This window comes from Streptomyces sp. NPDC056580, assembly GCF_042793175.1.
Classification (GTDB): Bacteria; Actinomycetota; Actinomycetes; order Streptomycetales; family Streptomycetaceae; genus Streptomyces.
This window is the reverse complement of sequence record NZ_JBHTVE010000007.1, coordinates 281,310-497,994: the sequence shown is the minus strand read 5'-3', so window position 1 is coordinate 497,994 and position 216,685 is coordinate 281,310. Positions and strand designations below refer to the sequence as shown.

Annotated in this window: 194 protein-coding genes and 21 pseudogenes (1 of these 215 running past the window's edge); 117 read left to right on the top strand and 98 right to left on the bottom strand. The window is 70.5% G+C overall.

All coding sequences use genetic code 11. The features are described from left to right. Positions 1-432: 432 nt before the first annotated feature. Complete coding sequence (locus ACFQ9Z_RS18740; RefSeq protein ID WP_383018420.1) at positions 433-1,101, bottom strand: Type 1 glutamine amidotransferase-like domain-containing protein; 669 nt, start codon at positions 1,099-1,101, stop codon at positions 433-435. Between the two features lie 722 nt (positions 1,102-1,823). Here ACFQ9Z_RS18740 and ACFQ9Z_RS18735 point away from each other — a divergent pair. The 4 genes and pseudogenes from ACFQ9Z_RS18735 to ACFQ9Z_RS18720 all read left to right on the top strand — a co-directional run. Further along, positions 1,824-2,855 (top strand): helix-turn-helix domain-containing protein, encoded by a 1,032-nt coding sequence (locus ACFQ9Z_RS18735; RefSeq protein ID WP_383018417.1) that lies wholly within the window; start codon positions 1,824-1,826, stop codon positions 2,853-2,855. Positions 2,856-3,043: 188 nt separating this feature from the next. Continuing rightward, positions 3,044-3,361 carry a hypothetical protein gene (locus tag ACFQ9Z_RS18730; protein WP_383018414.1) on the top strand — a complete coding sequence of 106 codons (318 nt, stop codon included), beginning with the start codon at positions 3,044-3,046 and terminating at the stop codon, positions 3,359-3,361. A 233-nt stretch (positions 3,362-3,594) separates the two neighbouring features. Beyond that, entirely contained in the window at positions 3,595-3,717 is a 123-nt protein-coding gene (locus ACFQ9Z_RS18725) for a hypothetical protein (RefSeq protein ID WP_383018411.1), read from the top strand. Positions 3,718-3,757: 40 nt separating this feature from the next. Next, positions 3,758-3,946: pseudogene (locus ACFQ9Z_RS18720) on the top strand (IS5/IS1182 family transposase); the annotation flags it as partial. On the opposite strand, the pseudogene ACFQ9Z_RS18715 reads toward ACFQ9Z_RS18720, so the two are convergent. Continuing rightward, a pseudogene (locus ACFQ9Z_RS18715) lies at positions 3,945-5,624 on the bottom strand (Helicase associated domain protein); the annotation flags it as partial. The pseudogenes ACFQ9Z_RS18720 and ACFQ9Z_RS18715 sit on opposite strands and share 2 nt — an antisense overlap. Before the next feature lie 106 nt (positions 5,625-5,730). Then, entirely contained in the window at positions 5,731-6,528 is a 798-nt protein-coding gene (locus tag ACFQ9Z_RS18710) for a DUF427 domain-containing protein (RefSeq protein WP_383018408.1), read from the bottom strand. 213 nt (positions 6,529-6,741) lie between these two features. Between ACFQ9Z_RS18710 and ACFQ9Z_RS18705 the strand changes: the two genes are divergently transcribed. The 4 genes from ACFQ9Z_RS18705 (at position 6,742) to ACFQ9Z_RS18690 (ending at position 16,252) form a co-directional block, all read left to right on the top strand. Next, positions 6,742-8,925, top strand: coding sequence for an MMPL family transporter (locus ACFQ9Z_RS18705; RefSeq protein WP_383018406.1), 2,184 nt, complete (start codon positions 6,742-6,744; stop codon positions 8,923-8,925). Between the two features lie 925 nt (positions 8,926-9,850). Next, the gene (locus tag ACFQ9Z_RS18700; RefSeq protein ID WP_383018403.1) at positions 9,851-13,393 is read left to right on the top strand and encodes a ThuA domain-containing protein; all 3,543 of its coding nucleotides are present in this window, start codon (positions 9,851-9,853) and stop codon (positions 13,391-13,393) included. Positions 13,394-13,485: 92 nt separating this feature from the next. Further along, the gene (locus tag ACFQ9Z_RS18695; RefSeq protein ID WP_383018400.1) at positions 13,486-14,793 is read left to right on the top strand and encodes a sugar phosphate isomerase/epimerase family protein; all 1,308 of its coding nucleotides are present in this window, start codon (positions 13,486-13,488) and stop codon (positions 14,791-14,793) included. A gap of 280 nt (positions 14,794-15,073) precedes the next feature. Continuing rightward, positions 15,074-16,252: an ROK family protein gene (locus tag ACFQ9Z_RS18690; RefSeq protein ID WP_383018397.1), complete on the top strand. Its 1,179-nt coding sequence runs from the start codon at positions 15,074-15,076 to the stop codon at positions 16,250-16,252. Between the two features lie 90 nt (positions 16,253-16,342). On the opposite strand, the gene ACFQ9Z_RS18685 is transcribed toward ACFQ9Z_RS18690, so the two are convergent. Then, on the bottom strand, positions 16,343-17,251 hold the full coding sequence (locus ACFQ9Z_RS18685) for an alpha/beta hydrolase family protein (protein ID WP_383018394.1): 909 nt from the start codon (positions 17,249-17,251) through the stop codon (positions 16,343-16,345). Between the two features lie 103 nt (positions 17,252-17,354). On the opposite strand from ACFQ9Z_RS18685, the gene ACFQ9Z_RS18680 reads away from it, so the two are divergent. After that, positions 17,355-17,924, top strand: a complete 570-nt coding sequence (locus ACFQ9Z_RS18680) for a TetR/AcrR family transcriptional regulator (protein WP_383018391.1) — start codon at positions 17,355-17,357, stop codon at positions 17,922-17,924. Positions 17,925-18,515: 591 nt separating this feature from the next. Here the strand turns inward: ACFQ9Z_RS18680 and ACFQ9Z_RS18675 are convergent. After that, positions 18,516-19,004, bottom strand: a complete 489-nt coding sequence (locus tag ACFQ9Z_RS18675; RefSeq protein WP_383018388.1) for a CGNR zinc finger domain-containing protein — start codon at positions 19,002-19,004, stop codon at positions 18,516-18,518. 64 nt (positions 19,005-19,068) lie between these two features. Here ACFQ9Z_RS18675 and ACFQ9Z_RS18670 point away from each other — a divergent pair, with 64 nt between their 5' ends. The 3 genes from ACFQ9Z_RS18670 (at position 19,069) to ACFQ9Z_RS18660 (ending at position 21,618) form a co-directional block, all read left to right on the top strand. Next, positions 19,069-19,749: a hypothetical protein gene (locus ACFQ9Z_RS18670; RefSeq protein ID WP_383018385.1), complete on the top strand. Its 681-nt coding sequence runs from the start codon at positions 19,069-19,071 to the stop codon at positions 19,747-19,749. A 60-nt stretch (positions 19,750-19,809) separates the two neighbouring features. Continuing rightward, positions 19,810-20,478 carry a GNAT family N-acetyltransferase gene (locus tag ACFQ9Z_RS18665; protein WP_383018382.1) on the top strand — a complete coding sequence of 223 codons (669 nt, stop codon included), beginning with the start codon at positions 19,810-19,812 and terminating at the stop codon, positions 20,476-20,478. Positions 20,479-20,718: 240 nt separating this feature from the next. Further along, positions 20,719-21,618, top strand: coding sequence for a virginiamycin B lyase (locus ACFQ9Z_RS18660; protein WP_383018379.1), 900 nt, complete (start codon positions 20,719-20,721; stop codon positions 21,616-21,618). Positions 21,619-21,752: 134 nt separating this feature from the next. Here the strand turns inward: ACFQ9Z_RS18660 and ACFQ9Z_RS18655 are convergent, their stop codons facing one another. Both ACFQ9Z_RS18655 and ACFQ9Z_RS18650 read right to left on the bottom strand, forming a co-directional pair. Next, positions 21,753-21,938 carry a DUF1737 domain-containing protein gene (locus ACFQ9Z_RS18655; RefSeq protein WP_383018376.1) on the bottom strand — a complete coding sequence of 62 codons (186 nt, stop codon included), beginning with the start codon at positions 21,936-21,938 and terminating at the stop codon, positions 21,753-21,755. A 46-nt stretch (positions 21,939-21,984) separates the two neighbouring features. Continuing rightward, positions 21,985-22,518 carry an HXXEE domain-containing protein gene (locus ACFQ9Z_RS18650; protein WP_383018374.1) on the bottom strand — a complete coding sequence of 178 codons (534 nt, stop codon included), beginning with the start codon at positions 22,516-22,518 and terminating at the stop codon, positions 21,985-21,987. A 261-nt stretch (positions 22,519-22,779) separates the two neighbouring features. On the opposite strand from ACFQ9Z_RS18650, the gene ACFQ9Z_RS18645 reads away from it, so the two are divergent. Further along, complete coding sequence (locus ACFQ9Z_RS18645) at positions 22,780-23,580, top strand: phosphotransferase (RefSeq protein WP_383018371.1); 801 nt, start codon at positions 22,780-22,782, stop codon at positions 23,578-23,580. A gap of 571 nt (positions 23,581-24,151) precedes the next feature. On the opposite strand, the pseudogene ACFQ9Z_RS18640 reads toward ACFQ9Z_RS18645, so the two are convergent. Next, a pseudogene (locus ACFQ9Z_RS18640) lies at positions 24,152-24,555 on the bottom strand (hypothetical protein); the annotation flags it as partial. A 504-nt stretch (positions 24,556-25,059) separates the two neighbouring features. On the opposite strand from ACFQ9Z_RS18640, the gene ACFQ9Z_RS18635 reads away from it, so the two are divergent. The 9 genes from ACFQ9Z_RS18635 to pqqE all read left to right on the top strand — a co-directional run bounded on the left by ACFQ9Z_RS18635 (position 25,060) and on the right by pqqE (position 34,698). After that, a complete protein-coding gene (locus ACFQ9Z_RS18635; RefSeq protein ID WP_383018368.1) occupies positions 25,060-26,454 on the top strand; it encodes a LytTR family transcriptional regulator DNA-binding domain-containing protein in 1,395 nt (464 codons plus the stop codon). Between the two features lie 88 nt (positions 26,455-26,542). Continuing rightward, complete coding sequence (katG, locus tag ACFQ9Z_RS18630) at positions 26,543-28,735, top strand: catalase/peroxidase HPI (RefSeq protein ID WP_383018470.1); 2,193 nt, start codon at positions 26,543-26,545, stop codon at positions 28,733-28,735. 335 nt (positions 28,736-29,070) lie between these two features. Continuing rightward, on the top strand, positions 29,071-29,532 hold the full coding sequence (locus ACFQ9Z_RS18625) for an MSMEG_3727 family PQQ-associated protein (protein WP_143632651.1): 462 nt from the start codon (positions 29,071-29,073) through the stop codon (positions 29,530-29,532). 22 nt (positions 29,533-29,554) lie between these two features. Continuing rightward, on the top strand, positions 29,555-31,264 hold the full coding sequence (locus ACFQ9Z_RS18620; protein ID WP_383018364.1) for a PQQ-dependent dehydrogenase, methanol/ethanol family: 1,710 nt from the start codon (positions 29,555-29,557) through the stop codon (positions 31,262-31,264). A 47-nt stretch (positions 31,265-31,311) separates the two neighbouring features. After that, a complete protein-coding gene (gene pqqA / locus ACFQ9Z_RS18615) occupies positions 31,312-31,407 on the top strand; it encodes a pyrroloquinoline quinone precursor peptide PqqA (RefSeq protein WP_100829469.1) in 96 nt (31 codons plus the stop codon). 146 nt (positions 31,408-31,553) lie between these two features. Continuing rightward, entirely contained in the window at positions 31,554-32,441 is an 888-nt protein-coding gene (pqqB, locus tag ACFQ9Z_RS18610; protein ID WP_383018359.1) for a pyrroloquinoline quinone biosynthesis protein PqqB, read from the top strand. Positions 32,442-32,445: 4 nt separating this feature from the next. Further along, positions 32,446-33,141 carry a pyrroloquinoline-quinone synthase PqqC gene (gene pqqC, locus ACFQ9Z_RS18605; protein WP_383018356.1) on the top strand — a complete coding sequence of 232 codons (696 nt, stop codon included), beginning with the start codon at positions 32,446-32,448 and terminating at the stop codon, positions 33,139-33,141. 5 nt (positions 33,142-33,146) lie between these two features. Next, the gene (pqqD, locus tag ACFQ9Z_RS18600; protein WP_383018353.1) at positions 33,147-33,476 is read left to right on the top strand and encodes a pyrroloquinoline quinone biosynthesis peptide chaperone PqqD; all 330 of its coding nucleotides are present in this window, start codon (positions 33,147-33,149) and stop codon (positions 33,474-33,476) included. Further along, complete coding sequence (gene pqqE, locus ACFQ9Z_RS18595) at positions 33,469-34,698, top strand: pyrroloquinoline quinone biosynthesis protein PqqE (protein WP_383018350.1); 1,230 nt, start codon at positions 33,469-33,471, stop codon at positions 34,696-34,698. Before pqqD ends, pqqE begins: the two co-directional genes overlap by 8 nt. Here pqqE and ACFQ9Z_RS18590 read toward each other — a convergent pair. The 4 genes from ACFQ9Z_RS18590 to ACFQ9Z_RS18575 form a co-directional block, all read right to left on the bottom strand. Then, complete coding sequence (locus tag ACFQ9Z_RS18590; protein WP_383018347.1) at positions 34,588-35,127, bottom strand: manganese efflux pump MntP family protein; 540 nt, start codon at positions 35,125-35,127, stop codon at positions 34,588-34,590. The two genes, pqqE and ACFQ9Z_RS18590, sit on opposite strands and share 111 nt — an antisense overlap. Before the next feature lie 139 nt (positions 35,128-35,266). Continuing rightward, positions 35,267-36,016 (bottom strand): transposase family protein, encoded by a 750-nt coding sequence (locus ACFQ9Z_RS18585; RefSeq protein ID WP_383018343.1) that lies wholly within the window; start codon positions 36,014-36,016, stop codon positions 35,267-35,269. Between the two features lie 114 nt (positions 36,017-36,130). Beyond that, positions 36,131-36,586, bottom strand: coding sequence for a VOC family protein (locus tag ACFQ9Z_RS18580; protein WP_381952119.1), 456 nt, complete (start codon positions 36,584-36,586; stop codon positions 36,131-36,133). 339 nt (positions 36,587-36,925) lie between these two features. After that, a complete protein-coding gene (locus ACFQ9Z_RS18575) occupies positions 36,926-37,234 on the bottom strand; it encodes a hypothetical protein (RefSeq protein WP_383018338.1) in 309 nt (102 codons plus the stop codon). Positions 37,235-37,989: 755 nt separating this feature from the next. Between ACFQ9Z_RS18575 and ACFQ9Z_RS18570 the strand changes: the two genes are divergently transcribed. Next, positions 37,990-39,204 carry an MFS transporter gene (locus ACFQ9Z_RS18570; RefSeq protein WP_383018335.1) on the top strand — a complete coding sequence of 405 codons (1,215 nt, stop codon included), beginning with the start codon at positions 37,990-37,992 and terminating at the stop codon, positions 39,202-39,204. A 106-nt stretch (positions 39,205-39,310) separates the two neighbouring features. Here the strand turns inward: ACFQ9Z_RS18570 and ACFQ9Z_RS18565 are convergent, their stop codons facing one another. Continuing rightward, positions 39,311-40,189, bottom strand: a complete 879-nt coding sequence (locus ACFQ9Z_RS18565; protein ID WP_383018332.1) for an NAD(P)H-binding protein — start codon at positions 40,187-40,189, stop codon at positions 39,311-39,313. Positions 40,190-40,252: 63 nt separating this feature from the next. On the opposite strand from ACFQ9Z_RS18565, the gene ACFQ9Z_RS18560 reads away from it, so the two are divergent. Continuing rightward, positions 40,253-40,849, top strand: coding sequence for a TetR/AcrR family transcriptional regulator (locus tag ACFQ9Z_RS18560; protein ID WP_383018329.1), 597 nt, complete (start codon positions 40,253-40,255; stop codon positions 40,847-40,849). A 179-nt stretch (positions 40,850-41,028) separates the two neighbouring features. Further along, positions 41,029-41,319 (top strand): hypothetical protein, encoded by a 291-nt coding sequence (locus ACFQ9Z_RS18555; protein ID WP_383018326.1) that lies wholly within the window; start codon positions 41,029-41,031, stop codon positions 41,317-41,319. Positions 41,320-41,596: 277 nt separating this feature from the next. Here ACFQ9Z_RS18555 and ACFQ9Z_RS18550 read toward each other — a convergent pair whose 3' ends face one another. Further along, positions 41,597-42,469, bottom strand: a complete 873-nt coding sequence (locus ACFQ9Z_RS18550) for a GyrI-like domain-containing protein (protein WP_383018323.1) — start codon at positions 42,467-42,469, stop codon at positions 41,597-41,599. A gap of 415 nt (positions 42,470-42,884) precedes the next feature. On the opposite strand from ACFQ9Z_RS18550, the gene ACFQ9Z_RS18545 reads away from it, so the two are divergent. The 3 genes from ACFQ9Z_RS18545 to ACFQ9Z_RS18535 are packed head-to-tail and all read left to right on the top strand — an operon-like array spanning position 42,885 to position 47,407. Then, positions 42,885-43,712 (top strand): FAD binding domain-containing protein, encoded by an 828-nt coding sequence (locus tag ACFQ9Z_RS18545; RefSeq protein ID WP_383018319.1) that lies wholly within the window; start codon positions 42,885-42,887, stop codon positions 43,710-43,712. Next, positions 43,709-46,426 (top strand): molybdopterin-dependent oxidoreductase, encoded by a 2,718-nt coding sequence (locus tag ACFQ9Z_RS18540; RefSeq protein ID WP_383018316.1) that lies wholly within the window; start codon positions 43,709-43,711, stop codon positions 46,424-46,426. Before ACFQ9Z_RS18545 ends, ACFQ9Z_RS18540 begins: the two co-directional genes overlap by 4 nt. Before the next feature lie 6 nt (positions 46,427-46,432). Continuing rightward, positions 46,433-47,407, top strand: a complete 975-nt coding sequence (locus tag ACFQ9Z_RS18535) for an antibiotic biosynthesis monooxygenase (RefSeq protein WP_383018313.1) — start codon at positions 46,433-46,435, stop codon at positions 47,405-47,407. 450 nt (positions 47,408-47,857) lie between these two features. Here ACFQ9Z_RS18535 and ACFQ9Z_RS18530 read toward each other — a convergent pair whose 3' ends face one another. Both ACFQ9Z_RS18530 and ACFQ9Z_RS18525 read right to left on the bottom strand, forming a co-directional pair. After that, the gene (locus ACFQ9Z_RS18530; protein ID WP_383018310.1) at positions 47,858-48,220 is read right to left on the bottom strand and encodes an ArsR/SmtB family transcription factor; all 363 of its coding nucleotides are present in this window, start codon (positions 48,218-48,220) and stop codon (positions 47,858-47,860) included. 192 nt (positions 48,221-48,412) lie between these two features. Next, positions 48,413-48,787, bottom strand: a complete 375-nt coding sequence (locus ACFQ9Z_RS18525; RefSeq protein ID WP_383018307.1) for a hypothetical protein — start codon at positions 48,785-48,787, stop codon at positions 48,413-48,415. Positions 48,788-49,094: 307 nt separating this feature from the next. Here ACFQ9Z_RS18525 and ACFQ9Z_RS18520 point away from each other — a divergent pair, with 307 nt between their 5' ends. Further along, entirely contained in the window at positions 49,095-49,379 is a 285-nt protein-coding gene (locus ACFQ9Z_RS18520) for a cupin domain-containing protein (protein WP_383018304.1), read from the top strand. Between the two features lie 77 nt (positions 49,380-49,456). On the opposite strand, the gene ACFQ9Z_RS18515 is transcribed toward ACFQ9Z_RS18520, so the two are convergent. Beyond that, positions 49,457-49,819 (bottom strand): STAS domain-containing protein, encoded by a 363-nt coding sequence (locus tag ACFQ9Z_RS18515; RefSeq protein ID WP_383018301.1) that lies wholly within the window; start codon positions 49,817-49,819, stop codon positions 49,457-49,459. Next, entirely contained in the window at positions 49,816-50,340 is a 525-nt protein-coding gene (locus ACFQ9Z_RS18510) for a PP2C family protein-serine/threonine phosphatase (RefSeq protein ID WP_383018298.1), read from the bottom strand. The genes ACFQ9Z_RS18515 and ACFQ9Z_RS18510 overlap by 4 nt, the downstream gene beginning before the upstream one ends. Before the next feature lie 244 nt (positions 50,341-50,584). Here ACFQ9Z_RS18510 and ACFQ9Z_RS18505 point away from each other — a divergent pair, with 244 nt between their 5' ends. Then, positions 50,585-51,712, top strand: coding sequence for a PP2C family protein-serine/threonine phosphatase (locus ACFQ9Z_RS18505; RefSeq protein WP_383018295.1), 1,128 nt, complete (start codon positions 50,585-50,587; stop codon positions 51,710-51,712). Between the two features lie 69 nt (positions 51,713-51,781). Here ACFQ9Z_RS18505 and gvpJ read toward each other — a convergent pair whose 3' ends face one another. After that, a complete protein-coding gene (gvpJ, locus tag ACFQ9Z_RS18500) occupies positions 51,782-52,174 on the bottom strand; it encodes a gas vesicle protein GvpJ (RefSeq protein WP_383018292.1) in 393 nt (130 codons plus the stop codon). A gap of 378 nt (positions 52,175-52,552) precedes the next feature. On the opposite strand from gvpJ, the gene ACFQ9Z_RS18495 reads away from it, so the two are divergent. After that, entirely contained in the window at positions 52,553-52,987 is a 435-nt protein-coding gene (locus ACFQ9Z_RS18495; RefSeq protein WP_383018290.1) for a VOC family protein, read from the top strand. A 77-nt stretch (positions 52,988-53,064) separates the two neighbouring features. On the opposite strand, the gene ACFQ9Z_RS18490 is transcribed toward ACFQ9Z_RS18495, so the two are convergent. Beyond that, positions 53,065-53,556, bottom strand: a complete 492-nt coding sequence (locus tag ACFQ9Z_RS18490) for a hemerythrin domain-containing protein (protein ID WP_383018287.1) — start codon at positions 53,554-53,556, stop codon at positions 53,065-53,067. A gap of 290 nt (positions 53,557-53,846) precedes the next feature. Between ACFQ9Z_RS18490 and ACFQ9Z_RS18485 the strand changes: the two genes are divergently transcribed. Further along, positions 53,847-55,121, top strand: a complete 1,275-nt coding sequence (locus ACFQ9Z_RS18485; RefSeq protein WP_383018284.1) for a phosphatase PAP2 family protein — start codon at positions 53,847-53,849, stop codon at positions 55,119-55,121. A 117-nt stretch (positions 55,122-55,238) separates the two neighbouring features. On the opposite strand, the gene ACFQ9Z_RS18480 is transcribed toward ACFQ9Z_RS18485, so the two are convergent. Beyond that, complete coding sequence (locus ACFQ9Z_RS18480; RefSeq protein ID WP_383018281.1) at positions 55,239-55,937, bottom strand: SDR family oxidoreductase; 699 nt, start codon at positions 55,935-55,937, stop codon at positions 55,239-55,241. Between the two features lie 806 nt (positions 55,938-56,743). Between ACFQ9Z_RS18480 and ACFQ9Z_RS18475 the strand changes: the two genes are divergently transcribed. After that, positions 56,744-58,168: an NAD-dependent succinate-semialdehyde dehydrogenase gene (locus ACFQ9Z_RS18475; RefSeq protein WP_383018278.1), complete on the top strand. Its 1,425-nt coding sequence runs from the start codon at positions 56,744-56,746 to the stop codon at positions 58,166-58,168. Positions 58,169-58,243: 75 nt separating this feature from the next. Here the strand turns inward: ACFQ9Z_RS18475 and ACFQ9Z_RS18470 are convergent, their stop codons facing one another. Beyond that, the gene (locus ACFQ9Z_RS18470; RefSeq protein ID WP_383018275.1) at positions 58,244-58,906 is read right to left on the bottom strand and encodes an SDR family oxidoreductase; all 663 of its coding nucleotides are present in this window, start codon (positions 58,904-58,906) and stop codon (positions 58,244-58,246) included. A 537-nt stretch (positions 58,907-59,443) separates the two neighbouring features. After that, positions 59,444-60,559, bottom strand: a complete 1,116-nt coding sequence (locus ACFQ9Z_RS18465) for a hypothetical protein (protein ID WP_383018272.1) — start codon at positions 60,557-60,559, stop codon at positions 59,444-59,446. 527 nt (positions 60,560-61,086) lie between these two features. Between ACFQ9Z_RS18465 and ACFQ9Z_RS18460 the strand changes: the two genes are divergently transcribed. Both ACFQ9Z_RS18460 and ACFQ9Z_RS18455 read left to right on the top strand, forming a co-directional pair. Continuing rightward, positions 61,087-62,391 (top strand): ATP-binding protein, encoded by a 1,305-nt coding sequence (locus ACFQ9Z_RS18460; RefSeq protein ID WP_383018269.1) that lies wholly within the window; start codon positions 61,087-61,089, stop codon positions 62,389-62,391. Then, positions 62,388-63,134, top strand: coding sequence for a hypothetical protein (locus ACFQ9Z_RS18455; RefSeq protein ID WP_383018266.1), 747 nt, complete (start codon positions 62,388-62,390; stop codon positions 63,132-63,134). The genes ACFQ9Z_RS18460 and ACFQ9Z_RS18455 overlap by 4 nt, the downstream gene beginning before the upstream one ends. Positions 63,135-63,148: 14 nt before the next feature. Here the strand turns inward: ACFQ9Z_RS18455 and ACFQ9Z_RS18450 are convergent, their stop codons facing one another. Both ACFQ9Z_RS18450 and ACFQ9Z_RS18445 read right to left on the bottom strand, forming a co-directional pair. Next, complete coding sequence (locus ACFQ9Z_RS18450) at positions 63,149-64,156, bottom strand: zinc-binding dehydrogenase (protein ID WP_383018264.1); 1,008 nt, start codon at positions 64,154-64,156, stop codon at positions 63,149-63,151. Between the two features lie 60 nt (positions 64,157-64,216). Beyond that, on the bottom strand, positions 64,217-65,338 hold the full coding sequence (locus ACFQ9Z_RS18445) for a glycosyltransferase (RefSeq protein ID WP_383018261.1): 1,122 nt from the start codon (positions 65,336-65,338) through the stop codon (positions 64,217-64,219). A gap of 1,104 nt (positions 65,339-66,442) precedes the next feature. On the opposite strand from ACFQ9Z_RS18445, the gene ACFQ9Z_RS18440 reads away from it, so the two are divergent. The 11 genes from ACFQ9Z_RS18440 to ACFQ9Z_RS18390 all read left to right on the top strand — a co-directional run bounded on the left by ACFQ9Z_RS18440 (position 66,443) and on the right by ACFQ9Z_RS18390 (position 76,706). Continuing rightward, positions 66,443-67,084, top strand: a complete 642-nt coding sequence (locus ACFQ9Z_RS18440) for a hypothetical protein (protein WP_383018258.1) — start codon at positions 66,443-66,445, stop codon at positions 67,082-67,084. A 319-nt stretch (positions 67,085-67,403) separates the two neighbouring features. After that, positions 67,404-67,796, top strand: a complete 393-nt coding sequence (locus ACFQ9Z_RS18435; RefSeq protein WP_383018255.1) for a glutathione S-transferase C-terminal domain-containing protein — start codon at positions 67,404-67,406, stop codon at positions 67,794-67,796. A 159-nt stretch (positions 67,797-67,955) separates the two neighbouring features. Further along, positions 67,956-68,741, top strand: a complete 786-nt coding sequence (locus ACFQ9Z_RS18430; RefSeq protein ID WP_383018252.1) for a GntR family transcriptional regulator — start codon at positions 67,956-67,958, stop codon at positions 68,739-68,741. Between the two features lie 33 nt (positions 68,742-68,774). Beyond that, positions 68,775-69,002: a ferredoxin family protein gene (locus ACFQ9Z_RS18425; RefSeq protein ID WP_016437651.1), complete on the top strand. Its 228-nt coding sequence runs from the start codon at positions 68,775-68,777 to the stop codon at positions 69,000-69,002. A 14-nt stretch (positions 69,003-69,016) separates the two neighbouring features. Continuing rightward, on the top strand, positions 69,017-70,363 hold the full coding sequence (locus ACFQ9Z_RS18420; RefSeq protein WP_383018249.1) for an ABC transporter substrate-binding protein: 1,347 nt from the start codon (positions 69,017-69,019) through the stop codon (positions 70,361-70,363). Beyond that, complete coding sequence (locus ACFQ9Z_RS18415; RefSeq protein ID WP_383018246.1) at positions 70,360-71,292, top strand: ABC transporter permease; 933 nt, start codon at positions 70,360-70,362, stop codon at positions 71,290-71,292. The genes ACFQ9Z_RS18420 and ACFQ9Z_RS18415 overlap by 4 nt, the downstream gene beginning before the upstream one ends. Beyond that, on the top strand, positions 71,276-72,070 hold the full coding sequence (locus ACFQ9Z_RS18410; RefSeq protein ID WP_383018243.1) for an ABC transporter ATP-binding protein: 795 nt from the start codon (positions 71,276-71,278) through the stop codon (positions 72,068-72,070). Before ACFQ9Z_RS18415 ends, ACFQ9Z_RS18410 begins: the two co-directional genes overlap by 17 nt. An 11-nt stretch (positions 72,071-72,081) precedes the next feature. Continuing rightward, positions 72,082-74,862 carry a fumarate reductase/succinate dehydrogenase flavoprotein subunit gene (locus ACFQ9Z_RS18405; protein WP_383018240.1) on the top strand — a complete coding sequence of 927 codons (2,781 nt, stop codon included), beginning with the start codon at positions 72,082-72,084 and terminating at the stop codon, positions 74,860-74,862. Positions 74,863-74,932: 70 nt separating this feature from the next. Next, positions 74,933-75,376 (top strand): hypothetical protein, encoded by a 444-nt coding sequence (locus ACFQ9Z_RS18400; protein WP_383018237.1) that lies wholly within the window; start codon positions 74,933-74,935, stop codon positions 75,374-75,376. 34 nt (positions 75,377-75,410) lie between these two features. Continuing rightward, a complete protein-coding gene (locus ACFQ9Z_RS18395) occupies positions 75,411-76,238 on the top strand; it encodes an LLM class F420-dependent oxidoreductase (RefSeq protein WP_383018234.1) in 828 nt (275 codons plus the stop codon). Positions 76,239-76,271: 33 nt separating this feature from the next. Next, the gene (locus ACFQ9Z_RS18390; protein WP_383018231.1) at positions 76,272-76,706 is read left to right on the top strand and encodes a TIGR03668 family PPOX class F420-dependent oxidoreductase; all 435 of its coding nucleotides are present in this window, start codon (positions 76,272-76,274) and stop codon (positions 76,704-76,706) included. 73 nt (positions 76,707-76,779) lie between these two features. Here the strand turns inward: ACFQ9Z_RS18390 and ACFQ9Z_RS18385 are convergent, their stop codons facing one another. Next, positions 76,780-77,256 (bottom strand): MarR family winged helix-turn-helix transcriptional regulator, encoded by a 477-nt coding sequence (locus tag ACFQ9Z_RS18385; RefSeq protein ID WP_383018228.1) that lies wholly within the window; start codon positions 77,254-77,256, stop codon positions 76,780-76,782. Positions 77,257-77,329: 73 nt separating this feature from the next. Here ACFQ9Z_RS18385 and ACFQ9Z_RS18380 point away from each other — a divergent pair, with 73 nt between their 5' ends. The 3 genes from ACFQ9Z_RS18380 to ACFQ9Z_RS18370 all read left to right on the top strand — a co-directional run bounded on the left by ACFQ9Z_RS18380 (position 77,330) and on the right by ACFQ9Z_RS18370 (position 80,307). Beyond that, positions 77,330-78,253, top strand: coding sequence for an alpha/beta hydrolase (locus ACFQ9Z_RS18380; RefSeq protein WP_383018467.1), 924 nt, complete (start codon positions 77,330-77,332; stop codon positions 78,251-78,253). Between the two features lie 607 nt (positions 78,254-78,860). Next, a complete protein-coding gene (locus ACFQ9Z_RS18375) occupies positions 78,861-79,112 on the top strand; it encodes a hypothetical protein (RefSeq protein WP_383018226.1) in 252 nt (83 codons plus the stop codon). Positions 79,113-79,122: 10 nt separating this feature from the next. Beyond that, on the top strand, positions 79,123-80,307 hold the full coding sequence (locus ACFQ9Z_RS18370) for a flotillin family protein (protein ID WP_383018223.1): 1,185 nt from the start codon (positions 79,123-79,125) through the stop codon (positions 80,305-80,307). 440 nt (positions 80,308-80,747) lie between these two features. Here the strand turns inward: ACFQ9Z_RS18370 and ACFQ9Z_RS18365 are convergent, their stop codons facing one another. Both ACFQ9Z_RS18365 and ACFQ9Z_RS18360 read right to left on the bottom strand, forming a co-directional pair. After that, entirely contained in the window at positions 80,748-82,715 is a 1,968-nt protein-coding gene (locus tag ACFQ9Z_RS18365) for a hypothetical protein (RefSeq protein WP_383018220.1), read from the bottom strand. Between the two features lie 221 nt (positions 82,716-82,936). Further along, on the bottom strand, positions 82,937-83,401 hold the full coding sequence (locus ACFQ9Z_RS18360; RefSeq protein WP_383018217.1) for a hypothetical protein: 465 nt from the start codon (positions 83,399-83,401) through the stop codon (positions 82,937-82,939). 516 nt (positions 83,402-83,917) lie between these two features. Here ACFQ9Z_RS18360 and ACFQ9Z_RS18355 point away from each other — a divergent pair. Together ACFQ9Z_RS18355 and ACFQ9Z_RS18350 are read left to right on the top strand one after the other, a co-directional pair. Then, on the top strand, positions 83,918-84,862 hold the full coding sequence (locus tag ACFQ9Z_RS18355; RefSeq protein WP_383018214.1) for a potassium channel family protein: 945 nt from the start codon (positions 83,918-83,920) through the stop codon (positions 84,860-84,862). 228 nt (positions 84,863-85,090) lie between these two features. Further along, positions 85,091-85,393, top strand: coding sequence for a hypothetical protein (locus tag ACFQ9Z_RS18350; protein WP_383018210.1), 303 nt, complete (start codon positions 85,091-85,093; stop codon positions 85,391-85,393). Here the strand turns inward: ACFQ9Z_RS18350 and ACFQ9Z_RS18345 are convergent. Together ACFQ9Z_RS18345 and ACFQ9Z_RS18340 are read right to left on the bottom strand one after the other, a co-directional pair. Continuing rightward, positions 85,373-85,480, bottom strand: a pseudogene (locus ACFQ9Z_RS18345) (IS5/IS1182 family transposase); the annotation flags it as partial. The gene ACFQ9Z_RS18350 and the pseudogene ACFQ9Z_RS18345 overlap by 21 nt on opposite strands. Positions 85,481-85,744: 264 nt before the next feature. Further along, on the bottom strand, positions 85,745-86,101 hold the full coding sequence (locus tag ACFQ9Z_RS18340; protein WP_383018207.1) for a MerR family transcriptional regulator: 357 nt from the start codon (positions 86,099-86,101) through the stop codon (positions 85,745-85,747). A 90-nt stretch (positions 86,102-86,191) separates the two neighbouring features. Between ACFQ9Z_RS18340 and ACFQ9Z_RS18335 the strand changes: the two genes are divergently transcribed. Next, positions 86,192-86,659 carry a hypothetical protein gene (locus ACFQ9Z_RS18335; RefSeq protein WP_383018465.1) on the top strand — a complete coding sequence of 156 codons (468 nt, stop codon included), beginning with the start codon at positions 86,192-86,194 and terminating at the stop codon, positions 86,657-86,659. A 71-nt stretch (positions 86,660-86,730) separates the two neighbouring features. Here ACFQ9Z_RS18335 and ACFQ9Z_RS18330 read toward each other — a convergent pair. The 9 genes and pseudogenes from ACFQ9Z_RS18330 to ACFQ9Z_RS18290 all read right to left on the bottom strand — a co-directional run. Beyond that, a pseudogene (locus ACFQ9Z_RS18330) lies at positions 86,731-87,099 on the bottom strand (helix-turn-helix domain-containing protein); the annotation flags it as partial. A gap of 6 nt (positions 87,100-87,105) precedes the next feature. Next, positions 87,106-88,074: an anti-sigma factor RsbA family regulatory protein gene (locus ACFQ9Z_RS18325; protein WP_383018204.1), complete on the bottom strand. Its 969-nt coding sequence runs from the start codon at positions 88,072-88,074 to the stop codon at positions 87,106-87,108. Further along, complete coding sequence (locus ACFQ9Z_RS18320) at positions 88,071-88,415, bottom strand: STAS domain-containing protein (RefSeq protein WP_383018201.1); 345 nt, start codon at positions 88,413-88,415, stop codon at positions 88,071-88,073. The genes ACFQ9Z_RS18325 and ACFQ9Z_RS18320 overlap by 4 nt, the downstream gene beginning before the upstream one ends. Before the next feature lie 83 nt (positions 88,416-88,498). After that, complete coding sequence (locus ACFQ9Z_RS18315) at positions 88,499-91,279, bottom strand: BTAD domain-containing putative transcriptional regulator (RefSeq protein WP_383018198.1); 2,781 nt, start codon at positions 91,277-91,279, stop codon at positions 88,499-88,501. A gap of 436 nt (positions 91,280-91,715) precedes the next feature. Next, on the bottom strand, positions 91,716-93,035 hold the full coding sequence (locus tag ACFQ9Z_RS18310; protein ID WP_383018195.1) for an FAD-dependent oxidoreductase: 1,320 nt from the start codon (positions 93,033-93,035) through the stop codon (positions 91,716-91,718). A 165-nt stretch (positions 93,036-93,200) separates the two neighbouring features. Next, positions 93,201-93,476 carry a DUF397 domain-containing protein gene (locus ACFQ9Z_RS18305; protein ID WP_383018192.1) on the bottom strand — a complete coding sequence of 92 codons (276 nt, stop codon included), beginning with the start codon at positions 93,474-93,476 and terminating at the stop codon, positions 93,201-93,203. Then, the gene (locus ACFQ9Z_RS18300; RefSeq protein WP_383018189.1) at positions 93,463-94,293 is read right to left on the bottom strand and encodes a Scr1 family TA system antitoxin-like transcriptional regulator; all 831 of its coding nucleotides are present in this window, start codon (positions 94,291-94,293) and stop codon (positions 93,463-93,465) included. Before ACFQ9Z_RS18300 ends, ACFQ9Z_RS18305 begins: the two co-directional genes overlap by 14 nt. A 527-nt stretch (positions 94,294-94,820) precedes the next feature. After that, entirely contained in the window at positions 94,821-95,426 is a 606-nt protein-coding gene (locus tag ACFQ9Z_RS18295) for an ATP-binding protein (protein WP_383018186.1), read from the bottom strand. 93 nt (positions 95,427-95,519) lie between these two features. Further along, entirely contained in the window at positions 95,520-96,140 is a 621-nt protein-coding gene (locus ACFQ9Z_RS18290; protein WP_383018183.1) for a hypothetical protein, read from the bottom strand. Between the two features lie 394 nt (positions 96,141-96,534). Between ACFQ9Z_RS18290 and ACFQ9Z_RS18285 the strand changes: the two genes are divergently transcribed. Then, on the top strand, positions 96,535-98,313 hold the full coding sequence (locus tag ACFQ9Z_RS18285; RefSeq protein ID WP_383018180.1) for a multicopper oxidase family protein: 1,779 nt from the start codon (positions 96,535-96,537) through the stop codon (positions 98,311-98,313). Positions 98,314-98,679: 366 nt separating this feature from the next. Here the strand turns inward: ACFQ9Z_RS18285 and ACFQ9Z_RS18280 are convergent, their stop codons facing one another. The 3 genes from ACFQ9Z_RS18280 to ACFQ9Z_RS18270 all read right to left on the bottom strand — a co-directional run bounded on the left by ACFQ9Z_RS18280 (position 98,680) and on the right by ACFQ9Z_RS18270 (position 100,943). After that, entirely contained in the window at positions 98,680-99,156 is a 477-nt protein-coding gene (locus ACFQ9Z_RS18280; protein WP_383018177.1) for a hypothetical protein, read from the bottom strand. A 449-nt stretch (positions 99,157-99,605) separates the two neighbouring features. After that, positions 99,606-99,848, bottom strand: coding sequence for a hypothetical protein (locus tag ACFQ9Z_RS18275; protein WP_383018174.1), 243 nt, complete (start codon positions 99,846-99,848; stop codon positions 99,606-99,608). 63 nt (positions 99,849-99,911) lie between these two features. Next, positions 99,912-100,943 carry a hypothetical protein gene (locus ACFQ9Z_RS18270; RefSeq protein WP_383018171.1) on the bottom strand — a complete coding sequence of 344 codons (1,032 nt, stop codon included), beginning with the start codon at positions 100,941-100,943 and terminating at the stop codon, positions 99,912-99,914. Between the two features lie 570 nt (positions 100,944-101,513). Between ACFQ9Z_RS18270 and ACFQ9Z_RS18265 the strand changes: the two genes are divergently transcribed. Further along, complete coding sequence (locus ACFQ9Z_RS18265; RefSeq protein WP_383018169.1) at positions 101,514-107,735, top strand: RHS repeat-associated core domain-containing protein; 6,222 nt, start codon at positions 101,514-101,516, stop codon at positions 107,733-107,735. A 143-nt stretch (positions 107,736-107,878) separates the two neighbouring features. Then, on the top strand, positions 107,879-109,501 hold the full coding sequence (locus ACFQ9Z_RS18260) for a hypothetical protein (protein ID WP_383018166.1): 1,623 nt from the start codon (positions 107,879-107,881) through the stop codon (positions 109,499-109,501). Between the two features lie 30 nt (positions 109,502-109,531). Here ACFQ9Z_RS18260 and ACFQ9Z_RS18255 read toward each other — a convergent pair whose 3' ends face one another. After that, positions 109,532-109,855, bottom strand: a complete 324-nt coding sequence (locus tag ACFQ9Z_RS18255; protein ID WP_383018164.1) for a helix-turn-helix domain-containing protein — start codon at positions 109,853-109,855, stop codon at positions 109,532-109,534. Between the two features lie 359 nt (positions 109,856-110,214). Between ACFQ9Z_RS18255 and ACFQ9Z_RS18250 the strand changes: the two genes are divergently transcribed. Then, positions 110,215-111,147: a helix-turn-helix domain-containing protein gene (locus ACFQ9Z_RS18250; RefSeq protein WP_383018161.1), complete on the top strand. Its 933-nt coding sequence runs from the start codon at positions 110,215-110,217 to the stop codon at positions 111,145-111,147. On the opposite strand, the gene ACFQ9Z_RS18245 is transcribed toward ACFQ9Z_RS18250, so the two are convergent. Continuing rightward, positions 111,125-111,616: a peptidoglycan-binding protein gene (locus ACFQ9Z_RS18245; RefSeq protein WP_383018158.1), complete on the bottom strand. Its 492-nt coding sequence runs from the start codon at positions 111,614-111,616 to the stop codon at positions 111,125-111,127. The genes ACFQ9Z_RS18250 and ACFQ9Z_RS18245 overlap by 23 nt on opposite strands. Positions 111,617-111,740: 124 nt before the next feature. On the opposite strand from ACFQ9Z_RS18245, the gene ACFQ9Z_RS18240 reads away from it, so the two are divergent. After that, positions 111,741-112,655: a DUF2690 domain-containing protein gene (locus ACFQ9Z_RS18240; RefSeq protein WP_383018155.1), complete on the top strand. Its 915-nt coding sequence runs from the start codon at positions 111,741-111,743 to the stop codon at positions 112,653-112,655. A gap of 486 nt (positions 112,656-113,141) precedes the next feature. Here the strand turns inward: ACFQ9Z_RS18240 and ACFQ9Z_RS18235 are convergent, their stop codons facing one another. Further along, the gene (locus ACFQ9Z_RS18235; protein ID WP_383018152.1) at positions 113,142-115,970 is read right to left on the bottom strand and encodes a BTAD domain-containing putative transcriptional regulator; all 2,829 of its coding nucleotides are present in this window, start codon (positions 115,968-115,970) and stop codon (positions 113,142-113,144) included. 173 nt (positions 115,971-116,143) lie between these two features. Between ACFQ9Z_RS18235 and ACFQ9Z_RS18230 the strand changes: the two genes are divergently transcribed. Continuing rightward, positions 116,144-116,950 (top strand): CHAP domain-containing protein, encoded by an 807-nt coding sequence (locus ACFQ9Z_RS18230; RefSeq protein WP_383018149.1) that lies wholly within the window; start codon positions 116,144-116,146, stop codon positions 116,948-116,950. 81 nt (positions 116,951-117,031) lie between these two features. Continuing rightward, positions 117,032-117,627 (top strand): annotated as a pseudogene (locus ACFQ9Z_RS18225) (substrate-binding domain-containing protein); the annotation flags it as partial. Here ACFQ9Z_RS18225 and ACFQ9Z_RS18220 read toward each other — a convergent pair. The 3 genes from ACFQ9Z_RS18220 to fabG form a co-directional block, all read right to left on the bottom strand. Next, on the bottom strand, positions 117,605-118,810 hold the full coding sequence (locus ACFQ9Z_RS18220; RefSeq protein WP_383018146.1) for a cytochrome P450: 1,206 nt from the start codon (positions 118,808-118,810) through the stop codon (positions 117,605-117,607). The pseudogene ACFQ9Z_RS18225 and the gene ACFQ9Z_RS18220 overlap by 23 nt on opposite strands. A 213-nt stretch (positions 118,811-119,023) precedes the next feature. After that, positions 119,024-119,968, bottom strand: a complete 945-nt coding sequence (locus ACFQ9Z_RS18215; RefSeq protein WP_383018143.1) for an aromatase/cyclase — start codon at positions 119,966-119,968, stop codon at positions 119,024-119,026. Positions 119,969-120,005: 37 nt separating this feature from the next. Beyond that, a complete protein-coding gene (gene fabG, locus ACFQ9Z_RS18210; protein WP_383018140.1) occupies positions 120,006-120,791 on the bottom strand; it encodes a 3-oxoacyl-ACP reductase FabG in 786 nt (261 codons plus the stop codon). Between the two features lie 183 nt (positions 120,792-120,974). On the opposite strand from fabG, the gene ACFQ9Z_RS18205 reads away from it, so the two are divergent. Then, on the top strand, positions 120,975-121,430 hold the full coding sequence (locus ACFQ9Z_RS18205) for a nuclear transport factor 2 family protein (RefSeq protein ID WP_383018137.1): 456 nt from the start codon (positions 120,975-120,977) through the stop codon (positions 121,428-121,430). Between the two features lie 139 nt (positions 121,431-121,569). On the opposite strand, the gene ACFQ9Z_RS18200 is transcribed toward ACFQ9Z_RS18205, so the two are convergent. The 4 genes from ACFQ9Z_RS18200 to ACFQ9Z_RS18185 form a co-directional block, all read right to left on the bottom strand. Then, positions 121,570-121,836, bottom strand: a complete 267-nt coding sequence (locus ACFQ9Z_RS18200) for an acyl carrier protein (protein ID WP_383018134.1) — start codon at positions 121,834-121,836, stop codon at positions 121,570-121,572. A gap of 23 nt (positions 121,837-121,859) precedes the next feature. Beyond that, complete coding sequence (locus ACFQ9Z_RS18195) at positions 121,860-123,086, bottom strand: ketosynthase chain-length factor (protein WP_383018131.1); 1,227 nt, start codon at positions 123,084-123,086, stop codon at positions 121,860-121,862. After that, entirely contained in the window at positions 123,083-124,354 is a 1,272-nt protein-coding gene (locus ACFQ9Z_RS18190) for a beta-ketoacyl-[acyl-carrier-protein] synthase family protein (RefSeq protein ID WP_383018128.1), read from the bottom strand. The genes ACFQ9Z_RS18195 and ACFQ9Z_RS18190 overlap by 4 nt, the downstream gene beginning before the upstream one ends. A gap of 205 nt (positions 124,355-124,559) precedes the next feature. Further along, on the bottom strand, positions 124,560-125,333 hold the full coding sequence (locus ACFQ9Z_RS18185) for a cyclase family protein (protein WP_383018125.1): 774 nt from the start codon (positions 125,331-125,333) through the stop codon (positions 124,560-124,562). Between the two features lie 581 nt (positions 125,334-125,914). Between ACFQ9Z_RS18185 and ACFQ9Z_RS18180 the strand changes: the two genes are divergently transcribed. Beyond that, on the top strand, positions 125,915-126,523 hold the full coding sequence (locus tag ACFQ9Z_RS18180; protein ID WP_383018122.1) for a DNA-binding response regulator: 609 nt from the start codon (positions 125,915-125,917) through the stop codon (positions 126,521-126,523). Here ACFQ9Z_RS18180 and ACFQ9Z_RS18175 read toward each other — a convergent pair. Beyond that, on the bottom strand, positions 126,453-127,577 hold the full coding sequence (locus ACFQ9Z_RS18175) for a sensor histidine kinase (protein ID WP_383018119.1): 1,125 nt from the start codon (positions 127,575-127,577) through the stop codon (positions 126,453-126,455). The genes ACFQ9Z_RS18180 and ACFQ9Z_RS18175 overlap by 71 nt on opposite strands. Positions 127,578-127,985: 408 nt before the next feature. Further along, positions 127,986-128,288: a hypothetical protein gene (locus ACFQ9Z_RS18170; protein WP_383018116.1), complete on the bottom strand. Its 303-nt coding sequence runs from the start codon at positions 128,286-128,288 to the stop codon at positions 127,986-127,988. A 92-nt stretch (positions 128,289-128,380) separates the two neighbouring features. Here ACFQ9Z_RS18170 and ACFQ9Z_RS18165 point away from each other — a divergent pair, with 92 nt between their 5' ends. Continuing rightward, the gene (locus ACFQ9Z_RS18165; protein ID WP_383018113.1) at positions 128,381-129,190 is read left to right on the top strand and encodes a BTAD domain-containing putative transcriptional regulator; all 810 of its coding nucleotides are present in this window, start codon (positions 128,381-128,383) and stop codon (positions 129,188-129,190) included. A 52-nt stretch (positions 129,191-129,242) separates the two neighbouring features. Here the strand turns inward: ACFQ9Z_RS18165 and ACFQ9Z_RS18160 are convergent, their stop codons facing one another. The 4 genes from ACFQ9Z_RS18160 to ACFQ9Z_RS18145 all read right to left on the bottom strand — a co-directional run bounded on the left by ACFQ9Z_RS18160 (position 129,243) and on the right by ACFQ9Z_RS18145 (position 135,018). Then, positions 129,243-129,551 carry an antibiotic biosynthesis monooxygenase family protein gene (locus ACFQ9Z_RS18160; RefSeq protein ID WP_383018110.1) on the bottom strand — a complete coding sequence of 103 codons (309 nt, stop codon included), beginning with the start codon at positions 129,549-129,551 and terminating at the stop codon, positions 129,243-129,245. 113 nt (positions 129,552-129,664) lie between these two features. Beyond that, complete coding sequence (locus ACFQ9Z_RS18155; RefSeq protein ID WP_383018107.1) at positions 129,665-130,495, bottom strand: hypothetical protein; 831 nt, start codon at positions 130,493-130,495, stop codon at positions 129,665-129,667. Then, the gene (locus tag ACFQ9Z_RS18150) at positions 130,492-133,509 is read right to left on the bottom strand and encodes a DEAD/DEAH box helicase (RefSeq protein WP_383018104.1); all 3,018 of its coding nucleotides are present in this window, start codon (positions 133,507-133,509) and stop codon (positions 130,492-130,494) included. Before ACFQ9Z_RS18150 ends, ACFQ9Z_RS18155 begins: the two co-directional genes overlap by 4 nt. A gap of 237 nt (positions 133,510-133,746) precedes the next feature. Continuing rightward, positions 133,747-135,018 carry a class I SAM-dependent methyltransferase gene (locus ACFQ9Z_RS18145; protein ID WP_383018101.1) on the bottom strand — a complete coding sequence of 424 codons (1,272 nt, stop codon included), beginning with the start codon at positions 135,016-135,018 and terminating at the stop codon, positions 133,747-133,749. 387 nt (positions 135,019-135,405) lie between these two features. Between ACFQ9Z_RS18145 and ACFQ9Z_RS18140 the strand changes: the two genes are divergently transcribed. From ACFQ9Z_RS18140 to ACFQ9Z_RS18130, 3 genes are all read left to right on the top strand, one after another. After that, on the top strand, positions 135,406-136,929 hold the full coding sequence (locus ACFQ9Z_RS18140; RefSeq protein WP_383018098.1) for an MFS transporter: 1,524 nt from the start codon (positions 135,406-135,408) through the stop codon (positions 136,927-136,929). A gap of 280 nt (positions 136,930-137,209) precedes the next feature. Then, entirely contained in the window at positions 137,210-138,493 is a 1,284-nt protein-coding gene (locus ACFQ9Z_RS18135; RefSeq protein ID WP_383018095.1) for an activator-dependent family glycosyltransferase, read from the top strand. 52 nt (positions 138,494-138,545) lie between these two features. Continuing rightward, positions 138,546-138,842, top strand: a complete 297-nt coding sequence (locus ACFQ9Z_RS18130) for a muconolactone Delta-isomerase family protein (protein ID WP_383018092.1) — start codon at positions 138,546-138,548, stop codon at positions 138,840-138,842. A 117-nt stretch (positions 138,843-138,959) separates the two neighbouring features. Here the strand turns inward: ACFQ9Z_RS18130 and ACFQ9Z_RS18125 are convergent, their stop codons facing one another. Next, complete coding sequence (locus ACFQ9Z_RS18125; RefSeq protein WP_383018089.1) at positions 138,960-140,486, bottom strand: FAD-binding protein; 1,527 nt, start codon at positions 140,484-140,486, stop codon at positions 138,960-138,962. A 621-nt stretch (positions 140,487-141,107) separates the two neighbouring features. Here ACFQ9Z_RS18125 and ACFQ9Z_RS18120 point away from each other — a divergent pair. The 4 genes from ACFQ9Z_RS18120 (at position 141,108) to ACFQ9Z_RS18105 (ending at position 145,137) form a co-directional block, all read left to right on the top strand. Continuing rightward, positions 141,108-141,833 (top strand): SDR family NAD(P)-dependent oxidoreductase, encoded by a 726-nt coding sequence (locus ACFQ9Z_RS18120; RefSeq protein WP_383018462.1) that lies wholly within the window; start codon positions 141,108-141,110, stop codon positions 141,831-141,833. Positions 141,834-141,858: 25 nt separating this feature from the next. Then, positions 141,859-142,539, top strand: coding sequence for a dTDP-4-dehydrorhamnose 3,5-epimerase (rfbC, locus tag ACFQ9Z_RS18115; protein WP_383018086.1), 681 nt, complete (start codon positions 141,859-141,861; stop codon positions 142,537-142,539). A 256-nt stretch (positions 142,540-142,795) separates the two neighbouring features. Continuing rightward, positions 142,796-143,995 (top strand): hypothetical protein, encoded by a 1,200-nt coding sequence (locus ACFQ9Z_RS18110; RefSeq protein ID WP_383018083.1) that lies wholly within the window; start codon positions 142,796-142,798, stop codon positions 143,993-143,995. Beyond that, the gene (locus tag ACFQ9Z_RS18105) at positions 143,992-145,137 is read left to right on the top strand and encodes an aromatic ring-hydroxylating dioxygenase subunit alpha (protein ID WP_383018080.1); all 1,146 of its coding nucleotides are present in this window, start codon (positions 143,992-143,994) and stop codon (positions 145,135-145,137) included. The genes ACFQ9Z_RS18110 and ACFQ9Z_RS18105 overlap by 4 nt, the downstream gene beginning before the upstream one ends. A 137-nt stretch (positions 145,138-145,274) precedes the next feature. Here ACFQ9Z_RS18105 and ACFQ9Z_RS18100 read toward each other — a convergent pair whose 3' ends face one another. The 3 genes and pseudogenes from ACFQ9Z_RS18100 to ACFQ9Z_RS18090 all read right to left on the bottom strand — a co-directional run bounded on the left by ACFQ9Z_RS18100 (position 145,275) and on the right by ACFQ9Z_RS18090 (position 146,734). Further along, positions 145,275-145,466 carry a hypothetical protein gene (locus tag ACFQ9Z_RS18100; RefSeq protein WP_383018077.1) on the bottom strand — a complete coding sequence of 64 codons (192 nt, stop codon included), beginning with the start codon at positions 145,464-145,466 and terminating at the stop codon, positions 145,275-145,277. 113 nt (positions 145,467-145,579) lie between these two features. Next, positions 145,580-146,471 (bottom strand): annotated as a pseudogene (locus ACFQ9Z_RS18095) (4Fe-4S domain-containing protein). Between the two features lie 74 nt (positions 146,472-146,545). After that, positions 146,546-146,734 carry a hypothetical protein gene (locus ACFQ9Z_RS18090; protein WP_383018074.1) on the bottom strand — a complete coding sequence of 63 codons (189 nt, stop codon included), beginning with the start codon at positions 146,732-146,734 and terminating at the stop codon, positions 146,546-146,548. 237 nt (positions 146,735-146,971) lie between these two features. Between ACFQ9Z_RS18090 and ACFQ9Z_RS18085 the strand changes: the two genes are divergently transcribed. From ACFQ9Z_RS18085 to ACFQ9Z_RS18070, 4 genes and pseudogenes are all read left to right on the top strand, one after another. After that, positions 146,972-147,190, top strand: a complete 219-nt coding sequence (locus tag ACFQ9Z_RS18085; RefSeq protein WP_383018071.1) for a hypothetical protein — start codon at positions 146,972-146,974, stop codon at positions 147,188-147,190. Between the two features lie 213 nt (positions 147,191-147,403). Then, positions 147,404-147,682, top strand: coding sequence for a hypothetical protein (locus ACFQ9Z_RS18080; RefSeq protein WP_383018068.1), 279 nt, complete (start codon positions 147,404-147,406; stop codon positions 147,680-147,682). Then, positions 147,682-147,987 carry a hypothetical protein gene (locus ACFQ9Z_RS18075; protein ID WP_383018065.1) on the top strand — a complete coding sequence of 102 codons (306 nt, stop codon included), beginning with the start codon at positions 147,682-147,684 and terminating at the stop codon, positions 147,985-147,987. The genes ACFQ9Z_RS18080 and ACFQ9Z_RS18075 overlap by 1 nt, the downstream gene beginning before the upstream one ends. Before the next feature lie 237 nt (positions 147,988-148,224). Further along, positions 148,225-148,608, top strand: a pseudogene (locus tag ACFQ9Z_RS18070) (TetR/AcrR family transcriptional regulator C-terminal domain-containing protein); the annotation flags it as partial. A 144-nt stretch (positions 148,609-148,752) separates the two neighbouring features. On the opposite strand, the gene ACFQ9Z_RS18065 reads toward ACFQ9Z_RS18070, so the two are convergent. After that, the gene (locus tag ACFQ9Z_RS18065) at positions 148,753-149,613 is read right to left on the bottom strand and encodes a helix-turn-helix transcriptional regulator (protein ID WP_383018061.1); all 861 of its coding nucleotides are present in this window, start codon (positions 149,611-149,613) and stop codon (positions 148,753-148,755) included. A gap of 86 nt (positions 149,614-149,699) precedes the next feature. Here ACFQ9Z_RS18065 and ACFQ9Z_RS18060 point away from each other — a divergent pair, with 86 nt between their 5' ends. From ACFQ9Z_RS18060 to ACFQ9Z_RS18050, 3 genes are read left to right on the top strand one after another with little or no spacing between them, the layout of a single operon-like run. Continuing rightward, positions 149,700-150,455: an SDR family oxidoreductase gene (locus ACFQ9Z_RS18060; protein WP_383018058.1), complete on the top strand. Its 756-nt coding sequence runs from the start codon at positions 149,700-149,702 to the stop codon at positions 150,453-150,455. Beyond that, entirely contained in the window at positions 150,452-151,357 is a 906-nt protein-coding gene (locus ACFQ9Z_RS18055) for an SDR family oxidoreductase (protein ID WP_383018054.1), read from the top strand. The genes ACFQ9Z_RS18060 and ACFQ9Z_RS18055 overlap by 4 nt, the downstream gene beginning before the upstream one ends. Positions 151,358-151,400: 43 nt before the next feature. Then, positions 151,401-151,610: a 4-oxalocrotonate tautomerase family protein gene (locus ACFQ9Z_RS18050; RefSeq protein WP_143633858.1), complete on the top strand. Its 210-nt coding sequence runs from the start codon at positions 151,401-151,403 to the stop codon at positions 151,608-151,610. Between the two features lie 29 nt (positions 151,611-151,639). Here ACFQ9Z_RS18050 and ACFQ9Z_RS18045 read toward each other — a convergent pair. Both ACFQ9Z_RS18045 and ACFQ9Z_RS18040 read right to left on the bottom strand, forming a co-directional pair. Beyond that, positions 151,640-151,804, bottom strand: a pseudogene (locus tag ACFQ9Z_RS18045) (IS1380 family transposase); the annotation flags it as partial. Between the two features lie 218 nt (positions 151,805-152,022). After that, positions 152,023-152,916, bottom strand: a complete 894-nt coding sequence (locus tag ACFQ9Z_RS18040; RefSeq protein WP_383018051.1) for a glycoside hydrolase family 19 protein — start codon at positions 152,914-152,916, stop codon at positions 152,023-152,025. A gap of 304 nt (positions 152,917-153,220) precedes the next feature. On the opposite strand from ACFQ9Z_RS18040, the pseudogene ACFQ9Z_RS18035 reads away from it, so the two are divergent. The 3 genes and pseudogenes from ACFQ9Z_RS18035 to ACFQ9Z_RS18025 form a co-directional block, all read left to right on the top strand. Then, positions 153,221-153,677 (top strand): annotated as a pseudogene (locus tag ACFQ9Z_RS18035) (substrate-binding domain-containing protein); the annotation flags it as partial. Positions 153,678-153,927: 250 nt separating this feature from the next. Continuing rightward, the gene (locus ACFQ9Z_RS18030; RefSeq protein WP_383018048.1) at positions 153,928-155,205 is read left to right on the top strand and encodes a family 16 glycosylhydrolase; all 1,278 of its coding nucleotides are present in this window, start codon (positions 153,928-153,930) and stop codon (positions 155,203-155,205) included. A gap of 89 nt (positions 155,206-155,294) precedes the next feature. Continuing rightward, the gene (locus tag ACFQ9Z_RS18025) at positions 155,295-156,497 is read left to right on the top strand and encodes a glycoside hydrolase family 64 protein (RefSeq protein ID WP_383018045.1); all 1,203 of its coding nucleotides are present in this window, start codon (positions 155,295-155,297) and stop codon (positions 156,495-156,497) included. 460 nt (positions 156,498-156,957) lie between these two features. Here the strand turns inward: ACFQ9Z_RS18025 and ACFQ9Z_RS18020 are convergent, their stop codons facing one another. From ACFQ9Z_RS18020 to ACFQ9Z_RS18010, 3 genes are all read right to left on the bottom strand, one after another. Next, a complete protein-coding gene (locus ACFQ9Z_RS18020) occupies positions 156,958-157,500 on the bottom strand; it encodes a DUF4232 domain-containing protein (RefSeq protein ID WP_383018042.1) in 543 nt (180 codons plus the stop codon). Between the two features lie 269 nt (positions 157,501-157,769). Further along, on the bottom strand, positions 157,770-159,419 hold the full coding sequence (locus ACFQ9Z_RS18015) for a peptidoglycan-binding protein (protein WP_383018039.1): 1,650 nt from the start codon (positions 159,417-159,419) through the stop codon (positions 157,770-157,772). Positions 159,420-159,520: 101 nt separating this feature from the next. Further along, positions 159,521-159,967 carry a peptidoglycan-binding protein gene (locus ACFQ9Z_RS18010; protein ID WP_383018036.1) on the bottom strand — a complete coding sequence of 149 codons (447 nt, stop codon included), beginning with the start codon at positions 159,965-159,967 and terminating at the stop codon, positions 159,521-159,523. A 289-nt stretch (positions 159,968-160,256) separates the two neighbouring features. Between ACFQ9Z_RS18010 and ACFQ9Z_RS18005 the strand changes: the two genes are divergently transcribed. The 5 genes from ACFQ9Z_RS18005 to ACFQ9Z_RS17985 all read left to right on the top strand — a co-directional run bounded on the left by ACFQ9Z_RS18005 (position 160,257) and on the right by ACFQ9Z_RS17985 (position 166,760). Next, a complete protein-coding gene (locus ACFQ9Z_RS18005; protein WP_383018033.1) occupies positions 160,257-161,096 on the top strand; it encodes a peptidoglycan-binding protein in 840 nt (279 codons plus the stop codon). Continuing rightward, positions 161,093-162,034 (top strand): DUF2690 domain-containing protein, encoded by a 942-nt coding sequence (locus ACFQ9Z_RS18000; protein ID WP_383018030.1) that lies wholly within the window; start codon positions 161,093-161,095, stop codon positions 162,032-162,034. Before ACFQ9Z_RS18005 ends, ACFQ9Z_RS18000 begins: the two co-directional genes overlap by 4 nt. Positions 162,035-162,218: 184 nt before the next feature. Next, positions 162,219-162,686, top strand: coding sequence for a hypothetical protein (locus tag ACFQ9Z_RS17995; RefSeq protein WP_383018027.1), 468 nt, complete (start codon positions 162,219-162,221; stop codon positions 162,684-162,686). 402 nt (positions 162,687-163,088) lie between these two features. Further along, entirely contained in the window at positions 163,089-165,350 is a 2,262-nt protein-coding gene (locus tag ACFQ9Z_RS17990) for an FUSC family protein (protein ID WP_383018024.1), read from the top strand. Between the two features lie 240 nt (positions 165,351-165,590). Then, positions 165,591-166,760 carry an inositol monophosphatase family protein gene (locus ACFQ9Z_RS17985; protein WP_383018021.1) on the top strand — a complete coding sequence of 390 codons (1,170 nt, stop codon included), beginning with the start codon at positions 165,591-165,593 and terminating at the stop codon, positions 166,758-166,760. Here ACFQ9Z_RS17985 and ACFQ9Z_RS17980 read toward each other — a convergent pair. Beyond that, positions 166,757-167,245, bottom strand: a complete 489-nt coding sequence (locus ACFQ9Z_RS17980) for a hypothetical protein (RefSeq protein ID WP_383018018.1) — start codon at positions 167,243-167,245, stop codon at positions 166,757-166,759. The genes ACFQ9Z_RS17985 and ACFQ9Z_RS17980 overlap by 4 nt on opposite strands. Before the next feature lie 404 nt (positions 167,246-167,649). After that, the gene (locus ACFQ9Z_RS17975) at positions 167,650-168,234 is read right to left on the bottom strand and encodes a hypothetical protein (protein ID WP_383018015.1); all 585 of its coding nucleotides are present in this window, start codon (positions 168,232-168,234) and stop codon (positions 167,650-167,652) included. 427 nt (positions 168,235-168,661) lie between these two features. Here ACFQ9Z_RS17975 and ACFQ9Z_RS17970 point away from each other — a divergent pair, with 427 nt between their 5' ends. Both ACFQ9Z_RS17970 and ACFQ9Z_RS17965 read left to right on the top strand, forming a co-directional pair. After that, positions 168,662-169,684 carry a permease gene (locus tag ACFQ9Z_RS17970; RefSeq protein WP_383018459.1) on the top strand — a complete coding sequence of 341 codons (1,023 nt, stop codon included), beginning with the start codon at positions 168,662-168,664 and terminating at the stop codon, positions 169,682-169,684. Continuing rightward, on the top strand, positions 169,681-170,403 hold the full coding sequence (locus ACFQ9Z_RS17965) for a TIGR03943 family putative permease subunit (protein ID WP_383018012.1): 723 nt from the start codon (positions 169,681-169,683) through the stop codon (positions 170,401-170,403). Before ACFQ9Z_RS17970 ends, ACFQ9Z_RS17965 begins: the two co-directional genes overlap by 4 nt. 340 nt (positions 170,404-170,743) lie before the next feature. Here the strand turns inward: ACFQ9Z_RS17965 and ACFQ9Z_RS17960 are convergent, their stop codons facing one another. After that, positions 170,744-171,043, bottom strand: coding sequence for a hypothetical protein (locus tag ACFQ9Z_RS17960; RefSeq protein ID WP_383018009.1), 300 nt, complete (start codon positions 171,041-171,043; stop codon positions 170,744-170,746). 112 nt (positions 171,044-171,155) lie between these two features. On the opposite strand from ACFQ9Z_RS17960, the gene ACFQ9Z_RS17955 reads away from it, so the two are divergent. Continuing rightward, entirely contained in the window at positions 171,156-172,118 is a 963-nt protein-coding gene (locus ACFQ9Z_RS17955; RefSeq protein ID WP_383018006.1) for an NADP-dependent oxidoreductase, read from the top strand. Positions 172,119-172,134: 16 nt separating this feature from the next. Here the strand turns inward: ACFQ9Z_RS17955 and ACFQ9Z_RS17950 are convergent, their stop codons facing one another. Both ACFQ9Z_RS17950 and ACFQ9Z_RS17945 read right to left on the bottom strand, forming a co-directional pair. Next, a complete protein-coding gene (locus ACFQ9Z_RS17950) occupies positions 172,135-172,287 on the bottom strand; it encodes a hypothetical protein (protein WP_383018003.1) in 153 nt (50 codons plus the stop codon). Positions 172,288-172,692: 405 nt separating this feature from the next. Beyond that, positions 172,693-173,970, bottom strand: a complete 1,278-nt coding sequence (locus ACFQ9Z_RS17945) for an ATP-binding protein (RefSeq protein WP_383018000.1) — start codon at positions 173,968-173,970, stop codon at positions 172,693-172,695. A 571-nt stretch (positions 173,971-174,541) separates the two neighbouring features. Between ACFQ9Z_RS17945 and ACFQ9Z_RS17940 the strand changes: the two are divergent. Continuing rightward, positions 174,542-174,748 (top strand): annotated as a pseudogene (locus ACFQ9Z_RS17940) (hypothetical protein); the annotation flags it as partial. Between the two features lie 206 nt (positions 174,749-174,954). On the opposite strand, the gene ACFQ9Z_RS17935 reads toward ACFQ9Z_RS17940, so the two are convergent. After that, positions 174,955-176,166 (bottom strand): cytochrome P450, encoded by a 1,212-nt coding sequence (locus ACFQ9Z_RS17935; protein WP_383017997.1) that lies wholly within the window; start codon positions 176,164-176,166, stop codon positions 174,955-174,957. A gap of 776 nt (positions 176,167-176,942) precedes the next feature. Between ACFQ9Z_RS17935 and ACFQ9Z_RS17930 the strand changes: the two genes are divergently transcribed. Then, positions 176,943-177,449: a GNAT family N-acetyltransferase gene (locus ACFQ9Z_RS17930; protein WP_383017994.1), complete on the top strand. Its 507-nt coding sequence runs from the start codon at positions 176,943-176,945 to the stop codon at positions 177,447-177,449. A gap of 57 nt (positions 177,450-177,506) precedes the next feature. Here ACFQ9Z_RS17930 and ACFQ9Z_RS17925 read toward each other — a convergent pair. Together ACFQ9Z_RS17925 and ACFQ9Z_RS17920 are read right to left on the bottom strand one after the other, a co-directional pair. Further along, a pseudogene (locus ACFQ9Z_RS17925) lies at positions 177,507-177,660 on the bottom strand (helix-turn-helix domain-containing protein); the annotation flags it as partial. Between the two features lie 22 nt (positions 177,661-177,682). Then, entirely contained in the window at positions 177,683-178,033 is a 351-nt protein-coding gene (locus ACFQ9Z_RS17920) for a helix-turn-helix transcriptional regulator (RefSeq protein ID WP_383017991.1), read from the bottom strand. A gap of 129 nt (positions 178,034-178,162) precedes the next feature. Between ACFQ9Z_RS17920 and ACFQ9Z_RS17915 the strand changes: the two genes are divergently transcribed. Further along, entirely contained in the window at positions 178,163-178,618 is a 456-nt protein-coding gene (locus ACFQ9Z_RS17915; protein ID WP_383017988.1) for an STAS domain-containing protein, read from the top strand. A 77-nt stretch (positions 178,619-178,695) separates the two neighbouring features. On the opposite strand, the pseudogene ACFQ9Z_RS17910 reads toward ACFQ9Z_RS17915, so the two are convergent. Beyond that, positions 178,696-178,854 (bottom strand): annotated as a pseudogene (locus ACFQ9Z_RS17910) (antitermination regulator); the annotation flags it as partial. A gap of 293 nt (positions 178,855-179,147) precedes the next feature. Here ACFQ9Z_RS17910 and ACFQ9Z_RS17905 point away from each other — a divergent pair. The 6 genes from ACFQ9Z_RS17905 (at position 179,148) to ACFQ9Z_RS17880 (ending at position 183,324) form a co-directional block, all read left to right on the top strand. Further along, complete coding sequence (locus tag ACFQ9Z_RS17905; protein ID WP_383017985.1) at positions 179,148-179,447, top strand: DUF6412 domain-containing protein; 300 nt, start codon at positions 179,148-179,150, stop codon at positions 179,445-179,447. Between the two features lie 129 nt (positions 179,448-179,576). Next, positions 179,577-180,380 carry a YidC/Oxa1 family membrane protein insertase gene (locus tag ACFQ9Z_RS17900; protein WP_383017982.1) on the top strand — a complete coding sequence of 268 codons (804 nt, stop codon included), beginning with the start codon at positions 179,577-179,579 and terminating at the stop codon, positions 180,378-180,380. 594 nt (positions 180,381-180,974) lie between these two features. Continuing rightward, a complete protein-coding gene (locus ACFQ9Z_RS17895) occupies positions 180,975-181,526 on the top strand; it encodes a cupredoxin family copper-binding protein (RefSeq protein WP_383017979.1) in 552 nt (183 codons plus the stop codon). Next, positions 181,526-182,527 (top strand): metallophosphoesterase family protein, encoded by a 1,002-nt coding sequence (locus tag ACFQ9Z_RS17890; protein ID WP_383017976.1) that lies wholly within the window; start codon positions 181,526-181,528, stop codon positions 182,525-182,527. The genes ACFQ9Z_RS17895 and ACFQ9Z_RS17890 overlap by 1 nt, the downstream gene beginning before the upstream one ends. Further along, entirely contained in the window at positions 182,524-182,979 is a 456-nt protein-coding gene (locus ACFQ9Z_RS17885; protein WP_383017973.1) for a hypothetical protein, read from the top strand. The genes ACFQ9Z_RS17890 and ACFQ9Z_RS17885 overlap by 4 nt, the downstream gene beginning before the upstream one ends. A 132-nt stretch (positions 182,980-183,111) precedes the next feature. Next, positions 183,112-183,324, top strand: a complete 213-nt coding sequence (locus ACFQ9Z_RS17880) for a hypothetical protein (RefSeq protein ID WP_383017970.1) — start codon at positions 183,112-183,114, stop codon at positions 183,322-183,324. A gap of 217 nt (positions 183,325-183,541) precedes the next feature. On the opposite strand, the gene ACFQ9Z_RS17875 is transcribed toward ACFQ9Z_RS17880, so the two are convergent. From ACFQ9Z_RS17875 to ACFQ9Z_RS17865, 3 genes are all read right to left on the bottom strand, one after another. Next, positions 183,542-184,321 (bottom strand): anti-sigma factor family protein, encoded by a 780-nt coding sequence (locus ACFQ9Z_RS17875; protein WP_383017967.1) that lies wholly within the window; start codon positions 184,319-184,321, stop codon positions 183,542-183,544. Between the two features lie 25 nt (positions 184,322-184,346). After that, positions 184,347-184,949, bottom strand: a complete 603-nt coding sequence (locus ACFQ9Z_RS17870) for a sigma-70 family RNA polymerase sigma factor (RefSeq protein WP_383017964.1) — start codon at positions 184,947-184,949, stop codon at positions 184,347-184,349. A gap of 489 nt (positions 184,950-185,438) precedes the next feature. Beyond that, complete coding sequence (locus ACFQ9Z_RS17865) at positions 185,439-186,254, bottom strand: anti-sigma factor family protein (protein ID WP_383017961.1); 816 nt, start codon at positions 186,252-186,254, stop codon at positions 185,439-185,441. 825 nt (positions 186,255-187,079) lie between these two features. On the opposite strand from ACFQ9Z_RS17865, the gene ACFQ9Z_RS17860 reads away from it, so the two are divergent. From ACFQ9Z_RS17860 to tatC, 6 genes are all read left to right on the top strand, one after another. Then, complete coding sequence (locus ACFQ9Z_RS17860) at positions 187,080-187,616, top strand: hypothetical protein (protein ID WP_383017958.1); 537 nt, start codon at positions 187,080-187,082, stop codon at positions 187,614-187,616. Next, positions 187,613-188,476, top strand: a complete 864-nt coding sequence (locus ACFQ9Z_RS17855) for a DMT family transporter (protein WP_383017955.1) — start codon at positions 187,613-187,615, stop codon at positions 188,474-188,476. The genes ACFQ9Z_RS17860 and ACFQ9Z_RS17855 overlap by 4 nt, the downstream gene beginning before the upstream one ends. 742 nt (positions 188,477-189,218) lie before the next feature. Then, on the top strand, positions 189,219-189,641 hold the full coding sequence (locus ACFQ9Z_RS17850) for an ATP-binding protein (RefSeq protein ID WP_383017952.1): 423 nt from the start codon (positions 189,219-189,221) through the stop codon (positions 189,639-189,641). Beyond that, positions 189,638-190,324 carry a hypothetical protein gene (locus tag ACFQ9Z_RS17845; RefSeq protein WP_383017949.1) on the top strand — a complete coding sequence of 229 codons (687 nt, stop codon included), beginning with the start codon at positions 189,638-189,640 and terminating at the stop codon, positions 190,322-190,324. Before ACFQ9Z_RS17850 ends, ACFQ9Z_RS17845 begins: the two co-directional genes overlap by 4 nt. Before the next feature lie 446 nt (positions 190,325-190,770). Beyond that, positions 190,771-191,052, top strand: coding sequence for a Sec-independent protein translocase subunit TatA (tatA, locus tag ACFQ9Z_RS17840; protein ID WP_383017946.1), 282 nt, complete (start codon positions 190,771-190,773; stop codon positions 191,050-191,052). A gap of 189 nt (positions 191,053-191,241) precedes the next feature. Further along, positions 191,242-192,180: a twin-arginine translocase subunit TatC gene (gene tatC, locus ACFQ9Z_RS17835; protein ID WP_383017943.1), complete on the top strand. Its 939-nt coding sequence runs from the start codon at positions 191,242-191,244 to the stop codon at positions 192,178-192,180. A gap of 234 nt (positions 192,181-192,414) precedes the next feature. Here the strand turns inward: tatC and ACFQ9Z_RS17830 are convergent, their stop codons facing one another. From ACFQ9Z_RS17830 to ACFQ9Z_RS17810, 5 genes and pseudogenes are all read right to left on the bottom strand, one after another. Continuing rightward, a complete protein-coding gene (locus tag ACFQ9Z_RS17830; RefSeq protein ID WP_383017940.1) occupies positions 192,415-193,395 on the bottom strand; it encodes a cation diffusion facilitator family transporter in 981 nt (326 codons plus the stop codon). Positions 193,396-193,400: 5 nt separating this feature from the next. Then, positions 193,401-193,574, bottom strand: a pseudogene (locus ACFQ9Z_RS17825) (acyl-CoA thioesterase II); the annotation flags it as partial. A 556-nt stretch (positions 193,575-194,130) separates the two neighbouring features. Next, positions 194,131-195,078 carry a phosphotransferase family protein gene (locus tag ACFQ9Z_RS17820; protein ID WP_383017937.1) on the bottom strand — a complete coding sequence of 316 codons (948 nt, stop codon included), beginning with the start codon at positions 195,076-195,078 and terminating at the stop codon, positions 194,131-194,133. Between the two features lie 628 nt (positions 195,079-195,706). Continuing rightward, complete coding sequence (locus ACFQ9Z_RS17815; RefSeq protein WP_383017934.1) at positions 195,707-196,069, bottom strand: DUF5335 family protein; 363 nt, start codon at positions 196,067-196,069, stop codon at positions 195,707-195,709. Positions 196,070-196,238: 169 nt separating this feature from the next. After that, positions 196,239-196,674 (bottom strand): annotated as a pseudogene (locus ACFQ9Z_RS17810) (amino acid permease); the annotation flags it as partial. A gap of 17 nt (positions 196,675-196,691) precedes the next feature. Here ACFQ9Z_RS17810 and ACFQ9Z_RS17805 point away from each other — a divergent pair. The 6 genes and pseudogenes from ACFQ9Z_RS17805 to ACFQ9Z_RS17780 all read left to right on the top strand — a co-directional run. Continuing rightward, positions 196,692-196,781 (top strand): annotated as a pseudogene (locus ACFQ9Z_RS17805) (hypothetical protein); the annotation flags it as partial. 81 nt (positions 196,782-196,862) lie between these two features. Continuing rightward, positions 196,863-197,234: a hypothetical protein gene (locus tag ACFQ9Z_RS17800; RefSeq protein WP_383018479.1), complete on the top strand. Its 372-nt coding sequence runs from the start codon at positions 196,863-196,865 to the stop codon at positions 197,232-197,234. A gap of 96 nt (positions 197,235-197,330) precedes the next feature. Then, positions 197,331-197,975 (top strand): hypothetical protein, encoded by a 645-nt coding sequence (locus ACFQ9Z_RS17795; RefSeq protein ID WP_383017931.1) that lies wholly within the window; start codon positions 197,331-197,333, stop codon positions 197,973-197,975. Positions 197,976-198,004: 29 nt separating this feature from the next. After that, positions 198,005-198,367, top strand: a complete 363-nt coding sequence (locus ACFQ9Z_RS17790) for a hypothetical protein (protein WP_003992564.1) — start codon at positions 198,005-198,007, stop codon at positions 198,365-198,367. A gap of 23 nt (positions 198,368-198,390) precedes the next feature. Continuing rightward, a pseudogene (locus tag ACFQ9Z_RS17785) lies at positions 198,391-198,543 on the top strand (IS5/IS1182 family transposase); the annotation flags it as partial. A 208-nt stretch (positions 198,544-198,751) separates the two neighbouring features. Further along, positions 198,752-198,943 (top strand): annotated as a pseudogene (locus ACFQ9Z_RS17780) (amidohydrolase); the annotation flags it as partial. 250 nt (positions 198,944-199,193) lie between these two features. Here the strand turns inward: ACFQ9Z_RS17780 and ACFQ9Z_RS17775 are convergent. Together ACFQ9Z_RS17775 and ACFQ9Z_RS17770 are read right to left on the bottom strand one after the other, a co-directional pair. Next, the gene (locus ACFQ9Z_RS17775; protein WP_383017928.1) at positions 199,194-199,922 is read right to left on the bottom strand and encodes a hypothetical protein; all 729 of its coding nucleotides are present in this window, start codon (positions 199,920-199,922) and stop codon (positions 199,194-199,196) included. Positions 199,923-200,288: 366 nt separating this feature from the next. After that, positions 200,289-201,146 (bottom strand): EamA family transporter, encoded by an 858-nt coding sequence (locus ACFQ9Z_RS17770; RefSeq protein WP_383017925.1) that lies wholly within the window; start codon positions 201,144-201,146, stop codon positions 200,289-200,291. Positions 201,147-201,248: 102 nt separating this feature from the next. On the opposite strand from ACFQ9Z_RS17770, the gene ACFQ9Z_RS17765 reads away from it, so the two are divergent. Continuing rightward, the gene (locus tag ACFQ9Z_RS17765) at positions 201,249-201,821 is read left to right on the top strand and encodes a helix-turn-helix domain-containing protein (protein WP_383017922.1); all 573 of its coding nucleotides are present in this window, start codon (positions 201,249-201,251) and stop codon (positions 201,819-201,821) included. Positions 201,822-201,849: 28 nt separating this feature from the next. Here the strand turns inward: ACFQ9Z_RS17765 and ACFQ9Z_RS17760 are convergent, their stop codons facing one another. Continuing rightward, on the bottom strand, positions 201,850-202,059 hold the full coding sequence (locus tag ACFQ9Z_RS17760; RefSeq protein ID WP_383017919.1) for a hypothetical protein: 210 nt from the start codon (positions 202,057-202,059) through the stop codon (positions 201,850-201,852). Positions 202,060-202,220: 161 nt separating this feature from the next. Here ACFQ9Z_RS17760 and ACFQ9Z_RS17755 point away from each other — a divergent pair, with 161 nt between their 5' ends. From ACFQ9Z_RS17755 to ACFQ9Z_RS17735, 5 genes are all read left to right on the top strand, one after another. Continuing rightward, positions 202,221-202,700 carry an ATP-binding protein gene (locus ACFQ9Z_RS17755; RefSeq protein ID WP_383017916.1) on the top strand — a complete coding sequence of 160 codons (480 nt, stop codon included), beginning with the start codon at positions 202,221-202,223 and terminating at the stop codon, positions 202,698-202,700. A gap of 457 nt (positions 202,701-203,157) precedes the next feature. Beyond that, entirely contained in the window at positions 203,158-203,361 is a 204-nt protein-coding gene (locus tag ACFQ9Z_RS17750) for a cold-shock protein (RefSeq protein WP_383017913.1), read from the top strand. Positions 203,362-204,117: 756 nt separating this feature from the next. After that, positions 204,118-205,401, top strand: a complete 1,284-nt coding sequence (locus ACFQ9Z_RS17745; protein WP_383018455.1) for an MFS transporter — start codon at positions 204,118-204,120, stop codon at positions 205,399-205,401. 66 nt (positions 205,402-205,467) lie between these two features. Then, positions 205,468-205,707, top strand: coding sequence for a hypothetical protein (locus ACFQ9Z_RS17740; protein WP_143632982.1), 240 nt, complete (start codon positions 205,468-205,470; stop codon positions 205,705-205,707). Beyond that, positions 205,707-206,084 carry a fic family toxin-antitoxin system, toxin component gene (locus ACFQ9Z_RS17735; RefSeq protein WP_383017909.1) on the top strand — a complete coding sequence of 126 codons (378 nt, stop codon included), beginning with the start codon at positions 205,707-205,709 and terminating at the stop codon, positions 206,082-206,084. The genes ACFQ9Z_RS17740 and ACFQ9Z_RS17735 overlap by 1 nt, the downstream gene beginning before the upstream one ends. 252 nt (positions 206,085-206,336) lie before the next feature. On the opposite strand, the pseudogene ACFQ9Z_RS17730 reads toward ACFQ9Z_RS17735, so the two are convergent. Beyond that, positions 206,337-206,675, bottom strand: a pseudogene (locus tag ACFQ9Z_RS17730) (GNAT family N-acetyltransferase); the annotation flags it as partial. 314 nt (positions 206,676-206,989) lie between these two features. On the opposite strand from ACFQ9Z_RS17730, the gene ACFQ9Z_RS17725 reads away from it, so the two are divergent. Beyond that, a complete protein-coding gene (locus tag ACFQ9Z_RS17725; RefSeq protein WP_383017906.1) occupies positions 206,990-207,373 on the top strand; it encodes a hypothetical protein in 384 nt (127 codons plus the stop codon). 339 nt (positions 207,374-207,712) lie between these two features. Here the strand turns inward: ACFQ9Z_RS17725 and ACFQ9Z_RS17720 are convergent, their stop codons facing one another. From ACFQ9Z_RS17720 to hchA, 7 genes are all read right to left on the bottom strand, one after another. Further along, positions 207,713-208,273, bottom strand: a complete 561-nt coding sequence (locus tag ACFQ9Z_RS17720) for a GAF domain-containing protein (protein ID WP_383017903.1) — start codon at positions 208,271-208,273, stop codon at positions 207,713-207,715. Further along, positions 208,239-208,910 (bottom strand): ATP/GTP-binding protein, encoded by a 672-nt coding sequence (locus tag ACFQ9Z_RS17715; protein ID WP_383017900.1) that lies wholly within the window; start codon positions 208,908-208,910, stop codon positions 208,239-208,241. Before ACFQ9Z_RS17715 ends, ACFQ9Z_RS17720 begins: the two co-directional genes overlap by 35 nt. Continuing rightward, complete coding sequence (locus tag ACFQ9Z_RS17710; protein ID WP_383017897.1) at positions 208,888-209,280, bottom strand: DUF742 domain-containing protein; 393 nt, start codon at positions 209,278-209,280, stop codon at positions 208,888-208,890. The genes ACFQ9Z_RS17715 and ACFQ9Z_RS17710 overlap by 23 nt, the downstream gene beginning before the upstream one ends. Positions 209,281-209,283: 3 nt before the next feature. Next, entirely contained in the window at positions 209,284-209,679 is a 396-nt protein-coding gene (locus ACFQ9Z_RS17705; RefSeq protein WP_365255926.1) for a roadblock/LC7 domain-containing protein, read from the bottom strand. A 33-nt stretch (positions 209,680-209,712) separates the two neighbouring features. Continuing rightward, positions 209,713-211,452, bottom strand: a complete 1,740-nt coding sequence (locus ACFQ9Z_RS17700; protein WP_383017894.1) for a sensor histidine kinase — start codon at positions 211,450-211,452, stop codon at positions 209,713-209,715. A 260-nt stretch (positions 211,453-211,712) separates the two neighbouring features. Beyond that, entirely contained in the window at positions 211,713-213,143 is a 1,431-nt protein-coding gene (locus tag ACFQ9Z_RS17695; RefSeq protein WP_383017891.1) for a selenium-binding protein SBP56-related protein, read from the bottom strand. A gap of 517 nt (positions 213,144-213,660) precedes the next feature. Next, positions 213,661-214,542, bottom strand: a complete 882-nt coding sequence (gene hchA, locus ACFQ9Z_RS17690) for a glyoxalase III HchA (protein WP_383017887.1) — start codon at positions 214,540-214,542, stop codon at positions 213,661-213,663. A 186-nt stretch (positions 214,543-214,728) separates the two neighbouring features. Between hchA and ACFQ9Z_RS17685 the strand changes: the two are divergent. Both ACFQ9Z_RS17685 and ACFQ9Z_RS17680 read left to right on the top strand, forming a co-directional pair. Next, positions 214,729-215,013, top strand: a pseudogene (locus ACFQ9Z_RS17685) (hypothetical protein); the annotation flags it as partial. Between the two features lie 158 nt (positions 215,014-215,171). Further along, a pseudogene (locus ACFQ9Z_RS17680) lies at positions 215,172-215,416 on the top strand (ion transporter); the annotation flags it as partial. Positions 215,417-215,584: 168 nt separating this feature from the next. Here ACFQ9Z_RS17680 and ACFQ9Z_RS17675 read toward each other — a convergent pair. Together ACFQ9Z_RS17675 and ACFQ9Z_RS17670 are read right to left on the bottom strand one after the other, a co-directional pair. Then, positions 215,585-216,430, bottom strand: a complete 846-nt coding sequence (locus ACFQ9Z_RS17675; RefSeq protein WP_383017884.1) for a nuclease — start codon at positions 216,428-216,430, stop codon at positions 215,585-215,587. A 25-nt stretch (positions 216,431-216,455) separates the two neighbouring features. Beyond that, positions 216,456-216,685: the final stretch of an SDR family oxidoreductase gene (locus ACFQ9Z_RS17670; RefSeq protein WP_383017881.1), read on the bottom strand. It continues 601 nt past the right edge of the window; only the last 230 of its 831 coding nucleotides appear in the window; the start codon falls outside the window, past its right edge — the gene reads right to left on this strand; it ends in the stop codon at positions 216,456-216,458.

Below are 216,685 nucleotides of genomic sequence, written 5' to 3'. Positions count from 1 at the left end.
CTCAACTCCCTCACCGACTACCTCACCAAGGTCGGCACCACCGGCCAGAAAACAGAGCAGAACTAACCCTCAGGATTTCTGGCGCATCACACTAGCCGAGTTGTCGGAGGCGGCTTGTAATCGGGGCAGGGTGGTGCCTGGGTTCGCGCCGAGGTCGTTGCCGCCCGTTACGGCAGACGCGGCCATGCCCTCCTCGGGGCACCGCCACCGCAGCGATCGCACGAGGCGCCGGCGGGCCCGGCACTCACCTCGAGCGGCTGGCGCACGACCCTCCCGGCGACCCCAGGGGCGTTGCGGCCGGCCCGCTGCGGATGATGGTCAGCAGCATCCGCGCGGGCACGGAAGGCGACTGCGTTTCGGGCCCTTGTGTGAGGGCCCAATGCGGCGCTGGTACTGATGGACGAACTGGCCGGACGCCCGGGCGGCGCTCGCTCAGGCCGGGAAGTAACGCCACTTGCCCTCGGAGACGACCTCGACCGCACCGTCGACGACCGTGATGGCGGTGTCGTCGTCGATTGCGTATGCGGGATTCGGGAGGCTGGCTGCCCACTTTTCCGCCTCCGCCATGGTGTTCTCTGGCAGGTCCATGTGATCCACATGCGGGAAGATCGAGAAGTCGACGACGCCCAGCGCGCTGTCGTCCCCGGTGGGCGCCGTCCACTCGACGAAGTACTCGCCGATACGAGGGGCCATCGCCATGCTCCCGGCGCTCAACCCCACCCAAACCTTCTCGCTCAACGACGGCAGCAGGTCCGCCAGGCCGGACTGCCGCATCCAGTGGGCCAGATACAGCGCATCGCCACCGTTCACCAGCAGGACGTCCGTCTCCTGGACCCAGGGGACCCAACGCTCTGCACCGATGCTGGGCAACGCCGTGAGCTCCAGCACTCCCAAGGACTTCCACCCTAGGTCGCACATGCGCAGGCGAGACTGTCCACTGATGAACCGCCAAGCCCCGGCTGGACTGCCCATGGGGTGCCCGTACCCCGCAGTGGGAATGCACAGGGCGTCGGACTCGGCGATCGGCTTGCCCAGCAGCCGCACGAGCGCGTCCTGGATACTCGCGTTGGTGATACCCGCCGCCGTAAGAAGAAGCTTCAAGATGACCCCTGACCCGAGTGCGATGGAGCGGTGTGACCGGTAGACCGGGGACCACCTCAAAACTCATCGCTGTGCAGCAGGGCCTCAACACCAGTTGAGCGACGGGTAGAGCTTCGCCCAGGTCAGCCGAGCCACCGCCCGTAGATCGCCTCAGCGTCCCAAGTTTCCTTCGCGCGAGCCAGCCCACGGATCGATCTCCCGATGGCCAGTCCTTGGCCAAGGCATTCGGCACTCACCTCACGCCCTGCGGCGGTGAGTGTCTGACTGCGTGGCATCGCCGACGGAGAGCGGTAAATGCGTGCGAACGCTCTATGGGCTCCAGTGGATGTGAGACTGAAACCAGTCCGATGCCTTCGAACCTGTTCGAATCATGGCACGGAATGTCGAGGCAGCATGCCTGTTTGGCGCAGCCTGGTGGACCGCGGCCTGATCGCCGACGGACCGAGGGCCGGGTCGGCCGGGGTAGTTCGTGCAGCAGGCCCTGCACCACTTCGTTCGGGGGTGAATGGATGCGCGCCACGACACGGCTGCTCTGTCTGAGGGCTTCGCTGCTGTTTGCGACGGCCGGTCAGGTCGTTCCCGCGGGCGCTCGGGCCTTCCCGACTCCTACCTCGTCTCGCGGGATCCCGTCATCCTGCCTGGCTGTGGAGGATCCCCCGCGGCCCGGAGTGGTCTCACCGCCGGCAAGACCGTCTTGGATGCAGCAACGTACTGGGGGATGAATGGTGATGTTGACGGAGTTTCGGACGGAAGAACTGCCAGTGGTCGAGAGGTTCGGCTCCTGGCACGACATGACGGCCAGTGCGTTGATACCCAGCATGATTCGAAGCGATCATGAGGCGAACTTCCGGGCTAGCATGCGAAGGCTGGATTTGGGCTCGGTGGTGGTATCCGCGCTGGGCTATCCGTCGCTGGAGACCCGCCGGACGACGAAGATGATCCGACGCTCCGATCCTGAGTCCTACCAGTTGATGCTGAACCTGCACGGCAGCCACCGAATCCTCCAGAACCGTCAGGACACCACAAGCGGCCCAGGGGAGGTGATGCTCTACGACACCTCACGCCCCTGGCACGGCTGGGCATCCGCTGACCAGGACACCGCGGGAACCGTGAGAGGAGTGATGGTTCAATTCCCCCGGGCCCTGCTGCCGCTGCCCGCGACCAGGGTGGATCAGCTCACTGCAGTGCGGCTACCCGGCCGCGAGGGGATAGGCGCCCTGTTGTCCGGCTACCTCACCCAGCTGGTCGCCAACGCTGCCACCTACGCAGCGGCGGACGGCTCCCGCCTGGCCATCTGCACCCTTGACCTGCTCACCGCATTCCTCGCCCACCACCTCGACGCTTCCGCGTCACTGCCGTCCCAGGCCCACCAGCGGGCCCTTCTAAGGGAGATCCATGCCTTCATCCAACAGCACCTGAGTGACCCAGACCTTTCTCCGGGCGCGGTCGCCGCAGCCCACCACATATCCTTGCGTACCCTGCACCGGCTCTTTCAGGACCAGGACACCACCGTCGCCGGGTGGATCCGCGCCCGCCGACTGGAGCGCTGCCGCCGCGACTTGACCGATCCTCTACTGAGCAGCCAACCGATCCACGCCCTGGCAGCACGCTGGGGCTTCGCGGATCCTGCGCACTTCTCCCGGGCGTTCCGCGCCGTGTACGGACTCGGCCCGCAGGACTATCGCCGGCAGCACCAAGCGGACTGGGTCCCACGTGGCACGCATCGTCAAGCACCTGGCACTCCTCATCAATGATCGATTGGCCGCCTCCCACAACTATTAGGCATGCCCTCGACAAGCGCGCGGGCTGCGGGCTGACAGGAGACGGGAGCCTGGCCCGTAATTCGAGGAAGAGTGAAGACCAGTTACGAAGACCTTCGGAAAGGAAGTACATGGCCAGGTCAGTGCGCATAGCGGGGCTCACTGCTGCGACAATACTGGGGATGGTTTTCGCTGCATCGCCGGCGAGCGCGGCGGACGTAACGGCAGTCGTGTACGTCAACGGAGCCAAGGCCGGCTCCGGCAAGTCATACAACTACAGCACCACGGTTCAGGCCTGTGACGTCAGAGCCGACGGCCTCGGCGTACGTACGTGGTACATCACCGCCAAGGGACTGAAGGACTACGTCGGCGACGCCAACGGGTCCAGTGCCGGCTGCGGATCAGAGCGGCCTGCCGATGGCGGTAGCATCGATCAGTTCAAGGTGTGTGCCGGTCCGATTGGCAGCGAGACCTGTTCGCCCTGGACGCGCGGATACTGATCTCGGATCTTCGTGGCGGTCCGTCGACGGATTCGGCGGACCGTTCTGCGTTCCCCATCACGTGGTGTCGGTCTTTGCCAGGGGATGAGGCGGGAGTAGCACGTCTCACGGCCCGTCGAGCCATGCGCACGCTGTGGCAGTTGCTCGATGACACCTGCTCCGCCGACAGCGACCCCACACACAACAGCCGCGCCGCCCAGACCGCTATCGCCTGCGTTGACTCCAGCTAGTCGGTGAAGGAACCGAAGGACTTCCAGGGCATCGACGGTGAGGCGGGCGGGCTCGCCGGGCGCGGGCGGCTGGACCAGGGTGCCGGTGACGCGCAGCAGGTCGCCGGGCTGGATGCCGTTCCCTAAAGGGTGTTGCACAAGGCCGTGAGCTGGGCATCTCCTAGGTGTGGCCGCGGTGTTACGTGCTGAACGGGTGTGGGTGGAGACGTTCACGGGGCTGCGGATGACGCAGTTTTCGGGTCTCTTGAAGGTGGTGCGGGACCGGGGCGGCAACGGCACCCTGCGGGGCCGGCCGTGGTCGTTGCCGCTGGCCGAGCGGATCCTGATGGTCGCGGTGTACTACCGCACAAACATGCTTCGTTACCGGGTTCCCAGACCATCCCGGCGTCGGGGGCGTCGAGCAGTTCCTTGCGGTGGGGGTCGAGCTCGCCACTCCGTAGCGCTTTGCGTTGCTGGTGGACCCACCTGCCCAGCGGGAACGCCTTGGTCACCCCCACCTCGACCTCGACGTCATACGGCACGGCGTACAGCCCGCTGATGTTGTTCTCCACCCGCCATCGCAGGAGGGCTTGGTAGCCCTCGAGCCAGACCAGTGACTGCGGCCGGTAGACGCGGGTGCGCAGGAACGCCGCGATGGTGGCGGGGTCGCGGGGGCTGGCGAACTGCAGCAACTCCGACTCCACCGTGCCGTTCTCGGCCTCCGGCCCTTCCGGGCCGGTGCCGGTGGGGGTGCCGGTGATGATGCGTCCGTCGGCGTCCCGCCGGACATGCACGTTCCGCGTTCCTCGGGTGAGGGCCCGGTTGGCGAGTTGTTCGGTGAGGTGTTCGGAGTGGGAGCGCAGGCCTTGGAGGACGGCGATGAGGGGGGTGTAGGAGGCGCTGGCGATCACGTCGGTGGGGTCTTCGCCGGGCTGGGGGAAGACGGGCACGATGATCCGGGCGACCTTCGTGGTGCCGTCGAGGTTGGGGCGTAGTGCCCGGCCGATGTTCTGCACGATCTCGACCTGGGAGGTGCGGGTGTCGGCGAAGCAGACGGCCTCCACTCCCCGCTCGCCGCGGATGTCGACTCCTTCGCCGAGGACGCGGCAGCTGGCGAGGAACGCCCGGTGCACCCGCCGGCCCGCGGCGTCGATGCCGTTCCCGAACTGGCGCAGGACCTCGCGGCGTTCGGTGACGAGGTGGTCCCCGCACAGCCACGCCGCCCACACCCGGTCCGCGGGGACGTGCCGGCGAGCCTCCTCGACATCTCCGGGCACGGCGCCGAGCGGAGAGCACGGCCGGTCGGCAGCTTCGCTCAGGGCGTGGGCGGTGACCTCGTCCGCATACAGGTCCGCAGCGGTCTGCGGCAGGTTGAGGGCGAAGGCTTCGGCCTCCTCGACCCGGCTGTGGAAGGTCATCATCGTCTTGATGTTGCGGGCACTGGCATGCTCCAAAAGGGCAGCCTGCAGCAACGCCAGGCGCCGACCACGCCGCGCCTCGTCGGACAGGCCGACAAAGTAGTCGGGGTCCTCGATCTCCAGGACGTCGATCTCGAACCCGGCGAGGGCACCTCGCTCGATGGCCTCGGCGAGAGCGAACTCGGCCAGCCACGGCCCGGAGGTGGGGGAGTCCTGGCCCATCGAGCAGAGTTCCAGCTCGCGCCCGTCCTTCCCGCGTGGCGGCCTGGGTGGTGCCAGGATCCGCGGTGTCGCGGTCAGGTAGAGCCGGAAGTCCGCGGGGATACGGGCGTTGTCGTGGATCGCCGCCCACGACCGACCAAGATCACCGGCGGTTGAGTGGGCCTCGTCCACGATGGCGAGGTCGAAGCCCGCCATCTGCTGCCCGTACAGCCGCTCCCCACCCGCCAGAGCTGCCTCCAAAGGCCCGCGCACGCGTCCCTGGCCCTCTGGGTCGTCGAAGTCCTCACGGTCCACGAGGGAGGCGTATGTGGCGAACACGACCACGGGCCCGGACTGCGCCCACAGCGCGAGCTGAATCGGGTTCGTGGTCGTGCGTACCCCCAGCTCGCCCAGCACGGGATCGTTCTCCAGCGAGCCCGGCGATCCACCGGCCGGTACCCCCACCCCGGCGATCCGCCGGCCGCTACCGCCACCCCGGCGCGCCCCGAGCCGGTACCCCCACCCCGGGGCGCCCGGCGCCTCAGGGGCGCCGGGTGAAGTGGGTGACCGGGCGTTCCAGTCGCTCGCCGTCCACGGTGATGTCGACCGCCTCGTTGTAGAAGGCGAGCAGCCCCTTGATCGCGCCCGCCGCGGGCAGCGGATCGGCGTAGCTCCACAGCACGTCGGCCGGGACGTCGTCCCCGGCGCGCCAGGACCAGTACGCGGCGGTGCCCTTGTAGGGGCAGCCGGTGCTGTGTTCGGTGGGCTCGAACAGGTCCAGGCGTACGTCCTCGCGGGGAAGGTAGTAGCGGGTGGGCAGGCCCGTCTCGAAGAGCAGGACCGGGCGGCGGGTGTCGGCGACCGGTGTGCCGCCGATCTCGACGCGGACGTGCCGGCTGCTGGGGAGGGCGTCGACCCGCTTGTGCGGGTCGCGGGGGTGGACGAAGATCTCCTCTTCCTCCTCGTACCAGTGGTCGAGGCCGGTGCCGGTGCGCCGGGCCCACTCGAAGGCGATGTGGTCCGCCAGGGCGTCCGAGGGGAAGGTCCAGGCGGCGTTCGCCCGTGACCCGCCGCCCGCCTCCAGGTCGTAGAAGACCGTCGATCCGGTGTGGGTGCCGGTGGGCGGGTTCCGCGCCGGGCGCAGCAGGTCCTCGCGGACCTCGCCGCGCGGGAAGGCGTACAGCGGCACCGGTACGCCGGGTTCCCACACGAGGACGGGATGGCGGCTGTCGACTACCGTGACCCCGGCCGTACGGCCGCGCACCCAGCGGCCGCTGGGCTCCCAGAGGATGCCCTCGGGAGTGCGGTGCGGCATCCCTGGGACGCTGTTCGCGGTCATGTCCGGTGCTCCTTCCGGCCCGCCGGCGGGGGCCGCCCGATATCCGGTCGTGCCTGGGCGCGCCTGCTGGGATGATCCCGTTGCGCGGTCACTAGCATGTGACCCTAAGACAACCATTCGGCCGGTGTGTTGGACGCGCGCCGGCCGGGGTCGCCGATGCCGGGGACCGCTCCCCGGGCTGCGGTGATCTTCCTGTCCAGGAGGACCCCCCGCATGTTCCGACGAATAGGCAACGCTGTCGTCCGACATCCCGTCTGGACGATCGTGGCCTGGCTGATCGCCGCGGTGGCGATCGTCGCCACCGCTCCCGCCCTGCCCTCGAACAGTGACGAGAGCAGTTTCCTGCCGAAGAGTTACGAGTCCATCAGAGCGGCGGACCTGCAGCAGAAGGCGTTCCCCAGCGCCTTCACGCCGTCCGCGATCGCGCTGTACCAGCGCACCGACGGCGGCCGGCTGACCGACGCCGACAAGCAGGACGTCGCCCGGATCACCACCGAGCTGGGCAAGAAGCACATCGACCAGGTGCAGAAGGTCGTCCCCGGCCAGCCGTCCAAGGACGGCAGGTACGACCTGACCCTGGTCCAGATGGACAGCAAGAAGGCCGGCCAGCCCGAACAGGCCGACGCGGCCAAGGTGTTGCGCGACGACGTCAAGCAACTCGCCAAGGGCACGCACCTGGAGGTCAAACTGGGCGGCTCCGCGGCCCAGGCACTCGACCAGCAGGACTCGTCGAAACGCGGACAGGCACTGATCGGCATCGGCACCTTCGTCATCATCCTGGTGACGCTGCTGATCATCTTCCGGGCGCCGATCCTCGCCATCCTGCCGCTGATCCTGATCGGCCTGGTGTCCGCCGTAGCCAACGGGCTGATCGCCTACGCCACCAAGCTGTTCGACCTCCAGGCCAACAGCTCGATCTCGTCGATCCTGATCGTCGTGCTCTTCGGCGTGGGCACGGACTACTTCCTGTTCCTGATGTTCCGCTACCGCGAACGCCTGCGCGCCGGAGACGAACCCAAGCAGGCCATGGTCAACGCGGTCGACCGGGTCGGTGAGGCCATCGCCTCGGCCGCCGGGGCGGTCATCATCGCCTTCCTCGCGCTCGTGCTGTCCACGCTCGGCTTCCTCAGGCAGATGGGACCGGCGCTCGCCATTGCGGTCGCCGCCACGCTGGTCGCGGGCCTGACCCTGATCCCGGCCGTGGTCTCGCTCATCGGGCCGAAGGTCTTCTGGCCGTCCAAGTCCTGGCAGCGGGAACCGGAGAACGCCCGCTTCGCCGCCCTGGGCCGCGGGGTGCAGCGCCGCCCTGCGCTGACCGCCGGACTGTCGGGACTCGTCCTGGTCGTGCTGTCGCTGGGCATTCTCAACTTCAACGCCACCTTCGACCTGGCGTCCGGCTCCATGCCCAAGACCAAGGAGTCCATGGTCGCCCAGGACGAGATGCAGAAGGCGTACTCGGCGGGCGCGGCCGCTCCCACCGACGTCTACCTGTCCAGCACCGACGGCAAGCCGCTGGACCGGGGCGCGTTCGACTCCTACGCGCGCAGGCTCGGCGCCGTGGACGGAGTCGCGGACGCCCGCATGACCCAGGTCAACAAGGCGGGCACCACCGCGGACTTCACGGTCACGCTGAAGTACGAGGCGTCGACGGACAAGGCCATCGACGCCGTGGGCCGGGTTCGCGACGTCGCCCACGCCGATGCCCCCGACGGCACGGAGGCACTGGTCGGCGGCATGTCCTCGATCTACAAGGACATCGACGCCGCGGTCAACCACGACTACCGCACGGTCTTCCCGGTGGCCGCGGTCCTCATCATGGTCATTCTGGGGCTGCTGCTGCGCAGTGTGGTCGCACCCTGGTACCTGATGGCCTCCGTGGGCCTGGGCTTCGGCGCCACCCTCGGTGCCACCGTGTGGATCTTCCAGAACGGCCAGGGCCATCCGGGCCTGATGTTCATGCTGCCGGTGATCATGTATCTCTTCGTGGTCGCCATCGGCACGGACTACAACATCCTCATGATCGCCCGGCTGCGCGAGGAGGCCCGCGAGGGGCGCGAGCCGCGCGAGGCCGCCGGCATGGCACTCCGGCACGCCGGGCCGACCGTCGCCGCGGCCGGCTTCATCCTGGCGGCCACCTTCGCCACGATGATGCTGGCGGGCAACTCGCTGCTCACGGAGATGGGCTTCGCCGTCTCCTTCGGCATCGCGGTCGCCGCCTTCGTGATGTCGATGTTCTTCACGCCCAGTCTCACCGCGCTCATCGGGCACGCCGCCTGGTGGCCGGGACACGGTGACCGCGCCGTCGGGACCGGGCCCGGCTCCGCCGGCGCGGACCCGGCCCACGGGGGCGAGGGCCGCGACAGCGTCGCCCACGATCCCGCGGGCCGCAGCAACTAGCTGCGGCGCGACGAGCGGCCCCGCCGGGCGGTGTTCCGGCGGGGCCGCTCGCGTTCGTCCGGAGCCCGAGGGCTTTCGCGGGGTGGGGGAGAGGCGTCACGATCCAGCCGTGCACCCGGGAGGCCGAGGCGTTTCGGACGGCGAACACCGTTTCGCAGGCTCTGGCCGCCGGCATCCGGACGAGGCCTTCCCCCCGAGCCTCATGCCAGGCCTCGCGGGCGTCGTGCACACGTTGCTGCGCATGCACCCGGCGGCCGCCCTGCCCGATCCCCTGCTCCTCGACTGACCGCTTCACGGACCGTAGGCGTTCCGCACGGAGACGACGACGGCGGGCAGGACGACGCACGCCGTCGAGGGTGATGCCGCTCCGGCCGATCACGCCGATCCGGCCCTCGTCGCGCAGGGCGGTCCGACGCCGGCGCGCGACTGCTCGGGCCGCTGCGCCGGCCGCGGCGGCGCCGGGGTTGAGATCAGCCCCCGCCTTCGTGACGACCAGGGCGTGGTCTTCGGGGCGCAGTGCCTCGCGCATCACGCCGTCGATGAGGCCGACGTGCCGCCGTGGATCGTCGGCTGGGCAGCGATGTTCTTCTCGCTGCCGGCCGACTTTTGTCCAAGTGAGCAGAAGTTCTAGATCTTTGGGTGAAACTTCCGCGCAACGGGCTCTATCTTTGGCGCATTCGCGGCTATACGATCCCGCCAGAACTTGGACCGAGCCAGTCGCCCACCAGCCATCCCGGTGGGCGCTGACGCGCAGCTCGGGCGTAGCAGAACGCACCTGCCGTCACGTCGTCCCCGTCCCGCCGCACCGCTGCGATCCATCACCCGTCCGTCTGGTTCTGAACATTCCGGCGCATACCGCACCCTTCCCGGCCGGGCCGTCTCCGCACGAGGGCCCGTTGGTCTCGCCCAACCCTGAGGAGGTTCCATGCGCGTTGCCCTCCGCCGCCGCCTCACCGTGTTCGGCACGCTGCTCGCACTCGTGGGCAGCATGCTCATCGGCCTGGCGTCGGTGTCCGTCCCCGCCGCTGCGTCCCCACCGGACGCCGCGGCGCAGGAAAGCTCCGGCAATCAGTACAGAGTCCTGGTCTTCACCAAGTCCGCGGACCCGAACCTGGCGGTCACCGACGCCGGCGTGAGCGCCATCAGACAGCTGGGCAACCAGCTGCGTTTCGCGGTGCAAGTCACCGACGACGCACGCAAGTTCGACGGCGAGCACCTCAAGCAGTACCGTGCCGTCGTCTTCCTCAACACCAGCGGCGACGTGCTGACCACCGCTCAGCAGGACGCCTTTGAGGCCTACTACCGTGCGGGCGGCGGCTTCGTCGGCATCGGCTCGGCGATCGAAGCCCAGCCCGACTGGACCTTCCTCTCCAATGCGCTCGGCACCCGTGCTTCCGGCCGGGCCGGAGTGCAGCCAGGCACCATCAAGGTCGCCGACCGCGTCCATGACGCGTCGAAGAACCTGCCGGAGTACTGGACCCACACCGACGACTGGTACAACTTCAAGTCCAATGTGCGGGGTAAGAGCCATGTCCTCGCCACCGTCGTAGAGGACGCCTTCAAGAAGCAGTCGTGGGGCGGAGACCTCACCGGCATCAGCGGCGGCAAGATGGGTTACGACCACCCGGTCACCTGGTGCAAGGACTGGGAGGGCGGCCGCTCCTTCTACACCGCGCTCGGGAACACCGCCGACAGCTTCGGCGAGAAGGACATGCGCTCGCACCTCGGCGGCGCGATCAAGTGGGCGGCCGGCCAGGCCGACCCGGTGTACTCCGACTGCGGCGCGACCGTGCTGTCCAACTACCAGCAGACGGCCGTCGCGACACCGCCGAACCTGAACGAGCCGATCGGCTTCGACGTCCTTCCCGACGGCCGGACCCTCCAGACCGACCGCCGCGGCAGCATCCGGCTGCACGATCCCAAGTCGAACAAGACCACCGTGCTGGCCCAGATCCCCGTCTACACCAACAGCGAAGACGGCATGTACGGGCCGGGCATCGACAACGACTTCGAGACCAACCACTGGGTCTACCTCTACTACGCGCCCCCCACCGTGAAGGACGTGAAGCTGTCGACCGGTGAGGTCGTCACGCAGACGACGCCGACGGCGGACGCGCCGACCACCGGTGCCTCGCCGTCCGTCTGGGACCCCTGGGTCGGGTACTTCCAGCTGTCCCGGTTCAAGTTCGTCGACGCCGACGGGGACACACCGGCGCACCTCGACGTCGGGTCCGAGCAGGAGATCATGCGCGTTCCCGTCAACCGCGGCGCCTGCTGCCACGTAGCGGGCGACATCGACTTCGACAGCCACGACAACCTGTGGCTGACCACCGGCGACGACACCCCCTCCGGCGGCGGCAATTCCGGCGGCTTCTCTCCCTTCAACGACATGAAGACCACGACCGGGCAGTACAACGCCCCGTTCGTCGACGCCCGCCGCTCGGCGCAGAACACCAACGACCTGCGCGGCAAGGTCCTGCGCATCTCGGTCAAGGACGGCGACATCGCCACCGGCGCCCAGAACGAGTTTGGCGGCGCCTACACGGTGCCCTCGGGCAACCTCTTCCCGGTCGGCAAGGAGAAGACCCGCCCGGAGATCTACGCGATGGGCTTCCGCAACCCGTTCCGGATCCAGGTCGACGAGAACGACGTCGCCTACATCACCGACTACTCGCCCGACTCACAGACCCCGCAGAACTTCCGCGGGCCCGCCGGCACCGGCCGGGTCGAGATCGTGCGCAAGCCGGCGAACTACGGCTGGCCGATGTGCGTGCGCCAGGACCTGCCGTACTACCGCTGGAACTTCAACACCTCGACGCCGCTGGACAGCCCCGCGCAGCCGTTCGAGTGCGACAACCCCAACCGCGGACCGCGGAACGACTCCCGGTGGAACCTAGAGGGCGGGCCGTCCGTCGAGCCCGGTCTCGAGTACGCCCCGCCGGTCGCCAACGCCGACATCTGGTACTCGTTCACGCCCGAGAACCGGGCCGACAACCCGATCGGCACGCCGTGCGCCGCGTACTACAACGGCTCCGGCGCCACCACCTGCCCGCGGCTGTTCCCCGAGCTCGGCACCGGCGGAGTGGGCCCGCACGGCGCGGCCAAGTACCACTTCGACCCGGACAGCCCGGACCGGACGAAACTGCCGCCGTACTACGACAACGCCATCTTCACCGGCGAGTTCACCCGGGACACCGTCAAGGAGGTCCGCCTGGACTCCAAGAACCGGGTGTTCAAGATCAACGACGCGCTCGACTGCGCCGGACTCAACGCCCAGCGGGTCCCGGACACGAGCAAGCCGTTCGAGTGCGACAACCCGATGGACCTCCAGTTCGACGGAAAGGGCCACTTCTACCTGCTCGCCTACGGCGACGGCTTCTTCAACAGCAACCCCGACGCCGGCCTGTACCGATGGGACTACGTCAAGGGCCAGCGCGCACCGATCCCGAAGCTCACGGCCACGCCGACGAACGGTCCGGCACCGCTGAACGTCAAGTTCTCCAGCGACGGTTCGCGAGACCCCGACGCTGCCGACTCGATCCGGTTCGAGTGGGACTTCAACGGTGACGGAGTCGTCGACTCCGTCGACCCCGACCCGCAGTACACCTACACGACACCCGGGCAGTACACCGCGAAGCTGACGGTGATCGACTCCAGCGGCAAGTCCGCCTCGGCGAACACGACCGTCACGGTCGGCAACACCGCGCCCGTCGTGAAGGCCAACGCACCGGTCGACGGCGGTCTGTTCTCCTTCGGCGAGGACATCCCCTTCTCGGTGACCGTCACCGACCCGGAGGACGGGACGATCGACTGCAGCCGCGTCGAGGTGACGTTCGTCCTCGGCCACGACACCCACGGTCACGCGGAGCAGTCCGTCCACGGCTGCTCGGGCGTGCTGCAGACCGACCCCGACGACGTCTCCCACGGCGGCAACGTCTTCGGCGTGGTGAGCGCCTCCTACACCGACCGCGGCGGTCCCGGCGGCGTACCGGCGCTGACCACGGTCACCCAGAACCAGGTCCGGCAGAAGCGCCAGGAGGTCGAGTTCGCCCTGGACCAGTCCGGCACCAACGTCGCCACGACCAACGACCCGGCCGGCGGCAGCCAGCACCGCGGCAGCCTCGGCGACGGCGACTACATCGCCCTGAACGGGCCGTTCGACCTGCACAGCATCGACGCGCTGACGTTCCGGGTGGCGAGCACCTCGACGCAGGTGCCCGCGGGCAGCCCGATGGCCGCCGTGGAGGTCCACCTCGACTCGGCCGGCGGGCCGGTCCTCACCACGGCGAACCTCACCTCGACCGGTGACACGGGAACCTGGCGGAGCCAGAAGTTCCCGGTCACCGACCCGGGCGGCAAACACAAGATCTACCTCGTGTTCCGGTCGGTCACCGGCGGCCAGACCGGCGCCAACCTCTTCAACCTCAACTGGGCCGAGTTCGGCGGACAAGGAGTGAGCGCTCCCTAGCACGACCCGGTGGCGGGGGCGCCGCACACTCACCGCGGCGCCCCCGGCCCCGGCACTGATCAGGTACAGCCACGTCGAAAAGAGGCACCACCATGGGCTTCAACAGCAACCTCAACCGGCGCCGCTTCATGGTCGGCGCGGGCGCGGCGGTGGCCGCGGCGCTCAGCCCGATCGGCCCGGCGTCCGTGTTCACCCCGGCCCGGGCGAGCGCCGCCAACGGCAGACTCATCCCCGCCGGCAAGCTGGGCACCATCACCTACAGCCAGCGCGACGTGCCCACCCGGGTCGGCATCGCGGCGAGCAGAGCGCTCGGAGTCGCCCCCACCATGGGCTACCTCGGCGGCCCCGACTTCCCGAAGGACCCCACCGACCTCGGCCCGCTCGTACCGCTGCCCGGCGGCTGGGCGGAACTGTTCGAGTTCCTCGCGAAGTGCGGCTTCAAGCAGATCGAGTTCGCCGGCTACGGCCAGAACGCCGCGAACCCCGGCGGCGACGTGCCCAACCCGGCGCCCGGCGGCGTCACCACGCCGCAGTCCCGGGCGGCGTACCTGGCGTACGCGCGCACCCTGCGCGGCTTCCTCGACGCCTACGGCCTGGAGACGATCGGCAACCACGGCTTCATCCCCAGCACCTGGTACGGCCCGAACAGCGCCGGCGGCACCATGGCCGCGCAGGACTACGAACGGCTGCAGACCGAGCTGGAGTTCGCGGCGATACTCGGCATGCCGTTCATGGGCACCGGCAATGACCCAACGAGCTCGGGCAACCGCAACATCGAGCCGTGGACCGTCGCCGGTGAGAAGTGGGAGGCCCTGAACACCATCAGCCAGAAGTCGGGCATCCACCTCTACACCCACAACCATTCCCCGGCCTACAACTTCCTGCAGGACGGACCGATGGTCACCGTCACCCAGGACCGGGTGACCGGCAAGCCGATCGCGCCCACCCAGGTACGAGGCGAGTCGGGCAAACGCCTCATGCAGCACTACCTCGACGTCACCGACCCGGCCCTGTGCGTCATCGAGATGGACGTCTACTGGGCGCACGTCGCCCAGCACCAGTGGCGGTGGCGCTACGACTGGGAGGGCAACCGCGTCGAGGACGTCTTCGACCCGGCCGCCCAGGTCGCCAAGCAGCCCCAGCGCTACCAGCTCTTCCACGCCAAGGACGGCGACGCCACCGGCGAGGCGCCCGGCGTCGGCAACGGCTACAACTTCATTCCGTTCGGCGACCCCCGCAGCGACATCGACTACACCACCTTCTACCGGGGCGTCGGCGCCAAGGGGCACTACAACGCGAACTACGAGCAGGACAACGCCCCGGGCGGCTCCTCGGACCCGGGCCAGTCCCTGCGCTTCTCCAGGATCAGCGCGGCCGGCATGGCGGCACTGCGCGGCTGACACCGGTCGGCGCTCCATCCCGCTCACGCCGCGGCGGCCACCCACCCGGTGGCCGTCGCGGCGGCTCGGGACGCCTGGCGACGAACCCTGTCCCGAGCCCGGGTGTCCCGCATCGCCCCGAGCATCCTCAAGCCATCCCGCCACCAGGACGTACAACCAGCCAGAAGGCGACCCGGCGCCGGTGACGCGACGGGAAGGTATGGAGCGCTCCTGACCGGAGTCACTATCGTGAGGACCGCGGCGCGGCATGCGCTGATATGGACGCCTCAGAGGGGACCCCGTGCGAAGCCCACAACCGCTGCACGCCGAGCTGCTGCGGCTGCTGCGCGACGAAGGCGCGTTGTCACGTGCCGAGCTGGGCGACCGACTCGAGGTGTCGCGACGGCGGCTGCTCGCCGAACTGGAGCGTCTGATCGCGGCGGGCTACGCCGCCGAAGCAGGGGCGGCCGCCTCCCGGGGCGGCCGCCGCTCCACACTCGTCGAGCTGAACCCCGGTCTGCGCTTCGCCTCCATCGACCTCGGCGTCACCTCGATCGACGTCGCGGTGACCAACGGCCGGCTGGAGCAGGTCGCGGCGTACCAGGAGTCCGCCGACCTCCGCTCCGGGCCGAAGGCGATCCTCCGCCGGGCCGACGAGTTGCTCGCCAAAGCCCGCGCCGAGGGGGCCTACGAGCGGCTCACCGCGGTCGGCATCGGGGTGCCCGGTCCCGTGAGCTTCCGTGACGGTGTACCGGTCTCGCCGCCGATCATGCCCGGCTGGGACCGCTTCCCCGTGCGCGAGTACCTCACCCGTGAACACGGCTGCCCGGCTGTCGTCGACAACGACGCGAACATCATGGCGGTGGGGGAGCGGCAGAGCGGCGCAGCGCGCTCGGTCGACGACTTCCTGTTCGTCAAGATCGGGACCGGGGTCGGGTGCGGCATCTACCAGGACGGCAACGTCTACCGCGGGACCGACGGCTGCGCCGGCGACATCGGGCACATCCAGCTCGACGCGCAGGGGCCAGTGTGTTCCTGCGGCAACGTCGGCTGCGTCGAGGCGCTGTTCAGCGGCGCCGCACTCGCCCGCCAGGCGACCGCGGCCGCCTCCTCGCATCGGTCCCCGGCACTCGCCGAACGGCTGGCCGCCTCCGGCACGGTCACCGCGAAGGACGTGGCCGAGGGCGCGTCCGAGGGGGACGCGGCGTGCATCCAGCTCATCCGCGACGGTGGGCGCCACGTCGGCGGCGTGCTCGCCGGTCTGGTCAGCTTCGCCAACCCCTCCATGATCGTGATCGGCGGCGGGCTCGCGCAGCTCGGCCACATCCTCCTCGCCGAGATCCGCAGCGTCGTCTACCACCGGTCACTGCCGCTCGCGACGAGGAACCTGCCCGTCGTGCTGTCCGAGCTGGGGCCGCGCGCCGGCGTGACCGGCGCCGCGGTGCTGGCCAGCGACCTCGCCTTCGAGCAAGCGTCATGACGGCACCCGGCGGACTGCGGCCGCCGGGCGGACCTGGGCTTTCTTCTGCTCGACCGTTCGGCGCCGGGCCCCCGGACCGTCCGACCGGGCTCACTTGCCGGTGATGCTCCACGTACCGTCGCGGTCCTCGGCCGTGCTTACGAGGCGGGTCCACCCGGCGTCGTCGAGGCCGAGGGCCGCGCGGAGGTAGGCGGAGATCGCGTCGGCGAGGAGGGCGACGCGGGCGGGGTCATCGTCGGTGGTCTCGGCCACCCTCTCGCCGGCGATGCCGCCCATGGTGTGCTCGGCCTCGGCGATGGTGAGCAGGCTCTTGGGAGCCGGGCTGAGGTGGTAGGCGTCGGTGAACCACTCCGGCCCCCGGGTGGAGAGCTGCGACTGGTCCTTGCCGCCCGCGACGACCAGGGCCGGGGTGGCCATGGTGGAGAAGTCCGGCTTCATGAACGGAAGGTTCTCGGCGGCGAACGGGGTGAGGGTGTCGCCGGTTCCGGCCGCGGCGATCAGGGCGCCGGCCGACACCGCGGGGTGGGAGAAGTCCTCGCCGGGAACGCCGTCGGCGTCGAGTACGCGGGCACCGAGAACGGCGCCCGCGGTCTGGGCGCCCCAGGAGTGGCCGACCACGGCGATGCGCTCACGGTCGACGCGGGTCTCCAGACCGGCCTGGGCCAGGATGTCGCCGAGGTTGTCCAGGATCGCGTGCAGATCGGCTATCCGCACGCGCCAGATGGTGGCGAAGCGCGGGTCGTCCCAGCCGATGGCGTTGCGGCGGGAGTCCAGGTGGGTGGGCTGCACCACGACGAATCCGGCGGCGGCCCACCGGTCGACGAGGGGCTCGTACCCGTCCAGGGACCACCCGTTGCCGTGGGAGAAGACGATCAGGGGCAGGGCCTGGCCCGACGGGGGAGCGGTGACCTTCACCGGCAGGTCGATGCCGCGGCCAGGTGCGGGAACGACGATGGGCTTGACCGAGACGATCTGCGGACCGAGGAGGCGGGAAGACATGGCAGACCTGTGCTTTCTCTGCGAAGCGGCTCTGCCATACTTTGGCGGAGCAATGTTCCGCCAACCTAGCGGAACATTGTTCCGCGAGTAAAGGGAGGCATCCGTGGCGGAGTCGGTCGGGGTACGCCAAGCACAGGCGCAGCGCACCCGCAGCGGCGTACTTGAGGCCGCCGCGGCGGTCTTCGTCGAGCAGGGCGTCCAGGCGCCCGTCCGTGACATCGCCGAACGCGCCGGCGTCGGTGTCGGCACGGTCTACCGGAACTTCCCGACCCGCGCGGACCTCGTCACCGCCCTCTACCGGCACCAGATCGACGCCTGCGCCGCTCTCGCACCCCGGCTCCTCGAGGAGTCCGCCTCGCCGTTCACCGCGCTGACCCTGTGGACGGACGCGTTCGTGGACTTCCTCGTGACCAAGCACGGCCTCGGCGCGGCGCTGGGGTCCGGCGATCCAGGGCTGGAGAACCTCCACGCCCTCATGCTCGACACCCTGGTCCCGGCCTGCGCGACGCTGCTGGAGGCCTGCGCCGCCGCCGACGAACTCCGCCCAGACGTCGCCGCGTACACGCTCATGCGTGCCGTCGGAAACCTCTGCATCACCGGCCCCGACTACGACCAGGCCGACGCCAAGCGCATGGTCGCCCTCCTCCTCACCGGATGTCGCAGCACGGCATGACGACGGGGGCGGCGCCCGCGCCACCCGCACCCGCCATGCCGATCTCCGCTCTCAGTGGGGTCGGGCGCTTGGGTCGGTGATCCGATACCCACGCCGGGTGTGGTGGCGATGACCGGGGGTGTGCAGAGTTTGCGGCGCAGGCGGCTGGTGGTCACCGTGGTCCGGGACGCGGCGAGTGTCACTGGGATCGTGCTCAGGCTGTTCCGCGTCTTCCCGGTCGTCACCCGGGTGGTCAACGGCCCGGAGTGGCAGCGTCGTCTCCAGAAGATCCCACCCGCGCCTGCCGCGCTCGCGATCCAAGCCACCGTCCATCTGGATCCAAGCCACCGTCCATCTGCACGGGTTGCCCATAGGCCCATGGGCCGGCATGGGCGTGCTCGCGACGTGGGCCGCCGCCGCGCTGCTGGTCGGCAGCCTGCTGCTGCACAGGCGCGACGCATAGTTCGGCCGAGCCGTCCGCCGGCACGGTGGTTTTGGGCCCCGACGACTGCCCGCCGGCAGGTGATGGCGCGCAGTCGAGGGTGAGAACGCGCTCTGAACCCGCTGTGCTGCCCGGCTGCGTCGGCCTGATCGGCTCAACAACGGATTCTGCTAGGACTTCTTCGCCGTGCGGGCCCGATGGGCTGCGACCGTCGTCCGGCTCGCGCACGCGTTGGAGCAGAACCTGCGCGTCCGGTTCCGTGACTGGTCCACGAAGTAGTTCCTGCACCCGGTCGCCGCGCACCGCCCCAGCGTCACCGCCGGGTCCCCGGCCACGACCAGGGCGAGTTTGGCGGCGATCAGCTGGCCGACCCAGCGCTTGGCCGGTGTGCCGTTTCGGCTGAAGTGGATGTGCCAGCCGCCGCCGTCATGGTCGGACAGGTGCATGTCCGGTGGGTAATCGCGCAGCAGGCGGTGCACGGCTTCGGGGGAGGCGCCGTCGACCCACTGTGCCAGGGCCGTGCGCACGATGTCCGGCAGCTCGCCGTAGTCACCGTCCGGCGGCGGAGTGACATCGTGCTCTGCGAAGAACGCGGCGACCAGTTCGCCGCACTGGTCGAGGGTCCCCGTATTGGCCAGCTCGACGGCCAACCGCGTCACGTTTCCAATGTAGTCACCGTATTGCACTTGACCACCTACATCGCCGCTACCTACTGTAGGTGTCATGATAGCTGATAACGCCTACGTGGCCCGCCGCCTGCAGATGTCGGGGGAGTGGGACGCCGCGCTCGCCGCCCTGGGCCCGGACGTCGAGCCCGAGCTGCGTGCGGAGATCGCCGTCGACCGCTGGTTCTTCCAGATGGAGGGTCACGAGGAGGCCGAGAAGGCGGTCGCGGCGCTCGATCCCGCATCACCGATCGCGCACCTGCTCACAGCGCGACTGGCCTACAGCCGCCTGCTGTTCCAGCGCGACCCCCGCACGGACGACCGCGCCGTGGCTGAGGCGGGCTACCGCGCGGCGGTCGAGACGGGAGACGAGAAGCAGCGCGCCTGGGCCGAGTACCACTGGGCCGTCCTGCTGGACAACATCGACGAGGACCCGGCCGGGGCCCTCCCCCTCTACGAGACGGCTCTCGAGGTCGCGACGAAGTACGGCGACGGCTATTTCGAGTCCTACATCATCCGGCACCTCGCACCGCACAAGGAGCCCGCCGAGCGGATGTCGATGCTGCGCCGCTCACTCCACCTGCGCGCCGCACTCGGCGCCCGACCCCAGGCAATCGCCGCGCAGGCACTCCTCGCCGAAAACCTCCCCGCAGGCGACCCCGAGCGCGCCGAGCTCACGCGGACGTTCCGCCCGGGTGCGGAAGAACTGCGCATCGGCTGGCTCCGGCCCGAGGACTGATCCGCCGAGCGCCCCGCGCTGAGCGAGGTACGGCAGGGCCGCCCCCGAGACAGAGTGATGATGGCCGATGACGAGGTTCAAGAGGTAGCGATGCGGTTCACAGACGTGGAGCTGGGCTTTGGCGATCTGCGGCTCCGTACCCTGGTCTCGACCGACGCCGCCTTGCTCGTCGAGGCCACGAGCGGGGAGCCGGGACGGTCCTTGTGGGGCGCTCATCCGGTCGGTCCGTACTCGCTGCGTGACGCGCAAGTGGCGCTGGCCGCCTGGGACCCCGCCACGGCAGGTCAGTTCTCCCTGGGCATCCTGCGGGGCCGACGGCTTCTCGGCGCGGTCGGGCTGATACCGGAGCGCCCGGGGAGCACCGAGCTGGCGTACTGGGTGCGTCCGGAAGCGCGCGGCAGAGGAATCGCCTCCCGTGCTGTGATCGCCGTGACGCTGTGGATCCACGACGAACTCGCCGCTCCCCGGGTCTGGTTGGAGATCGAACCCGGCAATGAGCCCTCGCTACGGCTCGCCCAGCGCGTCGGCTACCGGTTCGAACAACGCCTCTCACGGCACTGCCGCCAATGGACGCACCAGGACGCCGAACGCGATTCCTGGCACGACTGCCTCATCTGGGTTCACACCAACGACCGGAAGCACAACCCTTTGAGCGGCGCGCTCCAACAGGATGTCACTGCTGAGCGAGAAGGCTCCCCGGTGTCTGAGCCGGGACTTCGGGACCAGTAGGCGGAGCTACGACAGAGGGCCAAGAGACGGCCAGAGGTGAGCGAGCGGCGCCGAGGAGGCGGTATCCGTGGCTCCGACGGCCCTTGGTCGCCACGCCCGGGCAGCCCGGCCCCGAGCCGATCCCCGCCCTGCCGGCCGCCTTGCTGCCGCAGGGCTGGAATTTTCAGGAGCGTGGGCGCAGTGGTCACGGATAGCATCCGCATTCGCACTTCCACCGTTCGCCGATCAAGGAATCCGCCGATGCCGAGTCGTCCGTCCGTTGCGATCGAAGAGTTCTCCGTCTCCGACCGTGCGGCCGGACCCTACGGAATCACGGCCGGACCGGACGGCGCACTGTGGTTCACCGTGGTCCACCACGGACGGATCGGCCGCATCACACCCGCCGGTGACGTCACCTCCTACCAGCTCGAACCGGCCTCCAGCGGACCGTCGATCATCACGGCAGGGCCCGACGACGCGCTGTGGTTCACCGAGTTCCGCAGCCACCGGATCGCCCGCATCACCACGAGCGGGGACATCACATCGTTCCCGCTGCCGACGCCGGACGCCGGGCCGTTCGGCATCACCGCGGGCCCCGATGAGGCACTGTGGTTCACCGAGGCCAACGCCGACCGCATCGGCCGCATCACGCCCGACGGGCAGGTCACCGAGTTCCCTCTCCCGCTTTCGGGCGCCTTCCCGTCAGCCATCGCCGCCGGCGCGGACGACCGGCTGTGGTTCACGATGAACCAGGCGAACGCGATCGGCGCCATCGGACGCGACGGGGACGTCACCGTCCACCCGTTGCCCACACCGGCCGGCGCACCGGTCGGCATCACGGCCGGCGCCGACGGCGCCATGTGGTTCGTCGAGATCGGCGCCGGTCAGGTCGGACGGATCACGCCGGAGGGGAAGGTCGACGAATTCGCCCTGCCCGACCGTGCGTCACGCCCGCACGCCATCGCTACCGACGCTGACGGAAACTGCTGGTTCACCGAATGGGGAGCCAACCGCATCGGCCGGATCACACCCGACGGCCGTATCGACGAGCACGACCTTCCCAGCCCGGCCTCGGAACCCCACGGCATAGCCCAGGGGCCGGACGGCGCGATGTGGACCGCTCTGGAGATCGGAACGATCGCACGCCTCACCACAACCTGAGACGGAGTTCCGGCAGGGACGGCAGCTCGGCACGCTGGACGGCCCGGACACGCCACCCGAACGGCTGAAGAGGAAACGAGCCCGCTTCGCTCACCGGAGCCACCCGGGCACCGTGTACCAGCACATCGGCCGTGCTACGACTGTGCCGGCCACACCACCGCCTGGGCGACGATGACCCTCTCACCGTTGAACGCGACCGCAGGGCCTCCGTGCAGCTCGTAGCCAAGAGCCATCGCTTCGCTCACACGATGGCAGAACGCGGCGTCGTCCGGGCCGGTCAGGACTCGGTACACAGGCAATCCGTCTGGTGGTGCACTCATGAGGAAAAAGATCGCACACCAGCGGGCACCGGTGCGGCCGCCGGGGTCAGCGGAGGTGTCCGAGGCGGCGGGACACGGCGTGGGTGGCTGCCGTCGCGGCCGTCGCGAAGGTCAGACCGAGAACCAGGTCGCGCGGACGGGTGGGGCGCAGCACGCCGGCGCGCCGCAGGCGGGTCCGGGCCCACAGGGTGAAGGGGATGACCACGAGCGGGCTGGTCACCGAGCCAGGGGTGTAGCCGCGGAGCACGGCTGCCTGCGCCAGGTGGACCACTCCGTGCAGGCCGAAGGCGTCTAGGGCGGTCTGGTACACGGCGGAACGGCCGCCGGTGCGGTGCCCGTCGGCCGCGGCCGACGCGACCACGACGGCCATCGCGGCGACGGCCGTCGTGAACTCGCGGGCGTCCACCGACCCCAGTCGGCGCCACACGGTCTCCGGCACCCGTGGGAACCTCTCGCGCAGCTCCGGGAGCCGTGTGCGCACCCAGCGGGGCACCGTGGCCAGTTCCTCTGTGTCGTGCACGGCCCAGGCGGCCAGCAGCCCGAGGGTGACCGACGTGTCCACCACTGTCTCTCTCTTCACGAACACACAGTCTGCCAACCGGAGTTGTGTGACGTGGGCGGGGGCCGGACGCCTGGCGCACCAGGGTGTGTCATGGGCGACCGTAGGCCAGACGGCCAGACGGCCAGACGGCCAGACGGCCAGGCGGCCAGACGGCCAGGCGGGCCGCCAGGCGCAGAGCCAGATGACAAGTCCGGTCCTGCTTCGGCGCCTTGGGCGCTTGCCCGCGCCGCGTTCGCGGCCCGGCCTGCGCGGGGCCGCGCCGGCGGTAACGTACTCGTCATGACGGCTGAGGGCGAGGCGCTGGTCGGCGGGATGCTGAACACGGGGGCGGTCTTCCGCCGGGGTGCGTTGGTCGAGCGCCCGGCGCCACGCAACGCGCGCGCTCTGCATGCCTGTCTCCTTGCGCTGAAGGAGCACGGCTTCGACGCGGCGCCTGCCCCCGTCGGCCTCACCGCGGACGGCCGGGAGCAACTGACCTTCATCCCCGGCGACGTGGCCCTGCCGCCGTTCCCGGACTGGGCGATGACGAAGACAGCTCTGGCCTCGGTGGGGAGTCTGCTGCGGCGCATGCACGAGGCCGGCCGGGCCGTCGCGGTGGACACCCGCGCCGAATGGCCCGGGGACCTGGCCGACCCGGAGGGGGGAACGATGCTGTGCCACAACGACGTGTGCCCGGAGAACGTCGTCTTCCGCGACGGCCGCGCTGCCGCCCTGATCGATTTCGACATGGCGGCCCCGGGCCGCCCCCTGTGGGACGTCGCCATGACCGCCCGCTACTGGGTGCCCATGCTCGATCCCGCATCCGCGGCCGCTCACTACCCCGCCGGGTCGGACGTGCCCGCACGGCTGCGGATCCTTGCCGACGGCTACGGCCTCTCGCCGCGGGACCGCGCCGACTTGCCGTGCGTCATCGAGCAGGCCACGGAGGTCTGCCGGGCCTTCGTCGCGCGCCGCGTCGCCGACGGCGACCCCGTCTATCTCCAGGCGCTGGCCGAACGGGGCGGATGGGAACGCTGGGACCGTATGCGGACATGGCTGGTGGACCACCGCCATACGTTCACGGCTGCCCTGCTGAGCTGAGCTGACCGGACCGCACGATCGAGGACGAACTCACGGGCCGTTCACGTCCTGCTCTCTCAAGATCCGTCCCATGTCCCCAGACGCCTGAGCCGGCGTTGGCGGAGCCGCTCCGAGACGGCCGTGAGGCCGAAGACAAGCCCCATGAGCAGCCCGGACACCACAGCGAACAGGGGATCGTCCGGTTCCTCCGCACGCGACAGCGCCAAGACGAAGAGAGTGACGGGCACTGCGACGCAGATGCCGGTGCCGATCGGGCGTCGGGGCACCCATTTCTGGATCCGTGTCGGACGCCGCTGCCCACCCAGGGCCCGGTCCAGAGCCCGGAACCCGTCCGCCAGAGACCGCCGCCAGTTCGCCATGGCGGGAGGATGTGCGGCCCTTGGAGCGCATGGGCTGGTGCGCGGCCCGTCCCTCGGGGCAAATCGGTACTGTCTCGTGCAAGGTGGGCCGCTGGGTGATGTCCTTGTGGCGGGGCGGCCCGGCGGCAGGCGGGTGGAGCGGCCGCCGGCCGGGTCATCGGTGCTGGAGAGTGACACGATGCAGCCGGCACAGGCCTCCGCCGCCCAGTTCGGGCGGCGGTCCAGTCGCGTAGCCGGCGGGCGATCCGGGCGACGCCGAGCGTTCCACCGGCCGCGTCGCGTACGAGGGCGACGGCCCCCTTGGCGGGTACTCGAGCGCGGGCATGTTCAACATCTGGTAGGCCTCGGTCGTGTGCCAGGCGAAGGCTTCGTTCGAGTGTTCCAGGCACGGCGGCCGCGCCAGGGTCTGCGGCAGCCCGGCAGCCCGGCAGCCCGGCAGCGCGGCGGCCTCGAGGTAGAGGGATCCGTAGACGTCCCCCTCCGGGGCCCTGGCGTCGACCCGGGCGACGGCTGCGTAGAGCGGCCCGTAGCCGTCGACCTGCGGATCCCCGTCGAGCAGCTCGGCGGCATGCAGCAGGAACGAGACAGCGAGTGGGTGGGGCTCGGGCTGGGTCACGTCGCGTGGCCCCGATCCCGCTGCTCCAGTTCCGCAGGGCTTCCCGCTCGCTCGCCCGATGCTCGGCGTCGGCGTCGACGCTGCTGGGCTCGGCCGCGAACGCTGCGCCGCTGCGGGCCATGGACGCCCTGAAGCCCTCGATCACAGACGCCTGCCGTGGCCGGCTGCGTCGTCGAACGGCTGATGGCCGATCTCGGCATCGAGTACCGACACACCGGATCGACTGGTTGCCGCGGGTCGCGCACGTCCATTCGCCGGCGGGCTGTCCGCGCTGCCCGTGGTCGGCCAGGCTCCCGCGTCGAACCCGGCCGAGGGATGTGCGCAGCCCGGCGACGGTACCTAGTCTGGGAAGTGCAGGCCTGTGAGACGGCCTGTGACGAGTGACGAAGCAGGAGGACGCGCGAGGCGGAGGGCCGTCCGCCGTAGGTCCGGCCGCGACGAGCGAACCGCGCAAGTCTCGCGTGCCGTCCTGCGCTGGGGAAGGACCAAGGGCGGTTCTGAACCATGAGCGATCTGCATCGGCTCGAGCCCGCCTCGGCGAACCTGGACGGCGGCGCTGTGCTGGCGGCATGGGAACGGTTCGTGCAGGGCGAGGATCAGGTCCCGGACGTCCGGCCCCTGGTGGCGATCTCCTGGCATCGCTGCCGAGAGCAGTACAGGGTCGACCCTCACCTCGCACAGGCCCCGGTGGCCGTCGCCGAGCCGGACCACACGCCCGAGCACGGTGTGGTCTTCGCCGAGCTGGGTTTCCGTGCCGCCTCGGTGGCCCATGAAGTGGGCAACGCCGGTGGCGTCGTCACCGTCACCGATGCCACCGGCCGGATCCTGGCCGAGTGGGGTGACCAAGCGACGCTGGCCAGAGCCGGTGACCGCAATCTGGCGCCCTGGTTCTGCTGGTCGGAGTGCGCGGTCGGCACCAACGGCATGGGCACGGCGCTCGAGGCGCACGGCCCGGTGCTGATCAGGGGTGCGGAGCACTGGTGCCAGGTGCTCCACGACTGGGTCTGTGCGGGCATCGCGGTGCGTGACGTGGTCACCAGAGAACCGATCGCGGTCCTGACCGTCTGCCGCTGGCGCAGCCGGCTTCCCGCGTCCACGGAGAGCTGGCTGGCGAACGCGGCCACCATGACCCAATGCCCGCTCAAAAGGCGCGCCCGGGACAGCGGTGCCGAGTTGGTCGCGGCCTACGCCCAGACCAGGGCGCACTCCGGTGCGGCACTCGCCGTAGTGGACACCGCGGGCAAGGTGGTGATCGCCGACGACATGGCGAGCGTGCTCCTGGGCGTTCCCGCGTGCACCCCGGCGGTCGACCCGACGCTGCGATGGAACCCCGGGCTGCCCGAGCTGATCACCGCGGCCCGGTATGCCACAAGACAGGCGGCCCACAATCCCGACTGGGTCGGCTCGACGCAGATCTTCGCCCACCTCGCCGACGAGCCGACCTCGATCAGCATCCGACCCGTCTTCTCGTCCGGCCGCCTGATCGGCCACCTGGTCTTCTTCGGCTCCTCCGACGGGGCGCGGCTGCCCCAGGCGGAGGGGGCCGCGCACCTTCGGGCGCAACCGCGCCGGCTGGTCGCGATGCGGGACAACCGGCTGGTGCTGTTGCGGCTGCAGGAGGTGTCCGTCGCCGAGTCGCAGGCGAACGACGTATGGCTGTCCACCGATCAGGGGCGACTGCGAGCCGCCTCCGTGAGTCTGGACAAGCTCGAAGGCGAGCTGGCGGACGTAGGCTTCCTGCGGGTGCACCGCCGGTATGTGGTCAATCTCAGCCGCATCAGGGAGATAGATCGCGGGATCAAGGGCGAACTGTCCCTGGTCATGGACGAGCGGGCGAACGAGACGGTGCCGGTCTCCCGGCGGCACGCGGCGGCGGTGCGTCGCGCGCTGGACATCTGAGTGCCCCGGCACGACCTGCGTTCCCGGAAGGAGGGGTCCCGTGTCTGACAGTCCGGACGCCGATGCCGGCGTGAAGAACGTCGGCGGCGTGGACGGCCTCGGCCTCTCCGTCCCGGCCGGGCAGCGCGGTCGCGCGACGAGGGGCGCGAGCAACCGCGACTGGTGGCCGGACCGGCTCGACCTGGGGATACTCAAGAGCCGTCCCGCCGAGGCCGATCCCATGGGCGACGACTACGACTATGCCGCGGAGTTCCGGACGCTCGACCTCGACGCCTTGGCGCGGGACGTCGACGAGACGCTCACGACCTCGCAGGAGTGGTGGCCGGCCGACTTCGGTCACTACGGGCCGCTGGTGATCCGGATGGTGTGGCACAGCGCGGGTACGTACCGCGTCGCCGACGGGCGTGGCGGCGCGGGAGACGGCATGCAGCGGTTCGCGCCGCTGAACAGCTGGCCGGACAACCGCAACCTCGACAAGGCGCGCCGGCTGCTCTGGCCGGTGAAGAAGAAGTACGGCCGCAAGATCTCCTGGGCCGATCTGATGGTCTTCGCGGGCAACCGAGCCCTGGAGACGATGGGCCTCACCACCTTCGGCTTCGCCGGCGGCCGGGCGGACGTCTGGGGGCCCGACGAGGACGTCTACTGGGGTCCCGAGCACGCCTGGCTCGGCGACGAACGCCACGGCGGCGTCCGGGAGCTGGAGAGCCCCCTGGCCGCCGACCAGATGGGCCTCATATACGTCAACCCCGAAGGGCCGAACACCGTCCCGGACCCGCTGACCTCGGCCCGGGACATCCGTGACACGTTCCGGCGCATGGGGATGGACGACGAGGAGACCGTCGCGCTGATCGCGGGAGGCCACACGTTCGGCAAGACCCACGGCGCGGCCGACCCGGCCGCCCACCTCGGCCCCGAACCGGAGGGCGCCCCCCTTGAGCAGCAGGGACTGGGCTGGAAGAGCAGCTACCGCACCGGAAAGGGCGCGGACGCCATCTCCAGCGGGCTCGAGGGTACGTGGACACCCACCCCGACGAAATGGGACAACAGCTACTTCGAGACCCTGTTCGGCTACGAGTGGGACCTGGAGCTGAGCCCCGCCGGTCTGTGGCAGTGGACCACGAGGGACGGCGGCGGGTCCGGCACCGTGCCGGACCCCCACGATCCGACGAAGACACACGCGCCGACGATTCTGACGACCGACCTCGCGCTGCGGACGGACCCTGTCTACGAGCCGATCTCGCGCCGCTTCCTGGAGAACCCGGATCAGCTGGCGGATGCCTTCGCCCGGGTCTGGTTCAAGCTGACGCACCTCGACATGGGGCCGATCCAGCGCTACCTCGGACCGCTGGTTCCCCAGGAGAGGCTGCTCTGGCAGGACCCGGTCCCCGCCGTGGACCATCCGCTCGTCGGGGCGGCGGACATCGCCGCGCTCAAGAGCCAGGTCCTCGCCTCCGGGCTGTCCGTCCCACAGCTCGTCTCGACCGCGTGGGCGTCGGCCTCGACGTTCCGCGTCAGTGACAGGCGCGGCGGGGCGAACGGCGCGCGCATCCGCCTGGAGCCGCAGCGAGGCTGGGAGGTCAACGATCCCGACACGCTGGCCCAGGTGCTGCCCACCCTTGAGGGGATCCAGGAGTCCTTCAACCACTCGCGGACCGGGGACGAGAAGATCTCGCTGGCCGACCTCATCGTGCTCGGCGGAGCCGCCGCCGTGGAGCAAGCCGCCGGGAACGCCGGCCACGACGTACAGGTCCCCTTCAGTCCCGGACGCACGGACGCCGGGCAGGAGTGGACCGATGTGGAGTCCTTCGCCCCTCTCGAGCCGACCGCGGACGGATTCCGCAACTACCGCGGCAAGGGCAGCCGGTCGGCGCCGGAGCACCTGCTGGTCGACCGGGCGAACCTGCTGGGCCTGAGCGCGCCCGAGATGACCGTCCTCGTGGGTGGCCTGCGGGTGCTGGGCGCCAACCACCAGCAGTCGCCGCTGGGAGTCCTCACCTCGGCGCCCGGATCGCTGACCAACGACTTCTTCGTGAATCTGCTCGACACGGGCACGGAGTGGAAGCCGACGTCCGCGGCCGCGGAAACCTTCGAGGGGCGCGACCGCGCCACCGGCGAGGTCCGGTGGACCGGTAGCCGCGTCGATCTCGTCTTCGGCTCGAACTCCGAGCTGCGCGCCGTCGCGGAGGTCTACGCGAGCGACGACGCGCGGGAGAGGTTCGTGCGTGACTTCGTCGCCGCGTGGGCCAAGGTCATGGACCTCGACCGGTACGACCTCGTCTGATCGGCGTGCCGCGGTCGGGCCCGGCCGCGCTGAACGGTGGCACATCGGGTGCGAACGGCAGACGGTCGCGGGCGAACGGTATGGTCCCGCCCGAATCAGGGCTCGCCTTGTCGGTGTGATCCGTCCGGCGTAGCGTGATTCGCGACCACCGATATCGCGCCCTTTCCGGTGTCGTCCATTCGGTGCGGTGTGCTCCTTGGGTATCGATTGCAGTCGCGCCTCGGGTGACGCCGAAAGGGGAATTCCGAGGTGTGTGCAAAAGGCTGCCGTGTGCCGACGTCGGTGCGGCCGATGCGAAGTGGCCACGGAATTGGGATGAGGGGAGAGAAACCCCGATGACAATCGCGCAGGAGCGAGCCGACCTGCTGGACAAGCTCGGGTTGGCCGCACAGAACAAAGCAGCGCTGGGTCAGGTGCTGGGAACCGGAAGTATCGGGCAGGCCGCCGAGCAGCCGGACGGCAGCATGAAGGCGACGATTCGCATCAACCCGGATGAGCTGACCTGGGATCCTTCCATTCTGGTCATGCCCCATGGAGGCGACATCGAGCTTGAGCTCGTCAATGACGACCTGAACACGCACTGCGCACTTCTGCCGAGCAACGGCGACAGGAAGTTCATCTGGCTGGTGAACCATTCGCACGGACACGCGCACCTCAACCTCGACGGCCCGGGCTACTACTGGTTCGCCTCGCCCACGGGCAACGACGAGGGCCGGGGGCTCACCGGATCCATCGTGGTGCTGGGGGACGCTCCGCCGGAGGCTCGCCTGGACCGTCCCGAACAGCCGCAGCCCTGAGCCGAAGTAGGAGGTGGACGAAATGACCGTCGACTACGCCGATTACGTCGACGCGGGTGAGGCTGTCGATCAGGGGCTCCTGAGCGGCAAGGTCGCCGGCGGGGACGTCGCGCCGCCGGTGGTGGCCGGTGTCGACTACGAGCGGATACTCAACGCCCGCCAGGAACCCCACAACTGGCTCACCTACTACGGTGCCTACGACGGGCAGCGGTACAGCCCGCTGGACCAGATCAACACGGAGAACGTCAAGCGCCTCGTCCCGGCATGGGTCTTCCAGGCCGGCACGACCGGTCTGATCGCGGGCGCGTCGACCTACTCCTTCGAGGCCGCCCCGATCGTCGTCGACGGAGTCATGTTCCTCTCCGGTTGGGACGGCTGGGTCTGGGCCCTGGACGCGAAGACGGGTGTGGAGATCTGGCGGTACAAGCACGCCGTCCCCTTCGACGTGTCCTTGTGCTGCGGGAACGTGAACCGCGGGGTCGCCGTGGCCCAGGGAAAGGTCTTCTTCGTCACGGCCAACGCCCGTGTCCTCGCGCTCGACGCCACCACCGGCAAGCGGCTCTGGGACAAGACCTACGGAGACGTCCGGGCCGGGGAGAGCGCCACGCTCGCCCCGCTGGTCGTGAAGAACATGCTCATCGTCGGCAGTTCCGGCGGCGAGTTCGGCGTACGGGGCCACCTCGACGCGTTCGACCTCGAAACCGGCGAGCACCAGTGGCGGTGTTACACGGTGCCCAAGCCCGGCGAGCCCGGCTCGGACACCTGGCCCGCCGACGGCGAGGCCTGGGCCCGGGGCGGGGCGAACTGCTGGATCACCGGCACCTTCGACCCGGAGACGAACCTGCTGTACGTGGGCACCGGCAACCCTGCGCCCGACTTCGACGGAGGGGTCCGCGAGGGCGACAACCTCTTCACCGACAGCATCATCGCCGTGGACGTGGACAGCGGCCAGATCCGCTGGCACTACCAGTGCACCCCGCACGACCTGTGGGACTACGACAGCATCGGCGAGTGCATCCTCTTCGAGCAGGACGGGCGCAAACTGCTCGGGCACTTCGACAAGAACGGCTACTTCTTCGTCCTCGACCGCACGAACGGCGCCAGGGTCGGGATCACTCCCTTCGTCGACCGCATCACCTGGGGGGCGATCACGAGGGACGGACAGGTGACGGCCAAGGTGTACCCGGACAAGGAAGGAGAACCGGTCCACTTCTACCCGGGTCCGGCCGGCGCCAAGGAATGGACCCACGCGTCCTACAGCCCGAAGACGGGGCTCTTCTACGTCCCGGTCCAGGACACCGGTGCCACCGCCACCCGGCGGCGCCGGGAGTTCAAGGAGAGCATTCCCTACTGGGGCGCCGGTGTTCAGGTGGACATCGAGGACATGGCAGGGTCCGTCAGCGCGTTCGACGCGGGCGGCGAGGAGAAGTGGCGCTGGCGCAACGAACTCCCGATGTGCGCCTCGACGCTGGCCACCGGCGGCGACCTGGTGTTCGCCGGCGAGGCCTCCGGGGAGTTCAACGCGCTCGACGCCCGCACGGGGGAACTGCTGTGGCAGTTCCAGTGCGGAAGCGGCCACCACAGCAGCCCGACCACCTACATGGTCGACGGCAGGCAGTACGTGGCCGTGCCGGTCGGCTGGGGCGGATGGGCAGAGGGATTCCTCCCCGGCATGCTGGGCGCGGGGCACGGAAGCGCCCTGATCGTCTTCGCCCTCCCGGAACCGGCGTAGCGCGTGACCGGAGCCTGCCGTGATCCCGGCAGAGAGGAGGTGAATCCATGGAGTCCCAGCTCGCTGTGTGGGAGACGCCCGAGTTCGACGAGATAGCGGTCGCGGCCGAGGTGACCATGTACCTCGCTCGGTTGGAGGACTGACGGATCGCGGATGCGGGGCGGCGCCGGGACTGTTCCGGCGCCGCCCGGCGGCCCGGAAGGGCCACGGACGGCCGCGCCGGGAGGGACCCGGGACCTCGAAGTGTCGGGAGGACCCGGGTCCGTGATGAACCACGAAGGGAGCCGACGTGTTGCTGCGAGTGCTGGGCTCGGCGGCGGGGGGCGGCTCCCCGCAGTGGAACTGCGGCTGCCCGGTGTGCGCCGCGGTCCGCTCCCGGCCCGGTCTCGCGCGCACCCAGTCGTCGGTCGTGGTCAGCGCCGACCGCCGCCGGTGGTTCCTCATCAACGCCTCGCCCGATGTCCCCACTCAGATCGAGGACTTTCCCGGCCTGCACCCGCACGACGACCGGACGACGCCGCTGGAGGCGGTGCTGCTCACCGACGCCGAGCTGGACCACACGCTGGGTCTGCTCCTGCTGCGCCAGGCCCGCGCGCTGCGGCTGTACGCCACGGCGACGGTGCACAAGACCCTGACCGACGGCTCGGGGATCCTGCGCACGCTCGAGCGCTACTGCCCGGTCGAGTGGCGGGCAGTGGTCCCCGGCACCGGCCTCGCCCTGGCGGACGGGCTGTCCTGCCGGGCGTTCGACGTACCCACCACCAAGCGCGACCGGTTCGAAGCCGGGCTGGACAGCGGCCGCGTCGTGGGTTACCGGCTGACCGACGAGCGCAGCGGGGGAAGTCTGGTGTACCTGCCCGGGGTGCAATCGCTGACGGAGGCCGTGCGCGCGGAGATCCGGGGCTGCGCCTGCCTGCTGATCGACGGGACCTGCTGGCACGACGATGAACTCGTACGGCTCGGCCTGGCCGGCAAGACGTCACGGGAGATGGGCCACCTGCCCATGGCGGGCCCGGACGGCAGCCTGGCGCAGCTCCCGTCACTGAGCGTGGGACGGACGGTCTTCGTGCACATGAACAACACCAACCCGGTGCTCCTGGAGAACACGCCCGAGCGGCGTGCGTTGGAGGAAAGCGGCATGGAAGTGGCCATGGACGGCCTAGAGGTCCAGGTGTAGAGCCGTGACGACGACAACCACCACCGGCGCCGACGGTTTCGTGGACACGTTGCGGGCCCACTCGCGGCGCTACCACGACCAGCACCCGTTCCACGTCCGGATGAACGCCGGCCGGCTGAGCCGCCGACAGATCCAAGGCTGGGTGGCCAACCGCTTCTACTACCAGGAGAGCATCCCCCGCAAGGACGCCGCGATCCTCTCCAACTGCCCAGACCTCGAGGTCCGTCGCCGCTGGATCCGACGGATCGTCGACCACGACGGCACCGCGGCGGGCGAGGGCGGCATCGAGGCGTGGCTGCGCCTCGCCGAGGCCACCGGGCTGCCCCGTGACGAGGTCCAGGACCACCGGCACCTGGTACCCGGGGCGAGGTTCGCCGTCGACGCCTACGTGAACTTCGCCCGGACCCGTCCGTGGGTGGAGGCGGTGGCGTCCTCGCTGACCGAGCTGTTCGCACCCGACCTGATGGCGGCGCGGCTCGCCGCGTTCGAGCGGTGGTACCCGTGGATCGCCCCCGAGGGCCTCGCCTACTTCCGCGCCCGCCTGGAACAGGCCCCCCGCGACTGCGAACACGCCCTGGAGGTGGTCACCGCGCACTGCCTCTCCGCCGAGTCCCAGGCGCGCGCCGTCGACGCGCTGTCGTTCAAGTGCGACGTCCTGTGGAGTCTGATGGACGCCATCGACCAGGCCTACCTGGAGTGAACCCCATGGACCCGACCCGAACCGGCACGACCCAGACCAGCGGTACGACCCGGCCCGGCGCCGGGGTGTCCGGTTCGGACCGGCCCCGGCTGGCGGCCCACGTCCGGGTCGCCTTCTGCCGGACCAGGCAGCGTAAGGTCCTGCTGCACCCCGAGACGGTGGTGGTCCTGAACGGCAGCGGCGCGGCCATCCTCGAGCTGTGCGACGGACGGAACACCGTGGCCGAGATCGTGGCCCGACTGGGGACGCGCTATGAAACCGTCCCCGAGGACGAGGTCCGGCAGTTCCTGGCCCGGCTCGTGGCCCGGCGCTGGGTGGAGCTCAGCGATGGATAGCCCGTTCGGACTGCTCGCCGAGCTCACCTACCGCTGCCCGCTGGCCTGCCCGTACTGCTCCAACCCGCTGAACCTGGCCGACTACCGGGACGAGCTGACCACCGGCGAGTGGCTGCGGGTGCTGACCGAGGCCGGGGACCTGGGAGTCCTGCAGTGCCACCTGTCCGGCGGGGAACCGCTGCTCCGGCACGACCTGGTGGAACTCGTGGCGCACGCCCACACCCTCGGCCTCTACACCAACCTCATCACCAGCGCCCTCGGGTTCTCGCGTCCGCGGGCCGAGCGGTTGCGGGCGGCCGGCCTGGACCACGTGCAGATCAGCATCCAGGCCGACGAACCGACCGCGTCCGACCGGATCGCCGGGATCCCGTCCTTCCGGCGCAAGGTGGAGGCGATGGGTCTCGTCAAGGAGCTGGGGTGGCCGCTCACCGTGAACGTGGTGCTGCACCGGCACAACATCGACCGCGTCGCCGACGTGCTCGCTTTCGCCGAGAAGGTGGGCGCGGACCGGCTGGAGTTGGCCAACACCCAGTACTACGGCTGGGCCTGGCGAAACCGCGCCGCGCTGCTGCCGGGCAGGGCTCAGCTCGAAGCGGCCGAGGCCGTCGTACGGGCCGCCGGCGAGCGGTTGCGGGACCGCATGGACATCATCTACGTCATCCCGGACTACTACAGCCGTTACCCGAAGCCCTGCATGGGCGGCTGGGCCTCCCGGGCACTGACGGTGACGCCGAACGGCGACGTCCTGCCCTGCCCGGCCGCCCAGTCCCTGCCGTTGCCGCGGGCGAGCGTGCGGGAGGACCCGCTGGAGCGGATCTGGGCCCAAGCCCCTGTGATGACCGCGTTCCGCGGTACCGACTGGATGCCGGAACCCTGCCGGAGCTGTCCCCGGCGGGAAGTGGACTTCGGCGGGTGCCGTTGCCAGGCGTTCCTGCTCACCGGCGACGCCGGCCGCACCGACCCGGTCTGTCACCTGTCGCCCGACCACGGCCTGGTGGCCCGGGCGGTCGAGGCCGCCAACGCCGGCTCGCGGGACGACAGTCTTCCGCTGGTCCCCCGTCCGCACCGCCCCGGTCCGCCGTCTGTCGCGTCTGCCTCCTGGCGGAGCGGGTCAGCCGCCGAACCACAACGGCAGCGCCGCAGCGGCGATGATCAAGGTGACCCCGCTCAGCAGGTCCGAGCGGATCCGTACGAGGCGCGCCGCGGCCCGGCCGAGCTGTAGCCCGACCAGTGACATCGCCGCTGTCATCGCGCCGAAGGCGGCGGCCGAGAACCACGGCGAGAGCCCGAGGACCCCAAGGCTCGCCCCGGCCAGCAGGTTGTCCAGGCTCAACGTCAGCGGTATGCCGAACAACGCCCACGGCTGGTCCAAGTCCTCCGGCTCGGGGCGTCGGAGGGACGAGATGACGAGGTAGAGGCCGTATCCGCCGAGCGCGGCCGCACCCACCACATCGGCGACGTCCCCGATGGACTCACCGATCTCGTGACCGATCAGCAACCCGACCAGGGGCATGACCGCGTCCCACAGCCCGAAGGTCAGCGCGACCTGCACCGCGCGCCGGAAACCGAAGGGGACCGTGCCGAGTGCGATCGATACCCGGAAATTATCGAAACTGAGTACAAAACCCAGCGCCAGTATTTCCCAGATCATGGCGAGACCACTGCCCGATGGCGGCCGGCGCCGTAAACGACTATGCCTCGGCTAGCGTGCACCATAGTTCTATAGAATATCTCAGACGGCTCGCACAATAAACGCGGTCAGGCGCTCACAAAAGACTCCCTGAGGTCTTTCAGCGCTGCCGCTCCAGAGTGAGGACGGCCGCGGAGATTGACGACATTCGATTCGGGCTGCACCGGGATCGGCGGAAGATGCGCCAGGACTTCAAGCATGCGACGCCGCGCTCGATCGGTGCCCGTGCCGCGGACAGAGCGCGATTGACGGTTTGCTGGGTCGGCGTGAGGTCACGGCCCGGCGGGCGCCTGATGGGTGTCATCACCCATGGGCCAGCTCCCATGTAGGCGCGGTCGGCGAGGATGGGAACGCCCTGACGCTCGCAGATCCGGATGATCCGGTGGGCGCGGGCCGCGGTCAGATCATGGGCGCGGCCGGGCAGAGCAGGCGAGATCCACAGCAGCTGCCCGACCGGGTCGGTCACCACCTGCACGTTCACCCCGTGCCTGCGGTGCTTGTGGGAGAAGTCTGCCCGGCTGTCGCCGACCCGGTCGCACTCCGCCAGGGTGCCGTCGAGCAGGACGTAGTCCGGTTCCGCCTCGCGCAAGGCGCGCAGCAGGCCGGGTGCGCGGTCGGCGAGCAGGTCGACGACGGCTGTCGTGTAGGCGTGAGCGGTGCCGACGGAGATGCCGAACCCGGCCGCGAGCTGGGCGAGGGTGTCGTGCCCGCGCAGGTACACCAGGCCGACCAGGGCACGCTGGGGCGGTGGGAGCTTGCAGCGGCGGTCACCCTCACGGGTGACGATGAGCATGGTCACCCACTCGACCAGGCCGTGAGGCAGATCGAGTGCGGCAGAATACGGAACCAACGGGGCTTCTGTGCCTGTGGGTTGAGACGTCGAACACCTCCCCCAACGGCACGGGAGTCTCGTGCGTTGCGGGCACCGATCCCGTCACCCGATCAGTCGCCCCGCTGAAAGACCTCAGTGAACGCAGAACTCGTTGCCCTCCGGATCCTGCATCACGACGAAACAGGAGCCCGATTCCTCCGACTCCTCGACGCGTAGCCGGGACGCACCAGCGCTCTCCAGTCGCGCCACCTTGGCAAGGACGCGCTCCTTGCGGGTTGCGAACGGGACACCGCGCCCACCGCTCACGCCGAGGTCGAGGTGGAGCCGGTTCTTGGTGGCCTTGGGCTCGGGCACCTGCTGGAACCAGATCCGCGGTCCGACACCCTGTGGATCGACGACGGAGTCACTGCAGTCACCCGTGCCTAGCTCCTCCTCTGACAAGCCCTGGTCCAACCAATACGCGCGCCAGCTGGCGAAGGGCGCTGGTGGCGGCTCGACTTCGTAGCCCAGCGCTGCGGCCCAGAACGTCGCGAGTCGCTCCGGCTCGGCACAGTCGATGGTCAGCTGGAGTCTGGGATTGGTGATCATCGGCCAACACTACCGGCCGCCTGCGGGGCCCCGAAATCAGTACCTTCCCTGCCTATCCCTTCCCTCCAGGCGAGCTACACCCACCTTCAATCCGGCTGTCCGGCTGTCCGGTGAGGCTCCTCACCTGCATAAACAGTCCGGACAGCCCAGCAGCCGACCCGCCACGAGAACTCCGGCGAGACCACCGATCCCACTCGTGAGCAGCACCCCCGACATCGTGTCCGCTCCGATCCCGGCGACAGCGTCGCTGACAGGCACCACGAACGTGAGGAGCGCGCTGCATGAAGCCCGAAACCGCGAGCGCCACCGTTCCGGGCACCTGCAGACAGGCCCCGGCTGTCACCCCTGGCCGGCGGCCTCACGGATCAGCGGCTCGAATTCCCGCCGCACATAGGCGTCGAAGGGCTCCGTCAGCGCGCCGTCGATCACCCGCCGCACCCGGTGCTTCCCCGCGAACTCCTTGAGTGCGGCGCGGGAGTCCTGCTCCACGCCCCCTCCGATGATCAGAACCCCGAACTCCTCGGTCTCCAGAAGTTCACGGGCCTCCTCATCCGTACTCACTCCCTCCGCGTCGAAGCCGTCCGCACGCAGCGTGGCCAGCACCTCCGTCACCCTGGCGGGCGTCCTCCCCAGCACCAGCGTCCTCATGACCGCTCCTCTCCGATACGTCGACATCTGCACTCCCGAACCTAGAAGCTCAAGCAGACTTGAGGTCAACCCCGAACCGACCGGCTGTTCCCGCCCCCACGACGGCGGCTACCGGCGCGCCATGGCTTCCTCCCCGGCCACGCAAGGGAGACGTCTACGGCGGCAGGTCAGCCGAGCAGGCCTACCAAAAGCGCCCCGCGGAACAGGAGGGAGCGCGGGCACCGTTTCACCGGTTCGGACAGGCGGTGTCTCGATGCCCGAGCTCCAGTCTGCGGTGCGGTCGTCCACTGTGGCCGAAGTGATCGTTCTGGTGACGGTGGTCGCCCGCCTGGATGGCGGTCGGACCGTGGAAGGTACAGTCCGCGAAGAGGGCTGAGGCGTCACCCGGAGCGATGGGCGCGCTGTCGATCGGCGCGCGAAGCTCCGCGGGCCTTCGAAAGCTCCGCGGGCAGCCGGGCACGTCCGGACGGTGCCCCCTGGTGGTTGGTGTGCGAGTCCCCGCGGCTATCCTTGCTCACCGGTCAGGGCCGACCGTACCGGCCAGGGTGTCCGCGCCCGGTCGAGACGCTGCACATCACCGGGCGATCTTGGAATGGATGCCTTCGCTCCATTGCTGCATCCCTATGGGCTCACCCTCTCCCCAGGGCGCTTCGGGTCAGAACGACTGACGCCGACCGGGCGAGGAAACCGCGGACGAGTCCGTACCGCCCTGCTCCTGGCCCCGGCCCGTCGTCTTCGAAAGGTTCTCCTGCACCATGCCTTTGGCTCTGCTGGCCCTGGCTGTCGTCGCCTTCGGCATCGGCACGACCGAGTTCGCCACCATGGGGCTGCTGCCCCAGATCGCCGACGGAATCGGTGTGTCCGTACCGCACGCCGGCAATGTCGTGTCGGCTTACGCACTCGGCGTCGTCGTCGGCGCGCCACTGCTGACAGGCATATGCGCGCGTGTCCCGCACAAGCGGTTGCTGCTGCTCCTGACCGGCCTTTTCGTGATCGGCAACACGGCGTCGGCCCTCGCCCCCGACTTCGGCACGCTGTTCGCCGCCCGCTTCCTGGCGGGTCTGCCGCACGGCGCGCTGTTCGGCGTCGGCGCCGTCGTCGCCTCCCGGCTGGTCGCTGCGGACCGGGCGGCACGCGCCGTCTCGAAGATGTTCCTCGGACTCACCATCGCCAATATCGTCGGGGTTCCGGCCGCCACGGCCCTCGGGCAGCATCTGGGCTGGCGCTCCGCCTACGGCGCGGTCGCCGTCATCGGTCTCTTCGCGATGGCCGCGCTGGCGGCCTTCGTCCCGCACCAGCCGCGCGGGGAGCAGTCCGGCATCCGGCACGAACTCCGGGCCATGGGCAACAAGCAGGTCGTCATCGGTCTGGCCACGGCCGTCGTGGGCTTCGGCGGATTCTTCGCCGTGTACAGCTACCTCGTCCCGATGCTCACGCACCTGACCGGAATCTCCGACGCGTCGACGACCTGGGTGCTCGCCCTGTACGGCGTCGGCATGACGCTGGGCACCCTGATCGCCGGACCGCTCACCGACCGCGCACTGCGCCCGACGATGTACTGGGGACTCATCCTGCTGGCCGCGGCCCTGGTCATCTTCTTCTTCGCAGTCCACAGCACCGTTCCTGCCCTGGTGACGATCACATTCATCGGCGCGATGGGCTCCCTCATCACCACCCCCGTCCAGATGCTGCTCATGGCCAAGGCCAAGGACGCCCCGACGATGGCGGCGGCCTCCAACCACTCGGCGTTCAACCTGGCCAACGCGGGCGGCGCCTGGCTCGGCGGCTTGGTCATCTCGGCCGGTTGGGGCTGGGCCGCGCCCAACCTGGTCGGCGCGGCGCTCGCCGTGGCCGGTCTGGGCCTCGCCTTCACGGGCGGTGCCATGGACCGGGGTCGACGGCGCTCCCAAGTGATCACGCAGGCGTCGCCGGCGGCCGAGCGTGAGACACCGGTCACCGCCGCGGACTGACCGGGCGAACGGGATTCGACGTCCCCGGCGGGGCGTCGCGTCCGGCAGGTCCCTTGAGACGGCGGACCGAGGGCTGCGCCCCGGGGCGCCGGCGCGGTCGACGAGGTTACGAGCCCTGCGTGAACGCGCCGGCGTGGTCGACGGCCCACTGGCGAAACGTTCGCGGCGTCGTCCCGAGGATGTCGGCCACCGCAGTGGTGATGTACGCGGGCTGTCCGACCGCCGCACTCCACGCGGCGAGGAGCATCTCGGCGGCCGGGCTGGGCGCCGTACCCCCCGACAGTCTTCGGAACTCGTCCGGCGTCATTTCCTCGAATGCGATCCGGCGCCCCAGGGCGTCACCGATGACGTGAATCTGTGCGGCCTGGGTCAGCGACTCGGCGCCCGTGAGGACGTAGTCGCCTCCCGCGTATCCGTCCTGGCAGAGCGCGCGTGCCGCGACGGCTGCGATGTCGCGGTCGTCGACCGGCGCAGACTCGGCGGCGCCGTACGGCCACCGGACGACTTCGCCGGCCCGGATCGCGGGCGCCCACCAGGCCAGCGAGTTCGACGCGAACATCCCCGGCCGGAGAATCGTCGACTCGAGTCCGGTAGCCGCGACGAGCCGCTCGATTTCGGCGTGCAGCACCGCCATGGGATTGGGCTGCTGGAAGAAGGGGTGCGGCGTCCGATGCGGCGAGGAGAGGAAGACCACCCGCCGCACGTGGGCCGCGAGCCGCTCGACGACTGGCTCGACGGTCTGAGGTGGGGCGGTCCAGACGAGGAAGACGGCACCGGCGCCACTCAATGCCGGGTCCAGCGACTCGGGCACGGTGAGGTCGCCGGTGAAGACCTCGGCCTTCCCCGGCAGCGTCGCCGCCGCCTCGGGGCGACGGGTGAGGGCGCGGACCGGCACGCCCGCGTCGAGGAGTTGGTTCACGACAAGGCGGCCGACCCGGCCCGTCGCCCCGGTGACGAGGACGGGAGGAGTGTCTGTCTGCTTCATGCCGCCCATCGAAACGTTACTCGGTTAAAAAAGCAACTGGGTTACGAATGTTACGGTGGTCAGATGAGTGAGCCGACGGGACTGCGGGCCCGCAAGAAGGAGCGGACACGCGACGCCATCGGCGACGCGGCCGTCTCGCTGTTCCTGGAGCACGGCTTCGACCACGTCTCGGTCAACGACATCGCCGCAGCCGCGGAGATCTCCAAGCCGACCCTTTTCCGGTACTTTCCCACCAAGGAAGACCTGGTGCTGTACCGATTCGCGGACCACCAGGGCGAGGCGGCACGCGTCGTACGTGGCCGCGAGCCCGGCATCGAGCCGGTGACGGCGCTGCACCAGCACTTCCGGGCCGGCCTCGATGGGTGGGACCCCGTCACCGGCCTCAGCGATCACCCCGAGGTGGTGGCGTTCCATCGCTTGGTGTTCACGACACCGAGCCTGGCGGGACGGCTCACGCGCTACCAGCTCGAGGACGAGGAGGCGCTGGCGGAGGCCCTCGGCGGAGGGATCCAGGCACGCCTGCTGGCGGCCCAGGTCCTCGCGGTCCAACGGGTGCTCGCCCGGACCAACTGGCAGAAGATCGCCGACGGCCGCACCGCCCTCGACGTCCACCCCGAGGCCGTAGCCGATGCCGACCAGGCATTCAGGCGGCTGCGGTGACAGGCGACGCTCCCTGACCTTCCGACGGCCGGACGTCGTCCTGGCCGGTCCGATTCGCCCGAGTCCCTGCGAAGCGGCGCGGGTTGAGGAAGGACGCCGGGCGATGACGGCACGGATGCGGGCGACGGCGAGGACGATCGCGGACCGCTGAACGGCGTTCGGCGGGGTACACGGCCGGCATGGCATCCACGACCGATCTCATGTCCCTGCGGGCCGTGCGGCAACTGCGCCGGATCCGAGCCTTCTACGCGGTGGGCGCCCTGCTGTGGGCCGCCTCGACCGCCTGGACGGCCTGGCACTCTCCCGGGAGCCGCCAGATGTGGGTATCCGCCCTCCTCCTCATCATCTTCACTGGCCTCCTGGCCGCGGCCGCCCTGTGGCTGCAGCGCTGTCAGGCGGCAGGCCCGGCCGGCCCCGCGCATCACGCGGCGTCGTCGAAGGCGAGCCGGCCGCGCCACGCGCACGCCTGATCCCCGGGGGCGCCGGCGGGGGCGGAGGTTGCCGACGTCCGGCTCGCGTTCGGCCCGCGCGCGAGCTGTGTTCGGCCTGGGGCCGAGTCGCGTTCGGCCCGCGCCCGAGCCGCGTTCGGCCTGGGCCCGGCTCGCGGTTCGGGCGGGGACGGCCTGCTGGCGGCCCCCGCGCGAGCCGTGGACGGTCCTTGGACGGCGGCCGTCCGTGGTCACCCGCTTCCCACACGCCCGCCCAGATCACATGAAACCCGGTCGGCCGACCGGTGCGAGGCGGTGATCAGGGCGTGCTGCGGGTCACCGGGATCCACAGTTGCGCGGCGCAGTGGGCCGGGTCGTCCGGTGCCTGCTCGGTGCGCAGGATCTCCGGGCCGGGACGGTACTCGTACGGGTTGGACGGGATCCACCGGGCGGCGACGTCACCCCACATCTGCTGCAGCGCCTGCGGGAACGGCCCGGTGTTCTCGAACACCGCCCAGGTGCCCGCGGGACAGTCCAGCACGTCCAGGTCCTCGGGCAACTCGGCGGCGCCTGTCACCACGGCGTGGTAGTAGTCCAGTTCGCTGCCCTCCTCGAAGCCGTCCGTCAAGCGAACGGTCGCTGACACCACGCCCTTTGGGTCCTGGTCGGATAGGTCGGCGATCCGCCGCATCGTCTCCGGCGGGATGTCCCGGACGTGCTCGGCGATGTGCGGGTTGACGCCCAGGTGGATCAGCGGAACGCGAGCCTTCCTGCCGACCACCCGGAACGCTTCCTTCTCAACGATGCGGTACCGCATGGTGCTGAGCCCTTCGACGGTGAGACGGAAGGAGAGCCGGGGCTGCGCGTTCAGTGCCGCGCCGGTACGCCTGGCCGCACCGGGACCGACGCCGTGCACCGCGCGGAACGCCCGGGCGAAGGCCTCGCCCGAGGTGTAGCCGTAGCGCTGGGCGATCTCCAGCAAGGTCGGTTCACCGGCCAGCACCTCGGCACCCGCCACGGTGAGCCGCCGACGCCGTACGTACTCCGACAGCGGCATCCCCGCCAGTGACGAGAACAGCCGTCGGAAGTGGTACTCCGACGTGAGCGTGATCCGGGCCAGCGCGGACACCTCGATCTGCTGGTCGAGGTGATCTTCGATGTGCTCCATGGCCTGGTTCAGCCGGTCCAGCAACCCGGGCCTCCTTCCCTTGTGATCACCAAGGCTAGGGAGATCCCGGCCTGCCGCACCCGACATCCTGTGCCCGCTCCGGTCGGGTGGGCAGGCCCTGTTCCGGTCGGGCAGGCCCCTGCGCCGGGCGGGCAGGTCCTGTGCTGGACCGGTGGACGCTCCGGCGGGGCGCGACGCGTCGCGGCGCCGCGCCACCGCTTCCCGAACCGTTCACGTCCTCGGGCCCCCGTCGGCGTGCTGCGATAAAATGTGCCAAAAGTGTCTGTTCCGGCCGCCCTCTTGCGCCTCCGCCGCCCCGAACGGCAGGGCGCGGCGGCCGGCGTCTGCCTCGCCGGCGCGGATCGGCTCCGGAGGCGTCGCAGGACAGCCGCCCGCACGGTCGTCCTCCGCATGCCCGTTTCCTCGTAGGTCGGTTCTCATGGACCTCAACACCATCACCGAAGTCGTCCGGAGACCGTCCGAGCGGCCAGGCGCCGACTGGCACGAGGGCGACGCCTGGCTCGCGGGCGGGACGTGGCTCTATTCCGTGGAGCAGCCGGACCTGCGACGGCTGATCGACCTGACGGCGTTGCGCTGGGAACCTCTCGCCCGGACCGAAGAGGGCCTGGAGATCGGCGCCACCTGCACCATTCGCGACCTGTACGCCTTCTCCTGGCCGGTGCACTGGACCGCCGGGATCCTCTTCCGCACGAGCTGCGAGGCGTTCCTGTCCTCGTTCAAGGTCTGGAACACGGCGACCGTCGGCGGGAACATCTGCATGTCCTTGCCCGCCGGCCCGATGATCACGCTGACGGCCGCCCTGGACGCGCGGTACGAACTGTGGGCGTCCGACGGCTCCGTACGCTTCGTCGACGCCCTTGACTTCGTCACGGGCGACCACCGCAACGTCCTCGCTCCCGGGGAGATCCTCCGGCGCATCACGGTTCCGGAGCACGCGCTGCGCAGACGGACCGCGCACCGCCGCTTCACGCTCACCCGGCTCGGCCGTTCGACGGTGTTCCTCGTCGGCACCCAAGGACTCGGGGGGAGCGACCTGTCGCTCACCATCACCGCCGGCACGACGCGGCCGGTCCGCATCGCCTTCGACTCCCTGCCCGACGCCCGGATCGTGCGGCAGAGCGTCGACGCCGTGCCGGACGGCCTCTGGTTCGCCGATCCCAACGGGACGCCCGACCATCGTCGGCACCTGACACGGCACTTCGCCGAGGAGATCTGCCGTGAACTCACGGCTGGGGACCTCGTATGAGCTACACAGTGAACGGCAAGAGGTTCGACCGGGAACCGGCCCCCGGTCAGTGCCTGCGCACCTTCCTGCGCGAACTCGGCCACTTCGGCGTCAAGAAGGGATGCGACGCCGGTGACTGCGGCGCCTGCACGGTGTGGCTGGACGGCGAACCGCTGCACAGCTGCATCACCCCCGCGTTCCGGGCGGACGGCCGCGAGGTGACCACGATCGAGGGCCTCGGACGGCCCGGCGCCCCGCACCCCGTGCAGCGGCGGTTCGAGGAGGCCCCGGGGTTCCAGTGCGGATTCTGCACGGCGGGGATGATCATGACCTCGGCCACCTTCACCGAGGAGCAGAAGGCCGACTTGCCGCGGGCGTTGAAGGGCAACCTCTGCCGCTGCACCGGATACCGGGCGATCGAGGACGCCGTACGGGGCGTCGGCGCGGTGGAGACGGCGGCACCGGGCCGGGCCGTCGGGACCAGCGTCGGCGCGCCCGCGGGCCATGACGTGGTGACGGGCCACGCCGAGTTCACCATGGACACGTGGATCGACGGCATGCTGCACCTCAAGGTGCTGCACTCACCCCACGCGCACGCCCGGATACTCTCGATCGACAAGAGCGCGGCCCTCGCCGTCCCCGGCGTGCACCGGGTCTACACCTGGCAGGACGTGCCCCGCAGACGCTTCACCACCGCCATCCACACCGACCACCTGGTCGACCCGGACGACACCTACATCCTCGACGACACGGTCCGCTTCGTCGGCCAGCGCGTCGCCGCGGTGCTGGCCGACACGGCCGGGGCGGCCGAGGAGGGCTGCCGCCGGCTGGCGGTCGAGTACGAGGTGCTGCCCGCGGTGTTCGACCCCGAGGCCGCGATGGCCGACGGCGCACCCCAACTGCACGGCTCGGACGATCCGTTCGTCCGCGACCCCGTGCACAACATCCTGCTCGAACTCCATTCCCACATCGGCGACGTCGACGCGGGATTCGCCGTGGCCGACGTGATCCATGAAGGCACGTACTTCTCGCCACGGGTGCAGCACGCGCATCTGGAGACCCACGGCTCGATCGCCTGGATGGAGGACGGCCGGCTCAACGTCCGCACCAGCTCGCAGTCACCGTCGATCGCGAAGGTCAAACTGGAGTACCTGTTCGCGCTGCGCCCGGACCAGCTCAGGGTGTTCTGCAAGCGCGTCGGCGGCGGATTCGGCGGCAAGCAGGAGGTGATCGCGGAGGACCTGGTCGCGCTCGCCACCCTGGACACCGGACGGCCCACCTGCCTCGAGTACACCCGGGAGGAGGAGTTCACCACGGCGCCGCCCCGGCACCCGATGACCCTCACGGTCAGGCTCGGTGCGAAGGCCGACGGAACACTCACCGCCTTCCAGGTGCGCAACGTGTCGAACACGGGCGCCTACGGCAACCACGGCGGCGAGACGGCGTACGCGGGCGGGGCCGCCGTCATGATCTACCGCTGCCCGAACAAGAAGTACGACGCGTACTCGGTCTACACCAACACCGTGCCCAGCGGGGCGCTGCGGGGCTACGGGATGACACAGCCGGCGTTCGCCGTGGAGTCGGCGATGGACGAACTGGCCCGCGCCCTCCACATCGACCCGCTGGAACTGCGTCGGCGCAACATCGTGCGGCCGGGGGAGCCCCTGGTCGCCATGGACGACGGCCCCGACGACGTGGTCTTCACGGAGGACGGACTCGCCAAGTGCATCGACCTGGTGGGCGAGGCCCTGGCCCGGTCGGCCGACCGGCCGCCTCCCGGGCCGGAGTGGCTCGTCGGCACCGGCGTGGCGAGTTCGCTGCACGAGACCGCGCCGCCCACGGAACACCTCTCCGAGGCCTGGGTCACGCTCGGTGACGACCTGGTGTACGAACTTGCCGTCGGCACAGTGGAGTTCGGGGAGGGCACCTCCACCGCCCACGTCCAGATCGCGGCCGAGCAGCTCGGCACGACGCCGTCGCGCATCCGGCTGGTGCAGTCCGACACCGACCGCACCGGATTCGACACCGGCGCCTTCGCGAGCGCGGGCCTCTTCGTGGCGGGCAACGCGGTCCTGAGGGCGGCCACCGCCGTGCGCGACCGCATCCTGGAGTTCGCCGCGGCGCACACGGGCGTCCACGTCGTGATGTGCACGCTGGACGACGACGGTGTCGTCTGCGGCGAGCGGCGGGTGTCGCTGGCCGAACTGGTCGCGCTGGCCCGGGCACGCGGCATCCGGTTCACCGCGGCACGCAAGGCCTACGGCTCGCCCCGGAGCGTCACCTCCAACACGCAGGGCTTCCAGGTGGCGGTGCACCGCGTCACGGGGGAGATACGCATCCTGTACAGCGTGCAGGCGGCGGACGCCGGCGTGATCATCAATCCGGCGCAGGTCAGGGGCCAGGTGGAGGGCGGGGTCGCCCAGGGCATCGGCTTCGCGCTGACCGAGAACCACCACGTCGACGACGACGGCGTCATGGTCAACCGGAACCTCCGGAACTACCGCATCCCCACCTACGCCGACGTCCCCCGCACCGAGGTCCTCCTGGTGGACACGGCGGATTCGGTGGGACCCATGCGGGCGAAGGGCATGGCGGAGTGCTGCATCAACCCGGTGGCCCCCGCGCTCGCGAACGCGGTGCACGACGCGACGGGCATCCGCTACCGCGCGCTGCCGCTCACTCCGGAACGCATCTACGGCCGGCTCCCCGCGAAGCAGTCGGTACCGGCAGGTTGAGCCGCCATGAACACCGAGCGGAACGTGGCCGCCGCGGCGACGGCCATCATCGGCCAGAAGGTCCTGCCCGGCGCGGAGCGGGAGTTCGAGTCGTGGCAGCAGGACCTCAACGCCGCGGCCGCCTACTACCCGGGCTTCCTCGGCGCCGAGGTGTCCCCGCCGACCCCGCTGCAGCCCGACTGGGTCGTCGTGTACCGGTTCGACTCGGTCGCCCACCTCCAGACGTGGATCAACAGCGCCACCAGGCAGACGTACCTCGACGTCGGCACCAAGTACTTCGACGGCCCGGCGACCCAGCAGGTGGTCAGCAGCGGTACGCAGTCACTGGATCCGCTGGTCACCGTGGTGGTCACGCACCGGGTCCCGCCGAGCCAGGTCGACGACTTCCTCGACTGGCAGAACCACATGGTGCGCGAGGAGAGCAAGTTCGAGGGGTTCCGCGGGACCGAGCTGTTCCGTCCGATCGAGGGTCTCCAGGAGGATTGGACCACGCTGTACCGCTACGACAACGCCGAACACCTCGACGCCTGGCTGACGTCGCCCCAGCGGCAGCAGGTCCTGGCCGAGGGCGAGAAGTTCAAGGACTTCCACCTGCGCACGATCGACAACTCGTTCGGCAGCTGGTTCGCCTTCGAGGGCAACGGCAAGGAGGCGCCGCCGCGGCCCTCCGAGACCAGGACCTCCCTCGCCGTCTGGGTCGGCCTCTACCCGACCGTGGTCCTGCTGACACTCGCGCTGTTCCCGCTGCACATGCCGCTGTGGATCGGCCTGCTCGTGGGCAACCTGCTGTCGAGCTTCGTCATGAGCTTCCTGACCATGCCCTACTACGTGAACCCGCTGCTCGGGCGCTGGCTGCGGCCACCGCCGGACGAGCCCGCGACGAGGACCAACCTCCGCGGCCTCTGCGTCGTCGCGGTGGCGATGGCCTTCTGGGCCGCCGTCTTCTACCTCGTCACGGTCCGGTTCTGGACGCTGCCCTGACCGGCTGCCGCCCCGCGGCCGTCGGCTGAGCGGCAGCGGGGACCGGACCGGTCACGTGGCGGACGCGCCGGCCGGCCGGATGCCGAGCCGGTCGGCGCGACCGCCGTCAAGAGGAGTTGCGCTCGATGAGCCAGGCCACGGCGCGTCCGCCCACGACCTGGGTCGTGGGCGGACGCGCCTACGGCCGGCCCTGCCGGGGCGGGCGCAGGCAGCGAGCCCCCGTCAGCGCGTGCCGTAGCGACTGCGCAGGGCGGTGGTCGCGAAGAAACCCGTCGCGGCGGCGGTCATGAGGGCGCACAGGGAGAGGAAGAAGGTGTTGCGGTGCATCGGCCGGCCTTTCTCGCATCGGTCTTGGCTGCCCTGCACAACGCCGAGGGCCCCGCTTTCGGCTCGTCCGCGCCGCACGGACAACCCGCATGGACGCGTCCGACGGGTGCCCGGTGCCTCCTGTCAGCCCTGTGCCGCCGTCGCCCGCGGCGGCGCGGTCTCGCTCTGCTGCAGTTCGGCCAGGAGCTGGTTGCGTCCGGCCAGAAGCTCGGTGAGGATGCGGCGGGCCGCGCGCAGGAGTTCGGCCACGTCGCCACCGGCGAGCGCGTACGTGACGGTGGAGCCCTCCCGTACGGACACCACGATGCCCGCGCGGCGCAGCACGGCGAGTTGCTGCGAGAGGCTGGACGGCTCGATCTCGATGTCCGCGAGCAGGTCCCGCACCGGGACCGGGCCGTGCTGCAGCAGTTCCAGCACTCTGATGCGCGTGGGATGCCCGAGCATTCGGAAGAACTCCGCTTTGGCTTGGTAGAGGGGGACCTGCATGGCGTTCTTCCTGCCTGTCTGGTGGCCTCTCATGGCGCGGCGCTGCCCCGGGGACACAGCCGCGCCATGAGCCTGCCTCTGCATTTTTCTCGGTCCGGGCGACTGCTGTTCATGAATTGTCGTCCTCTCCATGTGATGGCTTGAAGAAGTCTTCAATTCCTAGGCATGCGTCGGCCCGGCCTGAAGGGCCGGCTACACCTCGAGTTGCGTCTCGATCCGTTTGAGCTGGTGGCGTGCCATGGCCAGGTTCGAGCGGGCCTTGTCGATCACGAGGTACAGGAACAGGCCGTTCCCGTCCCGGCCGGCCACCGGCCGGATGAGGTGGTACTGGGCGTCCAGCGTGATCAGGATGTCCTCGATCCGGCTCTTGAGGCCCAGCAGCTCCATGGTGCGCACCTTGGCGCGGATCACGTCCGTGTTCCCCGCCGCGGCGACCGTCAGGTCCAGGTCCTTGCCCCCGCCCAGGGTGCCCAGGGCCATGCCGCTGGTGTAGTCGACGACGGCCGCCCCCAGAGCGCCCTCGATCCCGGTCACCATTTCCTTCAACGCCACTTCCACGGTCGCCATCGGCGCCCTCCCCTTGGTTGATCGGCTGCGGCCGGCTCCGTTTCCGGGGCCGCCTGTGAACGCACCGTATGCGCGCCGGATCGCGCAGGGACGAGCCTGCTCGGGAAAGACCCAAGATGATCGGCGAGCGCTCTTATGTGGTTATCCGTCGATCGGTTTTGCCAAGTCGCGGTCACCCGGGATCAAGGTGCCGAGGGCCGGAGCGGCCGGGCGGCGCAGGGCGAGGGACCCGGCGACTAGCCTGCTCACCTGGGGTGCTGCCGCCCGCGGGCTCGCGGCACCCGCGCCGACGACGAGGAGAGCGACGATGACCACCACGGCCCGCGCGAGCGTGCAGCACGAGGACGAACGGGTGCGCGTCACCCGCTGGGACTTCGAACCCGGACAGAGCACCGGCCGCCACGTCCACGAGTACGACTACGTGGTCGTCCCAGTCACCGACGGGCGCACCGACGTGATCGGTCCCGACGGCACGATGACCCCCTCGCGACTGAGGGCGGGCGAGTCCTACGCCCGCCCGGCGGGCGGCGAACACGAGGTCGTCAACGCCGGCTCCTCCGCGCTTGCCTTCGTCGAGATCGAGCTGAAGTAGTACGGCGCGGTGACGCCTCCGCCGAGCGCCGCCTCCCGGTGCGGGGCCGTGCTCGCCGCCGGCCGGTCGGCCCGTGGTCAGGCCAGAGCCGCGTCGACGGTGGGGAAGGCGGGCAGGACCTGGTCTATCCCCGTGGTGGACAGCATGCGGTGCACGGTGGTGCTCGGCGCGATCAGCGCGAGGCGGGCGTGGGTCCGGGCGGCGGCGTGGTGAGCGTCGACGAGGCTGTTCAGGCCGGAGGAGTCGAGGAAGACAGTGGGTCCGAGGTCCACCAGCACGGCGACCGCCTTCGCCGCGAGGGCGTGGTGGATGACCGCGTCGAGCTGGTCCGCGGTGCGGTGGTCGAGATCACCGGCCACCTCGATGACGTACGTCGCCGGGGCCGCCTGGTGCACGCGTAGCGTCAGACCCGTGCGGTGGGGAGCGGGGTGCTGTGTCATGGCTGTCGCTTGCCGATCGTCAAGGAGTTGAGTCTGTGCCGGTGCCCGGCGCGCCATTCGGCCAGCAGGACGGTGGCGTCGTCCAGGCGGCCGGCGTGGTGGTCGAGGACGGCGCGCATCAGCCGGCGCAGGGTCTGCTGGGCGGAGTGGTGGCGGACGACGTAGCCGACGAACCGGTCGCGTCCGAACTCCCGGCCCTGGGCGTCGCGGGCTTCGACGATGCCGTCGGTGTACAGCAGCAGGCGGTGGCCGGGCTCTCGCTGGTGGTGGCACTCGGTGACGGGCAGTCCGAGGTCGGTGCCCATCGGGCCGGCGGGCGGGCAGCCCAGCCGGGTCACCCGGCGCCGGCCGCGGACCAGGAGCGGCAGCGGGCGGCCGCCGTTCACCCAGGTCAGCCGCCCGCTGTCCAGGTCGAGCTCGGCCAGGACGCCGGTCACGTACCGGCTGGTGCCCAGGTGCTGGGCCAGCACGCTCTCGAGCCGCTCCCGGCTCCGCTGCACCTCGGGATCCGCCGTCACCATCGCGGCACCCCCTGTCCGGCCGTGAAGGCGCCGACGGCCGAGTACCCGCGGCCGCGGTCGTCGAGTCACGGCTTCCATCATGGCGGCTCGACCCTGGCACCGCGCGCAGGGACGAGGCGGAGAAAGAGACCCGAACGGACGGGGCCGCCCTCCCGCACGAATGGGCCCGGTGCTCCGGGCCGGCGCGGACGTCGCTCGGCCAGGCGGGCGCGTGCCGTGCGGCGGAGGTACAACGGTACGTGTGATGTCGAGGCGCGCGTCGGTGGGCCGTCTCCTCGGGCAGCCGCCGGGCTACGGGCTGGTCGTGGTACCCCTCGCCCTGATCCTCGTGATCACGGTGGTGGACCTCCGTTCACCCCAGGACGTCCACCTGGGCCCGTTCCTGGTGATCGCACCGGCCCTCACCGCCTCGCTGGCCGGTCCTCGGCCGACGGCGCTGGTCGGGGTGCTCGCGGTGGCCGCGCAGACGCTCATCGCCGTCTTCCACGGCGGACTGACCACGCTCAACCACCTCGCACAGCTCACCGCGCTCATCCTGCTCTCGGCGCTGGTGGTCTTCGTCTCGCAGGTGCGCGACCGGCGCAGCCGGGAGCTGATCCGCGCGAGATCCGTGGCCGAGACGGCGCAACTCGTGCTGCTACGGCCACCGCCCCGCCGGATGGGACCGCTGCGGGTGGCCTGGATGTATCTGGCAGCCGAGGACGAGACCCGTATCGGAGGAGATCTCTTCGCGATCGCGCGCACCGACCGCCCGGGCAACCGCGTGATCATCGGAGACGTGCGGGGCAAGGGGCTGACCGCCATCGGCGAGGCGTCCATGCTGCTGGGCGCCTTCCGCGAGTGCGCTCACCAGTACGCCACGCTGCCGGAACTCGCCGCGGCCCTGGAGGCGAGCGTGTGCCGGTACCTGGCGGAGTCGGCGGAGACCGACCGGGACGCGGACGAGCACTTCATCACCGCCCTGCTGCTCGACATCCCCGACGAGGGCTCACAGGTGGAGATGATCAACTGTGGTCACCCACCGCCGCTGCTGCTCCACGATCATCACCTCACGGTCCTGCACCCGAGGCGCCCCGTACCCCCTCTGGGCATGTGCTCGCTGTCCGCCGCCGGCCACCGGGCCGACCCGTTCACCTTCGAGGCCGGCGACACGCTGGTGCTCTACACGGACGGCGTCGTCGAAGCCCGCTCGCCCGCGGGCGACTTCTATCCGCTCACCGAGCACGCCGCCCTGGCCAACCACTCCAGCCCGGAGTCCCTGCTGCGCCACATCCACAGCGACCTCGTCCGGCACGTCGGCCATGAGCCCAACGACGACGCCGCCCTCCTGGCGATCGAGCGCTGCCCGGGCCATCAGCACCACCGGGCGTGAGCGACGAGCCCTGGGCGGCGGTCGGCCGAGTCGGGCGAGTCGGGCTGGTCTGGCGAGTCGACCGGGGAGTCAATCGCCGCCGGCGCGCACTATCCGCTCACCCTCACGCTTCGTGCCCTCGACGTGCGCCCGCTCGGCGTCCTGGGGTGTCTCCGCGGCGCCGGACAGGGCGCCCTCGGTCCCGCCGCGGGCGCCGGACTCGGTGAGCTGTCCCGTGACGTCCGTGAGCCCGGCCGGCCGGTGCGGCCCCGCTTCCAGGTCGAGGCGGTTGCACGCGTCGGCGAAGCGAAGGTAGGTGTCGACACTGGCGACCACGACCCGCACGTCGACCTTGAGTATCTCGATGCCGACGAGCGAGACCCGGGCGAACGCGTCGATGATCAGTCCGCGGTCGAGCACGAGATCCAGGACGTCGTAGAGACCGCTGGATCCGCCGCCGCTCTGCTGTGTCGCCACGGTCATCGCGACCAACCCCTTGTCACCCGTCTTCGCGAGGCCGCCGACGGCGGCCACGCCGGTTTCGCTGCGATGAAGCCTTACGAGTGCGGGTAGCCACCGCCCGCCACGGCCAAACCGCTCACACCCTCCACCAAGGGTGGAGGGTCCGCGTCCGTTTCGCGCCGCTCGGCGCATCCGAAACGCCGGCGCACCGGGAAGGAGTGGCTGAGGGTTCGGGCCGCGTGCCCGTTCGAGCGCCCGCCTGTGTGAGGGATCCGGGAGGCGGTGCGCTCCCGGGCCCCGACCGGCGGTGCGGGGCCCGGTCCGACCCTGCACGGACCTCTCGACGTGCTTGTCGAAATCGCCGGATGAGCAGCGTGGTCTCTCTGTTATGGTGCGCCGATGTCAGCGATCAAGCAGTTCCAGGTCACGTTCGACTGTGCGGAACCCGAGCGCGTCGCCCGCTTCTGGTGTGAGGTGCTGGGGTACGTCGTACCGCCACCGCCGGAGGGGTTCGCCACCTGGGAGGCCTACGACGGCTCGCTGCCGCCTGAGCGGCAGGGCGCGGCGTTCGTCTGCGGTGACCCCACCGGCGTCGGCCCGCGCATGTACTTCCAGCGTGTCCCGGAGGGCAAGGTCGTCAAGAACCGGGTGCACCTCGACGTGCGGGTCGGCACCGGGCTCAGAGGGGAGGAGCGCCTCGCCGCGCTCCAGGCCGAGTGCGACCGGCTGATCGCACTCGGCGCGAAGTGCGAGCAGGTGCTGCTCGCCGACGAGTACAACGAGTCCTGCATCGTCATGCAGGACGTCGAGGGCAACGAGTTCTGTCTCGACTGACGGTCTTTCCGCGACGCCGGAGTGACCCGTGGGGTCGTGCAGCCGGGCGGCGCCGGGCGTCGTGTCGGGGCGGCCGCTCAGGCCTCGACGATGCGCCGCACGTTGTCGACCGAGCCGCAGTCGGTCTTGAGCTGACGCTCGCGCTCCTCCCAGAAGGCCGCGCCCAGCTCCTCCCGGCGCTCCGGCGCCACGTTCTCGCGGGCGCCGTTGAGGATGGTGCGCTCCTCCTCGTCGGCGTGGTGGGTGACGGCCTCCACCAGCTCCTCCAGTTTGGTGTCCCACTCCTCGGAGCCGACCTCCTCCACCTCGAGGAGTGCCAGGAGGGCCTGGTTGCCTTCGTCGTGCTCGTGCTCGCCGTGCTCGACCTCTTCGTCGTCGATGTTCTTGTACCTCTTCAGAGCGGGGTAGACCTTGGTCTCCTCGGCCAGCGCATGGGCGATGAGCAGGTCCGCGAACTCGTGGAGTGCGGCAGCCCGGTCGGCCTCGACGCTGCGCATCAGGCGGAACAGGTCCTCCATGCGCCGGTGGTCCTGAAGGATGAGCTCGACGACGTCCTGTGTCTCGGCCATGTAAGGGCATCACTTCCGTGCGAAGGGCTGGGGTGATCAACGCCTACCCGCGCCGTCCGCATTGATGGCTTCGCGATTCGGCTCCTCGCATCGGAAGCCGCACACCACTCCGATAACATGTTCGAACTCGCGGTGATCACCGTCATCGCTGCCCTTTATCCGACTCATTTCTAAACAAATCGGCCAGAGAATTGATATCCAGAGCATCGCGGGTGATTTCACGCACGGACGGCAGCGCTGAGTCGGCCGCTCGGCGCCGACAGCGAGCCCTGCTGTGGGCCGCGGCGGCTGTGGTGGCTCTGGGAATCCTCGTCACCCTCGAGATCTCCGCACGGCGCTACGGCCAGCCGGGGCCGATCACGAACCAGTTGAACGGGCTGGTGTTCGCCCCGAAACCGGGCCCGCTGTACGGCGGCCTGGCGTTGACCATGGTGGTCCTCACCTGGCGGCAACGGTTCATCGCCGCCGGCGCCGCCATCGGTGTCGACGCCGTCTTCGTGCTGGTGCGGTGGGCGGTCGACGCCAGGACGGCCGACGGCCACTCCTTCGGCAACGGCGCGCTGTGGGTGATGCTGGCCTGCGCCGTCATCGCCGTCACGCGCCGCACCGGCGCCGAACGCGTCCTGCTGCTGAAGGGCGTCGGCCTGGGCCTGCTGCTCGTCGCCGGCCGCAAGACCGGCGACACCTGGCTGCTGATCACCGCGAAGAGCCGGCCGACGGTGCTCGACCAGTACGTGGCGACCGCCGATCACGCGCTGGGCAACCCGTCGTGGCTGATGGGCCGCATCGTCAAGGCCACCGACCCGATCGGCACCCACCTTCTCCAGGTGGTCTACGCGCAGCTTGCCGTGGCCGCGGTGGTCGTCGTCCTTTACCAGCTGCGCCACGTGGCGGTCGAGCGCCGATTCCCGCGCCACCACCTGCTGCGCACCTTCCTGGTGATCGGCCTCCTCGGGCCCGCCGTCTACATGATCTTCCCCGTGGTCGGGCCGGTCTTCGCCTACGGCCCGGGCGCCTCCGGCACCGGAGGCCTGCAATGGGCGGTGGCCGACCTGTGGCCGCACACGCCGCCGCCGGTCGGCACCCCGCACTCGATTCCCTACGACGGGATCACCCCCCGCAACTGCATGCCCAGCCTGCACACCGCCTGGGCCACCGCGATATTCATCCACTCCCGCAAGGGCCCGCGCGTGCTGCGGTTCGCGGGCACGTTCTGGCTGTTCGCCACCCTCAGCGCGACGCTGGCGTTCGGCTACCACTACGGCGCCGATCTCGTCGTCGGCGTGATATTCGCGCTCACGATCGAGGTGGCGCTGCGCTCGTTCGACCGCGGCTGGGACCGGCGGGGAATCCAGCTCGTCGGCTACGGCGCCACGGTCTTCGCCGTGCTCCTGGTGTCGTACCGCTGGCTGCCGACGGAAATGGCCGCACATCCGTGGGCTTTCGGGCCGCTTCTCATTCTGGCACTGGCCTCCGTGATCTACGGCTACGTACGGACCACCGAGCTGTGGGATCCGACGACCGCACCGGCGCGGCAACCGGAACCGCGACTCGAACCAGCCTGAGCGGCGCCGCACAGGCCAGCTTTTCCCAGCGGATATGTGAGCGACTTGATCTTCTGCCCCAAGAACCGGAATCCGACGGCGGCAGAGGTGGTCGATCAGGCTCTGGCCAACCGTCCCTCAGCCAACCTGCCCCGTCGGCCGCATCGTGATGTGGTTGATGTCCACGCCCGCGGGCTGGTTGATGGCGAACACAATCGTGTCCGCGATCTGCTCGGCGGTCATCGTGGCGGCTGCATCGGGGGTGCCGCCGCGGGCGTGCCAGAAGGGGGTGTCCACGACGCCCGGGGCGACGACGGTGACGCCTACTCCGTCCTGGCCGACCAGGAGGCGGGTGTTCTCGGCGAGGGCGTGGGCGGCCCACTTGGTGACGGAGTAGAGGTTGCCGGGGGTGTGGCGGACGCCGGCGACCGAGCCGATGATCACGATTCGGCCCTTGGAGGTCCTCAGGTGGGGCAGGGTCTCCTGGATCAGCAGGGCGGGGCCCAGGACGTTGGTGAGGACCATGGCGCGCATGTCCTCAGGGGCGTGGGTCTCCAGGTTGCCGGGCAGGGAGAAACCGGCGTTGGCTATGACGTTGTCGAGCTGGCCCCAAGCGTCCAGCACGTGGCGGACGGCAGCGGCGACGTCGTCCGCTTCGCTGGCGTCGCCGGTGATCGTCAGCAGCCGCTCGCCCGCCCCCGCGGTGGTGGCGAAGGCGGCCAGCTTGCCCGCGTCGCGTCCGGTGACGGCCACGCGGTGGCCCTGCTTGAGCAGGGCGCGGGCGGTGGCGGCGCCGATTCCGGTCGAGCCACCGGTGATCAGCGTGACGGGGTCCATGGGACGGCCTCCTCGGCGGCGGGGTCATCGGGGCAAAGCGCCTGCACTATATCCAGGGATCTTCGACGCTCGCTCCTGGCCTTCTCCGACGGCTCTGCTCCTGACTGTGGATCAGGAGTCAGACATTGCCCTGCCGATCAGTCGAGTCGTTGATAGGCCTGTGGGACATGGGGATGATCTGACTGACGCCCAGTGGGAGCGACTTGAGCCGCTCCTGCCACGGAGCAACCGACGCTGTGGCCGATGGCGGGACCATCGGCAGGTCCTTGAGATCCATCCCTGGTGGAACCCGCCGTGGCCTTGTCCTGGCAGCGCCACTACCAGAAAGCCAAAACTCGCCACGACCGCGGCGATCACCCGCACTGGGTGTGTACGTGGATGCCGCGGCAGCCGACCGGGTCGGTGGTCGGATCGGAGCCGTGTCCACAGTGCGGCCAAGGCGGTGCTGAGGGTGTGCTCATGGTCGGCTCCACGGGTCTGGCACCAGACAAACAGGCTGCGAGCTGGGACCGCGCTCGGCCCCTCCCCGAGAAGGACGCTGCCCGCCGCGAGGGGGTTCTCGCCGGTGCCCGCACACGGGTGATCGGCCTCGTGGGGGGTCCGAAAAGCCGCACCACGACCGAGCCGGGACGGTGCGCAGACGTGGACGGTGGCGCCCCTCCGGTTCGAACACTGACGCTCTGCGCATCGACGGGAACCGTAGAGGGCCCAGGTGCCACAGCTTGCCGTGAAATGGGACAGAATCAGCATGTGTGGGCGGGTCCGGGCGTGGAAACCCGAGGTGTCCCGACTCTCAGGGAGGCGTCATGGACGCCCATGCCACTGCCCAGGGAAGCCCGATCGCCACGGTCAACCCGTACACCGGTGAAAGGGTTCGTGAGTTCCCGGCGCTGAGCCCGGAGGACGTGGAGCGTGCGATCGACAGGGCGCACCGCAGCTTCCCGGACTGGCGTGCCCGGTCGACGGCCGACCGGGGGGCTATCGTGCAACGCGCCGGCCGGCTCATGAAGGAGCGCAAGGAGGAACTGGCGCACCTCCTGACCCTTGAGGTCGGCAAGCTGATCGACTCGAGCCGTGCGGAGGTCGACCTCGCGTCCGACATCCTCACCTACTACGGCGAGCACGGCCCCGAGCTGCTGGGAGAGCGACCCCTGCCGGTGCCCGAGGGCACGGCCGTGCTGGTCAACGAGCCGCTCGGTGTCCTTCTCGGTGTGATGCCGTGGAACTTCCCGCTGTACCAGGTGGTCCGGTTCGCGGGTCCGAACCTCGTCCTCGGCAATACGATCCTGCTCAAGCACGCGAGTAGCTGCCCCCAGTCCGCACTGGCACTCGAGCAGGTGTTCAAGGATGCCGGGGTACCGACCGGGGTCTACACCAACCTTTTCGTGCGGGGCAGAGACGTCGGGAAGATCATCGATGACCCTCGTGTGCAGGGGGCGTCACTGACCGGAAGCGAGCGGGCGGGCGTGAGCGTGGGCGAGATCGCCGGCCGCAATGTCAAAAAGTCCGTCCTCGAACTGGGTGGCAGTGATCCCTTCGTGGTGCTTGACAGTCACAACCTCGAGCGCACCGTGTACGCCGCGTTCCTCGGCCGGATGGGCAATACCGGGCAGTGCTGTGTGGCGGCCAAGCGTTTCATCGTCCTTGCCGACGTCTACGACGACTTCGTCACCGGGCTGCGAGACCGGATGAGCCAGGTGCAACCGGGAGATCCGGTCGACCCTGCCACCACGCTCGGCCCGCTGTCCTCCGAGGCCGCGGCCGGACTCCTGATGGAGCAGGTTCGTGACGCGGTGGACAAGGGAGCCACGGTGGTGCTGGGCGGCGGGCGGCCCGACCTGCCGGGTGCATTCGTCGAGCCGACCATTCTCACCGACGTCACACCGGACATGCGAGCCTTCCGGGAAGAGCTCTTCGGCCCCGTCGCCACGGTCTACCGGGTCGCCGACGAGGACGAGGCCGTGGCACTGGCCAACAACTCCCGCTACGGCCTGGGGGGCGCGGTCTTCGCCGCCGACCCAGAACGTGCCCGCGGGGTCGCGGACCGGCTGGAGGCGGGCATGGTGTGGATCAACCACCCGACCGCGTCCCGACCGGAGCTGCCCTTCGGCGGCATCAAGCGCTCCGGCTACGGGCGCGAACTCGGCGACGTGGGCATCGTGGAATTCGCGAACCGCAAGCTCGTGCGCTACGTGGACGCCGACGCCCCGATCGCAGAAGTGCTGGGCTGACCTACGCGCCTGAGGTGCTGAGCGCCCGGGCGAGTCGTAGCCGCACCCGTACCCGGGCGAGGGCGGAGTGCGGCGTCAGCCGCCGGCCACGGCGCGCACTGCCTCCTCGACCGGGGTGGACCCGCTGATCAGTTCGAGGATGCGCCCGGCGGTCCTGGGCTCGTGCAACAAGGCGGCGAGCACCGCAGCCACGTCATCGCGCGGGACCTGGCCGCTGTCGGTGTGCTCGGCGAGCGTGACGCGGCCGCTACCGGGGTCGTCGGTCAGCATTCCCGGGCGCAGAATCGTCCAGTCCAGTCCCGAACGGGAGGTGATGTCGGCGTCCGCCTCGCCCTTGGCCTTCAGGTAGGCGGCGAACACCGGGTCGGTGCCGGGCGGCGGCGGCCTGTCCACGCCCATCGCGGAGATCACCAGGAAGCGGCGCGTCCCGGCGCTCTCGGCCGCGTCGGCGAGGAGGATGGCCGCGTTCCGGTCCACCGTCTGCTTGCGGGCCGCGCCGCTGCCCGGTCCGGCGCCCGCGGCGAACAGTGCCGCGTCGGCGCCGCGAAGTTGGCCGGCCACCTCGTCCACCGAGGCGTGCTCCAGATCGCACACCACCGGTTCCGCGCCGTCCGCGCGCAGGTCGTCGGCGTGGTCCGGGTTGCGGATCAGCCCTGTGACGTTGTCGCCGCGCGCCGAGAGCAGCCGGGTCAGCCGGCGCGCGATCTTTCCGTGTCCACCCGCGATCACAATGTGCATGGGGTCATTCTTGCCACACGCGACCGCTCAGGCCGGGCTGCCGGACTGCCGAGGCAGGTCGGGTCCCGCGGATGCCGCAACATCGGCGTACTCGCGCACCGCGCCGGCGTGCGAGACCACCCGGCCGCAGTGGATCACCACCCGGCCGTAGGCGAGCGACAACGCCTCGATCCGCGAGGCCGTCGGTGTGGAGGACCAGGCTCTCCGCCGGGCGGAGACCGGCTGGGCGTGCGTCGAGGTGAGGGTTGGGGGTGATGCCGAGTGATGAACCCTTGCTAAGGATTGGGCACGGGCGGGCGGGCCGGTACTCGGGCTGCCGGAGGAGCGGGGGGACGCGGGTTCCCTGCGGAACTCCTCGCCGTACGCGGGGCGCATGACTGGATGAGGTAAAGCTCCCGGTCCTTTCCTACGACGGCCCGGCAACTATCGGCTCCGGATCCATGCCCGCGGCCGCGACACGTGCTTCGACCTGCTCCCCGACGAGGTCGCGTCCAGGCTAGGACGAATACCAGCCACCGACGAAACTCAGGTCACCAGCTAGTCACCGGCGTCGGCTTGGAGCATCCGGCGACGTTCCTGTTCGCGCCTGGAGTAGGCGGCTGCCCGGATCGCTTCGTCGCTCTCCAAGCCCGATCCCAGCGCGCCGCCCACCGTGGCGACCGAAGCGACGAACCAGGACAACGTCCAGTATTCCGTGGCGCGCAGCGGGGTTCGTGTCATGGAGGCGAACACTCGGTCGTTGAGGATGAACAGCGCCCACACCGAGTTGATGACGATCAAACCCGCGTAGCAGACGAGCACCCCGAGGCCCACGGTCATGACCGTCGAGGCGTTGTAGAGCCTCGCCCTCTGCCTTGCCTCCTTCGAGACCTTTGCTGGGCGATGCCACAGCTCCCCGTCCACGATCAGCCAGCCGATCATGAGCCCGACGCTCCCGACCATGATGATCACGAGGCGCTGCGCGCTCAGGGCCTCGGACAGGCTCCAGATGGTGGAGTCCAGGGTGGCGATGGCTCCCGCGGCGAGTGCGGTCGCCAGGGCTTTCGACAAGCCCGGCACCAAGCGCCACGGCCGGTTGGCGCGCACCATGCCGAGGAGCACCCTCAGATAACCGCGCGGCCCGCTGACGACGTACCGAAAATCAGCGGTCTCCTCCTCACCGACCTCGCCCGGATGAACAGGCGCGAGACGACTGACGAAGGGCCCCAACCGCGGCTGACTCCGCGGAGATCCCTCAGCCCCGGTGGTCAGCGAGGCCGCCAAGCTGAGCACGGCTTCTTCCACGGCCCGCAGGGCTCTCGCCTGGAGACGCAAGCCCCCCAGCGGAGGAAGAGACAGCAGCGCCAAGCCGTGTTCGTGACTCAGATCCACAAGGAGTCTGCGCCCGTGTGAATGCAGCGGAAGGTCGGTGAGAGCCACGACGATGTCCCAGGTCTCCGCTCTTCCGCGGTCCATGATCCGGCGCATCAAGGTGGGTGGGTCTTCCGTCCCTGTGGTGAAGGGTTCACTGACCACCTCGACGTCGAACCGTCGCCCCTGGCCTGACTTGTCGGCGAGCCGAGCAGGCAGTATCGGGGCCATGCGCTGCGCGATCTCCGTGGGCGCGTCCGGATCCGCCAGGAGAGCCACGACCGTAACGTCCTGAGACGACATTCGCATGACTCCTTCTCGTCGGCTGCCCCCGCGGTCCCATGTGCCCACAGCATGCCCTCGAGGTAACGCCGACGCCGCCTGACACGCTGGCCCCCGCCAGCAGGTGCAGGCGGTATGGGTAGCTCTCCTCGTCCCCCCGTGCAGAGCCTGCTCCACCACCTGGCCACCGTTGCGCGCGCCACCACGAACACCCGCTCCGCACCACCCAGGTCGGCCCCGTATGACGCGCCGTCAGGGCCACCCCGCTACGGTGTCCGGCCTGTGGTCCGTGGGTCTAAGGGCGTCCGGAGCGACCGACGTGTCCGCCGCTCCCACCGTCACAGCCCCGCAGGCCCGGGCAACGGGGACAGGCCGAACGCCCCCTCGCCCCGCCCCCGACGGCCTCGGCGCCGGCACCCCGGCGGTCGACGGCGCCGCCCCTCGGCGCCGCAGGGCACCAGGCCTGGTTACCCTTGCCCGGATCACAGTTCGTCCGACCTGACGCAGCGAGCGAGGCGGCAGTGTCCGCCGAGTCTGAGAGGCACGTGATGGGAGCGCCGCGGAGCAGCATCGCCGACCGGATCGACGCGGCGAGGGACCGCGTGTTCGTCGGCAGGGAAGCCGAGTTGCGTCTGCTGCGTGACGCTCTCGCGGGAGGCCCCGGCGCTCCGTCCGTGCTGTACGTGCACGGCCCCGGAGGCATCGGCAAGTCGGCGCTCATGCGGCAGTACGCCAAGGAGGCCGTCGCCGCCGGCCGGACGGTCGTCCACGTCGACGGGCGGATGGTGCCAGCCGCTCCCCAGGCGTTCGAGAAGGCCGCCGAGACGGCTGTGCGCACCCCGCGGACGCTGCTGCTGATCGACACCTTCGAGTACTGCCAGAGCCTGGAGAGCTGGCTGCGCGAGGAGTTCCTGCCGGGGCTGCCCGCCGACATCCTGGTCGTCGTGGCGGGCCGGCACGCGCCGGACGCGAGGTGGTCGGCGGACCCGGGATGGGTGGACCTGCTCAGGGTGATCGCCCTCGGCGACCTCAGTGCAGAGGAGGCGGAGGCCTTCCTGGACAGACGCGGGGTCGATCCCGCACGGCGCGGTCCGCTGCTCGCGTTCGCCTCCGGCCACCCGCTCGCCCTGGTACTGGCCGCCCACGCGTCCGCCGGGCACGACCTGCCCGTCTCCCGGCGCTGGGAACCCGCCCCCGAGGTCGTCGCGCCGCTGCTGCGCAGCATCCTGGGGGAGCTGCCCGGCCCCCGGCACCGGCTCGCCCTCGAAGTCTGCGCGCAGGCGCACTTGACCACCGAGGCGCTTCTGCGCGCCGTGGTCGGTGACGACGCGCCGGAACTCTTTGCGTGGATGCGCGAACAACCCTTCGTCGACCGTTGCTCCGAGGGCGTCTTCCCGCACGACGTCGTCCGGCAGGCACTCGCGACCGACCTGCGGTGGCGCGACCCCGAGCGCTTCGACCAGCTCTACCGGAGGCTGCACCGCCACCTCGTGGAACGGATCGGTTCCGCCTCGCCCGGCACGTTGCTCCAGGACGTGGGCTCCTTGCAGTTCCTCTACCGGGACGCGGGCCACATGGCGCAGAGAGCCATGCGTGGTACACCCCGGGACTGGTGGAGGACCATCCGTACGACCCCTCGGACGAGGCCGACGTCCTCGCGCTCGCCGAACGGGGCGAAGGCCCCGACGCGGCCGGTCCGACCCGTTACTGGCTCAAGAACCGGCCGCAGGACTTCCGGGTGCAGCGGCTGCGCGGCGCGTCGGCCGCCGCGGCCTTCTCGGCCTGGCTGCGTCCGGACCCCTTCCAGGGACGCGAGGACGATCCGGTCGCCGCGGCGGCGTGGGAGCACGTGAGCGCGCACGGCAGCCTCGCACCCGGTCAGCACATGGTCCTCGGCCGCTTCCACGTGCACGCGCGCCACTACCAGCGGCCCTCGCCGGTGATGGATCTGATGCTCTGGCGCATGCTGGGGGAACTCCTTCGGGACTCCGGCCTGGCCTGGTCGTTCATCGTGTTCCGTGACGACGGGTTCTGGGACGCCCACATGACCTTCTGCGACATGGCGCCCCTGGACCGGCCCGTCGTGGTCGGCGGGCACCCCTACCGGATCTTCGCCCACGACTGGCGCGACGCGTCGCCCGGGGACTGGCTGGCCGAGAAGCAGCGGACACTCCTGACCGACACGGACGGCGACTGCGGACCCGCCGTCACGGACCGGTTTCCGGCACCCGCGCCGGTGATGACCCGGCAGGAGTTCGCCGCCGCGGTCCGCTCGGCCCTGCGCGACCTGCGGCGACCGGAGGCGCTGGAAGCGAACCCGCTCAGCCGCAGCCGACTCGTCGTCGACCACGGCACGACCCTGCGGGAGGTGCTGTCCAACGCCGTCGCCGGCCTTGTCACCGGACGCGGCGGCGACAAGGCGCACCGGGTCGCCACCCTCGCCTTTCTGGAGGGTGCACCGACCCAGGAGGCGGCGGCGCGACGGCTGCACATGCCGTACAGCACCTATCGCCGGCACCTGGCGACCGCGACCTCGCGCATCGAGGAAAGGCTGTGGCAGCACGAGCAGGCGGGTCTGCCGCTGCTCACGCCCTGATGCGACGGCACAGGTCACGGACGGCCGTCGGCCTCCGGCCGCAACACCACCTTGCCCAGGGTGGCCCGCGTCTCCAGCGCCAGGTGGGCCTTCGCGGCGTGGGAAAGGGGGAAGGACTGCACGACGGGACGGAACAGACCCTGAGCCGCCCGGGCGAGGGCGGTCTCCTCCAGCCGGCGTATGCCACCGGGCAGGGCGAAGAGGGAAGGCCCCACCACCATGTGCGACGTGATGCCGTACTCCTCCAGCTCCGCCTCGGTGAACGTGGTGAAGTGCCCCTCGTCGGACGCCCAGCCGTAGTACAGGTGCCTCCCCCCGGGCCCCAACGACTCCGCGGCGCCCCGGCCGAGACTGCCGCCCACCCCGTCGAAGACGACGGTGGACGGTCCACCCCGGAGAGCCTCGCCGAGACGTCGCTCCCAGTCGGCCACCGTGTAGTCCACGGCACCGTCGGCACCCTGCGCCAGCACTGCCTCCGTCTTGGGCCGGCCGCCGGCCAAGCCGACCACCCTGGCCCCCGCCTGCCGCGCCGCCTGGACGAGCAGGGTCCCCATCCCGCCGGCCGCGGCAGTCACCACGACGACGTCCTCGGCCGACAACGCCGCCTGTTCGAGTACGCCCACCGCGGTGCGACCCGTTCCGATCATGGCGACCGCGGTGGCGTCGTCGACACCGTCCGGAACGCGGTGCAGGGCGTCGACGGAAGCCACGGCGTGCGTCGCGTAGCCGCCGCTGCGCTCGTGTCCGAGGTAGGCCACCACTCGGGTGCCGAGCCGGCTCGCGTCGACCCCGGTGCCGACGGCGTCCACGAGACCCGCGGCCTCCCGGCCCGGTGTCATCGGGAGGCGGGGCAGCGCCATACCCGTCTCCCTCCCCGCGCGCAGCACGGTGTCCATGAGGTGCACACCTGCCGCTGTCACAGCGAGACGGACCTCTCCGGGCCCGGGCGAGGGCGGATCGACCTCCTCGTACACCAGCGTCTCCGGGGAACCGAAGACGTGCTGCCTCACTGCGTAGTACATGGTGCTTCCTTCCGTCGGTCGGCCGTGGGGGGGGGGCGTTCTGCCCGTTCTGCGGACGGGTCAGCGACCCTGCCGTGCGGTCAGCAGGAGCAGGACGTCCTCGGCCGGGTTCATGGCGACGATGTGTCCTCCCGCCACCTGAGCGGCGGCCCGGTAGGACGGCTGCTCCAGCACCCGCGCCACGGCCGCACCGGCTTCGTCCGCCGCGCCGATGACCTCCGCGGCGCCGAGGGCAGCGGTCCGTTCCGCGTTCAGGGGCTTGTCCAGCCCCATGGGCCAGATCACCATCGGCAGGCCGGCGCCGAGAACGGACAGCACCGTGCCGGCGCCGCCGGAGGAGACGACCACGTCCACACCCTGGAGCAGAAGGCCCATGGGAACGAAACCGGTCACGTGGACGCCGTCGCCCTCCACCGGCAGCGTCTTCCCCCCGGCCGACGGCGGAAGGACGACCACCACGTTCACGTCCCGGTCGGCGAGCGATGCGACGATCTTCACGAGAGCGTCGGAGTCGTCGACGAGGGTGCCCAGCGTCACCAGGACGCGGGGCAGGTGCTCGCGGCCCGGGAAGGACGGCCGCCGCCACTGCGACACCGCCTCGGACTCGTGCGCCTCGGGCCGGATGGTGACACGGTCCGCCGACGGCTCCCAGTCGTCGCGCTGAAGACAGGCGGGCCAGGGGTCGATCGACATGGAGGGCAGGGTCAGGACGATGTCCCGCGCCGCGGCGCGCGCCTCGGCGGTCGACCACATCGCCTCGGCCAGGGGGGCCTCCAGCGCGATGCCCACACCGTGGGAGGCCCACTCCACTCCCAGCTCCGCGGCGACCAGCGGGCCGAGGAAGTCCGCCGTCTCGGCGACCACCAGGTCGGGGGCGAAGGAATGTGCCGCGGCCAAGGCCTCGTCGGCGCCGAGGTCGAAGCGGGTTCCGCCGAAGAACTCGCCGGCGGTCGCCGGGGACATGTCGGCGGCGGCGTCCTTCCCGGTGCGCTGCTGGAACTCGGCCAGCGTGACCTCCAGCGAGGCACCCGCCGCGATGACGGGAGCGGGCGCCACCACGGATGCGAGGGACGGGTGCGTGAGGAACGCGGTGGTGTGACCGGCCCGGCGGGCGGCCCTCTCCAGGGGAAGCAGCGGCAGCAGGTGGCCGTAGGCCGGAGTACCCGAGAACAGAATGCGCATGGAACACCTTCGACGGAGCGATCGTCGGGCCGACGAGAAACGTGCCACGGCGAACGACGTGACAGTGCCCGCGAGGATCCGGTCGTCACGGACTGCCTGCGCCGCGGCCGGACCTCGTCGTCCCATTGTGTGGACCGCGACCGCTCGATTTGCCGCTTCGGACCGCTCAATGAAGCTCACTTCCGCCAACGCCCGCCGCTCCGACCCCGGGACGGGGCGCTCCCACGACGTCGCGCGCGGTGTCGGGCCATAGTCCGTACCGGCCGGTGTCTCCGACGCCGTCACCTCCCGAGGCTGGAGCGGCTCGGGTGGTGCCTCGTCACCGGATGCCTAGACGGCACCCTCCGGCGGTGGAACGCCGTCACCCACGCGCCGGGGGAGCGGGTGGACCGTCCGAGTGCAGTGCTGCTCCTGCCGCGCGGTAGCCGGATGGACGGGGGGGGGTCCCGCTCACTGGCCCTCCTTGGCGCTTCCGCGTCTCGGCCGGCTGGGTTGGCGGCCGATCTGTTCGGCGGCCTGCCTGATCTCGGTGTCGCCGTAGGCGGTGCGCACACGGAGATGCTGTACCCGGCGCAGCGTGCGAGTCCCCCAGCCCGTAAGAGAGGCTGCCGTGGAACTCCCGACCCCAGGCGGGCAGTTGTCTGATCTGTCGATCCGGCGGGGATCAACTCGTCCAGGTCTTGATCTGAGAGGCGACCTCCCGCACCGGGAGCCCTTCCCTAGTGGCGCGGGCCAGCGGGAGAACGGTGTCCAGGCCAGGGCTAACCCGCTCCGGCGCACCGGAGCAGCACCCGGCACACACGACGGGCAGCCGTCCGCGATCTCCCGCGGCCGGCTGCCTGCCACCCGCGCATGTCCTGCCGGTCACCCTCTACCGGCTGGCAGGCGCCTGGACGGTGTCCCTCACGCGCAGGCGCTGGCCACGGGCTTCGGGGTACATGCTGATGGTGCGCGGCGCCCGGCACTGCAGAACGCATGCCAGGCGCCGTGGCACGGTCCGTTGTGGGAACGACCGGAAGGCCGGGTGGAATGGCACCTACGCGAGCACAGGCGAGCACGCGGCATCCGAGGCATGAACGCAGGGGAGAGGCACGGCTTCCGGCGGTGGTCGCGACCCTCGCCGCGATCGCTCTGTACCTGTTGCTGCCGCAGCGGCTGCTGATCGCTCCTCGGTACGTCCTGCCTGCCCTGGAATGCCTGCTGCTCATCCCGCTCATCGCGATCAACCCCAAACGGCTGACCCGGCAGACGAAGACGTTCCGCGTCCTGTCGCTGACGCTCGTGGGTGTCATCGCGGTCAGCAATCTCGTGGCGTTGGCCATCTTGATCCATGAGCTGCTCTACGCGGGGGTTAAGGACGGCCGGTCCTTGCTGGTGGCCGCGCTGCAGGTTTGGCTCACCAACGTCATCGTCTTCGGGCTGGCCTACTGGGAGCTGGACCGGGGCGGCCCGGTCAGCCGCACCCAGGCGCCCCGTTCCGCCCTGCCGCTGGCGGACTTCCGTTTCTCCCAGGACGAGAACGACGATGCGGTCCAGGAGGTCGCCGACGGCGCCAGCGCCACCTCGGACTGGGTCCCCACCCTGATGGACTACCTGTACCTGTCCACCACCAACTCCACCGCCTTCAGCCCGACCGACACCATGCCACTGTCGACCCGCGCCAAAGCCCTGATGGCTGTTCAGAGCGTCTCCGCCCTTCTGACCTCGCTCCTCGTGATCGCGCGGGCCGTCAGCATCCTGCACTGATTGCCTCCCACCGACCGGCCGCGGCTGCCGACAAGAGAGCGTCCCGGTGGTACGGGGGAGACCACCGGGACGACAACTCCACCCTACTCAGCACGATTTGCCTGCATACATGGAGGACCGAGAAGGCGGGCTCCCCGCCCCGCAGGCGCTCCCTGACGCGCACGCCATCCAAGGACAGGTTCATCGCGGACAGGGCGATGCCCGCTGTGCGGCAGTACCGGGCGATGGCGGTGCCGCCCATCCCTACGGCGCCGATCCAGAGGACATCGCCGCCCACGGCGCGCGGACGTTGCGCATCCGCGGGTCGGTAAGGATGCGGGTGGGCAGGGCCAACCACACCCCCGGCATCCTCCGCGACCTGGCGGGCCTGCTGTCCGGTCACGACGTGGCACGCGCCGCCGCGCTGCGCCCGCCGGCCCAGGCCGCGGACATCGACGCCTTCCGTGAACCGCCGCAGCGGGACGTCATCCCGGCCGGCGAGCCGTCGAAACGATCGTCGGCACTGGATCTGCTGGATCGTCGGCTCGCCGGGCAACCCTATGCGCTGGGCGATGAACTGACGGCCGTGGACGTGGACTTGTGGGTGGCACTCGGCCATCTCGGACCGGTGGACGCCCTCGACGCGCGGCTCCGGCTGCAGGACTACGTGCGCCGCCTCGGCGACCATCCCGCCTTCCGAGGCAGGGAGGACGCGGTGTCCGACACGGCGTGAGCCGAGCGACTCGTCCGTTCCCCGGGGCAGGTCCCGGCGCTGGAAGATCTCCCCGCCTGCCCGGCGAAGCCCCTGGTCAGGCGGGCATCTGGTCAGGTGCCAGGTGGCGCAACAATCCAGCAACACCGTTTCCCCGACCGGATGGGTAAGGTCCGGAACATGCCACCCACCGACCGCATCCGGGACCACGCCGGCCAAGGCGCGACCACCGTCGCGGCCCGCCGTGCGCGGCGGCTGCGGGCGGACCGGGCTCGCCAGCTCGCCGACCTGCTCCGCCACCAGCTCCTGGCCGGCGGATTCCCGGACGGCGCGCTTCCGCACGAGACGATCCTCGCCACGGACTACAGCGCCTCCCGCAACACCGTCCGCGAAGCCCTCGACCTGCTGCGCTCAGAGGGGCTGGTCGAACGCCTCCCCGGCGTCGGCACGGTCGTCGTGGCTCAGAAGTACCCCCACGGACTCGACCGCCTGATGGGCCTCGCGGAAACCCTGCGCGAACACGGCCGTGTCACCAACAAGGTCCGCACCGTGGGCCCCGTCCCCGCCCCGTCCCCGGTGGCCGACCGTCTGCACGTCCCACCCGGCACTGACGTCCTCTACGTCGAACGTCTGCGCCGGCTGAACGGCCTGCCCCTGTCGCTCGACCTCACGTACATCCCGCTCGACGTCGGCACCGCCCTGCTCGGTGAGGACCTGGAGAACACGGACATCTTCCGGCTCCTGGAGGCGCACACCGGTATCCCTCTCGGGCACGCTGAGATCAGCCTCGAGGCGGTGAACGCCGACGCCCACTCCGCAGCCGTACTGCAGGCACCGCGCGGCGCGGCCCTCCTGATGCTGGAACGTCTCACGTACCTCGCCGACGGGCGACCCGTCGACCTGGAATTCATCCGCTTCCGCGGCGACCGCATCGCGATGAGCGGACTGCTGCACCGGTCCCTGTGAACACCTTGCTCGCGCACATTACTGGAGACAGCCATGCCCTTGGCGCCCCAGCGGGCCGACGTGCCCGTGACCATCGACGAGTCGAAGTGCATCGACGGCTGCACGCTCTGCGTGGACATGTGCCCGCTGGACTCCCTCGCCATCGACGACAGCAGCGGCAAGGCGTACATGCACGTCGACGAGTGCTGGTACTGCGGCCCCTGCGCGGCCCGCTGTCCCACCGGAGCCGTGACGGTGAACATGCCCTACCTGCTCCGATGAAAGGCCGAACTCCCATGCGACGCACCGCACTCGCCGCAGCCGCCGTCCTGCTCCTCGCACCGCTCACCGCCTGCGGCGGCGATGCGGCGGCCGGCGGTGACGGCTCCACCGTCACGGTCACCGTCGGGTACCAGTCCAGGACCATCAACACGGTCACCGCGGGGACACTCCTGCGCTCGCTCGGCTACTTCGAGGAGCAGCTGAACTCCCTCCACGACGGCCGTACCTACAAGGTCGACTGGCAGGACTACGCCACCGGCGCCCCCATCACCGCCCAGATGACCGCCGGGAAGATCGACATCGGCTCGATGGGCGACTTCCCTCTGCTCATCAACGCCGCCCGCGGCAGACAACTCGGCCGCTCCACCCACCTGGTCTCCGTCACCGGCTACAACCTCCGCGGCGGCCTCAACACCATCGTCACCGCACCCGACTCCAAGCTCACCTCCCTGGCGGACCTGAAGGGCAAGAAGGTCTCCACGAGCGTCGGCTCCGCAGCCGACGGCACCCTCGTACGCGCCCTGCAGCGCGCCGGCATCGACCCGAACGACGGAATCGAGAAGCTCAACCAGCAGCCCGCCGTGGGCGCGTCGGCCCTGGCCGGGGGCAGCGCGGACGCCCTCTCCCAGTTCGTCGCCTGGCCCGGCCTGCTCACCTACCAGGGCAAGGCGAAGGCCCTCTACGACGGTGCCCAGTTGAACCTGCCGACCTTCCACGGCGTCACCGTCCGCGAGGACTTCGCCAAGAGCCGCCCGGCCGTGCTGGAGGCCTTCCTCAAGGCCCAGGCCGAGGCCACCGACTACCTCGACACCCATCCCGTGTCCGCCGCCGAGAAGGTCGCGAAGGCCACCGGCCTGCCCGCCGAGGTCGTCTACCTCTACAACGGCGCCCACGGCATCTCCACCTTCGACCCGGCCGTCAAGCCGCAGCTCGTCTCCGCGCTGAAGCAGGACGTCTCGGTCCTGAAGGCGGCGAAGCTGACCGGCGACATCGACGTGGACTCCTTCGTCGACGACCACTACGCGAAGAAGGCCCTCGGCACGTCGTACGCGAAGCGGCTCGCCGCCCTGCCGCCCGCCGCCGCGAGCGAGGCATGGCCGAAGGGCGCCCGAGAGACCAAGGCCTTCAAGTCCCCGGCGGAGCTGCTGGCCTACGTGGCCGCCCACCCAGACGGCATCCGCGCCGCCTACGTGCCCGACGCCACCACCGGCACCCTGTGGTTCGCCGACAAGGCGGTCTGGGTGGCCGACCGCGACAAGTTGCTGCCGTTCCTCGCCCCCTCGACCGCGCAGGCGTACGTCTCCGCGCACGGCGGTGCCCACGTCGTCACCTACGCCGAAGCCCTGGAGCGTGCCGCATGAGCCGGCCCGCGCCGCGAGCGGGCCGCTACCGGCGCCCGCTCCCGCCGATCGGCCGGTACGCGCTGCGGGCGGGCGCCCTCGCGGCCGCCCTCGGCCTCTGGCAGCTGCTGACGGGCCTGGACGTCGACCTGTGGCTGCGCTTCTCGCAATTCCCCACGGTCACCGATGTGGCCCACGCCTTCGCCGACCGCCTGTCCGGGGCGGACTACTGGACGGACCTCACCGACAGCCTGACCCGCATCGTCACCGGCTTCCTGCTGGCGGCGGTGCTGGGCGTGGCGGGAGGCGTGCTCGTGGCCCGCTCGCGACTGGCCGAGGACCTGCTGGGCCCCCTGCTGGAGGTGGCCCGGCCGATCCCGGCCATCGCCCTGGTGCCCGTGGCGATTCTCCTCTTCCCCTCCAACGAACAGGGCATCGTCTTCATCACCTTCACCGCGGCCTTCTTCCCGGTCCTCGTCTCCACCCGGCACTCGGTGCGGGCGCTGACCCCCGTGTGGGAGGAGGCCGTGCTCACGATGGGCGGCGGCCGGTGGCGCATCCTCGGCTCGGTCGTCCTGCCCGGGGCGCTGCCCGGCATCTTCGGCGGCCTGTCGGTCGGCATCGGCGTCTCGTGGATCTGTGTGATCTCCGCCGAGATGATCTCCGGGCAGTACGGCGTCGGCTACCGCACCTGGCAGGACTACACGGTCGTCGACTACCCGGGTGTCTTCGTCGGCATGGTCACGATCGGCGTCCTCGGCTGGCTGACCTCCACGACCGTCGAGTTGTCGGGCCGCCGTCTGACCCGCTGGCTGCCCCGCACGTCGTACGCCGCGGGGAACCGGCCGACGGCACCGCGCACGCTCGGTCCCGCCCGGCCGGCCCCCGCCGCCGTACGCACCGACCGGTCCTCCGACACCGAGGAGGCACGCGATGAGCACCTCGTCTGACACCGGGCTCGAACCCCGTACGGTGGACCAGGCTCCGTCGTCCGTACGCGGCACCCGGCTCACCCTCCACGCCGCCACGCTCGGCCGCCCGGACGCCGCCGTTCTCGCCGACGTCGACCTCGACATCGCGCGGGGCGAGATCCTCACCGTCGTCGGCCCCTCCGGATGCGGCAAGTCGACCCTGCTGCGCAGCCTGGCGGGCCTGCTGCCCCCGCTGACCGGACAGATCGGCCAGGACGGGCACGCCGTGGCCGGTCCCTCCGCCGAACGCGCCCTGATCTTCCAGGAGGACGCCCTCCTGCCCTGGCGCACCCTGCGCGCCAACGTCGAACTCCCGCTCGCCATACGCCGCGTCCCGCGCTCCGAGCGCCGCGTCCGGGCTGAGGAGTGGTTGGTCCGGGTCGGAATCGCCGACCAGGCCCGCCAGTTGCCCCACCGTGTCTCCGGCGGGCAGCGCCAGCGCGCCCAGTTGGCCCGCGCCCTGGCCGGGCGTCCGCGCGCCGTCCTCATGGACGAGCCGTTCGGCGCCCTCGACGCCCAGACCCGGGCCGGCATGCAGGACCTGCTGGTGGAGGCGCTGCACGGCACGGGCGCGACCGTCGTCTTCGTCACCCACGACGTCGACGAGGCCCTGTTCCTCGGCGACCGCGTGGCCCTGCTCGGCGCCGGCCGCCTGCTCGCCGTACGGGACGTACCCCGCCCGCGCGACCGCACGGCCCACGACGACCCGGCCCGCGTGGCCCTGCGCCGCGACGTCCTCACCTCGCTCGGCACGTGAAAGGCAGCCCGGTGACCCTCCGCACAGACGCCCCCTCCGAGACCCTGCGGATCCCCGCCCTCACCGACGCCGAGGAACTGACCTGTGACGTCCTCGTCGTCGGCGGCGGCACCGCCGGCACCATGGCGGCCCTGACCGCCGCCGGGCACGGCGCGAACGTCCTCCTCCTGGAGAAGGCGCACGTCCGCCACTCCGGCGCCCTCGCGATGGGCATGGACGGCGTCAACAACGCCGTCATCCCCGGCCGCGCCGACCCCGACGACTACGTCGCCGAGATCACCCGCGCCAACGACGGCATCGTCGACCAGTCCACCGTCCGCCAGACCGCCACCCGGGGCTTCGCCATGGTGCAGCGGCTGGAGTCGTACGGGGTGAAGTTCGAGAAGGACGAGCACGGCGAGTACGCGGTCCGCCAGGTCCACCGCTCGGGTTCGTACGTGCTGCCGATGCCCGAGGGCAAGGACGTCAAGAAGGTCCTGTACCGGCAGCTGCGGCGGCGGGAGATGCGCGAGCGGATCCGCATCGAGAACCGGGTGATGCCGGTGCGGGTGCTGACGGCGGGCGAAGGCGAGGCCCGGCGCGCGGTGGGAGCGGCCGGCTTCAACACCCGCACGGGCGCGTTCGTGGTGGTGCGCGCGGGTGCGGTGATCCTGGCGACCGGCGCCTGCGGCCGACTCGGCCTGCCCGCCTCCGGCTACCTCTACGGCACCTACGAGAACCCGACCAACGCGGGCGACGGCTACGCCATGGCCTACCACGCGGGCGCCGAACTCACCGGCATCGAGTGCTTCCAGATCAATCCGCTGATCAAGGACTACAACGGTCCCGCCTGTGCCTACGTCGCCAACCCCTTCGGCGGCTACCAGGTCAACCGGCACGGCGAACGCTTCGTCGACTCCGACTACTGGTCCGGTCAGATGATGGCCGAGTTCGCGGCCGAGACCGTGAGCGACCGAGGACCGGTCTACCTGAAGCTGAGCCACCTTCCGGAGGAGTCGATCTCGGCCCTGGAGTCGATCCTCCACTCGACCGAGCGCCCCACCCGCGGCACGTTCCACTCCGGCCGCGGCCACGACTACCGCACCCATGACGTGGAGATGCACATCTCCGAGATCGGCCTGTGCGGCGGCCACTCGGCCTCGGGCGTACGGGTCGACGACCACGCCCGTACGACCGTCCCCCGTCTGTACGCCGCCGGTGACCTGGCCTGCGTGCCGCACAACTACATGATCGGCGCGTTCGTCTTCGGCGACCTGGCCGGGGCGGACGCGGCCCAGTACCAGGCGTACGGAGGCGAGTTGCCGCAGGATCAGCTGCGCGAGGCGCACGAGCTGGTCTACCGCCCGCTGCGCAACCCGGACGGCCCCCCGCAGCCCCAGGTCGAGTACAAGCTGCGCCGCTTCGTCAACGACTACGTGGCCCCGCCGAAGTCAGGCGCACGACTGTCGCTGGCCCTGGAGGCCTTCGAGCGGATGCGGGACGACATCGCCGCGATGGGCGCCCGCACCCCGCACGAACTGATGCGCTGCGCCGAGGTCACCTTCATCCGCGACTGCGCGGAGATGGCCGCGCGCGCGTCCCTGGCGCGTACGGAGTCCCGCTGGGGTCTCTACCACGACCGTATCGACCACCCCCGGCGTGACGACGCGTCCTGGTTCCACCACCTCGATCTGTACAAGTCCCCTTCCGGCGCGATGGAGTTCACGGCCCGTCCCGTGACTCCCTACCTGGTCCCGGTCGACGGATTCACCCCGGCCGGCGGTCCCTCCCGGCACGTCGGCGAGGTCCACCCGGAACACGTGGCGACGGCAGGGGGCCGGGAAGCGGCACCGGTGGCGTCACGGCAGGAACCCACCACGGCCGGCACCGCCGCCGCCCAGCCCCGGGCAGCCGACGCGGATGCGCAGGCCACACCCCGCCTGCTCGAACTCCTCTCCCTCGCGGAGGGCGAGCCTGATCTCTCCGCGCTCGCCCAGTACTTGACGGACCCCGATCCCAGTGTGCGCCGCACGGCCGTCACGGTCCTGACGGAGATCGTGCCGCCGGGCACCGGACCTGCACTGGCCTCGGCGCTCACCGACCCCGACGCCGGCGTCCGCGCCGCCGCAGTCGCCTCACTGCGCGAACTGGTCGAGACGCTGCCACCGGAACCGGCCCTGCGCGACGGCCTCGCGGCCGCCCTGTCGGAGGCCGACCCCGCCGTCCGTGGCGCCGCGCTGGACGTGCTGCGCGCCCTGCGGCTGGGCGACGCCGAGCTGTTCGCGCACTCCCTGTCGGACTCGGACATCGCGGTACGCATCGCTGCCGTGCGCGCGCTGGTGTCGGTCGACGCCTCGGCGGAGGTGGCCCGCGCAGCGGCCGTCGATCCGTCCCGCGAGGTCCGCGTCACGATCGCCAAGGCCCTGGCCACCCTGGGCACAGGCCCGGACGTGGCCCGCTCGGCCCTCGCCGCGCTCGTCGACGATCCCGACGCCCTGGTGCGGGGGGCGGCCTACGAGGCTCTGGGCACGACGGGCTGCCCGGCAGCCCTGGCCACACGCGCCGAGGCGGCCCTGTCGGACACGGCCTGGCAGGTCCGGGCCGGCGCCGCCACCGCTCTGTCCGTCGCAGAATCCGACCTGGCCGTCCCGGCCCTCGCCAAGGCCCTCGTCGACCTGAACGCCGAGGTCCGCAAGGCCGCCGTACTGGCCCTGGCCCGGCACCGTGCCGTCGAGGACGCCCGAGCCGCCCTGGCCACCGCGACGACGGACCCGGACGCGGATGTCAGGGCCTACGCGGCGCGGGCGCTGTGACCGCGACCTGCCGTACGGCCGGGAGGCGTCTCGTGGTCAAGCCCTCCGTGATCAGCGTCATCACCGTCATGTGGACGGCGTCCGGCAGGGAGAACCCGAACAGCGCGTACCCGCCGACGCCGCAGGCGAGCAGGCCAGAAGCGCGAACGCCACCAGGAGCACCCGCCGCCCTACACCGCGTGGCGGCCACACAGCACCTCCCGAGCCTTGCTGCAACGAGCCGGTCCCCGGCCACTGGCTGCGCTCCACCGCCTGGCAGGCCGTTCAGACCCGCACGGTGAGCGTCCACCTGGAACTGCCGAGCTGCATCGTCACGCTGCACTCCCGCGCGGTCGCCGACCCCGACAAGGCCATCGACCACACCCGGAACCAGTGCTCCGCCATCAACGGCAAGTCGCCCACGGTCGACGACGTCGCGCAGGCCCGGTTCAGCGACAGCACGCACACCGTTGACGCCACGCCACGCCGCGGGAGGTCCATGCCCGACGAGGAGCGACCGGCCCCGTCACACTGACAGCAGGTGTGCCGACGAGACGAGGTGGTCGCGGATGAAGTTCGGAGTATCGACATTTGTCACCGATGAAGGCATCGGCCCCAAGGCGTTGGGACCCGCCCTGGAGGAGCGTGGGTTCGACTCCCTGCTGCTGGCCGAGCACTCGCATATTCCGGTCAAGCGCGAGTCCCCGTACCCGGGGGGCGGTGAGCTGCCGCGGATCTACTATCGGACGCTCGACCCGTTCGTGGCGCTCACCGCGGCCGCCTCGGTGACCCGTGACCTGCTCGTGGGCACCGGCATCGCCCTGGTGATCCAGCGCGATCCGATCCACACCGCGAAGGAGGTCGCCTCCCTCGATCTGATCTCCGGCGGCCGGGCCGTTTTCGGGGTCGGCGCGGGCTGGAACCGCGAGGAGATGCGCAACCATGGGACGGATCCGGCCGTCCGCGGGCGGCTGATGGACGAACGCATCCGCGCGATGATCGAGCTGTGGACCAAGGAGAAGGCCGAGTTCCACGGCGACTTCGTCGACTTCGATCCCGTCTACGCCTGGCCCAAGCCGGTCCAGAAGCCATATCCGCCCATCTGGGTCGGGGGCGACAGCGAGCGCGCTTTCGAACGCGTCGCCGCCTACGGTGCGGCGTGGATGCCGAGCGAGCCGCCGCTCGAGACGCTGGGTGAACGCATCGCGCGTATGCGGCGGACGGCCGGTGACCGCCCGTCCGTCGTGGTGTACGCGGGCCGGTACGACCGGAAGGCGCTCGACACCTACGCCGAACTCGGCGTCGAACGCGTCCTGTTGTATCTGCCGACCCTGCCGGAGAACCAGACGCTGCGGACCCTGGACGAACTGGCCGAGGCCACGTCCGGCCACCGGTGACAGCTCGCGGCTGCCGCTGAATAGGAGACGACCGTGCCGCACATGGCCGAGGACGAGGCGCGCCGCCGGTTCACGACCGCGCGGGTGGCGCGCCTGGCGACGGTGGACGCGGGCCTGCGCCCGCATCTGGTGCCGGTCGTCTTCGCGGCCCACGGCGAGGAGATCGTCACCGCCGTCGACTGGAAGCCGAAGAGGTCGCAGCGGCTGAAACGGTTGGACAACATCGCGGCCCACCCGGCTGTCTGCCTGCTCGTCGACGCGTACGACGAGGACTGGGAGCGGCTGTGGTGGGTCCGCGCGGACGGTGACGCCCGCGTGCTGCCGCCCGGCAACCAGGGCGAGTACCCGGCGGCCGTCGCCCTGCTGCGGGAGAAGTACGCGCCGTACCGGCAGCGACCGCCGACCGGTCCGGCGCTCGTGATCGCCGTCCGCCGGTGGCACGGGTGGCGTGCCGCGTCGGGGGGGTGACCGTACTGGCAGGGGACACGCCGTCCCATCAGGTTCGGCGGACGTCCGGTGGATGCGAACGAATCTTTTCCGGTCACCCTGTGGGCAGGCCGATCTGATGGCGTTCGAGCACGGAGCGGAGCTCCGAAAGGACCTGTGCGGCGGCCAGTCCTGGGGGGCCACCGAGGGCGCCCCCGGTCAGCTCGGCCAGCGTTTCAGTGAAGGTCGCCTCCGCCGCCTCGACGAGTTGCAGGCCGTCATCGGTCAGGTCCAGCAGTGACGAGCGACGATCCGATGGATTGGTTCGCCGTATGACCCATGCCTGCTTCTCCAGACGGTCGATGCCCTTGCTGGTCGCACCGATCCCGATGGCGAACTCAGCGGCAAGATCCGCCACCCGGGACCCAGGGTGGTCGCGCAGGAAGCGCAGGAACTCGAACTGCGAGGTGACGATCCCGTGCCCCTCGCGAAGACGGTCGTTCAACGCGTTGTAGAGGCGCGTCTCACAGCGAACGAGGTCGGCGAAGAAGCGCGGGAGGTCGACCCGGCCACCGCTTGACTTAGATGCCATGGCATGTACCTTAGCATCGACACAGATGCCTGGGAATATAGTTCCTTGGCATGCACTTGCGATGGAGGCGACAATGAGCAGGCAACAGCGCGCGGAGATCGACGCGATGGTCCGGCGGCCCCGGTCTGAGGGCCCTCGGTCGGTGGAGGAGCGCCGCGCCGGGTTCCGGGCGATGATGGCCGAAATGATCGTCCCGGCCGGGATCCGCACCCAGACTGCGACGCTCGGCGACCGGCCCGCGGTACTCGTCGAGCCGGCCGGCACTCCGAAGCCCGGGACAATCCTCTACTTCCACGGCGGCTCCTACGTGGTCGGTTCACCGGAGACGGCGATGTCGCTGACGGGGAACCTGGTGACCAAAACAGGATTCAGGGCGTTCTCGGTGGATTACCGGCTTGCCCCTGAGCACCCGTTCCCGGCCGCGATCGAGGACGGGCTGAGCGCCTACCGCGCACTTCTCGACAGCGGCGAAGACCCTTCGGCGATCGCGTTCGTCGGTGACTCCGCCGGTGGCGGCCTCACTGTCGCCACCTGCCTCGCCGCTCGCGGCGCGGGCCTGCCCGTGCCCGCCGCGATCGTGGCGTTCTCCCCTGGACTCGACATGACCCGGACAGGCGGGAGCATGGCCGGCAAGGCGGGCATCGATCCGTTCTTCACGCGTGAGGGCCTGGAACAGACCGGGGCCATGTACCTTGCGGGACAGGACCCGCACCAGCCCATGCTCACCCCCGCCGTCCGCGCCGACCTGACCGGCTTCCCCCCGATACTTCTGCAGGCGGGCACCAACGAAATGCTCCTCGACGACTCCACACGCATGGCCACGCGCGCGAGGGAAGCCGGAGTGGACGTCATCCTGGACGTCACCGCTGACGTTCCACATGTCTTCCAGGCGTTCGCCGGCGTCCTGGACGAAGCCGACGAGGCACTGGAGCGCGCTGCTCTCTTCCTCCGTCAGCGCATCCGCACCAAGGGCACGGCACACACGCCGGCAAACTGAAGGCGGCATACGCCCTCATAGGGACGACGGCCCACACCCCTGCTGAGGAATACACGGAGGCGGAGGATGCCGTCCGCCGACTTCAGGACGCCCTCGCGGGCAGCACACGAGGTTTGGAAGAGAACGACCTCTTACGCCGAGGAAAGCGACTTCGAGATCGAGCGCGCCCTGCTGGAGGGGGCCACACGCGACCTGTGGCGGCCGGCTCCACCCAGTGCCGCAAGGCTTCCGGATGAATGCCGATCTCAGGCACCCGCACCAAGGACTCCGAACGCTGACACCGGACCGCTGCCGGTGATCACCCGATTCCGTGTAGGAGCACGCCCGCGACGCCTGCGCCCAGGACGGTCAGCTGCTGTTGCCGACCGAGGGTCCGTGACGCTGTCGGCCCCTACGTCCACCCCGTTCCGCTGTACGGCCCTGCACCCCGGAACTCCCGGGTGCAGGGCCGTCCGCGTCCGGCTGCTCGTCCGCCATGCTCCCGCCGTCCGGCCCTCAGAGCGCCTGGCGGGCACGGAACGCTCCACGCCCCTCCCACCCGTTGGGTCGCGGCCCCGCTGGGTCTATCGTCAGACTTCTGAGGTCAGAACAAGGAGGACGGCCGGTGATGCCGCAGGACGACGCCGTGATCGGCTGCACGGGCAAGGTGCTCATCGGGACGCGGGGATCCGCGGGCCCCGGCGAGGTCCTGGTGCGGGTCCGAGGCGGCTCCGAGACCTTTCTGGCCTGGTCCGAGGACCCCCTGCCCGCGGGCACGACGGTCCTCGTGATCGAATCACGCGGATGCCGGAAGGTCGGCGTCATCGAGTGGGTGGATCCATTGGACGCGCTCGGCGGAGAGGCCGCCGACGCAAGCTGAGGAGTACAGCATGTTCGGATACCGCGTTCCCGCTCCCGACGAGGCGATGTTGATCTCGGGGGGCCGGCGGGGACTGGGGGGCGCGCCGTTCCGAGTGGTCACGGGGCACGGGAAGTTCGTGCTCCCGGTCTTTCGCAAGGTCCGCTTCCTCACCCTGTCGATGTGCGAGGCGGAGGTCACCGAGACCTGTGTCACCAAGCAGGGCATCTCCCTGCACGTCCGCGCGGTCATCGCCTTCAAGGTCGGCAACGACCATGAGAGCATCATCAACGCCGGTCAGCGGTTCCTCTCCGACCAGGATCAGATGTCGGTGCTCACCGGCCGGATCTTCGCCGGCCACCTGCGGGCCATCATCGGCTCGATGACGGTCGAGGAGATCGTCACCGAGCGGCAGAAGCTCGCCGCCGAGGTGCTGGACACCTCCAAGACAGAGATGGCGACGATCGGCCTGATCGTCGACTCCCTGCAGATCCAGTCGATCGACGACGGCGACACCGGTTACATAGACGCGATGTCGGCCCCGCACAAGGCGGCGATCCAGCGGCAGGCCCAGATCGCCCAGGCCCAGGCCACCCAGGCCGCGGTCGAGGCGGAGCAGGAGGCGACCCGAAAGCAGGCCGAGTACGCCCGGCAGACCGCGATCGTCAAGGCCGAGTACTCGGCCGAGGTAGACCGCGCCCAGGCGGAGGCCGCACAGGCGGGGCCGCTGGCCCAGGCCCACGCCCAGCAGGAGGTGCTGGCCGCCCAGACGGAGCTGGCCGAGCGCCAGGCGAAGCTGCGCCAGCAGCAGCTGGTCGCCGAGGTCGTCAAGCCGGCCGAGGCCGAGGCCGAGCGGGTGCGGATCCTCGCGGCCGCCGAGGCCCAGCGCATGAAGATCCAGGCGGAGGCGGCGGCCTCGTACGACCGGGTCGCGCTGGACCGGATGCTGATCGACCAGCTCCCGCAGATCGTGAAGGAGGCGGCAGGCGGCCTGTCCGGCGCCAACGTGAACATCCTGAACGGAGCGGACGGCCTCGGCGAGATCGCCGCGGGCCTGGTGTCCCAGGGTCTGACGATCCTCGACTCGGTGCGGCAGAACATGAGCGGGCAGGACCAGGACACCAAGGCGGACGACAACACCGGCGCCATGGGGCTGCTGCAGCTGCGCTCGGGCAAGGAGCGGACGTCGGACGACGGTCCGGTGAACGTCGACTAGAGGTTGTCCTACCTTTCACACGTGGGCCGATCCGGTCGTTCGTAGGATCGGAGGGCCCCGGGGGGCTTCGGGTACGGCTTAAAAGGTCGAGCCGCTGGATGGCTTACGGGACTTGGCCGCTCGGAGCCCCGCGACGACTCGACCGCCACCAACCGCCCCCGCTCCTGGCGGGGGCGAACCGTCGAACCCGAAGCTTCCGGCCCCCGGCCTCCGACGTCACCCCGCGTCTGCGACACCCGACGGCGGAGAACCGGACGCCCCACCAGGGGTGGTCGGGACCGCCCAGGGTGAGGACAGCACCGACCTCCCGGCGCACGGCGGCTGGCAGCGCGGCTTCAGGAACCAGTTCGTCGCGCGCGGCACCGACCTGGGCATCGGCGTCGAGATCATCGAACGCAAGCCCCGGGTACCGGCCCGACGTGGCGGCATGGCCGGCGCGGTCATCTGGGCCGCGTGCTGGTTTGGGAGGGGCAGGCGGTTGAGCTGGTCGTTGCTGGACGGGAGGGAACCGGGGACAGGGGTGTGCAGACAGGTGTGGCGACTCCGATGAGTTCGACCAGGCCGTTACCGCCGGTGGGCGGGGCGAGTTCGGACCAGTTGTTGGCCAGCCAGACATTGCCGGACTGGTCGAGCTGGATGGCGGTGAGGTGCTGGATGGAGTTGCTGCGATAGCCGTGGGGCGGCGTCAGCAGGGAGCCGGTGGAGGACCCCGGTGGGCAGGCGCTGGTGTTCACGCCGCACAGGACGGAGACGGAAGGGGAGCCGAAGCCGGCGACCCATACGCGGTCGGATCCGTCGATGGCCAGGGACCATGGCGCGATGGCGGTTGCCAGTTTGTATACACCCGTGATCTTGCCGCTCGGCCCGATCTCGATGACCGAGTTGCTGACGAATGCGGGCACCCAGACGTTGTTCTTGGAGTCGACGGCCAGGCCGAGGGGCCAGTCGAGTGAATGGTCCTTGATCGGGGAGAACGAGGTCGGCTTGAAGTCGGGGCCGATCACGGTGACGCTTCCGCCGACGTGCCCACTGGGTACGCGTGTGTCCAGGAGCTTTGCCCCGTTGAGGCGGGCGTTGGTGACCCAGGCCCGGCCGTAGCCGTCGATCTGGATGGAGAACGGGTGGTCGAGGCCGCCGCCCTTGATGGTGATCGCCTTTGAGGGGTCCCCGTGCGGGTAGACGATCACGCTTCCCTGGCCGCGGCTGCCTTTCAGACCGTAGAAGTTGGCGATCCAGATGTTGCCCTTCTGGTCGACCGCGGTGCCCTGGGGGTGGTTCAGGTCGCCGTTCTTGAATCCTGTGCCGGGCGACAGCGGCTTTCCGCTCGACGAGTACTTCGCCATGGCATCGCCACCATAGCTGGGCACCCATACCGAGCCGTCGTGGTCGATGGCGATGCCCCAGGCGCCCGCCTTCATGCCGCCGCCGCTGATGGGGCTGTTCAGGGTGGGGTTACCTACCGCGTCCTGCACGGTGACGTAGGGGCTGGGGTTTCGTGTTCCGGGCAGCCAGTTGTTGGAGGCCCAGACGTTGCCCTTGGCGTCGATGGCCATCCGGCCGGGTGCGTAGACGTCGGGTGGTGCGTAGTGCAGGGCCAGGACCCAGGCTTGTGGTGCGGCGGCGAGCGCGGGTGTGTAGACCTGTGCCCGGCCGGCCAGGGCGTACAGCTTGCCGGTGGCCAGTCTTGGGTTGTGGGCGAGGTTGAGCACGGCTTGTGCCGTGTCGGCGGGAGCGGTCCCGTGCTGCGGTGTCGCCAGGCGCAGCATGTCGTGGCAGCGCCCGGGGTCCGCTCCCGGCGCGCACAGGGAAACGAGGTTGGCCAAGGTGCCAAGGGTGGCCAGAGTGTCGTTCTTGCCGCCGTTGTTCTGGTCGGTGACGACCTTGCCCGGACGGCCCGAGACCGGATCAGCGAGGTTGTAGGACGTGGCCGCGGCGTTCTGGAGGCCGGGGCTGGGCCCGGTGATGCCGCGTTGGCCGGTGAACTGGGCCAGTGCGTAGGTGGCGGCCACAGTTGTGAATTCGTTGACCGTGACGGCGGATTCCCGGCGCTGTGGGACACCCCCACCGGGGCCGAATCCCACGACGGACCGCAGCCGCAGCGACCGGTCGCCGTGGGGCGCGGCGTCGACGTACAGCACCGAGCCCGTGCGCTCGGTGGGCCGGACCTGGAAAGCTCCCTTGGCGTCGGTCGTGGCGTGCCCCAGTTTCCGGACGCCTTGACGGTCTCCAGTGAAGAGAGTGACGTCGGCGTGAGGCAGCGGTTTTCCCTCGCTGGTGACTGTGCCGTGCAGCGTTGGCGTCGTGCTGGGGGGCGTGGCGGCAGGTAGTCCCGTCAGGGCCAGTGCCGTGGTGGCCGATGCCGCCAGGGCAGCGACCGGCCGGTGCCAGGAGTGCTTGGCCGGTGCCATGACGCGCGACGGGTGGGACGCGGCTCTACGCGGGCACTTCATAGTCCGGTCAGGCCCTCTCGTGATCTCGGCATGATGCTGAGCCCTCGCCTGCGGACCGACTACCCGACGCGACGTGCTGAACGGTCGCGCTGCGTGTTCGCGGGGAGGACGCCCTGTCGGGTCGGGCGCTCGGAACGGCAATGATCAGCAGCGGGGTTCCGGCACGGCCACGGCCGGTCCTATGCGCTGCTGTTCTCCGCGCTTTCCGCGTTGTCGGGGTCGCGCAGCGTGAACCATCCGATCTTGCGGCCGGCCAGCCAGATCAGGCCCAGGTACAGGCCCGGGCCGACCTGACGGAGCTCGTCGCGCACGCCCCCGAACACCAAGGACGTGTGGGAGTAGTCGATGACGATGCACTCCTGGTCGTCCAAACGGCTCGGGCCAGGCTCGACCGTGGCAACGATGGACAGGATGTCCAGCGTGGTGAGCCGGTTACTGAGGTAACCGTCCGGGCTGAAGACCTTGCCCCGCCACGCGGTCAAATTCACCAGACGGGCGAGCAGCCTTGCTCCCGCCCGACCTGCCCCAGGGAAGACCGCCAAGCCCTCCATCGGACCTTTGGGGATCTCACCGGCCGGACTCTTGCGAAACAGCTCCTCAAGCCGCTGATCGTCAGATTTGAGCAGTTCAGCCTCTGTAGTCATCGCAGCCCTCCTCACTCCGACGCCCGTGCGTTCATGGACTGGTTTGCGGGCAACTGGTACTCCAGGCGCGCTCCGCGGTAATCCGCTGGACCCGCGACCCGCGCTCAGCGAAGCCACCGGCGCAAGCAGCGGAAGACACTACGAGTCATGACGTTGATGCGTGGTCAAAGTTTTGGCATGTAATCAGCCGCTGTGTCCATCCTGGGCCCCCACGGCGGGGCTCACCACCGCAGCCGACGGTTGACGTCCGCGCAATGGTGCATGGACGAACGAACAGCAGCGCCCACTCACCGCAGGCAATAGACGTTTAATGCTTGGTCACTCACGGCGGAGCTCCGACGATCACGCAGATCGGAGAGGCAGTCGGCCAGCGGAGCAGAGCCTACGTCGGTCAAGGTCCCGCCTGCCTTGAAGCGCCGTGTTGCTGCAAGATGCCCGGCGAGGACACTGAGAGAAAGGTAAGTGGCAGGAGGTGTTGTGCGACCGCCAAGCGGTGTGGGGCGGCGGGTTCTCTTGATGGCTTTCGCCCTCCTGGCGCTGCTCGCATGCGGCGTTGGCGGGTACGTGCTGTTCGGGTTCTCGCTGCCGGATGCCGTCTACATGACGGTGATGACGCTGACCACGGAGGGGTTCTCCGGCGCCGACCGGCTCACCGAGGGTGGCAAGCTCTTCACTGCCGCGCTGGCAGTGGTGGGCGTCGCGGTCTTCGTCGCGGCGCTGGGGCTGATCGGGACGGCACTGGTGGAGGGACGATTCGGGCCTGCGGGAAGGAGGCGGCGCATGCAGCATCGCATCGACGCGCTGCGCAACCACTTCATCGTCTGCGCCTACGGACGGGTCGGCCAGGCTGTGGCCCGCGAATTCGAGGCTGAGGGCATTCCTTTCGTAGTGATCGAGAACAAGGCCGCCCTGGAAGAGGGGCTGCAGCGTGAGCGCGCGCCCTACCTGATCGGCAACGCCGCCTCCGAGCAGGTACTGCGCCGCGCGGGCATCGCTCACGCCCGCGGCCTGGTCTGCGCGGTCGACTCTGACGCCGAGAACGTCTACATCACCCTGATCGCCCACTCCCTCAATCCCTCTCTCGCCATCGTCTCCCGCGCCTCGGAGGCGGCGTCGGCCGAACGCCTCACCCACGCCGGCGCGAGCAGCGTGGTCTCTCCGTACACCACCAGCGGCCGACGTATGGCTCTGCTGGCGGTCCGCCCGCACGTGGTGGACTTCCTCGAGTTCACCCGCGCCGGCAGCTCCGACTTCCGGATCGAGGAAATCCGCATCGATGCTGACTCCCGCCTTGTGGGACGGGCTCTGCGACAGGCCTGCCAGGGAGCGCTCCCCCTCCTGATCCGCCGCGCCGATGGCGCCCTGGAGCCCAACCCTGATTCCGAGACCGCTGTGCAGGCCGGTGACACCCTGATCGTCTTCGGCGACTCCGGCGCTTTGCGCCCCATCGAAGACGAATAGGCGAAGTTCGGTGGGTAAGACTTCCCAGCCCTGGCCCGCGTCATGTCGGCGGGCCGCTACGAAGATTCCGAACCATACGGGATCTTCGAAGGGACCGCCGTTCCACGCGCAGGCCCCGACTGCTGCCGCGGCCGCACGGCACGTAGGCGCTCCAGGGGAGACGGTCATCCTTGCCGTACGCGACGCCCACGCGCAGCTATGCGGCAACTCGCGTGGGATCATCCGTCTATGAGCAGCGACCTGGAAGTAAGTGCTCTGGCGATCAATGTGACGGTCCCGCAGACGCTCCGCTGGACGGACACTCGACGCGGTGAAGCGTTCACGCTGACCACACTCAACGTCCGGCTTCTCCCGGACGGTCACCTCGCCGTGAAGGCCTATGGCAGACCAGTCGGTGGTGGTCGTGGCGCGTACGTCTCGTTCCCTGTCCCCGAGACACCCGAACTGGCGGCCCTGGTCTCCGACGCTGCCGGCCGTGCCGGGGCCTTGTGGGCCGCCCATCGCGGTCTCGGCACCGGGAAGGGCCGGTGAAGCCCACGGGAGGCGGCCCTTCGGGTCGGCGATGGCCTGCACATTCATGCCGTGCTTCTTGTGCTTGCCCAAGTAGAATGGCCGGTCGAGCCGCCGCCAGCGCGTCCCGATCTCGTGTCGCCGAGGCCGCAGTTGCTCACTCAGGTAGCGCAGGGCGCGGTTGGACAGATCGACCGACCACGGGTAGGCAAGCAAACGAAGTGCTCCTGGCCAGCATGGGTGATCTTGGTCGTGACCCCGACTACCAGGAGCTTCGTCGCGTTGTACAGCTGGCCAACTCGCCCACGGCCCGATCAGGTTGGGAAAATGCCTTGAGAGAGGTCAAGGCCTGTTTGTCGATGCTCACCCGGCTCAGCCAGCCGCCCGCAGCGGGCATCCGGTGCCAACACGTGCGTCGAGCTCGGCCCGCAGGGCGGCAAGCTGCGCCATACGCGCATCGATAACCTTGATCTTCTCCTTGAACAGCGCGGACAACGCCTCGGCGGTGTCGGGCGTGTTCCGCAGTTCCTCGCCGGTCTGTGCGATCTCGGCCAGCGAGAAGCCGAGTGCCCGTGCGGTGCGGACGTACTGCAGCCAGGGCACTGCCTCCGGCGGGAAGTCGCGATAACCGTTGGCCAGACGCCGCCCCGTGACGAGACCGATCTTCTCGTAGAAACGGATGGTGTCCCTGGTCAGTCCCGCTTGCGCGGCCAGCTCCCCGATACGCACGGCTCTCCCTGAACTGCGGACTTGACCTTGGACAGTACTCCACTGTTTACCGTCGTGGCGTCCGTGCAGGAGACCAGCAGGAGCCTCGCCGTGTTCCGTCCTTTCGCCCCTTCCCACCCCGCCTATCTTCGCGTCGTACGCACAAGTGCTTGGTACGACCTCGTGGTCACAGCCGGTTTCGCCACGCCGTGGACCTACGCCCTGGTGCACGACGCGCTGTCGAAGATCGGTGACGCGCTCGGGCTGGGCGCCCTGCCTGCCCTCGACCCGATAGAGATCCTTTACGCGAATCTGATGGGTTCAGTGGTGGTCGTCTGGGCGCTGCTCCGGATCATCAACCCGCTGCCAGCGCACGGACTGTTCGACGGCATCGCGCGCACGCTTTTCGCCGCGTGGCAGGCGTATGCGCTGGCACACGGTGCCCCGCGCTGGCTGTGGCTGTTCTTCGTTGCCGAGGTGGCGTTCGGCGTCGTCCAGCTTGTGCCGTGGTGGCGGGCTCGACGCACCGACCTTCTGGACCCCTCTGCCGGACAACCGCTCGACGACGCGGGCCGGTAATACCCAGACGAGTCTCTTGGCCGAAAACCCATTCGCCAGTGGCCTCGTCACTCCGCTAGGAGCAACTGCCGTGCCAGCGCACCAGGTTCGGGCTGGCTCCGGGTGATGACGGCGCGCAACTCCTGCCGCAGGGAGATGGCTTCCTCAGAGGTGAGCCGCGAGGCCCAGTCGCTCATGTCGAAGGAGCCCCGCCACGCGTGAGGCATTGCGGCTTCGGGCTCCCGGTCGGCCAGCTTCCGGTCGTTGAGCTCCGTTGTCTGATGGACCGAACGCCACCAGCGCTCTCGTGCATTGCCACGTTCTGCGACCGCCTCGACGAAGCCCGCCGCATCGATCTGGCGCAGGTGATAGCTGGCCGTCCCGGAATTCACGTCCAGCCGCTCCGCGAGGCGGGTGGCCGTCGACGGCCCGTACTTCCGCAGCAACCCGACCAACGTCAGCTCATTTCAGGTCCTGCAGACCCGCAGGCGAACGGCGGTTCCTTGAGGGCCGGTCCGTACCTGGACGGTGTCGCAGAGCATGCCGACCCCCCAGATGCCGAAGCCGGACTTCAGGGCGGACTCCGGTGGTACCCAGCTGAGGAACTCCTCAGGCTGCCAGTGGCCGGAGTCGGTGATCTCGCATATGAGGCCGTTGTCGGGCCAGGCGCGCAGGGACACCGGTGCCCGGCCGTGCCGGACGGCGTTGGTCGCGACCTCGGTGACGGCGACGAGCAGGTTGTACAGCGCGTCGCCCGCCACGTGGCAGTGCTTGGCCTGTTCGGTGACGAAGGCCCGTACGGCGTGCAGATCGTCGGGACGGACCTCCATCGATGCGGCGGAGTGCGGGGAGGGCGGCAACGGGCGGCTGTCGACGTCGGCGACGAAGTCACGAGGGTTGCGGTAGTCCGGGTTCTTGCGCAGCCGGGCGCCCTCGTGGATGTTGGGATGGGTCTGGCGCACCAGTGAGATGACCTCGGGGGAGAGGACCGCGGTGTTATAACAGCAGTAGCCCCGGAAATCGGCGTTGGCGAAGCCCATGTTGAAGATCGAGTCGTAGCGGACCCACTCCATCGCGTCCGGGTATTTCGACCAGTCCGCCGACGCCACCACCCACGCCGGGCGTGAGCCGAGGGACCGGGCGACGGCGATCATGCCGGCCATGGCCCGCACCGGAGTGCTGTAGAAGTCCGACGGGTCGATGAACTGGACCGCCGAGGCGTCCCGGCCAAGCGAGTCGCGCAGCACCTCGGCGTCCTTTCGGGGGGTGACCGCGAATGTCGGGTCGCCGGCGTCGATGCCCTCGCGCAAGTGGGGCAGGGAGCCTGCGAGGAACTCCTGCTCGTCCTCGTACAGAAGAGCGCAGTGCTGGACTCGCTGCGGTGCGCTCGTCGGACCGGCTTGCACTGGCCGGTCCCCTGGTGCCTCGGCGGTCATGCGGTCTCCTTCCGCCCCCGGACGAGTCCGGGCAAGCGCTCCCAGCTGACAGTCTCGATCAGGCTTTCCATCTGCGGCGACAGGTTGTCCAGGACGAGCCGAACCCCGTTCCCGCGGTGCTCCACCAGGCCTGCCAGCAGCCGCAGGGCGCCGAGGTCGATGAAGCGCAGTCCGGCCAGGTCGAGTCGCACCTCGCCGCCCCCGGCCGACAGCGGGGACAGCGCCTCCATGACCTCATGGTGCCGTGTCGCGTCGAGCTCCCCCTCCAGGCGCAGGCCCGGAGGGTCGACGGTCGGCGTGATCCGGAGTATCTGCTCGTCGGAGTGTGCAGTGACTTCCATCAGATCTCCTAGCAAGGGGACCGCTGGTTGCATGGCCGCCACCAGGAAGGTCCTGCGGTGTGTGCAGGTGAATCGAGCAATCGTCACCTGGCCGGCTCCTCCGCTTCCGGGGGGCCGACGCGCAGTGTCAGGCAGGCGGGGAAGAACGCGCTCCAGGTGTAGCCGCGCCAGCGCACGTACGCGCCGAGGTTTGCGTCCCCCAGGACGGTCGCGTGTCTCATGTGCTCCTGTGCCTCCTGGATCCTGCCCTGGTCGAAGAGGATGAAGCTGATCTCGTTGAGGGCGAGACTCTCCAGGGCCCGCTCGCCGATCTCTCGGGCGTGCATCAGGCTCTGCCGCAGGCAGGACAGCGCGTCCTCGGTCCGGTCCAGACCCACGAACGCCCGTCCGAGGTTGCCCAGGCCGGTCACCTGGGCCATGCGGTCTCCGGCCTCCTGTGCCAGAGCAAGGTGCCGGCGTTGCACCGCCACGGACTCCTCGTACAGTTCCTGTTCGGCCAGCGCGTGCGCGAGGTTCGCCAGGGTGCGCAGCTCGCCGTCACGGTCGCCGGTCGCGCGCCAGAGCGCTAGCGCCGAGTGAAGGCACTCGTGCATCTCGTCGTACTCGCGGAGCAGCCAGTGCACTGCGGACAGGTGGTCCAGGCCCCACGCCTCGCACTCCAGGTCACCCAGGCGCCGGGCGGTTGCGACGACCAGGTCGGCCAGAGTACGCAACTCCCGGGCGCGGGCGTGCGGGTAGAGGTACCAATGCAGCGGCCGCGTCAGCCGCACCGCGAGCCGCGCCGTGGAGTCGGACTGCGTGGCGGCGTGGGTGACGGTGGCCATCAAGTTCGCCCGCTCGACGTCCAGCCATGCCTCGGCCTCGCGGCGGTCCCGGATCGACGGCGTCGGCGCGGCGCCCTGGGCGCCGGGGTCCTGTGCAGTGCGGTGCGACGGCTGCGGCGGCACGTCGAGGAAGGCCACCGCCCGCTCGGCCGTGGCGAGGTAGAGGCGCAGCACGCGTTCGAGGGCCCGTTCGCGCTCGGTGGGCGGCTCCTGCGCAATCACCTGTTCCCATGCGAAGAGGCGGATCAGGTCGTGCATCTGGTAGCGGCCCGGGGCAAGGCTGTGTAGCAGATGTGCGTCGACCAGCCGCTCGAGCGCGTCCTCGGCCTGCCAGCTGTCCACGTCGAGCAGTGCGGCCGCCGCCTTCAGTCCCATGTTCGGACCTGGGACCATTCCGAATAAGCGGAAGGCGCGTGCGGCAGCCAGATCGGTGGGGTTGCCGCTGTGGCAGATGCCGTCGTAGCTGGCATGGAGACTGGCGCGCACCGACAGATCTCCCACCTGGATCTCGTCGAGCCGGTTCTGCGCATCGGTCAGCCGTTCCACGAAGGTACTCAGGGGCCAGCCGGGGCGGGCGGCCATACGGGCGCCGACGATGCGCAGGGCGAGCGGAAGACGTCCGCACAACTGCACGATCGCGTCGGTCGCCTCGGGTTCCGCGGCGACCCTCTCCGGGCCGACGAGCCGCTCCAGCAGGGCGGTCGCCTGGTCGTGGAACATCACGCCGAGATGCAGGTGCGTCGCGCCGTCCAGGGAGGTCAACAACTCCCGGCTGGTGATCAGCACTGCGCAGCCGGGCCCGGCAGGTAGCAGTGGCCGGACCTGCTCGGCGCCGGCGGCGTTGTCGAGTACGATCAGCAAACGTCGGTCGGCCACCAGGGAGCGGAAAGTGGCAGCGGCCTCCTCGGTGTTGGACGGTATGGCTACCTCCGGGACACCGAGCGTGGTGAGGAACCGGCCGAGAACCTCATCGGGTTCAAGGGGCGTCAGTCCGGCGGTGGCTCCATGCAGGTCGACGTAGAACTGGCCGTCCGGGAAGCGGTCGGTGAGCTGGTGGGCGGTGTGAATGGCCAGAGCCGACTTGCCCACCCCACCGGCACCGTCGATGACGGCCACCGCCACCCGTCCGTCACCGCCGTCCTGCAGCAGCCGGTGCAGCACCGAGTTCTCGGCGGCACGGCCGACGAAGGTAGCGCTGAGGTGAGGAAGCTCCCTAGGGACCACGACGGGCCTGCGGTCCGGAGTCGGCGCCGGTTCTGCAGGGAGTCGGGGCGGGGGCAGCAACGACGCGTCGGCTCGCAGGATCCGCTGGTGAAGCCGTTGCAGTGGCGGGCCCGGCTCGATGCCGAGTTCCTCGGCCAGCCGGTGCCGCAGGTCCTGGTAGGCGGCCAGCGCGTCGGCCTGCCGGCCTGCCCGGTACAGCGCCAGCATGAACTGGCCCCGCAAGGCCTCGCGCAGCGGGTGCTCGGCCACCAGCGTATCGAGTTCGTCCAGAACCGCCTCGTGGCGGCCCAGCCTCAGCCGGGCCTCGATGCGCGACTCCCGCGCCTGCGTGCGGAACGCCGCCAGGCGCGTCGCCTCCGCCTCCAGCGCGGGCGTCGGCGGCACGTCGGCGAAGGGGGCGTCGCGCCACAGCCCCAGCGCCTCCTCCAGGTACTCGGCGGCGGTCTCGGCTGCACCGTCGACGAGCTCGCGCCCGCCCTGCTCGATCAGTTCCACGAACCGGTGCGCGTCGACCTCGCCCGGGCCCACGACGAGCCGGTAGCCGTGGGCCCGGTACCCCTGTGCGTGGGTCACCAGCAGCCGGCCCGACTCGTCCCCCAGCGCCCGCCGTACCCGCGACACATAGCCCTGCAGGAGCTTGCCCACGCTCTGCGGGGGATCGGCACCCCACAATTCCGTGACCAGCCGGTCGGTGGAGACGACCTGGTTTGCATCACACAGCAGCACGGCCAGCAGCATCCGCCACTTCGCCGGAGCCAGGGGAATCTCCTCGCTGCCGCGCCACAGTCCGAGCGGACCGAGGACCTGATAGCGCATGCCACACTCCGCCGTCGTCACCCGTGCAGGACGGGAGTGATGCGGGCCGGACCCGTGCAGGAGCCGACACACCGGTCGGGGGCGGCCTCCCGCAGTGCGCGACGTGCGGCTTCGCGGCCGACGCGGAAGACGCCGGCGCGCCGCGGACCCACACACGCGCACTGATCCTGTGCGACGTGGCCTGGCCACCGGCGCAAGAGACCCGCCCCTTTCCCCGGGGGTGCAGTCACAGGACCTCCAGCAGTACATCGAGAGCGCAAAGTGTGAACATGGTGGGCGCAAAGCCTTCCGCGCCGCAAGGAAATGAGCGAACTGCAGGCAATCACTGGGAGCCTTTGCGCTCCTGGCGCTCAGGCAACCCGATGCGCGGCGGCAGCTCGCCGGCACCGGGCCGCGGGAGCGTGGTGGCCGCCGCCCTGGGCGTGCGGCGCGCAACTCACGTGCGGGCCGGTGACCGGCGGGCGGCCAGCAGGCTGCGCACCACCGTGACCGGCCTCAGGGCCGCGCTTGGCGGGACCAGCAGGTGCTGCATGCCGAGGACGACGCGGTGGGCGTCCACCGAAACGTGGCTGGCCAGCAGCACCTGTCGGACATAGCGGTTGATCAGGTCGGTGCCCGGGGGCCGGTGGCCCACCGTCTCCGGGTACATGAAATCGCCGCCCGTCGCCACCTGCCACGGGCCGGCGATCACTTTGGCCGCCGCGCGATAGTACGCGCGGACCATCCGGTACGACGCGGTGCCGAACCGGTCCAGGCAGCGGCCGAGTTCCACCGCTTCCAGCGCGGCGACGCTCATGCCCTGCCCGTACACCGGATTGAAGCTGCACAGGGCATCCCCGATCGCCACGTAGCCCGAGGGCGGCTGCCGCAGCCGCTCGAAGAAACGCCGGCAGGACTGTGGATAGGTGAACCTGCTCGCATCCTGCTCACCCACCGGCTCGGCGCGGGCGATGAGTTCACCGATGTGCGGTGTCGGCAGTTCGGCGGCGGACTTCGCGAACCCTTGCGGATCGACGGGCGCGTGGGCGCCGTGCCAGCCGGCCAGGGTGACCACCCACCGGTCGCCCTCGACGGGGAAGGCGGCGGCCGCCCTCTTGTCGCGCGGCGGAACGCCGGCCGTCAGGTACATCAGTACGCCGTCGAGCAGCCGGTCGCCGGCACCGCGACGCAGCAGCCGGGTGACGTACGCGACGTCCACCTTGACGGTGACCACCTCGGGCGTCGGGCAACCCAGGGCACGCAGCCACCGATTGGACCGGGTGCCGCTGTGACCGGTCGCGTCCACCACCAGGTCCGCGGCGAGGTTCTCGCCCCCCTCCAGTTCGACCCCGCTCACCGCCCCGGCCGATCCGGTCAGCCCGCACACCGCGAGACGGTCGCGGACCTGCACGGTGGGCAGAGCCGCCACGCGGGCCCGTATCGTGTGCTCCAGAAAGGCACGGGTGAGACTGATTCCCTGCAATCCGCTGGGAAACCGGACGCGGTGGCCGCCCATCTGGTGGAAGAGCAGGTCCGATCCGGGATCGAAGGGCACCGCTCCGCCCGCGACGAGCTCCTCGGTCAGCCCGGGAAACAGCGCTTCGAGCGTGCTCTGCCCGCTGACGAGCAGCGCGTGTGCGTGGCTGCCGTGCGGTACCCCTCGCCGATCCCGTGCGTCCCCGGGCAGAGAGTCCCGGTCCACGACCGTCACCCGGGCGAATCTCCCGGCCAGCGCACGCGCCGCGACCAGCCCGCCCATCGACGCGCCGATGACCACCGCATGCCCGCGTACCGAACCCATGGCTGGACCTTCTTTCGAGGCGAACCACCGGCTCGGGCCGGCGGGGAATCAATTCGTTGGCGCACCCGATGCCGCAACCAAGAGGCACCGGGCCGGTGATGAAAATGGCGAGTGTAAAAGTCCCCTTTCCGAAAGGCCAGTTCACCGGCACCGATATGCGCCGCAGCCCGGCCCGAACGGCCGGGAAGCCCGCGAGCACAGGCCGGGGCGCGCGGACATCCGTGGTGAGTACCAGTCGTCGCCCAGGGCCGTGACGAACGCATGCCACTGTTCACGGCCACACCGGAACGCCGGACCGTCAAGGTCCTTGCTGTCCCGGACGAAGACGGTGTGCTCGGTGTCAGCGACCTCCACGCAGTTGCCTCCGTTTCCCATGCTGTGGCTGCTCCTGCGCCAGCGCAGCTCAGTCGGGTCCACCTTCCATTTCCTTCCTCAGCCGACGGATCAGGACGCGCGAGGCCTGCGGGGACAGCGCACGCGCCTGGATCAGGTTGAACGCCACGTGGTGCTGCCCGAGTTGATGGGCGTCGGTGGTTGCCTGGCCTCCGATGAACGACTCCCCGTACAAGAACTCCGGGCCCTCGCAGAAGCCCATGATGCGAAAGGGAGTCATGCTCCCGGGGTGCTCACGCACGCTGAACGGGACGACCTGTACGTGCATCTTGGGCAGGTCGGCCATCGCCAGCAGGTGTCCGAGCTGCTCGCTCATGGTCCGGCTCCCACCGACGCGGCGACGCAGCACCGCCTCATCGAGTGCAATCATGATCTGCGGCGGATCGGGTCTGTCCAGGATGCGCTGCCGGTCGAGCCGGGCGGTCACGAACTGCTCGATCTGCAGCGCTGAGGCTGTCGGATGGGCGGTGCAGAAGACGGCACGAGCGTAGGCCTCCGTCTGTAGCAGACCAGGTATGGCGACAGTCTCGAATTCCTGGACGAAACTGGCCTGCTGCTCCAACTCGACGACCTGCCAGAACCACTCGGGATAGGCGGATCTGACGAGAGGCGGCCACAGGGCTGCCAGAGCGCCGTCCGCGCCGAGAAGCCGGTCGGCCTCCACAGCGTAGCTGCGGGAGGGCATCTGCTCGGCGTTCTCCATCCGTTCGACGTCCGCCTCGGCGCACCGCGTCCGCTCGGCGACCTCCTCGCGGGAGAGTCCGGCCGCCAACCGGCACCGCTGTGCGGCGTCCGCGAAACGGCTCAGCGCTGAGGACAGGTTGTCACCGCGCGACTGCATCGGCCCCGCACCCTGTCCCTCCGCCGGCACGAGTCCCCGGCCACCGGGCGGCTGCCAGGCGACCGTCCCGTCCGGCCCGAGCACGGCCCGGGCGATCGGGGTCCCGGGCCTCGACGACTTCGGCTGCCGCGGCGCCGCCGGAACCAGGCTGAGCAGTCCCCAGGAATGCACGCCCGGCCGGGTCCCGGCGGACAGGGCCGCCTCTATGCAGACCCGCGCGCTCTGCTCGGTCGTGCACGTCCCGCACGGACCCTGCTGGTGCCTGCTGTCGCAGACCTGGTGCACCTCCCACCCGTACAGGTGGCTGTGTTCGAGCACAGACGCGCTCCGGCCCGTGCCTTCACCCACGCGGTTCACTGATCCTCCCTCGGGTGCTGCCGGCCCACCCGCCCGCCGCGGGCGTTACCCGCACGGCCTGCGGAGGTCCTCTCGAGTGCTCGTGCATGTCTCCTTGCGCCGCGTGTATCGCAGATCGACGCGAACGGTGACGAGCCGCGACGCGGTGGCCCGGTCGGCCGGCGCGCAGCTCATCGAGGGGACGGCGTCGTGCCGCGCCCGACGACGGCGAGCGTGCACCAGGTGGTCTTGCGACCGCGGCGCTCCCGGTGCGCACCCCAGGCCGAGGCGATCGCCTCTACCAGGAACATCCCCCTGCCCTGCTCCTCCTGCGGATCCGCCTGACGGACGACGGGTTGTGTCATGGACCCGTCCGTGACTTCCACCCACAGACGGTCACCGATCTGCATCACGTCCAGAGTGATCGATGTACCGGGTGCGTGTTTGACCGCGTTCGCGAGCAACTCGCTGACGAGCAACCGGCCGTCGTCCACGACCCCCGGCGGGCAGCCCCACGAGGTCAGGGCAGCTCCGGCCAGGGCGCGTGCCCTTGCCACCTCGGCCGCCGCCGACCGCATATGGAGGTGCACGTGCCGACCGAAGCCCAGGTTGCAGTCGGAGCACACTGAACTGCGGCAGCCGGCCACCCGTGCGCCGGCGTCGGCGCGTGCGGCGAGCGGCGGCTCCGGCTCGTCGCGGACGTACGGCGTGGGCGGCCGCTGCCGAGGCAACTGCCCGCCGTGCGACTGTGCGGCAGGAGGAACTGCGCGGCGGTTCGGGTCATGAAGGTAAGCCATGGCGGGCCCTTCTGCCGCAGTGTGCGCGCGCAGCCGGCGCGGTGCCCGTCTGGTCGGCGACCCGACGCCTCAGGACGCCCCGGCGCGGGTGCCTCACCGACGTCCGGCTCCCAACTGCTGCCCGCGAACCGCGCGCAACTGTGCCATCGACGCTTTCACGCCCCGGTACGGGGCGAAAGCGGCAAGCACCGGCCTGAGGGCCCGTCGCCGTAGATCCCCGGCATCCGGGATGAAGGATGTTCGCCCCTGCGCTTCCACCCATCGAGGCTCTCCCGACAGTTGTTCACCGGGCGGCGGCTCCACCACGGCGTCCGGCCCACACACTGCACGCAACGGGGAGAGCGGCGGTATACCGGCGGTATCCGCACCGGTCGCGGCACCACCAGCCGTCGGCCGGCCCGAACGGCATGCCGTCGATTCGACGTGAGGACCGAGGTCGTGGGCGAGGCGGGTGATCGCGGCCCGGAGTTCCTCGTTGACCGCGTCGGCGACTGCGTGGTCGGGGTCGGCGGTGTCGACCTCACGCCCGGAGGCGTTCAGGCAGTGGATGGTGGCGCGGTTGTGGTCGCCGGCCGCACGGGCGGGGGCGGCCGGCGTTCGAGTCGGCTTGTAGGAGAGGCCGCCGGCCGGGGTGGCCTGCTTGCCGCGTCCGGCGGCGCGGAGCGAGACGCCAAGTTGCGGCATCACCCTGCTGGACCAGCGCAAGAGGTTCATCGGCGGGCCTCCGTCGCCTGCGGGCGCGCTCACCGATGGGCCGCTAGCGCCGTGACCGCGGGGCGCCAGTGCTTTGCGTGGTGGCTTGCGGCCGCCGTGCGCATCCACCGGGGCGATGGGACGATCGTCGGTGACCGGCAGCCGGCCGCGCACGGGCCCGAGCCTGCGGAGAGTTCCGGCTCGGAAAGCCACTGGTGCGGTGCTCATGACCTGAGTCGAGGAGGGAAGCCCAGTGATCAGCAGGAGGCTCGTCCTTCAGACCAGTCTGGCGGGCGGAATGTCGCTCTTTTGCCCTCCCGGTACCGCTATGCCGCGGGCTGCGCCGGCGCAAGCAGAAGTCCTTGATCCGGCGGCGATACGGAAGTACGTGGCCGAACTCGTGATACCTCCCGTCATGCCGTTCGACAACCGGGCCGGCCGGGACATCTACACGATCGGCATCCGGCGGTTCCGGCAGCAGGTGCTTCCCCCGGGCATGCCGGCCACAACGGTGTTCGGATACGGTTCGACCGGGCATCCCGAAACGTTCCACTATCCCGCGTTCACCATCGAAGCGTGGTACGGACGTGCGGTCCAGGTCAGGTGGGTCAACCAACTGCTCGACTCGAACGGCGGACATGTGCCGCACATATTGCCGGTCGATCCCACACTCCACTGGGCGAACCCACCAGGCGGGTCGGAGCGGCGGGACTCCCGTCCCACGTTCACCTCGACACCCGGGCCGTACGGCGGACCGGTACCCGTTGTCACCCACCTGCATGGCGGGGCGAACACGGAGGAGAGCGACGGATACGCCGAGGCTTGGTATTTGCCCGACGCGCGGGGCATTCCCCGCGGTTACGCCCGAGTCGGGTCCTTCTACGAGGAGTTCGCGAAGAAGTCCGAGGCGAAGTTCGGCGTGCCCTGGGGCCCGGGGGAGGCCGTCTTCCACTACGCCAACCGCAGCCGGGCCGCCACCATGTGGTTCCACGACCACACCCTGGGCATCACCCGGCTGAACGTGTACGCCGGAATGTCGGGCCTCTACCTGCTGCGCGGTGGGCCGTCGGACCTGGCGGAAGGTGTCCTGCCCGGACCCGCGCCGAGGCTCGGTGACCCGCCCGGCAAGCGCTACTACGAAATTCCGGTCGTCATCCAGGACCGCACGTTCCGTACCGACGGGAGCCTGTTCTACCCGGCGAGCCGGGCGCTCTTCGACCGGTTCAAGGGCCCTTACGCGCCCCGCAGCGACATACCGCCGATCTGGAACCCGGAGTACTTCGGCAACGCGATGGTCGCCAACGGCAGAACCTGGCCGGTGCTGCCCGTCGAGCCGCGCCGTTACCGACTCCGGTTCCTCAACGGCTGCAACGCACGCACCCTGATCCTCAAGATCGTCACTGATCCGATGGCCCGCAGACCGGTACCGGCAAAGCTTGCCCTGTGGCAGGTAGGAAGCGACGGGGGCTTCCTACCGGCCCCCGTTCGGCTCGACCAACTGCTGCTCGCCCCGGCCGAACGCGCCGACGTCATCGTCGACTTCTCCTCAACCCCGGTCGGCTCGGAGCTGTACCTGATCAACGAGGGACCGGACGCAGTGTTCGCGGGGGGCACGGTCGGGACCGGCTTCCCCGCCGCGAACCCGAAGACCACCGGGCAGATCATGAAGCTCGTGATCAAACCGCTCGTCACGGCGGACACCTCGACGCCTCCCGCACGGCTCACGCTGCCACCCATCAAGCCCCTGGGCGCAGCAGACCGCACGCGACAGGTCAGTCTCGGTGAGGTGGCCTCAGCCCGCGTGCCGGGCGTGAGCCCCCGCGAAGTGCTGCTCGGCGTCATCAGTCCGAACGGCAAACCGAAGCTGTTGGGATGGGCCGATCCCATCACGGAGAACCCCGCCGTGGGGTCGACGGAGATCTGGGAGATCCACAACCTGACGAAGGACGCCCACCCCATCCACATCCACGAAGTGCAGTTCCAGATCGTCGACCGGCAAAAACTTCCGGCCGGCGGCCGTCGACCCCCGGAGGCTTGGGAGCGCGGTTTCAAGGACACGGTCCTCGCCTATCCGCAGGAGACAACCCGGGTCAAGGTGCGCTTCAGCCAGGCAGGCCGGTACATGTGGCACTGCCACCTCCTGGAACACGAGGACAACGAAATGATGCGCCCCCTGCGCGTCGGTCCGGCCTGACACTCGACCAGAAGCCCGCTGGAACCCGCCATCCATGGACTCACGAGCTATGACCGAAGACATGCCCGCACCGTGCATCATGAAGTAGATCGGCCCGTGTAGGCGCCCCCCAGTAAGGGCTGTCGCGCAGCACCCCCCGTTCGCCCGCAAGCTGGAAGCCTTTGACCTGTCGCTTTTCGGCGGCTTTCTAGAGGGCAGACGCGGCGCGGCGGTCGGTGCCAGGACGGTGGAGCACGTGATCGCCGCGGTGCGACGATGGCCGAGACGGTGAACGACCGCGCCAACTGGCTGTCAGCTCCTCTCCTCAGCCGGCAGCCGGCAGCCGGCAGCCGGCGGCCGGCAGCCGGCTGAGGAGAGGAGCACGAGTCAGGAGGACTCGGACGGCGAGGCCAGTGACTTGAGGTGCTTACGCCAGGCAGCGCTCACGCTGGGCGGGATCTTCGTGGTCAAGCCATCTTCTTTGGTGAAGGCGAGGCCTTCGCTGTAGGCGCCGCCACCGCAGCCGTCGGACTGGCGGGTCAGTTTGACGTCGGCGGACGCGTTGATCTCAGGATGGTTGCTCCCCTTGGGAGTGACGCGGAAGCGGACTGGGCCGAGGTCCGGGCCCGTGTCATCGGGAAGGCGCAGGCTTATCCGGGTGGTGTCCTCCTGTTCCAGGTGGCCCTTGCCGCAACTGCCTGCTGCGCAGAGTTCGTAGGAGGCGCCCGCTAGGTCGGTATAGCCCCGCTGGAGGAACATCACGCCGATCTGCGAGGTGACGCCGACTCCGGCGCACGGCTTTGAGCTGCTGCACGCTGACGCGGTCGCCATGACGGACACGGCGGCGAGGACTGTGAGTCTCACCCTTCCATTCAACACTTCTTTACCTCTCCCGGGAGCGCCTTCTCTGCCAGAGCGATGTCCGTGAAGAACACCGTGCACTTGCCGTCCCAGCCCTCACTGCACTCGCCGTCGTCACTCACCGAGTCGCAGCCCGCACCCATGCGGGGCGATGGAATGACCGACAGGTGCGGTCGGAGGCTGGCGCCGAGCGTATCGCCGGGAGGTCGGGCTCCGGCCCGGAGGTGCCGGACGCCATGTGGCCGCAGGGCAGAGCCAGTACGGGTAGTGGTTTACGGTCGTGCCCGGTCCGCACAGGGCGCGCGCCCTTTCAGGAAGTCGAACACCGGCCGATTCGTCGGGCGTTAGGGATGATCGGAGCCTCAGAGGGCGCTTCAAATCCCTGCGCGGCATTCAGTCTCGCCGGGGCACCGAACGCACCAACTCCTCCCCAGCGAGGCGGCGCATGCGCCTCACGGCTGTGTGAGGATGTCGCTCACCCGGTGGGCATAGATCACCCGTCCGCATGGCGTGGGGTCGGGTGTGGGGCCGGTCGCTGCACAGGAAGGGTCGTTGATGTCGGCGCGGTGCTCACTCTGCGACCAGAGTAAAGGTGCCCCGCCGGTGGCCTGTCCGTGCTCGTAGTACATGTCCTCGGCGCCGACCGCCGTGCGAATCTCGCCACCGGTCACCACCAGGTCGCCGTCGCCTCCCACTGCTGCCCGCCACAGACTGGCGTTGCTGTAGCGATGGCTCTGGTTGAGATACCAGCGGCCGGCCTAACGGGAGGCCCCCTGGACCTGTTTCACGGGTAGCACGTAGGTGCCGACCACGGACACCAGGCCGTCGGCGGTCGCCAGGAGGGATCCGTCCGTGTCGTCGACGGGCAGGGCGCCGATGCGTCCGTTGCCGGGATGAGTTGAGTCGGTGGTGCAGTACTCGCCCATGATGAGCTGCGGGGGGCTGCTGCTTCGGTCGACCGAGAGGTAGGACGCCTTGGGCGCCCCACTCGACTCGCACGTGCCGGCTGAGCTGTTGTACTGGGCGCTGACGAAATCGTAGGAGCCCACCTGCGGCAGGACGTAGCGATAGCCGTAGGAGTACCAGACGTTGCTCTGCCGTCCGACCTTGCCGTTGTCCTGGACGTCGCTGCTCAGGCCGTCGGGAGTGCTGTTGTTCGTGGCGGGGTTACGGTCCGGGTCGAGGTCGAGGATGTCACGCAGGTCGAACACCCTCAGCCCGTGCAGGGCGTCGGTGACGTAGAGGCGGTACTTGTACCAGGCGATGCCGCCGGCGTGGATGTTGATCGCCCGGTACGAGATGTGCCCGTAGGAGTTGTAGTACGGGTACGCGAGCAGGACGTGGCGATACTTTCCGGTGGCCGGGTCGAGGAAGGACAAGCGCACCCCCTTGTCGGCACACGCGGGCGTACCGGCGGGCGTGCAGGCGGTGGAGTCGTCGTACCAGGACGTGATCACGGGCCGCTTGGTTCCCCAGTACTCATCGGCCTGGGCATCCGAAACACCCGTGATTCCCTGTGGGATCCATTCCTTACTCAGGGCATCGTCGTCGCTCCAGCAGTACCTGACGGCGGGGGCCAGCGGAGCGATGCCGCCGTCGCCGGCGCCGAACGGATCAGTCGGACAGGCCGTTCCGCTGCTGACGGACTTGTCGGCCTGGCTGAGCAGGTTCTGGACGCCCTGTGTGGGCAGTGAGGCGGTCAGATCGGCGACGCGGTCACTCAGGTCGGTGGCCGCGAGGCTGAAGCCGCCGTCGACCGTTGACGTCGTGCGGGCAGTGATCGCCTGCACGGCGACCGGCTCCGGCCTTGTCGGTGTCGCCGCGGCCTGCCCTGGCTGCCACAGCAGTGCACCGGCGGCGAGAGCCAGGGTCAGGAGACGGCCTGCGCGGCGCGGGCGGCATCGGGCGTTGCGGGTCTTCATGGTGACGTCAGCCTCTTGGTCGAGGGTGGGCGAGCAGCGGACGGTGCGACGAAGACGGTGCGCTCGACGAGGCTGCTCGGTCAACCACCCGAAGTCGTCGAAGCGCGCTCGCCAGCCGCAAGGCTGCTGGGGGAAATAGAAGTTGCCCTCGAACACCACGGCATGAAGGCCGACGTGGCCGTTGTCGGGGCAACACCGACTCCAACTGGGGTTCCGTGCCACCGCCGACCGGCGCCGACACCGTGATCGGGACCCGCAAACCGCGGTCGCCCGCCGTGGGCTTGGGGGCCCGAATTCTTGCGCTGAGCGACAACGGCTTTGCGTTCACGGTCAATGCGTCGGACAGCCGCCGGTGAAAGGCTCGCCGCGGTTCCACTGCTGAGGGTGCCGCGACCTATGAGCGGCGGCCGCCCTGGACGGGATGAGGGGGAGAGCCTTGTGAAGGTACGCAGACGACTGCCCTGGTGGCTGGCACTGTTGTGCCCGCCGCTGATCCTCGCCGGACTGCTGCAGGGTGCCGTCCCCGCCCCCGCACTGACCACCGTCACCGCGAAGGCCTCCGCGGCTACCGGGACACCGCGTAGGGAGAAGTCCGTACCCGGCCGGCGCCTGCCCGCCGCGGCCAGGCGCCGTGACCGGGAGGGCGTCTCCTCCACGTCACCGGCGGCGCCCGTCTGGCCGGCGGCGCGTTCCGCCACCCTTGATGTCACCAAGGGACACACCGCAAAGCTTCCGGGGACCGGGCTCGTCCTGACGACGACTGCGAACACCGCGGCCGCGGTTGCGGTGCACACCTACGACCGGGTCACGGCGCGGCGGCTGGGGGCCCTCGGATACGTCTTCACCGCTGCCCGCGCCGACGACGCGGCGCCTCGGACGGGACCCGTGACCGTCACCATGGACTATGCGTCGTTCCGTCACGCCGCCGGCGGCGACCTGGCGAGCCGGCTACGGGTGGAGCGCCTGCCGCGGTGCGTGTTGGATGCCAGACCGTGCCGAGGGCGGGCAGCCTTCGTACCCGCGGACAACGACGTCGCCAAGGGTCGGATCAGTGCCCGGGTGCTTCCGGCCGACAACGCGCTGTACGCCCTGGTGACCACCACGTCCGGTGGTAGCGGCGACTACCGGGCGACCGACCTCAAGGCGTCCGGCAAGTGGTCGGTCGGACCCGAGTCGGGTGACTTCCAGTACTCCTACCCGCTCCCGCTGCCTCCTCCTCCCTACGGCAAGGCGCCGGACCTGTCGCTGGACTACTCATCACAGTCGGTCGACGGCCGGACCTCGGCCTCGAACAACCAGGCGTCCTGGGTGGGACTGGGCTGGGAGTTGAACCCCGGTTTCATCGAGCGCAAGTACCGGGCGTGCGTCGACGACGGAAGCCCGACCCTGTCCGACCTGTGCTGGCACTCGCCGTATTCGGGCGCGGAGGACGGCGCCGAGTACGTCATCTCCCTTCAGGGTGCGACAACCGAGCTGATCAAGGACGGCAGCGGCAGGTACCACGCCGAGGACGACCCAGGCTGGAAGATCGAGCACACCTACGACGGTGCGAACTCCGACAACAGCAAGGAAGCCTGGGTGGTCTCCACCGACGACGGCACCCGCTACTTCTTCGGCTACCACGAGGACTCCAACTGGACGGTACCGGTCGTCGGCAACGACAGCGGCGAACCCTGTCACGACGCTGCACAGTCGCTGTGCCGTCAGACCTACCGCTGGAACCTGGACGAGATCCGGGACCCCAACGAGAACGACACCCGGTTCTCGTGGACCAAGGAGACCAACTACTACAAGCGCTTCTCCAACGGCGACAAGGAGTCCTACGACAGGGGCGGATACCTCAGCCGGGTCGAGTACGGCATGCAGACCGGCGAGAAGCCGGCCGACCGCGTCGACTTCACCACCGCCTACCGCTGTCTGTCCGACGTCACGAAGCAGAGCCCGAACTGCTCCGCCCCGACCTCCACCAGCGACAGCGACTACCCCGACGTACCCGTCGATCTGATCTGCACCAGCGGCCAGGACTGCACGAAGAACTCCCCGGCCTTCTTCGTCACCCGGCGCCTGGCGTCGATCACCACACAGGTCTGGGACCCGGCCACTTCGGCCTACCTGCAGGTCGACCGCATCCAACCCACCTACGCGATGCCCGACCCGCCCGGCGCGACCGACGCGATGCTGTGGCTCAACTACATCCAGGTACAGGGCACATGGGGGGAGAACGTCACCCTGCCCGCCGTGGACTTCGACGGGGCCTGGCTCAACAACCGGGTCGACTACCCCAGCGGTGACTCCACCAAGGCGATGCCCATGCGCCGTATCACCAGCATCCAGAACGGGCTCGGCGGCGCGACGGACATCCACTACGGCCACGGTTCCGCCGCCGCCACCTGTCCCAGCGACGGTTCCGACTCCACCTGGGAATCGGGCAAGCACTGGGACACCAACGACCAGGAATGCTTCCGCGTCGACTACCGGCCCGAAGGGGCCTCCTCGACCGTGCACGGCGTCTTCCAGAAGTACCTGGTGACCAAGCTCGACCAGGTCGACCTGATCGGTGGCTCGCCCACCAGGACCACCCAGTACGACTACCTGGGCACACCGGCCTGGCACTACGACGACGACCTCACCACACCCACCGACCAGCAGCAGTGGGCCGACTGGCGCGGTTACGCCACCGTCCGGCAGACCGACGGCAGCGGCCCGGCCGGGCAGCGCTCGGTCACGGAGACCACCCACTTCCGCGGCATGGACGGGGACAAGCTCAAGAGCGGCGGCACCAAGAACGTCAACCTCACCGACTGGGACGGCAACCAGTTCGCCGACAACCACGCCAAGAGCGGCGAGACGCTGCAGACCCGCCACTACCGCCTGAACTCCGACGGTTCGCGCACCGAACTCGCCTCCGAGCGGTACACCTACTGGGACTCGGGCGTCACCGCGAACGGCCCCGGCCTGCACAACGCCCACATGATCCGCCCTTACCAGACCCGGGCCCGGCAGCTCAGGTCCGACGGGACCTGGCGGCAGACCGGCAGCGACAAGGACGGCTACAGCGCCGCCAACGGCGGACTGCCCACCCGGATGGTGGAGTGGGGGGAGATCGGCACCGCGGCCGACAACAGTTGCAGCGAGATCACCTACGCGCAGAACACCGCGGACTGGCGCTGGATGCGGGACTATCCCGAAACCCAGGAGACGCACAACGGCGACCCCGACGCGAGCAGCACACAGTGCCCGGGCCCGGTGGTGGCCCGCACCGTGACCCTCTACGACAACGCCACCGCGCCCGGCACCAGCGATCAGCCCATCGACGGCAACCCGACCGAGATCCGCCGGTACTGGAACGACACCTCGCACTCCGACGAGAAGAAGGTGTACGACCAGTACGGCCGCGTCACCTCCGACACCGACCCGCTCAACCACACCACCACGACGTCGTACAACCCCACCAGCGGCTGGCCGGTCAACGGCACCAGGACGACCAACCCGCTCAGCCAGAGCACCACCACCTACACCAGCCGCGCCTTCGGTGTGGTCACCCGCACTGTCGACCCCAATGGCCTGACCACCACCACCGACTACGACGGAGCCGGCCGGCTGGTCCGCGTTTGGCTGCCCACCGAACCCAAGCCGAACGGCGTGGACGTCCCCCCGCCGACCGGCGCGGTGCCCTCCTACGAGTACGCCTATCGCGTCACCGTCGACGGGACCGCCCCCAATTCACAGCCGGACAAGCCGACGGTCGTGACCGCGCGCCAGCTGCAGTCGCTCACCAACGGCACACCCCAATGGCTCCCGACGTACACCTATCTCGACGGCTTCGGCCGGACGCGCGAGGTGCAGGCGCCCAGCGCGGCCCGTACCGGCGGCCGCACGGTCACCGTCACCACGTACGACGACCGCGGCCTGACCAAGGGCACCTCGGCAGCGCTCTACAACACCCAGGCCCCCGGCGACGACCCGGACCTGCTGCTCAACCCGGCTCCCAGCGAGATCCCCTCGTGGACGGAGAAGACCTACGACGCACTGCAGCGGGAGACTTCCAGCACGCTGTACGGCTACGGCGCGGTCGACTGGACGACCAGCACCGCCAACTACGGCGACGGAAAGGTGGTCACTCCACCGCGCGGCGCCCGAACCGCCTACTGGAACGACGGCCTGGACCGACTCGCGAAGGTGCAGGAGAACGTCCCCGCCGGCAGCGACGTGCCGCCGTCCGCGACCCCCACCACCAGCTACACGTACACACCGCGCGGAGAGGTCGCCACCATCACCGACGCGGCCGGCAACCTCACCTCGTACGGCTACGACTGGCTCGGCCACCGCACCAGCACCCACGACCCCGACGCGGGCCCGTCGACCACCACGTACGACCCGGCGGGCAACGTCCTCACCGCGAAGGACGCGGCCGGAAAGACACTCGCCTACACCTACGACGCGTTAAACCGCAAACGCACCGAATGGTCCGGATCGGTGGGCGACACCAAGCTCGCTGAATGGACCTACGACACCGTGCCCATGGCCGGTCAGAGCGGCACACCCACCAAGTTCGTGCTCGGCCGGCCCGCCACCACCACCCGCTGGAGCGGAGGCCAGGCCTACCGTGTCGACGTCACCGGCTACGACCTGCGCTACCAGGTCACCGGCCGCACATGGACCGTGCCGGCCGCCGAAGGAGCGCTGGCCGGCACCTACACCTACGGCTACGGATACGACCGCGCGGGACACCGGACCTGGACGACCTATCCGGCGGCCGGCGGCCTGCCCGCCGAGAAGGTCACCACCGGATACACGGACACCGGCCGGCCGGACACCCTGACGGGCGACACCACCACCTATGTGAAGTCCAGCATCTACTACGGCAACGGAGTGCTCGAAGGCAGGAGTTACGGCGCCGAAGGCAGCGTGCAGCGGCAGTACGGCTACGAAAGCTCCGGCGCGCAGCGCCTGTCGTCCGTGCAGAGCTTCACGGCCGGCGGCCGCGTGCAGTACGACACGTACGCCTACGACGACGACGGCGACCTGACCTCCGTCACCGACCAGACCCCGGCCGTACCGCAGAACCAGTGCTACGGCTACGACGCCCTGCAGCGCCTGACGAACGCCTGGACCACCACGGCGGCCTGCTCCGCCGGGCCGTCGGGTGCCGACAAGGCGGGGACCGACCCCTACCGGCTCGCCTACTCCTACGACCCCGTGGGTGACCTGACCTCCGTCTCCGACGACGCCACCACCCGCACGTACACCTACCCCGATCCCGGTCCGACGGCGGTGCGTCCGCACGCGGTCTCCTCCGTGGGCTCCGACACCTACGGCTACGACGCCGACGGGCGCCTCACCTCGCGCTCGGTCGGCGGCACCGCGGGCACCCTGGCCTGGACCGACAACGGCTCCCTCGCCTCGGTCACCAGCGCGGGCGCGACGACGTCGTTCGCGTACGACGCCGACGGCGACCGGCTGGTCCGCCGCACCCCGAGTGGCACGACGGTCTACCTGGACGGCATGGAACTGACCCGCACCGGCTCGGCGGTCAGCGCGACGCGCTACTACGCCGCAGGCACCAGCGTCGTCGCAATGCGCACGCCCACCACCCTGCAGTGGCTCGGCAACGACCAGCAGAACTCCACCCAGCTCGCCGTCGACGCAGCCACGGGCAAGGTCTCGCGCCAGCGGTACCTCCCCTACGGCGCACACCGCGGCGGCACCGACGCCCTGCCCACCACCGACCGAGGCTTCCTCGGCAAGACGGAGGACGCGGACACCGGCCTGGACCAGATCGGCGCCCGCTACTACGACCCTTCCCTGGGCCGCTTCATCTCCCCGGACCCCTTGTACGACAAGACCAAGCCCCAGACCCTGAACGGCTACACCTACGCCGACGGCAACCCGACGACGTTCAGTGACCCGACGGGGCTGCAGAAGTGCTGGAGAGACCTGGACGGCCGCACCTGCGTCAACACCCCTGGGGAGAAGCCAAGCGGAGGTGGTGGCGGTGGTAGCAGCGGAAGCGGAAGCGGCGGGAGCAACGTTTGTGGCTACTGCGGTGGATCTCCGGGCCCGGCTCCGGTCGTTGCGCCGGTACCGCCTCCGTTGCCGACCATTTTCCCGACCTGGCCACCCACTTTGCCGTCCCTGTGCACACTGCCCAACCTCTTCGGCCAGGACACCTGTGGACCGAAGCCCAAGTGCGGCAACTGCAAAGGCGATGGGGACCTGGCCTTGGAATGGACTGTAGCTTGGCGACACCACAATGAAATCTTCCACCAGAACGATCCCCTGACCCAGTACTTGATGACCTCGGCTTTTATACGGAGAGCCGGCATGCGGATCGCAGACGATCTGCACCGCTCGGGCGCCAGTTCTGGTACCACGGCCTACCAGGATCCGCAGAATCTGGGCCAAGTGGCGAGGGATATGGCCGGTATCGCCACTCGTGGTCGTCTAGGTAGTAACTACGCCGAGGGCTTCCTCGGATCGTATCTGTTGTCGTGGAACACCACCGGCGTCGGTGCTGGAGTCGCCATGGCTCACTTCACGGTCACCAACGTGACTTCGATGAACTCGCTACTGCATCCCGAACATTTCGGTCTTCAAGTCAGACTTCCTGGTCCCACACTGCGCGAAACCTTCGTATTCGACCAGCCAATCCGCTATTGACCTGGCGGTCGTAGAAGGATTCGTGCCAAACCCCCATCGCGCTGGCCCGCACCGTAGGAGCAGTGTTGCCCAAACGTCGATTCCAGTATCTGCTGACAGCGCTTGTTGTGCTGTCCGCCGCCCTCACCCACGCAACCATTGCCGTGGCCGATTCCCACACTTACCCCTCTCACCGAACAACATCGGCCGCCGCCCCCGGCGGCGCAGCCGCCCGTGCCGACGTCAATGGCGACGGCATCGCCGACATGGTCGTCTCCACCGGCGCCCGGCTCACCTTCGCCGGGGACCCCAACGCGGAGGGGCTCGACAAAGGCGGCTCCATATACGTGATACCCGGCGGCGGCACGCTGCCCGCCGGGCCGGCCGTGGCGGTCAGTCAGGACAGCCATGACTTCGTCCCGGGCAGCGGGGAGTCCGACGACACCTTCGGGGCGTCGCTGGTGACGGGGGACTTCAACGGGGACGGCCTCGCCGACGTCGCGATCGGCAACCCCAGCGAGAGCATCAACAGCAAACTCGCCGTCGGCATGGTCACCATCCTGTACGGCAAGCGCGAATCGCCCTACCTGGGCCTCATCCCCAACGGGCTCGCGCAGATAGACCAGGGCGTGCCCGGCATCCCCGGTGACAACGAGCCCGGTGACCGGTTCGGCGCGAGCCTCGCGGTCGGCGACTTCGACGCGGACGGCTTCGCGGACCTCGCCATCGGCGCCCCGGGCGAGGCGATCGGCAGCACCCAGCGGGCCGGCGCGGTCACCGTCCTGTTCGGCGGCGGCAGCGGCATCACGGCGAGTCGCTCGGTCGGCGTCTCGCAGGACACCTCAGGGGTTCCGGGAACGCCGGAGACGGGGGACAAGTTCGGCTGGTCGGTCGCCGCCGGGGACGTGACCGGCGACGCCAAGGACGACCTGGTGGTCAGCGCGCCCGGGGAAGCGGTGAGCGGGGTGTCCGACGCCTGGGGCGGCGTCGTGGTGATCCCCGGGTCCGCAGGAGGCGTGAACGCGGCCGCCACCAGTTCCATCAGCGTCCAGGACACGAACACCCAGGACCACCTCCGCACCGTCGCCGTGGGCCGGTTCCACGGTGGCAACAACGCCGACGTCCTGGTCCTCGCCGACCGCGCCTCCGGCGATCCCCAGTACTCCGGCGCCCTCGTCGTCGCCCGCGGAGGGTCCGGGGGGATCAGCCCCACCCGGGTCCAGACGATCAGCCAGAGCAGTCCCGGCATTCCCGGCACCCCGGAGGAGAACGACTTCTTCGGCGGCTCGCTGGCCATGGGGGACCTCGACGGCGACGGGTACGCCGACCTGGCGACGGGGTCGCTGCGCGAGAACAACACCGGCACGGTGACACTGCTGCGGGGCGGCAGTGCGGGCCTGCTGTCCGCCCCGGGTGCCACCTTCGACGAGAACGCCGCGGTGATCGGTGCCGGCGCCCAGGTCGGTGAAGGCTTCGGCTACGGCCTGCGAATCCTTGACGTGACCGGCGACGGACGGCCCGAGCTGCTGGTGACCGCTCCCTGGGAGGACGGCTCCTTGCAGGCCGGAGCCCTGTTCGTGCTGAACACCGCCCTCAGTGGGGACAGTCTCACCGTCACCGGCTCCCAAGTCCTCACCCGCGGAGCGCTCGGCGGGGGATCCAACTTCGGCCCCGCGACGCCCTTCGCGGGTGGCGCCGTCGTCACGCTCGACTCCAACGAGCAGCCGCAGCGCGCACCGCGAGGTCTGCTGCCCGCCGCACGAGCGGAGCGTACCCCTCACCGGTGAGGACGGGGTGGGGTACGGGCGTCCTGGGGCCTACCGCAGCAGTCGCCTGCGGTAGGCCCCGGGCGTAATGCCGTACGCCGACTTGAAGGCGCGGCTGAACACCGCCGGATCCCGGAAGCCCCATCGCCTCCCGACCTGGCCGACGCCGCGACGGAGGAGCGCGGGGTCGGCCAGGTCCGCCCGGCAGCGTTCCAGCCTCCGTCGACGCACGTAGGCGCCGACGGTCCGCCGGTCCCGCTGGAAGAGATGATGCAGATACCGCACGGAGATGTGGTGCGCGGCGGCTATCGAGGCCGGTGAGAGATCGGCGTCGGCAAGGTGGTCTTCGACGAACGCATTGATGTCCCGGAGCAACCCGTCGAGGGGTGACGCGCCGGGCCTCGGCGCGGGTCTCGGAGCGCCGTCCGTCCCGCGGGACGCCACAAGGCCCGTGCTTCTCCGCCCCCTCGATACGGCGTGGCGCGCAGCGTTCACGTGAACCCCCGGAGTCTGTGCGTACGGCGGATCGGCCGGCCCGATGCTCGGCCGCCGCAGGTGCCGACGAGTCTGGCCGGGTGCGATCTCGGCGGCCACCGGTGCCGGGCAACTGACCCAAATCCGGGACGTCCGGCCCGTGGCCTGCGAGGATGCCAGAGCCGTGGGCAACGCGGTGGGACGCTGGAATGCGCTCGGGGAACGTTCGTGGCACGACGGACCGAGTGGGGAGGGGCGTTGTGGGCCGTTGGCGACCACTGCCGGGAGACCTGCCGATCGAGGTCGTCCGGCTGGTGCGGGAGCTGCGCCTGTGCCTGGACAGATGCGAGGCGAGCGCGGCGGCCGTGGCCACCAGAACCGGATACAGCCGCAGTTCCTGGCGGCGCTACGTCAACGGTTCCCGCCTGCCGCCCTGGCCTGCCGTGGAGGCAGTGGGCCGATTGGCGCATGCCGACCGGGAGCAGTTGCGGGTGTTGTGGGAGTCGGCCGCTCATGCCTGGCAGAAGGGGCAGCCCCTGGACACCGGGCCGGAAGCGCGGGCGTCCGAGGCGCTCCCCGCCCCGGACCTGTCCGGGCCCGCCGGAGAGCCACCGCCCCACACATCCTCGCCGCCGGCCGCCCCTTCGTCCGGGCGACCCGGGGCGGCGGCCGGCCCGATCGTACCCTGGGTCGGCGTCGCGGCCGTCTGCGCGCTTCTTGCCGTCGCCGTGCTCGTGTGGCCGTGGAACGCCAGGCCGGCCGACCGCCCACCACGAGGCGCACCGACCGGCGTGCCGGCCTGGCCGTACCCACTGGCGGGCGGGGCCGACAGCGCGACGACCGGATGCCGGTCGGCCGCCTGCGAGGGGCGGGATCCCGGCCGGGAGCGATGCGACGGCGACCGGGTGACCGTCCACCGCCTGCGGGCGTACGGCCAGGTCCTGGAGCTCGTGTACAGCCCGGCATGTCAGGCCAGTTGGGCAGAGGTCGAGTCGGCGGGGGCCACGGCCGGCCTGCGCATCGCCACGACAGGGGGAGAGGGGAGCTCGGTCCCCGCCGGCGCGGTCCGCACCGCGATGGTCGCGGGCGGTCCGGGATCGGCGACGGCGACCGTGGTCGTCGGCGGCCACCAACTCGGGGTCACACAGTACGACAGCTGGATCGACCGCGTCACCGGCACAGGGTCAGGGTGACCTCGTCGGTCCGCAGCCGACGGAACACCCCGGCGTCGTAGACCTCGAGGAATCCGTCCGCGTCCCGACGCAGCGGAAGGTCGTACCGCTCACCCCGGTAGACCGTCCAGCGGCCCACCGGGGCCAGCCGTGCCGCGGCCGTGCCCCAGGTCGCCGGTCCCACCACACCGTCCGCCGAGAGGTGGTGATTGCTCTGCCATGCGCGGGTCTCGACGGCCGTCGGACCGTCGTACGCACAGGAGACCTGTCTTCGCGCCGTGTAGCCGTCGGCCCACAGGATCGCCTGCCACAGTCCCACGACATCACTGCGCGTCGTTCGGCCGGACACCAGCAGGTCCGCCTCGTGCAGGTCGGACAGGAGTACCCGGCCGTTCGGCTCTCGTTCGTCGTCCGGTCGAGTGGCCCCCGCGCACAGCGCTCCGACGAGAAGTACACACAGCGCGGCACCGGCCGCGGTCTTTCCACGCATCCAACCGTCTTAGCCGCGTCCGTGGGCACCGGCCAAGGAATTTGGCGGAATTGACGGTGCTGGTGGTCTATACCCGGTCGCTACCGTGGGAGACAGGTGGGACAACTGGTGGTGGGGGGTCTCAGTGACCGACTGGAAACCACTGCCGGACGACCTCGCAACGGACGTCCGGCAACTGGTCACCGAACTACGGACGTTGAAGATCCGCAGTGGACTGAGCCTGACGGCACTCGCCGAGCGAACCCCGTACAGCAAGTCTTCCTGGGAGCGGTACCTCAACGGCAAGACGCTGCCGCCACGGCAAGCGGTCACCGTCCTGGGGCAGTTGTCCGACGCGGAGCCCGCCCGGCTCGCAGCGCTGTGGGAACTGGCCAACGCCGCCGCGCACGATCAGCGGGCAGGAGGCCGACGGCCCGCACCACCCGCCCCGCGGACCGAACCGCCCGTCGACCCCACTGAGGCCGCTCCGCCGTCGTCCGACGAGGGGCGGCGGCGTCTTCGGCTCGACGCACGGCTGCTCTGGGCGGCGGCCCTGCTGTTGGCCCTCCTGCTCGTGGGCGCCGCGGTCGTGCTGGTCAACGGTGACTCGTCGGCCGGCACGGCACGGGCCGCCGTGTCGGAAACCGAGCCCGGGGGCAGGCAGGCCGACGTCAACTGCTTCGCGGACAGCTGCGCCGGAAAGGACCCGAAGGAGGCCGGCTGCGGGGGTGACGCCTGGACGGCGGCCCTGACCAAGGTCCAGCAGGTCTACGTGGAGCTGCGGTACAGCGACGCCTGCCGGGCCGCGTGGGCCCGCATCAGCTGGGGCCGCCCCGGCGACATCGCCCGCATCGTGGGGCCGCGCAACAGCACCCACCAGAACAAGGTGCACTACGACACCGACGCCTACAGCGCCATGCTCGCCGCCCCCACCCCGTCGGCCGTCAAGGCCTGTGCAGTCCTCACCTCAGGCCGGCACGGCTGCACGGGTCCCGGAGGGGACCAACGGCTCACCGAGCCTCCTGATCCTCCTGCCCCCACACCGTCGTCCATGGGATGACCTGTGACCACGCGCCCGAGGCGGTGCTGCCGTCAGCGCCTCGGGAACCCGCGTGTTTTCACGGGCTGCTTGATCAGCCGGTGTGGCGGTCGAGTTGGGCCATCAGCTCGCGGTTCGCGGCCGCGGGCGGCGCAACTCCTCCTCGGGCTTCTCAAAGGCCGGGCGGTTTGCGGGGGGCTGTGGCTGCCCGGGTCGGTTCCGGAGCGTCTGCGGCGATCAGCCGGCTGTTCTCGACCATCAGCCGCTGGTTGACGTTGGGGAGTGCCTGCATGGTGGTCCCTGCTTGAAGGCTGGCTGCGAGTGGCCGCCCACGCCCTCGCCCGGCCGGAGGCCGGCCTCGACGTGGACGTGGACGCGCTGCGGCGTGACTTCCCGGAGATCGGCTGGCAGCGCTTCGACCCTGGGCGGCCGAGCGCACCTGGCGGGTCGGCTGAGTCCGGGCTCCACCGTGAAGTGCGCTCGGTCCTCCGCCGGGTGCCGTCCGGATCACTGGGAGGCGGTGCCGGTCGTGCCCAGGGAGGCGAGCAGCGTGCGCGCGTGCTCCACGCGTGCGGGGTGGACCTCGATGTCCCGGTAGATGCCGATGGCTTCCTCGACCGCGTGCCTCGCGGCGCTCAGGTCACCCATGGCCCGGTGCACCTCCCCGAGATGGATGAGGTCCAACGCCTCGTTGGGACGGTGGCCCAGGGCTCTGTGGAGTTCCAGGCTGCGCCGGTGACACGTGAGGGCCTCGGAGAACTCACCGAGCCGTTGGTAGGCGTAGCCGAGCGTGTCCAGGGTGTTGGCCTGCCCGCGCGGGTCGTCGAGCTCCCCGTGGATGACCATGGCCTGTTCGCAGTGGGACACGGCCGCTCGGGGATCGCCCCGCTGCACGTGGTCCCACGCCACGGCGTTCAGGGCGCGCGCGAGTCCGGCCCGGTGGCCCAGCCGCGTGAACAGGCGGGCCGCGTGTTCGTCGTGGCGCAACGCCGCCGCCCAGTCACCCGTGTGCTCGTGGAGCCAGCCGAGGGCCAAGTGGGTCTCGGCCTCGGACAGGACCTGGCCGCTGTCCTGGATCAGGGACAGAGCCCGGGCCAGTCGGCGGTGCGCCGCGTCGTGGTCGCCCGCCTCGATGCGCTCCCAGGCCAGTGCGCGGAGCGACTCGGCCTGGGCGGCCGCGTCACCGAGCCGTTCCGCGGCCGCCAGTGCCGTCGTGTGGACGGCCGCGACGTCGTGCCACAGTCCCCGCCGGGTCAGGAAGGTGGTCAGGGCCCAGGCCAGTTGCCAGGCGTACGTCTCGTGACCGTGACGGGCGGCCTGGTGCACGGCGGCGACGAGCGCGGGGCGCTCCTGGGTGAACCAGTTCATGGCCCGGTCGTGGTGGGCGAGGTCCTCCGGACGCACGCCGTCGGCGGCCGGCGCCAGGCGGAGGGGATCGCGGTGCGGGTGCAGGAGCCGGTCGGCCGACCAGGCGGTGTGCAGATAGTGCTCGAGGACGCGGAGGCGGGCCGCCTCGCCCTCCGCGCCGTCCACGGAGCCGACGACTTCGATGGCGTAGGCGCGCAACAGGTCGTGGCAGCCGAACCGCCCGGGAGCGAGTTCCTGGAGGAGGTGGGCGGCCCTCAGCCGGTGCAGCGCCCGGCGTGCCCGGGCGAGGGGGAGGTCCGTGAGACTGCTCGCGGCCGCCTGGGCGATGTCCGGGCCGGGCACCTGCGCGAACTGGCGGAACACGCGGGCGGTGTCCGGGTCGAGCGCGCGGTAGGAAGAGGCGAGGACGGTGCGTACGGTGGTGGTGTTCTCACCGGTGTCCAGGGCGTCGAGGCGGGAGTCGCTCTCGCGCAGTTCCTCGGTGAGGGCGGTCAGGGTGAACACCGGGTTGGTGGTGATGCGCGCGGCCAGGACGCTCAGGGCCAGGGGCAGTCCCGCGCACTGGGCGACCAGGGTGGCCGCGGCGTCGGCTTCCGCGGCGACCCGTTCGGCGCCCAGCCGGCCGACCAGCAGCTCGCGGGCCGTGGCGGAGTCGAACCCGTCGAGCGTCAGGTGGGTGGCCTGATGCGAGGCGGCGAGCCCGGTGAGCTGTGCGCGGCTGGTGATCACGACGGTGCAGGTGGGCGTGCCCGGCAGCAGGGGCAGGAGCTGCTCGGTGTCACGGGCGTTGTCCAGGACGACGAGCACGCGCCGGTCCGCGAGGAGACTGCGGTACAGAGCTGCCTGGGCGTCCGAGGTGGCTGGTATGCGCTCGGGGGCGACGCCGAGTGCGTCGAGGAACCCGCGGATCACCACGGAGGGGTCTGCCGGTTTCCCCGAGGGCGTGAAGCCACGGAGGTCGGCGAAGAGCTGCCCATCGGGGAAGCCGTGCTGTCTGCTGTGGGCCCAGCGCAGCGCGAGCCAGGTCTTGCCGACCCCGCCGGTACCGCAGATCACCGAGAGCTGCAGGGCGGTGCGGGGCTCGTCCTGGGCCGCGAGCATCTTGTCCAGGACGGCGATCTCCTCGTCACGGCCGACGAAGTGGACCGGGGGAGCGGGAAGCTGGCGCGGCACAGGCGGCGGTGCCCCGCCTGCCGGAGAAGCGTGCGGGGAGGGCTCGGGCAGAGACAGCGCCGGGTCGTTGGCCAGGATCCGCCGGTGGAGGTCGCGCAGACCCGGTCCGGGGTCGACGCCCAGCTCGTGTGCCAGCCGCCGCCGGATGTCCTGGTAACGGGCGAGGGCGTCGGCGGCGCGGCCGGCGCGGTACAGCGCGAGCATCACATGCCCGGCCACCCGTTCGTCCAGCGGGTGCGCCCGTGCCCGTGCCTCGCACTCGGACAGCACCGCCGCGTGCCGGCCCAGACCGAGCCGCAACTCCGTCAAGTCGAGCTGGGCGGACAGCCGCTCGGCCTCCAGTCGGGTCCGCTGGGCGTTGAACCACGGGGTGTCCGCCCCGGCGAACGGCTCGCCCCGCCACAGCCCGAGCATCTCCTCCCACAGCGCCAGCGCGGACTCCGCGGACGTCGCCGTCGCCTCCCGGGCCCGAGCCCCGAGGTCGCGGAACCGGTGCAGATCCACCGTCCGTGGCTCCACCGCGAGCAGATAGCCGCCCCGGGTCCGGGTGATCGGGACGTCCGCCGCGGCCAGTGCGGTCCGGAGCCTGGACACATACCCGTACAGCACGTCCCGGCCCCCTCGCGGGGCCCGCTCCCCCCAGACCCGTGCCACCAGCGTGTCCGCCGGCACCACCTGTCCGGCATCGACGAGCAACGCCGCCAGCACCTGCCGCTGGCGTGCGTGCCCCACATCGGCCGGCACCCCGTCGCACCAGACCTCGACCACGCCGAGCACACCGAACCACGCAGCCATCGTCTCCCCCCTTCGACGAGTGCGTGAACGTTGTCTATCCGGCTGTGTGCGGAGGGCCAAGCCCGATTCAAGACATGCCGAAGGTTTCGCGAAGGCCGACCGGCGACGGTGGGGTCACCGCGGCCCGCAGGGGGTGGGCCGTACGACTCCCCGGACCAAGGAGGGGACCACGGATGACCACGGACACCCGTCGCCGGCACATGACTTCGCCCTCGGCGCCCGTCGCACCCGCGAGGGTCAAGGCGGTGGGGCGGTTCACCGTCCTGCTGACCGCCCTGACCACGCTGCTGGGCGGACTCGCCGCAGCGGCCCCGGCGCACGCGGCGACCGCGCCGGGGCCGCTGATCGCCCAGCAGGCCCTGGGGCAGTACACGAGCACCAACGCCGAGGTGAGGAAGCGCACGTACGAGGGCGACGCCAAGGGCGACGACACCGAGCGCAACAACTGCAACTTCTACACCGGGTTCTGGACGTCCAGGGCGAACCTGCGCTGGGACGGCACCACCGCTCCCCGCTTCGGCACCATCACCAACAACCAGGCGTGCGGCACCAGCAAGGGCTACATGTACATCAAGGTGGGAGGGAATTGGACCAAGACCTGGACCAGCGTCAAGTGGACCTCGCGTGCCTGGTGCGCCGACTTCGCCAAGTACACCTGGTACTGGGGCCAGGCGAAGATCACCGGCCTGAACGCGGCCGCCGACTCCTTCCGCACCTACGGCCTGACCAACAGGACCTGGCACCCCAAGGCCCAGGTGGCGGCCGACACCTACAGGCCGAAGCCCGGTGACACCGTGCTCTACGACGACACCGCTGACGGCAGGGCCGACCACGTGGGCGTGGTGACCTCGTACAACTCCGCGACGAAGAAGTACCACTCGGTGGAGGGCAACACCTCGTACGACCGGCTCACCTACAAGAAGTCCCAGTCCGCCACGACGCGACGTGTCCTCGGCTTCACGTCGCCGAAGGGGAAGTAACCGCCGGGCGGGGGAGGGCGAGTACGAAGAGGGCGTTGTTCCTCCGGCGGGTCACCCGCCGGAGGAACACGCCTGTGCGCGGGTGCGGGCTTCCCCCTGGTCCGTGCCGGGACGGGCGATGGCCGGCACCTGCGTGATCGGTCTGCGCACCACACGGTCTGGCACGTGGCGGGTCCGACCGGCTGGACGTCGGCGGACCGCCGGGCGGACAGCTGGCGGGCCACCCTGAAGGCGGCCGGCGCCGCCGTCCCGCCCCCCTCCCCGGCGACTGTAGCGCCGTCTCCGGCTACGACCTCGGCCGCCAACTGGCCAGGAACCCCGAGGTCACCGCCGTCTTCGTGTCGAACGACCAGATGGCCCTCGGGGTCCTGCGCGCCCTGCACGAGGCGGGCCGCCGCGTCCCGGAGGACGTCAGTGTGGTCGGCTACGACGACATCCCCGAGGCCGCCCACTTCCTCACGCCCCTGACCACGGTCCGCACGGACTTCACCGACATCGGCACCCGCTCCCTCCGCGTACTGCTGCGACGGATCGACGCCACCGACACCTCAGGCCTCACCACCGACGCCCTTTCCGAACCCCTCACCGACGCCCCCTCCGTGCGCCCGTACGTCGTACCGGCCGACCTCGTCATCCGCCATAGCACCGCGCAGCTCAACGCACCAGGGCCCGGCTGACCCGCAGCGGCAGACGGGTGGCCGCCTGCAGCCCGTCCGGGTCGTGGAACAGCAGCGGCTCCTCGGCGGAGGGGGACACGGCGAAGTCGGGATAGCGGCGCAGCAGCTCGGTCAGGGCCCCCCGCGCCTCCAGCCGGGCAAGCGGAGCGCCCAGGCACACATGGGCGCCCTTGCCGAACGACAGGTGGCGGTTGGGCCGGCGGGTGATGTCGAAGGTGTCCGGGTCGGGGAAGGCCTCCCCGTCCCGGGCCGCCGACACCAGGGCGACGCTGACCAGCGCCCCCTCCGGGACGACATGACCGCTCAGCCGGGTCTCCCGGGCCGCCCGGCGGTCCAGCCAGATCAGCGGCGACCGGTAGCGCAGCACCTCTTCGATGGCGGAGGGCAGCAGTTCCGGATCCGCGCGCAGCCGCGCAGTTGCCTCGGGGTGCTCGTCGAAGCAGAGCACGGCGTTGCCGAGGAGCGCGCTGGTGGTGAGGAACCCGGCGATCAGCAGCAGACCCAGGAAGCCCACGATCTCCTGGTCGTTCAGCCGCCGGCCGTCGGCCTCCGCCCGGATGAGGTCGTGCAGCAGGCCCGATCCTTCGACGGTCCGGTGACGCCGTACATGGCCGCCGAGGTAGTCGTTCATCTCCCGGATGGCCGGAGCCATGGCGGCCACGCCCTCCTCGCTGCGGATCGCGTCGACCCCGTTGTCCACCAACAGGGCGTACGCCCACTTGCGGAAGAGGCCGTGGTCCTCGCGGGGCAGCCCCATCACCTCGGCAATGACCGTCACGGGCAGCGGATGCGCGAGGTCGGCGACCACGTCCATGGTGTCGCCGCGGGCGTCGGCGGCGTCCAGCAACTGCCGGGTCACCGCCCGGATCCGGGGCTCGAGGTCCGCCACGAACCGGGGGGTGAAGGCCTGGCTGACCAGGCCGCGGAGCTCCCGGTGCCGGGGCATGTCCATGTTCTGGAAGTTGCCCTGCTGGAACGCGGAGAGCTCCTCCACCGGGGGCATGAACTCGCTCATGTCGTTGGAGAACGTCTCGGAGTCCTGCATCACCCGCAGTCCGTCGGCGTAGCGGAACACCTGCCACCGCCCGGACACGGGGTCGTGACTGACCGGCTCGTCACGGCGCATGCGCGCGTAGTGGGCGAGCGTGCGCCGCATGGCGTCGGGGAAGTGCGGGCCGTCCATCAGTGAGGTCTCCTCGTGCCATCGGGTAGGACTGGACTCGGGGGTGATTAACACCGCGCGAACGCACGCAGCACGAACGCATGCAATGCGAACACAGACAGCGCGAACGCATGCAACGCGAACACAGACAGCGCGAATGCACGCAACGCGAATGCACGCAACGCGAACGCACGCAAAGCGAATGCACGCAACGCGCATGCACCCAGCGCGGTTTCACCCACCCCGCCGTGCCTCGGCATAAGCCTTGGCGTGACCGAGCGTCGCCCGGCTGTTGGTGCTCAGCGCGTTCCGGACGTAGTTCCTGGCGTCCGCGACCGTGCGTCCCGCACCGAGGACCCTCTCGACGGCCTCGGGCTTGACGACCACCGTGTGCTGCGAGGTGGCGTCCACCCCGCCGGCGCGCGGCGTGAGCGTCCAGCAGCCGGTGTGGGCGCTCATCAGCGCCGGCACGGTGGTCTGCTTGTAGACGATGCGGTCGCCGCCGCGCACCACCCGGACCGACTCGGTGGTGTGCACGGAGCCGTCCGCGGCCTTGGTGTCCATGGCCATGACCTGAACGCCCGGCTGGTCCTCGGTCAGTTCGAGCCGGGACACGTGCGGCAGACGCTGCGGCCACAGGTCGGCCCGGTTGAGGAAGTCGAAGACGTCCCGCGCGTCGCCCTCGATGCGCACCGTGTCCTCGAAGCTGAACATCAGCGCGTCCAGCTCGTCGTACCGTTCGGCGACCCGCTTGATGCCGGCCAGCTCCGCGTCGCTGTTGCCGTCCAGCGCGGCGTTCACCCAGGCCACGTGCTCGGGGGCGTCGTCGACGACGGTGAAGTCGTGGTGGAGTTCCAGCCGGGTGCGGGCGGGGGAGAGGGCCGCAGCCCGCCAGGTGCCGCCCATCGAGGCGACGGGGTGCGTCGACACCTCCTGCCGGAAGCGCACCGTGAGGGCCTCCGGGTCGAGGTCCCGGCGCGAGGTCCACTGCTTCACCTCGCCGCCCGCCGTGGCCCAGATCCGGATGCGCTCGGTGCGCTCGCCCCGTTCCACGTGCTCCACATGGATGTTGGGGGTGAAGAACACGGGCCAGCGCGACACGTCCGCGATGATGTCGTGGACCACCCGGGCGGGTGCGTCGATCTCGGTCGTGTGCAGGGTGTGGTGCCTGTCGGACACGGGGGACCCTCCCTCTCGTCTCGGTCGTATGCCGGGATCAGTAGTTGCCCAGGCCGCCGCAGACGTTCAGCGCCTGGGCCGTGATGGATGCCGCCGTGTCGCTCACCAGATAGCCGACGAGGCCGGCCACCTCCTCCGGCGTGGAGTAGCGCCCCAGCGGGATCTTGGCCTGGAACCGCTCCAGGACGTCCTCCTCGGTCGTCTCCCAGGCGGCGGCGTAGCCGGCCCGCACCCGCTGGGCCATCGGGGTCTCGACGTAGCCCGGGCACACCGCGTTGACGGTGACGCCGGTCGGCGCGAGCTCCTTGCCGAGCGCTTTGGAGAAGCCGATCACCCCGTGCTTGGACGCCGAGTAGGGCGCCGCGAGCACCACGCCCTGTTTGCCGCCGGTGGAGGCGATGCTGATGACCCGGCCCCAGCCGCGCTCCCGCATCCCGGAGCGCTTGAGCACCTCACGGGTGACCAGGAAGACGCTGTTGAGGTTGGTGTCGATGACGTCGTACCAGGTCTCGTCGGGCAGGTCGGCGGTGACCCCGCCGCCGTTGCGGCCGGCGTTGTTCACCAGGACGTCGACCCGGCCGTACGCCCCGAGGGCGGAGTCCACCAGGGCCCGGACCGAGGTCTTGTCCCGTACGTCGCACGACGTGCCGTCGGCCTCGTGGCCGACGGCCCGCAGTTCCTCCACCGTCCGCTTCACGGCGTCCGTGTCCCGGGCGCAGAGGAACACCGCCAGGCCCGCGCGGGCCAGGTCCCGGGCGACGGACAGCCCGATGCCGCTGGTGGCGCCCGTGACGAGGGCCACCCGCCGATCGTCGTTCGCCATGGTCTGGTCTCCCCTCGTCGGTGATGTCGGCCCTCACCGTGGCCTGGTCGGCTCGAACCGAGGTAGAAGACCGCTGGACGCCGTGCGCGGCCCGGGCACCGGGCTCCAGCCCGGATCGAGGCGGGCTGGAGCCGGCCGGCGGACCCTTCGGGGAACCCGAGGCCCGATTCAGGAGGAAAACGCATGTCGATCGCCGAGACGGTGTCCACCGACCCCGCCCTCGCCGGCCCGTACCAGCTGGTCCAGCAGTTCTACGCACGGCAGATGCGGCTGCTGGACGACGGCCGGGCGGAGGAGTGGGCCGAGACCTTCAGTTCGGACGGCGTCTTCAACGCCAACGCCTTCCCGCAGCCGGTCGTGGGGCGCGCCGCGATCGCCGCGGCCGCGCGTGCCGCCGTCGACGACTACGCCCGGCGCGGCATCCAGCGCCGCCACTGGCTGGGCATGCTGTCGGTCCGCCCCGGGGACGGCGAGGAGCTGCTCGTCGGCTCCTACGCGCTGGTGGTGGAGACACCGCGCGACGGCACCCCCGAGATCCGCTCCAGCAGCACCTGCGACGACGTCCTGGTGCACGAGGACGGCACCTGGCGGGTGAAGGACCGCCAGATCCGCCGGGACGACATCCGACCCGGCGTCTGAACCGGCGACGACATCCGGCCCGTCTGAACCGGCGACGACTCCCGGGCACGCCTGAACCAGCCGTGACCCCTGCGCCCGGCCGGCCACGACGAGGGGGGCGAGGCCCGAAGGTCCCGCCCCCCTCCGTCTGCCACCACCGTCACGCCGGCCGAGGCACCTGGCTCAGACCGTCGTTCACACGCGCCAGGAACTGGCGTGGCGTCGTCGCCTCCGCCACCACCTCGTCCGGCAGCGTGAGGCCGTAGTCCTGCTCGATACGGCCGGTCACCTGCAGCATCGCCAGGGAGTCGTAGCCGAGGTCGGTGAAGGCGCGGTCCAGGACGTCGCCGTCCAGGTCCACCCCTTCCTCCTCGCCCGCGCACTCGCGCAGCAGGCCGGTGAGTTGCTCAAGGGTCATCTCCGCCATGGGGCACACCTTTCTGGGGATCTTCAGCTGTCGGACACGGCGGTCACCACCGCGGCCGCGTTGAACCCGCCGTGGCCGCGCGCGAGCACCAGCGCGTGGCGTACCGGGCCGCGGCGTACGGCGGTGACCAGGTCGACGGGGCAGTCGTCGGCGGGGGAGGTCACATGCACGGTCGGCGGGATCAGCCCCTCGTGGACCGACAGCAGCGCCGCCGCCAGGTCCAGGGCCGCGCCACCGGCCAGCAGCCGCCCGGTCATCGTCTTGGGGACGGTCACCGGCACGCCCCGGGGACCGAAGACCCGGGCCAGGGCGTCGGCCTCCTGCCGGTCGAGGTCGCGGATCCCGGCGCCGTCGGCGAAGACCACGTCGATGTCGCCGGCGGCGAGTCCGGCGTCGTCCAGGGCCAGTTCCACCGCCCGGCGCAGGCCGGGCTCGGCGTCGGTGCCGGGCGCCGGGTCGAACGTGGCGGCGTAGCCGGCGAGTGCGCCGTACGTCCGGGCACCGCGCGCCCGGGCCGCTGCGGCGTCCTCCAGGATCAGGATCGCGCCCCCCTCGCCGGCCACATGGCCGCGGGCGTCACCGGCGAACGGCAGGTAGGCGCGCTCAGGTTCGGCGACGGTGCTCATGCGCCCGCCTGCCAGATGACCGGTCCAGCCCCAGGGGCAGACGGACCCGTCGACGCCTCCGGTCACCATCAGCGCGCTTCCCTTGCGCAGCTGACGGCGGGCCTGGGCCACCACGTCCAGTCCGCCGGCCTGCTCGGTGACCAGGACGCCGCTCGGCCCGCGCAACCCGTGCCGGATGGAGATCTGGCCGGTGTTTACGGCGTAGAACCAGGCGAAGGACTGGTACGCGCTGACGAACTGTCCGCCCTTGCTCCACAGGGCCTGCAACTCGCGCTGGCCGAACTCGAACCCACCGGCCGAGGCCGCGGTGACCACGCCGGCGGCGTACTCCGGCAGGCCGTCCGGATCCACCTCGGCGTCGGAGAGCGCCTCCTCGGCGGCGGTGAGCGCGAGCCGGGTCATGTGATCGGTCTGCGGCAGCAGCCGGCTGGGGATGTGCCGCTCCGGCTCGTAGTCCGGCACCTCGCCGGCGAGGGTGGCCGGATAGCCGGTGGCGTCGAAGCGGGAGACCGGACGGATGCCGTGCTCGCCCGCCAGGGTGGCCCGCCACCAGGCCTCGGTGCCCAGCCCGTTGGGGGCCGTGACGCCGATGCCGGTGAAGACCGGGGTTGCCGTGCTGCTCATGCGGCCCTCCGATCCGGGCGGGTGAGCACCATGGCGCTCTGGAAGCCGCCGAAGCCGCTGCCGACCGTCAGCACCGTGTCCACCCGCGTTTCGCGCGCCGTCAGCGGCGTGTAGTCCAGGTCGCACTCCGGGTCGGGCTCGTGCAGGTTCGCGGTCGGCGGTACGACCCCGTGCTCGACGGCGAGGGCGCAGGCGGCGATCTCCAGCGCGCCGATCGCGCCCAGCGAGTGGCCGATCATCGACTTGATCGAGCTGACCGGGACGGCGTAGGCCTGCTCACCCAGGCTGCGTTTGAACGCGGCGGTCTCGTGCCGGTCGTTCTGCTTGGTGCCCGAGCCGTGGGCGTTGACGTAGTCGACGTCCGTGGGGTCGGTCCGGGCGTCGTCGAGGGCCGTACGGATCGCCTCGGCCATCTCGGCGCCGTCCGCGCGCAGGCCCGTCATGTGGTACGCGTTGCTGCGCGAGGCGAACCCGGCGATCTCGGCGTACACATGGGCGCCGCGGGCGCGGGCCCGCTCCAGTTCCTCCAGGACGAACACGGCCGCGCCCTCGCCCAGCACGAACCCGTTGCGGGTCCGGTCGAAGGGCCGGGAGGCGTGGGCCGCGTCGTCGTTGCGGGGGGTGGTCGCCTTGATCGCGTCGAAGCAGGCGACGGAGATGGGCGAGACGGGGGCGTCGGTGGCCCCGGCCACCATGACGTCCGCGCTGCCCTCACGGATGAGTTCCACCGCGTGCCCGACGGAGTCGAGGCCGGAGGTGCAGCCGGTGGAGACCAGCGCCGTCGGGCCCTGTGCGCCGACCGCCCAGGCCACCTCCCGGGCGAAGGAACTGGGGACGAAGAAGTCGAACAGGTGGGGAACGGCGTACGTGTGGTCCACCAGCCAGGTGGCACCGCCGTCGCTGACCACCGCGTACTCGCTGTCCAGGCCCATCGTGGCCCCCACGGCGCTGCCGACGGTGACGCCGGTGCGGCAGGGGTCCGTGTCGGCCGTCTCCAGCCCGCTGTCCGCCACCGCCTCACGGGCGGCGACCACGGCGAACTGCGCGGCGCGGTCCATGCGCCGGATCTCCTGCGGACGCAGTCCGGAGGCGACGGGATCGAAGTCGACCTCGGCGGCCACCCGGGAGCGGAACGACGAGGCGTCGAACAGGGAGATGGTGCGGGTGGCGGTGCGTCCCTCGGTCAGCAGCGACCAGAACGGCTTGGTCCCGCCGCTTCCGCCGGGGGCGACGACCCCGATTCCGGTGATGGCCACGCGCCTGCTCATCGGGGCCCGCCCGTCCGCGCCGCCGCGGGGCGGGCTGTGGGGTGGGAGGGGCGGGTGGACTGTATGTGCACGGGGACGTCCTCTCTGCCGAGTCGGTTCCTGCGGCCCGGCGCCCGTACGACGGGCTCCGTGCGGCATCCCCGACGATGAGCCGGTGTCCTCAAACGCTGCTCGACCGGTGGCTGAGTCCGGCGCCGAGCGTGGTTCACCCCTCCACGAGCGCCACCGCGCGCGCCCAGCCGGCGCCCCCGTTCCTGATCTTCACGGGAAAGCAGCAGACCTGGAAGCCGGTGGACGCGGGCAGGTCCTCCAGGTGGGCCAGCCGCTCGATCTGGCAGTACTCCGTACGGCGTCCGGCGAAGTGCGCCGGCCACAGGACCGACGGGTCGCCGCTCTCCCGGTAGCGCCTGATCATGTCGGGGAAGGGCGCGTCGAGGCTCCAGGCGTCGGTGCCGATGACCCGGACGCCGAAGTCCAGCAGGTACTCGGTGGCGGGCCCGTCGAGACCGGCGAAGTCCGTGAAGTAGCGGGGGGTTCCGGCGTGCTGGGCGGCGCCGGTGCGCAGCAGCACGATGTCCAGGGGCTCGGGCTGGCGTCCGACGCGTTTGATCGCGTCCTGGACCCGGTCGCGGTCGACCACGCCCGTGCCGACGTCGGAGACGTCGAGCAGCATCCCGGGCCGCAGGAACCACTCCAGCGGCATCCGGTCGATGTGCCGGGGTACCCCGTACGAGGCGGTGGACCCGTAGTGCGAGGGCGCGTCGACATGGGTGCCGGTGTGGCTGGTCAGGGTCAGCGTGTCCAGTGACAGCAGTTCGCCGCCTGGCAGTTCGGACGGGTCGAGGTCCAGCCCGAAGTGCCGTTTCATCTCCTCGCTCATGTGACGGGCGCCCTCGGCGGGCGTCATGATGTCGTGCCGGACGGGGTCGGGCTCCCATCCGTCGGCGTCGATCGGTGAGGACAGGTCGATGATGCGCACGGCTGTCTCCGGTCCGGTGGGGTGGCCGGTCCGTCCCGGGTGACGGCCCGTCGTACCCGCCACTGTGCGGCCCGGCCCTCGAACCCGGATCGAGGCCGGCGCGTATCCGTTTGCGGGCGAGGGGAACCAGTCCGCCGGCGTGCTCACGCAGGGCCGGGAGAAGCCGTACGCGACGGGCTGGCGGCACCGCGGGGACGACCGCCGGAACCTCCCGGAACCGGCAACTCCGCGCGGTGCTAATCAAGTTGGACCAATGGACGAACCTTCATGTAATCTGCACGCGAATCATCACGCTGTGTTGCGATCGGCTGGGGGAGGACACGTCGCGGGAACCGGTGCATGGCCCGGGAATACCGTCTCCCGTGACAGACGAACCCTCCTCGTAAAACCTCGGACGGGGTATCCATAAGGACCGTGCCTGACCGACCGTCGGGCAAGGGCCGACCCCGCAGAGAACACCGGCGAAGCAGCAGCGGATATTTCCGCCCGATCCGTCGAATGGACCCGCGGCCCACTCCGGCCGAATTCGCGGACCGGCCGCACGCCCGGTAATCCCGGGTTCTGTCATATAGGGGGAACGCGTGATACGAGTACTGCTCGCGGAGGACGAACACCTGATACGGGGCGCCCTCACGGCCCTGCTGAGCGAGGAGGTCGGAATCGACGTCGTCGCGGACACCGGTACCGGCCGTTCGGTGTTGTCCCTGTCACTTCAGCACCGGCCCGATGTCGTCGTCCTCGACGTGATGCTGCCGGACATGACCGGACTGGAGGTCGCGGAACAACTCCAGGAACGCCTGCCGTCCTGCCGCATTCTGCTGCTCACGAGTCTCGGGATCCCGGGCACCGTCCGCCAGGCGCTGGAACAGCAGGTCGACGGCTACCTGTTGAAGGACGCCCCGCCCGCGGCGCTGGCCGACGCGATCCGCAAGGTCGCGGGCGGCCAGCGGGTCATCGCTCCGGGGCTGATGCTGGCCGCGTGGGAGAGCCGCGCCAACCCGCTCACCCCCCGGGAGACGGAGATCCTGCGCTGGGCCTCCGAAGGGGGCAGTGTGCGGGACGTCGCGGACGCCGCCCGGCTGTCGCCGGGGACCGTCCGCAACCATCTCAGCAGCATCGTCACGAAGCTCGGGGCGCGCAGTCGTCTCGACGCGGTCCGGATAGCCCAGGACGCGGGCTGGCTGCCCTGAGCTGCGGATCCGTGCGGAGCACGGGGCAGGCCACGGTGAGCAGGAACCAGCCGTCGGGGGTCACGGCCGTCGTGCACGACCCCCCGACGGCGCTCGCCCGGCCGGACAGATTGCCCAGCCCGCGCCGCTCCCGCGGCAGCTCCCACCGCTCCCGCGCCGGCACCCGCAGCTCCTCGGGCACGCCGTCGTTGGCCACGCACAGCACGACCTGGCCGTTCCTGCGGCGCACCGTGATACGGCACCGGCCGGCCGTGCTGTGCCGCAGCAGGTTGGTCACCGCCTCCCGCAGGGCCGCCGCGAGCACGTTCTCGACCTCGGCCGCCAGCCGGCAGGACTCCCTGCGGATGGTCACGTCCACGCCCACCGCCCGCAAGGTGGCGCGGGCCAATTTCAGTTCCCCGGACAGCGACAGAGTCTGGATCCCGTGGGCCAGCGACCGCAGATCGGTCAGCGCGTCCCGGGCGAGCTCGACCGCCGTGCGCAGCTCGGCGCGGGCCCGCTCGTCCTGCCCCGTCAGATAGCGTTCGGCCAGCTCACCGCGGAGGGCGGCCATGGTGAGCCGGCTCGCCACCAGATCGTGCAGGTCCCGGGCGATCCGCAGCCGCTCCTGATGAGCGGCGTCGCGCACCGCGGTGTCCCGGGCGTGGTCCAGCCGGCACAGCCGCCAGGCCATCCGCATCAGGGCCGCCACCCCCAGACCCACCGCGGCGGTCACCGCCGTGACGGTCGCCGCCTGGTACTGCGGCAGCCCGCTGCCCAGGGCGACCGGCCACGCGACCGCCACGATCACCGCGAACGACGCGTTCCCGGCCGGGCCGTTGAGCACCGCCTGCGCCGACCCGGCGGCGAACCCGGCCATGGCCGGCCACTCCACTCCCCAGACCAGCACCGGCAGATAGGTGAGAGCCGCCTGCGCCACCACGCCGGCCCACCGCCGGCGTCGTCTCGTCAGGACCGCGCCGTGCAGCGTGTGGAGGACCTGAAGGGCCACCAAGGGGGGCAGCAACACCGCCCAGGCCACCACCGCGGTGGCCGTGGCCCCGGTGTCGAGCATGGCCGAAAGTCCGGCAAGGGCCAGCCCGCACTGCAGGAACACGACGATCAGTACCGGCCACCACGGAACCAAGGCTCCCCTACGCAAGCCCCGCACAACTCTCCCCCGTCCGTTCGTCCTGCTGAGATCAGCGTTACGAGCAATATTGAACGAGTGACCTCCGTTTCTGCCATACGCCCTCTGGCCACATTCGTACGGGCCCTGGACAGCGGTTTCTCGGAGATTTACGCAAACACCGATCGCGGCCCGGTTTCCGGCAGCGCCGACCGGGTATGAGCGAGGCCCTCCGGGACCGTCGTTTACTCCGAATGACGCCGAACTGCCGGTTTGCCGACGCCCGGAGCAGATCACCCCGGGCCTCGGGTGAACTGGTTCACGGAGTCGGTGAAGAACCGGTGGGCCGGTATGTCACGTGGGCCGGAACACGGCCCGGGCCGAAATGAATTCATGGGCCCGCGGCCGTTGGCGTACCACACACGACCGTCCGACGCGCTCCCCGCACGCTCCGTGACGGAGACGGCCGGCGCCGCGGGCGGGGCGGGGGACGCCGGAGGTGTCGCGGACGTCCTGGAGCTGGTTCTCGATCTTCCAGTGCCCGCGGATCCAGCCGGCGATCTGTTCGCCCGTGGCGGTGCCGGGCGGGAGACCGGGGACGAAGTAGAGCCGTTCGACGGTGATCTTCTTCCCCGGGGGCGAGCGTGCACAATTCACGGGGGCATCGGTGCGGCATACCCTTCAGCGCCCGCCGCCGGGATGACAGGCTCCGAGCATCCTGGTCGCGTGACGACACGAAGGGTTCGCACATGCAGATGAAACTCGGTGTCCTCGGTCCGCTCCACGCCCAGCTGGGCGGCGGCTCGATCGTCCCCACGGCGGGCAAGCCCCGGCAGGTCCTCGCGCTCCTGGCCCTTCGCGCTGGGCGCGCCGTGCCCGTGTCCACGCTGATGGAGGAGTTGTGGGGGGACGCCCCGCCCCGCAGCGCCTCGACCACCCTGCAGACCTACGTCCTCCACTTGCGCCGGGCCATAGCCGCCGCATTGCCCGAGGGGTGCGCGCTCTCCCCGAAGGACGTCCTCGACATGTCCTTCGGCGGCTACCGGCTCGCCGCGGTCGTCGAGGAACACGACCTGACCGGCTTCGAGGACCTCGCGCTGCGCGGCGCGACCGCGCTGGAGGCCGGTGACGCCCGGGCCGCCGCCGACCTGCTGGAGCGCGCCCTTGACCTGTGGCGGGGGCTCGCGCTGGAGGACGTACCGCAGGGCACGGTCCTGGAGCTGGAGGCCATCGGGATGGAGGAGTCGCGGATGCAGGTGCTGGAGCAGCGCATCACGGCCGGACTGCGGTTGGGCCGGCACGCGTTGCTCATCCCCGAGCTGCGGGTGCTCACCGCCCGTCATCCGCTCAACGAGAACCTCAGCGCCCAGCTCATGACGGCGTTCCACCGGGCCGGCAGCACCTGGCGGGCGCTGGAGGAGTTCCGCCGGCTGCACCGCAGCGTCGGCGAGGAACTCGGTATCGAGCCCGGTGTCCGGCTCCAGCGGCTGCACCAGGCGATCCTGACCGGCGAACCGGAGGCCGACGAGCTCGGCCTCAGCCCCCTGCTGGCGGGCTGAGGCCGTCATGTGCCGCCGCTGTCCGGCCCCGGGGGGGCCGGACAGCGGTGTGTCATACGTGCGGTCGCTGCGGCTCGGAGCGCTCGAGGGCGCTGACGTACAGCTGGGGATCGCTGGTGCTCAGTGCCCGCAGGTCCCGGGCGTGCGGAGCGAACTCCGGCTGACGCAAGGCCTGTTCGAAGGCCGTGCGGCTCTCCCACTCCGCGACGTTGACGTACTTGCCGGGCTGGTCCGCGTGGCGCAGCAGCCGGTGCCGCAGAAAGCCGGGCTGGGCGCTGAAGAAGAGCGAGGTCCGGTCGAAGACGCGCTCGAACTCGGCGGGGGAGCCGTGCACGTCGAAGCGGTTGACGAAGGTGATCACCAGAGTTGCCTCCTGCCGGGCGGGCTCGAATCCACGACCGCCATCGTGGTCGGCACCGCTCGACAGGGGCTCGAAAGACCGTGGTGGCAAGGCCGATCGAGGGCTGGCCACGTTCAGGAGCCGGAGCCGGAGCCGGACCTTCGTGCTTCCTCGGCCCGCAGGACCTCCCAGGCGTACGCGGCCGCGCGACGGGCGAGCGCGGCGAGGGCCTCCGTGTCACCGGGCTCGCCGGCCGGCGGAGGGCCGAGGCGGCGGATCAGGTGATCCGGTGCGGAGGGAGGCAGCGGGTGCAGGGGGACCTGGGCCAGGTCGCCGCCGGCGAAGAACGCCTCGTCCACGGGAAGCCGGTCGGTCGCGGCCGAGGGCTGGACCGAGGAGCCGCTGCGGGCGGCACGCAGCCGGGCGAGCAGTTCCTCCCGGTTGTGGCCGCGCAGCGCGGGCAGCAGGAACGGGTTGTCGTCCAGGGCGCCGGCGAAGGTGTAGTGCACGGCGGCGCCGTGCACGCACGGATCACCGGTGTCCCGGCACCCGCACCGCGAGGAGAACTCACCGCGGCGCGGGAACAGCGTGAACCCAGCCTTCCCGAACGTCTCGTCGATGTTCTCCGGCATCTGCCCCTGCAACAGGCTCGCCGCATGCTGGATCTGGCCGGCCAGGGCCCGCACCCCCGCCTGCCACTGCTCCTCGGTGAACACCGGAAGGCAGAGCGCCACCTGGTAGGTGCGTCCGCCCTGCTCCACCCGGGCGGTCACCTCGCCCGGCTGGACCTGCAGTCCCTGTACGGCTCCGTTGCGCGCCAGGGAACGTCCCCGCGGCAGCCGGGTGTTGGGGTAGGTGGCCCCCAGTGACTCCAGGGCGCGGATCCAGCGCTTGCTCCACCAGGTCGCGCCGAAGGTCTGCTGTCGGTCGCGGGCGGCCGTGGTGCGGCCGGTGGCCGGGCTCATGCGGTGTCTCCCGAGTCGGCGAGCCGGACCAGCGCTTGCAGCGCGTCGTCGTCCAGCTCGGTCAGCCAGGTCTCGCCGCTGCCGACGACGGAGTCGGCCAGCGAACGCTTGCTCTGCAGCAGGGCGTCGATGCGCTCCTCGAAGGTGTCGGCGGTGACCAGCTTGTGCACCAGGACGGTCTTGGTCTGACCGATCCGGTGCGCGCGGTCCGTGGCCTGGTCCTCGACGGCCGGGTTCCACCACCGGTCGTAGTGCATCACGTGCGAGGCGCGGGTCAGGTTCAGGCCGAAGCCGCCCGCCTTGAGGCTGATCAGCAGCAGCGGCGGAGCGTCGTCGTCCTCCTGGAACGCACGCACCATCCGGTCCCGGTGTTCCGTCGGTGTCCCGCCGTGCAGGAACGGCACCCCCGCCAGGCCGAGCTCGCCCGACAGATGACGGGCCAGCAGATCGCCCATCACCCGGTACTGGGTGAACACCAGCGCCCGTTCACCGGACGCCACGACCTCGCCGAGCATCTCGGTGGCCCGCTCCAGCTTGCCCGAGCGCCCGGCGAGCCGCCCGGCGTCGGTGTCCTCCTCGCCCAGGAACTGGGCCGGGTGGTTGCAGATCTGCTTGAGCCGGGTGAGCAGCCGCAGCACGTTGCCCTGCCGCTGGATGCCGCTGCCCAGTCCGTCGTCCGTGTCGAACGCCTCGTCCACGGCGGCCCGGTACAGCCTGGCCTGCTCCGCGGTCAGGTCGCAGGAGACCGTGGACTCCAGCTTGGCGGGCAGCTCGTCGACGACGGCGCTCTTCATCCGGCGCAGCATGAAGGGCGCCGTGACGGTACGCAGCCGGTCCGCGGACTCCTGGTCGCCGTCCCGTTCGACGGGGACGGCGACCTGCTCCTTGAAGCGGCGGTGCGAGCCGAGCAGGCCCGGGTTGGCGAAGTGCATGATCGACCACAGCTCCGACAGCCGGTTCTCCACGGGCGTGCCGGTCAGCGCCACCCTGGCGTGCGAGGTCAGCCGGAACGCGGCACGCGCGGTCTGCGCGGTGTGGTTCTTGATCTGCTGGGCCTCGTCGAGGACGACCAGGTCCCAGTCGACGGAGGTCAGCAGATCGACGTCCAGGCGCAGCAGCGCGTAGCTGGTCACATGGACGTCCCCGGGGGCGAACTCCTCGGGACGGGTGGCCCGGCGGGGCCCATGGTGCAGCCGAACGGTCAGGTCCGGCGCGAACCGCGCGGCCTCCCGGTGCCAGTTGCTCACCACGGAGGTCGGGCAGACCACGAGCTGCGGCCGCTGCCGGGGCCGGCCGGCCAGCAGAGCGATGGTCTGGAGCGTCTTTCCCAGACCCATGTCGTCGGCGAGCAGGGCGCCGAAGCCCAGCTCGGTCAGCGACTGGAGCCAGGCGATGCCCCGGCGCTGGTAGTCGCGCAACTCGGCGCGCACTCCCGCGAGTCGGGGCTCCTCGTCGGCGAGCGCCGTACGCAGCCGGCTCACCAGGTCGGCGACCGACCCCTCGGCCAGGGCGGGGACGTCGCCGAACTCCTCCGTACGGTGGCGTCCGCACAGCGCGACCGACAGGGCCTCCGCGGTGGACAGCCGCCCGGTCCGCCCCACCAGGGAGGCGAGTTCGGCCACACGCTCGGTGTCGACCCGCACCCAGACATCGCGCCACAGGGCGAACGGCTCACCGCGCGCCGCCAGTTCGGTCACCTCCTCCGAGGTGAGGACCTCGTCGCCCACCACCGCCTCCCAGCGGTAGGTGACGGTCCGGTGCCGGGCCCCGGCGGTGTCCGTCACATCGGCCCGCCGGCCGCCGCGCCGGGATCCGACCCGCAGCCGCGGCCCGAGCACCCGGGCACCGTCCTCCAGCTCCCGCGGGACCACCACCCCGATGCCCGCGTTGCGCAGGTCGTTGCCCGCGTCGCCGAAGAGGGCCGCGGCATCGAACGGGGTGAGCCGTGCCTGGACGGGCCGGGCCTCGCCCAGGCAGGCCGCGAGGGGCCGGAACCAGCGCGCGGCCACGCCGAGCGAGGCGGTCAGCGTCTCCTGCGGGTTGTCCAGGAGGCGGCTGCCGAGCGGGATCGCGGAGGCGTGGCTGCGCCACACCCGCTGCGCGGGCAGCAGCAGACCGGGCTCGTCCGCCGCCTGGAGATGGAAGTCCAGCGGCCAGGGCGCGTCGGGCCCGGCGGGCAGCCCCAGCCGCAGGCACAGCCGGGCCGGAACGCGCTCACCCGATGCGGCCGCCGCCCAGCGCTCCACGTCGTCCACGGCGGGCAGCCGCTCGTGCACCACCTCGGCCCGTTCCCCGGCCAGCGCGCCGAGCCAGGCCCGCGACCAGGCCGCGGGGGAGGCGTCGGCCGTTCCGGGAGGCCGGGACACGCCGGATCCTTCCGTGCGTCCACGGAGCCGTCGGGCGGGTTCGGCCGGCTCCGCGGCCGGGTCCGGGGCCGAGGCGGACGCACGGACGCACAGGTCGGCCACCGCGTCGCAGAACGCCTCCAGCAGGGCCTGCGCCGACCAGAGCCGCGCTCCGTCGGGTTCCGCGTCCACGGTGATCGCAGTGTCCAGGGTGACCCCGGTGTCCACGCGCAGGGCGTGCGCGGCGGCCGGCAGGGCCTCGGCGAGCGCGTCCAGGCGGGGGTCACCGCCGGGGTCGACGTGCCAGTGCGCCAGGTGCCGGCCGTCCAGCCCGGCACGCAGCAGGGGTACGGCGTGCCCGGCGACGACGTGCTCCAGCGCCCAGCGGGCGGCGACGGACCAGGCGTACACCGACCGGTCGAGCCGGACGGTCCCCTGCGGACCCGGGGCGCCGCCGCCACCGTCGTCGGCGTCGACGCCCGCCGGTGCCAGACCGGCCAGCGCGCGCAGCACCTCGCCCAGCGGCACCAGCAGCGCGGGCATCTCCGCCCGGACCAGACGGCCACCGCCGGGCACCACCGTGGGCAGCGAGGCGACCTCGGAGGTGCCGTCGCTCAGGCCCGCGCCCTTCGCGTCCGTCGCCGGGTCGGGCGTACCCCAGAAAGCCATACGCCCCCGTCCGGGCATCTCCGGATCCGGCACGAAGGTCGCCTGCAAAAGGCCGGGAAATCCGGGAGTTTCTGATGCTTCCATCCGGTGTCCTGTCTGTGGGAATGCTGGAGGCCGACGGGCCTGCGTGCGGTGGGCCGGGTCGTGCACGGGATTCCAGGATAAACACGCCGGGAGGGCGCACGGCATGACGGAACCGCCGCCGAAAACATTCCGGGGGCGGTTCCGTGGCCGAAATTATTCGCTCCGTTCGGGGGCGGTGTACCAACTGCGCGGATCGACATCGCGCGGAACCCAGGCGGGAGCTCCCTGCTCGGTGTTCACGCTTTTCTCCACGACCACCAGATTGTGGTGGACGTGTACCGCGCCGATGCCGCGTTCCCAGCGGGCGGCGGGGGAGACGGGCCCGTCCTGCGCCGGGGTGCGCTCCTGGTGGTTGAGGCCGTCGAGGAGGGCCTTCACGAACCCCATGGAGGTGGTGGGGTCGTTCAGGTCGCGGTCGTTGCCGCCCCAGCCCGTCCAGTACGCGGTCTGGGTGTCCTCGACGACGTACAGACCGCCGGGCCGCAGATGCGGGAAGAGGGCCTCGAAGGAGGTCAGCACATGCTCGTTGAGGTGGCTGCCGTCGTCGATGACGATGTCGAACGGCCCCCGCTCGGCGGCCAGCCCGGCCAGGTACGCGGGGTCCGACTGGTCGCCGCGCAGCGGGAACAGCCGGGGCTCGGCGATGCCGCGCTTCTCGTAGACGTCCAGGCCGTGGACCAGGCCGCGCGGGAAGTAGTGCTTCCACATGCGCAGTGAGGCACCGCCCTGATCGGGATCGTCGTAGCCGCCGATGCCGATCTCCAGGAGGTTGACGACGCCGTCCCGCAGCGGGGCGAAATAGCGGTCGTAGTGCGGGGTGTACCAGTGTCCGCCCCACTTGTCGGAGCGGAAGCGCACGGCCAGTTCGTTCAGCGAGCGGTGCGGCCGGGCGAGCGCGCCGGCCAGCTGGTGCAGGGCCGTCACGGCGGCCGCCCGCTCGGCGTGCTCGGGGTCGGCCGGGTCGAGCACCGGCCGGTCCGGCTCGGTGATGTGCAGCTCGCGGGTGGCGTCGTGCCGGCCCGGCGCCCCGTACACGGCTCGCAGGAACTCCGGCAGGTCCTGGGCGAGGCGCGCCCGTGCCGCCTCGGCCGGGCCCGGCGTCACCTTGTGGGCGCCGCCGCCCAGGGTGACCGTGTACGCCGACTGCTCCTCGCCCAGCCGCAGCCGTACCTCCACCGCCGTCGCGACCGGCGGCTCGGGGAAGAGACGCGCCCGGTCGACGGTCTCGCGCAGCAGCGCCCGGGCGCAGCGGTCCGGGCCCAGGTCGGCGAGGCCCGCGGCGATCTCGGCGTCGGAGCGGTCGGCGAGCCGGATGAGGGCGGTCTCCAGGGCCGTCTGCGGGGTCGTCTCGGGGGTCGTCTCCGGGGCCGCCCCGGGTGAGGTGCCCCCGGGGTTCTCGAGCGTGGTTCGGGCGTCCGTCGGCACGGGTGCTCCTTCGTGGTCCGGGTGGTGGGCCCCGCCGTGGGGCCGGCGGTGACGCTAGACGGGCCGGCTCGAACGCGGCTCGACCGAAAAGATCCAGCCGTTTTGTCCGTTTTCCCGGCCGGGTGTCCCGGAGCAGAAGTCCGGAAAAAGTCAAGTCCGGTCTCCGGGAGTGGGTCGCCGGAGAAAAGTCAAGTCGACCCCTTTCGGAGAGTCGGTAGTTCCAGAAAGTCAAGTCGAGAAGTAAAAGCCATTCCGGGAGCAGAATTCCCGATGACTGTCAAATCCAGAATTTTTTCGAGGCCATGTGAAATGAATTCAGATGTGGTGTACGGTCGCTGCGATCCGCTCGCCACAAGGCGTGTACTGCAACCAGTAAAGGGAGGCGGCGTGTCATCCAATTCGGCGTCCGCGCAGACCGGGGTACCTTCGTCCGTGCCCACGGCTCGACTGGCGGGACGCACCGGAATCGCCCTGACGATCATCGTGGTCTGCCAGCTCATGATCGTGCTGGACATGATGATCGTCCAGATCGCCCTGCCCGACATGAAGTCCAGCCTCGGGCTGTCCACCGCCAGCATGTCCTGGGTGATCAACGCCTACACCCTCGCCTTCGGCGGGCTGCTGCTGCTCGGCGGCCGGGCCGGTGACATCCTCGGCCGGCGCCGGGTGTTCCTGATCGGCGTCGCGGTGTTCACCCTCGCCTCGTTCGCCGGCGGGCTGGCCACCGAGGACTGGCAGTTGCTCGCGGCCCGCGCGGTGCAGGGGGCGGGCGGCGCGATGGCCGCGCCCAACACCCTCGCCCTGATCATGTCGATCTTCGAAGAGGGCCCCAAGCGGACCCGCGCCATCGCGATGTACTCGGTGGTCGGCGGATCCGGCGCGGCGATCGGCCTGATCCTCGGCGGTGTGCTGACCGACTTCGCCTCCTGGCGCTGGGTCATGTTCGTCAACGTGCCCATCGGCGTGGCCGTCTTCCTGCTCACACCGCTGTTCATCAGCGAGACCGGGAAACACTCCGGACGCTTCGACCTGGCCGGCGCCCTCACCTCCACGGCGGGCATGGTCGCCCTCGTCTACGGCGTCACACACGCCTCCGAGAGCGGCTGGACGGACACCTCCACATTGGTGGCCTTCGCCCTGGCCGTCGTCCTGCTGCCGTCGTTCGTGGCGATCGAGCGCACCGCGCGCCAGCCGGTCGTCAGCCTCAAGCTGTTCCTCGACCGCACCCGGGCGAGTTCCTACATCGCCATGCTGCTCATCCAGGGCAGCATGATCGGGATGCTGTTCTTCCTCTCCCAGTACGTGCAGCAGATCTTCGACTACAGCCCGCTGACCGCTGGCCTGTGCTTCCTGCCGGTGGCCGCGGTCCTCGTCCCCGTGGCGGGCATGGTCACCAAGCTCGTCGCCCAGGTCGGCAGCAAGGTGCTGGTGATCGCCGGTGCCGTGCTGCTCACCGGCGCCAACTGGTGGCTGTCCCGGCTCGACGAGGGCAGCAGCTACTGGGCCGACCTGCTGCCTCCGATGCTGATCTTCGGCGTCGGTATGGCGCTCGCCACCATTCCGCCCACCATGCTTGCACTGTCCGGGGTGGCGCCCGAGGAGTCGGGCTCGGCCTCCAGCGTGCTCAACGCCATCCAGCAGGTGGGCGGTTCGCTCGGGCTCGCCGTCCTGGTCACCGTCTTCACCGAGGGCGGCCGGCGGGCGGCGGACGACGTCACACCCGGGCAGGACCCGTCCAGCCTCTCCGACCGCATCCTGGTCGGCAGCGTCGAGTGGGGCTTCGTCGCGGCGACCTGCTTCGCGGCGGCGACCATCGTGGTCGCCCTGTTCTTCCTGTCCCGCCGACAGGAACAGGAGCGCGCCGCGGGCGCGCCCGAGCAGGCGCCCGGCGCGGCGAGCGTCCACGTGTGACCGGCCCGTCTCCGCGCTACATCCCCCGGGCGCGGAGGCGGGCTGCAGGGTCGGTGGGGTGTCGACAACACCCCACCGACCCTTCGCATGCAGGTCTTCCGCCGCGCAGGCCACGGGATCCGCGTCGTGCATGCCCCCGGCTCGGCGCCGCGCGCGTCGCCCGGCTCGACTCCGTGCCCTCCACAGGCCGTCCGCGCCGCGCACGCCACAGGCTCCACCTGCGCTCAAGTCCCCACGGCCAGCCTGGACATGTCCCGCACCCCAGGCGAAGAGGGAGCCGATGCGTGTTCTGATCACCGTGCCGCCACTCGATGCCCATTTCAACGGCTCCGTCCCCCTGGCCTGGGCCCTGCGCACGGCAGGCCACGAGGTTCGCGTGGCCGCACAGCCGCCCCTGACCGCCGGCATCACCTCCGCCGGCCTCACCGCCGTACCGGTCGGCGACGACCCGGGCCTGGCCGCCGTCATGGCCCGCAAGGGCCCGCGGATCTACGCCCACCACGAGGGCCGGGACCTGCGCCGGGCCGCCACCGCCCCCGACGGCCCGGAGTTCCTGCGGACCAGCAGCGCCCTGCTCACCGACGCCTTCTACTCCCGTATCGGCAGCGAGGAGACCGTCGACGACATGGTCGCCTTCTGCCGCGCATGGCGGCCCGACCTCGTCGTGTGGGAGACGTTCACCTTCGCCGGAGCGATCGCCGCACACGTCACCGGCACCCCGCACGCCCGGCTGCTGTGGGGCCCCGACCTGTTCGCGTTCATGCGCGATGCCCTCCTCGACCACCACCGGCGCGCCGGAGTGGACGCGGGCAGCACTCCCGGCGCCGATCCCCTGCGGGACTGGATCACCGGCCAACTCGCCCGCTTCGGCGGGGAGTTCACGGAGGACGTCGTCCGCGGACTGTGGCGGATCGACCAGATGCCCGAAGAACTGCGCCTGGCTCCCGGCCAGCACACCGTCCCCCTGCGGTACGTGCCCTACAACGGACCGCTCCCCGCCGTCGTACCGCCCTGGCTGCGGCACGACCCCGACCGGCCGCGGGTCTGCCTGACCAAGGGGTTCAGCGTGCGCACCATCGACTCGCCCGACGGGCGCGCGGTGACCACGGACGACTTCTTCGACGCCGTCGCCGATCTCGACGCGGAGGTCGTCGCCCTCCTCGACGAGACCGACCGGGCGGCGCTGACCACCGTGCCCGCCAACACCCGCGTCGTCGACTTCACCCCGCTGCACGTGCTGCTGCCCACCTGCGCGGCGATCGTGCACCACGGCGGCGCCGGCACCTGGTCCACCGCGGCCGTCCACGGAGTACCCCAGCTGCTCCTGGCATCCATGTGGGACAACGTCTTCCGGGCCGTACGGACGGAGGAACTCGGCGCCGGCCTGTTCCTGCCGCCGGCTGAGCTGACCCCCGCGGCCCTGCGCGGCGCGCTGGAGCGTCTGCTGAAGGAGCCGTCCTTCGCGGACGGCGCCGACCACCTCCGCCAGGCGATGACGTCCCAGCCCGGCCCCCACACGGTCGTCACGGAGCTGGAACGGCTCGCCGTACAGCCGGCGGCCTGAACCAAGTCCCCCTGCGCCACACCGCCTACCCCTCCGAGGAGAGACAACCGCCATGCCACTGTTCGCCGTTCTGGCCACGCAGTCCCCGCGGGGCATCAGCGGAGACGAGTTCCGCACCCGGCTGCCCGAGGGTTTCGCCTACACCAAGGCCCTGGTGGACAAGGGCGTCATCAAGCACAACTGGGTCCGCGTGGGCGCGGCGGGCGGCCTGCTCATCTACGACGTCGAGTCGCACGAGGAACTCCTCGGCCACCTCTACGACAACCCGATGAGCCCCCACCTCACCTTCGAGGTGATCCCGCTCGCCCAGGCGGGCGCCTTCGACTCCACGCGCTACACGGAGAACTGAGCAGCTCACATCCCACGGCCGTCGGAGCCGAGCGGCCCGTCGGAGCCGAGCGGCCCGTCCGAACAGGGGGGCGGGGAGACCCCACGCCCCCCCCGCGCGGCTCCCTGCTTGCCCGCCCTACTCGCTCGCCGGCGGCTCCACCGACAAGGCGTGCCGGAAGACCCCCTTGGGGTCCCAGCTCGCCTTCACCCGCCGCAGCCGCGGGTAGTTGTCCTTGTAGTAGAGGGTGGACCAGGGCACGCCGGAGGTGTTCCACTGCGGGTCGGCGAGGTCGGTGTCGGGGTAGTTGACGTAAGCGCCGTCGCTCACCTCGTCCGGTACGGGCACCCCACCGCTGTGCGCGTAGACCTCCCGGTACAGCCCCCGGATCCACGCCAGATGCCCGGCGTCCTCCTCCGGCTCCCGCCACAGCGTCACGTACAGCGCCTTGAGCACGGCGTCGCGCTGGGCCGTGGCGGTGGTGCCGGGAGCCACGGCGCTGACCGCGCCGCCGTACGACATGAACAGCACGCCGGCGCCGGGATTGGTGTACCGCTCGTCCGTCAGACCCCGGTACAGCGCGTCGAGCTGTCCGTCCGTGTACCCCTTGCGGAGGTAGGCGGCCTTGCCCTTCGAGCGCATGCCGGTGACGGTGTCGGGCAGGGTGGGCTGCAGCATCGACTCCAGCCAGGGCCTGGCGCGCACGGTGTGCGCCGGGCGCAGTCCCACCCCCTCGTCGAGAGCGTCCACGTACGCCGCCAGCAGGCGTTCGGCGTCCGGGACCGTGGCGTCCATCTGGGTGCTCATCACCAGCACCCCCGAGGCCGGGTGCATCACGCCGAGCACGCTGAACAGGGACGCGTAGGGGGAGTCGGCGGCGCTGTTGCGCTCGTGCCACTCGGCGTGGTTGCGCACCAGCCGGCGGAACCGCTCGGCGGTCATGCCCTCCCACGACCAGGTCACCAGGCTGTCCAGCACCGCCGACGGGGGGTGCGGCAGCAGGCCCGCTGGGTCGCTTCCGGTCGCGCCGGCGGTCCGCAGCCAGTACCGCGTCACCACGCCGAACGTACCGCCGCCCCCACCGGTGTGTGCCCACCACAGGTCGCCGAGTTCGCCTTCGTCGTCCCGGGACGCCACCACCAGCCGGGCCCGGCCCGCCGCGTCGACCACGACGACCTCGACCGCGTACAGATGGTCCACGACGCAGCCGTGCAGCCGGGTCAGCGGACCGTACCCGCCGCCGGCGAAGTGACCGCCCGCCGCGACCGTCGGGCACGAGCCACCGGGAACCGTCACGCCCCACCCCTTGTACAGCGTGCGGTAGACGTCGCCCAGATGGGCCCCGGGCTCCACCGCGAAGGCGCGCATGCCGGGGTCGTAGTACACCTGCCGCATCTCGGACATGTCGAGGAGGAAGGCGGTGTCGGGCCCGTCCACCAGGTCCTCCAGGCAGTGCCCGCCGCTGCGGACCGCGAGCCGCAGCCCCGCGTCGATGGCGTCCTGCACCGCCTCGACGGTCTGCTCGGCCGACCCGACGATCCGTATCTGGCCCGGGCTGCCGGTGAACCGGTGGTTGACGCCCCTGATCAGGTCCCGGTACCGCGGATCGGCCGGCGTGACCCGGACCGGTCCCAGCGGCGGCCGATGACGCGCGCCGTCGGTCATCTCGTACCTCTTCTCGCTCCTACGGCCCTCCGGGCCGGGCGGACTGCTGCGCGGCCACCCCACACGCCCGCCCTCGAACCCGACTCGAGACGTCCCCCGCGGTCCTGGGGCCCGTCCGGCGGATCACGCCGCGGACGCGGGGCTCGGCACGCCCCTCTGCGGTGTCGTCGTCGGTTGCCGACTCCCTCAGGCTCGGCTGCTCCCGCACGCTCGGCTGCTCCCGCACGCTCGGCTGCTCCGCCCCACTCTCGGCTTCGCCCGAGCGGCAAGGGCCCAGGCGCGGGGGACCCCACCGCGTCGACATCCTCCGCCGCCTTGCGGCTCGACGTTCCCCCCACGCTCGAAGACGCTCGCGCGGGGGCCGCATCGCCCCGGCTCACCTGCGCTGATGAGACGCCGTAGCTTTCCTCCGACCTGAACGCCGGAGAGGCCCTAGCCGGGTTCGAGCGCCCCCTCGTACGGTCCCGGGCCGTGACCGACTACAGCCACGACGCCGACTCACCCAACCCCTCCGCCCACTCACCCACCGCTCCCTCCTCCTCCCACTCACCCACCGCCGCCGCCCCCTCGGCGCAGGCACCCACCACCCCCGCCGAGTCCCCGTCCGACCGGGTCGTCGTCGTGACCGGTGGGGGGACCGGCATCGGTCGAGCCGTCGCCCACCGGTTCGCCGAGGAAGGTGCCCGGGTCCTCGTCGTGGGCCGGACCCCGGGCACGCTGGAGGAGACCGCGGGCCATCACCCCGGCATCCGCGCACTCCCCGCCGACATCACCGCGCCCGACGGCCCGGACACCGTCGTCTCGGCCGCGCTGGAAAGCTTCGGCCGGATCGACGTCCTGGTGAACAACGCCGCCCTCGGCATCGCGGGCACCCTGGACACCCTGGACCCCGCCGACCTGGACGCCCAGCTCGCGACGAACCTCCGGGCCCCGATGCTGCTGACCCGCCGCGCGCTCGCCGCCCTGGAGAAGAGCTCCGGCACGGTCGTCAACCTCAGCACGGCCGGCTCGCTCGGCCGCCGGGCCTGGCCGGGCATGTCGGTCTACGGCGCCACCAAGACCGCGCTGGACTTCCTGACCCGGACCTGGGCGGTGGAACTCGCCCCCCGCGGGATCCGGGTGGTGGGACTGGCACCCGGTGTCATCGACACCGGCATGGCGACCCGCAACGGCGCGAGCGAGGAGCAGTACGCGGCCTTCCTCGACGGCATCCGCTCCCGCGTCCCGGCCGGACGCGTCGGCAGCCCCGAGGAGATCGCCTGGTGGGTGGCCCGGCTCGCCGACCCGCTCGCCGGCTACGCCCACGGCACCGTCCTCGCCGTCGACGGCGCCCTGTCCCTGCAGTGATCCTCCGGAAGGGAGACCACCTCCGATGCGCGCACTTGGTATCGAAGGGGCCTGGACTCATGAGCCGCGGACCTTCGGGGACGCCCGGGGAACATTCCTCGAGTGGTTCCGCCCGGACGAACTGGGGACCGCCACCGGGCGGTCCATGCCGGTCGCCCAGGCCAACCAGTCGGTGTCCCGCCGCGGCGTCGTACGCGGCGTGCACTACAGCGCCGTACCGCCGGGTCAGGCCAAGTACGTCAGCTGCGTGCGTGGTTCCGTCCTCGACGTGATCGTCGACCTGCGCACCGGTTCCCCCACCTTCGGCCGCTGGGAGGCCGTGCCCCTGGACGACCGCGGCCACCGCGCGGTGTTCCTCACGGAGGGCCTCGGCCACGGCTTCGCCGCACTCTCCGAGGAGGCGACCGTGGTCTACCTGTGTTCCACGCGCTACGACCCCGAGCGCGAGCACGGCATCGACCCGTTCGACACCGAACTCGGCATCGAATGGCCCGCCTTCGCCGAAACGGTCCTGTCCGACCGGGACCGCCGGGCACCCTCCCTCGCCGAGGCCCGGTCCCGCGGCCTGCTTCCCCGGTACGGGCCACCTCCCGCACCCCAGCCACCGCCCGCACCTCCCAGGACTCCCGCACCCGCCACCCTCCTCGCCCCTGTCTCCCAGTCCCTCTCCCGACCTCCTTCGCCCGCACGGGAGTCGACGTCGTGAAAGTCCTCGTCCTGGCCGGCGGCACCGGGTGGCCGCGGGCCTGACCCCGTTCGGCCCCTGGCGTACGGCGCTGGCCCGGACGCTGCCCGCGTCGGCCGCCCGCGCCGTGGCCGCCACGGCGCACCCGAGTGGACCTTGACCTCCCTTCGAGCCGCGGCACCTACGTTCCGGACGACGCACCGGTGCCGGACGGACGCCCACCCGCTCCGCCCCACCCACGCCGCTCCACCCGACTTCCGAGGAAGGTAACCCCCTGATGACTCCGGACAGCCTTGTCGAGCGACTCGTCCTGTGCGGAACAGCGCCCGACTCCGAGATCGCCCTCCTCGCGAAGGAGGCGGGGCTCCAGCGCCTGACCGGCGCCCTCGTGGACGAGGTGCTGTTCCGCTGCGAGCAGCCCGTGAACACCACCCCCGTCGACATCGCGCTGGAGGTGACCCACGAGCAGGAACTGCGCCGCACGGTGCTGCGCATGGCGGCCGGCGAACCGATCCGGGTCCTGGACGCCGACGACCCCACAGCCGTGATCCGCCGTCACTTCCGGTTCTCCCTGACCGACCTGGTCCGCCGCCTCTACGGGCCCCTCCAGCAGCCCCACAGCCGCGACTTCACCGACGTCTTCCTGCCTGAGCGGCCGGCCGACCTGACGGAGCTGCCGGAGATCCTGCAGGCCACGCACCAGGCGGGCGGCACCCTGCTGTCCGGCTGCACGAGCGACGCCCCCGGTCTGGGCGCCCTGTCCGTGGCGTACGGCTCCGACAAGTGGGCCAGCTTCCACTGGTACACCCAGCACTACGAGCACCACTTCGCCCGCTACCGGGACCGGCCGGTGCGGATCCTGGAGATCGGCATCGGCGGCTACGCGGGCGACCTGGGCGGGCCGTCGCTGAAAATGTGGAAGCGGTACTTCCACCGCGGGCTCGTCTTCGGCCTCGACCTGTTCGACAAGTCCGCGCTGAACCAGCCCCGGCTCACCGCCCTCACCGGCGACCAGGGCGACGCCGCCGGGCTGCGCGAACTCGCCGAGCGGTACGGCCCGTTCGACATCGTCATCGACGACGGAAGCCACGAGAACGAGCACGTGCGGATCTCCTTCGACGCGCTCTTCCCGTACGTACGCCCCGGCGGCCTGTACGTCATCGAGGACCTCCAGACCGCGTACTGGCCGCGGTTCGGCGGCACCGCCGGCGCCGAGACCGCGCCCGACACCTCGGTCGGCCTGCTCAAGCGGCTCCTGGACGATCTGCACCACGCGGAGTACGACCCCAAGCCCGACACACCCCGCACGGCCACCCAGGAACAGGTGATCGGCGTGCACACGTACCACAACATCGCCTTCGTCGAGAAGGGCGTCAACGGCGAGAGCAGCATCCCGGCCTGGATGGACGACGAGGCGTGGAAGGCGCTCGGCGCCATCACCCCGGAGGAGGGCCGGGAGCTGGGGGCGTCGCGATGACGACCCTCACCGGCCCCACGGCCGACGTCGACGCCGTACTCGCCGTCCTGCGGGAGTACCTCTCCCCGACCCCGCCCCAGCTGAGCCTGCCGCCCGGCGCCTTCGCCTCCGCCGAGCTGTACGCGCTGGAGCGCGAGAGGATCTTCCGCCGCGGCTGGATCCTGGTCGCCCACACCGACCAGCTGGCCACCCCGGGCGACTACCTGGCCCTGGACATCGCCGGCGAACCGGTGCTGCTCACACGGGGACACGACGGCCTGCCGCACGCGGTGTCCCCGGTGTGCCGGCACCGCCTGATGCCCCTGGTGGAGCCGGGTGAGGGCCACACCAGGGACCTGACCTGCCCTTACCACCTTTGGCGCTACGACCTCGACGGGCGGCTGATCGCCGCCACCCACATGCGCGGCAACACGGCCTTCGACCCGGCCGCCTGCCGCCTGCCCGGCTTCACCGTCGAGGTGTGGCACGGCTTCGTGTTCGTCAACCTGGACGCCGACGCGGAGCCGCTCGCCCCGCATCTGTCCGTAGTCGAGGAGGAGATGACCAACTACCGCCTCGACGACATGACCCAGGTGTACGCCTGGACGGAGGACTGGCACTGCAACTGGAAGGTGGCGGTCGAGAACACGCACGAGAACTACCACGCCATCGGCTTCCACCCCGAGACGGTCCGGCCCCTGATGACGGGCGGCATCGACATGGACGTCCACGTCGACGGCCCCCTCGTCACCCGCCTCCTGACGCCGGCGGGCCAGCCGATGGACCCGGGCGTGCTGCCCCTGACGTCCGAGGAACGCAAGGTCCTCTACAGCTTCCGGGCCTTCCCGTGCGCGAGTGTCGCCACCTTCGGCGAGACGATCGCCTGGCTGAGCTTCATCCCGGTCGCCGCGGACCGCACCCTCGTCCGCGGCGGCGCGCTGATGCCCCGCGCCCTCGTGGACCAGGTCGGCCCCGAGACCCTCCGCCCGCCGCTGGAGGAGTTCACCGTCCGCGTGAACGAGGAGGACCGGCAGGGCCTGGAAGCCGTCCAGCGCGCGGTGTCCTCACGCTACGCGGAACGCGGCCACCTCAGCCCGAAGGAGCCCGGCGTCCTGGCCTTCTACCGCTCCCTGGCGCGGGCCCTGACGGACGACACGGACTGAGCACCCAGACCGGGCGCGGCGAACACGCGAACGGCCGCATCAGGACGACGCAGGGGTACGCGGCCCTCGCGCCCGGGTGCGGCCTTCGGCGGCTACTGTCGCTACTGAAGCTTCTGCCGCTATTGCCGCTACGGCGCCTACGGCCGGTGTGCCGGCGGGTCCGTGGCGGTGGGCCGCCCGTCGCGCCCGCCGGCCAGGGCGAGGTTGAGTATCCGCCCGACCAGGCCCGCGTGGCTCAGCAGCGGCGGCGGTTCGACAACCACCGCACGCCTGTCGTCAGGGACGGCCTCCTGCGCGGAGGGCCAGGGGAACAGCTGGGCTTCTGCCATCGGTCACCTCGTCGTCCGCGGGCGCCGGGAGATATCCCCGGCCGGATCCCCGCCAGGCTCGCGCAGCGCCCTACACGACGACTGGACCGGCGGTGGACGCCGGCCGGACCCGCTCACCACCGCACGGCCGTGAAGTCCACCGGACGCGGCGCGAGCCGCCCCGTGCGCTCGGCCAGCCCGCGCAGCCGTACGGTCATGGCGTCGGCGTCGAGCCGGCGGTACCCCCCCGTGACCGGGCAGCAGCCACTCGAAACGCAGCCGGCCGACGGCCCGGGCCAGCGACTCGGCCAGCACCTCGATCGAGTACCAGGTGACACTCTCGGCCACCTCCAGGTCGCCCGTGGTGCGCGACCAGTAGAAGCTGTCGCCGCTGAAGCAGTACCGGTCGTCGGCGAGATACAGCATGCTGCCCCGCGTGTGCCCCGGGAACGGCAGCGCGGTCACGCCCTCCACGACGGTCACCGCCTCGATTCCGCGGACCACCCGGTCCGCGTCCGGAGCGGCCTCCCGATCGCCCTCGTGGATCCACAGCCGGGCCCCGAGCCGGTCCGCCCACTGCCGTCCGTGAGCCGCGTGGTCACGATGCGTCAGCAGCACGTCCGTGACCGGCCCGAGTGCCTCGTGGCGCGCGGCGAGGTCCTCGCCCCAGCGCGGTGTGTCCACCATGACGGAGCTGCCGTCCCCACGGCGCAGCAGATACGAGGCGGCGCCGGCGGTCCGCCGCGCATGGTGCCCGCACAGGTACACCCGCTCGTCCAGGGCCAGCGGGAACGGGTCGTGCTCCGCCTCGAGCCGCCCCGACGGCGGCCGTACGGACCGGGTGGGACAGGCGTGCGCGGCCCGCTGCAGCAGCCCGGCCTCCTCGTCCGTCCGCGGCTGCCGCACCACGACCGACCGCCCGCCGGCCTCCTCGATCAGCCCGGGCGCGAGCTGCCGGGCGGCATCGCAGTTGATGCACCGCGAGTCCACCCTCCACCCGCCTCCTCCACCCTCCACCGCACCCATCTCCCGAGGCCTCCCGCATCCGCTCCGCTCGCGACCGCCCCACCCTCGCGCGCCCCCGCCCGGGGCCCCGCCATTCACTCGACCGACGACGTGTCACCCGACCACATGTACGCGGTCACGGACGCGCGTTCGTCCCGGGGGAGCGGCAGGGCGAGGCGGGTCCAGGCGCGGACGGCTGCGCACTGGACGGTTTTGGGGAGGGCGTGGGTGCCCGCCTGGCTGGCCTCGTGGACGGACAGAGTCTCCAGGACTCTCACGGCCATGACAGGCGAGTTCGAGGATCGGCACGGCTTCCGCCCTGGGCCAACGAGGTCCGGCCGGCTGACCACGATGATCAAGCGGCGGCTCGCGGGCTTGCCCAAGCCACCCTTGTACCAGCTGACCTTGTCATCTTCTACGACAGCATCGGCGAGGTCACTTGGGCGGACGTCGGCAACGGCTACTTCCTCGCGCCAGCCAGTGACGTCCTGCAGCGGCTCCAGGAGGACGGCATCGTCGACATGGGCACAGACCGAAAGGTCCATGGCCTGGTCATCGGCTCGAACGGCGGCGGCCTGGCCTACGTCGCGGGTCCTGACGGGGCGGTCTACCGGACAGGGACGGCGTCGCTGGACGCGCCGGAGCTCGACAAGGTGGCCGATGACCTACGGCAGTTCCTGGAGCTGCTGGAGCACTCCCTGACACGGTTCATCGCCGCCGGCGAGACGGGAAACCTGTAACCGCAGGCACCAAGCGCCCATTCTGTTAGGCACTGTTGGGGGCTTCGTCTGTCTGTCAGACCAACTGCGCGGTGGCATAGGAGGTTGAAAGGGCTCAGTGTGCAGCACATGGCCTCTGCTGCGCAGAAGAACCACTGAACTAAGCCACGCTACAGCGATTGGACGTAGGGTCGCAGACACGTCCAGGGGCTGTACGTGACGCGAGGGGCACGAGTGAACACTAGTGAAGAGGTGCTGGGTCAGCACGGCGATGCTCGGCTACCAGCCATTCCGCGCACCATCGCTGCCATTGCGCAGGCTCTCGGCTCAGATCGGCGCGCTGAGTTTCATACCGCTGTCTACCATGCTCGGCAGGGGGCCGAGTTGGACTCTGTACTCATGACATGGTGGCTCGAGGCGATGTTTGAAATGCTTCCCGGTCGTGATCGTCGACTCGATGACACGGTTGCCGGTGTGGGTCTTGTCGAGTTGGAACCCGAGACGGAAGCGTGATGACCTTGTCTCAAGGATGGACTGCGGTCACTCAGGTCACGGCGTCCAAGGTGCTGAGTCAGATGCGTAACGAGGGTTCTGTGGACCTGCATGACAAAATCGTGCGTTTCCTGCGAGCCCTCGCATTGGAAGTCGGCAGTGCCGTTGAGGCCGGTAATCCACCGCCTGGTCTGCCTATGACCATTCGAGGCGTCACCTGGTACAGCCTTGCTGTAGCCGATGATCCAGTGTTCTTCAATTACAGCGTCTACCCGAACGAACTACAGATCAGGGTGTGTGACCTCATCTGGGTGGCAACCTCCTGAGCGGCCCTGCGCACACATTCCTACCCTGTCCGGCACGGCGACGCTGTGCAACGACCGCGGTCGGTTCGTCGACGGGGTCTCCTGGCGACACCACCGCGGACCGCCACTGCCCCCTTTGCGAGTGGCGGTAAGTGACGCCGGCCGGTGAGCCGACGCCCCATGATGGGCCTCCCCACCGATGGGGGAGGCCCATCTGCCGTCCTAGGCCACGGCGCCGAGGCCATTGGCGTAGGCCTGCAGCGCGCCCACATGCTGCGCCACCCCTGGCTGCCCGCCGCCTTGTTCACCCGTCGCGTTCCGGGGCCCAACAAGCTGGCCTTTCTGGAACACGTGCTCGCCGTCCTGCGGCCCACCGGACTGGACGGTGTGGCGAAGCTGGAAGTCTTCGCCCAGATCACCGCATTCGTGGCCGGGCACGTCGCCCATGAGATCGCGCAGGCCGGCGTCTCGCGGTCACCGGAGCGGGCCGCGGCCGAGGGCCGCTACCTCGCCGCTGTCGCCGCCGAAGGCCGCCATCCGGAACTCGCTGAAGCTCTTGGCGCCCCCGGACGTCCCCTCGCTCCCGACGCCACCTTCAGCCGGTTCCTCAACCGTCTGATCGACGGCCTCGACAGCGACTGATGCCCGCAGCGGTGCCGGCCGTCCCGGCTCACGGACCACTGAGGAACAGACCATCGCGACCACCGCTGCGACGCCCTGGACGAGGCGGTCCGGAACATTTCGGACCGACCTACCGTCGGCACCCCGAAAACGGCCGGCCGCCCCTCAGCCGGCCTGCGCGGAGATGTCCTGGTTGCCGACGACCGTGAGCAGGTCGAGCAGGCCGGCGCTGTCGGTGCCGATCGCGGGGGTGAACCAGAGCAGCCGCTGCCGGCCGTCCTCGCTGAACAGGTTGAGGCAGTTGACCTCGATCAGCCCGATGGTGGGGTGGATGAGGCGTTTGCGATCACTGCGCCGGAACGCCACGTCGTGCCGCGCCCACAGGGCCGCGAACTCGGGGGAGAGGTCGAGCAGTGAAGCGATCATCGAACTCGCCTCGGTGTCCTTCGCCTCCCGCCGGGCGGCGGCCGCCCGCAGGTCGGCGACGAAGGCGCGGGACTGGTGCTCGTGATCGGCCTCGGGGTACAGCTCCCGGGCTTCCGCTTCGGTGAACCACCGGTAGACGAAGCTCGCCCGAGTCCCGCGGAGACCGGACTGATCCCCGAGCAGGGCCACCGCGAGCGGATTCTGCACGAGGGGGACGTGCAGATCGGTGATGACCTGGGCGGGTGTCGACGGCATGCGCTGCAGCAGGTCGAGCATGCCGGGGTGGACGTGCGAGGCGGCCCCGCCGTGCGCGGGCACCGTACGGTCGGCCAGGTGGTAGAGGTGGTCACGCTCGTCGGCGGTCAGGCGCAGCGCCCTCGCCAGCGCCGCGACCATCTGCTCGGAGGGCTGGGAGCCGGCTCCGCGTTCGAGCTCGTTGTAGTAGTCCACCGATGCTCCGGCGAGCTGGGCGACCTCGTCACGCCGCAGCCCGGGCACCCGGCGCCTGGGCCCGGTGGGCAGTCCGACGTCGGCCGGCCGGATGCGCTCGCGCCGCGAGCGCAGGAAGGCACCCAGTTCGGTGTACTTGGCGGAACCCATGTCCTCCATTCTGCGCCCGGTGGGGTCGCGGACACAGGGGATGACATCCCCTGGTTGCGCTGATCGACGCCGCTCACCATAGAGGCGTGAACACAACTTCCCCTCGAGCCAGGGCCACACGGGTCGCCGTCGTCACCGGCGGGTCACGCGGTATCGGCCGGGCGGTCTCCCGGGAACTCGCCCGGGACGGCCTGGCCGTCGTGGTGAACTACGCGCAGGACGCGGCCGCCGCCGAGGAGACGGTCGCGGCCGTCACAGCCGACGGCGGGCGGGCGATCGCCGTGCAGGGTGACGTGGCGGACGAGAAGGCGATGGCCACGCTCTTCGACCGGGCGGAGCAGGAGTTCGGCGGCGTGGACGTCGTCGTCAGCTCCGCCGGCCGGCTCTCCCTGTCACCGATCGCCGACCTCGACCTGACCGTGCTCGACGCCGTGTACCGCACCAACATCCGAGGCACCTTCGTCGTCGCCCAGCAGGCCGCACGGCGACTGCGGGACGGCGGCTCCTTCGTGGGCTTCTCCACCTCCGTCGTCGGTACACAGTTCCCCGGTTACGGCGCGTACGCGGCCAGCAAGGGCGCCGTCGAGGTCATGACGCTGATCCTCGCCCGCGAGTTGCGTGGCCGGGACATCACCGTGAACACCGTCGCTCCCGGGCCCACCGCCACGGACCTCTTCCTCAGGGACAAGACGGACGACGAGGTCGACCGGCTCGCCAAGACGCCGCCGCTGCAACGGCTGGGCACGCCCGAGGACATCGCCCGGGTCGTCACCTTCCTGGCCGGCCCGCAGGGACACTGGGTGAACGGGCAGGTCCTGCGCGCCAACGGAGGCCTGGTGTGACCGCGCAAGCGAGCGTCGTGGTCGTCACCGGCGCCTCCAGCGGCTTCGGCAACCTCACGGCACGGGCCCTGGCCGAGGCCGGTCACACCGTCTACGCCGGCATGCGCGCCACCACCGGCCGCAACGCCCCGGCCGCCGTGGCCCTCGCCGAGCTGAGCGAGGAACGCGGTGTGCGGGTCACCGCCGTCGACATGGACGTCCAGGACCAGCAGTCCGTCGACGCCGCCGTCGACCGGGTGCTGACGGAGCAGGGACGCGTCGACGCCGTGGTGCACAACGCCGGCCACATGGTCCTCGGACCGGCCGAGGCGTTCACCGTGGACCAGCTCGCCGAGGTCTACGACGTCAACGTGCTCTCCACGCAACGGGTGAACCGCGCCGTGCTGCCGGCCATGCGTGAGCGGGGACGGGGGCTGCTCGTGTGGGTCGGGTCCTCCTCGACCCGTGGCGGACACCCACCGTTCCACGGGCCCTACTTCGCCGCCAAGGCCGCCATGGACGCCCTCGCCGAGAGCTACGCCGCCGAGGTGATGAAGTTCGGCATCGAGACCACCCTCGTCATCCCGGGCGCCTACCCGAGCGGCACGAACCACTTCGCTCACGCCGGCGCCCCGGCCGACAGCACGTCCGCCGCCGCCTACGACGCGGCCTACGGACAGCTCAAGGACTCGATGACCGAGGCGCTGAGCGCCGTCTTCCCGGCCGGGCGCGAAGCGGACGAGGTGGCCGGCGAGATCGCCCGCGTCATCGGCCTGCCCCACGGCGAGCGGCCGTTCCGCACCCACGTCGACCCCAGCCGGGACGGCAGCGAGGTGGTGTCGGCCGTGTACGACCGGATCCGCGCCGAGTTCTTCCGCCGCATCGGCATCGGTGAACTGCTCACCTCGCACGCCGCCCTCTGAGCCACTGCCCCGCACCGATCAAGAACACCAAGGAGACATACCCATGCCGTTCGCGCACTTCAAGGTTCCTGCCGGCACCGTCACCGCCGAGGACAAGAAGAAGATCATCGAGCGCACCACCGACCTCTACGCGGAGATCTACGGTGAACGAGCCCGCCCCACCACCGTCGTCCTGGTCGACGAAGTCACCGACGGAGGCTGGGGTGTCGCCGGCAACGTCCTGACAGCGGCGATGCTCGACGACGGCGCCTGATCCGCACGAGGGCCCAGCTTCTGGCCGAGAACATACCGCTCTCCTCGCCACGGCGCGAGCGCCGCCGATATCGCCTGGTCCAGGCCGGTCTTGCGGACCGTCTCGACCAGCAGCACGGCCCCGGCCTGGGACACCACCCCACGGCCACCGTCCTCGACGCGGACGCGTGGATAGGACCCGATACGCTTCTTCACCTGGGAAGTGCCTCCGGCGGTGCCAGGAACAAGGACCTCGACAATCCTCATTCCTGCTGGGCAGAGGCACTTTTCGCTTACCTGACCGCCCGTCGACAGCCCGCTTCATGAGCGGGAGGTCGAGGAGCAGTAGGCCGCCGGGCACCGCTGCCGGCGGCACGCCCGCCGCTCCGTGCCTCGGGCGGGCCACTGGGCCCGCCCGAGGCATGGGCCGCGCGTCAGCAGTAGAGGTTGGAGCCCGCGGAGGTGCCCAGGATCTGCACGAACCGCTGGTAGGCGTCCACGCGGCTCTGCACCTGCGCGGGGTTCTTGCCGTCGCACTCCAGGGAGCCGTTGATGCTGCGGATGGTCTGGCCGAATCCGGCACCGTTGACCATGGCGTTGTGCGGAGTCATCGAGCCCGGTCCGGTCTGGGTGTTCCAGTACCAGAGCCCCGTCTTCCAGGCGACCGAGGCGTCAGTCTGCACCAGGTTCGGGTTGTGGAGCAGGTCGATGCCGAGCGCGTCGCCCGCGGCCTTGTAGTTGAAGTTCCAGCTGAGCTGGATGGGCCCACGGCCGTAATAGGCGGACTGGCCGGCCGGACAGCCGTACGGCTGGCTCCAGTCGCAGTAGTGCGGGTAGTTGGCGGTGTTCTGCTCCACCACGTAGACCAGGCCGCCGGTCTCGTGACTGACGTTGGCGAGGAAGGCCGCGGCCTCCTGCTTCTTGACGGTGTCGCTGCCGGTGTTCGCGAAGCCCGGGTAGGCGCTGAGCGCGGCCTTGAGACCGCTGTAAGTGTAGAAGGAGTTCCGGTTGGGGAACATCTGGTTGAACTGCGCCTCGCTCACGACGAAGCTGCCGGAGGGATCGGTCGGGCCGCCGCCGTCGCAGGCGTACGGGTCCCAGAACCAGGTGCTGATGGTGGGGTCGTAACCCGGGTTGTCGTGTTCGGCGATGTACGTCTTGCCGTCGGTGTAGCGGACGATGTCGCCGGTGACGTAGGCCTTGCCGGCCGTCCAGTTGGGGTAGCTGGAGCAGGACGCGGCGGAGGCGCCGGTGGCCGGCAGCAGCGCCGGAGCGGCGGCTCCGATCACGATCGCGGTCATGAGCGCGGACAGGCGGCGCTTCGACATTGAGTAACTCCTTCGAGCCAGGCTGCACCGGGGCGAGGCAATCCTGCAGGGGGCCGGCCATGCCGTCCGGGCGCCTTGAGCGGGGGGTGTGGGAGCCATACTCGACGGCTTGATGCGCACCGGTCAAGGTATAGACCAATATTGCTGACAGCGTTGGTGAGGAAGACTCGATCGCGCCGGTACGGGATGTGACGGGTCGTGGTGGCGTGGGCGGACGCTTACCGGGCCCGAGTGGTTCTGCATGTGACCGGTGTGCTCAAGTGCCGGTCTGGCGAGGGCATGCAGCCCGGCTGGCGGGTCAGGGCGCGGGTACCGGGGCCCCATGCTCGCGGTCGGCCTCGATCTGTTCCTGCTGCGGGAGGGGGCCTTCACCGAGCCGAGCGGAGCGGCCGCCGTGGCCGCACTCCTGGCGGACCGCCGGACCTTGACGGGGTGTTCGCCGCCAACGACAACATGGGAGCGGGAGCGCTGCGCACCTTGCGGGAGGCCGGCCGACCGGTCCCCCCGACGGCGCTGTCGTGGGCTTCGACGACCTGGCCGTCGCCCGGACCGCCGATCCACCGATGACCACCGTCCATCAGCCCGTCACGGCTCTCGGACGGGGCGAGCCCGCCGAGGTCACGCGGAGTGCGGTGTCTTCTGTCCGAATCCGAATGGCGATGTCATACGCGGGTTCGAGTGCGGCCCTTGTGCGCGAATGCGGCCACATCGCCGGAATTGGCCATTCCGATGGGCGTCCAGCACGGAGCCGCTTCCTTTAAGGGAGGCTTAAACACTCCTTAAGCGGCCTTGACTCTCGAATCACTTTTCAAGTAACCGCAGTTCAAACGGTGTTGAGCGCGCTGGGGACAAGTTGGCCGAGGTGACCGTCGTGCGTACCATCGGGGTCCACCCGCGGCCCACCGCAATCGAGAGAGCGCTCTCTGGCCGAACGCTCTTCCTCCTCGTCCGCGGCCCGCCGTACGGGCAGAACCACCTGGATCCCCCACAAGACAAGGTGTCATCCCAGCCATGGCAGCTCATCGCGCTCGGCGGTGGACGCTCGGCGGACTGGTCTCACTGGTCGCCGCCGCTCTCGTCACCGCCGTCCTCATCACAACGACCGGTTCCGGCGCGAACCGGGCCAGCGCCGCACCCACCGCGGTGACCTGGTCCGAGGACTTCGACGGCAGCGCCGGAAGCGCCCCCGACCCCGCCAAGTGGACGCTCGAGACCGGTGGTTCGGGCAACGGCAACCACGAGCTGCAGTACTACACACCGGGCAACCGGAACGCCGCCCTGGACGGCGAAGGCCACCTGGTGATCACGGCGCGCAAGAACACCGACTCCGGACTGCAGTGCTGGAACGGCACGTGCCAGTACTCGTCGGCCCGGCTCAACACGGCCCGCACCTTCAGCCAGGCGTACGGCCACTTCGAGTCCCGCATCAAGATCCCGCGCGGCCAGGGTGTCTGGCCGGCCTTCTGGATGCTCGGCAACGACCTCGGGAGCGCGGGCTGGCCCAACAGCGGCGAGATCGACATCATGGAGAACGTCGGATACGAGCCCGGCGTGGTCCACGGCACCATCCACGGCCCCGGCTATTCCGGCTCCGGCGGCCTCGGCGCCGCCTACACCCTGCCCGACGGCAAGGCGTTCGCCGACGACTTCCACGTCTTCGCCGTCGACTGGAGCCCGACGGCGATCACCTGGTCGGTGGACGGCCACGTCTACGAGACCCGCACGCCGGCCGACCTCGGCGGCAAGAAGTGGGTCTACGACCACCCGTTCTTCCTCATCCTGAACCTCGCCGTCGGCGGCGACTGGCCCGGCAGCCCCGACTCGGCCACCTCCTTCCCGCAGACGATGACCATCGACTACGTCCGCGTCTCGACCTCCGACACGGGCGGCTCGACCCCGTCGACGGGCAAGAGCGGTGCCATCAAGGGCATCGGCGGTATGTGCGTCGACGTCGCCGGCGCCTCCACCGCGGACGCGACGCCGATCCAACTGCACGACTGCACCGGTGCCGACGCCCAGAAGTGGACGCTGGGCAGTGACGGCACCGTCCGCGCGCTGGGCAAGTGCCTCGACGTGCGCGGCGGTGCCACCGGGGACGGCACCCCCGTCCAGCTCTACACCTGCAACGGCAGCAAGGCCCAGCAGTGGACCTACACCGCCGCCCACGACCTGACCAACGTCGGGGCGGACAAGTGCCTGGACACCACGGGCGGTTCGGCCGCCGACGGCACTCGGCTGCAGATCTGGACCTGCCGCGGCACCGCCGACCAGAAGTGGACCGTGGGCTGACGCGCAGGGCGGACGACCCACCCCACCAACCCCTACCCACCCCCACACTCGCCTCGTAGAGGCACATGTACCAACGAAAGGCACGGCACATGGCAGCACGTCACCAGCGCAGTCTCACCCGCCGCAAGCTGTTCTTCGCCCTGGGCGGAGCGGCGGTGGCCGCCCCCGCCGTCGCGGCCCTCGGCCCCTACGCCCTCGCCGGTCCGGCGGACAACGGCACGAAGGCCGCCGTGGCGGGCGCGCTGCCGCTGACGATCGTCAACGACAGCGGCTCGTTCGACAACGCCTCGGTGCACGTCTACATCGTCGGCACCCAGGACGGGAAGCAGGTACGGGTCACCCCTGACGGCACCCTGGCCCCGATAGCCCTGTCCGACAACGGCGCGGACGGCTTCACCGACTACGCCCTCGCCCTGCCCGCGAGCGGAGAGGCCACCCTCAAGCTCCCCTATATGTCCGGCCGCATATACGTGTCGCTCGGGCAGAAGCTGAAGTTCAAGGTCGTCAAGGACGGCAACGGAAACCCGGCACTGCAGTACCCCGCCGGCTGGGTGACCTCCGACCCCAACTACCGCGTACTGCACGACTGCGCCGAGTTCACCCACAACGCCGCGGGCATGTTCTGCAACACGACCATGGTCGACATGTTCAGCGTGCCGATGAGCATCCGGCTGACCGGAGCCAAGGACCAGACCACGGGCACCCTGCGCGACGGCGGACGGGCTTCGGTGTTCAGCGCGGTCAAGCAGGTCGCGGAGTTCGCCCCGCTCGTCGTCGACGACCTGCGCGTCATCGCTCCCGGACACGGCCTGGACGCGGGCCTGTTCGCCAAGGACTACTTCGCCCCGTACATCGACCAGGTGTGGAGCACCTACACCGGCAAGGACCTCAAGGTCACCACCAACGCGGGCACCTTCACGGGCCGGGTGCGCGCCGACAGGTTCACGTTCGACGGTCCGGCCCCGGTCGCCTTCGGCAAGCCGTCCACCCGTGACGTGCTCTTCTGCGACGGCAACCTCGCCGCGCCGAACGACGGCACCACCGGTCCTGTCGCCGCCGTCCTGGGCGCCGGCTTCAACCGCTCCACCCTCCTCAGCAACCCCGACCAGCCCGTCACCGACGCCTCGGCCTTCTACCGGACCGACCTCACCAACCACTACGCGAAAGCCATCCACGCGGCGACGCAGGACGGCAAGGCCTACGGCTTCGCCTTCGACGACGTCGCCGACTTCGCCTCCTACATCCAGGACACCGCGCCCACCGGGATCCGGCTGACCCTGACACGGCTCTGACGCCCGCCTTGTCGCGGACCGAATCGCGCCGCTGACACCGGCCGATCCGGTCCGCGCCCGGCGGAGGGCCCCCATCGACGGCACCTGGACGGCATCTCCGCCTCAGCGCTGCGCCGGCCCCGGTGACCAGCGCGGTGTTCCGGACCTGACCGGTGGGTTCGCTGCCTGCTCGGTTCAGTCGCCCTCATGACCGCCACGCCAGACTTTCGCATCGACGTCAGGGTCAAGCCCGCGGCCGGGGCAGGTGGGCGAGAGGGAGCGGCATGCGGATCGGTGAGCTCCAGGCCTCCTGGCGAACCAGGCGTATGGCTGCGCTGCTACCTCGACCGCACCAAGAGCCCACGGCGTGGTCGACCCGACCACGGGTTCGACCACGGCGTAGGGCTCATGGCGAGCCAGGGTCCTCGCCGAACAGCGGTACTTGCGCTACGCCGAGGCCGCGCGGATCCGGTGCGGGGGACTACTGTCCGACCGGGTTGAGGTAGGTGCCCGGGTGGGTGGCGCCGTCCTGCTTCAGGATCTGGCCGCCGAACGGCCACTTCAGGGTGAAGTGCCTCGTCTCGTTCGGCGGGGTGACCAGGAACGTCGCGGGGACGAACTTCTCCTTCTGCGGCGTGGACCTGGCAACGGGGAGCAGGCTGATGCTGAAGTCCGTCGTGTCCCCCCGCCCCAGGGTGATCTTCGTGGGCCTCTTGGAGGAGCGCACCAGGGACCAGGTGCCGTCGGTCCTCTGGGCGCCGACCATGTCGACACCGGCGAAGCCGGACAGGGTGCAGGTCCGGTTGCTCTTGTTGGTGAACCAGATGAACGCCTGCGTCTGCTTCCCGGTCCGCCCCATCTCCGGCTTTGCGTCGTCCCCGGTGGCGAAACCGGCCTTCAGGTCGGTGGTGTGGCAACGCGTCGGCGCGGCCTTGACGGTGGCGGCCGAGGCCGGGACGGCGGCGACGGCGGTGCCGCCGGCGACGATCGCCGCAAGGGCCACGGTAATCATTTTGGTCTTCATGACGTGTTCGGTTCCCCTCGAATACGACTCGGTGCGCGAGGTCAGTGCGCACCCACGCACCTGTAGACGCTCGATGCCCGGCTGAGGTTCGTTGCGCCGGACTGTTTCTCCTCTTCGCAGTGCTGCCCGGGTGGCGGCCGGGCAGCAGGTGCGTAGCAGTTGGCCACCGCCCTGCTCGAAGGGTCTTGCCGAAGTCCCACAGCAGGCCGCCGCCGCTGTGCGCCCGGACGCCGTCGCCGCACTCCTGGCCTGACCCGTGACGGGGTCGTTCAGCGGACCCGGATGAAGACCACGTCGTAACCACTGTTCGTGGAACGGGTCTTGACGTAGACGCCGTCGCCGCCGCCGTTGGGGTTGCTGGTGTTGCCCTCGACGGTGGTGAAGGACGGGCCGCCGGAGACCGTGCGGACGATGCCTACGTGCTCGTTGCCGCCGGTGAAGTCGCTCCCGCCGTCCCAGTCGAAGGCCACGATGTCACCGGGCTGGGGGTTGGTGGTCACCGACAGGTGGTAGTTGCCGGCCCGGGCCTGCTTGACCCAGCCCGAGACGTAGGAGTTCCGGTAGGAGCTGGCGCCCGTCTGCTTGGCCACCCAGCTCACGAACGTCGCGCACCAGGCGTAGTTGCTCGTGGACAGCGACAGGCCCACGGACGCCCCGTAGCTGTTCGCGCGGGCGCTGCCCTCGGCCGTGCCGACCTCGGCCTCGGCCACGTCGAGGATCTTGGCGTAGCCGCCGCCCGGGGCAGGCGACGACGGCGGGGTGACCGCGCCGTACAGGGCGGCCTTCGTGTTCGGTCCCACGTGGCCGTCGACCGCGAGGCCCTTCTCGGCCTGGAAGTCCCGGACGGCGCTGTCGGTGAGCGGACCGAAGTCACCGTCGACGGCGAGATCGGCACCGTGGTGGTTGAGCAGGCTCTGCAACTCCGTGACACAACCGCTGCGCTGGCCCTGCACGATCTCGTTCGGGCAGGAGGCGGAGGTGAGGTTTACCGGCGCCGGGGCGCCGTTGCCGCCGCCCCCGCCGATGTTCGCGTACAGGGCGGCCTTGGTGTTCGGTCCGACCTGACCGTCGGCGGACAGGCCGCTCGCGGACTGGAACGCCTTCACGGCCGTCAGGGTCTGCGGGCCGAAGCTGCCGTCGACGTCGACGCTCTGGCCCTTGCCGTTCAGCAGGGACTGCAGCGTGGCGACACACCCGCCGCTCTGCCCTTCCACGATGTTCTGCGGGCAGGACGCCGACCGCAGGTCCAGGCCCGTGGACGGCGACTCGTCGGTGTCGTACAGCGCCCGCTTGGTGTTCGTGCCGACCTGGCCGTCGGCCGTGAGCCCGTGGGCGGACTGGAAGGCGCGGACGGCGCTCGCCGTGCCGGCGCCGAAGTCACCGTCCACGTCGACCGTGTAGCCGTGGTGGAGGAGCAGCCGCTGGAGCTCGGTGACGCAACCCCCCTTGGCGCCCTGGACGATGTTCGCCGGGCAGGAGGAGGAGTTCAGGTTGACGGGGGCGGGCGCCGAGCCGCCGGTCGCGTACAGCTTGCTCTTCGTCGCGGGACCCACCCGGCCGTCCACGGCGATGGCGGTGGCGGCCTGGTACTCACGGACGGCGTACAGCGTGGCCGCTCCGAACTGCCCGTCCACCGTCAGACCGGCGCCGTGCGCGTTGAGCAGGTTCTGCAACTCGGTGACGCAGCCGCTCGTCTGGCCCTGCACGATTTCAACGGGGCAGGACGCGGAGGTCAGCTTGACCGGCGCCGGAGCCGCGGCCGCGGGATGCGCGCCGAGTACGAGGCCGGCTGAGACCATGGCCGCGGTGGCGGCGAAGGTCGTCCCGACGCGGATCCGCCAGCCGGCTGCGGCACGGCGCGTGGCCCGGCGGGGTGGGGTGCCGTCTCCGGCGCGGACGAGGGGCGCGAGTCTTCCCATGGCGGCGAGGTTCTCCTTCGGTTGCGGGCGAGGGGGGAAGAGCGCCGCGGCCCGTCCTTGCGGATCAAGGACGGGCCGCGGTCGTACTCTCGACGACTGGCTCAGGCGGCGAAGCGCTTGAACGCCGCCCGGGTGGCCGAGCCGGCGATGCCGTCGATGTCACCGGTGTAGCCGTAGTCGGCCTTCAGCAGACGCTGCAGGGCTTTGATGGTGTTGGGGCCGGGGTCCCCGTCGATGTCACCGGTGTAGCCCCAGTACTTCGCGAGGCAGCGCTGGAAGGCCTTCCAGCTGTTGGTGCCCAACTGCCCGTCGATGGAGCCCGTGTAGCCCCAGTAGTCCGCGAGGAACTCCTGGACGTTCTTGGCCTCGGCCGTGGTCAGGCCGAAGTTCTGCGTCGCGGCCAGGGCGGTGGCCTGCGCTGCCGTCGCCGTCTGCGCGGTGGGCACGGTCGCCGCGAAGCTGGTGCCCGCGGTCGCCACACTGCCGGCGGCGAGCCCGGCAACGGCCACGAGGCCGGCGATGGTCCTGCCCAGAGCGTTCGGTCGCATGCGTTCCTCTTTCGGTTGTGGGGTGTGCGCGCCGCTCCCGTCTCTCCTGCCCGACGGGAGCGGCGGCGAGACCAAAGGTGCAGGGTGCGTGGGCCCGAGGGCCACAGCTGCGGGACCGATGACGACCGAACGGGACGACCCTCCTCCTGACCTGCAGGAACATGCTGCAGTGGGACGGCATGACGGGACGGCGTGTGGGCCCGCTGTGACAGATGTGGCGGGTTCGTGCAGAATGCGCAGCAGCGGAAGGGGGGCCGCCGACCACGCTCGTGACCGCTCTGGGGGAAACATGCCGCGCTCCAAGGCGCTGCCCGCCGAACTGGACCCTCATGCCAGGCAGTTGGTGACCCGCTTACGCCGGCTGAAGGACCGAGACGAGCTGACCCTGCGGCACCTCGCGGCCAAGACCGGCTACAGCGCCAAGTCGTGGGAGCGCTACCTCGGCGGTACGTCCCTGCCGCCCCGAGAGGCGGTGGAGGCCCTGACCCGGATCACGGGCGCCGACCCGGCCCCCCTGCTCGCGCTGCGGGAGATAGCCGCCGGCTCCTGGGACAGCCGCCGTACCCGGCCCGCGGCGGAAACGCGGCCCGTGGAGCAGGACGCGGTAGACGGAGCAGGCGAACCAGCGGACGTTGACGAAGCGGAGGAGACAAGGGGAGAGGAGCGGGAATCACCGGGCAGGCCCACGGCGTCTCGTCCCGCCGGCCCCGCCCGCTTCCCGCACCTGGCCCTCACAGCGGGCCTGGCCGCCCTGGTCGTGGCTCTCGGGGCCGCGTTGCTGCTCGTGCTGCGCCTCGACGGCGACGCCGCTCCCGCGCACGTCGCCGCCGCGCCCTCCAGCGCCGCGGTCTCCGCGCCGCCCGCCTACGCCTGTCACATCACGCGCGTCGACGGCCGGTGGTCGGCCGGCATCAACCACGGCCGCGACCTGGAGATCGGTTACGGCGCCACGGGCGCCGACGTCGCCGAGGCGCAGTGCCTGCTGCGCCGGGCGGGCATCTCACCTGGCGGCATAGACGGCATGTTCGGCCCGTTGACACTGCGGGCGGTCAAGACGTTCCAGGCGCGGGCGGGCCTGGTCGCCGACGGCATGGTCGGGCCGCGCTCGTGGAAGGCGCTGCGCGGATGACGCGGAGCACACCCTCACCACCGGGTGCCCGACTGGCGGCCGTGCTGCGGGAGTTGAAGGACGGCACCGGCCTGAGCCTGGCACAGCTCGCGGACGCGACCACCTTCAGCAAGTCGTCCTGGCAGCGTTATCTGAACGGCGGAAGCCTGCCACCGCGCAGCGCGGTCGTCGAGCTGTGCCGTCTCGCGGGCGAACCCGCGGACCACCCGTTGGCCCTCCTGGACATCGCCCGAACGGACCGGACGTCCCGCGCTTCCCACGACACGGAGCCTGCGGTGGGCAGGCCACCGGTCGCACCGGTCCAACAGCACACCGGCGCGCCGGAGGAAGCCCCGACCCCGAGTCCGGTCCCGGCCGCCGCCCCGAGCGGCACAGCCCCGGCCGACACCGCCGTCACCCACCCCACCCCGTCCCCACACCACCGCACCACCCTCCTCACCGCTCTCGCCTCGCTGCTCGCCTTGGCCCTGGGCGCGCTCGTCCTCCTCCACCTCCTCCCACCGCACCGCGAGCAGGCCCAACCGCCCCCCGCGCCGGCCTCCTCCACCACCGGCCCGCTCTGCCGGCACGGCTCCTGTCAGGACAAGGATCCGCTCACGACGCGCTGCGGCGCCGAACCGCAGACGCTCGCCGAGCACGAGACCGCCACGGGAGCCTGGATCCAGATCCGCTACAGCCCCGCATGCGGGACCAGTTGGGCCCGGATGTGGGGTGCGGCCATGGACGACCGGGTCGAGGTCCGGGCGGGCGGCACCAACGGCCCGGGCCACAGCGCCCGGGTCACCAACCGCACCGAAGCGGACACCTACGTCCACACCCTCATGAGCGTGGTGGAACCCCGTACATCGTTGCAAGCCTGCTTCACCCCGGCGAAGGGCGGCGTGAAGGAGTGCTTCGGGGCCGTCGCGGGCGTCGCGGCGGCCGGCGCGGTCCCTTGACCGGCGGTGGCGCGTCACCCGCTGCAGCGAAGGCCGCTGAAGTGCTGCGGAGCTGCGCAGATTCATTGAGCACTGCGTAGTTTCAGTGGTTGATGGTCGGCTTTCGGTCTTCAGTGTTCGCAGTTCTGTTTCAGTGCCGCACCGTGCCTGGTATCGGCGGGTCGGTTGGTCGTTCGGTGAATCCATGGCGCTGCGGGAGGACGATGGCCGGCACGCCTGCCGGACGCTCTGGGAGCGTGCCGGTCGGCATGTCTGGTGGCGCTGGGCCGACCGGCAGGACGGGCCTTTGGAGGCCTACCTGGTGCCGGAGCTATGCCGCCAGCAGGTGGTCCGTCGCCAGCTGGTCAGCCGCCGTTCCATCGGGCGTCTGCTCCAGGTGACCCACCGCACCGTCATCAGCCTCGCCGACGCGGCGGAGCCGGAAGACCACTTTCACGGCCAGTGGCAGTACAACAGCACCTCCGTCCTCGACGAGTGCAAGTCCTACCTGGACGAACGTTGCACGAGGGCTGCACCAGCGCCTGGAAGCTCTGGGAGGAGCTCGTTCCCTTGGGCCATCGAGGCAGCAAGATCGCCCCCTTCCCGGCGTAGCCCCCTACGCCAGTGGACCGCGCAGGGCGTGGCGCGGCAAGTCCGGCACGCCCTGGAGTGACCGCTCGACGGCGACGGCTGACGCCGAACCCTTCGACCGGCAAGATCAACGCCGCGTCGGCTGGCACACCGGGCGAGGACTGGCAGTCTTGAGGGAGGTGCAGCCGCCGGCGGAACACGGTGATCGCGGTGCATGCGGGTACCCGTCTGGTCGAGGGTGCCCGGCCGCGCCGGGTGGTCCGCCCGCACGCCGGTCGGCGGCCGCACGAAAGCCGTTACGGGGGGCCGGAACGCTTCTGGAGGCCCAGCCACGGACCAGGACAGCGCGCAGCAACGAGTACCCGCAGGCACTCTGGGGCCGGCCGGGCGGGTCGAAGATGTCTGGAGGTCGGCCTGGGACCGGGTCATCGCCTCCGATCCCGGGTTCATCCGGCTGCTGAACGCGCTGCGCATCGTCTTGAGCGTGCTGCTGTCCGTCGCCGTGATGCGTGCCCTGCACATCCCTCTCCCGCGCCTGATCACCGGTGCGACGGCGGCGGAGGTCTTCTCGTTCGCCGTCTCCGATCCGCACCGGCGGGATCAGGCGATCACGCTGGCTCTGGGACTGCCGACCGGTCTGGCCGCGCTGGCTTTCGGAACCCTCCTGGTGCACCACCGATTGGCGAGCGACGTGGTCTGCGTCCTGGTGATCTTCGCGGCCGCTTACGCGCGACGGTTCAGCAAACGGTGCAAAGCGTTGGGCGTCATCGCCTTCCAGATGTTCTTCATCACCCAGTTCGTCAGGCCTCCCCCGCAGTGGCTGCCTCGGCTGTGCCTGCTGCTGGTGATCGGTGCGGTCTGCAGCGCGGTGGTGAGGTTCGGGCTCGTCCCGACGTCGCCGCAGGGCACCCTGCAACGACTGCTCGAGGCGTTCCGCGCGCGACTGGTGCAGCACCTCGAGGCAGTCATCGACCTGGCTCGGCAGAAGCCGGGAACACCCGGCGCCGAACGGGCCGTGCGCCGTCTGCGGCGGCGCACGGCTGCCCTGCATCAGGCAGCACTGATGATCCAGGACCACTTGGACGACACGATCCGGGAGCACTGCACGGCAGCCCATGTCCAGCGGCGCATCGCCGAGGCGGAAGTCGCCGCCGAACACCTGGCGGTCCTGCTGACAGGGGCGCTCGGCCTGCAGGGGGTCAATCCCGTCGCCAGCGACATCACCGAGCGCACCGGCCGCGTGCCACCGGCCGTCTCGGCACCGCTGCGCACGGCCGACGAGCAGGTCATCCACCGTCTCATCGCCGATCTGCACGCGCTGAAAGTGGTCGCCGGGCGGCCTCCCGGCAGCGACCAAGGTGTCGGCCTGAAGATCGTGCGGGACCGGCTCCTGAGCTACCGCGACGACGCACGGCTGCCCGACGCGCCCCCCGCCGTGCAGGACGTGTTCCGGGCGATCGGCGACGTCAGCCGAGCCCTGCTCGGCCTGCGCCTGGCCCTGACCGCGCCCGACGAGAGCGAGGAGAGTCCGGATGACAGCCCCGAGACCGTGCGCTGCCGGGAGGAGCTGCAGACCGAGGACGCCGTCCTCGACGCCGAGGACGCCCTGAGGGAGAAGTCCGAGGAGGAGGGCGAACCGGCCGGCCTGGAACGCACGACCACCCGCATCGCCGTGCAGGTTTCCCTCGCCTCGGCCCTCGCGATCGTGGGTGGCGAACTGCTGTCGCCGCAGCGCTGGTACTGGGCCGTCTTCACCTGCTGGGTGGTGTTCGTCAACACCTCCTCGTCCGGAGAAATCCTGGTCAAAGGGTCCCGGCGCCTGGTGGGCACCCTGCTCGGCGTCCTGGCCGGAATCGGCTTGGCCGGCCTGGTCGGCAACCAGCCCTGGGTCGCGTTCACGCTGGTCATGCTGTGCCTGTTCGGGACTTTCTACGCGATCTCCTACGCGGTGGTGTCCTTCTTCGTCACCGCCATGATCGGGTTGCTTTACACGCTGTTGCACAGCTTCACCCCGGACCTGCTCGTGATACGGCTGGGTGAGTCCGCCCTGGGCGCCGCCTGTGCGGTCGTGGTGGGCCTGGTGGTGTTGCCGGTGCGGACGCAGGAACGCACCGAGGAGCAGATCCGCGAAGTGCTGTCACGACTGCGTGAGGTGACCGGCCAGGGTGTGGCCGAGCTCGGCGGCGGTCGCCCCGTCGACCTGCTCCACCGTTCACGGGCCTTGGACAGCGCACTGGCCGATCTGAGGACCACCACACTGCCGCTGCGCCATCCGATCAACCCCCTGCGCCGTCGCCGGCGGCTCACCCGCTACGTCCTGGGACTGCTGGAGACGGCCGCCTACCACGCACGCAACCTCGCGGCCATGGCCCAGCCCGCGCCAGGCAGCCGGGGGATCGTGAGCGATGGGCGGCTGTCCGAGGCGGCAGGACGCGTAGACCGCAACATCGGCGCGCTCATCGACTGCCTGCAGACCAAGGGTGGCTGCCGGGAGCCTCTCGACGCCGAGGCGGGAACCGCCACCGCGGAGAAGGACTCCCAAGCCCCTAACGCCCTCGGATCCGGAAGGCGGGCGGCGCCTGAGACGGAGCAGCAGCGAAACCGACTCACTCAGGTGGCACTGCGCCATCTGCAGCGGGTGGACGAAGACGTCCTGGGACTCGCCCGCCCGCTCGGCATGGGATTCAAGGAACAGCACGCCGAGCCGGACACCCGGCCGGCGGAGACAGCTGCCGCGGGCCGGTAGGACGCGGGCGCACGCGGTGGGCGATCGCGGCGGGGGTCGGACTGGCGAGGCGTCATGGTCCTGGCGGGCGCGACGATCTCCACGTCCCCCTGAAGGCCCCGCCATCCGCGCGGGGCCTGAGCCGGAAGCCGCCCACCGCCACCCCGTCACAACCGACAGCGGAGAGCGGCCAGCGGCCCTACGATGACCGGGCCGACCGCTCCAGCCCGGCCCGGGCCCACCCGTACGGTAAGGGGAACCATGACGAGCGACTCCAGCTCGCGCCTCCTGCTCGTCACCGCCGACGGCGCCCTGCTGGTCGAGGATGCGGGTGGAGGCGAATCCGGCGCCACCGTGCCGGTGCCGCGGGGCCTGCCCACGGTGGACCGCGAGGCCGCGTTGATGGCCGCCCTGCGGGCGAGGTACGGCATCGGGGGACGGGTCGCCGCCCTGGTCCAAACCGGAGCGGAGGCCGCGCCCGCCTACGCCTACGTGGTGCGGGTCACGCACTGCCCGGACGCCTCCGGCCTGCGCCCCGCGGAAGCCGCAGGCGTCCGCGAGGACGAGGAGGTCGCCGCCCTGATCCGCCGCGCCGGCGGCGTGCCGGGTGTGCTCACCCTGCCCGACCTGCGTGAGGAGGGCGAGGGCCAGGGGCCGCTGACCGCGGTGGCCGTACGGGCCGCCGGGCTGGCGGCGCGGGCGGTCCGGGACGTGGTGGCCAGCGGGCGGGTCGAGGTCGCCGCCAAGCAGGGGCCGCACGACCTGGTGACAACGGCGGACCGGGCGGCGGAGGAAGCGGCGATCGCCGAGATACGCGGGCACCGCCCGGACGACGCGATCCTGGCGGAGGAGTCGGGCAGCCACCCCGGCACCAGCGGCGTGCAGTGGATCCTGGACCCGGTGGACGGCACGGGCAACTTCGTACTGGGGCGGCCCGACTACGCGGTCAGCGTCGCGGCGTACCGCTGCGGCGTACCGCTGGCGGCCGTCATTTGGCGGCCGGCGGACGGCGCCTGGGCCGCGACCGGCGAGCACGGCCCGACGGGCACGCTGCCGCTGGCCTGCCGGTCCACAGGCTCGCTGGCCGAGGCGGTGGTGTCCGTGGGCGTCCCGCACGACCCTGCCAAGCGGCCGGTGTCGCTACGGCTGCTGGAGCACCTCCTGCCGCGCGCCCGCGACTTCCGCCGGATCGGCTCCGCCTGCTGCGACCAGCTGGCGGTGGCCACTGGCACGCTCGACGCCTACGTGGGCGTGGACCTCGGCCGCTGGGACTACGCGGCGGGCATCGCGCTGGTCACGGCGGCCGGTGGCGTCGCCGAGGAGATCGAGCTGGCCGGCGGCGTGCCCGCGGTCGTCGCCGCGGCACCGGGCGTCGCCGCCGAACTCGTCGCCTTCCTGCGGTCCGTTCCGGCGGCGCGGCCGGCGGTCTAGAACGAGCCCGGCCTGCCCCGCAAGGTGGGGTCGGGGCGGGTGGAGCGGGTGCGCGGCGGATTGGACCCGCCGATGTCCGCGACGAGCTGGTGGCGCAGCTCGCTGGCCAGCCGCTGCAGGTCGTCCAGCTCGTCCGCGGTCAGGGGCGTATCCGCCCGGTCCGCCGTCTTGCTGCGGCCGTCCGGCGACCTCACGAACAGCACGTTGTCGAGGGCGTCCTCCAGGGCGAGGTAGGCCCGCTTGGAGCCCTGCGACAGGAACATCCCGTGGGCCTCCTCGGCGAAGTACCAGTTGCGGAAGGAGGTGCGGACCGGCAGCAGGTCCGATCGCGTGGGCACCGGGATCAGCAGCCAGTGCCGCGGGATCTGCCGGGTGAGGTGGAAGAGCGCCTGGTGGGCCGCCAGCCGCTTGTCGCGCAGCGTGCGGTCGTACTCGTGCTCCAGGTTGAGCCGCATGGTGGACCTGTTGGCGATATAGGTGGTCACGGCACCGAGGGCCGCACCGGACACTGCGGTCAAAGCGGGAAGCAACGCCGACACGGCAGCAGTGTCCCAGAACTACCCGGCGCCCGAGCCGGATCACGGGTGCGCTACGGACGACGGCGTACGGTGCCGGGCCGGGCGGTCGCAGAGGTGCTACGACCGGGGTCCGCCGAAGGACCGGGGCCACCAGAGAGAGGCCGGCTCATCTGCACCCAGCAGGTGCCAGGGCCACGGCGCGCCCGCCAGCTTCCCGGGGACGACGTACGCCTGGTCGCCCCGCCCTGTTCGGCGGGGACTGGACCGAGGACGCCCTCCCCGCCGTCCTGGCGTAGACGCCTGCCGCCGGGTAGGCGAGGTGGGGCCTCTGGACTGCGTACCGCCGGCCCCGTGCTTCTCTTGTGCTGTCTTCAGAGGCGTTGTGCGTTCTGCAACCGTTCTACCTGCCGGCTGACCAGATCGGAGGGGAAGGTTGCGCTGCCTCCGACGTTCACCTTTTGGAACGCCACGATGGTGTTCCCAGCCCGCACCACGGTGAATTGCGCGTTGCGGTCCCCCGGCCCCCCAGGGCGCCTGGGGACGGTCTCATGGAACCGCACGGCTTCGTCCCCGACGTCCGGTGCCTGTTCCATCGTCAGGGTGGCCTTGAACTTCCCAACCCAACCTGTGCCCTCATATGAGCGGCAGGAGTCAAGCGCCTGCTTCAGCTGAGTAAAGGCCTGCTTGGCCTTCCCGTCTTCATAAGCGGCAAGCATCGAGCCGCCGCCCCAGATGTCGCCCTTCCAGTTGAAGACCTGCAGGACGACGGTGGACGCGCCCTCCCCGTCGCGGATGTCGCGCATGGTCTGGCAGGTGGGATCGGACGCCGGCGGGAAAGAACGCCGCTCCTCCTTCGGCTGGGGGTCCAGCACTGCAAGGCTGCCCTTGGGCACCCCTGCGACCTCGCCGTCCTTGAAAGTGAGCGCCCGCAACTGCGCCCGCGTCAGAGGTGCCACGACGGCCTTGTCCGATGCGGTCGCCCGCGGTCCCGCCGAGTCCGGTGTCGCATGTGGACCTGCGGAACACCCGGAAGCCATCAGGACCGCGACAATCACAGGACCGACTGCCGACATGGGCTGTGGCTTGCGTACGTGCACGGATGTCCCCCCAAGAACAGTGAGCGTGAGGACGCTGACGGTAGCCGTGCCGAGTGGTCGAAAGCCAGGGGCTTTCCACGAACGTAGAGCCCTACCGAGCCCGTTCGGCCGGTGGCCTCCGAAGCCGTGCCGTCCGGACGGAGGCAGGAGCCCTCAAGGAGGGCGGTTCGTCCGAAATCCCATTATTTGGTCATGACGGCGTGTGGGCGGAGCTCCCGGACGGTCCGCTCGCCTATCTTCAGCCGCGTATCCGATATTTGGAGTAAAAATGCCAAAAGCGGATGAAATGCTTGATGCGGTCGGAGGGCGAGAGGCGGCGGCAGTAGCCGTTCCTGCGCCTCGACGTCGCCGGATCTCATGGCCGACGGTGGCCGCAAGCCTGGCAGTCGTGAGTGCGGCTGTCCTGGGCCCGGCAGCTTGGGGCGCCCAGTGGCTCAGTCATCCCGCCGTCCAAGCCTGGCGCACTGTGTGCCTCGCCATCACTGTTCAGGCGCTTCCCTTTCTCCTCCTCGGCACCGTTCTGTCCGGCGCAATCAACGCGTTCGTACCCGCCGAGCTGTTCACGCGAGTGCTGCCGAAGCGACCCACGCTCGCGGTTCCGGTGGCCGGCGTGGCAGGCGCCGTGCTACCCGGCTGCGAGTGCGCCTCCGTGCCGGTCGCGAACAGCCTGATCCGCCGAGGTGTCACCCCGGCCGCCGCCTTCGCCTTTCTGCTCTCCGCACCCGCGATCAACCCGGTGGTACTGACCGCCACCGCCGTGGCCTTCCCCGGCAGTCCCGCGATGGTCGCGGCCCGACTGCTCGCCTCGCTCGCGACCGCCGCCGTGATGGGCTGGTTGTGGCTCTGCCTGGGCCGGGAGAAATGGCTGCGGCCGACCGTCCGGCACACCGGCCACCGGCACGGTCACAGCCGGTGGACCGAGTTCCGCCTCGGCTTCCAGCACGACCTCCTGCACGCCGGGGGCTTCCTCGTCCTCGGTGCCATGGCGGCGGCCACCTTCAACGTCACCGTGCCGCGCTCCGTCCTCGACACCTTCACCGGATCGCCCGGCTGGTCGGTCCTCTTCCTGGCCGGACTGGCTGTGGTACTGGCGGTGTGCTCGGAGGCCGACGCCTTCGTCGCGGCATCGTTGACCGGGTTCCCGCCGACCGCGCGGCTCGCCTTCATGGTGGTCGGGCCGATGGTCGACCTGAAGCTGATCGCGCTTCAGGCAGGGACGTTCGGGCGTGAGTTCGCCTGGCGCTTCTCCACCGCGACCACCGCGGTGGCGGTCGCCGCCAGCGCACTGATCGGAGGCGCGCTGCTGTGAAACGCCCCGTACAGGTGTCCCTCCTGGTTCTGACCGGCGCCGGCCTGCTGCACTCCGCCGTCCTCACCGACCTCTACCTGCGGTACGTCAAGGAGGGGCTGCGCCCGCTGCTGATCATCTCCGGCTTCCTGCTGGTGCTGCTCGGCCTGGCGGGGGCGGTGCTCGACAGAGGACGGGATGAACATGCCGACGACGGGCACGGTCACTCCGGCGCGCCGCGCATCGCCTGGCTGCTGTTCCTGCCCGCGCTGAGCCTGCTCTTCTACGCCCCGCCGGCCCTCGGCGCGTACACCGCGGCACGCTCGAACGACAAGGCGGTCAAGGAGCAGAAGCAGTTCGCTCCGCTGCCCGCGACCTCACCGCTTCCCATGACCCTCACGGACTTCACCGCCCGCGTCCGCCGGGACCGCGCACTGGCCGTCAAGGGCCGCACCATCCTCATGACCGGCTTCGTCACTCCGGTCAAACAGGGGGACGGCTGGTATCTGACCCGGATCATCTTCACCTGCTGTGCGGCGGACTCGCAGTCCGTGAAGGTACGGATGTACGGGACCGAAGCCCCGCCCGCCAACACCTGGCTGGCGGTGACCGGCACCTGGCATCCGAACGGCGCGCTCGGCACGAACGCTGCCGAGGCCGCCCTCGACGTCCACGGCACCAGACCGATCTCCCCACCGGTCAACGCCTACACGGACGACCTGCCGCTCACACCCTCGTAGCCGGCCTCGCGGTAGGCGGGGTCACCAGGTCCAGCAGTCGGAAGTGCAGCGTGATCGACTGGAGCCGGACCGGATACGGAGCTGTCCTATCGGCGGTCGCGGCCGCCGCACTGGGCAGGGGCTGCCCGGGGCCGCCGTCCGGCAGTGATCGTCACGGGTCGAGGACGGCGTGGACATCCGCTTATCCGACACTAATACCGACCAGTCGGTATGTCGTGAGCACCGACGGAACGCCATCGGGGCCGCCGCACACAGACAGCTCCTCGCGCGGTGCCACGGGGAGCTGTCGGAAGGTGGTCGCCGGCCCGGTGAGCCCGGGCCGGTCGTGCGGGCCGGCGGGTCAGTGGTCGTCCCAGTGGCCGTCGTGCTGGGCGTGCCGGTGGCCGTCGTGCAGGTAGTCGACGTGGTCGCCGTGCTGGACGCGCTGGTGGCCGCAGCCCTCGCCGTGGTGGTGGTCGTGGCCCTCGTGCGTCGTGTGTCCACCGGCCTCGCACTCGTCCCAGTGGCCCGAGTGCTCGCGGTGCAGGTGGCCGTCGTGCGCGTAGTCGACGTGGTCGCCGTGGGGCACCTCGGTGTGGCCGCAGCCCGGTCCGTGGGTGTGGGTGTCGTGGGAGGCGTGTTCCTGGTGAAGCGGGGTCATGGTGCTCACCTTCAGGGTACGAGGTGTTGACTGGTGAAAGGCTGCCACGCATGCAGCCCATATCGGGTCATCTGGCTTGCGTGGCGTTCGCATACTCCGGAGGGTCGAACCCATGAAGGCGATCAGCTACAACCGGTACGGCGGCCCGGAGGTGCTGGAGTACGGCGAGGTCCGCGATCCCAAGGTCGGACCCGACACGGTTTTGGTGAAAGTGCGGGCCGCGGCGGTGAACCCCGTCGACTGGAAGTGCCGCGAGGGCCACCTCGACAGCATCCTCGACGCCGTCTTCCCGGTGGTCACGGGCTGGGACGTCTCCGGGGTGGTGGTGCAGCCGGGCCCCTCGGTCACGGAGTTCGCCATCGGCGACGAGGTCATCGGCTACGTGCGCGAGGACTTCCTCTCCCGGGGCACCTTCGCCGAGTACGTGGCCGCTCCCTTGCGCACACTGGCCCGCAAGCCGCGCAACCTCCCCTTCGAGGAGGCGGCCGGGCTGCCGCTCGCCGGGCTCGCCGCCTTCCAGGCGCTGACCAAGGTGATGGAGGTCAAGGCGGGCGAGACCGTGCTCGTGCAAGCGGCCGCGGGCGGGGTCGGCTCGATCGCCGTCCAGCTCGCCGCGCACCTGGGCGCTCGGGTCATCGGTACGGCGAGCGAGTACAACCACGAGTACGTGCGCTCGCTCGGCGCCGAACCGGTGACGTACGGCGAGGGGCTGGCCGAACGGGTCCAGACGCTCGCGCCCGCGGGCGTGGACGCGGCGTTGGACACGATCGGCGGCCAGACCATGAAGACCTCGGCGGACCTGCTGACGCCGGAGGGCCGCCTGGTCTCCATCGCCGACCCGGAGGTGGTCAGCTACGGCGGCCTGTACTACTTCGTCCGCCCCGACACCGACGACCTGACACGGCTGTCCGAGCTGGCCGAGGAGGGCGTGGTGTCCGTGCATGTGTCGCAGACGTTCCCGCTGGAGCGGGCGGCGGAAGCGCAGCGGCTGAACCAGGAGGGGCGGACGCGGGGCAAGATCGTGGTGAAGGTGGACTGGCCCGAACCCGCCCCCGACTACGAGAGCGCCCTCTAGCCCGGCTGGTCCGGCTCTATACGACCAGAGCCGCCGCGCACACCGCCCGGGCGACCGCGTACAGAGCCACCGCCGTGGCGAGCCATGGCGTGAGGGCCGGGGGCACGCCCTCCTGCGCCAGGACGCGGATGCGGTACTGCGCCAGGAGCAGAAAGCCCAGCCAGAGCACGCAGCACGGGCGCAGAGGGGGAACGCGAACCGGCGCGAGCAGTCACTGTTGTTGCAACGCGCAGTCGGACATACTGATGCGCACACCAACGTCGCTCTGTTAGCCGTTCAGTGGTTCGCCAGGATGGCGATACCGAAGAACGAGCCCTTGGGTAGATCACCCGCGTTGGGCGAAGGGACCAGGAACCAGAGGTCCCGGTGCAGGATCATTCGCCGACCACCGCCCGCCACGCGGCGAGGGCCGCGACCGCGGAGAACCCGGCGTACGACATCCCGCGCTCCGCGAGCAGCCGGGGCAGCCGCTCGGGTGCCTGCCGGTCACCGTCTGGTGCCGACGGCCGACGGCCGACCGCCGAGCGAGGGGCGCCGACCGCTCGGCGGCCCAGCGGCGTCGCGCCGGGCCGGTTCACAGGCGGCTGTACGTCTCGATGTCCTCGGTGAACTCCTCCAGCGCGCTGGCGGTGAGCGTCGGCCGGGTGTCGGCGATGGCCGTCATGAAGTCGTCGGTGCCGGGCGGCCGGCCGCCGCGCTCGATGATCTCGCGCTCGAACGCCGCCTGCGCCCCCTTGCGCGCGGCGAACTCGATGTCGGCCGGGGTGAACAGCTCGCTCGCCGCGACCAGGCGGCCGATGTCCACCGCGTCGCCGGCCGCCCTGAGGTAGCGGGCCCAGATCGCCGCGCGGGCCGTCGGGTCCGGCGGGCCGATGGGGATGACGTAGTCGAACCGGCCGGGCCTGAGGAACGCCGCGTCGAGGGAGCGCACCGAGTTCGTGGCGCACACCAGCATCCGGGCGTCGTGCTCACGGAAACCCGGGATGATCTTGAGGAGCTCGTTGGTCACCCCGTGCCCGGGATCGACCGCCTTGCCGGACCGCGCACCGGCGATCTCCTCCACCTCGTCGATGAACAGCAGCACCGAGTCCAGCTCGGCCAGCTCCGTGAACGCCTCCCGCAGCGCCGCCGCCAGGCCCTCGCTGGTGTCGGCGGCGAGCCGGGACGGGAACAGTTCCACGAACGGCCAGCCGAGCCGGGAGGCCACCGCCTTCGCGAAGCTGGTCTTCCCGGTGCCGGGCGGGCCGAAGAGGATAACCGCCTTGGGCGGGGCCACACCGTAGCGGTCGGCCAGCGCCGGCTCGGTCAGCGGCAGCACGACACGGCGCTCGACGACCTGCTTCTCCCGCTCCATGCCGGCCATGGCGTCCCAGAGCCCGCCGGGCAGCATGCGTCCGCCGAGCGCCGCGAGCACGTCGGCGTTGTCGGCGCCGGGCGGTTCGAGCTTCTCGTAGTAGGTCAGGCCCTCGCGGAGCCGGTAGCCGGAGTTCTCCAGGGCCTTGGTACCGGCGGCGCCCGCAGGCAGCAGCGCGCTGACGTGCCTCACCCCCAGGGCACGCAGCCGGCGCTCCAGCTCGGCCAGGAGCGCGCTGCCGATCCCGCGCTCACGCCAGCGGGAGGCCAGCGCCACCAGGACGATCCACGCCCGTCTGCCGTCCGCCTGGGCCACGGCCATGCCCACCAGCTCGTCGCCGACCAGGGCGACCACCGCCGGCTGACCGGCCTTGGCCGCGGCCATCACCTCCGAGACCGGGAACACCGACTCCGCCTCGGCCTGGCGGCTCTGGTCCCAGATCTGGATGGCCTGGTCGAGATCGTCGTCGTGATAGTCGCGCAGATGCCAGGGGGGCATCGCCACCACCTCACCTGGGCCGGGAGTCCCATTCTCCTCCGGAGCCCCGCGGGAGTGCTCGGCGGACGCGCGGGCCGGTGCGGCGGTGGCCGGCGCCCGAGTCGGCAGCCGGCGCGGTACCCATCCCGATCGGTTCCGCCGACGTGGTGGGACTAGCTATTCCTGCGACGGTGCTTGCTGTGATTGATGGCCAGGTCAGGGGCTGTGTCCGCGTTGTTTGCAGTGGCTGGTGCGGGCCTGGTGTTGTCGTCGTCGGCGCCAGGTGGACCAGCGCAGGATGTGCTCGCTGCACCGTGGTGCGCGACACCCGGCCAAAACCCGGCGCGGTCAGCTCCTGCGCCTCGGCCTGCCCGCGTTCGGCCAGGGTGTGCCGCCCCAGGGTCGTACTGCGGCCGCACGCTTCCATCGCTGCCGGGCCCACCGGCAAGGCCGCACTCGACTTCTCGCACGTGCCGCTGCCAGGCCCTGGCCTTCTCGCGCGCCGCGACCTCGATCGGGTCGCCGGCCACCCCGGCCCCCTCGATCAGCGGCCGCGGCCGCGTGAACGCCTCCGCAGTCGCCGCCGTCGGACGTGCTCACCGGTGCCTCCCGGGCCAGGCTGCGGCATCGGATGAGCGATCTGCAGGCGACGGTGGCTCAGTACCCGCTCGTGGCGGGTCTCGCTCGGGAGGTCCGGCTGGGAGCCGCCGTGCCGGAAGACCTGGAGCAGCACGGTCCCGCCCAGGATGTGTGGATGCCTCTGGTCGGCGGTAGTCCTCGCCCGTGGACGGATTTGTGAGGTGAACGGCCGGCGGTGGCTCAGCGGGGAGGCCGCCAGTGGGTGAACACGCATTGGTCGGGGCCGGCGTGGATGCCGACGAGTGTCGTCGGTGCCTCGTATGCCTTCGCGCCCGCTTCCGGCCCAGGTTCCCGATGCACTCTGGGCGAACCGACGACAGCACACCGGACAGCGACGGGTCATCGGTCAGGGAACGGTCAGTGGCCCTACATCGGGCGCAGCCGCACGGGGACGGAGGCGTGTCCGTTGCTGATGAGGCTCGGCAGCTTCTTCAGCGCGGTTCGCTCCGTGGCGAGTTGGGCGTCGGGGAAGCGTTCGAAGAGCAGGCGCAGCGCGGTGGCGACTTCGAGTCGGGCCAGCGGGGCACCGAGGCAGAAGTGAACGCCGTGTCCGAAGGCGAGGTGTTCCTTGCTGGGGCGCGTGGCGTCGAAACGGTCGGCCTCCTTGTGCCAGTCGGGGTGGCGGTTGGCGGCGGCGTAGGAGGCAAGGATCGCCTCGCCGGCCTTGATCGTCTGCCCGTCGGGGAGCGGGATGTCGGTGCGGGCGTACCGCAGGGGAAGGTGCTTGACCGCGGGCTGGTGGCGCAGGGTCTCCTCGACGACGTCCTGCCAGGTGCAGCGGCCTTCCCGGATGTGGGCGAGCTGCTGGGGGTCGGTCAGCAGGGTGGTGATGGCCTGGTCGATCACGTTGACGGTGGTCTCGTATCCGGCGCTGATCACCAGCAGGAGCGTGTCGCGTAGCTCGGCGTGGCTGAGGGCGGAGCCGTCTTCCTCGTCGCGGGTGGCGATCAGCAGCGAGGCCATGTCCTCACCGGGCTCAGTGCGCTTGGTCTCGATCAGGACGTCCAGCAGGCCGTAGAGGGCGGCGGTGTTCGCGGCCTGTTCCTCGACGGAGAGATGGGTGGCGAACACGTTGTCCACCACGGTGCGGAACTCGGCGCGCTGGTCGGCGGGGACGCCCACGAGCTTGCCGATGACAGCGATCGGGAGCGGGTAGGCGAGGTGCTCGCGCAGGTCGACCGTCCCGTCGGCCGGGAGGCCGTCGAGGATGCCGTCGACGAGGGCCTCGATGTCCGCCTGGAGGGCGGCGGTACGGCGGGCGGAGAGGGCGGGGGCAACCATGCGGCGCAGGCGGCTGTGATCCTTGCCGTAGGCGGTGAACATGTTCTCCGCCGCGACCCACAGGGCCAGCGGCCAGGTGGTGACGGTCTCTGCGAAGGCCGGCCAGTGGGCGCGGCCGTCCTTGGAGACGTCCTTGCTGGTCAGGAGCTGCTTGAGGAGCGCCGGGTCGGAGACCGACCAGGCGCGCACGCCGAGGATGTCCACCAGCGTCGCCGGGCCGCGCTCACGCAGCGCCTGGTGTTCGGCGTCCGGGTCGGATCCGGTCGGGTCGAGGACGAGTATGTGCTGTTCGGACACGGTGAGGTCTCCTTCAGCTGGTGGGGAAGGTGACGGGCAGGGCGACCAGGCAGCGGTGGAAGGGAGGAAAACGCCAGAGGACGTCGTCCCGGTGGCCGTCGAGGTCCATCACGGGCAGAGCGTCGACGACGTGGAGGATGGCGGCTTCGGCGATGAGGTACGCATGCGATCTGGCCGGGCAGTTGTGCGGGCCGGCTCCCCAGGTGAGGTGGGCCGACTGCCCAGCGGCCGGTGGGATCCCACCGTGGAGTCGTTGTTGCAGGCGGCGGTGCGGGCCCCGGTGTGCTCTGTCCACTCGGCGCCGATCCGGGCCGCGGCCTCGGACTCGATCAGCTCCTGCAGCATCCGCTCGGCCGCACTCCGCACGAGTTCGAGTCGGTCCGCCGAACGTAGTGACTCCAGCAGGCGGAGTAAGTCAGGCCGGGACAAGGCCACCGCGCACCTCCTGCGTTGAACTTCCGTCTCACCATCGAGACTTGCACGGTGGCTGCCTCATGCGCAGGGAGCGGAGACCGTCACCGGATGCACGCCCCGGGCATCCGCCCGCGCACACCCGCACGGCGATCGGCTACACCATCACGCGGGAAGCCATCTCCCAGCGTGTCGTTGCACCCGATCTGAACCGGCTGATCGACAACGGGCTCAGGGTGGTCGTGACGGACGGCGCGGCCTCGTCCTCCGATCGCGCCCGCCGGCCCCTATGTTCGGTCCGCTAGTGCCGTGACCGGAAAGGATCACCGGGTGGTGCCGCCGTAGCGGGTGGCAGGATTCGCCTTATGGGTGAAGACGGCTACTCATTGCGCAAGGCAACGGCCGATGATGCGGGCTTCCTCACGGACATGCTCGTCGCCGCTGTGAACTGGGATCCTGCGCGGCAAGCGGTCAGCCGCGACCGCGTCCTCGTGAATCACCAGTTGGCGCACTACGTCGAGGACTGGCCGCGAGCGGGTGATTTCGGAGTGGTCGCGATCGGCCCGGACGGACAGCCGGTCGGCGCAGCTTGGCTGCGGCTGTTCAGCCGTGACGATCCCGGCTACGGCTTCGTTTGCGAGGATGTTCCGGAACTCTCGGTGGGCGTTCTCCCCTCGTGGCGAAGCCGGGGAGTGGGACGCGCGCTGCTGGCTGAGGTTGCCCGGCAAGCGGCGGAGCGAGGCTTCGCCCGCATCTGCCTCAGCGTAGAGCGCGCCAACCGTGCCCGCGGCCTTTACGCTTCCGAAGGATTCACCACTGTCGAATCGGGATCGGACTCCGACACCATGGTCATGGTCCTCTCCGAGAGGTGACATCGGTCATGCCGCGACAGGGAGTGCGCAACCCGCCCCAGCGGATGCCCTTTAGACGGCGAGTTTGCGGATGGACCAGCGGGTGAAGGGCTGGCCGAGCTTGGTCGGGCGGGCGGTGGCCGTCTGGACGACGAAGTCCTCGTCCTCCACTGAGCAGGCGGGGACGGCCTCCCGCCCGGCGAGGGTCCAGGCAGGCCAGGCCGACCTCATGTCACGCCGGCGCCGATCTCATGTCACGCCGGCGCGGTCGCTCGCTCGGTGGATGGCCCCATGCGGTGAGCTTCGTCCTGTGCGAGCAGGGAGAGGAGTGAGGCCACCGTCACGCCGAGGTTGGCTTCGGCGGGATGGCGAAGGGTCCTCGTGGGGTCGATCTGGTACGTGTTGCCGCGTCCCTCGCGGGTGTGGGAGAGGTAATCGTCCTGCTCCAGGTCGGCGATGATCTTCTGCACCGCCCGTTCGGTGAGGCGACAGTGCGCGGCGATGTCCCTGATCCGAGCGTTCTGGTTGTCCGCGATGGCAGCCAGGACGCGGGCGTGGTTCGTCAGGAAAGTCCATCCGTTGTGTGGCTCGGGCACGCCATCCATGCGGGGAGTTTACCGGCCCAGTGTTCACGCACTCAAAAACACGTACTACAGTTCATGCATCAGTCGGCGTGTCTGAGCCCCGGCGGGCAACGTTGCCCCCGGATTCAGTGGCACATGAGGGAGTGAGCCATGCATGAACCTTCCGAGCAGGCCCCGTCCCTCAGAGCGTCGGGTTGGCCCAGTCAGTACACCGAAAACGACGAGCCGCTGCCGCCGGGCCGGGCGGGCGTGTCGTGCACCTGGCGCGGCGACCGGATACGGGTGACGGTCCGAGGGGAACTCGATTTCGACTCGGGTAAGCTGCTTCGTGAGGACCTGGGTGAAGTGCTGGCCGGTCCGACAAGTGGAGTGGACCTCGACCTGAGCCGGCTGGACTTCTGCGACTGTGCCGGACTGAACGTCCTCCTCGACCTCCGGCGTTGCGCCTTGGAGCAGGGCAAGACGGTAGTCATCCGCACCAGCAACCTCGTGATCGACAGGTTGCTCACTCTCCTCGGGGCGCAGGAACTGTTCGCCTCCCCGCCACCGCAGTACAAGGAACGAGTCACCACGCGCCTTGCCGTCAGTGGCCGCAGAGCATGCTGAACGGCCACCGCCGTCTCGCCGCGGCACTGCCGGATTACCGGCCCCCCGGCGACAGGGCGCTCCTGCGGGCCTGACTCTTGTTCTTCGGTGAGGTGGTGGGCGCCCATGAGGATGCTCATGGTTTCGCCGATGGTGTGGCGGGTGGCGATGGCCTGTTCCATCTGGGGGTGGGTGCGGGCGCCGGAGAAGGCGACCGCGGAGTAGGAGGCGAGCAGCCAGCCGGCCACTCGCTGCGCCGCCTGACGGCGACCCGCGGGGTCGATCTGACCAGCCCTGGGACGCTGCTGTGCGGCGCCCTGGAGAACTTCGCCACCGGCCTGTGGCTCTGTGACGGCGCCGGGCCCTGTCGCCGTGGGACGAGGGCATGCGCAACCGGCAGCAGCACGCGGGATAGGTAGAACGGGAACGCGGGAAGCGGAACCATCGTGGGGAGCCCGGGCGTTGTAGGAACGAGGGAGCCGGGGACCGGTCCCGGCAGGGGAGACAGGGGGGTGTCGTGATCAGCCGCAGCCGCATTGCGCATCCTCTCGTGCCTGCCGCTTTCCTGCTGGTTCTGGTGCACCTGCTCGTGCTCCAGGCCGTGCTCCTCGACACTGGTGGCCTCTCCGCCGCCGTCGCCCTCGCCGCGACGGCCGCCGCCGGATCCACGTTCGCCGCCTGCTCGCTGCTGGCCGCCCGCTGCGCACCCGCCGTCCCGCCCCACCGGGTGCGCACGGCGATACGCGACCGGGCCCGCCGTACGGCCTTCCTGCCCCAGCGCGATCCCGACGCCCCGGGACGCCGCCGGCCCCGGGCGCCCGGACACGCCCTCGCGACGATCCGCGCGTAGGGCACCCCTTTATTCACCTTCACCGACGAGACCGCCGGTTTCCACCGGTGCCCTCGCGCGGGTCGTCGTGCCGCCCTGTCCACTCCGGTCATACCGGCACCGCCGCACCCCGTCCCGAAGGGCTCACCCGTGTCCGTCTTCGCGCGCCTCGTCGAGCAGCTCGCCGACCTGCTCCAGCCGCTCTTCCACGCCTCCGCCGCGGCCGCGGCGATCGTCCTGTTCACCGCTCTCGTACGGCTGCTCGTGCACCCCTTGTCCCGGGCCGCCGCCCGGGGCCAGCGCGCCCGGGCCGAACTCCAGCCGCGGATCGCCGAGCTGCGTGAGAAGCACGCCAAGGATCCGCAGCGGCTGCAGAAGGCGGTACTGGAGCTGCACGCCGAGGAGAAGGTGTCGCCGCTCTCCGGCTGCCTGCCGGGCCTGCTCCAGCTTCCGGCCTTCTTCCTCCTCTACCACCTGTTCTCGAACACCTCGATCGGCGGCGCGAGCAACGAACTGCTGACGCACTCCCTGCTGGCCGCGCCGCTCGGCGGCCGCTGGGCCGACGCCCTCGCAGACGGCGGGGTGTTCGGACCGGCCGGGCTCGTCTACGTCGTTCTCTTCGTCCTCGTCGCGGCCGTCGCCGCCTTCAACTACCGGCGCACCAAGCTGATGGCGGTGAAGAACCCGGTCACGGTGGCCGCCGGGGATGGCGGGCAGGTGCCGGGGCTCGCGGCGGTCGGCAAGGTGATGCCGTTCGTGTCCTTCTTCACGCTCGTCACCGTGGCGGTCATACCGCTCGCGGCGGCGCTGTACGTCGTCACCAGCACGACCTGGAGTGCGCTGGAGCGGGCCGTGCTGTACCGGGGCCCGGTGTGCTCCGCGCACACAGTGCGCAGCGGTTCCTCATCCGCGGCCGAAAGGGTCCCTTCACCGGAGACACGGCCCGCGGAGTGATCCGGACCGGTCTTTGGATCACCTTTCCGGAACTCCGCGAAATGAGTTGATCACTATGTTGCGCCTGCGCCGCTCTGCTCTGTAACGGACTGCGAGGCAAAGGTAACACTCTGCGTAGTGCCACGGAGGTGCGTCGGTGGCTGGTCTCGCGACATCACCGGGACCATCCGCGCACAGCACCCGGGCAGGCCGACCGATCTGCGGCGATGCCGAGGAGTCCAACAAAAGCGCATATATGCCGAACCATATGCCCCTCACTGTCCGTGGAGCCGGGCAGAAGCCGACTTGCACGCAGTTCCTCATCGATTCCCTACATGTCGAAGGGCGGATCAGAGGTGACTGAAACACACCACGCGATGCATGCGCTCCTGTCACCGGCCACGCTCGCCGTGCCCCCGCGCTGCGAAGTCGCCGCCACCGCGCGGCCCCGGCCCGTACTCGGCGCACACCACGGCGACGGCTCTGCGCGGCGACGGAGGCGTGCAGCGATCGAGAGAGGCCATGAACACGGCATCCACCACACATCCCCGCCCTCGCCTGCGCCCCCTGTCGGCGCAGTCCCCGTCACCGCCTGATCAGTGAGGAACCGGCACCATGCATCTGAACTTCCGCACACCAGGCCCGCGATCACGTGCCGCGGCCGGGCTGGCCGTCGCCACCATCGCCACCGCCGGCGCGCTGGGGCTCCTCAGCTCATGCGGTCAGTCGTCGCATCCCTCGTCCTCCGGAGCCGAGGCCATCACGCCCGGTCCGGGTCAGCACCAGACCCCCGGGATGCCCGGTGCCACGAGGCCGGGGAACGCCGCGGGCTCCCCTCCCGGCTCGTCGCCGATGCCCAGCATGAGCATGCCCACGAGTCACTCGAGCAAGGGCGCGGCGGCCGCGCCGGTGACCGGGAACGCCGTTGCAATCAAGAACTTCGCATTCTCCCCGGCCACTCTGAAGGTGAAGGTGGGCACGACGGTGACCTGGACCAACCAGGACACCGACGCCCATACCGTCACCAGTGCCGGAACGGGCGGCCCGTTGCATTCCGCCGCCCTGGCCACCCACGCCACCTATCGCCACACGTTCACCAAACCCGGCACCTACGCCTACCTCTGCACCATCCATCCGTTCATGACCGCCACCGTGGAGGTGACCTGATGACCGACTACTACGACAGTCACGACGGAGCGCCGGACGACGACGCCGGTCAGCCCGACACGGAACACGGTATGACCCGGCGACAACTTCTCCGACACGCCGGATGGTTCGGCGGCGCCGTGGTGCTGACCGTGGCCAGTGGAGAGGTGATCAGCCACATCGCCGACTCCCCGGGCGCCAACGCCGCGGCCACTGTCGGTGCCGCCGCCGCGGGAAGCGGCGCGCTGCGGTTCGTGCAGGTCTCCGACAGCCATATCGGGTTCCAGGGCCCCGCGAACATGGACGTGGCCGGCTCATTCACCGACGCGATCAACCAGGTCAACTCGCTCGGATTCAGGCCTGACTTCGTCATGCACAGCGGCGACCTCACCCACCTGTCCACGGCCGGACAGTTCGATCAGGTCAAGCAGATGATGGCTGGAATGAGGACGGAGCGCGTCTTCACCGTACCGGGCGAGCACGACTCCATCGGCGATGCGGGCCGCGCCTACCGGCGGACCTTCGGCATGGGCACGCTCGGCGACGGCTGGTACAGCTTCGACACCCACGGCGTGCACTTCATCGCCCTGGTCAACACCCTGAGCCTGGAGAAGCTCGGCCACCTCGGCAACGACCAGATCGACTTCGTTCGCAAGGACGTCGCCGGACTGCCGTCGGACACCCCCATCGTGGTCTTCAGCCACATCCCGCTGTTCGCCATGTACCCGCAGTGGGGCTGGAGCACCGACGACGCCCTCAAGGTCATCGCCCTCCTGCGCCGATTTTCCTCTGTCACCTGTCTCAACGGGCACGTCCACCAGCTGTTCACCAAGACAGAGGGCAACATCACCTTTCACTCCGCCACCACCACCGCCTACCCCCTGCCCAAACCGGGCCGTGCCCCTGCCCCCACCCCGCAGGTCGTTCCCGCCCGACAGCTCAAAGAAGCACTTGGCATCCGCAGCGTCGGCTACCGCCAAGGCGACCGCGAACTGGCCATCAAGGATCAGAGGCTGGCATGAACACCCGAAGACTCCCCATCCCGGCCTTGCGCTGGACGACCGCCGCCACCCTCGCCGCCGGCGGATACATCCACGCCCAGCTCTACGTCGACGAGTACCGCTTCATCCACATCATCGGCCCCCTGTTCCTCCTCCAGGCCGGCGCGTCCTTCGCCCTCGCTGCCCTGCTGCTGCTGGGGACTCCACCCCTGCTGCTGAGGGCCGCCGCGGCAGGCGTCGCGCTCGGGGCCCTCGGCGGCTTCACCGCCTCGCGCACCGTAGGCGTGTTCGGATTCACCGAGCGCGGTCTGCAGCCCGCACCACAGGCCATCCTCAGTCTCCTCGCCGAAACCGGAACGCTGCTGCTCCTCGCGATCTGGCAGATGACGGTGGCTGCACAACACCGTGCTGCCCGACCACCCGTCAGACCACCGATCCCGAACCGGGCCACCACCCGCACACCATTCGACTGAGCCACCACGGCGAAGCCCGCCGTCTACGACACCTGCCACTCTTCCCGGAACCAAGAGGCATCTCCCATGCACCTGGAACCACGCCCAGGAATCGCCTGGCCGAGTCCGCACCTTCGCGAACTGAGGGACGCTGTGCGCATCCTGCTCGGCCTGGACGACGACACCGCCGTCGTGATCCGCCAATTCAGCTGTGGTGAACTCGGTTACCCACCGCTGGAAACCGTCGTCGAGGTGCTGCCCATGGACGCCGGGCTCCGCCGCTGGACACTCCACCGCCCAGCCGACGAGATCACCGAGCACGACCTGGCCTCTGCTCTTCAGTTGGCTGCGGCTGAGCTGGGTTGAAGGCGTTGGTGACGTCCTGCCGGCCGTACGTGGTCGCGGGGCATGCCGAGGGCCCGACACGGAGAGGTCGGGCTCTCCGCTGCCGGAAGCGGTTGTGAACGGTCGACAGGCGCCGAACTCACCCGGCATCTCCCGCTACTGCCCGCGGTCATGAACCACCACATCACGCCCTCGAACCGCTGCCGCAGCCGTCCGGAACAGGGGCCGTGCCGAGGCCTCACGCCGAAATGGTGAGCAGCTTCTGGCTGCTGCCGGCGTAGATGTCGAAGTGACTGATCGCTCCTGGCGACATGGGTACCGTCCCGGAAATCCTGGCGCCGCCCGGATACTCGCCGGCCTGCCAGGTGGCGGCGGTCGCTGTGGCCCCCGTGACCCCGACCGCTTGCAACCTGCACGTGATCCCCGGGGGCGCTCCCTTGGCCGAGACGTGCAGGTCACTGCCCCAGGCGGCGGGTGAGACCTGCACCGAGGCGGTCACGCCGGTGGTGGGGTCGGTTCCGGAAAATGTGCGGACCGGGGCCGGTGATGTCGGTGCGGGCTGCGCCACCTGGCCGCTGGTGGCCGCGACGGTAGCCAGCCACGTGCCTCCCGACGCCGCCCCCGCGATGAGCGTCGCGGCCGTGGCGACCCCGACCAGCTGCCTCCGCCAGACGGTACGACGTCGGGACGCGGCCTGCTGGAGCAACCGGTCGAGCCGGCTTCCTTCGGTTCGCTGCGGGACGCCCGATACGGCGGCGGCCGCAGGCTGCGACTGCGCGCTTGCGGCGGCCCGCTGTACCAGCTGATCGGCCAGTTCCTTGCCTGCGGGCGCGGCCTCGGCCTCGGCCACGCCGACCGTCGCGAGCAGCGCGGGCAGCCCCGCCAGTTCGGCATGCTCGGCGCGGCACTCGCCGCATTCCGCGAGGTGGGCGCGCACCACCTCCGTCTCCGCAGGGGACAGCGCGCCCAGCACGTACCCGCCCAGGGACAACCGGATGGCGTCATGGTCGCCATTCATGGTGTGCACCTCCTCCACGCCGCTGTCACGGCTCGATACCCCGTTCCTGCAGCGCCAGCCGCAGAGCCTTCAAGGCGTAGTACGTCCGCGACTTCACGGTGCCTACCGGAAGGTCGAGCACCTCCGCGGCCTCGACCATCGTCCGGCCCCTGTAGTACGTCTCCAGCAGCACGGCTCGGTGTTCCGGGGACAGGGTCCGGAGGGCGTCGGCCACCGCCCAGCTTTGCAACGCCTGCTCGATCTCGTCTTCCCCGGCCGTCCGGTCCGCGACCCGTTCCAGCGCCTCGCCATCGACCTCGGTCGGCCTGGCCTGGCGGGCCCGGTGGGCGTCCACGACCAGATGCCGGGCAACCGTACAGAGCCATGCCCGGGCCGGACCGCGTTCGGGGTCGAACGCCTCGGGGTGCTGCCAGGCCCGCAGCAGTGTCTCCTGCACCACGTCCTCGGCCCATTGCCAGTCTCCCGAGGTCAATCGCAGGACGAAGTGGAACAGCGGCCCGGCGTGCTCGGCGTACAGCGTGCGGAGCAGTTCCTCGTCCGCGTGGGAAATGTTCCCCCCGCCAGAGACACGGTTCCCGGAGCCGTCCGGCTCACTCGTTGGACCGCGCTTCGGAAGACTCCACGGCATAAGACAATTATCGCATAGTGCGTAAATCTTCAAAAGCTTACAAAAGGCGCTTGCGTGCTGAGACATGCGGCTCAGGCATCCGTGGAACCCGGTAAGCACTGATCCCCGGGATCCCCCCTCCCGTCCCACAAGGAGTGAGCCGGGATGACCGAGAGGATTCCGACGCCGTTCGGGGCCCTCCCGCACCCTGCGGCCCATGTACACGCGGCGCGACCTCGTGGCTGCGGTGCCACGAGGCGCTGCGCGGGCACGGCGGATCACCGCCGTCCTCACCGCAACCAACTCCGGATCGGGCGGGCCCTTGCACTCAGCAGGCCGTACATCCAAAAGGCGAGAAATAGCTGAATCAGCGTCAGGCCAGGAGTTCACGGTTTGTCATGCCAGGCGCCGTCCCAGGAAGCAACCGGCTGTACGTCAAGGAACCCGCGCGAGAGGCTGTGGTGGAGCGCGCGATCGAGTGTCTGCTCCTCGCTGGAGGCCCGGTTCACCTTACGCCGGAATGGTGAGCAGCTTTCGGCCGTTGGCCGCGTATATGTCGAAGTGGCCGATGGATCCGGGGGGCACCGGTGCTGTCCCGGAAATCGTGTTGTTATCTGAGTAACCGCCGGCCTGCCAGGTGGCGGCGGTCGCCGTGGCCCCCGTGACCGCGACCGCTTGCAGCCGGCACGTGGTCCCGGGGGGCGCTCCCTCAGCCGTGACCTGCAAGGTGCTGCCCCAGGCGGCGGGTGAGAGCTTCACCGAGGCGAACACGCCGGTGGCGGGGTCGCTTGCCGACAAGGTGCGGACCGGGGCCGGCGCAGTCGTTCCCGGCTGCGCCACTTCACTGCCGGCGGAGCCCGCCATCGCCAGCAACGTGCCGCTGGAGGCGGCCGCGGCCATGAGCGTCAAGGCGGCCGCGACACTGACCAGCCGCCGCCGACGGGTCGCGCGACGTCGGGCCGTGGTCTGTTGGAGCAATTGCTCCAACAGGCCGGGCTCGGGCATCTGCGGGATGGACGGCTCGGCGGTTGGATCAGTCAGCTGTGGGCTGGGACGGGCGCGGTGCGCGGCCCGTCGCAGCAACCGGTCCGCCCGGTCCTCGCCGGGCGCGGGCGCGGTCTGACCCGAGGCCTCGGCCTCGGTGATCGACGCGAGCAGAGTGGGCAGCCCTGCCAGTTCGGCGTACTCAGCCCGGCACTCGGTGCATTCCGCGAGGTGGGCGCACACCCGATCCGACTCTGCGGGCGACAGCGTCTCCAGCACGTATGCGCCCAATGACAGCCGGATGGCGTCACGGTCCGCATTCATACTGTCCACCTCCTTCATCCGCCGTCACGATGCCCATGGGGACGCCGAGCGCTGCGCTGCTTTGACCGTCGTCCGTCCCTGGTACACCTCTCCAGCAGCAGGACGCAGGTGGTCTGGGGGAGTGGTGACCACAGGGTGTCACCATCACAGTTCGGTTGTCTGTTCCAGGGGCTGCCCGCAGCGGCATCTCCTGCGCGGCGTCCGCGGCCCATTGCCTGATTGCCGATGTCACCTTCCTCATCTGCCTGCATAGCGCATATTTCCCCCATAAGAGACACGGCTGCCGCAACGATTCGGATCAGCCATCGGAACCGTTTTTTGCCACCGGGATTACGCTTCGACGCGCGCTGCTACGACACGTAAGAATTTCGATACGATGTGTGACTACAAAGCCGTGGACCCGGCTTCTCGCTGCCGAGAAGACCGCGATCGAGCAAGTCGAGGCAGAGCAAGTCAGACCGGGATGCGGATGATCCCGGGAAGCTGCTGGTGCTGGTGCACGCCCGTTGTGTCCGAAGACGCTGTTCGGCGACTTGGGGTGTCGGCGTCGCCCAGCCGCATGTCCCTCATGAGGCGCTGTGGCCGAAGTGAGGAGGCTCGGGGGAGAGGCCTCCCCTGACATCGCGTGACCGAGGCGAGCGTTTTTTGCGGCTCCGCCGCCACCGCGCGAGCCGGTCATGGTGCCGCGTGCCGAGGAGTGGGTCTGCGTGCGGCCCGCCGGCGAAGGGATCTCGCGAAACGTGCGCATCCGTCGAACCGGGCAGCGTCCGCCGCCCGTGGAAATGACAGCGAGCGCTACTAGCCACGGGATCCCCCCGCACCGACCGCAAGGAGCGAGCTGAGATGACCGACACGCTCCACTCGCAGCATGGACCCGTGACGCCCGCGACGCTCACACCGACCATGCACGTGGAAGCCTCCGCCACCGAACGGCCGGCCCGTACGCGGCGCGAACATCACGCACTTCGGTCGTACGAGGCGCTCGGGGAACACAGTGGCTTCACCGCTCGCCTCCACTCGGGCACGCTTGTCATCGCCCGCGACGGCTACGTCGCAACCGGCGCCGACCGCGTTCGGCTCTTGGCAGATACCACGTACGGCATGTTCGGTTACGGCCTCGACATGCTGCTCACCCGGCGCCGCCGCATGGGGGCGATCGGCGCTCAGGACCACGAGGGTCGCATCGACCTGGAAGTCATGGAGATGCACACCTCACCCGGGAACCGCACAGAACACTCGCCGGATGCTCGACCGCAGCGCGAGGCACGATCCGCGCCCGCCCATCCCGGGCACCACCGAGCCCACCTGGATCTTTGGACGCAGCGCGGAGATGCGCCGGGTTCGAGCGCGCGCCGCCGGGCCGAAAGGGTGACGTCGTGAGCGTGTTCCTGCCGGGCATCGGTGCCGCCTGCTGCCTCGGCGTCGGCTTCGTCCTCCAGCAGCGACAGGCCCAGCGGGCGCCCCTTTCCGACTCTCTCTTCTTCCGGTTGCTGCTCGGCCTGATGCGTCATCCGCAATGGCTGGTCGGCATCGCCGCGATGATCGTGGGCATGGCGCTGAGCACCATCGCCCTTGCCAACGGCGAGGTGTCGCTGGTCGAACCGCTCACCGCGACCAGCCTGCTCTTCGCGATGGCACTGTCCCGCTGGCTCACCGGCCAGCCGCTCGGCTGGAACGGCTGGGGTGGGGTGCTGCTGCTGGCGCTGGGCGTGACGGGGTTCCTCGTCGCCGGACAGCCGTCGGAGGGAGGGCACCTGGCCGGGCCGCTGCGCCAGTGGATCCTCTTCGGCATCGTCGTCGGACTGGCCGGGCTGCTCGTCACGCTCGCCCGGCACCTCCGGCCGGCGCTCCAGGCGGCCGTGCTGGCCTGCGCCGCCGGACTCCTGTACGGGTTGCAAGACTCCCTCACCCGCATCGCGAGCCGGATCGTCAGCAGGCACGGGATCGCAGTGCTGTTCGCGCACTGGCAGCCCTACGTGGTCGCGTGCCTCGGCGTGACCGGCCTGGTGCTCGTCCAGACAGCATTCCAGGCCGCGCCGCTGCGCTCCTCGCTGCCCGCGCTCACCGCGGCGCAGCCGCTGGCCGGGATCGCCAGCGGGGTCGGCATCATCGGCGACCGGCTCCAGGCCACGCCGGCCGCGCTCACCGTGCAGACCGTCGGACTCATGACGATGGTGATCGGCATCGTGCTGATCGGCCGCCACCCCTGTGTGGCTCCAGAAGTCCCGCACGGGCGCTGAGCTGCGTGAGCGCCGATTCCACGGCTATGCGGGGGCCTGCGGGGCGTTCACCTCAACCTCCGCCGCGAGGAAGGCAAAGCCAGCGTCCGGATCTTTCTCGGTGCGCCCGACGGCTCCCGGGAGCTGGCCGCTCTCAGCGTCGGCTCCCGCGAACCGGGCCGGTCCTCAGCCGCACTTGATGCGTGAGAGCGCCGACGAGGCGTACGCCCCCTCCAGGCGGCCGGTGACGGCGCCCTTCACCTCAGGAGGGCCTGGCCAAGGTGTTCCCCTCTCGTGAGCAGAGGTACGGGGTTCACCAGAGGGCCGACGTCCTCGACTCTCCTCTCTTGCGAAATCCGTGCAGCCCGGAGCGAAGCAGGGGATCCAGGGCATCTGCACGCCGAGGGCCGCCGCGAGCGGGCAGGGTCGTTCGCCCAGCTCGACGGCGCGACGACCCCTCAGGGCCGCCAAGAGGACAACGGACGTGAGGACCGCGTCGCCGGTGTCCTGCCGGGCCGGGTACGGCATCGATCAAGTTCTGACGCAGGCGCGTGCGCCGAGCCAGGCCTCCGGTAGTGACGTGACCCGCAGGAAGTCGAGCAAAAGGTGCGAATCGCTCGAACCGAGGGGTGTGCGCCGTCCGTGGAACTGAATGAGCGCGCCTATCCAGGATCCGGCCCACCGACCGCCCCCCGACCTTGTCGGCGGTCTCCCCCCTGTTCCGAGCTCCGCACATCCACAGAAGAGCCAGAAGACCATGTTCGTGACCGATTCCCCCAGCCCGAGCTCACTGCTCGGCCGGCCCCGCCGTCACCAGGCGTTGCTCACCCTGCCCGCGCAGGAGGCGCACGTCTCCGCCGCTCGTCACTTCGCGGCCGATCTGCTCACGACCTGGAGTGTGCCCGCGAGTGACCGGGACTCCGCCGTTCTCATCGTCGACGAACTCGCCACCAACGCCGCCCAGTACGGCCGAGAACGCATGACCCTCCAGCTCGTCCTCGACGACGGCACCCTGCACATCGTGGTCACCGACTCCGGCAAGGCCGTGGAGCGCCACCGCCCCGACATCGCCCCCGACGAACACGGCCGAGGCACCGGCATCGTCCAGTACCTCGCCCAGTCGACCCAGGTGCACCAGACGCGCAGCGGCCGCGAAGTCCGCGTCTGCCTGAGGTGCTCGCCATGACCGGCCCGGACGTCCCGCACGGGCCGCGGCCCTCCGCCGGGGCCGACACTGCAGCACAACGACAGGCCACCGGGGGCGGCTGCGGCGCCGGGTCACCCGACGACCCCTCCGAGTGGTCCTCCGCGACCAACAAGCCGCGCTCCATCGACGGCTGCCCGGACCCGGCCCAGGTGTCCACACGGTTCCGGGCAAACCTGTCGGCCCTCGAGCACGCCGACCCCGACCACGGCACGGTGCTGTGTCAACGCCGCGGCAGAGGCGTGAGCGTGGAGATCAGCCCGAACAACGGCGAGGACATGGCCGCCCCGCCCCCGCATGAGGCGTACGCGGACGCCCCCGACCTGCGTCGCGAGATGCACCAGGTACTCGCCCTCGGTGCCGAACGCGACGGCCGCCGGGCCAGGTCCGTCACCGGCCCTCCGGTCGACGCACTGGCCGCCGAACGCGCCTGGCTACTCCGCCGGGCCGCCCTCATGGACCGGATGGCCCTGGACGACCCCGGCCCCGTCCCGGTCGCGGCCGCCGCACAAACCGCCGAACAGCTCGTCCTGCACGACCGCCGCCATCCCGACCCGGTGGCCGGCCCACACCATCCCGACGCCATCGCACTCGCCCCCAGCCGCCGCCTCTACGTCCGCCAGGAGTACGCCGCCTGGACGGCCGCCGGGCGCCCCGGAACCTGAAGCGACCCCACCCCGTCAGGAGAAGGACACATGACTCGCATGGATATCAACACCCGGAACGCCCCCACAGCAACCGACCGGCCCTGCTCGCCTCGCCTTCCACGCTCGAAAGCCCTGCGTGAACATTGCGCCGACCTGCGACAGGAACGGTCATGCCAGGGAAGGGCGATGAACGCACCATGGCCGAACGCGCAGACCTACCAGCCGCTCCAGGTGCCCGAACGTTGTTGCTCTCAGGGGGAGTGGCTGGGTGTCCATCCGGCCCGAACGCCCCCGCACATCCTGTGGGCCGGGCAGCCGGCGCAAGTGGCCCTACAGGTCACAGGTGGTGAACTGCGCCTCGTCATAGGCCTGTTGCCGATCGATCTCCCCGCGGTTGCGGTGGCGCCCCAAGGTCGTACGGTTACGCACGGTAGCAAGCATGCGTTCGAAGGGCTGGTGTAACGATGTTCCGCAATGGGTTGGAGCCCTGGCACCTGCTGATCCTGGTCGCGGTAGTGGTCTTGATCTTCGGTTCGAAGAAACTACCCGACACGGCCCGGGCGCTGGGCAAGTCCATGCGAATCCTCAAGAGCGAGACGAAGGCCATGAAGGACGACGGCGCCTCGAACGAGCCACGCCCCGCGCCGGAGCCTGCACCGGGACCGCCGACGGTCTCGGGCGCTCCCGAAGACACCGCCACCGCCCGCACCGTGCCCACGGACAGCACGACCAGACACCGAGACTGAGCCCGGTCCTGCGCGCCCCTGCCTGATCCCCCGCACGAGACGCTGCCCCCTGAACCAACTGCCTCCTGGACGTGCTACCTGCCGCAACCGACGCCGTGGCGAGCTCGCGCCCCACCGGGCGACAGAGACGATCAAGTACTGACGCGGGGCCGGTGGTCTCCGGCCCGGCGCACGAGATGAGGACGTGGCGTGCCCCAGTCAGCCCGCAACAAGGAGAAGGATTCCGGGAGGCGGATGCCGCTCGCGGAGCACGTTCGTGAGCTTCGCAACCGGCTCGGCAAGGCCGTCCTGGCCATCCTGGTCGTCACGATCGCTGCGGCCTTCCACTACAGGGACATCATAAACTTCTTCACCAGGCCGGTGCTGGACTCGGTCGGCTGCCCGACGTCCTTCGCCGATCTGGCCAAGCAGACCGCGAACACCACCTGCGCGCGGATTACGATCAACGGTCTGCTCGCGCCCTTCACCCTGGCGCTGAAGGTGACCCTGATGGCCGGCGTCGTGCTGGCCTCGCCGGTATGGCTGTACCAGCTGTGGGCGTTCGTCGCCCCCGGCCTGCACAAGCACGAGCGGAAATACGCCTACGCGTTCGTCGGCGCGGGCGTCCCTCTGTTCTTCGGTGGCGCCTTCTTCGCCTACGAGGTGCTGCCCACGACCGCGAAGGTGTTGATCGACTTCACCCCGCATGGGGTGAGCAACCTGCTGCCGCTGGATGATCTGCTCGACCTCGTCACCCGCATGGTGGTCGTCTTTGGTCTCTCCTTCGAGATGCCGCTGCTGCTGGTGATGCTGAACCTCACCGAGGGAGTGTCCGGCCGGCGGATGCTCGGCTGGTGGCGCGGCATGATCCTGGGGATCACGGCCTTCTCGGCTGTGGCGACGCCCAGCACGGACCCGCTGTCCATGCTGGCGCTGGCCGCGCCGATCTGGGTGCTCTATTTCGCCGCCGTTGTTTTTTCGCTTTTCCATGACCGGCGGAAGGCCCGCAGAGAGGCAGAGGGACCCGGCGACGACGAGGCCTCCCACCTCGACCTCACGCCGCAGGACATCGGCGAAGTGGAATCGGTGTCCGCCGGCCAGGCCCTGCCCGCGCAGCCGGACGCTGACGACGACCGCGCCGACGGGTAACAGCAGTGAGGGTGCCATCGTTTGCCGACACCGAGGACCGGTCTGGTACATGACCGGAGCCTGGGTGGGTTCGGCGGTTGCTCAACTGTCTGTGTGTCGAGCGGGTGCCGCCTGTGGTGTTGGTGCTTGCGCCGGGCGTGAGGCGGTCGAATCCGCCCCCCCGCCAGTTCCACGGCTCCGCGATGACTGTCACGGCCTCATCCCACGGGCGCGCCTCGTGCTTGGAAGCCGCTTTCACGAACCGGGGTTCGGGCCCTCGGAGCGCCGCTGCGCATGCCCGGGCGTCGGGTCCAGGTACACCCGGCGCACCGCCGGGAACGCCTCGTGCAGTCGCTGCTCGGCCCGCTCGCAGGCCCACTCGACCTCGGCGGCGGTCGACAGGTCACGGAAGTCGACCTTGGCCGCCACCAGGGCCTCTCCCGGCGCCTGCACCAGCGTCGTCAGCTCCAGTACCGCCTCGATGTGCTCCACCTGCAGGAGTTCCGCCCGGATCCGCTCCCGCACCGGCCGGGGCAGCGGCCGCCCGATGAGAAGCTCCACGTTCGACCGGCCGAGCACCCAGGCGACGTACAGCAGCAGCACGCCGATGGACAGGGAGGCTATGCCGTCCCAGACCCCGGATCCCGTGAGCTGCCCGCCCAGCAGGCCGCCCGCCGCCAGCACGAGGCCGATCAGCGCAGCCGAGTCCTCCAGAACCACCGCCTTCACGGCGGTGTCGGGCGTGTGCCGCAGATAGAGCCGGAAGGGCATCCCGCGGCGGTCCGCGTCACCGCGCGCCTGGCGCACCCCGGTCCGCAGCGAGAAGCCCTCCAGCGCGAAGGCGACCGCGAGGACGATGTAGGACACCCGCGGGTCACCGAGTGTCTCGCCCCTCGTCAGGGTGTGGATGCCGTCGTAGAGGGAGAAGACCGCGCCGCCGACGAAGGTGGCGACTGCGGCGAGCAGCGCCCAGACGTAGCGTTCGGGGCCGTATCCGAGGGGATGGTCCTCGTCGGGGGGTTTCCGGCTGCGCTTGAGCGCCGTCAGCAGCAACACCTCGGTGACCGTGTCGGCGACCGAGTGCGCGGCCTCGGAGAGCATGGCGCTGGAGCCGCTGATGAGGCCGGCCGCCACCTTGGCGATCGCGATGCCGAGGTTGGCGAGGGCGGCGACGACGACCGTGAGGGTACTACCGGCGTCGGTGTCCCGCCGGTCCGGGTGCAGAGCTTTCGCCATGCCCCTCAGTGTTCCCGCGGAACCCGTACCACGCCCTCCCGGATGACCGAGATGGCCAGGCGCCGGTCCTGCGCGCAGATGCGGGCCTGACCGAGGCAGCGGCCGCCGCATGCCGACGGGGACTTCTGGTCGTACAGCAGTCACTCGTCGGCCCGGAACGGCCGGTGGAACCACATCGCGTCTCGCCGGGCGCGGCAACCCCGGCCGGAGGTGCTGTTGCCGGTTTCCTCGTCTGGTCGGTCAGTGGCAGGTTCGGCAGGTTCTCCAGTTCCTCGACAACGCCAAGGTCCTGGTCATCTCGCCGGCCGCGCACGCGGCCGTCATGGCCGCGGCCGCCACCTGCGGTGGCGGATGCGACGCCCGCGAAGCCGTGTCCGCAGGTGTGATCTGCAAGACGGTGACCAGCTCGCTTCCGGCCGCTCAGCGCTGTTCCCCGTCACTCGCTGGTCTGGCGTTCCGCACCAACGCGAGAAGGTCTTGGGGCCTGGCCGTTCTGGCCCTTGACGGCGCTACCCCAGCCGCTGTTTGTACCAAGCTCGCAGTGCCTGACTGCTTGGAGTTCCGCCCTTCCGCTCGACCATCCACCCGCTGTCTTCGTGGCCTCCTCGGACGTCGTCGGCAGAGAGACCGGCCGCTCGACGCCCAAGTCCATGTGCCCCTGGATCCGCTCGGGATCGTAGGGCGCCACACACACCGCCACCGGAACTTACCGGCCGCCCGGCTGCCTGCGGTGCGTCACCGGTGCAGGGACTCGGCGACGGCCGGGTCCTCGAGCACGGTGACGCACCAGGCGAAGTGCTCGTCACCGCCGCCCGGCGCGAAGGCGTCGCTCGTGGCCATCGCATAGGCGGCCCGGTACAGCAGGAGGTCGTCGACCGCGTAGCCGAACTCGTCGGCGAACCGCGTGGTGAGCTGCCGGGTGATCTCCGGGGCGTGCTCCGTGTCCGCCGGGAAGATGGCCGCGGCCACGGCGGCGTCGAACCGGGGGTCCCCGCCCGTGGACAGGAAGCCGTAGTCCACGAGGGCCAGCGGCCGCAGGTCGTCGTCCACGAGCACGGTCTCCGGGAAGACGTCACCGTGGACGACCGCCTCGTCGGTACGGGGCAGCGAGCGTAGCTTCCGAAGCAGTCGGGCGCGCGTGTCGTCGAAGTCGCGGACATGAGTGGAGAGCCGGTCCGCGCACCGGCTGATCCGCCGGTCCACCAGGTCCGCCAGGGCGGATCCGAAAGTGGTGTGGCCTTCCCACAGCGGGCGTTCCTCGTCCAGCACAGGAAGCTTCTTGACCTCGTCGACGTCATGGGCGTCCGCGAGGGCGCGCAGCACGCCGACCAGGCAGTCGACCGCTTCGGGCAGCACCTCGTCCGGGTCGTCGGTGCGGATCCTGCCCGCCAAGGGCTCGCCGGTCAGCTCCCGCTCCACGGTCATCGGGACACCGTCCATGTCCTCGACGGCGATGATCTCCGGGGCGCCGAACGGCAGGTGCGCCGCGGCATCGGCGTAGAAACGCTGCATCCGCCGCAGTTCGGACCCCCGTCGGCGCTCCCAAACCGTGGCCACCGTTCCGTCCCCGAGTCGGTAGACGGCTCCCTCCACCGCCGCCTCGACGGGCCCGGCGTCGGGATATCCGGCGTCGACGAAGTGTCGTACGCGCCGGGCCGTGGTGTCCCGTATCGCATCGGACATCTCGTGCCTCCTTCCGCCCCCGGAGTGAACGACCGGCCGGTCGGCGGGCCGACGTCGGGCCATCTCCCACGGTAGGCCCCTCGCCCGCGCGACACCCGGTGACGGAGCGCTGCCGGGCGCCGTGCGGTCCGCCACGCGTATACGGCGGAACAATGCCGGCGGATCCTGCGTATCCGGAGCCGACGGCCGCGTCCGGCCACTGCGCGGGGGCCCGCCGACGGGCACCACGCACGGCAACCCGTCGGTCACGCTAGGCCGACGCCCGCGACAGGACTACTCGCGTCACCCGCTCGACCACCAGCGGGGACGACACGCACACCTCGGCGGGCAGCTCCCGGTGGGGCCATACGACCATGCGCGCCACGAACGCGGCGTGCGAGGCCACCGCCCGTCGGCGCCGGCGGGCGGGGCCGCCCGGAGCATTTCCTCGACCATCCCGGGCGCCGCCCCCGACGACCGGTCCACCCGGTGTTCGCGCAGGGTGGCCCACGGTCCGCAGGCGGGCGCACCCGCACCGGGTTCACCCCGTGGCGCTGGGGCAGGGGGGAAGGACCCGGGTCTTGCGTCGCATCACGGCCCGGCGTACGCGGTGCCGCGACGGCTGTCGGCGGCCTGCGCGCCTCAGGGGTCAGGACTCCGTGCCGGACTCCTGGGAGAAGAAGGTGATCAGCGTGGCGGCGCCGTCCTTGTCGACTATCCGGACCGCCGGCTGGGGAATGTCCTGCGTGGCGACGTCGATCTCCGTTGGGTGCCACACCAGGTGCCGAAGGACGACGGGGTAGCGGGGCGACCGTCCGCCGACGGAGACGGCCACTACGTCGTCCTTCGGGTCGTACACGATGGTGGCGAAGGGCAGCCGGTTGGCTTCGCTCTGGTGCCCGACCTCGGGGTCCAGTACCTCGATGGTGACGAACTCCCCCTGGTGTTCCTCGGTCATCTGGTTGAGGGCGGTCTCCCAGGTGCTGCGGTCGAGTGTTTCGGTACCGGCCATCGTCGTTCCTCCTCCGGTGGCAATTTGCTCTCCCGACGGTAGCCGCAGCCCTGAGCGACTGCCTCGGCCTGACAGGTCGAGCCGTCCGGCCCTGCTGGACCTGCCTGGACGAATCCGGGCCGAAGCCCCAGGGGGCGGGCTCCGGTACGGGCGGAGCGGGGGCGGGCACCACCTGCCGGACCCGCGTAAGGCGCCACGCGCCCCCGAGGACCACCGTGACCAGCAGGAACAGCACGGTGAACCAAAGGAAGTACCAGCGCCCGCCCGCCGGGCCGTACACCGCGGCGCGTGGCCAGGTTGGCGGTCATGAGCAGGCGATACAGCAGGTCGAGGGCGTTGGCAGGGACTCCCCAACGACCGAGCGAGAACAGCGGCGCCCCCGTCTCGCCGGTGCCGTCGAGGGCGAACTGCCCGCGCAGCCGGCGCACCAGCAGCGGGTCGGTCACCATCGCATAGGCGACATACCGCACTATGATGCAGGTGGCGCCGATAGCCAGGAACGCCTCCGGCGGGGCGAAGTCGAGCAGCAGGAGGGCCGCCGCCAGGACGCCGACGATCGGGGCGGGCGTGCTGGGCATGCCGGTGCGCGGATTCGCCCGGCCGAGTCCGTCGCGGCGTGGCGATGCGGGTGCGTTTCCCGCAGACCCTGTCGACGGGCGGGCGCGCCGTGGTGCACCGCAGTAATGGAGGCAAGCCCATTCACCTGTTCCCTGGTACCAGGACGGCGGAGCTTCGGACTTCGTTCGAAGGGCCCACGGACAGGAGCGGGTCCTTCGGCGGGGGCTCCAGCTCGGTGCCGGACTTCCTCACCACCTTCGCGATCGCCGACTTCCTCGGCCCGCTGTTGCTCGGCCGGCCGTTCGACACCGTGGGCCGCAAGCCGATGATCGCGGGGAGCTACTTCGGCTCGGCCGCCGTTGGGGACGTCCGGCACCCCGGCGCCAGGCTGGTCCTGCGCAGGGGCCTGGACGCCGTAGAGCGCTGCGCAGTCGGCCCGTGTTCCCTGTGCCGGACTTTCGCCCACCTACGACTCATGAACGAACTCAGACGCCACCTGCGCGCCTCGCACACCGAGGACCGCCCGGAAGCCCGGCGCCGACGCGACCGGACCACGCGGGGAGGACTGTTGCGTTCGCTGCGGTCCGGCGAGCTGCGGGGGTGGTAGGGCGGTCGCATCCATCCGAGTAGGAGCTGGCCGTTCGGCCGCTCCGGACGGTGAAGAACACATCGCGAGCTGGGAGGAACAATGCGGAACCGGACATTGAGCAAGATCGGCACACGGCTGTTGCGTCTGCGCCACGACTCGTCGCAGAGCTCACAGGACCGGGCGGCGCCGGCCGACTACGGACTGGACCAAAGGCAGGTCGCCGAATTCGTCGCCGGCACGCTGGACGCGGAGGGCGAGGCGGCGCTCGCCCATCAGGTGGCGCGGCTGCTGCCCTTCCACTGGACCTTGCCCAACCGGGTCGCGGAGGCGATGTCGCAGATCATGGACCACTTCGGTGATCAGCGTGAGCTGATGGCCTGGCTGGATCGGCACCCCGGCCTGCCACGGCTGGTGGCCCGCCTGTACGTCTTCATAGGCCTCCTCGACCGGTACAGCGCGGTGCCCGCGGTCGTGACCGCGATGCGTGAGTACCGGGAGCGGACACCGTATCCGCCGGGCCTGGAGTCCTACCTGGTGCCCGCCACCGATGACGACACGCTCGCGAGCATTGCTTTCAAGATCGAGAAACTGCTCGGCGAGGAGCGGACCCGGGAGGCCGTCGAACTGGCCCTGGCCACTGCGACATGGCTTCAGCAGATCGCGCCGCGCGCGCGGGAACTCGATGGTGAGGTCGGCGACCTGGACGAGCTGATGGGGCAGGCGCGGCAGGATATCCGGTCTGCAGCGGACGACATCTGAACACGACAGCCGATACGGCGGTGAACGGCATGACGGTGAAACTGAACGCGACGGCGTTCGGCCACGCGAAGAAACTGGCCGAAGAGGGCCGGATCGTCCTGGACGACCGGGACGAGTGGAGTGAGCACCGGCCTTCGGCAGCGGACGAGAATGCCTACCTCGAGGAGCACGGATTCGCCGAGTACGCCAGGTGGTATCTGGGCATCGACGACGAAATGGGAAACGAGACCAAGGGCCGGTACAAGTTCCCCTACGGCGATTTCGATCGTGTCCACCGCTGCGGTGTGCTCTCCGCCGAGGTACGCGCCGGACAGCAGAAATACGCGGATATCCAAAACGCCGCCGCGCATCTGCACGGACTGCTGGACGGCAGACGGGCCGGGAACCGGTGACAGCGCCGACAGAAAGTGCACGCGCCGCGCACCGCAAGGTCCGCGCCCGAGTCGAGCGCGTGATCGGCCGGATGAAGAACCACAAGATTCTCCGCGACTGTCGGCAACGCGGCAACGGCCTCCATCACGCCGTACAGGCCGTCGCCGGCATGCACAACCTCGCCGTCGCCGCATGACCGGATCCGTCAACAGTCCAGCCCATGCTGCTTGTTCAGGGTCTTCTGCAACACGCTTCAATTCCCGGCCCCCAGCGCGCGGGCATGGGCCATGAACCCGGTCAGACCCACCTCGAACGCCCGGTCCGCCCGGCCCCTCGCCCACCGCGGCGAGGGCCTCGGCCAGGTGCGGGGTCGGGGTCCCCTCCGTCAGCTCCCGCCTTGCGCCCGGCGCGGGCGCGCCTGGCGGCTGCGGGACCTGCGGGACGCGGGGGCGACGGTCGCCCTGGGCTCGGACTGGCCGATCGCCCACCAGGACGTACGGACCGTCCTGGCGACGGCACATGCGTCGAGGGGTGCGGCGGCCGCGCGGGCGGGGCTGACCGGGCTGGAGGCGCTGGAGGGCTGCACGACCCAGGCGTAGGCGGCCCCGCCGGATGGTGCGGACGGCGCGGCGGCCGGGGGAGTGGGCGGTGCGGCGTGGTGGCCCGGGGAGTGGGCGGTGCGGCGGCGGCACACCGGGATCAGGCGGGCCCCGTACGCCGGGTGGCCGCTGACCGTGCGGGCTTCGGCGAGCTCGTAGTCGTCGGGCGCCAGATGGTGGTTTACCACGGCCAGCCGTGCGGACGGACCTCGACGGGGTCCGTCCGCACCGCGGGGGGTGAGGGTGGTTACGAGTGGTACAGCACCCGGACCACCATCGTCTCGGGCGGCAGGGTGTCGAGGTAGGCGTTGAACTCCCGGCGGTAGTCCGGCCCGCCGTACTCGACCCACCGGCCGTCCAGCGTGAGCAGGGCGGGGGTGGGCAGCACTTCCGCGACGCGGTCCGCCACGAACGCCTCACGGTCGGGGCCGAAGAAGCCGATCGGGTCGTAGGGCAACCGGTCCTCCAGCTCCGGGTCCTCGAGGATGGCCCGGATCAGCGGCTGGGCGGCGTACTCGGCCCGTGCGCGCTTCTCGGGGTAGCCCACCGGGTCGAGGTAGGCCCGGTCGAGGTAGGGGCCGGCGGGCAGCGCCGGGGGGTGGCCGGCGGCGAATCGCGCCCACTCGTCCCACCGCCGGGCGGCCTCGTGCGCGGCCGCCTGCCGATCGGTGTCGAGGTCGAGGAGGCCGCGCGGCCCGCCGTGGCAACGGCCCCGGGGCAGTTCATCGGACGACTTCTCCCACTCGTCGTACCGGACCAGCCGGGTGTCGTCCTCGTGGCCGGGGAGAACCGCAAAGGGGCAGTTGGAGCCGGAGACGAACCAGTAGTCCCACTCGCCTACCCAGTCTGGGTGCGGCCGGTCCTCACGGTCGTAGGAGTACGGTGCCATGGCCTCCCTGATCGACCGGTGCAGGGCGTCGGGGTCGGCGGGATCGCTGGGTGGTGGGACGCAGACGGTGATGCGCTGTTTGGCCATGGCTGTTCTTCTCTTGACGAGGGCGTTGGGCGGGCTCAGTCGCTGGCGGCCCGCATCAGACCACCAGATCGTCGCATCCGCGCCGCAGGGGCTTCACGCCCTCCCGGATCCAGGGCGGGTCGCCGAGGGCGCCCGTGCCACCCAGCAGCTTCCCGCGAGGCGGCGGCCGTCCCTCTTTCGGGCCGGTTGATCCGGGCCACGGCCGCGCGAGAGTCTTGGCGATGGGAATCCAGGGGGTTGCTGGCGCTGTGTGTTGGGGGGCGATGCCGGCGGCGTCGAGGGCGTCAGTGATGTCGCTGCGAGGAAGCAGGGTTGCTCCTGTGCGGTTTCTGCCTGCTCTTCCGTCACGCTGATCGAATCCCAAGGTCATCCGGTGGCCAGCAGCACCGTGCCGAGCAGTGCCAGGCTTGCGCCCACCGTCTGCAGCCCTTGCAGCCGTTCGCGCAGGAAGCCGCGGGCGGCCAGGGCGGTCACCACCGGGTACAGCGAGGCCAACACGGCGGCGATGGTGACGGGGCCGTGCTGCGCGGCGATCGAGTAGGTGCCGTTGGCCGCGACGTCGGCCAGCCCGACGAAGGCGAGGGCCGGCAGGGAGGTACGTGGGAAGCCGGTGCCCGGCAGCGCGGGGGCGCCGCGCCGCACCGAGACGCAGAGTGCGGCACCCCCGGCGACCACGTTGGTGACGCGCTGGACGAACAGAGCGATGAAGAGCCCGGTCACCGTCGTCGACGCCTCGGCGATCAGCGCGAAGACCGTGCCGAAACCCAGCGCGGCCACCAGGGCGAGCATCACGGCCCGACGCTGCACCGGAGCCCCTCTGAGCTGCGGTCCACCCGCCAGCACCACGCCCGTGACGGCGATCAGGATGCCTGCGACCGCCACCAGGCCCGGCCGCTCGCCCAGGACCAGGCCGACGCCGACAGGGACCGCCACCCCCAGCGTGCCCAGGGGTGAGACGACGCCCATGGGACCCAGGGCCAGCGCCTGATAGAACGCGATCATGGCGACCGGTCCCACCACTCCGGCCGCGACAGCGAACCACAATCGCGGCCCCGCCTCGCTCCACGCCCCGGTGGTGACGACGGTCAGGCCGAGCACAACCACGGAGATCAGCTGCGAGACCACGACCACCGTGAGCGCGGGTATGCGGCGCGTCAACAGCCCGCCGCCGAAGTCGGCCAGTCCGTACAGGACGCTGGTGGCCAGGGCGAACAGTGCCGTCACAACTCGCCTCGCAGTTCAGTAGAGTGGGCGGTCAGATCAGTTCAATGAGTGCAGTCCATTAGCCGCACCATTCAAAATAGTAGACTATCTCATGGGTGGGACGTGTCTGACCTTGATCAGTTGACCCAGTCCCTGGCGGGCAACGTCAGGCGCTGGCGCACCGAGCGCAAGCTCACCCTGGACGCGCTCGCCGCGCGGTCCGGTGTCAGCCGCGGCATGATCGTCCAGATCGAGCAGGCCCGCACCAACCCCAGCATCGGCACGGTCGTCAAGATCGGTGACGCCCTGGGAGTCAGCATCACCTCCTTGCTCGACTACGCGCAGGGACCCAAGGTGCGCATCGTCCCCGCCGAGCAAGCCGTACGGCTATGGCACACCGAAGCCGGCAGTTACAACCGCCTCCTCGCAGGCACCGAGGCCCCCGGCCCCCTGGAGATGTGGGACTGGCAGCTGATGCCCGGCGACAGCAGCTCCTCCGACCCACACCCCCCGGGCACGGTCGAACTCATCCACGTCACCGCCGGCGAACTGACCCTCACCGTCGATGGCACCGAGTTCCACGTCCCGGCCGGCTCCAGCGCCTCCTTCGAAGCCGACATCCCCCACACGTACAGCAACGACGGTGACACCCCGACGACGATGGTGATGACCATCTCCGTCCCGCCCTCACGCTGAGTGCCCACTACTGGATGTCTCCCTGGGGCTACCGGTTACGCGCCTGCTGCAGGTCCACGACAACGTGGGGGCGGGGCGTGCCGGTGAGGTCCAGGGCTCGGCCGAGCGCGTCACCGGTGTGACGGTCGATCTCTCCGGCCACCGTCAGGACGTGGACGCCGTCGGTGGTGGTGGCCGCGACCGACAGTCGGCCCCACCGCACAGCCTGTTCGATGTCCGCCACTTCGCCCTCAGCCATGTCGGTGATCGTGGCACAGCCAGACCGTCGTCCGGAATCCGAGGCCCCGTATGTAACGGGTGATGCCCGGGTGAGACGAAGGCAACGCGCGGGATCGTGTATCACTCTCACAGGTGTGGGTATCCGCGCCCAGTGTGAACGGGGTATTGAAGGTGGCCAGGATGGAAGCAGTGCCTGTAGGCGAGGACGGCACCACACCCGGGGAGCGGGACCTGCAGGCCACCGTGGCCCTGGAAGGGGACGGCCTAGTCATCGCCCAGGCCCGTCACCTGGCCGTCGACTTCCTGACCCGCGTGCAGGCCGACCACGGGATCCCCGTACCCCAACGTGCCATGGATCTGACCCAGCTGGTGGTCAGTGAGCTGGTCACCAACGCCCGCAAGTACGCTCCCGGGCCGGTGCTGCTGGACCTTCGAATCACCGGGGACACGGTCGAGGTCGTGGTGTGGGACTCCGATCCAGTGCTTCCGGTCGCGCGGGCCGCGGACGCCGGCCGGGTCGGGCAGCACGGCCTGGAGATCGTCATGGCCGTCGCGCAGGCTTTCGAAGCGCAGCGGGAACCGGTCGGCAAGCGCATCACCGTCCGCATAGCCCTGCTGGACGATCCCGGCGGAGCGGTCGCCGGCCGCCGCCCCCTGTGACAGCAGGGCAAGCGGGCGGTCCGCACGAGGTCGCCCCAGCGGGTGGCACGCCCGGGTGAGCAGCCTGGTTCGAGGCCCATTTCGGCCTCGGACCTCACTGAACGAAGAAAGCGGACCCAGCCGGCGTACGTTCGCCACGTAGTCCAAGCACAGATAAGGAGAAACCGGTGCCTGGTATCACCGGCCTGCTGGTGCGGAAACTGACCGTGTCCATGAAGGCCACAGGCAGAAGTCGCGCATGCGGCCGCCTCACGCAGCACCTCGCCTCACTGAGCCGGGTCCGCTCCTGCCCCTGCTGCCACAAATGGATCGGCGAGGGGATGGACATGTGCGCGGGTGGACACCTGGTGTCGTGAAGAAGCGTTTCGCGCTTTGCCCTGCCGCATTCAAACGCAATGATCGTCCCACACAGCAGTGCGCAGCCGTCCGGCTGCCCGTCGTGATAAAGGAGTCAGGTATGGCCACTGGCACGGTGAAGTGGTTCAACGCGGAAAAGGGCTTCGGTTTCATCGCCCAGGACGGCGGCGGCCCGGACGTGTTCGTCCACTACTCTGCCATCGCTGCCACCGGCTACCGCGAGCTTCAGGAAGGCCAGAAGGTCCGCTTCGACATCACACAAGGACCCAAAGGCCCACAGGCCGAGAACGTCACTCCCGCCTGACGACACGGAACAGCCCGAAGGCAGCTTGAAGCGATTGCGCGCCACCGCCGGCCACGATGCACCAGGGCATGCCGCTGGTCTGGCCGGGTGAACCGGGCCAGGTTCCCGCCTCGCGTGTTCCCGGCCGCTCGTCGGGAGTTGCGTGGATGCTCGCCATGAAAGTGCAGAGCCCTGCGCGTCCCGGCCGGTGGCCTGCCGGCGTCCGGGCGATTCCGGTGCTGACCGCAGGAGGACGGAGGGGGCAGGCGGGAGACTGAGGTGCACGGCGTCGCACGGACGGGCAGTGACGGTCGCCATCGCGGTGACCACCGTGTTCCTCGCGGTGGTCACCGCCGCCGTGCGTGACCTGGTGAGGTGAGTGTCTGTTCGCTGTTCGGGGAACCGGTGGTGAGCTGCTCGCGCGCCGTGACCGGCCAGCTTCCACAGGGCCAGCAGGATGACCAGACGGAGATCCCGGTTCAGTGGTGATCTTGTGTAGGTGCGCCCCCACCCGTAACGTGCAGGACCTGGAATGCGCTGACCAGAGTGACTCCTGGCGGATCACGCCGCTTGCCTTCCAAGGGAGTTACGCGGGCGATGCCAAGACAGGCGCGGGCTCGTTCACGCCTCCCGGTGGCGGGCCCGCCCTTGTCGACCTCGCAGCGCACCGTTGTGCCGTGCCCATGCTTTGGGAGACCGTGACGTTCTCCTCGGCGTGAGAAGCGGCCAACGCCCCAGCCGTCCGTCCACGCCCGCCCAGTGAAAGCCCCCCACATCTTGACCGTCTCCCTGCACGAGGCCCAGTCGGCCGGCCGGCACGCTGCCATCCCCACAGGCAGCCTGTTCCGGCAGATCTACGCACCACGCGTCTGCGATGGCCTCGCCTACTCCATGTCGACCTACGCCATGCCTCTCGTCGTGCTGGCCACCACCGGCTCCGCGTCCCTGACGGGCCTGGCCTTCGCACTGGAGTGGATACCCCGGGTGGCCGCGTTCGGCTTCGCGGGCGCCCTGGTGGACCGCAGTGGCGCGGCGATCGTGTCCTTCCTCGCCTCGCTCGCCCGCGCCCTGTTGGTGGCGGGCGCCGCTGCCGCCCTGATCGCGCTGCCGCCGGGTACGGTCGAGACCGTCACCGTCATTGCACTGGCCGCCGTGACAGGGGCGCTGACGCAGTTCAGCTTCATCGCCAACGAGGCGGTCGGCGCCGTCGTCAGCCGCCGCACCGACAGGCAGGCCCACAAGGTGCAGTCGGTGCTGGTCGGCATCGATCAGACAGCCACCGTCGTCGGCCCGGCTCTGGGCGGCGTTCTGCTGCTCACCGGCCCGACTCTCATGCTGGCGTGCCTGAGCGTGCTGTCTTTCCTGTCCGCCGCACTCGCGCTGCAGACACCGCCCACCCCTCTGCGTGCCGCACGCCACGGCGGACCGGCGCCGGGCGGCGGCCTGCGGGGAGGATGGCAGACCCTGCGCTCGCTGCCGTCCCTGCGGCGGCTGGTGGCCGGACTGGCCTGCTCCAACCTCATGCTCGGACTGCTGCAATCGGCCAGCCCCATCCTCGTGGAGGACCGCTTCGGCCACTCCCCGGCCGCCGCCGGCGCGCTCTGGTCCATCGCCGCTGTTCTCACCTTGGCCGCGGTCGCCTGCTGCCGGGCCGGCCTTGACCGGCTCGGGCTGTGGGGGATCGGCGTCATCAGCGCATCCGTCGCGGCTGCCGCCTGCCTCGCCGTGCCGCAGGCCCTCTCCTACCCCGGCTACGTGACCCTCGTGGCCCTCTTCATGGCCGCCGACGGCGGCCTTACCGTCGTCCTGCGCACCCTCCGTTCGCAGGTCATCCCACCTGCGGCCTTCGGCACGACCCTGTCCCTGACCGTCCTGTTCCTGCTGCTGCCCTTCCCTGTCGCGGGCGTGTTGCTCGCCCTCACTCCGCCGCCGTACCTGGACGGGCTCATCGGGGCGTGCGCCGTGGTGCAGGCGCTCGCTCTGCTCGTCACCTTCCTGCGCCTGCGCAACGACCCCATTCTTCGCGCCAGGACATCGCCGGCCCGCCACGAGGCCGCCTGACCCGGCTCCGCGGCCCCTGCCGTCATCGCCCCCCCATCTCGCGGTAACAACTGTTACCATGCCGGTATGGCGAAGACACAGCTGGGCGCGCGCGTGGACGAGGACGTGGCGGAACTCGCGAAGAAGCGCGCCGCCGACTTGGGGCTGAGCATCGGCGACTACCTCGGCCGGCTGGTGCAGGACGACACCAGCGGCTTGCGCGCCCGCGCGGTGGACGCGGCCGCCCGCTTCCTGGCCGAACACCAGGCGGTCTTCGACGAGGCCGAACAAGCTCAGCAGACGCCTCGGGGAGCGCGCGCAGCCTGATGGATCTGAACATCGACGTTCCCTGGATCCTGCAGGTCGCCGAGGCCGCCGGTGCGAACGATCCGGCCCCCGACGACTACGGCGTGCCCGTCTCCGCGGTGGCCCGTCACCGGGCGGAACTGTTCGAGCAGCCTGTCTACGACGGCCCCTACGCCAAGGCCGCGGCCCTGGTGCACACCCTGGGGCGCTGCCGCTGGCTGGAGCGTTCCAACCTGGCCGTCGCCGCCGCGTCCGGCGTCATGTACCTCGAAGCCGCCGGGATCACCGTCAAGCCCGCCCGCGAGGATGCCCTCGCTCTCAAGGACCTGCTTCTCGACCCGGCCTGCACCGCGGGGAAGATCGCCGCTCTGCTGCGGAGCTGGCCCACCACCACCTGACGCCTGCCGACCCGGCACCGCTTCCCGCGGTGCTTGAGAGAGCGGTACCGCTCACGGCTGCGTGCAAGAGAAGCTCCCCGCAGCCGTCTGAGCCGCTGTGTCGCGGCTCCCGAGTGCGAGGCCACGCGGTCCAGCCGTGGAGGTCGGCCACGCACTGGCGGATACGAGGTGGAGGGCTGACTCTGCCGGCCAACGGCAGGTCGATTCCCATGAGCCGGCCGACGAGCCTGGACTCGTCCGGTCGATCACGTCCGGAGCCGGTTGGTGAGCGAAGCCGACGTGAAGCCACTCGCACTTCGCGACACGGGCTTCTGCGGCCGCAGTTGCGACGAGCGCGGCTCCGACTCCTCTCGACCGGCAAGGTTGCGCGACCACCGTGTCGAGGATGAAGGCATGAACTCCGCCGTCCCAGACAACGTTGACGAAGCCGATCAGAGAGCCGTCTTCCCATGCGCAGACCCAGCCGAGGCTGTGGCGCTGCAGTCGTGCTCGCCAGTCGGTCTGCGCGACCGGATGGCCGAAACCATCGGCGTGCAGCGCGTTGAGGGAGGCGTTGTCGAAGTCGCCCCGCCACTCGTACTTGATCGTCACGCGCCGATCGTCGCTGAAACCCGATTTGTTTCAGCCATCCGAAGGTGTCGTCAGTGTGCCTCCCGCACCTCCGACTTCACAGGAAACACGGAGGGCTCGTGCGGATGCTTCGGATTCCGTGCTGGTGCTCGGTTTCGGCCTGCCCTTGACAGTCTCTTGCTACCGCCGGTGACCGTGTGCGTAGAGTGCTGATGTGTCAGCCGGAGGTCCAGATAAAACCGTACGGCTGCACATCGCCATGCAAGGGGGGCACCACGTAGCTCCCCCGCCTACCCCCCCCAAGCGCGGGGCGAGCCGGTTGGTGAGGACCCTTCATGCCCAGCAGAAGAACCATCGTCGGCTTGCTGGCGATGTTCGCGGTCGTCTTCGGCGCGGCCGCTTGGTACATCGAGACACAAGTCAACGCCTCACCCAAGCCCGTCCGTGAGAGGACGCAGGTCGAGGTGACGCAGTACGGCGTCGACCAGAGCCACGGACGCCGGATGGCGGTCGCCGAGTACGTCATCCACAACGACGCATCTCCCGGACCGGTCACCTACACCGTGACATTCGGCTTCGGCGACGATCCCACTTCCTTCACCAAGACCGTCGTCAGCCAGGTCGACGCCCACGACAGCTACACCGGCAGCGTCAGTATCCCCTGGAACCGGCTGGAGACCCTCGACAAGGTTCGCGTCCTCGAAGTCCCGCAGAACTGACCGGTCCCTTCTCTCTTCTCCTCGAGCCCCCAGGCCTCTTGTAGGTGCAGGGCGGGTCGAGCCGTGCCCTGCCGAAGGGGCTCGGGACGTCCCCATACTCAACAGTGCGGAAGTCCCGTCTTGAGACCCAGGCCGGCACCACGACTCTCTTCGCCGCTCTGGAGGTCGCCACCGGACGCCGGCCGGGGGCCTGAGGCCGCTTGGAGGCACGCAGCCCCGCCGCGGCTGTCTGTCGTCGACGGGGCACACGACTTTGCATGGTCGCTCTGTGGCGTCAGTCGGGTTGTGAGTCACGGCCGGTGCGGTGGGCCTTCCCCCAGCAGGCGGCGCCCGCACCCCTCAGTCGCGCCGCCCCGCCCCCTCGATACGCTCCACGAGCTCGGCCGCCATCGACTTGATGGTCTCCAGGCCCTCCTGACCCCAGGCACGCGGATCCTGGTCGACCACGCAGATCGTGCCCAGGACCAATCCCGTGTGGTCGATCAGGGGGGCGCCCAGGTAGGAGTGGATGCCGATGGCGTCGACCACGTGGTTGCCGGCGAAGCGGGGGAAGTCGCGGACGTCGTCCAGGACCAGGGCCTTGCGGCGGCGCACCACGTGGGGGCAGAAGCCGATGTCGAGGTCGCGGGGCATGACCCGGCCCGGGACGGGCTCCTGCAGGAGCGGGGTCTCCAGTTCGACGGTCGTGTCGGAGGCCGCGCTGTAGAGGCCGGCGAAGTACTGGCGGTTCTCGTCCATGAAGAAGTTGACGCCCGCGTAGCAGCCGCCGGTGCGCCGGGCCAGTTCGCGGGCGAAGGCGTCCAGCTCCGGGTCCGGTCTGTCCTCGATGCCCAGTTCCCGCAGGCGGCGCGAGCGGGCCGCCGCCTCAGGGTCCTGCGGGGGCAGGAGCAGGTGCCGCATGGCGATCCCGGTCTCCGTGCCGGAGGGGGTTTGGGGTGCCCTCGCTGCCATGGGAACTCCTTGAAGTGATCAGATGCTGCACAAGGGAAAGCAGGACCCGGACGCCCGAGCTGGACAGGCGGGCGTCGCACAGCACCACCGGCACCTCGGGCTTGAGGTCGAGCGCCGCCCGTACCTCTTCCGGCTCGTAGGGGTGCGCCCCGTCGAACTCGTTGACCGCGACGACGAAGGCGATGCCCCGTGACTCGAAGAAGTCGACCGCCGGGAAACAGTGCTCCAGACGGCGGGTGTCGGCGAGGACGACCGCGCCCAGCGCACCGGCCGACAGCTCGTCCCACAGGAACCAGAAGCGCTCCTGCCCGGGTGTGCCGAACAGGTAGAGCACGTGCTTCGGGCTGAGAGTGATGCGGCCGAAGTCCATGGCGACCGTGGTGGTGGCCTTCTTCTCCACCCCGTCGAGCCGGTCCGTGGCCGCACTGACCTCGGTCAGCAACTCCTCCGTGTTCAGGGGCTCGATCTCGCTGACCGCTCCCACGAACGTGGTCTTGCCCACCCCGAAGCCGCCGGCGACCAGGATTTTGATGCCCGTCGGAAGGGAGTCGGCGCCGAGTGCCTCAGAGTCGTTTGAGGAGCCCATCCCGCAAGGCCTCCAATAGATCCAGATCGGGGGCCGCAGTCGGCCCGTGCATTGCCAGGTTGAAGGGCCGTGCGACGACCGCGTCCCGCTCGACCAGGTCGGACAGCAGCACCTTGATCACCGTCGCCGGCATCCGGGTGCGCCCCGCGATCTCAGCCACCGACACCGGCGTCCGGCACAGCTCCAGCACCCGGGCGTGATCCAGTCCCAGGGTGCCGCGGAGCGTGGCACCGGTGGCCACCACCATGGTCATGAGGTCGAAGTGGCAGGTGGGCCGGGTGCGTCCCTCGCTGACGGTGTACGGCCGGACCATCCGGCCGAGCGCGTCGTCCAGCAGCGGCCGGTTGGCTCCACCCGGGTCGTCCGGCATCCGTCACTGCCCCACCGACTGGCGCGGAGAGGCCCCCAGATGGCGGCGGACGCCCTTCACCATCATGGTCATCTCGTAGCCCAGCACCGCCACGTCCGCCTCGTGCCCGGCGAGCACCGCCAGCAGGGCGCCCTGCCCGGCGGCCGAGACGAACAGCAGCGAGTTGCTGAGTTCGGTGACGATCTGCCGTACGTCGCCGCCGTCGTCGAAACGCTTGCCGGCGCTGCGGGCCAGCGAGTAGAGCCCGCTGGACAGGGCCGCCAGGTGGTCCGCCGCGTCCGTGTCCAGTCCGTCCTGGGCCATCACCAGGCCGTCGGAGGACAACAGCAGTGCGCTGCGCGTGTGCGGCACACGCTGCAGGAGGCCGGTCAACAGCCAAGAAAGGTCTTCGCTCACCACGATTGCGTACAGCTCCTCAGTGACGTGTATCTGCTAGACGGCGGGGTCCGGGGCGGCGGCCGTCGGCTCCTCGGCCGGCCTCGCTTCCTCGTCGTGCTCGGTTTCCTCGGCCCGGCGGACGCCTGTTCGGAAGGCGGCCATCAGGCCCGGGTCGTGGTCGGCTTCCTCGGCCGGCACCTCCGCGGAAGGTGTGTCCCGCAGTTCCGGGGCGAGGTGTTCCTGGCGGCGGCGCTTGGGGAGGGACGGGCGGCTGGACTCGGGCGCGGTGGTGTCCGGGTCCGCGGTGTGCGCACGGTCAGCGGTAGCCGCATGGTCCGCGGGGTTCGCAGGCCGTCTGCCGGGGGCTTGCGGGGAGCCAGCCTCCGGAGAGGACGAGGCGCGTACGGAACTCGCGACCGCCTCCCGTACCCGCTCCGCCGCTCCCGCCGCGTCCGCGGCGCGGCCGTGGGCGGGTGGGGCCGTGGGGCCGTGTGGGGCCGGGGTGCCGGTGCCCGCCGGCTGCCGGCTCGTCTCCGTCGTGTCCTCCGGACCGCCCAGCAGTGCGTGCGGGAGTACGACGACCGCCTGGGTGCCGCCGTAGACGTTGTTCTGCAGGCGTACGGCGACGCCGTGCCGTCGGGCGAGCGCGGAGACCACGTAGAGGCCGATCCGGCCGTCCGTGAGCAGTTCGTCCAGGGTCACCGCGTCGGGCGAGTCGAGCAGGGAGTTCATCAGGTTGCGCTCGGAGGAGTCCATGCCCAGGCCGCGGTCCTCGACCTCGATCGCCAGCCCGGCGGTGACGTGCTCGGCGCGCAGCAGGACCTGGGTGTGGGGAGGGGAGAACACTGTTGCGTTCTCGACCAGTTCGGCCAGCAGGTGGACCACGTCGACGACGGCGTGTCCGCGGACCGTCCCCTCGACCGGGGGAACCATCTTGACCCGCCCGTACTGTTCGATCTCGGCGGCTGCGGAGCGCATCACGTCGGCCATGCTGACCGGCTGGGTCCACAGGCGGTGCGAGACGGCCCCGCCGAGCACGGCCAGGTTCTCGGCGTAGCGGCGGATGCGGGTGGCCAGATGGTCCACCCGGAACAGGCCCTTCAGCAGCGCCGGGTCCTCGACCTCGTTCTCCAGGTCGTCCAGCAGCCCGATCTCGCGGTGCACCAGGGACTCGAGCCGGCGGGCCATGTTGGCGAAGACCTCGAAGTGCTCGCCGCCGTGCGGCTCTGCCACTGCTTCCCGGGCCTTCGCGGCGCGCGGGCCGGAGGCGGCTCCTTCGAGCCCGACCAGCACCTCGCCTGCCCCGACCAGCGCCTCCGCCGCCTCGTCCAGGGCGTCCGCCGCCCCGTCCGGCACCGGGCCGCCCTCGAGGCGCCGCTGCTCCAGCAGCCCCTGGGTGCGCGCCAGTTCCGCGCGCAGCCAGGCCACTTCGGCCTGGCCGCGGGCGGCGAAGCCGCTCACCTCGGTGTAACCGCGTTCCATGGTGCGGGCCTTCACGGCGGCGGAGAGTCCGGCGCCGACGAGGATCGCACACACGATCACCAGTGCGCCGGTGAGCAGCCCCCAGAAGGCGGCCCTGTCGACGTGGGCCACGCCCGCGGTGCCGAGGAGGGCGGCGGCGACGGCTCCAGTCGCGGCGACCAGCCCGGCGGGCAGCATCGCGAGCGGCACCAGGTGGCGTGCGAACGTCTTGCCGTACCCGGCATCGGGCATGTTCGGGACATGCCATGCCGGAACGCCGACGGCCGCCTCCTCCTGCGGGGCGGGTGCGGGCAGAGTGAAAGGTTCCTGCATCACGGTCCCTGATCGCATATCGGCCAGCAGGCCGAAAGTGTGCGAGGCACGTTACAGGTACCAGCCCTCCGCGTCACTACTAGTTATCTCATAGGCAGTGATTTCGAGACGCGCCGCGGGCCGAGAGCCGTCTTCTCCACACTCCGAGCGTGCCGGCCGCTTCGAAGGCGCAGAGCATGGTTTCTCCCAGGTCAGCGGCGGGCCGCTGGCGGCGTCCGGGCGCTCCGGCGGCGGCCCGGATACGGTTACCGGCCCCGGGGTCAGCGGCGGTAGCAGTAGGAGTCGGAGGAGGCGTCACCGCCCTGCAGGCGTGTCTGGTGCACGCGCAGGCCGGCGAAGTCCTCGCCGTGGGGGAAGAAGCGGCCGTCCACCGACAGCCCGCCGCGTGAGGTGTCGGCGTCCAGCTTGACCATCCACGGCTCTATGCCCGCGGGATAGAACTGCTCGTCCCAGGCGGCGTACAGGGAGTTCGTCAGGTAGACGCGCTGCCCGTCGCGGCTGACCTCTACCATCTGGGCCCCGCCTGTCAGAGGCACGTCGGGCGCGGCGGGGTGCGGTCCGCGGGCGGTGATGCCGCCGAGCCGCACGGCTGCGGTCCGCCTGGGTTGCCGTGGGTCGCTGACGTCGTACTGGATGAGGTCGCCGGTGCCCCACGCGGAGACGTACAGCCACCGGTCGTCCACCGAGAGGTCGATGTCGGTGATCAGCGGGGGCACGGCGCCGAACGGCTGGAGCGCAGGGGGCAGATCCTCGGCCGGGGCGGGCTCGGCGGGGAGGGTGATCACCTTGGTGACGTGGAAGTCCTCGCCGTCGCGGTGCCACCGCCACACCGAGGCCGACAGGTCCTCGACGTCGATCACGGTGTTGGTGAACCCCCAGGTGGCCTCGGGGTCGTGGGCGGGACGCAGTTCCAGCACCATCTGGTGGGCGTCGCCCAGGTCGACCTGCTGCAGGTGCCGGCCGGTGCCGAGTTCCCAGAAGTGCAGGCAGTGGCCGTAGCGGCGCTCCAGCAGCAGGTCGGGGACGAGACCGTCCTCGATCATGGAAGGGGTTCCCCACTCGCTGGTCACGGCGATGTTCTGGGCCAGGTGCCACCAGATGTCGTAGGCGAGGTGCTGCGGCCCGCGCTCGCTTTCCCAGCCGCGCAGCACGTCGAAGCTCTCGTGGTCCAGCAGCGCCACGCCGCCGGGGCCGTCCGCGCCGTCCGCGCCGCCCAGGCAGGACAGGAAGACGCCGTCGGGGCCGCAGTGCAGGGTGTGGGGGCGCGAGTACCCGGCTTTGGCGGCCAGTTCGCCGGGCTCGACCGTCTTGACCAGGCGGGGGCGGGCGGGATCGGGGACGGTGTCGAAGACGTGCAGCTTGGAGGAGCGCAGCCCGGGGACGATGAGATAGCGGCGCGTGGCGTGGTGGTGACCGGCATGGGCCAGGGCGCTCGAGCAGGCGTTCCAGCCGAAGTGGTGCAGTTCGTTGCCCACGCCGGGCACCTCGGCGTGGGCGATCACCCGGCCGTACGCCACGGAGCCGGGGTCGGTGCCGACGGTGAACAGCGCGTCCGGGCGCGCTCCGGCCGGGTCGAACCCGACGACGTAGGCGAGTTCCTCCCCGGGCGCGGCGACGGCGTCCGCCGGGGTGCGGTACAGGGTCGGATCCTGGTGGCCGTCGTGGTCGTGCGGGTGCTGGGTCGTCGTCATCGTGTGTTCCCCACTCGGCGAACAGAGGACAGGGACCGGGTGAACCCCCATCACGGACGGGCCGGCTCTCTCGTCCGCCGTCGACGTGCGGTGAAGGACGGATATGCCACTGTTTCCGAGCGTTTCACAGTCCCCGGGGCCCTGCCACGGCGCCGGGCGCGACAGCGCTGCCGGTCACCGGAGACCAGGGCCGATGGTCCAGGTGCCGGCGCATTCCTGGTGTCCACGCGACCGCCGGCGTCCTCCTCGCGGCCGCCTCGAGACAGCCCGCCTTCCCCGCACTGCGACGCCGCTCCGTTTCGGCCCCGGCACCGTGCAGCCCGGACTGGCCCCCGGCAGGGGGTTCCGGCAATCGGCAGGGCGGTGCATCAGGTCGAGCTACGGTCCGGGCTCCGACTGCTCGCATGCGTACGCGCACTGTACGGACGGCGTATACGGGAGGCGCGCGCGACTCAGCCGGTGACGAGAGCGGCGCTCCCGTCCACCATCCAGGCCGCCCGACCGAACCGATGGTGCATCAGCCCTGGCTCTGAACCTCTTTGACAAGCGCGTCGGCCGCGAGCAGGCCGAGGCCGTGAGAGGCGAGGGGGCTGTCACCAGTGAGGAGCTTGCGGTCCCGGTGCGTCTTCCCGGTCATGTCGTCGTTGATGACGTTCACTCCCTGCTCTCGGAGCAACCTCGCGACGAGCCACCGCAACCGGCCTGGAAGGTAGCCGATGTCAAGGTTCAGCCCCTCGTCGAGCGAGTCGGGAAAGACGCAGACGTCGTACCCCTTGAATGGCGACTCCTCCTTGCCCAGCGAGGCGGCCAGCAGTGCGGCCGGCCCGTGGCACAGGGTGATGACGAACTTGTCATTGTCCAAAGCCCAGTCAAGCGTCTTCGTGACATCCTCACTGGTCGGCAGACCGACGACGGCCCCGTGCCCGCCCGGGATGAAGACGGCGATGTAGTCCGAGTCCTCACCGAGATCGTTGGCGACGACGTCGGCCAGATCCTTGGGCTCCTTCAGCTTCGGCTTGAGGGCCTCATAGGTCGCCTGCACCGCTTCGTCCTCTCCCGGCATGGCCCACAGCTCGAGTTTCGCCGGGAAGCCACCCACGGTGGCTACGTCGACGTCGAAGCCCGCCTCCATCAAGTGGTGAGCCGGAAGAAGCATCTCGACCGGGTGATTGCCGGTGGAGAACATTGCTCCGTTCTGCGTCAAAAGGTAGCGTTCCCCCGCCGCGATCATGAGCACCTTCCACTTCCCCCCGGTGTAGGCGCCCTTGTGTTGCACTCCGTCGAAATTCGTCTTAGAGGTGGTGTACTGACTCAGCGAATATGGTGACGGGAAAAACGCATTGTCCTCGGCCGGATCCGGAGTCGGGGCCCTGCTGGAATCGTCTGTCGCAGATGGCATGCTGAGGACCTGCTTTCATGGCGGGCTGAAGTCTCGGCAGCGGCCGTTCGACGGGTGTACCGCCGAGAGGGCGGAAAAGGGCTAAATCGAACACCTCTTTCCGGAAAGCCGCAATATTATAACTTGCATGAGTTTGCCCGGCAGATGGATCTTGTCGAGCCGTGGTCTATTCGGTGCTGCCGCACCCTGCCGGCGACCACCGTGATCGCCCTGCACGACCTCAACCTCGCCGCGATGTACTGCGACCGCCTGCTGGTCCTGCGAGAGGGCCGCGCCGTCGCGGAAGGCACCCCGGGCGAGGTCCTCACCCCCGCCCTCATCAAGCAGGTCTACGGCGTACACGCCGAGGTCGGCGACGCCCCCGGTCACCCCGTGATCCGCTTCCTGCGCCCGGCCGCCCGGGACGGACTGCCCTCGCACGGGCCGACGCAGCGAGGCGGGACGCCCCAGCCGCCCATGGCCCGGACCTGATCGACCGGAGCCCGTCGCTTTCCCCCGGCCGACGTCCATGGCCCGCCTGTGCGTCGAGGCTCGAAAACGCACATGCGGGACAAGCGGCCGGCTGTTCGGCGGCGTTCCGAAAGCGTCAAGTGAAGCAGCGCCCGGCCCCGGGGCGGAACCGGTGCGCCATTCCCACGGTGCGGCCCGCCTCGGCGCGGGCCGCGACGGCCGGTGGTGCCGCGCCGTCACCGAGGCCCGGTGGTTCGCGGTCACCGTCTTCTGCCTCATCCTCGGCAACGCCGCACTGCTGGGCGCGGAGACGTACACCGGGGTGGTCAGCGACTGGCGCGGCTGGTTACGTCTGGCCGAACACGCCTGCGTGGCCGCCTTCACCGTCGAGATCCTGCTGCGCCTGGGGGCCCACGCCGACCGGTCCGCCGCGCCCTGGGCGACCTAGAACGCGAACTGGCCCAGGCGGCTACGCCACAAGCCGTCGAAGCGGGACGGACCGTCCCGCACCTCCGGCCGGCCGGGGCGCCCGCGGACGGGAGCGGCGAGGCGGCCGCGCGGACAGGTGGATGACGCCTGGCGCCGCCGCCGCTCAGCCCTCGTCGAAGAGCAGATCCTCCACCGGGTGCGTCATGCGGACGGAGTGGCTGTTGGTGACGGTGACGACGTGGTGCAGGCCCACGAGCCGCTCACCTGTGGACAGGACCGTCAGCGTGTCCCCCTTGCCGGCGAGATACGCGGTGAAGCAGGAGACGGACATGCCCAGGTCCAGGTAGTCCACCAGACGCCGGAACAGCTTGGGCAGGATCACGACGTCGTCGGTGATGGTGGACAGGGAGGTGACCTTGATGCCCGAGGTGGTCACGTCCTGCGGCCACAGGCCCTGACCGGCGGTCCGGGCGTCCTGTGCGACCTTGGTGAGTTCCTCCCGCAGGTCGCGGAACAGGCTGGTGTAGAAGGTCGGATAGACCAGGCCCAGTGATGCCAGGTGGTGGTTGGCGGTCTGCCGCAGCAGCGGCACGTCGACCATGACGGCGGTCCCGCTGGCCGCGGGCGGTCCGCCCCGCCCGACGAGGGCCACCGCGCGGTTGTGGATGTCGCCGCCCCCGGTGAGGATGTAGCCGGGCATGGTCTCCGGCGCCGAGGCGGTGACCTTCTCCCGCGAGTCGCGCTGTACGGTGTTGAAGCCGAGCCAGGTCAGCAGTTCGGTCGCGGCGGCGTGGCCGAACCGCAGCGGCTGGTGCTCTCCGCCGTAGTGGGTCTCCAGCGCGTCGACGCCTTCGAGGCGGAGGGCCGCTTCGCCGCCGGTGGCGTGCACCGGGCGCGTGTCGCTGAGGAGTTTCCAGTCGTCGGGATCGTCGGCGACGAAGTGGACGGTGTCCCCGTCCGGTTTGGTGTCCTTCAGGCGGAACTTTCCCTGGATAAGCAGGACGGGCATGACGACTCCTGTGTGTGCGGGTGGCTCACGACCGTGGTCCCGGGCCGTCGGCCCCGGTGGCGGCGCGATCCGGTCGTACCGGCAGCCGGGCGGTCGTCTCCGGAGCGACGAGCTGCTGGCCGCCGTCGATGTCGTAAGTGGCGCCGGTCAGGGCGCCGTTGGCCATGATGTGCAGTGCCAGCGAAGCGACGTCCGCCGGGCCCACCACCCGGCCGATGGGCAGGGTCCTCCGCAACTGTTCGCGGCGGGATTCGA

What these genes read in the sequence shown, in the direction of transcription:
- ACFQ9Z_RS18735 (WP_383018417.1), top strand. Translation starts at nt 1,824, where the DNA reads ATGGTGATGTTGACGGAGTTTCGGACGGAAGAACTGCCAGTGGTCGAG.
- ACFQ9Z_RS18730 (WP_383018414.1), top strand. Translation starts at nt 3,044, where the DNA reads ATGGTTTTCGCTGCATCGCCGGCGAGCGCGGCGGACGTAACGGCAGTC.
- ACFQ9Z_RS18710 (WP_383018408.1), bottom strand. Translation starts at nt 6,528, where the DNA reads ATGACCGCGAACAGCGTCCCAGGGATGCCGCACCGCACTCCCGAGGGC.
- ACFQ9Z_RS18705 (WP_383018406.1), top strand. Translation starts at nt 6,742, where the DNA reads ATGTTCCGACGAATAGGCAACGCTGTCGTCCGACATCCCGTCTGGACG.
- ACFQ9Z_RS18700 (WP_383018403.1), top strand. Translation starts at nt 9,851, where the DNA reads ATGCGCGTTGCCCTCCGCCGCCGCCTCACCGTGTTCGGCACGCTGCTC.
- ACFQ9Z_RS18695 (WP_383018400.1), top strand. Translation starts at nt 13,486, where the DNA reads ATGGGCTTCAACAGCAACCTCAACCGGCGCCGCTTCATGGTCGGCGCG.
- ACFQ9Z_RS18685 (WP_383018394.1), bottom strand. Translation starts at nt 17,251, where the DNA reads ATGTCTTCCCGCCTCCTCGGTCCGCAGATCGTCTCGGTCAAGCCCATC.
- ACFQ9Z_RS18670 (WP_383018385.1), top strand. Translation starts at nt 19,069, where the DNA reads ATGATAGCTGATAACGCCTACGTGGCCCGCCGCCTGCAGATGTCGGGG.
- ACFQ9Z_RS18665 (WP_383018382.1), top strand. Translation starts at nt 19,810, where the DNA reads ATGGCCGATGACGAGGTTCAAGAGGTAGCGATGCGGTTCACAGACGTG.
- ACFQ9Z_RS18660 (WP_383018379.1), top strand. Translation starts at nt 20,719, where the DNA reads ATGCCGAGTCGTCCGTCCGTTGCGATCGAAGAGTTCTCCGTCTCCGAC.
- ACFQ9Z_RS18655 (WP_383018376.1), bottom strand. Translation starts at nt 21,938, where the DNA reads ATGAGTGCACCACCAGACGGATTGCCTGTGTACCGAGTCCTGACCGGC.
- ACFQ9Z_RS18645 (WP_383018371.1), top strand. Translation starts at nt 22,780, where the DNA reads ATGACGGCTGAGGGCGAGGCGCTGGTCGGCGGGATGCTGAACACGGGG.
- ACFQ9Z_RS18635 (WP_383018368.1), top strand. Translation starts at nt 25,060, where the DNA reads ATGAGCGATCTGCATCGGCTCGAGCCCGCCTCGGCGAACCTGGACGGC.
- ACFQ9Z_RS18625 (WP_143632651.1), top strand. Translation starts at nt 29,071, where the DNA reads ATGACAATCGCGCAGGAGCGAGCCGACCTGCTGGACAAGCTCGGGTTG.
- ACFQ9Z_RS18620 (WP_383018364.1), top strand. Translation starts at nt 29,555, where the DNA reads ATGACCGTCGACTACGCCGATTACGTCGACGCGGGTGAGGCTGTCGAT.
- pqqA (WP_100829469.1), top strand. Translation starts at nt 31,312, where the DNA reads ATGGAGTCCCAGCTCGCTGTGTGGGAGACGCCCGAGTTCGACGAGATA.
- pqqD (WP_383018353.1), top strand. Translation starts at nt 33,147, where the DNA reads ATGGACCCGACCCGAACCGGCACGACCCAGACCAGCGGTACGACCCGG.
- pqqE (WP_383018350.1), top strand. Translation starts at nt 33,469, where the DNA reads ATGGATAGCCCGTTCGGACTGCTCGCCGAGCTCACCTACCGCTGCCCG.
- ACFQ9Z_RS18590 (WP_383018347.1), bottom strand. Translation starts at nt 35,127, where the DNA reads ATGATCTGGGAAATACTGGCGCTGGGTTTTGTACTCAGTTTCGATAAT.
- ACFQ9Z_RS18580 (WP_381952119.1), bottom strand. Translation starts at nt 36,586, where the DNA reads ATGATCACCAATCCCAGACTCCAGCTGACCATCGACTGTGCCGAGCCG.
- ACFQ9Z_RS18575 (WP_383018338.1), bottom strand. Translation starts at nt 37,234, where the DNA reads ATGAGGACGCTGGTGCTGGGGAGGACGCCCGCCAGGGTGACGGAGGTG.
- ACFQ9Z_RS18570 (WP_383018335.1), top strand. Translation starts at nt 37,990, where the DNA reads ATGCCTTTGGCTCTGCTGGCCCTGGCTGTCGTCGCCTTCGGCATCGGC.
- ACFQ9Z_RS18565 (WP_383018332.1), bottom strand. Translation starts at nt 40,189, where the DNA reads ATGAAGCAGACAGACACTCCTCCCGTCCTCGTCACCGGGGCGACGGGC.
- ACFQ9Z_RS18560 (WP_383018329.1), top strand. Translation starts at nt 40,253, where the DNA reads ATGAGTGAGCCGACGGGACTGCGGGCCCGCAAGAAGGAGCGGACACGC.
- ACFQ9Z_RS18555 (WP_383018326.1), top strand. Translation starts at nt 41,029, where the DNA reads ATGGCATCCACGACCGATCTCATGTCCCTGCGGGCCGTGCGGCAACTG.
- ACFQ9Z_RS18545 (WP_383018319.1), top strand. Translation starts at nt 42,885, where the DNA reads ATGGACCTCAACACCATCACCGAAGTCGTCCGGAGACCGTCCGAGCGG.
- ACFQ9Z_RS18540 (WP_383018316.1), top strand. Translation starts at nt 43,709, where the DNA reads ATGAGCTACACAGTGAACGGCAAGAGGTTCGACCGGGAACCGGCCCCC.
- ACFQ9Z_RS18535 (WP_383018313.1), top strand. Translation starts at nt 46,433, where the DNA reads ATGAACACCGAGCGGAACGTGGCCGCCGCGGCGACGGCCATCATCGGC.
- ACFQ9Z_RS18530 (WP_383018310.1), bottom strand. Translation starts at nt 48,220, where the DNA reads ATGCAGGTCCCCCTCTACCAAGCCAAAGCGGAGTTCTTCCGAATGCTC.
- ACFQ9Z_RS18525 (WP_383018307.1), bottom strand. Translation starts at nt 48,787, where the DNA reads ATGGCGACCGTGGAAGTGGCGTTGAAGGAAATGGTGACCGGGATCGAG.
- ACFQ9Z_RS18520 (WP_383018304.1), top strand. Translation starts at nt 49,095, where the DNA reads ATGACCACCACGGCCCGCGCGAGCGTGCAGCACGAGGACGAACGGGTG.
- ACFQ9Z_RS18515 (WP_383018301.1), bottom strand. Translation starts at nt 49,819, where the DNA reads ATGACACAGCACCCCGCTCCCCACCGCACGGGTCTGACGCTACGCGTG.
- ACFQ9Z_RS18510 (WP_383018298.1), bottom strand. Translation starts at nt 50,340, where the DNA reads ATGGTGACGGCGGATCCCGAGGTGCAGCGGAGCCGGGAGCGGCTCGAG.
- ACFQ9Z_RS18505 (WP_383018295.1), top strand. Translation starts at nt 50,585, where the DNA reads ATGTCGAGGCGCGCGTCGGTGGGCCGTCTCCTCGGGCAGCCGCCGGGC.
- gvpJ (WP_383018292.1), bottom strand. Translation starts at nt 52,174, where the DNA reads ATGACCGTGGCGACACAGCAGAGCGGCGGCGGATCCAGCGGTCTCTAC.
- ACFQ9Z_RS18495 (WP_383018290.1), top strand. Translation starts at nt 52,553, where the DNA reads ATGTCAGCGATCAAGCAGTTCCAGGTCACGTTCGACTGTGCGGAACCC.
- ACFQ9Z_RS18490 (WP_383018287.1), bottom strand. Translation starts at nt 53,556, where the DNA reads ATGGCCGAGACACAGGACGTCGTCGAGCTCATCCTTCAGGACCACCGG.
- ACFQ9Z_RS18480 (WP_383018281.1), bottom strand. Translation starts at nt 55,937, where the DNA reads ATGGACCCCGTCACGCTGATCACCGGTGGCTCGACCGGAATCGGCGCC.
- ACFQ9Z_RS18475 (WP_383018278.1), top strand. Translation starts at nt 56,744, where the DNA reads ATGGACGCCCATGCCACTGCCCAGGGAAGCCCGATCGCCACGGTCAAC.
- ACFQ9Z_RS18470 (WP_383018275.1), bottom strand. Translation starts at nt 58,906, where the DNA reads ATGCACATTGTGATCGCGGGTGGACACGGAAAGATCGCGCGCCGGCTG.
- ACFQ9Z_RS18465 (WP_383018272.1), bottom strand. Translation starts at nt 60,559, where the DNA reads ATGTCGTCTCAGGACGTTACGGTCGTGGCTCTCCTGGCGGATCCGGAC.
- ACFQ9Z_RS18460 (WP_383018269.1), top strand. Translation starts at nt 61,087, where the DNA reads ATGGGAGCGCCGCGGAGCAGCATCGCCGACCGGATCGACGCGGCGAGG.
- ACFQ9Z_RS18450 (WP_383018264.1), bottom strand. Translation starts at nt 64,156, where the DNA reads ATGTACTACGCAGTGAGGCAGCACGTCTTCGGTTCCCCGGAGACGCTG.
- ACFQ9Z_RS18445 (WP_383018261.1), bottom strand. Translation starts at nt 65,338, where the DNA reads ATGCGCATTCTGTTCTCGGGTACTCCGGCCTACGGCCACCTGCTGCCG.
- ACFQ9Z_RS18430 (WP_383018252.1), top strand. Translation starts at nt 67,956, where the DNA reads ATGCCACCCACCGACCGCATCCGGGACCACGCCGGCCAAGGCGCGACC.
- ACFQ9Z_RS18425 (WP_016437651.1), top strand. Translation starts at nt 68,775, where the DNA reads ATGCCCTTGGCGCCCCAGCGGGCCGACGTGCCCGTGACCATCGACGAG.
- ACFQ9Z_RS18420 (WP_383018249.1), top strand. Translation starts at nt 69,017, where the DNA reads ATGCGACGCACCGCACTCGCCGCAGCCGCCGTCCTGCTCCTCGCACCG.
- ACFQ9Z_RS18415 (WP_383018246.1), top strand. Translation starts at nt 70,360, where the DNA reads ATGAGCCGGCCCGCGCCGCGAGCGGGCCGCTACCGGCGCCCGCTCCCG.
- ACFQ9Z_RS18410 (WP_383018243.1), top strand. Translation starts at nt 71,276, where the DNA reads ATGAGCACCTCGTCTGACACCGGGCTCGAACCCCGTACGGTGGACCAG.
- ACFQ9Z_RS18395 (WP_383018234.1), top strand. Translation starts at nt 75,411, where the DNA reads ATGAAGTTCGGAGTATCGACATTTGTCACCGATGAAGGCATCGGCCCC.
- ACFQ9Z_RS18385 (WP_383018228.1), bottom strand. Translation starts at nt 77,256, where the DNA reads ATGGCATCTAAGTCAAGCGGTGGCCGGGTCGACCTCCCGCGCTTCTTC.
- ACFQ9Z_RS18380 (WP_383018467.1), top strand. Translation starts at nt 77,330, where the DNA reads ATGAGCAGGCAACAGCGCGCGGAGATCGACGCGATGGTCCGGCGGCCC.
- ACFQ9Z_RS18375 (WP_383018226.1), top strand. Translation starts at nt 78,861, where the DNA reads ATGCCGCAGGACGACGCCGTGATCGGCTGCACGGGCAAGGTGCTCATC.
- ACFQ9Z_RS18370 (WP_383018223.1), top strand. Translation starts at nt 79,123, where the DNA reads ATGTTCGGATACCGCGTTCCCGCTCCCGACGAGGCGATGTTGATCTCG.
- ACFQ9Z_RS18365 (WP_383018220.1), bottom strand. Translation starts at nt 82,715, where the DNA reads ATGGCACCGGCCAAGCACTCCTGGCACCGGCCGGTCGCTGCCCTGGCG.
- ACFQ9Z_RS18360 (WP_383018217.1), bottom strand. Translation starts at nt 83,401, where the DNA reads ATGACTACAGAGGCTGAACTGCTCAAATCTGACGATCAGCGGCTTGAG.
- ACFQ9Z_RS18355 (WP_383018214.1), top strand. Translation starts at nt 83,918, where the DNA reads ATGGCTTTCGCCCTCCTGGCGCTGCTCGCATGCGGCGTTGGCGGGTAC.
- ACFQ9Z_RS18350 (WP_383018210.1), top strand. Translation starts at nt 85,091, where the DNA reads ATGAGCAGCGACCTGGAAGTAAGTGCTCTGGCGATCAATGTGACGGTC.
- ACFQ9Z_RS18325 (WP_383018204.1), bottom strand. Translation starts at nt 88,074, where the DNA reads ATGACCGCCGAGGCACCAGGGGACCGGCCAGTGCAAGCCGGTCCGACG.
- ACFQ9Z_RS18320 (WP_383018201.1), bottom strand. Translation starts at nt 88,415, where the DNA reads ATGGAAGTCACTGCACACTCCGACGAGCAGATACTCCGGATCACGCCG.
- ACFQ9Z_RS18315 (WP_383018198.1), bottom strand. Translation starts at nt 91,279, where the DNA reads ATGCGCTATCAGGTCCTCGGTCCGCTCGGACTGTGGCGCGGCAGCGAG.
- ACFQ9Z_RS18300 (WP_383018189.1), bottom strand. Translation starts at nt 94,293, where the DNA reads ATGCAGTCGCGCGGTGACAACCTGTCCTCAGCGCTGAGCCGTTTCGCG.
- ACFQ9Z_RS18295 (WP_383018186.1), bottom strand. Translation starts at nt 95,426, where the DNA reads ATGGCTTACCTTCATGACCCGAACCGCCGCGCAGTTCCTCCTGCCGCA.
- ACFQ9Z_RS18290 (WP_383018183.1), bottom strand. Translation starts at nt 96,140, where the DNA reads ATGAACCTCTTGCGCTGGTCCAGCAGGGTGATGCCGCAACTTGGCGTC.
- ACFQ9Z_RS18285 (WP_383018180.1), top strand. Translation starts at nt 96,535, where the DNA reads ATGCCGTTCGACAACCGGGCCGGCCGGGACATCTACACGATCGGCATC.
- ACFQ9Z_RS18245 (WP_383018158.1), bottom strand. Translation starts at nt 111,616, where the DNA reads ATGCGTGGAAAGACCGCGGCCGGTGCCGCGCTGTGTGTACTTCTCGTC.
- ACFQ9Z_RS18235 (WP_383018152.1), bottom strand. Translation starts at nt 115,970, where the DNA reads ATGGCTGCGTGGTTCGGTGTGCTCGGCGTGGTCGAGGTCTGGTGCGAC.
- ACFQ9Z_RS18230 (WP_383018149.1), top strand. Translation starts at nt 116,144, where the DNA reads ATGACCACGGACACCCGTCGCCGGCACATGACTTCGCCCTCGGCGCCC.
- ACFQ9Z_RS18220 (WP_383018146.1), bottom strand. Translation starts at nt 118,810, where the DNA reads ATGGACGGCCCGCACTTCCCCGACGCCATGCGGCGCACGCTCGCCCAC.
- fabG (WP_383018140.1), bottom strand. Translation starts at nt 120,791, where the DNA reads ATGGCGAACGACGATCGGCGGGTGGCCCTCGTCACGGGCGCCACCAGC.
- ACFQ9Z_RS18205 (WP_383018137.1), top strand. Translation starts at nt 120,975, where the DNA reads ATGTCGATCGCCGAGACGGTGTCCACCGACCCCGCCCTCGCCGGCCCG.
- ACFQ9Z_RS18200 (WP_383018134.1), bottom strand. Translation starts at nt 121,836, where the DNA reads ATGGCGGAGATGACCCTTGAGCAACTCACCGGCCTGCTGCGCGAGTGC.
- ACFQ9Z_RS18195 (WP_383018131.1), bottom strand. Translation starts at nt 123,086, where the DNA reads ATGAGCAGCACGGCAACCCCGGTCTTCACCGGCATCGGCGTCACGGCC.
- ACFQ9Z_RS18190 (WP_383018128.1), bottom strand. Translation starts at nt 124,354, where the DNA reads ATGAGCAGGCGCGTGGCCATCACCGGAATCGGGGTCGTCGCCCCCGGC.
- ACFQ9Z_RS18175 (WP_383018119.1), bottom strand. Translation starts at nt 127,577, where the DNA reads ATGCTCGACACCGGGGCCACGGCCACCGCGGTGGTGGCCTGGGCGGTG.
- ACFQ9Z_RS18165 (WP_383018113.1), top strand. Translation starts at nt 128,381, where the DNA reads ATGCAGATGAAACTCGGTGTCCTCGGTCCGCTCCACGCCCAGCTGGGC.
- ACFQ9Z_RS18155 (WP_383018107.1), bottom strand. Translation starts at nt 130,495, where the DNA reads ATGAGCCCGGCCACCGGCCGCACCACGGCCGCCCGCGACCGACAGCAG.
- ACFQ9Z_RS18150 (WP_383018104.1), bottom strand. Translation starts at nt 133,509, where the DNA reads ATGGCTTTCTGGGGTACGCCCGACCCGGCGACGGACGCGAAGGGCGCG.
- ACFQ9Z_RS18135 (WP_383018095.1), top strand. Translation starts at nt 137,210, where the DNA reads ATGCGTGTTCTGATCACCGTGCCGCCACTCGATGCCCATTTCAACGGC.
- ACFQ9Z_RS18130 (WP_383018092.1), top strand. Translation starts at nt 138,546, where the DNA reads ATGCCACTGTTCGCCGTTCTGGCCACGCAGTCCCCGCGGGGCATCAGC.
- ACFQ9Z_RS18125 (WP_383018089.1), bottom strand. Translation starts at nt 140,486, where the DNA reads ATGACCGACGGCGCGCGTCATCGGCCGCCGCTGGGACCGGTCCGGGTC.
- rfbC (WP_383018086.1), top strand. Translation starts at nt 141,859, where the DNA reads ATGCGCGCACTTGGTATCGAAGGGGCCTGGACTCATGAGCCGCGGACC.
- ACFQ9Z_RS18110 (WP_383018083.1), top strand. Translation starts at nt 142,796, where the DNA reads ATGACTCCGGACAGCCTTGTCGAGCGACTCGTCCTGTGCGGAACAGCG.
- ACFQ9Z_RS18105 (WP_383018080.1), top strand. Translation starts at nt 143,992, where the DNA reads ATGACGACCCTCACCGGCCCCACGGCCGACGTCGACGCCGTACTCGCC.
- ACFQ9Z_RS18100 (WP_383018077.1), bottom strand. Translation starts at nt 145,466, where the DNA reads ATGGCAGAAGCCCAGCTGTTCCCCTGGCCCTCCGCGCAGGAGGCCGTC.
- ACFQ9Z_RS18090 (WP_383018074.1), bottom strand. Translation starts at nt 146,734, where the DNA reads ATGGCCGTGAGAGTCCTGGAGACTCTGTCCGTCCACGAGGCCAGCCAG.
- ACFQ9Z_RS18085 (WP_383018071.1), top strand. Translation starts at nt 146,972, where the DNA reads ATGGGCACAGACCGAAAGGTCCATGGCCTGGTCATCGGCTCGAACGGC.
- ACFQ9Z_RS18075 (WP_383018065.1), top strand. Translation starts at nt 147,682, where the DNA reads ATGACCTTGTCTCAAGGATGGACTGCGGTCACTCAGGTCACGGCGTCC.
- ACFQ9Z_RS18065 (WP_383018061.1), bottom strand. Translation starts at nt 149,613, where the DNA reads ATGGGTTCCGCCAAGTACACCGAACTGGGTGCCTTCCTGCGCTCGCGG.
- ACFQ9Z_RS18050 (WP_143633858.1), top strand. Translation starts at nt 151,401, where the DNA reads ATGCCGTTCGCGCACTTCAAGGTTCCTGCCGGCACCGTCACCGCCGAG.
- ACFQ9Z_RS18040 (WP_383018051.1), bottom strand. Translation starts at nt 152,916, where the DNA reads ATGTCGAAGCGCCGCCTGTCCGCGCTCATGACCGCGATCGTGATCGGA.
- ACFQ9Z_RS18030 (WP_383018048.1), top strand. Translation starts at nt 153,928, where the DNA reads ATGGCAGCTCATCGCGCTCGGCGGTGGACGCTCGGCGGACTGGTCTCA.
- ACFQ9Z_RS18025 (WP_383018045.1), top strand. Translation starts at nt 155,295, where the DNA reads ATGGCAGCACGTCACCAGCGCAGTCTCACCCGCCGCAAGCTGTTCTTC.
- ACFQ9Z_RS18020 (WP_383018042.1), bottom strand. Translation starts at nt 157,500, where the DNA reads ATGAAGACCAAAATGATTACCGTGGCCCTTGCGGCGATCGTCGCCGGC.
- ACFQ9Z_RS18015 (WP_383018039.1), bottom strand. Translation starts at nt 159,419, where the DNA reads ATGGGAAGACTCGCGCCCCTCGTCCGCGCCGGAGACGGCACCCCACCC.
- ACFQ9Z_RS18010 (WP_383018036.1), bottom strand. Translation starts at nt 159,967, where the DNA reads ATGCGACCGAACGCTCTGGGCAGGACCATCGCCGGCCTCGTGGCCGTT.
- ACFQ9Z_RS18005 (WP_383018033.1), top strand. Translation starts at nt 160,257, where the DNA reads ATGCCGCGCTCCAAGGCGCTGCCCGCCGAACTGGACCCTCATGCCAGG.
- ACFQ9Z_RS18000 (WP_383018030.1), top strand. Translation starts at nt 161,093, where the DNA reads ATGACGCGGAGCACACCCTCACCACCGGGTGCCCGACTGGCGGCCGTG.
- ACFQ9Z_RS17995 (WP_383018027.1), top strand. Translation starts at nt 162,219, where the DNA reads ATGGCGCTGCGGGAGGACGATGGCCGGCACGCCTGCCGGACGCTCTGG.
- ACFQ9Z_RS17985 (WP_383018021.1), top strand. Translation starts at nt 165,591, where the DNA reads ATGACGAGCGACTCCAGCTCGCGCCTCCTGCTCGTCACCGCCGACGGC.
- ACFQ9Z_RS17970 (WP_383018459.1), top strand. Translation starts at nt 168,662, where the DNA reads ATGCTTGATGCGGTCGGAGGGCGAGAGGCGGCGGCAGTAGCCGTTCCT.
- ACFQ9Z_RS17960 (WP_383018009.1), bottom strand. Translation starts at nt 171,043, where the DNA reads ATGACCCCGCTTCACCAGGAACACGCCTCCCACGACACCCACACCCAC.
- ACFQ9Z_RS17955 (WP_383018006.1), top strand. Translation starts at nt 171,156, where the DNA reads ATGAAGGCGATCAGCTACAACCGGTACGGCGGCCCGGAGGTGCTGGAG.
- ACFQ9Z_RS17945 (WP_383018000.1), bottom strand. Translation starts at nt 173,970, where the DNA reads ATGCCCCCCTGGCATCTGCGCGACTATCACGACGACGATCTCGACCAG.
- ACFQ9Z_RS17930 (WP_383017994.1), top strand. Translation starts at nt 176,943, where the DNA reads ATGGGTGAAGACGGCTACTCATTGCGCAAGGCAACGGCCGATGATGCG.
- ACFQ9Z_RS17920 (WP_383017991.1), bottom strand. Translation starts at nt 178,033, where the DNA reads ATGGATGGCGTGCCCGAGCCACACAACGGATGGACTTTCCTGACGAAC.
- ACFQ9Z_RS17915 (WP_383017988.1), top strand. Translation starts at nt 178,163, where the DNA reads ATGCATGAACCTTCCGAGCAGGCCCCGTCCCTCAGAGCGTCGGGTTGG.
- ACFQ9Z_RS17895 (WP_383017979.1), top strand. Translation starts at nt 180,975, where the DNA reads ATGCATCTGAACTTCCGCACACCAGGCCCGCGATCACGTGCCGCGGCC.
- ACFQ9Z_RS17890 (WP_383017976.1), top strand. Translation starts at nt 181,526, where the DNA reads ATGACCGACTACTACGACAGTCACGACGGAGCGCCGGACGACGACGCC.
- ACFQ9Z_RS17885 (WP_383017973.1), top strand. Translation starts at nt 182,524, where the DNA reads ATGAACACCCGAAGACTCCCCATCCCGGCCTTGCGCTGGACGACCGCC.
- ACFQ9Z_RS17875 (WP_383017967.1), bottom strand. Translation starts at nt 184,321, where the DNA reads ATGAATGGCGACCATGACGCCATCCGGTTGTCCCTGGGCGGGTACGTG.
- ACFQ9Z_RS17870 (WP_383017964.1), bottom strand. Translation starts at nt 184,949, where the DNA reads ATGCCGTGGAGTCTTCCGAAGCGCGGTCCAACGAGTGAGCCGGACGGC.
- ACFQ9Z_RS17865 (WP_383017961.1), bottom strand. Translation starts at nt 186,254, where the DNA reads ATGAAGGAGGTGGACAGTATGAATGCGGACCGTGACGCCATCCGGCTG.
- ACFQ9Z_RS17860 (WP_383017958.1), top strand. Translation starts at nt 187,080, where the DNA reads ATGACCGACACGCTCCACTCGCAGCATGGACCCGTGACGCCCGCGACG.
- ACFQ9Z_RS17845 (WP_383017949.1), top strand. Translation starts at nt 189,638, where the DNA reads ATGACCGGCCCGGACGTCCCGCACGGGCCGCGGCCCTCCGCCGGGGCC.
- tatA (WP_383017946.1), top strand. Translation starts at nt 190,771, where the DNA reads ATGTTCCGCAATGGGTTGGAGCCCTGGCACCTGCTGATCCTGGTCGCG.
- ACFQ9Z_RS17830 (WP_383017940.1), bottom strand. Translation starts at nt 193,395, where the DNA reads ATGGCGAAAGCTCTGCACCCGGACCGGCGGGACACCGACGCCGGTAGT.
- ACFQ9Z_RS17820 (WP_383017937.1), bottom strand. Translation starts at nt 195,078, where the DNA reads ATGTCCGATGCGATACGGGACACCACGGCCCGGCGCGTACGACACTTC.
- ACFQ9Z_RS17815 (WP_383017934.1), bottom strand. Translation starts at nt 196,069, where the DNA reads ATGGCCGGTACCGAAACACTCGACCGCAGCACCTGGGAGACCGCCCTC.
- ACFQ9Z_RS17790 (WP_003992564.1), top strand. Translation starts at nt 198,005, where the DNA reads ATGACGGTGAAACTGAACGCGACGGCGTTCGGCCACGCGAAGAAACTG.
- ACFQ9Z_RS17775 (WP_383017928.1), bottom strand. Translation starts at nt 199,922, where the DNA reads ATGGCCAAACAGCGCATCACCGTCTGCGTCCCACCACCCAGCGATCCC.
- ACFQ9Z_RS17760 (WP_383017919.1), bottom strand. Translation starts at nt 202,059, where the DNA reads ATGGCTGAGGGCGAAGTGGCGGACATCGAACAGGCTGTGCGGTGGGGC.
- ACFQ9Z_RS17755 (WP_383017916.1), top strand. Translation starts at nt 202,221, where the DNA reads ATGGAAGCAGTGCCTGTAGGCGAGGACGGCACCACACCCGGGGAGCGG.
- ACFQ9Z_RS17750 (WP_383017913.1), top strand. Translation starts at nt 203,158, where the DNA reads ATGGCCACTGGCACGGTGAAGTGGTTCAACGCGGAAAAGGGCTTCGGT.
- ACFQ9Z_RS17740 (WP_143632982.1), top strand. Translation starts at nt 205,468, where the DNA reads ATGGCGAAGACACAGCTGGGCGCGCGCGTGGACGAGGACGTGGCGGAA.
- ACFQ9Z_RS17735 (WP_383017909.1), top strand. Translation starts at nt 205,707, where the DNA reads ATGGATCTGAACATCGACGTTCCCTGGATCCTGCAGGTCGCCGAGGCC.
- ACFQ9Z_RS17725 (WP_383017906.1), top strand. Translation starts at nt 206,990, where the DNA reads ATGCCCAGCAGAAGAACCATCGTCGGCTTGCTGGCGATGTTCGCGGTC.
- ACFQ9Z_RS17720 (WP_383017903.1), bottom strand. Translation starts at nt 208,273, where the DNA reads ATGCGGCACCTGCTCCTGCCCCCGCAGGACCCTGAGGCGGCGGCCCGC.
- ACFQ9Z_RS17715 (WP_383017900.1), bottom strand. Translation starts at nt 208,910, where the DNA reads ATGGGCTCCTCAAACGACTCTGAGGCACTCGGCGCCGACTCCCTTCCG.
- ACFQ9Z_RS17710 (WP_383017897.1), bottom strand. Translation starts at nt 209,280, where the DNA reads ATGCCGGACGACCCGGGTGGAGCCAACCGGCCGCTGCTGGACGACGCG.
- ACFQ9Z_RS17700 (WP_383017894.1), bottom strand. Translation starts at nt 211,452, where the DNA reads ATGCAGGAACCTTTCACTCTGCCCGCACCCGCCCCGCAGGAGGAGGCG.
- ACFQ9Z_RS17695 (WP_383017891.1), bottom strand. Translation starts at nt 213,143, where the DNA reads ATGACGACGACCCAGCACCCGCACGACCACGACGGCCACCAGGATCCG.
- hchA (WP_383017887.1), bottom strand. Translation starts at nt 214,542, where the DNA reads ATGCCATCTGCGACAGACGATTCCAGCAGGGCCCCGACTCCGGATCCG.
- ACFQ9Z_RS17675 (WP_383017884.1), bottom strand. Translation starts at nt 216,430, where the DNA reads ATGCCCGTCCTGCTTATCCAGGGAAAGTTCCGCCTGAAGGACACCAAA.